203 protein-coding genes, 1 other RNA gene, 2 pseudogenes and 1 riboswitch (2 of these 207 only partly in view) are annotated in these 230686 nt (G+C 67.3%); of the genes and pseudogenes, 83 read left to right on the top strand and 123 right to left on the bottom strand.

The window, feature by feature from the left end; translation table 11 throughout:
* The 4 genes from FFI87_RS08375 to FFI87_RS08390 all read left to right on the top strand — a co-directional run.
* Window positions 1–221: the final stretch of a vWA domain-containing protein gene (locus FFI87_RS08375; protein ID WP_138847728.1), read on the top strand. The gene continues 388 nt to the left of window position 1, outside the view; only the last 221 of its 609 coding nucleotides appear in the window; its start codon lies beyond the left edge, outside the window; its stop codon occupies window positions 219–221.
* A 107-nt stretch (window positions 222–328) separates the two neighbouring features.
* Window positions 329–781: a YaiI/YqxD family protein gene (locus tag FFI87_RS08380; protein WP_011656847.1), complete on the top strand. Its 453-nt coding sequence runs from the start codon at window positions 329–331 to the stop codon at window positions 779–781.
* A gap of 127 nt (window positions 782–908) precedes the next feature.
* Window positions 909–1481: a DUF1993 family protein gene (locus FFI87_RS08385; protein WP_138847727.1), complete on the top strand. Its 573-nt coding sequence runs from the start codon at window positions 909–911 to the stop codon at window positions 1479–1481.
* Between the two features lie 36 nt (window positions 1482–1517).
* The gene (locus tag FFI87_RS08390; protein WP_138847726.1) at window positions 1518–1844 is read left to right on the top strand and encodes a low molecular weight protein tyrosine phosphatase family protein; all 327 of its coding nucleotides are present in this window, start codon (window positions 1518–1520) and stop codon (window positions 1842–1844) included.
* Window positions 1845–1871: 27 nt separating this feature from the next.
* Here FFI87_RS08390 and FFI87_RS08395 read toward each other — a convergent pair whose 3' ends face one another.
* Together FFI87_RS08395 and FFI87_RS08400 are read right to left on the bottom strand one after the other, a co-directional pair.
* Window positions 1872–2300, bottom strand: a complete 429-nt coding sequence (locus FFI87_RS08395) for an NUDIX hydrolase (protein WP_138847725.1) — start codon at window positions 2298–2300, stop codon at window positions 1872–1874.
* Between the two features lie 162 nt (window positions 2301–2462).
* A complete protein-coding gene (locus FFI87_RS08400) occupies window positions 2463–2702 on the bottom strand; it encodes a hypothetical protein (RefSeq protein ID WP_138847724.1) in 240 nt (79 codons plus the stop codon).
* 267 nt (window positions 2703–2969) lie between these two features.
* On the opposite strand from FFI87_RS08400, the gene FFI87_RS08405 reads away from it, so the two are divergent.
* From FFI87_RS08405 to FFI87_RS08420, 4 genes are all read left to right on the top strand, one after another.
* Window positions 2970–4136 carry a CaiB/BaiF CoA transferase family protein gene (locus tag FFI87_RS08405; RefSeq protein ID WP_138847723.1) on the top strand — a complete coding sequence of 389 codons (1167 nt, stop codon included), beginning with the start codon at window positions 2970–2972 and terminating at the stop codon, window positions 4134–4136.
* 112 nt (window positions 4137–4248) lie between these two features.
* A complete protein-coding gene (locus FFI87_RS08410) occupies window positions 4249–5550 on the top strand; it encodes a CitMHS family transporter (RefSeq protein WP_138847722.1) in 1302 nt (433 codons plus the stop codon).
* 142 nt (window positions 5551–5692) lie between these two features.
* The gene (locus FFI87_RS08415) at window positions 5693–6859 is read left to right on the top strand and encodes an acyl-CoA dehydrogenase family protein (protein WP_138847721.1); all 1167 of its coding nucleotides are present in this window, start codon (window positions 5693–5695) and stop codon (window positions 6857–6859) included.
* A gap of 60 nt (window positions 6860–6919) precedes the next feature.
* The gene (locus tag FFI87_RS08420; RefSeq protein WP_138847720.1) at window positions 6920–7663 is read left to right on the top strand and encodes an IclR family transcriptional regulator; all 744 of its coding nucleotides are present in this window, start codon (window positions 6920–6922) and stop codon (window positions 7661–7663) included.
* 121 nt (window positions 7664–7784) lie between these two features.
* On the opposite strand, the gene FFI87_RS08425 is transcribed toward FFI87_RS08420, so the two are convergent.
* The 5 genes from FFI87_RS08425 to cobG form a co-directional block, all read right to left on the bottom strand.
* Window positions 7785–9140, bottom strand: a complete 1356-nt coding sequence (locus tag FFI87_RS08425; RefSeq protein WP_175711340.1) for a chitinase — start codon at window positions 9138–9140, stop codon at window positions 7785–7787.
* Between the two features lie 340 nt (window positions 9141–9480).
* A complete protein-coding gene (cobJ, locus tag FFI87_RS08430) occupies window positions 9481–11250 on the bottom strand; it encodes a precorrin-3B C(17)-methyltransferase (protein ID WP_138847718.1) in 1770 nt (589 codons plus the stop codon).
* A complete protein-coding gene (locus FFI87_RS08435; RefSeq protein ID WP_012363885.1) occupies window positions 11247–11981 on the bottom strand; it encodes a precorrin-2 C(20)-methyltransferase in 735 nt (244 codons plus the stop codon). The genes cobJ and FFI87_RS08435 overlap by 4 nt, the downstream gene beginning before the upstream one ends.
* Window positions 11978–12604: a precorrin-8X methylmutase gene (locus FFI87_RS08440; RefSeq protein ID WP_012363886.1), complete on the bottom strand. Its 627-nt coding sequence runs from the start codon at window positions 12602–12604 to the stop codon at window positions 11978–11980. Before FFI87_RS08440 ends, FFI87_RS08435 begins: the two co-directional genes overlap by 4 nt.
* Window positions 12597–13997 carry a precorrin-3B synthase gene (gene cobG, locus FFI87_RS08445; protein WP_186381721.1) on the bottom strand — a complete coding sequence of 467 codons (1401 nt, stop codon included), beginning with the start codon at window positions 13995–13997 and terminating at the stop codon, window positions 12597–12599. The genes FFI87_RS08440 and cobG overlap by 8 nt, the downstream gene beginning before the upstream one ends.
* Window positions 13998–14103: 106 nt before the next feature.
* Window positions 14104–14296, bottom strand: a riboswitch (cobalamin riboswitch).
* Between the two features lie 204 nt (window positions 14297–14500).
* Between cobG and FFI87_RS08450 the strand changes: the two genes are divergently transcribed.
* From FFI87_RS08450 to cobM, 4 genes are read left to right on the top strand one after another with little or no spacing between them, the layout of a single operon-like run.
* Window positions 14501–15736 (top strand): bifunctional cobalt-precorrin-7 (C(5))-methyltransferase/cobalt-precorrin-6B (C(15))-methyltransferase, encoded by a 1236-nt coding sequence (locus tag FFI87_RS08450; RefSeq protein WP_012363888.1) that lies wholly within the window; start codon window positions 14501–14503, stop codon window positions 15734–15736.
* Complete coding sequence (locus FFI87_RS08455) at window positions 15736–16824, top strand: cobalt-precorrin-5B (C(1))-methyltransferase (RefSeq protein WP_138847716.1); 1089 nt, start codon at window positions 15736–15738, stop codon at window positions 16822–16824. The genes FFI87_RS08450 and FFI87_RS08455 overlap by 1 nt, the downstream gene beginning before the upstream one ends.
* Window positions 16821–17561, top strand: a complete 741-nt coding sequence (locus FFI87_RS08460) for a cobalt-precorrin-6A reductase (protein WP_138847715.1) — start codon at window positions 16821–16823, stop codon at window positions 17559–17561. Before FFI87_RS08455 ends, FFI87_RS08460 begins: the two co-directional genes overlap by 4 nt.
* A gap of 43 nt (window positions 17562–17604) precedes the next feature.
* Window positions 17605–18333: a precorrin-4 C(11)-methyltransferase gene (cobM, locus tag FFI87_RS08465; protein WP_138847714.1), complete on the top strand. Its 729-nt coding sequence runs from the start codon at window positions 17605–17607 to the stop codon at window positions 18331–18333.
* Window positions 18334–18374: 41 nt separating this feature from the next.
* Here the strand turns inward: cobM and FFI87_RS08470 are convergent, their stop codons facing one another.
* Window positions 18375–19571, bottom strand: a complete 1197-nt coding sequence (locus FFI87_RS08470; protein ID WP_138847713.1) for an MFS transporter — start codon at window positions 19569–19571, stop codon at window positions 18375–18377.
* 119 nt (window positions 19572–19690) lie between these two features.
* Between FFI87_RS08470 and FFI87_RS08475 the strand changes: the two genes are divergently transcribed.
* Together FFI87_RS08475 and FFI87_RS08480 are read left to right on the top strand one after the other, a co-directional pair.
* Complete coding sequence (locus FFI87_RS08475) at window positions 19691–20743, top strand: RNA-guided endonuclease InsQ/TnpB family protein (protein WP_012363893.1); 1053 nt, start codon at window positions 19691–19693, stop codon at window positions 20741–20743.
* 34 nt (window positions 20744–20777) lie between these two features.
* Window positions 20778–21071 (top strand): annotated as a pseudogene (locus FFI87_RS08480) (MarR family winged helix-turn-helix transcriptional regulator); the annotation flags it as partial.
* A gap of 119 nt (window positions 21072–21190) precedes the next feature.
* Here FFI87_RS08480 and FFI87_RS08485 read toward each other — a convergent pair.
* From FFI87_RS08485 to FFI87_RS08495, 3 genes are all read right to left on the bottom strand, one after another.
* A complete protein-coding gene (locus FFI87_RS08485) occupies window positions 21191–21895 on the bottom strand; it encodes a glutathione S-transferase N-terminal domain-containing protein (protein WP_138847712.1) in 705 nt (234 codons plus the stop codon).
* 207 nt (window positions 21896–22102) lie between these two features.
* Window positions 22103–23227, bottom strand: a complete 1125-nt coding sequence (locus FFI87_RS08490) for a porin (protein WP_138847711.1) — start codon at window positions 23225–23227, stop codon at window positions 22103–22105.
* Window positions 23228–23483: 256 nt separating this feature from the next.
* On the bottom strand, window positions 23484–26177 hold the full coding sequence (locus FFI87_RS08495) for a LuxR C-terminal-related transcriptional regulator (protein ID WP_138847710.1): 2694 nt from the start codon (window positions 26175–26177) through the stop codon (window positions 23484–23486).
* 280 nt (window positions 26178–26457) lie between these two features.
* On the opposite strand from FFI87_RS08495, the gene FFI87_RS08500 reads away from it, so the two are divergent.
* The 15 genes from FFI87_RS08500 to FFI87_RS08570 all read left to right on the top strand — a co-directional run bounded on the left by FFI87_RS08500 (window position 26458) and on the right by FFI87_RS08570 (window position 45868).
* The gene (locus tag FFI87_RS08500; protein ID WP_138847709.1) at window positions 26458–27369 is read left to right on the top strand and encodes a universal stress protein; all 912 of its coding nucleotides are present in this window, start codon (window positions 26458–26460) and stop codon (window positions 27367–27369) included.
* A 33-nt stretch (window positions 27370–27402) separates the two neighbouring features.
* Window positions 27403–28383 (top strand): quinone oxidoreductase family protein, encoded by a 981-nt coding sequence (locus FFI87_RS08505; protein WP_138847708.1) that lies wholly within the window; start codon window positions 27403–27405, stop codon window positions 28381–28383.
* A gap of 10 nt (window positions 28384–28393) precedes the next feature.
* Window positions 28394–29242, top strand: coding sequence for a TauD/TfdA dioxygenase family protein (locus FFI87_RS08510; protein WP_012363900.1), 849 nt, complete (start codon window positions 28394–28396; stop codon window positions 29240–29242).
* Between the two features lie 116 nt (window positions 29243–29358).
* Window positions 29359–30414, top strand: a complete 1056-nt coding sequence (locus tag FFI87_RS08515; protein WP_138847707.1) for a 3-keto-5-aminohexanoate cleavage protein — start codon at window positions 29359–29361, stop codon at window positions 30412–30414.
* 162 nt (window positions 30415–30576) lie between these two features.
* The gene (locus FFI87_RS08520) at window positions 30577–31905 is read left to right on the top strand and encodes an MFS transporter (RefSeq protein WP_138847706.1); all 1329 of its coding nucleotides are present in this window, start codon (window positions 30577–30579) and stop codon (window positions 31903–31905) included.
* A gap of 32 nt (window positions 31906–31937) precedes the next feature.
* The gene (locus tag FFI87_RS08525; protein WP_138847705.1) at window positions 31938–32513 is read left to right on the top strand and encodes an RBBP9/YdeN family alpha/beta hydrolase; all 576 of its coding nucleotides are present in this window, start codon (window positions 31938–31940) and stop codon (window positions 32511–32513) included.
* Window positions 32514–32808: 295 nt separating this feature from the next.
* Window positions 32809–33975 carry an ABC transporter substrate-binding protein gene (locus tag FFI87_RS08530; protein WP_138847704.1) on the top strand — a complete coding sequence of 389 codons (1167 nt, stop codon included), beginning with the start codon at window positions 32809–32811 and terminating at the stop codon, window positions 33973–33975.
* 49 nt (window positions 33976–34024) lie between these two features.
* Window positions 34025–35104, top strand: a complete 1080-nt coding sequence (locus tag FFI87_RS08535) for an ABC transporter ATP-binding protein (RefSeq protein ID WP_138847703.1) — start codon at window positions 34025–34027, stop codon at window positions 35102–35104.
* Window positions 35105–35150: 46 nt separating this feature from the next.
* Window positions 35151–36023 (top strand): ABC transporter permease, encoded by an 873-nt coding sequence (locus FFI87_RS08540; RefSeq protein ID WP_138847702.1) that lies wholly within the window; start codon window positions 35151–35153, stop codon window positions 36021–36023.
* Window positions 36023–36946, top strand: a complete 924-nt coding sequence (locus FFI87_RS08545) for an ABC transporter permease (protein WP_138847701.1) — start codon at window positions 36023–36025, stop codon at window positions 36944–36946. The genes FFI87_RS08540 and FFI87_RS08545 overlap by 1 nt, the downstream gene beginning before the upstream one ends.
* A gap of 172 nt (window positions 36947–37118) precedes the next feature.
* Complete coding sequence (locus FFI87_RS08550; protein WP_138847700.1) at window positions 37119–37556, top strand: hypothetical protein; 438 nt, start codon at window positions 37119–37121, stop codon at window positions 37554–37556.
* 488 nt (window positions 37557–38044) lie between these two features.
* Window positions 38045–39121 carry an ABC transporter substrate-binding protein gene (locus FFI87_RS08555; RefSeq protein WP_229202934.1) on the top strand — a complete coding sequence of 359 codons (1077 nt, stop codon included), beginning with the start codon at window positions 38045–38047 and terminating at the stop codon, window positions 39119–39121.
* Between the two features lie 46 nt (window positions 39122–39167).
* Entirely contained in the window at window positions 39168–42890 is a 3723-nt protein-coding gene (locus FFI87_RS08560) for a response regulator (RefSeq protein ID WP_138847699.1), read from the top strand.
* A 63-nt stretch (window positions 42891–42953) separates the two neighbouring features.
* The gene (locus FFI87_RS08565; RefSeq protein ID WP_138847698.1) at window positions 42954–45536 is read left to right on the top strand and encodes an EAL domain-containing protein; all 2583 of its coding nucleotides are present in this window, start codon (window positions 42954–42956) and stop codon (window positions 45534–45536) included.
* Between the two features lie 119 nt (window positions 45537–45655).
* Window positions 45656–45868, top strand: a complete 213-nt coding sequence (locus tag FFI87_RS08570) for a hypothetical protein (protein WP_006753449.1) — start codon at window positions 45656–45658, stop codon at window positions 45866–45868.
* Between the two features lie 289 nt (window positions 45869–46157).
* On the opposite strand, the gene FFI87_RS08575 is transcribed toward FFI87_RS08570, so the two are convergent.
* The gene (locus tag FFI87_RS08575) at window positions 46158–47132 is read right to left on the bottom strand and encodes a D-2-hydroxyacid dehydrogenase (protein WP_138847697.1); all 975 of its coding nucleotides are present in this window, start codon (window positions 47130–47132) and stop codon (window positions 46158–46160) included.
* 250 nt (window positions 47133–47382) lie between these two features.
* Here FFI87_RS08575 and FFI87_RS08580 point away from each other — a divergent pair, with 250 nt between their 5' ends.
* The 5 genes from FFI87_RS08580 (at window position 47383) to FFI87_RS08600 (ending at window position 52093) form a co-directional block, all read left to right on the top strand.
* On the top strand, window positions 47383–48573 hold the full coding sequence (locus tag FFI87_RS08580) for a CaiB/BaiF CoA transferase family protein (RefSeq protein ID WP_012363914.1): 1191 nt from the start codon (window positions 47383–47385) through the stop codon (window positions 48571–48573).
* A 21-nt stretch (window positions 48574–48594) separates the two neighbouring features.
* A complete protein-coding gene (locus FFI87_RS08585; protein WP_138847696.1) occupies window positions 48595–49557 on the top strand; it encodes a hydroxymethylglutaryl-CoA lyase in 963 nt (320 codons plus the stop codon).
* 25 nt (window positions 49558–49582) lie between these two features.
* Window positions 49583–49966, top strand: a complete 384-nt coding sequence (locus FFI87_RS08590; RefSeq protein ID WP_138847695.1) for a VOC family protein — start codon at window positions 49583–49585, stop codon at window positions 49964–49966.
* Between the two features lie 256 nt (window positions 49967–50222).
* Window positions 50223–51050 carry an alpha/beta hydrolase gene (locus tag FFI87_RS08595; protein WP_012363917.1) on the top strand — a complete coding sequence of 276 codons (828 nt, stop codon included), beginning with the start codon at window positions 50223–50225 and terminating at the stop codon, window positions 51048–51050.
* Window positions 51051–51199: 149 nt separating this feature from the next.
* Complete coding sequence (locus FFI87_RS08600; RefSeq protein ID WP_138847694.1) at window positions 51200–52093, top strand: LysR family transcriptional regulator; 894 nt, start codon at window positions 51200–51202, stop codon at window positions 52091–52093.
* A gap of 67 nt (window positions 52094–52160) precedes the next feature.
* Here the strand turns inward: FFI87_RS08600 and FFI87_RS08605 are convergent, their stop codons facing one another.
* On the bottom strand, window positions 52161–53618 hold the full coding sequence (locus FFI87_RS08605; RefSeq protein WP_138847693.1) for an MFS transporter: 1458 nt from the start codon (window positions 53616–53618) through the stop codon (window positions 52161–52163).
* Between the two features lie 452 nt (window positions 53619–54070).
* The gene (locus FFI87_RS08610) at window positions 54071–55276 is read right to left on the bottom strand and encodes a hypothetical protein (RefSeq protein WP_261378151.1); all 1206 of its coding nucleotides are present in this window, start codon (window positions 55274–55276) and stop codon (window positions 54071–54073) included.
* Between the two features lie 272 nt (window positions 55277–55548).
* Between FFI87_RS08610 and FFI87_RS08615 the strand changes: the two genes are divergently transcribed.
* From FFI87_RS08615 to FFI87_RS08625, 4 genes are all read left to right on the top strand, one after another.
* A complete protein-coding gene (locus FFI87_RS08615) occupies window positions 55549–56649 on the top strand; it encodes an NAD(P)H-dependent flavin oxidoreductase (protein WP_138847692.1) in 1101 nt (366 codons plus the stop codon).
* 187 nt (window positions 56650–56836) lie between these two features.
* Window positions 56837–57208 (top strand): GFA family protein, encoded by a 372-nt coding sequence (locus FFI87_RS08620; RefSeq protein WP_138847691.1) that lies wholly within the window; start codon window positions 56837–56839, stop codon window positions 57206–57208.
* Window positions 57205–57345: a hypothetical protein gene (locus FFI87_RS34440; RefSeq protein WP_175660811.1), complete on the top strand. Its 141-nt coding sequence runs from the start codon at window positions 57205–57207 to the stop codon at window positions 57343–57345. Before FFI87_RS08620 ends, FFI87_RS34440 begins: the two co-directional genes overlap by 4 nt.
* A gap of 135 nt (window positions 57346–57480) precedes the next feature.
* Window positions 57481–57936, top strand: coding sequence for a MarR family winged helix-turn-helix transcriptional regulator (locus FFI87_RS08625; protein ID WP_012363924.1), 456 nt, complete (start codon window positions 57481–57483; stop codon window positions 57934–57936).
* Between the two features lie 110 nt (window positions 57937–58046).
* Here FFI87_RS08625 and FFI87_RS08630 read toward each other — a convergent pair whose 3' ends face one another.
* From FFI87_RS08630 to FFI87_RS08650, 5 genes are all read right to left on the bottom strand, one after another.
* Window positions 58047–58790: a GNAT family N-acetyltransferase gene (locus tag FFI87_RS08630; RefSeq protein ID WP_138847690.1), complete on the bottom strand. Its 744-nt coding sequence runs from the start codon at window positions 58788–58790 to the stop codon at window positions 58047–58049.
* Between the two features lie 141 nt (window positions 58791–58931).
* Complete coding sequence (locus FFI87_RS08635; RefSeq protein ID WP_041489809.1) at window positions 58932–59261, bottom strand: DUF4148 domain-containing protein; 330 nt, start codon at window positions 59259–59261, stop codon at window positions 58932–58934.
* Window positions 59262–59333: 72 nt separating this feature from the next.
* Window positions 59334–59660 carry a DUF4148 domain-containing protein gene (locus FFI87_RS08640; RefSeq protein WP_138847689.1) on the bottom strand — a complete coding sequence of 109 codons (327 nt, stop codon included), beginning with the start codon at window positions 59658–59660 and terminating at the stop codon, window positions 59334–59336.
* A 67-nt stretch (window positions 59661–59727) separates the two neighbouring features.
* Window positions 59728–60147 (bottom strand): organic hydroperoxide resistance protein, encoded by a 420-nt coding sequence (locus FFI87_RS08645; RefSeq protein ID WP_138847688.1) that lies wholly within the window; start codon window positions 60145–60147, stop codon window positions 59728–59730.
* A 272-nt stretch (window positions 60148–60419) separates the two neighbouring features.
* Entirely contained in the window at window positions 60420–60884 is a 465-nt protein-coding gene (locus FFI87_RS08650) for a RidA family protein (RefSeq protein ID WP_138847687.1), read from the bottom strand.
* 264 nt (window positions 60885–61148) lie between these two features.
* On the opposite strand from FFI87_RS08650, the gene FFI87_RS08655 reads away from it, so the two are divergent.
* Window positions 61149–62081, top strand: a complete 933-nt coding sequence (locus tag FFI87_RS08655; RefSeq protein WP_138847686.1) for a LysR family transcriptional regulator — start codon at window positions 61149–61151, stop codon at window positions 62079–62081.
* Window positions 62082–62171: 90 nt separating this feature from the next.
* On the opposite strand, the gene FFI87_RS08660 is transcribed toward FFI87_RS08655, so the two are convergent.
* From FFI87_RS08660 to FFI87_RS08670, 3 genes and pseudogenes are all read right to left on the bottom strand, one after another.
* Entirely contained in the window at window positions 62172–62879 is a 708-nt protein-coding gene (locus tag FFI87_RS08660) for an SDR family NAD(P)-dependent oxidoreductase (protein WP_138847685.1), read from the bottom strand.
* 772 nt (window positions 62880–63651) lie between these two features.
* A pseudogene (locus FFI87_RS08665) lies at window positions 63652–63762 on the bottom strand (helix-turn-helix transcriptional regulator); the annotation flags it as partial.
* A gap of 210 nt (window positions 63763–63972) precedes the next feature.
* Window positions 63973–64461, bottom strand: a complete 489-nt coding sequence (locus FFI87_RS08670) for an aminoacyl-tRNA deacylase (RefSeq protein ID WP_006755037.1) — start codon at window positions 64459–64461, stop codon at window positions 63973–63975.
* A gap of 433 nt (window positions 64462–64894) precedes the next feature.
* On the opposite strand from FFI87_RS08670, the gene FFI87_RS08675 reads away from it, so the two are divergent.
* The gene (locus FFI87_RS08675) at window positions 64895–65182 is read left to right on the top strand and encodes a YciI-like protein (protein ID WP_006755038.1); all 288 of its coding nucleotides are present in this window, start codon (window positions 64895–64897) and stop codon (window positions 65180–65182) included.
* 9 nt (window positions 65183–65191) lie between these two features.
* On the opposite strand, the gene corA is transcribed toward FFI87_RS08675, so the two are convergent.
* Window positions 65192–66169: a magnesium/cobalt transporter CorA gene (gene corA, locus FFI87_RS08680; protein ID WP_012363933.1), complete on the bottom strand. Its 978-nt coding sequence runs from the start codon at window positions 66167–66169 to the stop codon at window positions 65192–65194.
* A 180-nt stretch (window positions 66170–66349) separates the two neighbouring features.
* Between corA and cydX the strand changes: the two genes are divergently transcribed.
* Together cydX and FFI87_RS08690 are read left to right on the top strand one after the other, a co-directional pair.
* Window positions 66350–66496: a cytochrome bd-I oxidase subunit CydX gene (cydX, locus tag FFI87_RS08685; RefSeq protein WP_012363934.1), complete on the top strand. Its 147-nt coding sequence runs from the start codon at window positions 66350–66352 to the stop codon at window positions 66494–66496.
* The gene (locus FFI87_RS08690; RefSeq protein WP_138847684.1) at window positions 66493–67110 is read left to right on the top strand and encodes an AAA family ATPase; all 618 of its coding nucleotides are present in this window, start codon (window positions 66493–66495) and stop codon (window positions 67108–67110) included. The genes cydX and FFI87_RS08690 overlap by 4 nt, the downstream gene beginning before the upstream one ends.
* A gap of 95 nt (window positions 67111–67205) precedes the next feature.
* Here FFI87_RS08690 and FFI87_RS08695 read toward each other — a convergent pair whose 3' ends face one another.
* Together FFI87_RS08695 and FFI87_RS08700 are read right to left on the bottom strand one after the other, a co-directional pair.
* Window positions 67206–68306, bottom strand: a complete 1101-nt coding sequence (locus FFI87_RS08695; protein ID WP_006755042.1) for a saccharopine dehydrogenase family protein — start codon at window positions 68304–68306, stop codon at window positions 67206–67208.
* 464 nt (window positions 68307–68770) lie between these two features.
* The gene (locus tag FFI87_RS08700) at window positions 68771–69235 is read right to left on the bottom strand and encodes an Lrp/AsnC family transcriptional regulator (protein WP_006755043.1); all 465 of its coding nucleotides are present in this window, start codon (window positions 69233–69235) and stop codon (window positions 68771–68773) included.
* Window positions 69236–69601: 366 nt separating this feature from the next.
* On the opposite strand from FFI87_RS08700, the gene FFI87_RS08705 reads away from it, so the two are divergent.
* Complete coding sequence (locus FFI87_RS08705; RefSeq protein ID WP_012363936.1) at window positions 69602–70138, top strand: Spy/CpxP family protein refolding chaperone; 537 nt, start codon at window positions 69602–69604, stop codon at window positions 70136–70138.
* Between the two features lie 128 nt (window positions 70139–70266).
* Window positions 70267–70698, top strand: a complete 432-nt coding sequence (locus FFI87_RS08710; RefSeq protein WP_012363937.1) for a PGDYG domain-containing protein — start codon at window positions 70267–70269, stop codon at window positions 70696–70698.
* Window positions 70699–70746: 48 nt separating this feature from the next.
* On the opposite strand, the gene FFI87_RS08715 is transcribed toward FFI87_RS08710, so the two are convergent.
* From FFI87_RS08715 to FFI87_RS08750, 8 genes are all read right to left on the bottom strand, one after another.
* Entirely contained in the window at window positions 70747–71109 is a 363-nt protein-coding gene (locus FFI87_RS08715) for a DUF3022 domain-containing protein (protein WP_011656931.1), read from the bottom strand.
* Window positions 71110–71121: 12 nt separating this feature from the next.
* Window positions 71122–71910 (bottom strand): YhfC family intramembrane metalloprotease, encoded by a 789-nt coding sequence (locus tag FFI87_RS08720; RefSeq protein ID WP_138847683.1) that lies wholly within the window; start codon window positions 71908–71910, stop codon window positions 71122–71124.
* Between the two features lie 54 nt (window positions 71911–71964).
* Window positions 71965–73008: a LacI family DNA-binding transcriptional regulator gene (locus FFI87_RS08725; protein WP_012363939.1), complete on the bottom strand. Its 1044-nt coding sequence runs from the start codon at window positions 73006–73008 to the stop codon at window positions 71965–71967.
* Window positions 73009–73330: 322 nt separating this feature from the next.
* Complete coding sequence (locus FFI87_RS08730; protein ID WP_138847682.1) at window positions 73331–74296, bottom strand: NAD(P)-dependent oxidoreductase; 966 nt, start codon at window positions 74294–74296, stop codon at window positions 73331–73333.
* Between the two features lie 5 nt (window positions 74297–74301).
* Window positions 74302–75582, bottom strand: coding sequence for an MFS transporter (locus FFI87_RS08735; RefSeq protein ID WP_138847681.1), 1281 nt, complete (start codon window positions 75580–75582; stop codon window positions 74302–74304).
* Between the two features lie 163 nt (window positions 75583–75745).
* Window positions 75746–76738 (bottom strand): sugar kinase, encoded by a 993-nt coding sequence (locus FFI87_RS08740; protein WP_138847680.1) that lies wholly within the window; start codon window positions 76736–76738, stop codon window positions 75746–75748.
* A 28-nt stretch (window positions 76739–76766) separates the two neighbouring features.
* Window positions 76767–77531, bottom strand: coding sequence for a sugar phosphate isomerase/epimerase family protein (locus FFI87_RS08745; protein ID WP_138847679.1), 765 nt, complete (start codon window positions 77529–77531; stop codon window positions 76767–76769).
* 161 nt (window positions 77532–77692) lie between these two features.
* Complete coding sequence (locus tag FFI87_RS08750; protein WP_138847678.1) at window positions 77693–78586, bottom strand: LysR family transcriptional regulator; 894 nt, start codon at window positions 78584–78586, stop codon at window positions 77693–77695.
* A 113-nt stretch (window positions 78587–78699) separates the two neighbouring features.
* Here FFI87_RS08750 and FFI87_RS08755 point away from each other — a divergent pair, with 113 nt between their 5' ends.
* Window positions 78700–79776, top strand: a complete 1077-nt coding sequence (locus FFI87_RS08755) for a YeiH family protein (RefSeq protein WP_138847677.1) — start codon at window positions 78700–78702, stop codon at window positions 79774–79776.
* Window positions 79777–79891: 115 nt separating this feature from the next.
* The gene (locus tag FFI87_RS08760; protein ID WP_222430034.1) at window positions 79892–81625 is read left to right on the top strand and encodes a ClcB-like voltage-gated chloride channel protein; all 1734 of its coding nucleotides are present in this window, start codon (window positions 79892–79894) and stop codon (window positions 81623–81625) included.
* A 72-nt stretch (window positions 81626–81697) separates the two neighbouring features.
* On the opposite strand, the gene FFI87_RS08765 is transcribed toward FFI87_RS08760, so the two are convergent.
* On the bottom strand, window positions 81698–82318 hold the full coding sequence (locus FFI87_RS08765) for a TetR/AcrR family transcriptional regulator (RefSeq protein ID WP_138847675.1): 621 nt from the start codon (window positions 82316–82318) through the stop codon (window positions 81698–81700).
* A 189-nt stretch (window positions 82319–82507) separates the two neighbouring features.
* Here FFI87_RS08765 and FFI87_RS08770 point away from each other — a divergent pair, with 189 nt between their 5' ends.
* The 4 genes from FFI87_RS08770 (at window position 82508) to FFI87_RS08785 (ending at window position 89525) form a co-directional block, all read left to right on the top strand.
* Window positions 82508–83617, top strand: coding sequence for an efflux RND transporter periplasmic adaptor subunit (locus FFI87_RS08770; protein ID WP_138847674.1), 1110 nt, complete (start codon window positions 82508–82510; stop codon window positions 83615–83617).
* Window positions 83614–86757, top strand: coding sequence for an efflux RND transporter permease subunit (locus tag FFI87_RS08775; RefSeq protein ID WP_138847673.1), 3144 nt, complete (start codon window positions 83614–83616; stop codon window positions 86755–86757). Before FFI87_RS08770 ends, FFI87_RS08775 begins: the two co-directional genes overlap by 4 nt.
* 2 nt (window positions 86758–86759) lie before the next feature.
* Complete coding sequence (locus FFI87_RS08780; protein ID WP_138847672.1) at window positions 86760–88367, top strand: efflux transporter outer membrane subunit; 1608 nt, start codon at window positions 86760–86762, stop codon at window positions 88365–88367.
* A 126-nt stretch (window positions 88368–88493) separates the two neighbouring features.
* Window positions 88494–89525: a MerR family transcriptional regulator gene (locus FFI87_RS08785; RefSeq protein WP_138847671.1), complete on the top strand. Its 1032-nt coding sequence runs from the start codon at window positions 88494–88496 to the stop codon at window positions 89523–89525.
* A gap of 57 nt (window positions 89526–89582) precedes the next feature.
* Here FFI87_RS08785 and FFI87_RS08790 read toward each other — a convergent pair whose 3' ends face one another.
* The 5 genes from FFI87_RS08790 to FFI87_RS08810 form a co-directional block, all read right to left on the bottom strand.
* Complete coding sequence (locus tag FFI87_RS08790) at window positions 89583–90290, bottom strand: hypothetical protein (protein ID WP_138847670.1); 708 nt, start codon at window positions 90288–90290, stop codon at window positions 89583–89585.
* Window positions 90265–90489, bottom strand: coding sequence for a helix-turn-helix domain-containing protein (locus FFI87_RS08795; RefSeq protein ID WP_011656947.1), 225 nt, complete (start codon window positions 90487–90489; stop codon window positions 90265–90267). The genes FFI87_RS08790 and FFI87_RS08795 overlap by 26 nt, the downstream gene beginning before the upstream one ends.
* An 8-nt stretch (window positions 90490–90497) precedes the next feature.
* The gene (locus FFI87_RS08800) at window positions 90498–91058 is read right to left on the bottom strand and encodes a DUF2975 domain-containing protein (protein ID WP_138847669.1); all 561 of its coding nucleotides are present in this window, start codon (window positions 91056–91058) and stop codon (window positions 90498–90500) included.
* 158 nt (window positions 91059–91216) lie between these two features.
* The gene (locus tag FFI87_RS08805; protein WP_138847668.1) at window positions 91217–91744 is read right to left on the bottom strand and encodes a M949_RS01915 family surface polysaccharide biosynthesis protein; all 528 of its coding nucleotides are present in this window, start codon (window positions 91742–91744) and stop codon (window positions 91217–91219) included.
* Window positions 91745–91816: 72 nt separating this feature from the next.
* The gene (locus FFI87_RS08810; RefSeq protein WP_138847667.1) at window positions 91817–93211 is read right to left on the bottom strand and encodes a sigma-54 interaction domain-containing protein; all 1395 of its coding nucleotides are present in this window, start codon (window positions 93209–93211) and stop codon (window positions 91817–91819) included.
* Between the two features lie 264 nt (window positions 93212–93475).
* Here FFI87_RS08810 and FFI87_RS08815 point away from each other — a divergent pair, with 264 nt between their 5' ends.
* The 3 genes from FFI87_RS08815 to FFI87_RS08825 are packed head-to-tail and all read left to right on the top strand — an operon-like array spanning window position 93476 to window position 96878.
* Complete coding sequence (locus FFI87_RS08815; RefSeq protein ID WP_409995111.1) at window positions 93476–94345, top strand: MBL fold metallo-hydrolase; 870 nt, start codon at window positions 93476–93478, stop codon at window positions 94343–94345.
* A 28-nt stretch (window positions 94346–94373) separates the two neighbouring features.
* Window positions 94374–96053, top strand: coding sequence for a bifunctional protein tyrosine phosphatase family protein/NAD(P)/FAD-dependent oxidoreductase (locus tag FFI87_RS08820; protein WP_138847665.1), 1680 nt, complete (start codon window positions 94374–94376; stop codon window positions 96051–96053).
* Between the two features lie 18 nt (window positions 96054–96071).
* On the top strand, window positions 96072–96878 hold the full coding sequence (locus FFI87_RS08825; RefSeq protein WP_138847664.1) for a sulfite exporter TauE/SafE family protein: 807 nt from the start codon (window positions 96072–96074) through the stop codon (window positions 96876–96878).
* Between the two features lie 96 nt (window positions 96879–96974).
* On the opposite strand, the gene FFI87_RS08830 is transcribed toward FFI87_RS08825, so the two are convergent.
* The 4 genes from FFI87_RS08830 to FFI87_RS08845 all read right to left on the bottom strand — a co-directional run bounded on the left by FFI87_RS08830 (window position 96975) and on the right by FFI87_RS08845 (window position 101060).
* Window positions 96975–97796 carry an ABC transporter permease subunit gene (locus FFI87_RS08830; protein ID WP_138847663.1) on the bottom strand — a complete coding sequence of 274 codons (822 nt, stop codon included), beginning with the start codon at window positions 97794–97796 and terminating at the stop codon, window positions 96975–96977.
* Window positions 97793–98722 (bottom strand): ABC transporter permease subunit, encoded by a 930-nt coding sequence (locus FFI87_RS08835; protein WP_126227927.1) that lies wholly within the window; start codon window positions 98720–98722, stop codon window positions 97793–97795. The genes FFI87_RS08830 and FFI87_RS08835 overlap by 4 nt, the downstream gene beginning before the upstream one ends.
* Window positions 98719–99879, bottom strand: coding sequence for an ABC transporter ATP-binding protein (locus tag FFI87_RS08840; RefSeq protein ID WP_012363956.1), 1161 nt, complete (start codon window positions 99877–99879; stop codon window positions 98719–98721). Before FFI87_RS08840 ends, FFI87_RS08835 begins: the two co-directional genes overlap by 4 nt.
* Before the next feature lie 86 nt (window positions 99880–99965).
* Window positions 99966–101060, bottom strand: coding sequence for a polyamine ABC transporter substrate-binding protein (locus tag FFI87_RS08845; protein ID WP_138847662.1), 1095 nt, complete (start codon window positions 101058–101060; stop codon window positions 99966–99968).
* Between the two features lie 356 nt (window positions 101061–101416).
* On the opposite strand from FFI87_RS08845, the gene FFI87_RS08850 reads away from it, so the two are divergent.
* A complete protein-coding gene (locus FFI87_RS08850) occupies window positions 101417–101620 on the top strand; it encodes a DUF1289 domain-containing protein (RefSeq protein ID WP_006493160.1) in 204 nt (67 codons plus the stop codon).
* Window positions 101621–101695: 75 nt separating this feature from the next.
* Here FFI87_RS08850 and FFI87_RS08855 read toward each other — a convergent pair whose 3' ends face one another.
* The 3 genes from FFI87_RS08855 to FFI87_RS08865 form a co-directional block, all read right to left on the bottom strand.
* The gene (locus FFI87_RS08855) at window positions 101696–102337 is read right to left on the bottom strand and encodes an OmpW/AlkL family protein (RefSeq protein WP_138847661.1); all 642 of its coding nucleotides are present in this window, start codon (window positions 102335–102337) and stop codon (window positions 101696–101698) included.
* A gap of 65 nt (window positions 102338–102402) precedes the next feature.
* The gene (locus tag FFI87_RS08860; RefSeq protein ID WP_012363959.1) at window positions 102403–103593 is read right to left on the bottom strand and encodes an NAD(P)H-dependent flavin oxidoreductase; all 1191 of its coding nucleotides are present in this window, start codon (window positions 103591–103593) and stop codon (window positions 102403–102405) included.
* 127 nt (window positions 103594–103720) lie between these two features.
* The gene (locus tag FFI87_RS08865) at window positions 103721–105157 is read right to left on the bottom strand and encodes an aldehyde dehydrogenase family protein (protein ID WP_138847660.1); all 1437 of its coding nucleotides are present in this window, start codon (window positions 105155–105157) and stop codon (window positions 103721–103723) included.
* 267 nt (window positions 105158–105424) lie between these two features.
* Here FFI87_RS08865 and FFI87_RS08870 point away from each other — a divergent pair, with 267 nt between their 5' ends.
* Window positions 105425–105790 carry a hypothetical protein gene (locus FFI87_RS08870; RefSeq protein ID WP_011656964.1) on the top strand — a complete coding sequence of 122 codons (366 nt, stop codon included), beginning with the start codon at window positions 105425–105427 and terminating at the stop codon, window positions 105788–105790.
* Window positions 105791–105940: 150 nt separating this feature from the next.
* Here the strand turns inward: FFI87_RS08870 and FFI87_RS08875 are convergent, their stop codons facing one another.
* The 9 genes from FFI87_RS08875 to FFI87_RS08915 form a co-directional block, all read right to left on the bottom strand.
* Window positions 105941–107179, bottom strand: coding sequence for an MFS transporter (locus FFI87_RS08875; RefSeq protein WP_138847659.1), 1239 nt, complete (start codon window positions 107177–107179; stop codon window positions 105941–105943).
* 55 nt (window positions 107180–107234) lie between these two features.
* The gene (locus tag FFI87_RS08880) at window positions 107235–108029 is read right to left on the bottom strand and encodes a 2,3-dihydro-2,3-dihydroxybenzoate dehydrogenase (RefSeq protein ID WP_138847658.1); all 795 of its coding nucleotides are present in this window, start codon (window positions 108027–108029) and stop codon (window positions 107235–107237) included.
* On the bottom strand, window positions 108026–111940 hold the full coding sequence (locus FFI87_RS08885; RefSeq protein WP_138847657.1) for a non-ribosomal peptide synthetase: 3915 nt from the start codon (window positions 111938–111940) through the stop codon (window positions 108026–108028). The genes FFI87_RS08880 and FFI87_RS08885 overlap by 4 nt, the downstream gene beginning before the upstream one ends.
* 44 nt (window positions 111941–111984) lie before the next feature.
* A complete protein-coding gene (locus tag FFI87_RS08890; protein WP_138847656.1) occupies window positions 111985–112311 on the bottom strand; it encodes a DUF2218 domain-containing protein in 327 nt (108 codons plus the stop codon).
* On the bottom strand, window positions 112308–113183 hold the full coding sequence (locus tag FFI87_RS08895) for an isochorismatase family protein (RefSeq protein WP_186381694.1): 876 nt from the start codon (window positions 113181–113183) through the stop codon (window positions 112308–112310). The genes FFI87_RS08890 and FFI87_RS08895 overlap by 4 nt, the downstream gene beginning before the upstream one ends.
* Before the next feature lie 48 nt (window positions 113184–113231).
* Window positions 113232–114851, bottom strand: a complete 1620-nt coding sequence (locus FFI87_RS08900; RefSeq protein ID WP_138847655.1) for a (2,3-dihydroxybenzoyl)adenylate synthase — start codon at window positions 114849–114851, stop codon at window positions 113232–113234.
* Entirely contained in the window at window positions 114848–116032 is a 1185-nt protein-coding gene (locus FFI87_RS08905; protein WP_138847654.1) for an isochorismate synthase, read from the bottom strand. Before FFI87_RS08905 ends, FFI87_RS08900 begins: the two co-directional genes overlap by 4 nt.
* 44 nt (window positions 116033–116076) lie before the next feature.
* Window positions 116077–118257: a TonB-dependent receptor domain-containing protein gene (locus tag FFI87_RS08910; protein WP_138847653.1), complete on the bottom strand. Its 2181-nt coding sequence runs from the start codon at window positions 118255–118257 to the stop codon at window positions 116077–116079.
* Between the two features lie 117 nt (window positions 118258–118374).
* The gene (locus tag FFI87_RS08915; protein WP_138847652.1) at window positions 118375–119346 is read right to left on the bottom strand and encodes a helix-turn-helix transcriptional regulator; all 972 of its coding nucleotides are present in this window, start codon (window positions 119344–119346) and stop codon (window positions 118375–118377) included.
* 161 nt (window positions 119347–119507) lie between these two features.
* Between FFI87_RS08915 and FFI87_RS08920 the strand changes: the two genes are divergently transcribed.
* The 5 genes from FFI87_RS08920 (at window position 119508) to FFI87_RS08940 (ending at window position 124136) form a co-directional block, all read left to right on the top strand.
* A complete protein-coding gene (locus tag FFI87_RS08920; protein WP_138847651.1) occupies window positions 119508–120629 on the top strand; it encodes an ABC transporter substrate-binding protein in 1122 nt (373 codons plus the stop codon).
* 7 nt (window positions 120630–120636) lie between these two features.
* Entirely contained in the window at window positions 120637–121572 is a 936-nt protein-coding gene (locus FFI87_RS08925) for an alpha/beta hydrolase (RefSeq protein ID WP_249177389.1), read from the top strand.
* On the top strand, window positions 121569–122633 hold the full coding sequence (locus FFI87_RS08930) for a FecCD family ABC transporter permease (protein ID WP_138847649.1): 1065 nt from the start codon (window positions 121569–121571) through the stop codon (window positions 122631–122633). Before FFI87_RS08925 ends, FFI87_RS08930 begins: the two co-directional genes overlap by 4 nt.
* Window positions 122626–123435, top strand: a complete 810-nt coding sequence (locus FFI87_RS08935) for an ABC transporter ATP-binding protein (RefSeq protein ID WP_138847648.1) — start codon at window positions 122626–122628, stop codon at window positions 123433–123435. Before FFI87_RS08930 ends, FFI87_RS08935 begins: the two co-directional genes overlap by 8 nt.
* A 125-nt stretch (window positions 123436–123560) precedes the next feature.
* Window positions 123561–124136, top strand: a complete 576-nt coding sequence (locus tag FFI87_RS08940) for a polysaccharide deacetylase family protein (protein ID WP_138847647.1) — start codon at window positions 123561–123563, stop codon at window positions 124134–124136.
* Between the two features lie 12 nt (window positions 124137–124148).
* On the opposite strand, the gene FFI87_RS08945 is transcribed toward FFI87_RS08940, so the two are convergent.
* The gene (locus FFI87_RS08945) at window positions 124149–125141 is read right to left on the bottom strand and encodes a phosphotransferase (RefSeq protein WP_261378152.1); all 993 of its coding nucleotides are present in this window, start codon (window positions 125139–125141) and stop codon (window positions 124149–124151) included.
* Between FFI87_RS08945 and FFI87_RS08950 the strand changes: the two genes are divergently transcribed.
* A complete protein-coding gene (locus FFI87_RS08950; protein ID WP_138847646.1) occupies window positions 125140–125829 on the top strand; it encodes a cephalosporin hydroxylase family protein in 690 nt (229 codons plus the stop codon). The two genes, FFI87_RS08945 and FFI87_RS08950, sit on opposite strands and share 2 nt — an antisense overlap.
* Here the strand turns inward: FFI87_RS08950 and FFI87_RS08955 are convergent.
* From FFI87_RS08955 to FFI87_RS09015, 13 genes are all read right to left on the bottom strand, one after another.
* Window positions 125786–126991 carry a glycosyltransferase gene (locus tag FFI87_RS08955; RefSeq protein WP_138847645.1) on the bottom strand — a complete coding sequence of 402 codons (1206 nt, stop codon included), beginning with the start codon at window positions 126989–126991 and terminating at the stop codon, window positions 125786–125788. The genes FFI87_RS08950 and FFI87_RS08955 overlap by 44 nt on opposite strands.
* Window positions 126992–126998: 7 nt before the next feature.
* Window positions 126999–128066, bottom strand: a complete 1068-nt coding sequence (locus FFI87_RS08960) for an asparagine synthase-related protein (RefSeq protein WP_138847644.1) — start codon at window positions 128064–128066, stop codon at window positions 126999–127001.
* Window positions 128063–128941 (bottom strand): 4Fe-4S cluster-binding domain-containing protein, encoded by an 879-nt coding sequence (locus FFI87_RS08965; RefSeq protein WP_138847643.1) that lies wholly within the window; start codon window positions 128939–128941, stop codon window positions 128063–128065. The genes FFI87_RS08960 and FFI87_RS08965 overlap by 4 nt, the downstream gene beginning before the upstream one ends.
* Before the next feature lies 1 nt (window position 128942).
* On the bottom strand, window positions 128943–129935 hold the full coding sequence (locus FFI87_RS08970; RefSeq protein WP_138847642.1) for a phosphotransferase enzyme family protein: 993 nt from the start codon (window positions 129933–129935) through the stop codon (window positions 128943–128945).
* Entirely contained in the window at window positions 129936–130685 is a 750-nt protein-coding gene (locus tag FFI87_RS08975; RefSeq protein WP_138847641.1) for an FkbM family methyltransferase, read from the bottom strand.
* 631 nt (window positions 130686–131316) lie between these two features.
* Entirely contained in the window at window positions 131317–131883 is a 567-nt protein-coding gene (locus FFI87_RS08980; RefSeq protein WP_138847640.1) for a hypothetical protein, read from the bottom strand.
* Window positions 131884–131907: 24 nt separating this feature from the next.
* A complete protein-coding gene (locus FFI87_RS08985; RefSeq protein WP_138848481.1) occupies window positions 131908–133575 on the bottom strand; it encodes a ShlB/FhaC/HecB family hemolysin secretion/activation protein in 1668 nt (555 codons plus the stop codon).
* Between the two features lie 83 nt (window positions 133576–133658).
* Complete coding sequence (locus tag FFI87_RS08990) at window positions 133659–133997, bottom strand: small multidrug resistance protein (RefSeq protein ID WP_138847639.1); 339 nt, start codon at window positions 133995–133997, stop codon at window positions 133659–133661.
* Window positions 133994–135202 (bottom strand): hypothetical protein, encoded by a 1209-nt coding sequence (locus FFI87_RS08995; protein ID WP_315852870.1) that lies wholly within the window; start codon window positions 135200–135202, stop codon window positions 133994–133996. The genes FFI87_RS08990 and FFI87_RS08995 overlap by 4 nt, the downstream gene beginning before the upstream one ends.
* Window positions 135199–136638, bottom strand: coding sequence for a UbiA family prenyltransferase (locus FFI87_RS09000; RefSeq protein ID WP_138847637.1), 1440 nt, complete (start codon window positions 136636–136638; stop codon window positions 135199–135201). The genes FFI87_RS08995 and FFI87_RS09000 overlap by 4 nt, the downstream gene beginning before the upstream one ends.
* 56 nt (window positions 136639–136694) lie before the next feature.
* Window positions 136695–137081, bottom strand: coding sequence for a hypothetical protein (locus tag FFI87_RS09005; protein ID WP_138847636.1), 387 nt, complete (start codon window positions 137079–137081; stop codon window positions 136695–136697).
* A 5-nt stretch (window positions 137082–137086) separates the two neighbouring features.
* A complete protein-coding gene (locus FFI87_RS09010) occupies window positions 137087–146425 on the bottom strand; it encodes a hemagglutinin repeat-containing protein (protein ID WP_138847635.1) in 9339 nt (3112 codons plus the stop codon).
* 814 nt (window positions 146426–147239) lie between these two features.
* Window positions 147240–148832, bottom strand: a complete 1593-nt coding sequence (locus tag FFI87_RS09015) for an ABC-F family ATPase (RefSeq protein ID WP_138847634.1) — start codon at window positions 148830–148832, stop codon at window positions 147240–147242.
* A gap of 167 nt (window positions 148833–148999) precedes the next feature.
* Between FFI87_RS09015 and FFI87_RS09020 the strand changes: the two genes are divergently transcribed.
* On the top strand, window positions 149000–149452 hold the full coding sequence (locus FFI87_RS09020; RefSeq protein ID WP_138847633.1) for a lipocalin-like domain-containing protein: 453 nt from the start codon (window positions 149000–149002) through the stop codon (window positions 149450–149452).
* Window positions 149453–149579: 127 nt separating this feature from the next.
* Here the strand turns inward: FFI87_RS09020 and FFI87_RS09025 are convergent, their stop codons facing one another.
* On the bottom strand, window positions 149580–151877 hold the full coding sequence (locus FFI87_RS09025; RefSeq protein ID WP_138847632.1) for an AsmA family protein: 2298 nt from the start codon (window positions 151875–151877) through the stop codon (window positions 149580–149582).
* Between the two features lie 151 nt (window positions 151878–152028).
* On the opposite strand from FFI87_RS09025, the gene FFI87_RS09030 reads away from it, so the two are divergent.
* Window positions 152029–152730: an ATP-binding cassette domain-containing protein gene (locus tag FFI87_RS09030; RefSeq protein WP_138847631.1), complete on the top strand. Its 702-nt coding sequence runs from the start codon at window positions 152029–152031 to the stop codon at window positions 152728–152730.
* A complete protein-coding gene (locus tag FFI87_RS09035; RefSeq protein ID WP_138847630.1) occupies window positions 152727–153530 on the top strand; it encodes an ABC transporter permease in 804 nt (267 codons plus the stop codon). Before FFI87_RS09030 ends, FFI87_RS09035 begins: the two co-directional genes overlap by 4 nt.
* A gap of 43 nt (window positions 153531–153573) precedes the next feature.
* Here FFI87_RS09035 and FFI87_RS09040 read toward each other — a convergent pair whose 3' ends face one another.
* From FFI87_RS09040 to FFI87_RS09050, 3 genes are all read right to left on the bottom strand, one after another.
* Window positions 153574–154047: a PliI family lysozyme inhibitor of I-type lysozyme gene (locus FFI87_RS09040; RefSeq protein ID WP_138847629.1), complete on the bottom strand. Its 474-nt coding sequence runs from the start codon at window positions 154045–154047 to the stop codon at window positions 153574–153576.
* Between the two features lie 211 nt (window positions 154048–154258).
* Window positions 154259–154810, bottom strand: a complete 552-nt coding sequence (locus tag FFI87_RS09045; RefSeq protein WP_012363968.1) for a DUF6013 family protein — start codon at window positions 154808–154810, stop codon at window positions 154259–154261.
* 160 nt (window positions 154811–154970) lie between these two features.
* Window positions 154971–155987 carry a zinc-binding alcohol dehydrogenase family protein gene (locus FFI87_RS09050; protein ID WP_012363969.1) on the bottom strand — a complete coding sequence of 339 codons (1017 nt, stop codon included), beginning with the start codon at window positions 155985–155987 and terminating at the stop codon, window positions 154971–154973.
* A 123-nt stretch (window positions 155988–156110) separates the two neighbouring features.
* Here FFI87_RS09050 and FFI87_RS09055 point away from each other — a divergent pair, with 123 nt between their 5' ends.
* Together FFI87_RS09055 and serB are read left to right on the top strand one after the other, a co-directional pair.
* Entirely contained in the window at window positions 156111–157052 is a 942-nt protein-coding gene (locus FFI87_RS09055) for a LysR family transcriptional regulator (RefSeq protein ID WP_138847628.1), read from the top strand.
* Between the two features lie 189 nt (window positions 157053–157241).
* Window positions 157242–158087, top strand: a complete 846-nt coding sequence (serB, locus tag FFI87_RS09060) for a phosphoserine phosphatase SerB (protein ID WP_138847627.1) — start codon at window positions 157242–157244, stop codon at window positions 158085–158087.
* 75 nt (window positions 158088–158162) lie between these two features.
* Here serB and FFI87_RS09065 read toward each other — a convergent pair whose 3' ends face one another.
* From FFI87_RS09065 to rimO, 4 genes are all read right to left on the bottom strand, one after another.
* Window positions 158163–159347: a cystathionine beta-lyase gene (locus tag FFI87_RS09065; RefSeq protein WP_138847626.1), complete on the bottom strand. Its 1185-nt coding sequence runs from the start codon at window positions 159345–159347 to the stop codon at window positions 158163–158165.
* A 111-nt stretch (window positions 159348–159458) separates the two neighbouring features.
* Window positions 159459–160001: a hypothetical protein gene (locus FFI87_RS09070; RefSeq protein ID WP_012363973.1), complete on the bottom strand. Its 543-nt coding sequence runs from the start codon at window positions 159999–160001 to the stop codon at window positions 159459–159461.
* Between the two features lie 188 nt (window positions 160002–160189).
* A complete protein-coding gene (locus FFI87_RS09075) occupies window positions 160190–161116 on the bottom strand; it encodes a sugar kinase (RefSeq protein WP_138847625.1) in 927 nt (308 codons plus the stop codon).
* Between the two features lie 3 nt (window positions 161117–161119).
* On the bottom strand, window positions 161120–162481 hold the full coding sequence (gene rimO, locus FFI87_RS09080) for a 30S ribosomal protein S12 methylthiotransferase RimO (protein ID WP_138847624.1): 1362 nt from the start codon (window positions 162479–162481) through the stop codon (window positions 161120–161122).
* Window positions 162482–162966: 485 nt separating this feature from the next.
* Between rimO and FFI87_RS09085 the strand changes: the two genes are divergently transcribed.
* Window positions 162967–163917 carry a hypothetical protein gene (locus tag FFI87_RS09085; RefSeq protein ID WP_012363976.1) on the top strand — a complete coding sequence of 317 codons (951 nt, stop codon included), beginning with the start codon at window positions 162967–162969 and terminating at the stop codon, window positions 163915–163917.
* Window positions 163918–164205: 288 nt separating this feature from the next.
* The gene (locus FFI87_RS09090; protein WP_012363977.1) at window positions 164206–164457 is read left to right on the top strand and encodes a hypothetical protein; all 252 of its coding nucleotides are present in this window, start codon (window positions 164206–164208) and stop codon (window positions 164455–164457) included.
* A gap of 377 nt (window positions 164458–164834) precedes the next feature.
* Here the strand turns inward: FFI87_RS09090 and phaR are convergent, their stop codons facing one another.
* The 7 genes from phaR to FFI87_RS09125 form a co-directional block, all read right to left on the bottom strand.
* Window positions 164835–165401 (bottom strand): polyhydroxyalkanoate synthesis repressor PhaR, encoded by a 567-nt coding sequence (gene phaR / locus FFI87_RS09095; RefSeq protein ID WP_012363978.1) that lies wholly within the window; start codon window positions 165399–165401, stop codon window positions 164835–164837.
* 118 nt (window positions 165402–165519) lie between these two features.
* Window positions 165520–166260 (bottom strand): 3-ketoacyl-ACP reductase, encoded by a 741-nt coding sequence (locus FFI87_RS09100; RefSeq protein ID WP_011657007.1) that lies wholly within the window; start codon window positions 166258–166260, stop codon window positions 165520–165522.
* A gap of 119 nt (window positions 166261–166379) precedes the next feature.
* Window positions 166380–167561 (bottom strand): acetyl-CoA C-acetyltransferase, encoded by a 1182-nt coding sequence (locus FFI87_RS09105; RefSeq protein ID WP_012363979.1) that lies wholly within the window; start codon window positions 167559–167561, stop codon window positions 166380–166382.
* A 99-nt stretch (window positions 167562–167660) separates the two neighbouring features.
* A complete protein-coding gene (phaC, locus tag FFI87_RS09110) occupies window positions 167661–169535 on the bottom strand; it encodes a class I poly(R)-hydroxyalkanoic acid synthase (protein ID WP_138847623.1) in 1875 nt (624 codons plus the stop codon).
* A 132-nt stretch (window positions 169536–169667) separates the two neighbouring features.
* The gene (locus FFI87_RS09115; RefSeq protein WP_138847622.1) at window positions 169668–169898 is read right to left on the bottom strand and encodes a hypothetical protein; all 231 of its coding nucleotides are present in this window, start codon (window positions 169896–169898) and stop codon (window positions 169668–169670) included.
* 2 nt (window positions 169899–169900) lie between these two features.
* Window positions 169901–170740, bottom strand: a complete 840-nt coding sequence (gene pgeF / locus FFI87_RS09120; protein ID WP_138847621.1) for a peptidoglycan editing factor PgeF — start codon at window positions 170738–170740, stop codon at window positions 169901–169903.
* Window positions 170741–170746: 6 nt separating this feature from the next.
* Window positions 170747–171973, bottom strand: coding sequence for an RluA family pseudouridine synthase (locus FFI87_RS09125; RefSeq protein WP_138847620.1), 1227 nt, complete (start codon window positions 171971–171973; stop codon window positions 170747–170749).
* Window positions 171974–172014: 41 nt separating this feature from the next.
* Here FFI87_RS09125 and FFI87_RS09130 point away from each other — a divergent pair, with 41 nt between their 5' ends.
* A complete protein-coding gene (locus tag FFI87_RS09130) occupies window positions 172015–172839 on the top strand; it encodes an outer membrane protein assembly factor BamD (protein ID WP_006755093.1) in 825 nt (274 codons plus the stop codon).
* 78 nt (window positions 172840–172917) lie between these two features.
* Here FFI87_RS09130 and FFI87_RS09135 read toward each other — a convergent pair whose 3' ends face one another.
* The 3 genes from FFI87_RS09135 to FFI87_RS09145 all read right to left on the bottom strand — a co-directional run bounded on the left by FFI87_RS09135 (window position 172918) and on the right by FFI87_RS09145 (window position 176262).
* Window positions 172918–175161, bottom strand: a complete 2244-nt coding sequence (locus FFI87_RS09135; RefSeq protein WP_138847619.1) for an ATP-dependent DNA helicase — start codon at window positions 175159–175161, stop codon at window positions 172918–172920.
* A 55-nt stretch (window positions 175162–175216) separates the two neighbouring features.
* Window positions 175217–175432, bottom strand: coding sequence for a YdcH family protein (locus FFI87_RS09140; protein WP_006755091.1), 216 nt, complete (start codon window positions 175430–175432; stop codon window positions 175217–175219).
* Window positions 175433–175509: 77 nt separating this feature from the next.
* Window positions 175510–176262: a hypothetical protein gene (locus FFI87_RS09145; RefSeq protein WP_012363984.1), complete on the bottom strand. Its 753-nt coding sequence runs from the start codon at window positions 176260–176262 to the stop codon at window positions 175510–175512.
* Between the two features lie 160 nt (window positions 176263–176422).
* On the opposite strand from FFI87_RS09145, the gene FFI87_RS09150 reads away from it, so the two are divergent.
* Window positions 176423–178747, top strand: coding sequence for a Tex family protein (locus tag FFI87_RS09150; RefSeq protein WP_138847618.1), 2325 nt, complete (start codon window positions 176423–176425; stop codon window positions 178745–178747).
* Window positions 178748–178855: 108 nt separating this feature from the next.
* Here FFI87_RS09150 and FFI87_RS09155 read toward each other — a convergent pair whose 3' ends face one another.
* From FFI87_RS09155 to ndk, 17 genes are all read right to left on the bottom strand, one after another.
* Window positions 178856–180769 carry a potassium transporter Kup gene (locus FFI87_RS09155; protein WP_012363986.1) on the bottom strand — a complete coding sequence of 638 codons (1914 nt, stop codon included), beginning with the start codon at window positions 180767–180769 and terminating at the stop codon, window positions 178856–178858.
* Between the two features lie 274 nt (window positions 180770–181043).
* Window positions 181044–181640, bottom strand: a complete 597-nt coding sequence (locus tag FFI87_RS09165; RefSeq protein ID WP_006755319.1) for a phosphoribosyltransferase — start codon at window positions 181638–181640, stop codon at window positions 181044–181046.
* Between the two features lie 8 nt (window positions 181641–181648).
* Window positions 181649–182995 (bottom strand): adenylosuccinate synthase, encoded by a 1347-nt coding sequence (locus FFI87_RS09170; RefSeq protein WP_006760651.1) that lies wholly within the window; start codon window positions 182993–182995, stop codon window positions 181649–181651.
* Window positions 182996–183108: 113 nt separating this feature from the next.
* The gene (locus FFI87_RS09175; RefSeq protein WP_138847617.1) at window positions 183109–184257 is read right to left on the bottom strand and encodes an ATP phosphoribosyltransferase regulatory subunit; all 1149 of its coding nucleotides are present in this window, start codon (window positions 184255–184257) and stop codon (window positions 183109–183111) included.
* A gap of 112 nt (window positions 184258–184369) precedes the next feature.
* Complete coding sequence (locus FFI87_RS09180; RefSeq protein WP_006755322.1) at window positions 184370–184561, bottom strand: DUF2065 domain-containing protein; 192 nt, start codon at window positions 184559–184561, stop codon at window positions 184370–184372.
* A gap of 36 nt (window positions 184562–184597) precedes the next feature.
* Window positions 184598–185497 (bottom strand): protease modulator HflC, encoded by a 900-nt coding sequence (gene hflC, locus FFI87_RS09185; protein ID WP_138847616.1) that lies wholly within the window; start codon window positions 185495–185497, stop codon window positions 184598–184600.
* A 14-nt stretch (window positions 185498–185511) separates the two neighbouring features.
* Complete coding sequence (gene hflK, locus FFI87_RS09190; RefSeq protein WP_041489815.1) at window positions 185512–186873, bottom strand: FtsH protease activity modulator HflK; 1362 nt, start codon at window positions 186871–186873, stop codon at window positions 185512–185514.
* Between the two features lie 47 nt (window positions 186874–186920).
* Window positions 186921–188096, bottom strand: coding sequence for a GTPase HflX (gene hflX, locus FFI87_RS09195; protein ID WP_175711133.1), 1176 nt, complete (start codon window positions 188094–188096; stop codon window positions 186921–186923).
* Window positions 188097–188168: 72 nt separating this feature from the next.
* Window positions 188169–188411: an RNA chaperone Hfq gene (gene hfq / locus FFI87_RS09200; RefSeq protein ID WP_006754897.1), complete on the bottom strand. Its 243-nt coding sequence runs from the start codon at window positions 188409–188411 to the stop codon at window positions 188169–188171.
* Window positions 188412–188565: 154 nt separating this feature from the next.
* A complete protein-coding gene (gene der / locus FFI87_RS09205) occupies window positions 188566–189903 on the bottom strand; it encodes a ribosome biogenesis GTPase Der (RefSeq protein WP_126227979.1) in 1338 nt (445 codons plus the stop codon).
* A 247-nt stretch (window positions 189904–190150) separates the two neighbouring features.
* Window positions 190151–191296, bottom strand: coding sequence for an outer membrane protein assembly factor BamB (bamB, locus tag FFI87_RS09215; protein WP_138847614.1), 1146 nt, complete (start codon window positions 191294–191296; stop codon window positions 190151–190153).
* A 40-nt stretch (window positions 191297–191336) separates the two neighbouring features.
* Window positions 191337–191966 carry a tetratricopeptide repeat protein gene (locus FFI87_RS09220; RefSeq protein WP_012363993.1) on the bottom strand — a complete coding sequence of 210 codons (630 nt, stop codon included), beginning with the start codon at window positions 191964–191966 and terminating at the stop codon, window positions 191337–191339.
* Window positions 191967–192022: 56 nt separating this feature from the next.
* Complete coding sequence (hisS, locus tag FFI87_RS09225; RefSeq protein ID WP_006754903.1) at window positions 192023–193363, bottom strand: histidine--tRNA ligase; 1341 nt, start codon at window positions 193361–193363, stop codon at window positions 192023–192025.
* 16 nt (window positions 193364–193379) lie between these two features.
* Window positions 193380–194684 (bottom strand): flavodoxin-dependent (E)-4-hydroxy-3-methylbut-2-enyl-diphosphate synthase, encoded by a 1305-nt coding sequence (gene ispG / locus FFI87_RS09230; protein ID WP_012363994.1) that lies wholly within the window; start codon window positions 194682–194684, stop codon window positions 193380–193382.
* A 106-nt stretch (window positions 194685–194790) separates the two neighbouring features.
* Window positions 194791–195810: a helix-turn-helix domain-containing protein gene (locus FFI87_RS09235; protein ID WP_138847613.1), complete on the bottom strand. Its 1020-nt coding sequence runs from the start codon at window positions 195808–195810 to the stop codon at window positions 194791–194793.
* A gap of 176 nt (window positions 195811–195986) precedes the next feature.
* Window positions 195987–197126, bottom strand: coding sequence for a 23S rRNA (adenine(2503)-C(2))-methyltransferase RlmN (gene rlmN / locus FFI87_RS09240; protein ID WP_012363996.1), 1140 nt, complete (start codon window positions 197124–197126; stop codon window positions 195987–195989).
* Between the two features lie 55 nt (window positions 197127–197181).
* Window positions 197182–197607, bottom strand: coding sequence for a nucleoside-diphosphate kinase (gene ndk / locus FFI87_RS09245; RefSeq protein ID WP_006755775.1), 426 nt, complete (start codon window positions 197605–197607; stop codon window positions 197182–197184).
* A gap of 249 nt (window positions 197608–197856) precedes the next feature.
* Here ndk and FFI87_RS09250 point away from each other — a divergent pair, with 249 nt between their 5' ends.
* The gene (locus tag FFI87_RS09250; protein ID WP_006755774.1) at window positions 197857–198555 is read left to right on the top strand and encodes a Bax inhibitor-1/YccA family protein; all 699 of its coding nucleotides are present in this window, start codon (window positions 197857–197859) and stop codon (window positions 198553–198555) included.
* A 65-nt stretch (window positions 198556–198620) separates the two neighbouring features.
* Here FFI87_RS09250 and rlmD read toward each other — a convergent pair whose 3' ends face one another.
* On the bottom strand, window positions 198621–200075 hold the full coding sequence (gene rlmD / locus FFI87_RS09255) for a 23S rRNA (uracil(1939)-C(5))-methyltransferase RlmD (RefSeq protein ID WP_249177302.1): 1455 nt from the start codon (window positions 200073–200075) through the stop codon (window positions 198621–198623).
* A gap of 147 nt (window positions 200076–200222) precedes the next feature.
* On the opposite strand from rlmD, the gene FFI87_RS09260 reads away from it, so the two are divergent.
* Window positions 200223–201077 (top strand): endonuclease/exonuclease/phosphatase family protein, encoded by an 855-nt coding sequence (locus FFI87_RS09260; protein WP_138847611.1) that lies wholly within the window; start codon window positions 200223–200225, stop codon window positions 201075–201077.
* Window positions 201078–201104: 27 nt separating this feature from the next.
* Here FFI87_RS09260 and FFI87_RS09265 read toward each other — a convergent pair whose 3' ends face one another.
* From FFI87_RS09265 to ffs, 10 genes are all read right to left on the bottom strand, one after another.
* On the bottom strand, window positions 201105–201881 hold the full coding sequence (locus FFI87_RS09265) for a 3'-5' exonuclease (protein WP_006755578.1): 777 nt from the start codon (window positions 201879–201881) through the stop codon (window positions 201105–201107).
* A gap of 3 nt (window positions 201882–201884) precedes the next feature.
* Entirely contained in the window at window positions 201885–202970 is a 1086-nt protein-coding gene (gene rpoS / locus FFI87_RS09270; protein WP_012364000.1) for an RNA polymerase sigma factor RpoS, read from the bottom strand.
* A gap of 11 nt (window positions 202971–202981) precedes the next feature.
* Window positions 202982–203869, bottom strand: a complete 888-nt coding sequence (locus FFI87_RS09275) for a peptidoglycan DD-metalloendopeptidase family protein (RefSeq protein WP_138847610.1) — start codon at window positions 203867–203869, stop codon at window positions 202982–202984.
* A 5-nt stretch (window positions 203870–203874) separates the two neighbouring features.
* Window positions 203875–204822, bottom strand: coding sequence for a protein-L-isoaspartate(D-aspartate) O-methyltransferase (locus tag FFI87_RS09280; RefSeq protein ID WP_138847609.1), 948 nt, complete (start codon window positions 204820–204822; stop codon window positions 203875–203877).
* On the bottom strand, window positions 204819–205580 hold the full coding sequence (gene surE, locus FFI87_RS09285) for a 5'/3'-nucleotidase SurE (RefSeq protein WP_011657030.1): 762 nt from the start codon (window positions 205578–205580) through the stop codon (window positions 204819–204821). Before surE ends, FFI87_RS09280 begins: the two co-directional genes overlap by 4 nt.
* A gap of 211 nt (window positions 205581–205791) precedes the next feature.
* The gene (locus FFI87_RS09290) at window positions 205792–206997 is read right to left on the bottom strand and encodes a CaiB/BaiF CoA transferase family protein (RefSeq protein ID WP_006755696.1); all 1206 of its coding nucleotides are present in this window, start codon (window positions 206995–206997) and stop codon (window positions 205792–205794) included.
* Window positions 206998–207045: 48 nt separating this feature from the next.
* Complete coding sequence (gene recR / locus FFI87_RS09295; RefSeq protein ID WP_006755697.1) at window positions 207046–207642, bottom strand: recombination mediator RecR; 597 nt, start codon at window positions 207640–207642, stop codon at window positions 207046–207048.
* A 40-nt stretch (window positions 207643–207682) separates the two neighbouring features.
* Window positions 207683–208009, bottom strand: a complete 327-nt coding sequence (locus tag FFI87_RS09300; protein WP_006755698.1) for a YbaB/EbfC family nucleoid-associated protein — start codon at window positions 208007–208009, stop codon at window positions 207683–207685.
* 94 nt (window positions 208010–208103) lie between these two features.
* Window positions 208104–210545 (bottom strand): DNA polymerase III subunit gamma/tau, encoded by a 2442-nt coding sequence (locus tag FFI87_RS09305; protein WP_138847608.1) that lies wholly within the window; start codon window positions 210543–210545, stop codon window positions 208104–208106.
* Between the two features lie 128 nt (window positions 210546–210673).
* An RNA gene (gene ffs, locus FFI87_RS09310) (signal recognition particle sRNA small type) lies at window positions 210674–210772 on the bottom strand.
* A 403-nt stretch (window positions 210773–211175) separates the two neighbouring features.
* Here ffs and trxA point away from each other — a divergent pair.
* The 8 genes from trxA (at window position 211176) to FFI87_RS09355 (ending at window position 219764) form a co-directional block, all read left to right on the top strand.
* Window positions 211176–211502 carry a thioredoxin TrxA gene (gene trxA / locus FFI87_RS09315; protein WP_006402348.1) on the top strand — a complete coding sequence of 109 codons (327 nt, stop codon included), beginning with the start codon at window positions 211176–211178 and terminating at the stop codon, window positions 211500–211502.
* 195 nt (window positions 211503–211697) lie between these two features.
* The gene (gene rho / locus FFI87_RS09320) at window positions 211698–212960 is read left to right on the top strand and encodes a transcription termination factor Rho (protein WP_006753675.1); all 1263 of its coding nucleotides are present in this window, start codon (window positions 211698–211700) and stop codon (window positions 212958–212960) included.
* A 127-nt stretch (window positions 212961–213087) separates the two neighbouring features.
* Entirely contained in the window at window positions 213088–213588 is a 501-nt protein-coding gene (locus FFI87_RS09325; RefSeq protein WP_138847607.1) for a MerR family transcriptional regulator, read from the top strand.
* Window positions 213585–215141 carry an MFS transporter gene (locus FFI87_RS09330; RefSeq protein ID WP_138847606.1) on the top strand — a complete coding sequence of 519 codons (1557 nt, stop codon included), beginning with the start codon at window positions 213585–213587 and terminating at the stop codon, window positions 215139–215141. Before FFI87_RS09325 ends, FFI87_RS09330 begins: the two co-directional genes overlap by 4 nt.
* A 38-nt stretch (window positions 215142–215179) precedes the next feature.
* The gene (locus FFI87_RS09335) at window positions 215180–216010 is read left to right on the top strand and encodes a zinc-dependent peptidase (RefSeq protein WP_138847605.1); all 831 of its coding nucleotides are present in this window, start codon (window positions 215180–215182) and stop codon (window positions 216008–216010) included.
* Between the two features lie 158 nt (window positions 216011–216168).
* Complete coding sequence (locus tag FFI87_RS09340) at window positions 216169–216432, top strand: type B 50S ribosomal protein L31 (protein ID WP_006761151.1); 264 nt, start codon at window positions 216169–216171, stop codon at window positions 216430–216432.
* A 216-nt stretch (window positions 216433–216648) separates the two neighbouring features.
* Window positions 216649–218406 (top strand): ArnT family glycosyltransferase, encoded by a 1758-nt coding sequence (locus FFI87_RS09350; protein ID WP_138847604.1) that lies wholly within the window; start codon window positions 216649–216651, stop codon window positions 218404–218406.
* Between the two features lie 2 nt (window positions 218407–218408).
* Window positions 218409–219764, top strand: coding sequence for an MATE family efflux transporter (locus tag FFI87_RS09355; RefSeq protein ID WP_138847603.1), 1356 nt, complete (start codon window positions 218409–218411; stop codon window positions 219762–219764).
* Window positions 219765–219788: 24 nt separating this feature from the next.
* On the opposite strand, the gene lipA is transcribed toward FFI87_RS09355, so the two are convergent.
* From lipA to FFI87_RS09380, 5 genes are all read right to left on the bottom strand, one after another.
* Complete coding sequence (gene lipA / locus FFI87_RS09360) at window positions 219789–220754, bottom strand: lipoyl synthase (RefSeq protein WP_138847602.1); 966 nt, start codon at window positions 220752–220754, stop codon at window positions 219789–219791.
* Window positions 220755–220756: 2 nt separating this feature from the next.
* Window positions 220757–221872 (bottom strand): acetoin dehydrogenase dihydrolipoyllysine-residue acetyltransferase subunit, encoded by a 1116-nt coding sequence (locus tag FFI87_RS09365; protein ID WP_138847601.1) that lies wholly within the window; start codon window positions 221870–221872, stop codon window positions 220757–220759.
* A gap of 4 nt (window positions 221873–221876) precedes the next feature.
* Window positions 221877–222881 carry an alpha-ketoacid dehydrogenase subunit beta gene (locus FFI87_RS09370; protein WP_012364013.1) on the bottom strand — a complete coding sequence of 335 codons (1005 nt, stop codon included), beginning with the start codon at window positions 222879–222881 and terminating at the stop codon, window positions 221877–221879.
* Window positions 222882–222949: 68 nt separating this feature from the next.
* Window positions 222950–223933, bottom strand: coding sequence for a thiamine pyrophosphate-dependent dehydrogenase E1 component subunit alpha (locus FFI87_RS09375; RefSeq protein ID WP_138847600.1), 984 nt, complete (start codon window positions 223931–223933; stop codon window positions 222950–222952).
* Between the two features lie 98 nt (window positions 223934–224031).
* The gene (locus FFI87_RS09380; RefSeq protein ID WP_138847599.1) at window positions 224032–225090 is read right to left on the bottom strand and encodes an ATP-NAD kinase family protein; all 1059 of its coding nucleotides are present in this window, start codon (window positions 225088–225090) and stop codon (window positions 224032–224034) included.
* A 524-nt stretch (window positions 225091–225614) separates the two neighbouring features.
* On the opposite strand from FFI87_RS09380, the gene FFI87_RS09385 reads away from it, so the two are divergent.
* On the top strand, window positions 225615–227546 hold the full coding sequence (locus FFI87_RS09385) for a sigma-54-dependent Fis family transcriptional regulator (RefSeq protein WP_138847598.1): 1932 nt from the start codon (window positions 225615–225617) through the stop codon (window positions 227544–227546).
* Window positions 227547–227574: 28 nt separating this feature from the next.
* On the opposite strand, the gene FFI87_RS09390 is transcribed toward FFI87_RS09385, so the two are convergent.
* Together FFI87_RS09390 and FFI87_RS09395 are read right to left on the bottom strand one after the other, a co-directional pair.
* On the bottom strand, window positions 227575–228009 hold the full coding sequence (locus tag FFI87_RS09390; protein ID WP_012364016.1) for a carboxymuconolactone decarboxylase family protein: 435 nt from the start codon (window positions 228007–228009) through the stop codon (window positions 227575–227577).
* Window positions 227993–228454 (bottom strand): MerR family transcriptional regulator, encoded by a 462-nt coding sequence (locus FFI87_RS09395; protein ID WP_138847597.1) that lies wholly within the window; start codon window positions 228452–228454, stop codon window positions 227993–227995. The genes FFI87_RS09390 and FFI87_RS09395 overlap by 17 nt, the downstream gene beginning before the upstream one ends.
* A gap of 300 nt (window positions 228455–228754) precedes the next feature.
* Here FFI87_RS09395 and FFI87_RS09400 point away from each other — a divergent pair, with 300 nt between their 5' ends.
* Both FFI87_RS09400 and FFI87_RS09405 read left to right on the top strand, forming a co-directional pair.
* Window positions 228755–229375: a ComEA family DNA-binding protein gene (locus tag FFI87_RS09400; protein ID WP_138847596.1), complete on the top strand. Its 621-nt coding sequence runs from the start codon at window positions 228755–228757 to the stop codon at window positions 229373–229375.
* 88 nt (window positions 229376–229463) lie between these two features.
* Entirely contained in the window at window positions 229464–229895 is a 432-nt protein-coding gene (locus FFI87_RS09405) for a YidB family protein (protein WP_138847595.1), read from the top strand.
* A gap of 128 nt (window positions 229896–230023) precedes the next feature.
* Here FFI87_RS09405 and clpB read toward each other — a convergent pair whose 3' ends face one another.
* Window positions 230024–230686, bottom strand: the end of a protein-coding gene (clpB, locus tag FFI87_RS09410) for an ATP-dependent chaperone ClpB (protein ID WP_011657048.1). 1935 nt of this gene lie beyond the right edge of the window; 663 of the gene's 2598 nt are visible here — the last part of the coding sequence; the start codon falls outside the window, past its right edge — the gene reads right to left on this strand; the stop codon is at window positions 230024–230026.

A 230686-nucleotide genomic window follows, 5' to 3' on the forward strand; every position in this document is an offset into this window, starting at 1 on the left:
CGCGCGCCGCACGGCGTACGCCGGACCAGCAGCGCTGGCTGTGGGTGCTGTCCGACGGACGCACGCGCGAAACGGCACCGAAACCGGCGGCCGCCGATCACGTCGTGTTCGTCGATTTCGATGACGCGGCCGTGCGGATCGGGCAGGGCAGGCGGCTCGCCGACGCATGGGGCGCGCAATGGACGACGGCCGCGTCGCTGTGCGCCGGGCTGACCGGCTGATTGGCTGACCGATTGATCGGTTGATCGATTGATCGGAGCAGCGACCGCCCGGGACGATCGCCGGCGCTGCGCTATGATCGCGGTTTCTGCTCACCGGAACGTCTGCCATGCAAGTACTCGTCGATGCCGACGCGTGTCCCGCCGTCATCAAGGACATGCTGTTTCGCGCCGCGCGTCGTGCCGAGATCTGCGTGACGCTGGTCGCGAACCAGTTCCTGCGTACGCCGCCGTCGCCGTTCATCAAGTCGGTGCAGGTGCCGGCCGGCTTCGACGTCGCCGACGCGCGAATCGTCGAACTCGCGCAAGCCGGCGATCTCGTGATCACCGCCGACATCCCGCTGGCCGCGGCCGTCCTCGACAAGGGCGCGCACGCGCTCGACCCGCGCGGCAACTGGTTCAGCCGCGAGAACATCGAGGAACGCCTGTCGACGCGCGCGATGATGGATCAACTGCGCAGCTCGGGCGTCGACACCGGCGGCCCGGCCCCGTTCAGCGCGCGCGACGGCAAGGCGTTCGCGTCGCAGCTCGACCGGTTCCTGGCACGCCACGGCAAGCCCTGACGCCTAGGGCGCCGGCCGTGCGACGTGCGATGCGTCACCGGTTTCGCGTCGAATCGTCGGCTGCGGCAGAATACTGATTCGCCGCGACATGGGTATCGCTCCGCCAACGAACCATCGGAGGGCATGGATGTCACCAACCCAACTTCTCGTTCCGACGTTGACCCAGATGCTGCGCGCGCAATCCGCGTGGCTCGACAAGGCCGTCGCGCACCGGCAGGCCGCCGGCGACGCACCCGATGCGCTGCTGACGCTGAAGCTCGCGTCCGACATGTATCCGCTCGCCGCACAGGTGCGGTTCTCGTGCTTCCAGGCGATGGAGCCCGTCTACCGGCTGCGCGGCGAACCGCTGCCGGATGCGCTGCTCGCGCTGCGCGAAGCCGGCTGGCACGCCGATGCGCAGCCGGGCACGGTGAGCGACGCGCAAGGGATCCTGTCCGGCACGATCGCATTCCTCGGCGAACTCGCGCCCGACGCGCTCGATGGCGGCGCCGCGCGGCCGATCGCCCTCGAGCTGCCGAACGGCATCGCGTTCGACATGACGGGCGAGCAGTACGTGCGCGACTGGGCGCTGCCGCAGTTCTACTTTCACGCGATCGCCGCATACGCGATCCTGCGCCATTACGGCGTCGAGCTCGGCAAGGCCGACTACGTGCCGCACATGCTGGCGTACGTGCGGCCCGACACGATTCCGCAGGGTTGAACGGATGACCGGACAAGCCGGCCGCGGCGCGCCGGCATGACGCGGGCGCTCTTCATTTGCAGCCGCAACCGGCTGCGCAGCCCGACCGCCGAGGCGGTGTTCGCGGGATGGCCGGGTGTCGAAACCGACTCCGCGGGGCTGGCGCCCGACGCCGACACGCAAGTGTCCATTGAGCAGCTCGAATGGGCCGAGATCGTGTTCGTGATGGAGCGCGCGCACAAGGCGAAGCTCACCGCCCGGTTCGGCGCCCGACTGAAGCACAAGAAGATCGTCTGCCTCGACATTCCCGACCGCTACACGTACATGCAGCCCGAGCTGATCGCGCTGCTCGAACGCAAGGCCGGGCCGTTGCTGCGCGCATGACCGGGGCGTGATCGGCGCGGGGCCGCTTCAGCGCAGACGAAGCGGGCCGTCCGCGAGCGGGGAAAAGCGGTCGAGGTGCAGCAGCTCGATGATCTTGCGGGTCGGCACGCTCGCGCGCAGCGTCTCGAGGCGTTCGACGTCGAACCACTTGCAGCGCGCGATCTCGTTGCTCGCGCGCGGGACCAGATGTTTCGGCACGTCGGCCACGAACACGTGGTGGAGTTTCGTGAGGCCGCCGAACTGCACCGCATAGTCGAGTGCGAGCCCTTCGAGCCGCGTTTCCTCCGCCAGCTCCCGCTGCGCGGCCTCCAGCGGTGTCTCGCCGCGCCGGATCATGCCGCCCGGCAGCGTCCAGCGCGCCGCGGTGCGCGCGACCAGCAGCACGCTGCTGCGCTGGCGGCACACGATCGTGGCGCGCTCCTTGATGCTGGCGACGGTATCCGGCCCGGTATTCATGTTCGGCAAAACAAGTACTGAATCGTGGAATGAAATGCACATCGACCGGCGTTGCCGGCCAGTCGCCCGATGCTCGGGCACGACGGCATGCAAAGCCGCCGCGCCGATCATACCGGCCGTTCGTGACAGTTCCGTGCTTTGCCGCGCGCCACGCGCAACGCGTCACGCAGACGTCTCGATCACCGGGCGTACCGGCTTGCCGGACCGCCCGTGGCGCCGTTTGTGCAGCGCATGCCGGTGACGCGGCGGCGTCACGTGCCGATGCGCGGGCGCCGGCCGTGCAGTCGGCGCGGCAGCCCGCGGCTGTGATTGTCCCTCGCCAAAATGGTAGGTCTCGGTTTGCGCGCGGGCGACGCCCAACGTCGACGCGAGCACGAGGGCCGCGAGCAGCATGCGTTTCATGAAATTTCCGCCTTGGTTCGGATGAGCACTGTCCGCAGCTTAGCGAACCGCGGCCCGGCGCGGCAACCGGCGCGCGTTCGGGGTTGTCTCCCGGACTGCCGCATTCTCCAGAGGCTTACCGGCGCATGCCCGGCTTGACAATAAAATTCTCCAGTGTGAATATAAATTCACGCACAGGAATTATTATTCGAGCCAGGAAAAACCGCGCCGCAACGTCGGCATGGCGGAACCCGGCGGTCCGAACAACCGGAAGCAGGAGCGAGACGCATGGCGGAGCTGGAGCAGCAGGGCGCGTTGGCGGGGTTGCGCATCATCGATCTGTCGCGGGTGCTGGGCGGCCCGTACGCGACCCAGATTCTCGCCGACCACGGCGCGGAGGTGATCAAGGTCGAACCGCCGTCGGGCGACGAGACGCGCACCTGGGGGCCGCCGTTCGATGGCGACACCGCGTCGTATTTCCTCGGCGTGAACCGCAACAAGCTCGGCATCGCGCTCGACCTGACGAAGCCGGACGATCGCGAGAGGCTGCTCAGGCTGCTCGAGCACGCGGACGCGCTGGTCGAGAACTTCAAGATCGGCACGATGGAACGCTGGGGGCTCGGCTTCGACGCGCTGCATGCGCGCTTTCCGCGGCTTGTTTATTGCCGCGTGTCGGGCTTCGGCGCGGACGGCCCGCTCGGCGGGCTGCCCGGCTACGACGCGGCCGTGCAGGCGCTGGCCGGCTTGATGAGCGTGAACGGCGAAGCGGGCGGCGCGCCGCTGCGCGTGGGCGTGCCGATCGTCGATCTCGTCACCGGGCTGAACGCGGCGCTCGGCGTGCTGATGGCGCTGCGCGAACGCGATGCGAGCGGGCGCGGCCAGTTCGTCGAATCGACGCTGTTCGACTGCGCGCTGTCGATCCTGCATCCGCACACGCCGAATTTCTTCCACTCCGGGAAGGCGCCGGTGCGCACCGGCAACGCGCATCCGAACATCACGCCGTACGACAGCTTTCCGACCGCGAGCGTCGACATCTTTCTCGCGGTCGGCAACAACGGACAGTTCGCCGCGCTGTGCGACGTGCTCGGCACGCGCGACTGGCCCGACGACCCGCGCTTCGCCGACAACCGCGCGCGCAGCGCGAACCGCGCCGCATTGCGCACGCTGCTCGAAACGGCGCTGGCCGCACACGACGGCGCGGCGCTCGCCGAGCAGCTGATGCGCCGTGGCGTGCCATGCGCGCCCGTGCTCGGGCTGGACGCGGCGCTCGACCATCCGCACGTCGCGCATCGGCAGATGAAGGTCGAACTGGGGCGGCACCGCGGCATCGCGTCGCCGATCAAGCTCGGCCGCACGCCGGCCTCGTACCGGCGGCCGCCGCCCGCGCTGAACGAACACGCGGCGCAGGTGTTTGCCGACGCGCCACGAGACGACAACGGCAAGCAAGGCCACTGACACGCATCGCGGCCGGCGGCAATGCGATGGCGTCGCCCGCCGCCACACCGCGTCACGCCGCTTCGAACATCACGCCGCGCCCGACGCGCGCCGGCGCCAGAGGAGACACATCATGCTCGCATGGATCGGCGCGATCGCGATCGTCGCGCTGTTCGGCCTGATCATCACGAAGCGGCTGTCGCCGCTCGTCGCCTTGATCGTCGTGCCGGTGGCCGCGTCGGTCGCGGCCGGCTTCGGACTCTCGACCGGCAAGTTCATCGTGCACGGCGTGCAGAACATCGGCCCGATCGCCGGCATGTTCGTTTTTGCGATTCTATTTTTCGGAATCCTCACCGACGCGGGAATGCTCGACCCGATCATCGCGGGCGTGCTGCGCGTGATCGGCTGCCATCCGCCGCGCATCGTGATGGGCTCGGCGCTGCTCGCGCTGCTGATCCATCTGGACGGCTCGGGCGCCGTCACGTTTCTCGTCACGCTGCCCGCGATGATGCCGCTCTATACGCGGCTCGGGATGGACCGGCGAATTCTCGCGTGCGTCGCGTCGATGGCGGCCGGCGTCAACTTCCTGCCGTGGGTCGGGCCGATGCTGCGCGCGTCCGCGGCGCTGCATATTCCCGGCTCGGCGATCTTCATGCCGATGATCCCGGTGCAGATCGTCGGGCTCGTGTTCGTGTTCGGCACCGCGTACGTGCTCGGTGTGCGCGAGGCGAAGCGGCTCGGGCTCGATCGCGCCGGCGCGGCGTCGCTCGCGATCGCGCCGCGCGAGCTGACCGATGCCGAACGCGCGCTGCGCCGGCCCGGGCGTTTCCGGATCAACCTGGCGCTGACGCTCGTCGTGCTCGGCACGCTGGTGTCGGGCATCGTCGACCCGATGGTGATGTTCATGCTCGGCACGGTCGCCGCGCTCGTCATCAACTATCCGGACGTGCAGGCGCAGCGCGAGCGAATCGACGCGCATGCGAAGGCCGCGCTGATGATGGCGAGCGTGCTGCTCGCGGCCGGCGCGTTCACGGGAATCATGTCCGGAACCGGGATGCTGAAGGCGATGGCCGAGGTCGTCGTCGCGCACGTGCCGGTCGAACATGCGCGCCACATGCCGCTCGTGCTCGGCCTGCTGTCGATGCCGCTCAGCCTGTTGTTCGATCCCGATTCGTTCTACTTCGGCGTGCTGCCGGTGCTCGCGGAAAGCGGCAAGCTGCTCGGCGTGCCGCCGATCCAGATGGCTCAGGCCGCGCTGCTCGGCCAGATGACGACCGGTTTTCCGGTCAGCCCGCTCACGCCGGCGACGTTCCTGATCGTCGGCCTGACCGGCGTCGAGCTGGCCGAGCACCAGAAATTCACGATTCCGTTCCTGTTCGCCGCCACCGTGCTGATGGTGTTCGCCGCGGTGATCGTGGGCGTGTTTCCGTTGTGAGCGCGCCGGACGTGCCGCTTCGCGCCGATGTTCCGGGTGGCCCATCCCGCAAAGGGACGTTTTTCGAGGCGCAAGCCCTGGCGCCATCCGGCGTGTTGCTGAGAGCGGCGCGGCCGCTCGCCCATTTCCAGGAGAGCAATCCATGCAGTTCGACCTGACCGACGACCAGCGCGCGATCGAAAGCGCGATCGAGAAAATCTGCGAACGCTTCGGCGACGACTACTGGCTCGAACGCGATCGCGCGGGCGGGTTCCCGTCCGACTTTCACGCGGCGCTCGCCGAGGCCGGCTGGCTCGGCATCGCGATGGACCCGGCCCACGGCGGCGCCGGCCTCGGGATGACCGAGGCCGCGCTGATGATGCGCACGATCAGCGCGTCGGGCGCCGGCCTGTCGGGCGCCTCGGCCGTCCACATGAACATCTTCGGGCTGAACCCGGTGCAGGTGTTCGGCAACGACGCGCAGAAGGCGCGCTTCCTGCCGCCGCTGATCGCCGGGCGCGACAAGGCCTGCTTCGCGGTGACCGAGCCCGACGCGGGCCTCGACACGACACACCTGAGCACGCAGGCGCGCCGCGACGGCGACCACTACGTGCTGAGCGGGCGCAAGATCTGGATCTCGACCGCGCAGGTCGCGAACAAGATGCTGATCATCGCGCGCACGACGCCGCTCGACGCGGTCGCGAAGCCGACCGAGGGGCTCAGCCTGTTCTACACCGACCTCGACCGGTCGCGCGTCGAGGTGCGCGAGATCGAGAAGATGGGCCGCAAGGCCGTCGATTCGAACATGCTGTTCATCGACAACCTGCGCGTGCCGCGCGACGACCTGATCGGCAACGAGGGCGACGGCTTCCGTTATCTGCTGCACGGGCTGAACCCCGAGCGAATCCTGATCGCCGCCGAGGCGATCGGCCTCGGGCAGGCCGCGCTGCGGCGCGCGACGCAGTATGCGTGCGAGCGTGTCGTGTTCGGCCGCCCGATCGGGCAGAACCAGTCGATCCAGCATCCGCTCGCGCAGGCATGGATGCAGCTCGAGGCCGCGTGGCTGATGGTGATGAAGGCCGCGACGCGCTACGACGCGGGGCAGTCGTGCGGGGCGGAGGCGAACGCCGCGAAGTACCTCGGCGCGGAAGCCGCGTTCCAGGCGTGCCAGACGGCCATCGCGACGCACGGCGGGATGGGCTATGCGAAGGAATACCATGTCGAGCGCTACCTGCGCGAGTGTATGATTCCGAGGCTCGCGCCCGTGAGCCCGCAACTGATCCTCTGCTACATCGCGGAGAAGGTGCTCGGGCTGCCGAAGTCGTACTGACCGTACCGGCCCGGCGGCTCGCCCGGCGCGCGGCTTCCCGTTCCGATTCAAGCGCTCGTCATGGACGTCAAACTCGTTGCCCGCACGCTCGACCTGTTCGAGCTGTTCGCCGCCGAACGGCGGCCGCTGCCGCTCACCGAGCTCGCGCGCCTGCTCAATGTGCCGGCGTCGAGCTGCCTGGCGATGGCACGCACGCTCGTGAGCCGCGGCTATCTGTACGAGGTGCGCAAGCGCGGCGGCTACTACCCGACGCGGCGCCTGCAGACGATCGCCGCCGCGATCGACGCGACCGATCCGGTCGTCGACATCGTGCATCCGCATCTCGTCGCGCTGCGCGATGCGAGCCGCGAGACGGCCGTGCTCGGCAAGATCCAGGGCCCGTCGGTCACGTATCTCGACGTCGTCGAATCCGAGCAGGCGATCCGCTATACGCGCCAGCCGGGCGAGCTGCGCCCGCTGCATGCGAACTCGATCGGCAAGGCGATCTTCGCGGAGCTCGCGAGCGATGCGCAGCAGGCGCTCGGCGCGCAGCTTTCATTCGAACGCTTCACCGACGCGAGCGTCGCGGACCTGCCGGCGCTCGTCGCGCAAACCGCGCGGTTTCGCGAACTCGGCTGGGCCGAGAACTTTGGCGAGAGCGCGCCCGAGCTGTCGGCGATCGCGGTCGCGCTGACGCTCGACGGCGACTGGTACGGGCTGTCGGTCGTCGGCCCGACCGAGCGGATCCGCCAGCATCGCGACTCGCATGCGGCGCTGCTGGTCGATGCGAAGGCGCGGTTGCTGGCCGAGCAGGGGCGCGGGTAGCAAGGGCCGCGAAGCAACGCTCAGCGCCTGCTTCGGCGGCCGTTCGCCGCCGCGCCGGACAGCGCGCCGGGGAACGGCCGCGGCCGGCCCGTCACGCGCCGGCGATCACGACTTCACGACGTCACGACTTCACCCACACGCCGCCGGCGCTCGGGTTGTCGCCTTGCGTCCACCATTTCGCGCAGTATTTCGCGCCCTGATACATCACGCACGTGCCGCCCTGGTACGCGGTCGTTGCAGACCACGTCGCCGTGCCGCCGCCGATCGCTTTCCACACGCTCGCCTGGCCCGGCACGTCGCCCTGCGTCCACCATTGCGCCTGGTACGTCGTGCCCTGATAGGTGACCGTCGCGCCGGCCGTATAGACCTGGGCGGCCGACCAGGGCGCGCCGGGCTGCGGCGTTCCGCCGTTCGAGCCGCCGCCGTAGTTCGGGTCCTGCGTGACGCCCGCGCCCCACTTGCCGTCGAGCTTGCGGAAGATCGACGCGAACGCGTACGGCTGCTGCGCGATGCCCGAGCAGGTCGGCGACACATACGCGCCGTTGTTCGGGCACGGCTGGTCGCGGCCGACCGACCAGTTACCGAAGAAACCGTAACCGTTGTTGAGCGCCGTATTCAGCACGCTCTGCGCATTGGCGAGCGTGAAGGTTTCGCCCTGCACGTCGTTCATCCCGATCATCGGCGTGACCCCGACCATCTGCCAGAGTTGCGCGCCGGTCTTCGGCTGGCCGGCCGACTTGAACGCCGTGTCGAGCTGCGCGTAGAGCGCCTGCGCGGCGCTGATCGCCGCCGCGCCCATGTCGATGTTCGCGGGGCCGTAGTCCATCGTCATCAGGTTCACCGCGTCGAACGCGACCTTGTTCGCGATGGCCGCGGTCACGACGTTCACGCCATCCTGCGTGAGCCCGGTCGGCATCGTCGGCAGCGTCAGCGTGACGTGCAGCGGCCGGCCTTTCGCCGCGTAGTCGGACTGCAACTGCGCAACCGCCTGGAAGTTGCGGGCGACCGCGGCGCTGTCCTGCTGCGATGCGCCCTCGATGTCGAAGTCGACATGCGTGAGGCCGTAGGTGTCGATCACGGTCTGGTAGGCCGTCTTCAGCGCGGGGACGGTCGAGCACGCCTGCATCAGCGGCGTGCCGTTCGCGCCGCCGAACGAGACCGCGATCTCGCCGCCTTTCGCGCGATAGCTCGCGATCGACGTCGACAGCGACGCGAGCAGATCGCCGCTCGCACCGTTGCCGATCGGCTGCACGCCGCCCCAGGACGGCGCACAGCCGTTGCCCGCGGTCACGAACGCGAGCGTGAACTGCTGGATGCCTTGCTGGACGCCGATCCGGTCGACGAGCGGCGTCGGGTAGAGCGTCACGTCGACGAACGGCGCATAGACGCCGGCGCCGTGGGACACGCTCGCGACGGCGAGCAGGCAGCCCGCGACGAGCGCGCGCGGGTTGAATCGCGACAACACGGTGTTGTTCATTGTTTTCTCCAAGTGGAAGAGGGATACGCTGGCCCGCGTATCGCCGCCGGTCGGGCGGCTGCACATGCCCGCCCGGCGGCATGCACATCTTGAAGGATTAGTTCTGAACAATGAACGGTTGTGCGTTCTTTTTATTATTGCACTGTGCGTAAGTAACAATCTTGCCGATTCGAGCGAATATCGAAACGTAAAGCGGGCGATTTGTCCGCTTGGTCGTGCGATGAAGCGCAAGCGCTGGACGCTCGATACCGTGCCCACGGCGCGCGGCCGATGCGTGCATGGATGTGTCGCACCGGCACCGGCAACGACGGCCGGCATGCCGTGCCGTGCGCAGCGGTCTTCAGCGATACCAGCGCGGCGTATAGACCCACTCGCGGCCATCGCCGATCGCGAAACGCCGCGTCGTCGACGAACCGACGATCACCATCGTGCGCATGTCCACCTGGTCGCTGCGCAGCGCGCCGAGCGTCGTCGTCGCGAGCGTCGCGCCCGGCCGGCCGATATCGCGGCCGAGCACGACGACCGTGTCGGCCGCGCGGTGCGCGCGCACGACCTCGAGCGCACGATCGAGCTGCCACGGCCGCGCACGCGAGATCGGGTTGTAGAACGCCATCACGAGATCGGCTTGCGCCGCATGCCGCAGGCGCATCTCGATCACGTCCCACGGCTTCAGGTTGTCCGACAGCGAGATCGCGCAGAAATCGTGGCCGAGCGGCGCACCGGCCTGCGCGGCAGTCGCGAGCGACGCCGATACGCCGGGTTCGATGCGCAGCTCGACCGCCGCCCAGCGCGGGTCGCGCGCTTCGTCGAGCGCTTCCAGCACGGCCGCGGCCATCGCGAACACGCCCGGATCGCCCGACGACACGACCGCGACGCGCCGGCCCTCGGCCGCCAGTTCGAACGCATGGCGCGCCCGCTGCATTTCCTCGCGATTGTCGGTGCCGTGTACGCGCTGGTCCGCGCGGAACGGGCCCGCCATCGTCACGTAGGTCGTATAGCCGAGGATATCGGTCGCTTGCGCGAGCGCGTCGCGTGCGGCGGGCGTGAGCCACGCGGCATCGCCCGGGCCGAGGCCCAACACCGTCAGGCGGCCGCGCGCGCGGCCGAGCGTGGCGGGATCGACGGGTTGCGCCGCGACCGCGCAGGCGAGGCCGTCGGACGTTGCGCGCAGCGTGTGCGCGACGCGCAACGTAAGGCCGAGCAGTGCGGCGGCGTCGGTGTTGCGATCATCTTTGCCATCGCCATCGCCATCGCCATCGCCATCGCCATCGCCATCGCCATCGCCTTCGACATCGCCGAAGCGCAGCGGCACGCCCAGCGTGTGCGCCGCTGCTTCGACCCGCGCATCGCCGAGCAAGGTGGCCGGCGCGACGAGCGCGGCGAGCGCGAGCCGCGCGAGGCCGTGCGCATCGAGCAGCGCGTCGATGCGTTCGGCGAGCGATGGCGATGCGTCGGCCTGCACGCCGCGCGCGTCGATGCCGACCACCACGCTGCGCGGATGGATCACGAGTTCGTCGCGCGCGCCGCGCCACGCATCGGGCGTCACGCGGATCGCGTGCGCTGCCGCGTCGTCGCGCGGCAGCGCGACGTCGTCGAGCCACGGCGCCGCGCCGTCGACGCGCGTGGCCGCGCCCGCGAGCAGGTCGGACACGAAGCGCTTGCCCTGCTGGAGATCGGAGAGCGCATAGCCGTCGGGCGGATTGAGCACGCACGCGCCGAAGCGCAGTTCGCCGCTCGTCGTGATCGCCGGTGCAACGCCGAGGCACTCGGCGATTTCGCGCGCGATCAGGTTCACACCCGTCAAACCGCCGAGCAGCGGCACGACGGCCGAGCCGTCTTCCGCGACCGCGAGCACCGGCGGCTCGACACCCTTGTCGGCGAGCGCGGGCGCGACGCAACGGATCACGATGCCGGCCGCGCACAGCGCGACGATCGGCAGACCGCGCGCGTACAGCGCGCGCAGGTGCGCGCCGAGTTCGTCGAACGGCACGTCGGCCTCGACGCGCGACGCGAGCCCATGCACGCGAGCGCCCGGATAACGCGCCTGGATGCGCCGCGCGGTGTCGAGCGCGCCCGCGCCGAGAATCACGATCGCGGGCGGAGTCGTCATCCTTGCCATTTTTCCCCCGGCACGACGAGCAGCGAGAAATACGGTGACGCCATCGGATCGACTTCGTCGAGCGGCACGATGCGCTGGGCCGCCATCGTCGCGCGCTCGACGTACAGCGCGCGCTTCGCGAGCCCGAGTTCGTCGAGCACGCGCCGCACCTTGTCGAAGTTGCGGCCGAGCTTCATCACGACGGCCGCGTCGGCGTGCGCGAGCCGCGTGCGCAATTCGTCCTCCGGCAGCACGCCGGACAGCACCGACAGGCTCTGGTTGCGATAGACGAGCGGCTGGCCGAGCACGGCCGTGCCGCCGAGCATCGCGCACACGCCCGGGATCACTTCGGTGTCGTAGCGCGTCGCGAGGCGATCGTGCAGGTACATGTACGAGCCATAGAAGAACGGATCACCTTCGCAGATCACGGCGACGTCGCGCCCGGCGTCGAGATGCGCCGCGACGATCTCGGCGGCCGTGTCGTAGAAGTCGGCGATCACCGTCTCGTAGCACAGCGGCGGCGGCAGCGCCTCGGTCGTCACCGGATAGACGAGCGGCAGTTGCGTCTGCGCGTCGAGCAGGTGCGCTTCGACGATCCCGTACGCATTGCCTTTCTTGCCCTTCGCGACGAAATACGCGACAACCGGCGCGGCCTGCAGCACGCGCAGCGCCTTGATCGTCATCAGTTCAGGGTCGCCCGGGCCGACGCCGACCCCGAACAGGCGTCCGCGCGGGGCCGTCATTCGGCCTCCGTCGCGAGTGCGTTGACGGCGGCGGCCGCCATCGCGCTGCCGCCGCGCCGGCCGAGCAGCGTGACGTAGGGCACGCCGCGGCTCTCGGCGTCGAGCATCGCCTTCGATTCGGCCGCGCCGATGAAGCCGACCGGGAAGCCGAGGATCAGCGCGGGGCGCGGCGCGCCGGCGTCGATCATGTCGAGCAGGTGGAACAGCGCGGTCGGCGCATTGCCGATCACGACGACGCTGCCGGCCAGATGCGGGCGCCACAGCTCGAGCGCCGCGGCCGAACGCGTGTTGCCGAGATGCCGCGCGAGGTCGGGCACCTCCGGTTCGCCGAGTGTGCAGATCACGCGATTGCCGGCCGGCAGCCGCGCGCGCGTGATGCCTTCGGCGACCATCCGCGCGTCGCACAGGATCGGTGCGCCGGCCGCGAGTGCCGTGCGGCCCGCCGTGCCCGCGCCGGCCGAGAAGCGCAGGTCGTAGACGACATCGACCATCCCGCACGCGTGGATCACGCGCACCGCGAGTTTCTCGAGATCGGGCGGAACCTGCGACAGGTCGGCCTCGGCGCGGATCGTCGCGAACGACTGGCGGTAGATTTCCTGCCCGTCGCGAATGTAGTCAAGCATCGGTGGTGGTGTCCTGGCTATGCCGCAGGTCCGTCAATCGGACCGCGGCCTGTTCAATCGTCAGATGGCGCGCGAGCGGGGCGCCGAGGCCCGCGGCGGCGTCGCGCCGGTAAAGGTCGTAGCGGGCGGGCGCAACCGCAACGAGCGTGTACGTCGCGGGATGCGGCAGCGCGCAGTGGCGCTCGCAGCCGGTCAGGTGCACGTCGACCGGCTGGCCGACGCGCGCGGCCAGCGCGAGCGCATCGTGTTTCGTATCGGCGCGCGCCTTCGCGCAGCCCGCGCTGCCGGTGCAGGCAACCAGCGCCGCCAGCGGATCGGATGGCGCGCACACGAGACCGAGCGACGCGAGCGCATCGAGCACGGCCGGCGCGCGTTCGCACCGCACGCCGTGCACGAACACGCCTTGCCACGGCGTCATCGACAGCGTGGCGTCGCCTTCGGCGTCGGCGAGTGCCGCGAGCCGTTCCAGTTGCGCCGCGTCGAGCCGGCCGAGCACGAACTGCGCGCCGACGCTGCAGCGCGCCGCGTCGAGCGACGGCCGCGCGCCGAAACGCAGCGCGGCATCCGCGGGCATGCGCCGCCAGTCGATCAGGGCGGGATCGGCCTCGAGCGGGAAGGGTGCGTAGTGCTGCGCGCGGTCGCGCAACGCGCGTTCACCGCCGGTCGCGAGCAACGCGCGCATCCGCGTGACGTCGGCCGGCGCAAGATCGAGGAATGCGAGCAGCAACGCACGCACCAGCGCGACGGCCTGGTCCGGCGCCACGTCGAACGAAGCGGGCGAATCGTCGGACGAGACCGGCGGACAGCCGGCAAGGCCCGCGGTGATGCGCAGCGCGCCGTCGCCGCGGCGCCGCGCGGCAAGCCAGATGTCATGCGGATGATCGAGCGCCGCGACCGCTTCGCCGCCGTCGAGCTGGATCGAGAATTTCGGCGACAGTTCGCCGCGGCGCGGCTCGTGCGTCAGCATGTCGAGCAACGGCCGTGCGAGTGCGCGGCTGTCGAGCAGCGCGGCGGGGTCGACCCCGGCGAGCGGGCTGAGCATCAGGTTGCGGACGTCGTCGCTCGCGGCGAGCGCGGCCTTATCCTGCGCAGCATCGGCGGCATCGGCGGCATCGGCGGCATCGGCGGCATCGGCGGCGCTCGCACGCGGGCCGAGGCCCGCGTCGAGCAAGGCACCGGCCAGCAGATCGGCCGCGCCGTCGCGAATGCCGCGCAACTGGAGATTCGCGCGATTGGTCGCGTCGATCGCGCCGGAGCCGTAGCTGCGCGCCGCGGTGGCGATCGCGCGCGCCTGCCGCGCGTCGAGCCGGCCGCCCGGCAGCTTGATCCGGCACAGCCCGCCGTCGGCGGCCGCGACGACGCGCACGAGCCCCGGGCAAGCCGACGGGCGCACGACGGGCAACGCAGGAATCGAAACGGGGGCGGAACTCAACGGGATACCGGGGTAGTGTGGCGCCGCGGCCAACGCATCGGTACACCCCGCCCGACGCCGACTGGCACGCACGCACTTTCAGGCCGGCAGGTCTCCTGGCTGACAGGTCGGCGCCGGCTCCCGGCCTTCCCGGTGAAACCAGTGGCATGAGGGGGGAGATCGGCTCGCTGTCTACAGTTGCGGGGGCAGCCACAGCGGCGCGATGCGCGCCCTGTGTTCCCTCTTCGGCCCCGAAGGGCACCGGCGAACGAACGGCCGTAGGATACCCGATTTCACCGGCGCTTCGCGACCGTCGAGCGGGCGCCATGACCGAAGCGAAACGCGGCCCGGCGCGGGCAGTCCCGCAGATGAAACGCGCGGTGGAACACGGTACCATGCCGACTTTCGCAACGCGGACGGCCGCACCGGCGCCTTAACGGCCGCGGTACGGCGACTCGATGGAATCGGACGATGGGGAAGGGTGCATGACGGCGTGGCTGACGGTAGTGGGCATCGGCGACGACGGTTACGCGGGGCTCGGGCGCAGTGCGCGGCGCGCGCTGCTCGACGCGACGCGGGTCGTCGGCGCGAAGCGGCACCTCGACATGCTGCCCGCGCGGCTGCGGGCCGTGCGCGAGCCATGGCCGTCGCCGTTCGACGTGTCGGGCCTGCTCGCGCGGCGCGACGCGCCCGTCTGCGTGCTGGCAAGCGGCGACCCGATGCTGTTCGGCGTCGGCGCGACGCTCGCGCGCGAGCTATCCGCTGACGAATGGCGCGTGCTGCCCGCCCCGTCGTCGCTGTCGCTGGCGGCCGCACGGCTGGGTTGGGCGCTGCAGGACGTCGGCGCGGTGTCGCTCGTCGGCCGGCCGCTCGCGACGCTCGTGCGCCACCTGCTGCCGGGCCGGCGCCTGTTCGTGCTGAGCGCCGACGGCCGCACGCCGGCCACGGTCGCCGCCGAACTCACGGCGCGTGGCTTCGGCCCGACCCGCATCAGCGTGTTCGAGCATCTCGGCGGCCCGCTCGAGCGGCGTCTCGACGGCCTCGCGCAAGACTGGCCGATCGCCGAAACCGCCGCGCTCAACCTGATCGCGCTCGACTGCCGGGCCGGCCCCGATGCGCCGCGCCGCGCGCTCACGCCCGGCCTGCCCGACGACGCGTACCGCCACGACGGCCAGCTCACCAAGCGCGACATGCGGGCGTTGACGCTCGGGCGGCTCGCGCCCGCACCGGGCGAACTGTTGTGGGACGTCGGCGCGGGCAGCGGCTCGATCGGCATCGAATGGATGCGCGCGCATCCGTCGTGCCAGGCGGTCGCGATCGAGTCGCATGCGGAGCGCCAGCGCTTCATCGAGCACAACCGCGACGCGCTCGGCGTGCCGGGGCTGCAACTCGTCGCGGGGCGCGCGCCCGACGCGCTCGCGGGGCTCGCCGCGCCCGACGCGATCTTCATCGGCGGCGGCGCGAGCGCGCCCGGCGTGCTCGATGCGTGCTGGTCGGCGCTGAAGCCGGGCGGCCGGCTCGTCGCGAACGCGGTCACGCTGCAGGGCGAACTGGCGCTCGCGGCCTGGCGCGACGCGCATGGCGGCACGCTCACGCGCGTGTCGCTCGCGCATGCCGAGCCGCTCGGCCGCTTCGACACGTGGCGGCAGCCGTTGCCGGTCACGCTGTACGACGGGCGCAAGCCCGATCCCGCGGCGACGGAATTCACGGGCCCCGCGTGATGCGCGACGAAACCCCCGAACGAGCGGCGCCACTGCGGTTCGGCTATACGACCGGCAGCTGCGCGACCGCGACGTCGCTCGCCGCCGCGCGCCTGCTGGTCGCGGGTCACGCGGACGATGCGGTCGAGATCGTGCTGCCGAAGGGGCAGCGCGTAATGATGCGGCTCGAGTTCTGCCGGATCACCGCCGACGGCGCGGAGGCCGGCACCATCAAGGACGCCGGCGACGATCCGGACGTCACGCACGGTGCGCTGGTGTTCGCGCGCGTCGCGCTGTCCGCCGCGCCCGGCGTGCGGTTTCATGCGGGGCCGGGCGTCGGCACGGTCACGCGCGCGGGGCTCACGCTGCCGGTCGGCGAACCGGCAATCAATCCGGTGCCGCGCCAGATGATGACCACGCACCTCGACGCGCTCGCGGCCGAATATGGTTACGCAGGCGGCTTCGACGTGACGATCGGCGTGGAGGGCGGCGAGGCGCTCGCACTGAAGACGATGAACCCGCGCCTGGGCATCGTCGGCGGACTGTCGATCCTCGGCACGACAGGCATCGTACGGCCGTTCTCGTGCTCGGCGTACATCGCGTCGATCCACCAGGGCATCGACGTCGCACGCGCGAACGGCATCGCGCACATCGCCGCGTGCACCGGCAACACGAGCGAGGATGCGATGCGCGCGCACTACGGCCTGCCCGACATGGCGCTGATCGAAATGGGCGATTTCGCGGGCGCGGTGCTCAAGCACCTGCGCCGCGCGCCGGTCTCCCGCCTGTCGATGTGCGGCGGCTTCGGCAAGCTCAGCAAGCTCGCGGCCGGCCATCTCGACCTGCACAGCCGCCATTCGAGCATCGACCTGCCGCTGCTCGCGCAGTGGGCGGCCGAGGCCGGTGCGAGCGACGCGCTGCAGGCCGCGATGCGCGCGGCAAACACCAGCCAGGAAGCGCTGAAGCTCGCGCTCGCGGACGGTGTGCCGCTCGGCGACCTCGTCTGTGCGCACGCGCTGCGGGTCGCACGCGACATCGTGCCGGCCTCGGTGGCTGTCGAGATGTTCGCGATCGACCGGCAGGGCCGTTTCGTCGGAAGTGCACGATGAGCGTACGCATCCTGCTCCTCGGCGGCACCGGCGACGCACTGAAGGTCGCACGTGCGCTCGGCCGCGGGCACGTCTATAGCCTCGCGGGCCTCGGCAAGGTGCCCGACGACCTGCGCTGCGACGTGCGTGTCGGCGGGTTCGGCGGAGCGGCGGGGCTTGCTGCCTATTTGCGCAGCGCCGGCATCGGTCTCGTGATCGACGCGACGCATCCGTATGCCGCGCAAATCAGCGCGAACGCTGCGGCCGCCGCGCGCGACGCGGGCGTGCCGCTGTGGGCGCTGCGCCGCGCGCCGTGGACGCCGCGCCCCGACGACGACTGGCGGATGGTCGACGACTGGGCCGGCATCGAGGCCGCGCTCGCGCCGTTCCGGCGGCCGCTGTTCACGCTCGGGCGCGAACCGCTCGCGCATCTCGACGAGATTCCGCCACACCAGTTCTGGCTGGTGCGCTGCCTCGAGGCGCATCCCGGCAACGCGCGCGCGCAGATCGTCGCGACGCGCGGGCCGTTCACGCTCGACGGCGAACGCGCGCTGTTCGCGCTCGCGGGCATCGACGTCGTCGTCAGCAAGAACAGCGGCGGCGTCGCGACCGAAGCCAAGCTCGACGTCGCGCGCGAACGACGGCTGCCGGTCGTGATGCTGCGCCGGCCGCCGCTGCCCGACGCCGACCGCGAGTTCGACTCGGCCGCCGCGCTGCGAGAGGCGCTCGACGCGCTCGACCCGGCCGCGCGCACGTGATGCCGCGCGACCGGTTGCCCAATGAATGGATGGAGATTTCTGGATGACGGTGTATTTCATCGGCGCGGGCCCTGGCGACCCCGAACTGATCACGGTGAAGGGCCAGCGCCTCGTGCGCACGTGCCCGGTGATCCTGTATGCGGGCTCGCTCGTGCCGCCGGCCGTGCTCGACGGCCATCGCGCGGAGCAGGTCGTCAATACTGCCGAGCTCGATCTCGATGCGATCGTCGCGCTGCTCGCCGATGCGCATGCGAAAGGGCAGGACGTCGCGCGCGTGCATTCGGGCGATCCGTCGCTGTACGGGGCGATCGGCGAACAGATCCGCCGGCTGAAAGTGCTCGGGATTCCGTATGAAATCGTGCCGGGCGTGACGGCCACGGCCGCGTGCGCGGCGACGCTCGGCGTCGAGCTGACGCTGCCCGGTGTCGCGCAGACGGTGATCCTCACGCGCTTCGCGGGCAAGACGACGATGCCGGAAGGTGAAGCGCTCGGCGCGCTCGCCGCACACCGCGCGACGCTCGCGATCCATCTCGGCGTGCGCCATCTCGCGCGGATCGTCGACGAAGTGCTGCCGCATTACGGATCGGACTGCCCGGTCGCGGTGATCTATCGCGCGAGCTGGCCCGACGAGGAACGCGTGACCGGCACGCTGGCCGACATCGTCGGCAAGGTGCAGGGCACGCGGATCGAACGCACCGCGCTGATTCTGGTCGGGCGCGTGCTCGATGCGGAAGGGTTCGCGGATTCGACGCTGTATGCAAGCGGCGGCTGATTGCGCGTAAGCGAAACGCGATGCGGGCCGAGGCACACGCTCTACGCACGCGCGACGCGCCGCGCAAACTGCGGCGCGAAACCCGCCGCCAGCGCGAACAGCACGACACACAGGCAAGCCATCGCGACCCACGCGGGCGACAGATCCGCGAGACGCTGGCGCACGATGCCCGCCGCGAACGGAAACAGCCCCGCGACCAGATAGCCGACGCCCTGCACGAACCCGGTCAACGATGCGGCATCGGCCGGCGTCGCCGCATGATCGACCGTGACGATCAGCGACAGCGGAAACAGCGCGCCGATGCCCGCACCCAGCAGCAGCGCGGCCGGCAACGCGAGCGCCTGCGGCGCGGCCAGCATCACCAGCAGCCCGGCCAGCAGCGACGCGATCGCCGCGTGCAGCGCGGGCCGGCGATCGGGCAGGCGGTCGATCATCGCGGAGATCGTCAGGCCCGCGACGACTTCCGCGAGCGTCACGCCGCCGAGCAGGCCGCCAGCCGCGGTCGGCGACCAGCCGAGCCGCATGTAGTACGGCGGCAGCCACGCCAGCACGAGCGTGTAGGCGCCCGTCGCGATCCCGAAGAACACCGCGAGCCGCCATGCGCGCGGCGAGCGCGCCGGTCGCGCATGCGCCATCGATGTCGCGGCCGACGCCGGCAGCGCTCCGGACGCCGGCGCGTCGCCGTCACGACTGGCCAGCGGCCACGCGAGCGCTGCAAGGCCGGCCGGCAGCGCCCAGCCCGCGAGCGCGGCGAGCCAGCCCCAGCGGGCCGCGGCGAACGGCGCGACGACGCTCGCGAGCACCGCGCCGCCCATGATCGACGTCGAATAGACGCCCATCGCGCCGCCGATCCGCGTCGCGAAATGCGCCTTCACGAACCCTGGCAGCAACGCCTGCACCATGGCGATCCCGATGCCCGCGCAGCATGCGCTTGCCAGCAGCACCCACGCATGCTGCGCACCAATGCGCGACGCGCACGCGAACCCGATCAGCACGACGCCGAGCCACACGCCGCCCGCGATCCCCGTCACGCGTTGCAGCCGCCGCGCGCTCAGCGCACCCACGCCCATCAGCAGGATCGGGATCGTGGTCAGCAGGCTCGCCGCGCCGTCGCCGATGCCGGTCGCGCGCTGGATCATGTCGAGCAGCGGACCGGTCGCGGCCAGCGCCGGCCGCAGGTTCAGTCCGACCAGCACGATGGCGGCAAGCCGCCAGCCGGGGGAAATGCAGCGATTCATCAGAATTTGCTCCGAGAAACCCCGCTATTTCCCCCAAGGGGACTTCCTTCGGGGCGGATGGCGGGAAGGAAAGGCGTGCTATTGACAGGCAGCTTCTTCCACGGGTTAGGATCACCTGCATGATTCTTGTCTACCGCTACCGCGTGAAGTCGCTCAACGGACTGCTCAACAAGCAGAGCCGTGCGGTGAACTACGTCTGGAACTTCTGCAACGACACACAGAAGCACGCGCTCAAGTGGAGCAAGAAGTGGCCGACGGGATTCGATCTGAACGCACTGACAACGGGGAGCAGCAAGGCGCTCGGCATCCACTCCGGCACGATCAACGCGACGTGCGAGCAATATGCGAAGTCGCGCAGCCAGCACCGACGTCCCTACCTGCGCTATCGCGGCAGGAAATCGCTGGGCTGGGTGCCGCTGAAGGGGCGCGACCTGAAGCGCGAGGGTGACGCGTTCCGTTTCGCCGGCAACACCTTCCGCGTGTTCAACAGCCGACCGCTTCCCGAAGGCAAGATCAAGGACGGGACCAACTTTGCGCAGGATGCGAGGGGCAACTGGTTTCTGAACATCGTGATCGAGATGCCCGATGTTCAGGCCCGCCCGATCCGTTCCGGTGTCGGTATCGATCTTGGCCTGAAAGACTTCGCCACACTTTCGACCGGCGAGAAACTGCCCAACGACCAATTCGGCCGACGCGCGGCGGAGAAACTGGCGAAAGCGCAACGGGCGCGAAAGCACAAGCGGCATATCGCGAAGTTGCACGCCAAGGTCGCGAATGCCCGTGCCGATTTTCAGCACAAGCTCACCCTCGATCTGGTGCGACGGTTCGATTACCTCGCAGTCGGCAACGTGTCGGCCGCGAAGCTCGCCAGAACCAGGATGGCGAAAAGCGTCTACGACGCATCCTGGTCGTCCTTCCGAAACAAGCTCCGTTACAAAGCGATCGCGCACGGAGCCACATTCGAGGAAGTCGACGAAAGTGGTTCCACCCAGTCCTGTTCGTCGTGCGGGTCGAAAGACAGCACGACGCGGCCGAAAGGTATCGCGGGACTGCGAATGAGAGAGTGGGCCTGCGATGGCTGTGGTGTCGTGCATGATCGAGATACCAACGCTGCGCTGAACATTCTCCGATGCGGACGTGCATCGCCAGGTGTGGGAATCACCTGCCTTTAGGCGGGTGAGGACGTCAAGGAAGGCCCTCGATATCGGCGGGATGACCGCACGAATCGACCGGCTGCACAAGGCCGGCTGGGTCGAGCGCCGGCCGAATCCGGCCGACGGCCGCGGCACGCTCGTCGCGCTGACGGACGCGGGCCGCGCGCTGATCGACGAGGCGGTGGTCGCGCACGTCGACAATCAGCGCGCGATGCTGGCCGTGCTGTCGGAGGCGGAGCAGGCGCAGTTGTCGGCGCTGCTGGAAAAGCTGCTGGCGGGATTGGAGGAAGGGAAGCCGACGCCGGTCGAAAAGCAGCGGCGCGGATCTCACGCTGAGTCACGCTGAACGCGACGCACGAAACGAAGAAACGAAGAAACGCAGAAACGAAACCAGCAAACCGCCCGCCGCGCGAGGCGGCGGGCCGGTCACGCAGCGGGCCGCACACGGCGCGCCCGCTGCGCGAATCAGCCGCGTGCCGGGATAGTGAGCCCGCGCGCGACGGCCGGCCGCGCGACGAACGCGTCGAGCACTCGCTTGACGTTGCGGAATTCACTGAAGCCGACGAGATCGCCCGCTTCGTAGAACCCGACCAGGTTGCGCACCCACGGGAAGATCGAGATGTCGGCGATCGTGTACGTATCGCCCATCATCCACTTGCGGTTCGCGAGATGCGCGTCGAGCACGGCGAGCAGGCGCTTCGATTCGGCGGCGTAGCGGTCGCGCGGACGCTTGTCCTCGTAGTCGCGGCCGGCGAACTTGTGGAAGAAGCCGACCTGGCCGAACATCGGGCCGATGCCGCCCATCTGGAACATCACCCACTGAATCGTCTCGTAGCGGCCCGCGGCGTCCTTCGGCATCAACTGGCCTGTCTTGTCGGCGAGATAGAGCAGGATCGCGCCCGATTCGAACAGCGGCAGCGGCCGGCCGTCGGGGCCGTTCGGATCGATGATCGCCGGGATCTTGTTGTTCGGGTTCAGCGACAGGAATTCGGGCGACAGTTGGTCGTCCGTGTCGAAGCTCACGAGGTGCGGCTCGTACGGCAGGCCGGTCTCCTCGAGCATGATCGACACCTTGACGCCGTTGGGCGTCGGCAGCGAGTACAGCTGGAGACGGTCGGGATGCTGGGCCGGCCATTTTTTCGTGATCGGGAAGGCGGACAGGTCGGGCATGGAGATTCGCTCGTCAACGTGGAGGATCCGCGATCCGCCGGCCGGCCGTGCGCCACGGAGCGCCCCCCGGCACGGCGGCAGGGGCAGGACGAGCGCATCGGCAAGCGGGCGGGCCGCGCCGAAAACGCCCACTGTAGCCGATCCCCGCGATCGCTGCAGACGGCGGCCGCGCGTCGCGCGCGAGCGCCGCCGCGCGTCACTTCGTCGTCAGAAGTTGTGCCGCAGCCCGACCATCGCGGCCGTCGTGCCGACGCCGGGCGCGACCGGCTGCCCGTACACCAGCATCTGGTCCATCGTGCCGCGGTTGTTCACGTGGCCGGCCTGCGCATAGACCATCGTCCGCTTCGACAGGCTGTAGTCGGCCGTGAGCACGACGGCCGTCGACCGGTTCGTGGCGCGGTTGCGATCCTTCAGGTAGTACACGGCGGAGGCGACCTGCAGCGCGGGCGTGAAGCGATAGCCGACACCGGCCGACAGCATGTCGAGGTTCACGCGGTCCGCATGCGCGGGATTCCGGCCGTTGCCGTACGACGCCGACACCGAGAAATCGCGGACCGTGTATTTCGCGCCGACGTAGACGAAGCGGTTGTTGTCGACGCCGGTGGGCGCGACTCCCGGTGCCGGATTCGTGTCGTGGCCGTTGTAGTAGACGGCCGATGCATTGAGCCCGTAGTTCGAATACCGGAGCACGACCGACTCGCGCGTGCCGCCCTGAAACTGTCCGGCGACGCCGCCGGGTGCGTATTCGAGCGCGAGCGACACGCCCGCGAACGTCGGCGACTGATACACGAGCGCATTGCTGTCGTACAGCGCGCCGATCGCGCCGTTGGTGCTCGTCGCCGGCCAGCCGGCCGCGGTATTCAGGCCGAGCCACGCGGTCAGCACGCTGCCGAAGAACTGCGCGTTGCGCACGTCGGTGTCGGCCATCGCGTAGATCATCGGCACGATCTGGCGGCCGGCCGTCACCGTGCCGAACGGCCCCGATACGCCGAGCGACGCAATCTGGTTGAAGATCGCGACGGCGCCCGGCGTGTCGCTCAGCTGGAGCCGGCCGGTGCCGCTGTCGAACGAACCCTGCAGCTTGAAGTTGACCTTGTAGCCGCCGCCGAGGTCCTCGCTGCCCTTGATCCCCCAGAAGCTCGAATAGATGCCGCCGTCCTTCATCCGGAACACCTTGCCGGTGTTCGGCGCGTTCGGGCGGAACGAAGCGGCCGACGTGCTCTGGTACAGCAGGCCCGTGTCGACCACGCCGTACAGCGTGACGGAGGATTGCGCATGCGCGAACGCCGAACAGCCGGCAAGCGCCGCGAGCGCGGCCAGTTTCGTCTTCATCGAAGTCTCCAGGATCGTAATGGACCGCACGGGATCGAGCCCGGGCGGGGTGAAGCGAGTGAAGCGCGGCAGCATCGAGGCAGGCGGGAAGGCGCGCGAGGCGACGCCGGTGCGAACCGTGCGGAAAGACTACGCAACGGCGCGCGGCCGCTCCCCCCCATGCGCGGGGGGCAGGGTTGTGGAGAATCGAAAGGGGAGCGGCGAGGATGCCGCCGTCAACAGCCAGCAAAGCCGGCAACGCCGGCACACCCGGCAATCAAGGCGCGCTTTCGAGCAATCCGAGCACCAGCGCGCGGCGCACGACGTGCTTGCGTGAACTGGCGTCGAGCTTGCCGAACAGGTTCTTCAGGTGCCACTTCACGGTTTCCTCGCCGACGGCGAGCGCCACCGCGATCTCCTTGTTCGACAGGCTGCGCGCGAGCAGCTCGAGAATCGCGCGCTCCTTGGGCGTCAGCACGACGCTCGGCACCGCACGCGGGCTGGCCGTGCTGCGCGGCGCGGGCGGCACGATGCGCGGCTGTGGTTGCGCGGACCTTGCCGGAGCATCGCGTTCGATCGCCTCGTCGCCGATGCGGCGCGCCCAGTCGGCGACGGCCGGATGCGTATCGGCGAGCGTGCGCGTGAGGCCGAACATGTCCGCGAGGTTCATCGCCTCGTCGAGCCGCGCGCGGCCGTCGTGCCCCGACTGTTCGAGCGCGAACGCGCCGAGCGCCATGATCTCGATGCGCGCGCCCCCGAGGCTCATCTCCCGGGCCAGCACGGCCGCTTCGTCGAGTGCAGCGCACGCATCGTCCCAGCGGCGCGCGGCAAGCGCGGCACCCGCATGCGCGATCGCCTGCAGCAGCACGACGGGGCGCCGCCACAGCGGGCCATGCGACGGAAACTCGGCCGCGGCGATTGCATCGATCCGCTCGACGAGCGCATGGCAGGTCGCCTCGCGATAGCGCGCCGCGTGAATGCGCACCTGCTCGGCGAGACTCGCCACCGACAGCCGCGGCAGCCGGCGCGCGACGCCCAGCGCGTCGAGCGCCTCGAGCAGGTCGATCGCGCGATGCTCGACGCCGCGCAGCAGCGCGATGCGCGCGGCCGTCCGATAGCCGAGCAGCACGGTGTCGGGCGTGCCCGCGTGCTCGAGCACGTCGAGCCGGTTCGCGAGCAGCGCGGCGGCCTGGTCGACGCGATCGGCCTCGTAGGCGATCGCCGCGCACATCGCCGCCAACATGCAGGTCAGCGGATGGCGGCGCCCGAGGTCGGCTTCCGCGCGCGCGAGGGCCGGCGACAATGCGTCGTCGGCGAGCCGGATCTGGCCTTCGCACAGGTAGCTCAGGCCGGTGATCAGCTCGCCCCAGCGTGCAACGTAGCCGAAACCGGCAGCGGTGCCGCCGCGCGGCGCGGCTTGCTGGTAGCGGCGTGCCTGCGCCGGTTCGCCGACGATGATCGCGCGCGCCGACAGGCGGTTCGCGTGCATCTGCGCGAGCCACGAGGCCGCGGGCGGCGTGAAGTCGGCCCACGGCTCGAACAGCTCGACGAAACGGTCGATTTCGTCCGCGTAATAGGCCGCCGCGCTGAGGATCAGCGCACATTCGTAGCGCATCGCGGCCGGTGTGCCTGCGTCGGCGAGGATGCCGGCGATCTGGCGCTGCGCCTCCACATGGCGCTCGCCCAGCGCCAGCGCCCAGGCCACCGCGATCCGCAGCGTCGGACGCTTGTCGAGTTCCGCATCGGGCAGCAGCGCGAGCCAGTCGAGCACGTCGTTGATTCGGCCCTGCTTGATCGCATCCTCGAGGCAGCGCTGCGCAAGTGCGTACGCGGTCTCGACCTGGCCGGCCGCATACGCATGACGCGCGGCTTCCTCCGTCATCCCGTGCGCATCGAGCCACGCGGCCGCGCGTCCATGCAGCGCGCCGCGCTCCGCGGCCGGGCCCGCCGCTAGCCTGTCGCGCAGCGTATCGCGCACGAGCGGATGCAGCCGGCACCAGTCGGAGTCATCCGACGCGATGAACAGCGGCGTATCGCGCGCGAGCCGCGCGAGCCGGTCGGGCGCCTCCGCGTCGTCGAGCAGCGCGGCACACAGCGACGGATGCAGGCGGTCGGCGATGCTCGTGCGCGTCAGGAACGCGGTGTCGTCGGCGGACAGGTTCGCGAGCAGCAGCTCGACGAGCCGGTCGCGAGTGCCGTCCATGCGCGCGGCGAGCGCGTCGACGGCCTGGCGCGGATCGGCCGAGCGCGCCATCGCGGCCATCGCGAGCTGCAGCCCGAGCGGCCAGCCGTCGACGCGCTCGAACAGCCGCGCGCACGCATCGGCGTCGACCCGCTGCGCGAAGCGCGCACCGACCAGCGCAATCGTCTCGTCGAGCGTGAAGCGCAGCCACTCGGGCCCCGCGAGCGTGCATTGCCCGCCGGCGAGCAGGTCGCCGGCCGCGCGATCGAGCCCGCGCCGGCCCGCGACGATCACGCGCAGGTTCTGCGGCGCGTTGTGCAGCACATAGGTCAGCGCGTCGAGGCCAGCGGGCGGCAGCCGCTCCGCGTCGTCGACGATCAGCAGCGCGTCGATCGACAGTTGCGCGACTTCGGCGAGCCACGCGGTGAGCCCCTCCAGCGCGCGCGCCGCGCCGCCCGCGATCAGGCGCCCGAAGCCGGGCCGCGCGCAACCGGTGCGCACCGCCTGCACGAGCCCCTGCAGCAGCCGCGGCGCGTCGTCGCGCTCGTCGGCGGACAGCCATACGACCGCGCGGCCAAGCGCGAGCGATTCGCGCCGCCATTGCGCGAGCAGCGACGTCTTGCCGTAGCCGGCCGGCGCCTGCACGAGCATCACGGGCCGGGCGTCGAACGCCGGCGCGGCGAGGCTCAGCCGCGCACGCGCGAGCAACTGCGCCGGCACGCGCGGCGCGGTCGTCTTCAGCACGAGTTCGGTGGGGGGCGCGTCGGCGCGATCGGGTGGGTGGGCCATCGGGGCAGCAGTGGGATTCCGGCGATGCCGTGCGGGCCAGCGTCCGGGGTGGGCGTGGGGGAAGGATCGGTCGAACCGCGCTCGCGCGTCAATCCCCCCCGCGACGAGTGGGGCCGCGCCGCCGCGCGGTCGATAGCATGGGTTCCGAAGCATGGCGAATGCAACCGACCCATGCAACTGACGAATGCAATTCAACCATGCAACGAGGAGCAGACCATGAACAGCGTATCGACCGGCGCGCGACCCAGCGCGCCGAGCGCCGGATAAGCGGAGCGGCACGATGTATCGCCATCTGCTCGTGACGGTCGACGGCGTGCCCGGCGGCATCGACGCGATCGGCCATGCGCTCGAGCTGGCGCGTGCGGTCGGCGCGCGGGTCACGTTCGTGCTGTCGGGCGCCGCGCCCGACTCGCGTTTATCCGGAGCGCGGATGCCGCGACACGATGCGAAAGTGGAAGCCGCCGCGCGGGCGCAGGGCCTGTCCCATGTGATCGCGGGGGCCGGCCATCCGGGGGCCGGCGACGCGTCGCCCGCCACGCTCGCCGGCGAGCTCGGCTGCGATTTGATCGGCGTGGCGGCGCTGCCGCACGACGCGAATGCCGCGCCAGCCGCGCAACGGCTTGAACTGCTCGCGACCAGCAGCGTGCCGGTGCTCGTATGCCCGGCGCGGCATGGGCCGGCCGAGGCGCGCGTGATGGCCCGCTGTCTCGCCGCGCATCGTGCGCTCGGCGAGCGGTTGGAGGCGCTGATGATGGCAAGCGAGAGCCCGGATGCTGCCGGGCGGCCGACGGCCGACACGGGAGGCACGCAGGCCGCGCTGGCATCGCTCGCGGCGCTGCAGCACGCACGCTTCGGCACCGGCGCCGAAGCCCGTCTCTGCGCGGCATTGCGCATCCGGGCGCAGAGCACCGCGGCCGAACTCGACGAGCTCGATCGCCAGCGGCGCCGCGATGCGCACGCGCTCGACGCGCTGGCGCGGCTCGCCGCCGACGGGTTGCCGTCGAGCGCGTTCGATGCCGCGCTCGCCGTCTATGCGCGTGGGGCATTCGAGCAGATGGGACGCATGGAAGGCGTGATTTTCCCGGCCGCGCGGCGCTATCTGCTCGACGCCGACTGGAACGAACTGGACGCGCCCCCGGTGAGCGGCGCCGCCGCGACGCCACCGGGCGCGGACGAACCCGACGATGCGTGACGCGCATCCGACTGAATACCTACGGAGAACAAGATGGCACATGCAGTGCGATTCCACGAAACCGGCGGCCCTGACGTGCTGCGGTGGGAAGAAGTCGACGTCGGCGAGCCGGGCCCCGGCCAGGTGCGCCTGCGGCACGAGGCGGTCGGCCTGAACTTCGCCGACACGTATTTCCGCAGCGGCCTGTATCCGGTTGCGCTGCCGGCCGGCATCGGCGTCGAGGCGGCCGGCGTGGTCGAGGCCGTCGGGCCCGGCGTGACGAACGTCGCCGTGGGCGAGCACGTGACCTACACCGGCTTCCTGAACACGCTCGGCGCGTACAGCACCGAGCGGCTGATCGCGGCCGCGCCCCTCGTCAGGCTGCCGGCCGGCATCGCATGCGAAACGGCCGCGGCGATGACGATGCGCGGGCTCACGTCGGCCTACCTGCTGCGCCGCATCCATGCGTTCGCGCCGGGCGACACGATCCTGCTGCATGCGGCAGCGGGCGGCGTCGGGCTGATCGTGTCGCAATGGGCGAAGCTGCTGGGCCTCACGGTAATCGGCACCGTGTCGAGCGACCACAAGGCGGCGGTCGCCCGTGCGCACGGCTGCGACCACACGATCGACTACAGCCGCGAGGATGTCGCGAAGCGCGTGCGCGAACTGACCGGCGGCGCGGGCGTCGACGTCGTGTTCGACAGCGTCGGCAAGGACACCTTCGAAGGCTCGCTCGATTCGCTGAAGCGGCGCGGGCTGATGGTCTGTGTCGGCACCGCGTCGGGCCCGATCCCGCCGTTCGATCCGCAGCGCCTCGCGATGAAGGGCTCGCTGTACCTGACGCGCCCGGCGCTGGCCGACTACATCGCCGATCCGGCCGAGAAGAACGATCTCGCCGGCGAACTGTTCGCGCACGTCGCGGCCGGCCGCATCCGGATCGAAATCAACCAGCGCTATGCGCTGCAGGACGCGGCGCACGCGCACCGCGACCTCGAGTCGCGCAAGACGACCGGCTCGTCGGTATTCATCGTCTGAGGAGACGCGCATGCGAGTCGAACCCCTGACCTGTGCGATCGGCGCGGAACTGCTTGGCGTGAACCTCGCCGACGCCGTGCACGACGACGGCCTGTTCGCCGAGATCCGCACGCAGTTGCTGCGCCATCGGGTCCTGTTCCTGCGCGACCAGGACATCACGCGTGCCGAGCATGTCGCGTTCGCGCGCCGCTTCGGCGAACTGGAGGATCACCCGGTCGCCGGGAGCGACCCTGAGCACCCGGGGCTCGTGCGGATCTACAAGTCGCCCGACCAGCCGAACGACCGCTACGAGAATGCGTGGCACAGCGATGCGAGCTGGCGCGTGGCGCCGCCGTTCGGCTGTGTGCTGCGCTGCATCGACGGTCCGCCGGTTGGCGGCGACACGATGTGGGCGAACATGGTGCTCGCGTACGAGAACCTGCCGGACCACGTGAAGCAGCAGATCGCGGACCTGCGCGCCCGCCACAGCATCGAGGCGAGCTTCGGCGCGGCGATGCCGATCGACAAGCGCCTCGCGTTGAAGGCGCAGTATCCGGACGCCGAGCATCCGGTCGTGCGCACGCATCCCGAAACGGGCGAGAAAGTGCTGTACGTGAATGCGTTCACGACGCATTTCACCAACTTCCACACACCCGCGCGCGTGCGCGTCGGGCAGGACGCGAACCCCGGCGCCGGCCAGCTGCTGCACTACCTGATCGGCCAGGCGGCGATCCCCGAATACCAGGTGCGCTGGCGCTGGAAGAAGAACAGCGTCGCGATCTGGGACAACCGCGCCACGCAGCATTACGCGGTGATGGACTACCCGCCGTGCGTGCGCCGGATGGAGCGCGCGGGCATCGTCGGCGACGTGCCGTTCTGAGCACGCGCGCACCGTAACCGATCCGCAACCGATACAACGCGCCGGGCTCGCCGCCCGGCGCGACGGGATACGCACGCCCGTACGCCCGAACACAACGATTTCCACTGGAGGACGACATGCAATTTTTCGACGATTCGCTGCACCCGGAAAACCAGGACAAGGTAGTCATCACGGTCGCGCCGTACGGCCCCGAATGGATGCCCGCCGATTTTCCGGAAGACATTCCGGTGACGATGGACGAGCACGTGCAGAAGGCCGTCGACTGCTACAACGCGGGCGCGACAGTGCTGCACATGCATGTGCGCGAACTCGACGGGAAGGGCAGCAAGCGGCTGTCGAAATTCAACGAACTGCTGGGCCGGCTGCGCGAGGCGGTGCCCGACATGATCCTGCAGGTGGGCGGCTCGATCTCGTTCGCGCCGGAAGGCGAGGGCGCCGACGCGAAATGGCTGTCCGACGACACGCGCCACATGCTCGCCGAACTGATGCCGAAGCCCGACCAGGTGACGGTCGCGATCAACACCGTGCAGATGAACATCACCGAGCTGATGAACCGCCAGGACATCGCCGGCACGTCGCTGAACGAACCCGTGCTGTGGGACGCGTACCGCGAGATGACGGTGCCGGCCGGCCCCGGCTGGGTCGATGAACACCTGCGCCGGCTGCGGGCGGCCGGCATCCAGCCGCATTTCCAGCTCACCGGCATGCATGCGCTCGAGACGCTCGAACGGATCATCCGCCGGGGCGTTTATCGCGGCCCGCTGAACGTCACGTGGGTCGGCATCGGCGGCGGCTTCGACGGCCCGAATCCGTACAACTTCATGGAATTCGTGCGGCGCTGCCCGGACGGCGCGTGCATCACGCTCGAATCGCTGATGAAGAACGTGCTGCCGATCAACACGGTGGCAATGGCGCTGGGCCTGCATCCGCGCTGCGGGATCGAGGACACGATCATCGACCAGAAGGGCAACCGGATGACGTCCGTGCAGCAGGTCGAGCAGTGCGTGCGGATCGCGCGCGAACTCGGCCGCGACATCGCGACCGGCAAGGAGGCGAAGGCGATCTACAGGATCGGCGTGCAGTACGACGGCGTCGACGAGACGCTCGCGCAGCTCGGGATGGCGCCGAACCGCCGGCCGGGCCAGGCGAGCGTGCCGCTGCGCGCGGCCTGACGCGCCGCGCATCCGGGTAGCGGCCTTGGTGGCCGCCGCCCGCCGATCGTTGTGGCGTGGCACCCACCCCTGCGCACGGCGCGGGGGCTGACTCCGGTCAACGGAGCGGGGCCGCGCAAGCCGCGCCGGCGCGTTGCCGCACCGGTGCCGGAGGAGACACGCATGCTGATTCATCACGTCGAGCCGTCGCTGCAGGAGGCGGCCGCCACCGGCCGGCGCGCGCCGGCCTATGCCTGGCTCGTGTTCGGGCTGACCGTCGGCCTGCTGCTGTCGGACTACATGTCGCGGCAGGTGCTCAACGCCGTGTTTCCGCTGCTCAAGCACGCGTGGGGGCTGTCGGACACGCAGCTCGGCTCGCTGTCCGGCGTCGTCGCGCTGCTGGTCGGGCTGCTGACGTTTCCGTTGTCGGTGCTCGCCGACCGCTTCGGGCGCGTGCGCAGCATCGTGCTGATGGCCGCGCTGTGGAGCGTCGCGACGCTCGGCTGCGCGCTGTCGACCAACTACGCCGAAATGCTCGTGGCGCGCGGGCTCGTCGGGCTCGGCGAAGCCGCGTACGGCAGCGTCGGCGTTGCACTGATCCTCAGCATCTTTCCGGCCCGCCTGCGCGCGACGCTGACCGGCGCATTCATGGCCGGCGGCGCATTCGGCTCGGTGTTCGGGATGGCGCTCGGCGGGCTGGTCGGCGCGCATCTCGGCTGGCGTTGGTCGTTCGGCGTGATGGCCGCGCTCGGCATCGTGCTGCTGATCGCGTATCGCTGCGTGGTGACCGAACGGCGGCTCGCGACGTGCCGCGTCGAACCGTGCCGACCCCATCCCGATGCGCCGCGCGACCTGCGCGGCAGCGTGCGCATGCTGATGTCGGGGCTGTTCGCGTCGCGTTCGGTGATCTGCGCGTATGTCGGCAGCGGGCTGCATCTGTTCGTGCCCGGCGCGCTGTTCGCGTGGCTGCCGAGCTACCTGAACCGCTATTACGCGATGGCGCCCGACCGCGCCGCCGTGCTCGCGGCCGGCTTCGTGCTGCTGTCGGGCGTCGGAATGGTCGGCTGCGGGATCGTCACCGACCGCGTCGGGCGTGCCGACGGCGCGCACAAGTGGCTGACCGCGATCGCGTATTGCGTGCTGACGGGCGTGTGCCTCGCGATCGCGTTCCGGCTGCCGCCCGGACCGCCGCAGCTTGCGCTGATCTGCGCGGGCATGCTGGTCGGCGCGGGGGCGTCCGGCGCGTCGGGCGCGATGGTCGCGAACCTGACGCCGGCCGCGATCCATGCGTCGGCGTTCGCGACGCTCACGCTCGCCAACAACCTGCTCGGCATGGCTCCGGGCCCGCTGCTGACCGGGTGGGTCGCCGATCGCGCCGGTCTCGTCGGCGCGCTGCAATGGATTCCCGCCGTGCCGCTCGCGGCCGCCGTGCTGTTCGCGATCGGACGCGCGAGCTACGCGGCCGATATCGCGCGCGTCGAACGCGAACGGCGCGCATCCCGTCTTTCCTGAACCTTCCTGAACCGAATTCTCCCGGAGGCTGCATGACCCTGGCGACCGTGCCCACCATCCTGATCGTGCCCGGCTTGCGCGATCACGTCGAAGACCACTGGCAGACGCATCTGCAACGACGCCTGCCGAACGCGCGCGCCGTTGCGCCGCTCGAAGCCGACAAGCTGAGCCGCGCCGCGCGCGTCGCGGCGCTCGATGCGGCGCTGGCCGCGATCGACGGCCCCGTGATGCTCGTCGCGCACAGCGCGGGCGTGATGATCGTCGCGCATTGGGCGCTGCAGGCCACGCGTGCGATCGACGGCGCGCTGCTTGCCGCGCCGGCCGATCTCGATACGCCGATGCCCGCGGGTTATCCGACACCCGATGCGCTCGACGCGCACGGCTGGACGCCGGTGCCGACCCGGCCGCTGCCGTTCCCGAGCATCGTGGCCGCGAGCCGCAACGATCCGCTTGCTCGGTTCGAACGCGCCGAGGCGTTCGCGGCGGAGTGGGGCAGCAAGCTCGTCGATCTCGGCAAGGTCGGGCACCTGAACCCGGCGTCGGGGTACGGCGAGTGGCATGACGCGGAGCGGCTGATCGGGGAGGTGATCGCGCTCCGTGCAGCCTGAGCGGCCTGCGCGCGCACAACGCGTTGCAACACGGCGGGCAGGATTTCCTGCCTGCGCGTCCGCGTGAACCGATTCCATTTCAGGCATCGATTGATATACGACGTCCTAACACGCGGCTTGGCCGTTGCACCGTCGCGCCGCGAAATCGATCAATCAGCCAATCATTGGCGAACGGAAGGTTTTTGTTAGGGAAATTCCCGCCCCGCGCCGCTCGGTTTTTTGTTGACCGACATCGTATAACGCCGTCATGATTCCCCGAAAGAAAGGTCCCATCCACCGACCGAAGCGAGGAGACATGAACACCACCACGATCGCGCGCCGGGTCCGCCGGATCACCCTGGCGCTGGGCCTGACGCTGTCGGCCGCGGCCGCCGTCGCGGCCCCCGTGTCGCTGAATGTCGTCGACGTCGCGGGCAACCTGCAGCTCACGCGGGGGGCCATCGAGGCGTTCAGGGAGAAGAACCCGAATCTCGTATCGAACGTCACGTTCACGAACGCGCCCGCGCCGCAACTGCCGGGCAAGATCAAGGCGATGCAGGCGGCGGGGCGCTCCGATATCGACCTCGTGCTGACGGGCACCGACGCGCTCGCCGCCGGCATCGAGCAGAACCTGTGGATGAAGCTGCTGCCCGACAACGCGGGCGCCTTCCCCGGCGTGCTCGACAAGTACGCGCCCGGCCCGCGCAAGATGCAGGATGTCGCGCAGGGTTTCGGCCTCGAAGTCACCTACATGCCGGCCGGCCCGCTGCTCGAATACAACCCGGCGAAGGTCAGCGATCCGCCGAAGACGCCCGCCCAACTGCTCGCGTGGTGCAAGGCGCATCCGAACAAGCTGATCTACGCGCGCCCGGCGAACTCGGGCCCCGGCCGCACGTTCCTGATGGGGCTGCCGTACGTGCTGGGCGACAAGAACCCGCAGGATCCGATCAACGGCTGGGACAAGACCTGGGCATTCCTCAAGCAGCTCAACGACTGCATCCCGTATTACCCGGGCGGCACGTCGGCCGTGATGAAGGAGCTCGGCGAGGGCACGCGCGACATGACCGTGACCGTCACCGGCTGGGACCTCAACCCGCGCGCGCTCGGCATCGTGCCGGCCGACTTCCGGATCCAGGCGTTCGACGGGATGACGTGGGTCAACGACGCGCACTACATGGTGATCCCGAAGGGCGTGCCGAAGGAGAAGCTCGACGTGCTGTTCAAGCTGATGAACTTCCTGCTCGAACCGGCCCAGCAGGCGATGACCTACGACGACGGCTACTTCTATCCGGGCCCGGCGGTGAAGGGCGTGACGCTCGAGATGGCGCCGGCGCACAGCCAGGAGGTGATCAGGAAGTTCGGCCGCCCCGAGTACGCGAAGCTGCTCGCGGAACGTCCGCACGTGCAGCCGCTCAGTGCGCAGGCTATGGTCGCCGCGTTCCAGAAGTGGGACCGCGAGATCGGTTCGCAGAAGTCGAAATGACGCATGAACCCGCGGGCGCCCCCGCGCCCGCGCCGACGGAGTTCGCGTAATGAAGCACAGTTTCGAACGGTTGCGGCTCGACGGCGTGTGCCGCAGCTTCACCAATGCGGAAGGGGCGCAGGTCGCCGCACTGGACGGGCTCGATCTCGACATCAGGCGCGGCGAGTTCATCGCGCTGCTCGGCCCGTCGGGCTGCGGCAAGTCGACCGCGCTGAACTGCATCGCCGGGCTGCAGCCGCTCACGCGCGGCGGCATCTGGCTCGACGACACGCGCATCGACGTGCTGCCGCCCGAGCGCCGCGGCTTCGGGATGGTGTTCCAGAACTACGCGCTGTTTCCGCACATGTCGGTGCTCGACAACGTCGGCTTCGGGCTGAAGATGCGCGGCGTGCCGAAGCAGGAAACGCGGCGGCGCGCGCAGCAGGCGCTCGAGCTCGTGCAGCTCGTCGGCCACGAGGGCAAGCTGCCCGGACAGCTGTCGGGCGGGCAGCAGCAGCGCGTCGCGATCGCGCGCGCGATCGTCATCGAGCCGCCGCTGGTGCTGATGGACGAGCCGCTGTCGAACCTCGACACGAAGCTGCGCATCGAGATGCGCGCCGAGATCCGCCGCATCCACACGCAGCTCGAACGCGCGACGATCTACGTGACGCACGACCAGGACGAGGCGCTGTCGATGGCCGACCGGATCGTCGTGATGAAAGAGGGCGTCGTGCAGCAGGTCGCGTCGCCGAAGGACGTATATACGCGCCCGCACAACCTGCACGTCGCGCGCTTCATGGGCTATCGCAACGTGCTGCCGTTCACGCTCGAAGGGATGGCCGGCGACTACGTGAACGTCGCCGCCGCCGGCGTGCGCATCACCGGCGTGCCGATGGCCGGCTTCGACGGCAAGGACGTCGTGATCGCGCTGCGTCCCGACGACATCGAGCGCGCGGAAGCCGGCGCCGACAACGCGTTCGACGCGACCGTCGAAACGGTCGAGTACGGCGGCCGCGATTCGCTGATCCGTGCGATCACGCCGTTCGGCCCGATCTGGGCGCGGGTCGCCGGCGAATTCGTGGCAGGCGAGCGGCTGCGGCTGCGGGTGGCGGCGGCGCGCACGCTCGTCTATGCGGGAGACGTGCAATGAACGGCCGCCGCGCACCATGCGCGGCAGCGCGCCGGCGGGAGGCCGCATGAGCACGCTCACGACCGGCGCCACGCCGCGCGACGCGAAGGCGTGGCTCGTCACGCCCGCGCTCGCGTTCATCGTCGCGCTGTTCATCTACCCGTTCGCCTACGGCCTCGTGCTGTCGTTCCAGCCGATGAACGGCGGCGGCGCGCTCGCGAACTACGTGCTGTTCTTCACCGACACCGCGATGTGGCCGACCGTGCTTGTCACGCTGAAGCTCGCCGTGCCGGCGACGCTGCTCAACGTCGGCATCTCGGTGCCGGTCGCGTTCGCGCTGCGCCGCAACTCGCCGTACCAGAAGTTCGTCACGACGCTGCTCGTGATTCCGGTCACGCTCGGCACGGTGCTCGTCGCCGACGGGATGCTCACGTACTTCGGCCCGAACGGCTGGTTCCCGCAAGCGCTGCAGGGGCTGCACCTGTACACGGACGAAGTGCGCCTCACGCACAACTACTGGGGCGTGCTGCTGTCGCTGATCGTGTCGGGCTTTCCGTTCGCGTTCCTGCTGATGCTGTCGTATATCAGCGGCATCGACCCGACGCTCGCGCGCGCCGCGGCCACGCTCGGCGCGAACCCGTGGCAGCAGTTCCGGCAGATCTACCTGCCGCTGCTCGTGCCGGGGCTCACGATGGCCGCGTGCCTGTCGTTCGTGCAGGCATTCTCGGTGTTCCCGTCGGCCGTGCTGCTCGGCGCGCCGGCCGGGCCGACGCGCGTGATCTCGATCGCGGCCGCCGAAGCCGCGTTCGAGAGCTACGACTATTCGCTCGCGTCGGCGATCGCGATCGTGATGGGCTTCGTGCAGCTGCTGGTGGTCGCGTCGATGCTCGGCGCGCGCCGCTTCTTCTATACGGGGCCGGTGACAGGGGGCAAGGGCTGATGGCGACCGACGATCATGCCGCGCCGACCTGGCCGCCGAAGCAAGGCGCGCCCGATGCGCGCCCCGTCAACGCGAGGACACCGCAGAAGATGAGAAGCAACCTCGCCGGCCGGGCATGGAAGGCCCTCGTGTGGGGGCTGATGGCGTTCTTCCTGCTGAACGTGATGCTGCTGATCGCGACCGTCGCGGTGAACTCGGTCGCGACGCGCTGGTTCGGCACGCCGCTACCGCAGGGCTTCACGCTGCACTGGTACGCGAAGGCGTGGGAAGACTTCCAGCTCGCGAGCGTGCTGTGGGTGACGGTCGAGGTGGTCGGCGCGGTCGTGCTGCTGTCGGTCGCGCTCGGCGTGCCGGCCGCCTATGCGCTCGCGCGCGTGCGGTTCCGCGGCAAGCGCTTCGCGCTGCTGGTGTTCCTGCTGCCGCTGATGGTGCCGCCCGTCACGTACGGGATCCCGATGGCGACCGTGATGTACAAGGTCGGGCTCGCCGGCACGCTATCGGGCGTGATCCTCGCGAACCTCGTGCCGGCGCTGCCGTTCGTGATCCTTGTGATGACGCCGTTCATCGAGCAGATCGACCCGAATCTCGAGGCCGCCGCGCGCATCTTCGGCGCGAACACGTGGCGCTATTTCCGTTACGTGCTGCTGCCGCTGCTGGTGCCCGGCATGCTCGCGGCCGCGCTGCTCGTGCTGGTGCGTACGATCGGGATGTTCGAGTTGACCTTCTTCACCGCCGGCCCGAGCACGCAGACGCTCGTCGTCGCGCTGTATTACGCGGTGTTCTCGACCGGCGTGCGCGCGCCGCAGTCGATCGACGCGATGGCGATGATCTACATGGCCATCACGCTGATATGGGTCGTGATCGCGCTGCAGTTCGTGAGCCCGACGCAGCTCGTCAGCCGCGTGAAGCAGGAGCGGCAGTAAGCGCGGAGGAAGGCGGCGGGACCGCGCTTGTGCAAGCCCGCGTGCAATTCGTTACAAATGGATACCGCGAACGACGCGCTGACGTTGCAGACTACGCAGCGTACCGGCCCGGCGATGCGTTCACTGGCATCACCGCATGCCGCCCGACGCTCACCCGATTCACGGGAGTTCCATGAAGTTTCCCACGCTGCTGACGCTCGGCTGTGCGGCCACGCTGCTCGCCGCCTGCAACCTGCTCCACGACGGTCCCGGATCGAGCGACGTCGACGCCGCGGTGCGGCGCGCGCTCGAAGCGGAAAACCACGGCGGCCTGAACGCGCTGTTCGGCCAGCCGCTGCCCGTGTCGGCCGATGTGATTTCCGCGAAGCCGGAAGGCGACTGCAGGAAGGCCGGCGAGCGCACCTACGCGTGCGATGTCGTGGTCACGTGGCGCAATACCGACTACGCGCCGTCGCGAGCGAACCTGACGTTCGTGCAGGCCGCCGATGGATCGTGGCAGACCTCGGGCGTCGACGCAGCCATCGCGACCGGCGCCGCCAAGTCGCTGATCGACAGGATCGGCAACGCATGGCCCGGCAACGCGGCCAGCGGCGCATCGGCGCCGCGGTAAGTCCATCGCGCCGCTTCGCATCTTCTCGCACCTTCTCCCGAATTTTCCGATTCGCCGCCACGACGGGCTCCGGCCCGCTCGAACCGGTTCCGGCAACAACGCCCCGCATTGAGGACCGTATCGAAATTCCGCCAGCGCGATCCGGCGCCGCCGCGGCCCGCTCGCGCCGGGATGCTGCAGTGCACGGTTCGACGTGAACGGCATCGTTCGCTCCTCGCCTTGCAGTCCTAAGGGATGCAACCTATATATATGACTAATTGACGCGTACCACGGCAACGGTGCGGCGCACCATCAAATCGACAAAACCGGGTGCCGAAGGGGAACCCAGCATGGACGAGAGCGTGTCTGTCGCACGGATGTGTTCGGGTACCTTGTCTTCGAACGTGTTGCAGGGGCTTGCCCGTCACGGCTACCGACGCGCGCTTGCCCTCATCGCATGCTGCACCGCGATGGCCGGGTCCGCCGCCTGCATCGCGGCGGAGCCGGGCGTGAGCGCCGACACGATCCGCCTGGGCATGGTCAACGCGCAGTCGGGCAATTCCGCCGGGCTCGGACGCGGGCTGCTGATGGGTGCGCAGGCCGTATTCGACGATGTGAACGCGCACGGCGGCGTGCACGGCAGGAAGATCGAGCTCGTGGTCGCGGACGATCGCTACGAACCCGAGCGGACCGTCGACGACACGCTGGAGATGATCGAGCGGCGCAACGTGCTGGCGCTGTTCGGCTATGTGGGCACGCCGACGACCACCGCGGTGCTGCCGATCATCCGGGACGCCGGCATTCCGCTCGTCGGCACGTTCAGCGGCGCGATGGCGCTGCGCAGGCCGGTCACGCCGGAGGTATTCAACATCCGCGCGAGCTACGAAGACGAAACGCGCGCACTGGTCGAGCGTTTGCTCGCGCACGACCACGCCAGGCGATTCGCGGTGTTCTACCAGGACGACGGCTTCGGGCTCGCGGTGCTGGCGGGCACGCGGCTCGCGCTGCAGCGCCATGGCCTCGATGTGGTCGCGACGGGAACGTTCCGCCGCGGCACCACGGCCGTCGACACCGGCCTGGCGGCCGTGCTCGAAGGGCGGCCGGACGTCGTGATCATGGTCGGCCCGTATACGCCGGTGGCCGCGTTCATTCGCGCGGCGCACCGCGAAGGGCTGAACGCGCGGCTCGCGGCGGTGTCGTTCGTCGGCACCGACGACTTGCTGCGCCTGCTCGGCGAAGAAGGAAACGGCACGCTGATCTCGCAGGTCGTGCCGCTTCCGCAGAACGAGCGCCCCGTCATCCGCGACTGCGTCCGTCTGATCGAGCAACGCTTTCCGGGCGAACGGGCTGGTGTGGTGCACATCGAGGGCTGCCTCGACGCGAAGATCGCGCTGATCGGGCTGGAGCGCGCGGGCCCGGCGCCGACCCGCGCAACGCTGAAGCAGGCGCTCGAATCGATCCGGCATGTCGACCTGGGCGGCCTGGTGGCCGACCTGAATGCCGACGATCATCAGGCGTTCGACGACGTGTTCCTCACCGAAATCGCACACGGCCGCGTCACGCCGCTCGACGCACCGGCCAGATAACCGGCGGGACGGCCGCGCGCCGGCCGTCCCGCCCCTGGAGGGCTGCATGGACATCAAGGCGAAGCTCGTCACCAGCACCAGCCTGATGCTGCTCGGCGCGGTGGCGATTGCCATGACCAGCCTGATCGCCGTGCACGGTATCGCATCCGGCGTGCGCACGCTGACGACGGAATCGCTGCCGCTGCAGATGCACAGCAACGAGCTGCAGCGCGCGTACGCGGAACTCGCGGTGAATTTCGGCGAGCTCGAGCGGGCGCGGGACGCATCGGAGCGCGAGCAGTCGTCGTCGGAGATCGACACGCAATTGCAGCGCATCGCACGCATCACGGCGGCCGTGCGCGCGATCGACGGGCACGGCGGCATCGACGCGCCGTCCGCCGATCTGCGCACGATGCTCGGATCGATGAACGAAGGCGTCGACAAGCGCCTGCGGGGCGACGCGCAACTCGTCGCCGAACGCCAGCTGATCGAACGCGTGCAGGCACGGGGCACCACGCTGCTGAGCGAGATCGGCAAGGAAACCGAACGGCTGGGCGCCGACGCCGATGCGAGGGTGAACGACGCGCTCGCGGCCAATACCGCCTACAACCGGACGATTCATGCGCTCGACCAGGTCCGGACGAACGTCAAGGACGTCACGACCGTCGCCAGCCGCGTCGACGTCGCGCCGAACCGATATCGGCTCGCGCCGCTGCGCGAGCGCATGCAGGCGTCCGTCGACGGCGCGCGCAACGCGCTCGCGATCGCGGCGCCGAACCTCGATGCCGCGACCGCGCAGGGCATCACGAGCGCGCTCGGGCGCGTCGCGGCCGACATCTTCGACGGCAACGACGGGCTCGTCGCGCTGCGCGCCGGCATGTTCGCGCAACCGGCCGTCACGGCGCGCTACCGCGCGAAAGAGGACCAGGTGCTGCGCTCGCTCGACGCGCTGGATGTGAAGCTCGCGGAGATCGCCGATCCGTTCGCGTTGCGGATCGTCGCTGCGCGCCAGCGCCTCGACGAAGCGATCGCGTTCCGGGGCCGCGCCGCGCGGATTGCGTCGCTGTCGGCGGCCGTGAACGGCGGCATCAACGCACTGGCGTTCCACCTGCGCATGGTCGCGCAAAGCGAGACGGCCGAGCGTCTGAAGTATGCCGACGCCGAGCTGCACAAGCTTGCCGGCGCGCTCGCGCAGTCCGCGAGCGCACTGCGCGATGCCCTCGTCACGGACGGGCAGGGCAACGCGAAGCGCGCGCAGGCCGTGGTTGCGCTCACCACGGAACTCGCCGGCGCCGCGCGCCGCATCGTCGCGGTGAAGTCGGACATGCTGTCCAACGACGTGGCTATGCAGCGCATCGTCGCGGACGTCGACACCACCGCCAATCGCCTCGCGGCCTATACGGAACAGCAAGCGGTGCGCGTCGATCTGCAACAGCGCGGCATCGTGTCGGACGTGTACCGCGCCGTGACGAGCGCGTTCCTGATGATCGTGGTGGTCTCGTTCCTGCTCGCGATCGGCGGGTTCGTGATCAGTCATCGGCTCGGCACGTCGATCGCGCGCCCGCTGTCGAGCCTGACGCGCACGATGGCGCGCATCCGCAGCGGCAGCGACCTGTCGCTGCGCATGTCCCACAAAGGCCGCGACGAAATCGCGGCGCTGATCGCCGGCTTCAACATGATGCTCGATGAAATCGAGCGGCGCGACGTCGATCTGCAGGCGGCGATCGCGACGGCCGAAGCCGCGAATTCCGCGAAATCGGATTTTCTCGCGAGGATGAGCCACGAGATCCGCACGCCGATGAATGGCGTGCTCGGCATGACCGAGCTGCTGCAGCGCACACGGCTGACGTCGAAGCAACGCAAGTTCGTCGACACCGTGTATCGATCCGGACAGACGCTGCTCGTCATCATCGACGACATACTCGATTTTTCGAAGATCGAGGCGGGCAAGCTGACGCTGGAGCGCATCGATTTCAACCTGCATCAATTGCTCGACGATGTCGTCGCGCTGATGGAGCCCAACGCCCGGCGCAAGGAACTCGAGCTCGTGTACCAGCGCGCCGATTCCGTTCCGCAGCGGATGCGCGGCGACCCGGTCCGCCTGCGCCAGATCCTGACGAACCTGCTCGGCAATGCGATCAAGTTCACCGAGCACGGGCACGTCGCGCTGAGCGCCGCGTATTCGGACGACGGGCGCATCGTGTTCAAGATAGCCGACAGCGGCATCGGCATCGCGCCCGATGTCGCCGCGCAGCTGTTCCGGCCGTTCCAGCAGGCCGACAGTTCGACCGCGCGCAAATACGGCGGCACCGGCCTCGGGCTCGTGATTTCCCGCCAGCTGGCCGAGATGATGGGCGGCACGCTCGCGCTCGACTCGACGCCCGGCAAGGGCTCGGTATTCACCGTGACGACGCCGTTCGAGCCGGCATCCGGCGAGGTCGGCGTCGCGGCGCACGGAAGGCCGTCGCTCGCCGGCCTGAGGGTGCTGATCGTCGACGACAGCGAGACCGATCGCAGCGTGCTGCTCGAACATGCGATCGAATGGCACCTGTGCGTCGCCTCGGCGATCGGCGGCGACGATGCGTTGTCGCAGTTGCGGGCCGCCGTCGCCGACGGTGCGCCGTTCGACCTCGCGATCATCGATGTGCGGATGCCGGGCATGGACGGCATCTCGCTCGTGCAGCACATCCGCCGCGATCCGTCGCTGCGTGCGCTGCGGATCATCACGCTGACCGCGTTCGAGATGATGGACAGCATCCAGGTCGCGCACGAACTCGACATCGCCGCCCGGCTGACGAAACCGCTCCATGGCAACGATCTCTACACGGCGATCGCCGCGGCGGTGCACGTGATGCCGCCCCGGCTGGCGTCCGCCGCGCCGGTGTCGGATGAAGCCGGACCGAACCCGGGCAGGCCGCTCGACGAGATCGCCGCGCGCGTGCTGCTGGTGGAGGACAACGCGGTGAATCAGCAGATCGCGCTCGCGATGCTCGAAGACACCGACTATCGGGTCGCCGTGGCCGACGACGGCGAGCAGGCATTGAAGATGCTCGAGCAACACGCTTTCGACGTGGTGCTGATGGACTGCCAGATGCCGGTGCTGGACGGCTTCGAGGCGACGCGGCGGCTGCGTCGGCGCGAAGCCGAAGCGGGCGCGCCGCGTCTGCCGGTCATCGCGCTGACGGCCAATGCGCTCAGCGGCGACCGCGAGCGCTGCCTGGCCGCCGGCATGGACGACTATCTCGGCAAGCCGTTCCGCCGCGACGCACTGCTGCAGACGCTCGCACGTCATGTTCGCGGCGGCGCACACGTGCCGGCCGCCGCGAGCGAGCACGCGGAAGCGGTGGCCCGGACCGGTATCGAAACGAACCTCGAAGCAAGCATCGAAACGCCTCCCGCAACGAGCGCGGCCGCGGCCGCCGATCCGGACGAGGACGCAAATGTGATCGACCGCAAGGCGCTCGATGCATTGCGCGCGCTCCAGCGGCCCGGGCGCCCGGACGTGCTGACCCGGATCATCGATCAATTCACGATGGACGCGCCGCGGCTGATCCGCGACATGCACGCGGCGGTCGAAGCGGGCGACGCCGACGCGCTGAAGCTTGCCGCCCATACGCTGAAATCGAGCAGCGCGAACGTCGGCGCGCATCTGCTGTCGGCCCGCTGCCGCGAGATCGAGCGGCTGGCGCGCGCCGCCGACGTGAACGCGGCCGTCGAGCTCGTCGCCGGCACGGATGCGGAATTCGAACAGGCGCACGCCGCGCTGATCGCGGAGCGCGTCGAAAGTTGACTGGCCGCCGGCCGATCGCCACCGCGATCGCGAAGCGGCAGATACAGGAACAGGAGGACGGTCGTGAACCACGAACATGCCGATTTGCCGGCGATTCTGATCATCGATGACGACGCGATGACGCGGCTGCTGGTCGTGGAAACGCTGGAGCCCGATGGTTTTCGCGTCGAGGAGGCGACGGGGCCGCAGGAAGGCATCGAAGCGTTCCTGCGTCATCGTCCCGCCGTCGTGCTGCTCGATGTCGAGATGCCCGGCGGCGACGGCTTCGACTGCTGCCGCGCGCTGCGCGCGTTGCCGGAAGGCCGCCGCGTGCCGATCGTGATGCTCACCGGCAACGACGACGACGCATCGATCGCCAGCGCGTTCGACGCCGGCGCGACCGATTTCGTATCGAAGCCTATGCGATGGAAGCTGCTTGGCTACCGGATCCGGTATCTGCTGCGCGCCGCCGCCGCGGTCGAAAAGCTGGCGACCACCGAGGTCAGCCTGACGCACGCGCAAGCGCTCGCGCATGTCGGCAACTGGGAATTCCAGGCGGGCCGCACGGACGGCTACTGGTCGCCGGAGCTGTACCGGATCCTCGGGCTCGACGCGGCGCACGCGCCGCCGACGTTCGAGCGGCTGCTGCAGGCCGTGCCGGCCGACGAACAGCCGTTGCTCGTGCAGTCGTTCACGAGCCTGCGCACCGAAGGCGTGCCGTTCTCGCTCGAGCATCGGCTCGTTCACGCGGACGGCACCGAGCGCTGCGTGCTGCATCAGGCGGAGTCGGGGCGCGATCCGAATCACGCGATCATCCTGCGCGGCATCGTGCAGGACATCACCGAGCGCAAGATGCAGCAGGGCCGCATCGAATACCTTGCCAACCACGATGCGCTCACCGGCCTGCCCAATCGCAACCTGCTGAGCGACCGGATGGAGCAGGCGATGTCGCAGGCGCGCCGCACCGGGCAGCTGGTCGCGGTGATGGTGCTCGACCTGGACCGCTTCAAGCACATCAACGACAGCTTCGGTCACTCGGTCGGCGACGGGCTGCTGCGCGTGGTCGCCGCGCGGCTGAAGCGCTCCGTGCGCGACGGCGACACGGTCGCGCGGCTCGGCGGCGACGAGTTCGTCGTGATGCTCGTCAACCTCGCGACGCAAGCGGACGCGGACGTGATCGCCCGCAAGATCCTCGATACGTTCATCGAGCCGTTCACGCTCGACGAACACGACCTGCACGTGACGACCAGCGTCGGCGTGAGCCTCTGCCCGACCGACGGCGCCAACGCCGAAACGCTGCTGAAAACGGCCGACGCCGCGCTGTATGCGGCGAAGGAACACGGGCGCAACTGCTACCGCTTCTATACGCGCGAGCTCGGTGCGCGCGTCGAGGAGCAGACGATCCTCGAGAACGCGCTGCATCAGGCCGTCGCCAACCACGAGCTCGAGCTGTACTACCAGCCGAAGGTCGATCTCAAGACCGGCCAGATCAGCGGCGTCGAGGCGCTGATTCGCTGGCGGCGGCCGGGCATCGGCGTGATTCCGCCCGACCGCTTCATCCCGATCGCCGAAGACTGCGGGCTGATCTTGCCGATCGGCGAGTGGGTGTTGCGCACCGCGTGCATGCAGGCCGTCGCATGGCGCCGGGACGGCCATCCGCCGATCCGGATCGCCGTCAACCTGTCGGCGCGCCAGTTCCGGCAGCAGGACGTGGCCGCCATGGTGCGCACGACGCTCGAGGAGACCGGCCTGGCGCCGGACTCGCTCGAACTCGAACTCACCGAAAGCGTGCTGATGCAGGACTGCGACGCGATCGCGCACACGCTGCGCGAACTGAAGGCGCTCGGCGTCGTGCTGTCGCTCGACGATTTCGGCACCGGCTATTCGAGCCTGTCGTACCTGAAGGACTTGCCGATCGACGTCGTGAAGATCGACCGGTCGTTCCTCGACGACGTCACCACCAGCGCCGAAGGCGCTTCGCTGACGCGCTCGATCATCGCGATGGCCGAGTCGCTGCACATGGAGACGGTGGCCGAGGGCGTGGAGACCGAAGCGCAGCTGTCGTTCCTGAACCGGCATCGCTGCCATGCGATGCAGGGCTACTACTTCAGCCATCCGGTCACCGGCGATGAAATCGCCGACATGCTGTCCGCCGGCTCGCAGCTTCCCGAGCACTGCCGGCAGCGCGAACTGCTGCACCGGACGCTGCTGCTGGTGGACGACGACCGCGAGGTCCTGCGCAGGCTCAGGCGCGCGCTCGGCCGCGACGGCTACGAGATTCTCGACACGACGGATCCCGACGAAGCGCTCGTCCTGCTCGCGCAGCATCGCGTCGGCGTGATCGTGTCGGATTTCCGCATGCCGAGCCTGTCCGGCATCGACCTGCTGCAGCGTGTGAAGGCGCTGTACCCGGACATCGTGCGCATCCTGCTGTCGGGCTACGGGGAAGGGGACGCGCTCGCCGACGCGGCCGGCAACGGCTCCGTCCAGAAATTGCTGATCAAGCCGTGGGATGTCGCGCTGCTGCGCAAGCATATTGCGGAGTCGTTCCAGCGGTTCGAGCACAGCTCGCTGCAGAGCCGGGTGGGCCTCGGCGCGGGCCATCTCGGCATTCATCCGTCTCCGCTCAGGGCCGTCGACGTGGCGCAAGCGCCTGGGCGAACCTGAACGGCGGCGGTATCGCCGGATAAAAGGGGTACGACTGAGTGAGGTTCGGTATGCCGCCGCAGATATAGGGAAAACCCTTATTCTTCGTTATAATGTCGGCCTAGAAGAAAGGTCGAACCATGCCAGAACGTTTCCAACCCCTTGAAAAATTTGTGTTTTCCCTGGTCGTGATGTCCGCGGTCGTCTGCTCCGCCTTCCTGGCGTACGAGCGTCATCCCGAGATCAAGATCGCGCTGCACGAAGGCGAAGCGCTGATGCGCGAAAGCGCCAAGTATTCTGTCATCTGCTCGCCGTCCAAGGTCGATCCTTGCGTCGAGATGTCCGCTTACTGAAACCTCGCTGTCCACTGACCGCTCCACACTGATTCCCGCCGACGCGCGGCCGATGGCCGACATGCGTCGGCGGCGCGCATTGCGCATCCGCGCGCACCGGTTCGGGTCGCGCGTCGGCTGAACACCGTCTCCCCCGGTTGTCTGATCCCGCTGCGGCGTGCTGTCCGCAATGCGGCGTCACGTCTTCCTGTCTTCCTGTCGTCATGTCCCCCGAGCCGGCGCGTCGCTGCCGACGCCAGGCGCAGCACACTGCCGCCTAGCGCCTTCGCGCGTTCGCGGCCTGCCGTGCTCACCCCGCCGTCACCACATGCCGCGGCTCGCCGCGCGCAAACGCCGCGACGTTGTCGACGAGCTGATCGGCCAGCGCCTGCATCGCCTCGTCGCTCGCCCACGCGACATGCGGCGTCAGGATGAACGCCGGATGCGACAGGATCGCGTGGAACGGATGCAAGGCCGGCAGCGGCTCCTGCGTGAGCACGTCGAAGCCCGCGCCCGCGATCTGCCCCGACTGCAGCGCGTCGACGAGCGCGCGTTCATCCACGAGGCCGCCGCGCGCGGTGTTGATCAGCAGCGGCCGGCGTGCCATCCGCGCGAAGGCGGCCGCGTCGATCAGGTTCCGCGTCGCCGGCGTGAGCGGGCAGTGCAGCGTGATCACGTCGCTGTCGCGCAGCAGCGTGTCGAGCGGCACATGGTCGTCGCCCCGGGCGTCGCCGTGCGCGGCGAACAGCACGCGCATGCCGAGCGCGCGGGCGAGGGCGGCCACCGCTCGGCCGAGCACGCCGGCGCCGACGATGCCGAGCGTCGCGCCGGCCAGGTCGCGGATCGGATGATCGAAGAAGCAGAACTGTCCGCTGTCGAGCCAGCGTCCCGCGCGCACCGCGTCGCGATACGCGACGAGGCTGCGCCGCAGTGCGAAGATCAGCGCGAACGTGTGCTCCGGCACCGTGCGCGCCGCATATTCCCGAATGTTGCTGACGACGATGCCGCGCGCCGTGCACGCATCGAGATCGACGATATCGGTGCCCGTCGCGGCAATCGCGATCATCCGCACACGCGGCGCATCGCCGAGCACCACCGCGTCGAGCCTGACCTTGTTGGTCACGACGACGTCCGCGTCGCCGATACGCGCGGCCACTTCGTGCGCGGCCGTCCGTTCGAAGGTCTGGAGGCCGTGCGGAAACGGGAAGGGCTTCAGCACGGTCCGCGGCGACAGCGTCGCGCGGTCCAGAAACACGATCTTCGCGGGAGAGGAACAGGAAAACATGGCGGGTCTCGCTGACGGGCGCCCGGCGGGCGCGCAACGGCAACCATTCTGCCAAGCGCGCGCGTGATCGGGCTTGCGCATTGCGCGAGCGCACTTTCCCCCGCGGAAAGGCGGCGCGGCGTTCTACCGGTTGTCCGCCGTCCATGCCTTTCCGTTCGGGAAAGGCTCGTTGAGCATCGATCGATTTTCGCCAAGCGCGAACGCCGTCATGATCGCCGTCATCGACAACACGATTTCATCGGAGACAGTCATGACGCGACCCCTGGACGGTATCCGCGTGCTGGAACTCGGCCAACTGATCGCCGGGCCATTCGCGGGCCGGATGCTCGCGGAATTCGGCGCGGACGTAATCAAGGTCGAGCCGCCCGGCGTCGGCGACCCGCTGCGCAAATGGCGGCTGCTGCACGACGGCACGTCGGTCTGGTGGGCCGCGCAATCGCGCAACAAGACGTCGCTCACGCTCGACCTGCGCACGCCGGAAGGGCAGGACGTCGTGCGCCGCCTCGTCGCCGAGACCGACGTGCTGATCGAGAACTTCCGGCCCGGCACGCTCGAAGGCTGGGGGCTGGGCTGGGACACGCTGTCCGCGATCAACCCCGGGCTCGTGATGCTGCGCGTGTCGGGCTTTGGGCAGACCGGCCCGTATCGCGACCGGCCCGGCTTCGGCGTGATCGCCGAGGCAATGGGCGGCCTGCGCCATCTCACCGGCGAACCGGGCCGCACGCCGGTGCGCGTCGGCGTGTCGCTCGGCGATTCGCTGTCGGCGCTGCACGGCGTGATCGGCATCCTGCTCGCGCTGCGGCATCGCGAGCAGCAGGGCGGCAGCGGGCAGGTCGTCGACGTCGCGCTGTACGAATCCGTCTTCAACATGATGGAAAGCCTGCTGCCGGAATACTCGGCATTCGGCGCGGTGCGCGAGGCGGCCGGCAGCAGCCTGCCCGGCATCGCGCCGACCAACGCGTACCGTTGCCGCGACGGCAGGTACGCACTGATCGCCGGTAACGGCGACAGCATCTTCCGGCGCCTGATGGAGCTGATCGGGCGTCCCGACCTCGGCGGCGACCCCGCGCTCGCGCACAACGACGGGCGCGTCGCGCAGGTCGCGCGCATCGACGCGGCGATCGGCGAATGGAGCGCGCGGCACGACCTCGACGACGTGCTCGCCGCGCTGAACGACGCGCGCATTCCGTCCGGGCGCATCTACGACGTTGCGGACATCGCGGCCGATCCGCATTACCGCGCGCGCGACATGATCGTCGATGCCGCGCTGCCCGACGGCACGCCCGTGCTCGTGCCGGGCATCGTGCCGAAGCTCGGCGCGACGCCCGGGCGCATCGAGCGTCCCGCACCCGCGCTCGGCGCCGATACCGACGCGGTACTCGAATCGATCGGCATCGATGCCGCGACGCGCGACGCGTGGCGCACGCGCGGCGTGATCTGAACCGGCCAGCGGAGCGACGACATGAGCCAGCACCCCCAACGACTCTATATCCACGAAGTCGCGACACGCGACGGTTTCCAGAATGAAGCGGCGTTCGTCGACACCGACGACAAGATCGCGCTCGTCGACGCATTGAGCGCGTGCGGTTACGCGAAGATCGAGGTCACGTCGTTCACGTCGCCGAAGGCGATCCCCGGGCTGCGCGACGCGGAGGCCGTGATGCACGGCATCGTGCGCGCGCCGGGCGTCGTCTATACGGTGCTCGTGCCGAACGTGCGCGGCGCGCAGCGCGCGCTGTCGTGCGGCGTCGACGAGGTGAACCTCGTGATGTCGATGAGCGAGAGCCACAACCGCGCGAACCTGCGGATGACCCGCGAGCAGTCGTTCGCCCAGCTGCGCGACGTGATCGACGCGATGCGCGGCACTGGCGTCGCGATCAACGTGTCGCTGTCGACCGCGATGGGGTGTCCGATGGAAGGCGACGTGCGTGACGAAACCGTGCTCGCGTGGATGCAGCGCTTCGCGGATCTCGGCGTGCACGGCTTCACGCTGTGCGACACGACCGGCATGGCGTATCCGTCGCAGGTGCGCGCGTTGGCCGAACGCGCGCGCGAACGCTTCGGCGCGCTGCAGCTCACGCTTCATTTTCACAACACGCGCGGGATGGCGCTCGCGAACACGCTCGCCGCGCTCGACGCCGGCATCGACCGCTTCGACGCGTCGCTCGGCGGGCTCGGCGGCTGCCCGTACGCGCCGGGCGCGACCGGCAACGCATGCACCGAGGAGCTCGTGCACATGCTCGCGCTCGACGGCTACGATACCGGCATCGACCTCGCGGCCGTGCTCGCCGCCGCCGCACGGCTGCCTGGGCTGATCGGACATGACGTGCCGAGCCAGATCCTGAAGGCCGGGCGCCGCTCAGACCTGCATCCGGCGCCGCGCGCCGAAGCCGGCGACATGCCGGCGCAGCGGGCTTTTTCGTGAACAGTCGTCAACAGGAGCGAATCACATGGCGCTGATCGACCACCTCGATCACCTCGTCCTGACCTGCGTCGATCCGGAGCGGACGAAGCATTTCTATACGGAAGTGCTGCAGATGCAGCTCGAAACCTTCGGCGCGGGCCGGCTCGCGTTCCGCTTCGGCAACCAGAAGATCAACCTGCATGTGCGAGGCGCGGAGTTCGAGCCGAAGGCCCACGTGCCGGTGCCCGGCGCGCTCGACCTGTGCTTCATCGCGTCGGTGCCGCTCGACGATGTGATCGCGCATCTGCGACGCGTCGAATGGCCGATCGTCGAAGGGCCCGTCGAACGCACCGGGGCGACGCGGAAGATCCGGTCGGTGTACGTGCGCGACCCGGATCTGAACCTGATCGAGATCTCTGAATTGATTTGAGGGGCTCGTCGGGGCGCTTGGTCGAACCGCTTCGTCGTGCCGGTCCGCCCGTTTGCTCGCGCGCCGGCAGACGTGCCCACCGCGCGGCAGTCCTCCGCCGAAAGCGGACAGGCGCACGCCGCAGCCGCCGATTCCGGATAGCCGGCCCCGGTCGTGCTGCGGATAATGGTGCAACGGCGCCGGCTCGTCCGGCGCCTTCGCCGCGGGCACCGCGAATGTCCCGCATCATCTGCCTATCCGACCGGACACTTTCCGAATGACGATCCTCTATCGCGGCATGGACCGCGCGGCGCTCGACGCCGCCTACCTCAACACGAAGGCCGTTGCCGATTTCCCGGCCGTGCTCGCATCGTGCCAGGCACGCAGCAGGGCGCTTTACGACGCGACGCCCGGGCAGCGCGACCTGCGTTACGGCGAGCGCCCCGCGCAGCGCTTCGACTGGCTGCGCTGCGGCCGGCCCGACGCGCCGCTGTTCGTGTTCATTCACGGCGGCTACTGGCAGCACTGCGCGAAAGAGGATTTCGCGTACGCGGCCGCCGGGCCGCTTGCGCGCGGCTTCGACGTCGTGCTCGCTGAATACACGCTTGCCCCGGCCGCATCGATGACCGACATCGTTGGCGAGATCGGCGCGTTGCTCGACTACCTGTCGACCGATCCCGACGGCATCGGCACCGCACGGCGGCCGATCCACCTGAGCGGTCATTCGGCGGGCGGCCACCTGACGGCCGTGCATCGCGCACACCCGGCCGTCGTGTCGGCGCTCGCGATCAGCCCGCTCGTCGATCTCGAACCGATCTCGCTGTGCGTGCTTAACGACAGACTGCAGCTCACCGCGCGCGAAATCGCCGCGTACAGCCCGCTGCATCATATCGGGCCCGGCGCGCCGACCGTCGTCGCGGTCGGCGCGGCCGAGTTGCCGGAACTCGTGCGCCAGGCCCACGAATACGCGGACGCATGCGAGGCGGCCGGCGAGCGGACCGCGCGCGCGTGGGTGCCCGGCATGCAGCATTTCACGGTGCTGGACGACCTCGCGACGCCCGACAGCACGATGCTCGCAGCGTTGCAGGCGATCGCGCCGCGCTGAGCGCGACGTATTGCGCCGATTCGCACGAATCCGCACGGATTCGCCCCGAGTCACACCGGTTCGCGCCGCGCGGGGCCTGGCGTATGATCGGCATCGGGCCAGTCCGGTGCCGTTCGTCCGCGCCGCATGGCTTTTCCCAGGACCTCATCATGGTGAACCCGCTTCATTTCGATCTGCAATCGCTGCGCGTGTTCGCGCTCGTCGCCGAGCACGGCAGCCTGACCAAGGCGGCCGAACACGGCCAGCTCACGCTGTCCGCGGTCAGCAAGCGGATCGCCGAGCTCGAGAGCGTGACCGGCAGCGCGCTGTTCGTGCGGCATGCGCGCGGCGTCGAGCTGACGCCCGCGGGCCGCGCCCTGCTCGAGCATGCGGCGAAGGTCATCGAGCAGGTCAACCGGATGGCGCACGAGATGAGCGACTACGTCGCCGGCGTGCGCGGTCACATTCACGTGTGGACCAACACGTCGGCCATCGTCCAGTTCCTGCCGGCCGATCTCGCCGCGTTCCTCACCGACAACCCCGGCATCAAGATCAGCCTCGAGGAGCGGCTGAGCCACGAGATCGTCGACGCGCTCGGCTCCGGCAAGGCCAATCTCGGCGTGTTCGCGGACAACGTGCCCGCACCCGGCATCGAACGGCGGCTGTACCGGCGCGACGAGCTCGTGCTGCTCGTGCCGCGCGGGCATCGATTCGCCGCGCACGACAGCATCCGCTTCGCGGATACGCTCGATGAAGACTACGTCGGCCTGAGCGACGGCAGCTCGCTGCTGGCGCGAATGACCGACGCCGCGTTCGCGGCCGAGCGCTCGTTGAAACTGCGCATCCAGGTATCGAATTTCGACGGCGTGAGCCGGATGATCGAGGCCGGCCTCGGGATCGGCGTGCTGCCGCGCGACGCGGTGACCGGCGAGCGCGCGGCGCGGCTCGGAGTCGTGAAGCTCGACGACGCATGGGCGACGCGCACGCTGTGGGTCGGCGTGAAGGCCGGCACCGTGCTGACCACCGACATCGCGAGGCTGTTCGATTTCATGTCGGCACGCTGAACGAGCGGAACGCGCCACACGCGAAGCCCCGAGGCGCGCATGCGCACGCCCCGTGCATCGCATCGCGTCATACCGGGTTGATGTCGTCCTGGCTGCGCCGCGTGGTCAGCGGCCCGAGCACGCGCAACGTGACGGCGACGATGCCGAGCGCGACCGAGATCACGCCGAACATCGCACCCGCGCCGTGTGCGGCCAGCACCGGCAGCAGCACGAACGGCAGCGCGCCGCTGACGATGCGCGACAGTGCGTACGTGCTGCCGATCGCGGTCGACCGTACGCGCGCCGGGAAAATCTCCGCCTGGTACACGTGATAGGCGTTGCTGAACACGTTCGACGCGCAGGTCGTCAGAAAACCAAAGCAGACGATCAGCGCCGTATTGCCCGAATACGCGAAGCACAGCCCGAACGCGGCGATCGACAGGATCGACACGATCACGAGCGTGCGTCGCTCGATCCAGTTCAGCAGCGGAATCGACAGCAGCGAGCCGATCGGATAACCGATGAACGACAGCGCAATGAACAGCGTGCTGTCCGTCACGTCGAAACCGCGGCTCTTGACGACCGTGCCCGCGAGCGTGCCGAAGCCGTAATAGCCGAAGCCCTGGAGCAGGTGGAACACCGCGAGCATCAGGTAGCGCGCGCGGTAGGGCCGGCGGCGCAGCAGCGCGATGCGCTCGCCGAGACTCAGCGGCCGCTGCGGTTCGGCCGACGCCGCGAACTGCTCGGGCACGCGCACGCCGGCGCTCTGCGCGAAGCGCCGCGCCGCGGCATGCGCCTCCGCCGTGCGGCCCTGCGCGAGCAGCCAGCGCGGGCTCTCCGGCAGCCGGTGCTGGATCAACAGCACGTTTACGGCACCCAGACTGCCGATCGCGAGAATGATGCGCCAGCCGGCCACGCCCGCGACGTGAAGCGGGTTCAGCCAGAGCGCGAGGAAACCGACCAGCGGCACCGCGACGTAAGAAGTCGTATAGGCCCAGGCGGCGAGCCGCCCGCGCTTTTCCTTCGGCAGGATTTCCGACAGGAAGCTGTCGGCGACCGGGTAGATTGCACCGACACCGACGCCCGTCAGGAACCGGCATGCCACCAGCATGTCGGCATTCACCGAGAACGCGCCGATCAGCGAAAACGCGCTGTACCAGACGAGCGTCATCAGGAACGCCTTGCGCCGTCCGATGCGGTCGGCGAGGCTGCCGAGACACATCGCGCCGACGAACATCCCGATGAATGCCGAGGCCAGCAGCAGCTTGAAATCGGCGCTTTGCCGGCTCAGCCCGTATTCGTTCTGCAACGCGGAACCGATCGTGCTGACGAGGAAGATCTCGTACATGTCGAAGAACAGCCCGATGCCGATCACCCAGACGACGAACCGGTGCAGCGCACCGACTGGCAGGTCGTCCATGAATTCGCCGAGCGTGATGGCGCGGGCGGGCTGGGCCGTCGCATCGGCGCCGGCCCGGGCCGCGGGCGGTACGGCGGACGCGGGTCCACCCGCAGTGCCGCCAAGGTCGAGGGATTGGCTGTTCATCGTGTCTCCTGATTATCGATTTGCCGTGGCGCGACGCCCGGCCGTTCGCGGCCGGCCCTGTGGGCCCGGTCGCACGACGCGACGCACGTGCCCGCAAAGCCCGTGAAAGGCCGGATGCGCGGGTGGCGCCGATCGTCCGAAACATGGTGGGCGAATTTGCGCGGCGCGATAATTGCGGATGCCTCAAGCATCCTTTCCTGCGCAGAAAGGCTGCGGAACGGCCGCGGGACGGGCGTCGGAAGGTGCGGCGGCCGCTGCGGGAGCCCAAGGGCAGGGAAAACATCGGTGGTATGGCGTGTGTCTGGCGCTCCGTGATGCCGTAGCGCGCGGTTCGGTATCGGCCAGGTTGGCTCGGCGTCGCACAACGGAGCTGCGGACTCGGTTTCCCGCGTTCGTCGGCGTCCGGCGATTGATGGAGCACATAGGGCGCATAGGGCGCACATCGTTGCCGCTCATGGCGACGCGCACGGATCGGAACGCGCGGCCGTCGCGGTCGCATCAGTATCAGTATCAGTATCAGCATCAGCACCGGCCCCGGTACTGGTACTGGTACTGGTACTGGTACTGGTACTGGCACTGGCACTGGCACTGGCACTGGCACTGGTACTGGCACTACCGCCAGCATCGCCTTCGGCGTCGCCCCATTCACTCCGGACCGTATCGGACGCAACAGCCTGCAATCTTGCCGCCAGGTCGGGCGCGATGCCGAGTTGCGCGGCCGCTTGCTCGCGCGGTCCGAAGGTTCGGACGTCGACGCCGGCGATCCGCTGGAACAGCACGAGCGCGCTCAGATAAGCGCCCGACACGCCCGGATGCAGATAATCGGGGCGCGAGATCGGCGGGTCGTTCCGCGCACGCATGCCGTACCACAGCAGCGGCGCGCCGGACCGCACATACGGGTCGGGATCGGCAACACCGGTCGCCCATGCACGCTGCCACGCGCGGCCGACCGGCGCGACCGCGGCGATCGACGGATCGGTGCGGCGTGCGCGATCGAATGCATCGCGATACGCGGCGACGATGTCGGCGAGACGCTCGACGTAGCGTGCGTGAAAACCGTCGCTGCCCGGCTCGCCCGCGAGCGCTTTCGCGAGATCGGCGCGCGGCCAGGTTTCATACAGATAGACACGCGCTTGCGGGGCCGCCGCACGAATGCCGCGCGCCAGCTTCGCGACGCTCGCACAGAAACCGGCCGGATCGCTCGCGCGGCTGTGCGTGAGCGCGAATGGCAGCGGCTTGGCGCTCAGTTCCTGCAGGACGACCGCATCCCACGTGGGCCGATCGATCACGTCCGATGCCACGCGGTCATGTTTCGCGAGACTCGTCGCCGACATCGCCTCGAGGTGAACGTCGTAGTCGAGCCCGGCTTCGACGGCAAGGCGCGCGAAGATACCCGGAATTCCGCCCCACGGGCCCGGCTCGCGTTCCGCGCGGGCATCGGTCCGCCCGAAGTTTTCGTCGACGACCTGCGCGGTGCCGGCGCCTCCCTGGCTACCGCTGCGCATTGCGCCGTACGAACGCACGGGCGCGTAACGGCCGTGTGTGAGGCTATCGCCGACGAACAGGATGCGCCGCGGGGCGCGGACCGCCGGCGCGGGCGAGCCGCCCGGCGCGTCCGCGGCAAACGCGGCCGTCGCCGGCCCGGCGATCAGCAACACGGCGATGCACGTCCGCGCGCAACGCGTGACCCGGCAAAGTAACAAGGGTATGGCAGGCATGTCGGTCATCTCGGGGTTCCGGAAGGACGCGTGGCCGCAGTATTTCACGAAGCGGCGCGACCTGGCATCTGCCGTTCGGCCGACTTGGAGGCGGTTTCCAGGTCCGCTATCCTGAGCGCTGGATTTCTGAACCCCGGCCCGCCGGCCGCCTCGCGTGCCACCCGCGGCACGCTTCCCGTTTGCGTTCGCGCCGCCCACAGGAGACGCACGACATGATTCCCTCGACCGACAACCGGACGCTGTTGCGCACGCTCGGCATCCGCACCCCGATCATCCAGGCGCCGATGGCCGGCGTCAGCACCCCCGCGCTGGCGGCAGCCGTGTCGAACGCGGGCGGGCTCGGCTCGCTCGGCGTCGGCGCGACGAACGCCGACGGCGCGCGCAAGATGATCCGCGACACGCGCGCGCTCACCGACCGGCCGTTCAACATCAACCTGTTCTGCCACCAGCCGGCCCGTGCCGACGCCGCCGTCGAAAGCGCGTGGCTCGACTGGCTCGCGCCCGCATTCCGCGAACACGGCGCGACGCCGCCGGCGTCGCTATCGGAGATCTATACGAGCTTCGTCGCGGACGATGCGATGCTCGCGATGCTGGTCGAAGAAAAACCGGCCGTCGTGAGCTTTCATTTCGGCTTGCCGTCCGACGAGGCAATCGCGATGTTGAAGCGCGCGGGCGTCACGCTGTTCGCGACCGCGACGAATCCCGACGAAGCCCGGCAGATCGGCTCGGCCGGCATCGATGCGATCGTCGCGCAGGGCATCGAGGCCGGCGGGCACAGAGGCGTGTTCGACTCGACGGCGCACGACGATCGGCTCGGCACGTTCGCGCTCACGCGCCTGATCGTGCGCGACTGCGCGCTGCCGGTGATCGCCGCCGGCGGAATCATGGACGGCGACGGCATCGCCGCGGCGCTCGCGCTCGGCGCGCAGGCCGCGCAGCTCGGCACCGCCTTCGTCGCGTGCCCGGAGACATCGATCGACGACGGCTATCGCCGCGCGATCCTCGGCGACGCGGCGCGCCGCACGACGTTCACGAGCGCGATCTCCGGCCGGCTCGCGCGCGGCATCGCGAACCGGCTGACCGCGCTCGGCGACGATCCGCGCGCACCGGCCACGCCGGCCTATCCGATCGCGTACGACGCCGGCAAGGCACTGCATGCGGCCGCGAAGGCAACAGGCGAATTCGGCTACGGTGCGCAGTGGGCCGGGCAGGCGGCGCCCCTCGTCCGGTCGCTGCCCGCGGCCGAACTGTTCGCGACGCTCGAGCGCGAGACGCGAGCGGCCATCGCGCGGTTGCAGCACGTGCTGGACTGACTCCCGGGCCCACACCGCGCGCACCGGCGCCGGGCGAATGCGCCGCGATGCCACCGCAATGCGCAACGCGCGGCGCCGGCCACAAAATTGCAATGTTCTGTATCCGAGCGCCGCGCCGATACAGCGCGATACAAAGCATGGGCGCGGGCTCGCTATAAAGCAGACATGACCTCCTGAGGAGCACGACATGTCTGCAACATGGTTCAACGGATCCTGCCATTGCGGCGCCGTGAAATTCGAAGTCCGGACCGCGCTTGCGCCGGCGGCCCGCTGCAACTGCAGCCTCTGCCGCCGTCGCGGCGCGCTGATGAGCCCGATGTTCGACGCAAGCGAACTGAAGATCGTCGCAGGCGAGAGCGCGTTGACCAGCTACCGGTTCAACACGGGCACGGCACACCACTTTTTCTGCGGCCGGTGCGGCATCTATCCGTTCCACCAGACTCGCAAGGATCCCGCGTGCTGGCGTGTCAATCTCGGCTGCCTCGAGGGTGTCGATCCGTACGCGCTCGACGCGACGGTCGCCGACGGTGCAAGCCTTTCGGTCGTGGAGGACGCATGAAACGCTGGCTGATGATCCTGCTGTTCGCCGCGGGCGGCCTCGCGACCGAAATCGCCCATCCGGTGCAGTGTTCGCTGCTTTCGATCAGCCGGCAACGGGTCGGCACCCGCCGGGGTCGGAACGACGGCCAGTACTGAACATACAAGTACGGGGCGGGCGCCGCGCGTATCGCATCCTGTTGATCGGAAACGATAATCATGCTTCCGATAAGATCGCACGCGATATATAATCGGTTCATCTGCGACACGATCCCGTGTCGAGGGAGGACGCTCATGAAACCGACCGACGCACCATCGCCCGCCACGCCGAAACTGTCCGAGTTCCTGTGCTTTGCGATCTACTCGACGAACCTCGCGTTCGGCAAGGCATACAAGCCGATCCTCGAGGAGCTTGGCCTCACGTACACGCAATACATCACGATTATTGCGCTGTGGGAGGAGGGCAACCAGACGGTGGGGCAGCTCGGCGAAAAGCTGTTCCTCGAATCGAACACGCTGACGCCGATCCTGAAGAAACTCGAGGCGATGGGCTATCTGGAGCGGCACCGCGATCCGTCGGACGAGCGCCAGGTGCTCGTGAGCCTGACGAAAAGCGGCCGCCGCGTGCGCGAGAAGGGGCTCGACATGGATCTCGTCGAAGCCACCGGGTTGAAGCCCGACGAATTCGCGAAGATGCAGAAGGCGATCGTTACACTGCGCGGCAACCTGATCGATTCGATCGACGAATAGACACGAGCCGACGGCGCACCTGCCGCCGGCCATTGCGGAAACTTCCGCGATTTCCACCATCTCCACACACGTCCGGCGAGCGCGGCCGATGCACCGCCGCGACCACGTCGTTACGGCCGGCTCTCCGGCTGGCCCGTCCGGGTCTCGGCACGCTCCAGCACCAGCAAATGCATGTCGCGGCGCGTCACGAAGCCGAGTGCCCGATAGCGCTCGATCGCGACGTGATTCGACGTGAGCACGTGCAGGAACGGCGTTTCCGCGCGCGCACGGATGGTCGCGATCGATGACCGGATCAGTCCGGCAGCGAGGCCCTGGCCCCGAAACGCCGGATCCACGCACACGGCGCTGATCTCCGTATGGCCGCCGGCTCTGAGCCGTTGACCGGTCATCGCGACGAGCCGGTCATGCCTGCGCACACCGATATAGCCGCCGAATTCGATCGTGCGCGGGCCGAACGGGCCGGGTTCCGTCGCCGCGATCAGCGCGAGCATCTCCGGCACGTCGGCTTCGGTCAGCGGCACATGCTCCGAAGAATCGGCGTCGTCGAGCGTTCCCTCCCAGACCATCTGATGCAGCATCGCGCGCCGGACCACCGAAAGGCCGGCCGGCGTCGGAATCTCGTCCGGCGTGAACAGTGCGGCCGGCCCGTAGGCGTCGATCAATCCGCGCAACGCGTCGAACGCGGCCGGGCTGCGGTCGGCCATGCCGGCAAATGGCGCGAGCGCCGGCGGAAACCGCCGCGCACGCACATCGCCGAGCGCAAAACGGTGTTGCTCGCCGGCGAGCGCATGCCATACGGCGTTGTCGAGAGGATGCGATCCGCCTTCTTCGTGTCCCGCCATTGCTTCCCGCATCGCATGCTCCTTGATTGAACGCCGTCCGCCGCACAGCATAGACGCGATCGGTCACGCAGGGTGCAGGCAAACAAAAAGCGCACGCGATTACATCGCATACGCTTTATTTGGCGGGCGGTATCGCCGATTTCGTCGTGACGTTCAATGAGCGAAATAGATCGAGCGCTCGGCCATGCGAATCGTGCTGCGACCGCCGGATTGCGTCGTGCCGTCGGCGTTGCTGCCATAACCGGCTGCCTGCGTGTCGGCCGCCGTCGCGCCGTTGTCGCGAACCCGCTTCAGCGCGGCCTGCAGGTTGTCCGGATAGTTTGGATCGTTCGGGCGATTCGGCAGATAGCCGGCCTGCTGGAGCGCGGCCAGCTCCGCCCGCACTTGCGCGCGCGTCACGGTGGTTTCGGTGGCGAAAACCGGTGCGGCAACGGAAGCCGACACGGCGACGAGCAGGGCTGCAATCAGTTGAGTCTTCATCATTCACCTCGATAGAAAAGAGCGTATCCAGGGTTGTCCGGGCATGCCGGCAATCAATGTAGGTCGCGGTTTCGTTCAATGGCCGAAGTAGATCGAACGCTCGGCGACACGCGTGACGGCACGGCTGCCCGACTGCGTGACGGCGGCGGCGTCGCTGCCATAACCGGACGTCGCCGTATCGGCCGCGACGGCGTCGTTCGCGTGGATACGCGTCAGCGCAGCCTGCAGGTCGTCCGGATAGTGCGGATCGTTCGCGCGGCCCGGCGCATAGCCGGCCTGCTGCAACTGGACGAGTTCGGCACGCACTTGTGCACGCGTCACGACGCCTTCACTGGCAAAGGCCGGAGCGGCAACAGCGGCGGACACGGCAACGAGAACGGCAGCGATCAGTTGGGTTTTCATCATTTACCTCGACAAGAATAGGGTGGGTGATTCGTGAAGGCGGCACGTTGCCGCCAGATGCAATGCATCAGACGATGCGGATCTCGACATCGATGTTGCCGCGCGTCGCCTTCGAATACGGGCAGGTCTGATGCGCGGTAGCGACGATGTGCTGCACGACGTCGCGATCGAGCCCCGGCACGCTCACGTTCAGGCGAGCCTGCAGGAAGTACGCGTTGCCGCCCATGCCCAGGTCCACTTCGGTGTCCACCGCGAGATCGGCCGGCAGCGTCACCTTCGCCGCGCGCGCTGCAAGCTGCATCGCGCCGATGAAGCAGGCCGACCAGCCGGCCGCGAACAGTTGTTCCGGGTTGGTGCCGGTGCCGGCGCTGCCCGGCGACGACAGCTGGATGTCCAGGCGGCCGTCGGAACTGCGCGCCGCGCCGTCGCGGCCGCCGGAAGTCGTGTGCGTCTTGCCCGTGTACAGCACTTTTTCGATCTTGCTCATCATTCACTCCGTCAGGTTTGAAGGTCTTTTCAGATGCGATTCGATCGCATGCGATGCAGTTTCGTCGAGGCGCCGACTCACGTCAAGCGGATTCGATTAAATCGCGTGCGATATTTTGTATTTCAATGTATCTGAATCGTTTCGGGCCTTGCGGGGCAAGGCTTTTCGGCGATCAATCCCTTATATTGAAAAAGCGATGCGAAGGGAAAATTCGACGGCGGGCAGGGCAGACACGCGTCCCAATGGCCATCGACTTGGCGGCGGAAACCCCGTTACGCTTGACGGATTTCGGCGATCACGACCAGGATCACGGCAGCGTCCGCAGGCAACTGGCGCTGGGAAAAGGCCGAGCGAGCGTGTCCGGCCTTGTCGCCCAGCACCGCGGCGAACAGGTTGGAGGCACCGTCGATCACAGCTGGCTGGCCGTGGAAGCCATCGGCCGACGCGACGTGGCCCTCGACCCGCACGATGTGATGCAGTCGGTCGAACCCGCCGAGGTGCTTGCCGATTTGCGCGAGCACGTTCAGCGCCGCGAGCTGCGCCGCGTGCCGACCGTCATCGACGCTCAATTGTTCGCCGACGCGGCCCGTATAGGCCACCTTGCCGTCGGCGAGCGGCAGTTGCCCGGACACGAACAACAGGTTGCCGGCTTCGCTGACGGCCGTATAGCTGCCGAGCGGTTGCGGCGGTTCGGGTAGCGTGAAGCCGAGTCCGGCCAGTTTCTGTTCGATCGTCATCGCGTGCTCCTTCGGGGATGATTGACGGGTCTGTCAGTCACTCTAGTGAGGCGGTCGGCGCCGGTAAATATCGTTCGCACAATTGATTTGGCACACGATGTAACGAATCGCGCGCGGCATCGAACGACGCGAACGCGTGCCGGCGAAGCCGCGCGGTGCCGCCCGCCGTGTTCGCCGGTTCACTGGTTTGCCACCGGGGATTCATGCACACTCGTTGCTTCGCCGCCCCGCGACGCAAGCACCGGACACCGCAGGAGCCGCTTCATGCAACGAAAATTCGACGACCTCCTGCTCGGCAGCATCGAGCTGTTCTGCCTGGCAGCCGAACTCGGCAGCTTCACGCTCGCCGCGACGGCCGCGAGCGTCACGCCGGCCGCCGTCAGCCGGTCGGTCGCGCGGCTCGAGGAGCGTCTCGGCGTACGCCTGTTCGTCCGGACGACGCGGCAAATCCGCCTGACCGATTCCGGACGGCGCTACTTCGAACAATGCCGTGATGCGCTGTCTCAGCTCGTCGACGCGGAGCGCGAGGCAACGGGCCAGCAGGCAACGCCGGCGGGCGTGCTGCGCATCAGCATGCCGACGCCGTACGGACACTATCGGGTGCTGCCGCTGCTGCCCGCGTTTCGCGAGCGCTACCCGGACGTCCGCGTCGAAACGCACCTGAGCAACCGCAACATCGACTTCGCCGAGGAGGGTTTCGACCTTGCGATCCGCGGCCGCGCGCCGGCGGACTCGAGCCTCGTCGCGCGCAAGCTCGAGGACGCGGAACTCGTCGTCGTCGCGACGCCCGGCTACCTGAAGCGCGCCGGCGTGCCGCGCGCCGTCGACGATCTGCACGCGCACGAATGCATCCAGTTCGAGCTCCCGAGCAGCGGCCGGCCGATTCCGTGGCTGTTCAACGACGGTACGGCAGAAATCGAAATCGCGACGACCGGCGGCTACGGCACGTCGGGTGACGTCCTCGCAGGCGTCACGCTCGCGCGCAGCGGTGCAGGCCTGTTCCAGACCTACCGCTTCATCGTCGAACGGGATCTGCGGGAGGGCACGCTCGCGGAGGTGCTGTCCGGCCAGGGCGAGCGGTCGCGGCCGTTCATGCTGCTGTATCCGCATGCACGCTATCTGTCGTCGCGCGTGCGCGTCTTCGTCGACTTTCTCGTCGAACATCTGGAGCAGGCGCCCGACAGGCGGAAGCGCTAGCCGCGTGCGGCCGGTGCGCGGACGGCGCGGCTGGGCCGGTAGCGGGCCGGCTCGCGCCATCCGCACCGCCCGTTCTCACTACTTTGCCGCTCAGTGCCCGGCGCTCTGGCCGCCGTCCACGTGCAGGATCTCGCCGGTGACGAACGGCGCCGAATCGAGATACAGGATCGCGCCGACGATGTCGCTCATCTCGCCCATCCGGCCGACCGGATGCAGCGATGCGAGCGTTGCATGCGTGTCGGGCGCATGCATCGGCGAGTTGATGATGCCGGGCGACACCGCGTTCACGCGGATGCCGGCCTTCGCATACTCGATCGCGAGCGACTTCGTCGCCGCATTGAGCCCGCCTTTCGTCAGCGATGCGAGTGCCGACGGCACGTTGCTGTTCGCGTGGTCGACGAGGCTCGTCGTGATGCTGACCACGTGTCCGCCGCCGTGCCGCTGCATCGCCGCGATCGCGCGCTGCGTGACGTGGAAGAAGCCGTCCAGGTTCACGCGGGTGATGGCCGCATAGTCGTCCGCCGTGTATTGCGTGAACGGCTTCGCGATGAACACGCCGGCGTTGTTGACGAGCGTGTCGACCCGACCGAAGCGCTCGATTGCGGTGTCGACTACGCGCCGCGCGACCGCCGGATCGCCGATGTCGCCCGCGACCGTGACGAGATCGGGATCGTCCGACGGCCCGATCGAACGGGACGTCGCGACCACCCGATGACCCTGGGCGCGGAATGCGTTGACCGTTTCGGCACCGATGCCTTGCGATGCGCCGGTGACGATGATGACTTTGGACGTGCTCATGATATGCCTCGACAGGTGACTGGTTTTCGGCTTCGGTGCCGACCGGATCGATGAATCCGATGGACCAGACTCTAGGCGTGTCGGGCTGGAGTTCGAACACCCACCATGGAGCAACATTCTTGCGTCACGGGAACAAATGCGGGGAGGGTGGGCGGCTGCCGCGGCGATCGGTGCGGCGCGGCGGTGTTGGCGCAGGTGGATCGACGTGATCGTCAACGAGCCGGCAATCGGGTGACGACGCGCGTCGAATCGTCGTGATGCGGAGGTTTGCGCGGTCGAACACTGCGAACGCCGGGCGCTGGTTTGTTCGCAACACGGCGGGCACTTCGTCAATTTATTGGTGCTATCTGGATAACTTTTCTTATCACAATAGTTCGATTAAGAAGACAAACTCACTCGTTCCAAATTGCGTCTGACGGGGGCTCCGGTCGCTGGGGGCGTGGAAGAACCGAATGCACGCAGTCAATCCGGCGCGCTCACCACGCATGCAGCACCGTCAATACGTTTGCCGTCGCACGCGCGATGTCGTGAGCGGTGGTATCGACGGTCGCATGCGCGCATTCCCGATAGAGCGAGTCGCGCATGCGGTACGGCGCGGAGAGCGTTTGCCGCGGTTCTGCAACCTGGAGCCGCGACCGGCGCGAGTCGTCGCGCGCATCCGGCTCCGCATTAGAGAGATCCCGCAGATTCGGTAGTAACGGAGCAGCAGGGAACTGACGACTACCGCCCCGCGTTCCCACGCATCGCCCGTCCCCGACCGCCACGACGGATATCACCCGCGCTCGTCCGTTCGTCCCCGATCGTAGAACATCGCAAACAGCTCGGATTGCGATCCGACGCCCAGCTTCGCGTAGATGTGCTTCTTATGCGCACGCACGGTTTCGGCCCTTGGAACCATTTATAGGGCCCGATCATGAACCCCGATTTAATGTTGATAATTATGATTATGTCAAATAATAAATTGAGCCGAAAACATAGCTGATTCGAACGCAACCCAACCCGGCAACGCATGGATCGACAGCCCGCAACGCCCCCGACGGCGCCCGCCAGACGCCGTTCTCATTCATGCGACAAACCTCCCGCACCAACGCAATCAGGAAACCCACATCCCCTGCATCTTGTGCGAGAAATGCGCGCGCTCGGCCGTCTCCATCAGCGACAGGAATTCGTCCTGCGTCATGTGGATCAGCGCTTCGTGGTCGCCGGCCTCGAAATACACCTCAGGCTGCTGCGCGAGCTGTTCCTCGAGGAACGTCTTCATCCCGTACGCCATGCACACCGGCGGCAACGCGCCCAGGTCGCAATCCTTGAACAGTTCGCGCAGTTCCATTTCCCTGGCGAGCACGAGATGGCGGCCGGTCTTGACCCAGAGATCCGACAATCGCACCGCGTGCGACGTCGGCAGCACGGCGGCGACGTAGCCTTCGTCGTCCTCGAGCAGCACGGTTTTCGCGAGGCGATCGCCGGGGATATGCGCGGCGGCGGCCGTCTCCATGCTGGTATGGCTATACGGGTGGTACACGACTTCGTACCGCGATGACTTCTGGCGCAGGCAATCCTGCAGGGTGGCTGATACAGGCATGGCACACCTCGTCTGGGCGAATCGGGCGAACGGAGTTCGCTCCGGATTTGTTCAGCATAGGTCGCATTGCGGCCAATGGAAACGCCCTCCCGCGGCCCCCCGTACGGACGCCCCACACCGGGCTTCGGCCCCTTTTCCGATCACGCGACCGCCCTCGCCGGCATGTGAAATTCCGGCCCGGAATGCGCGTCCCATACGCTTGCCAAACTCACCTGCCTGAAGACAAACCAGCGATGAACCGTCCGGCGCGATGACGCAAAATCATGCGACGGCGGATTCGTGTCAGACCGTTAGTTGCATTAAAAGGAAGGGGAACGAGATACCGAAATCATCCCCCGACAGCCGCCAGCGTTCGCCCCGACAAAGCCCGAACCGCGCCCTATACTGAGCCCAAGCGCCCGCCATCCCGCGGCGGCCGATTCCGGGAGCGACCATGCATTACCAGCTGATCTACGAACTCGTCGACGATTACCTGTCCCGTCGCGAGCAATACCGCGCCGAGCACCTCGCGCTTGCGAAGGCGGCAACCGAACGCGGCGAACTCATGCTCGCCGGCGCGTTGCAGGATCCGGCCGACCAGGCCGTGCTCGTGTTCGAAGGCGATTCGCCGGAAGTCGCCGAATCATTCGCGCGCGCCGATCCGTACGTGCAGAACGGCCTCGTCAAGTCGTGGCGCGTGCGGCCGTGGCGCGTCGTGGTCGGCAAGCACGCACCGCACTAGGCATCGCGGCTACAGCCACCCGGCCCGCTTGAAGCGCCACCACAGCGCGAGATCGGCCGCGACCATCACCGCGATGCAGCCGTAGAAGCCGTACTTGAGGTGCAGTTCGGGCATGTTCGCGAAGTTCATCCCGTAGATGCCGGCGATCATCGTCGGGATCGCGAACAGCGCGGCGAACGAGCCGAGCCGCTTGGTCACCTCGTTCTCGGCTAGCGAGATCATCCCGAGGTTGACCTGGATCGCGGTCACGACCATCTCGCGGCGCCCTTCGATCGTCTTCACGATCCGCTGCAGGTGGTCGTACACGTCGCGGAAGTAATGCTGCATGCCGCTGCAGACCTGCGGAATGCGCCCGCCGGTGAGCTTCGCGAGCGGCTCCATCAGCGGCGCGGTGTGCTGGTACAGCATCACGAGCCGGCGTTTCAGCGAATAGAGGTCCTCGATGATCGCCCGCGACGATGCGAGCGAGGCCTTCGCGAAGATGCGATCCTCGAGTTCCTCCAGCTCGGTGCCGAGCGTCTCGAGGATCGGGAAATAACGGTCGACGACCTGGTCCATCAACGCATAGAAAACGAACGCCGAGCCTTCCTGCAGCAGATGCGGCTCGCGCTCGCAGCGCTTGCGCACCGCGCGGAAGTCCTGCTCGGTATGATTGCGGATCGACAGCACGTAGTTCGGGCCGACGAACACGTTCAGCTCGCCGACATTGAATTCGCCGTCTTCATCGAGCTCGACCGTATGCAGCACCGCGAACAGCGAATCGCCGTACTCCTCGATTTTCGGGCGTTGATGCCCCTTGCGGGCATCCTCCAGCGCGAGTTCGTGCAGCGCGAATTCCTCGCCCATCAGGTCGATCTCGTCCGGTGTCGGATCCTTCAGGGCGACCCACACGAAACACTCGGGCTTCGACACGTAGTCGCTGATGGCGTCGATATCGATATCGGCCAGTTTGCGGCCGTCCTGGTATGCAGCACAATTGATCAGCATGGTGTCTGTAATGTTGCGGTTTGCGCATCAGTTTACCGGTTTGACGCGCGGGCGGGCCCGGCTTGCGCGGCGCGCCGATATTGGTCATGATCGGGCTGCCTGCGCCGCGGCACGCGCGCGGCACCGCTTCGACAAACGCACGGCACGGCCGCGCGGCCCAACCATCAAGGAGACAGACCCATGTGGTATTTCTCGTGGATCCTCGGCATCGGCGTGGCGCTCGGCTTCGGCATCATCAACGTGATGTGGCTCGAGGCGGAAGTGTTCCCGCGCGAGGACAAGCGCACCGACGCTTCGCGCGCGGGCTCGGGGAGCCGGTATTCGTGACGCACCTGGTGTTCTTCTGCGGTCATGCCGGTACCGGCAAGACCACGCTCGCGAAGCGGCTGATCGGGCCGCTGATGCGCGTGACCGGCGAAGCCTTCTGCCTGCTCGACAAGGACACGCTCTACGGCCGCTACAGCTCGGCCGCGATGGGCGCCCTCACCTCCGATCCGAACGATCGCGACAGCCCGCTCTACCTGAAGCATCTGCGCGATCCCGAATATCAAGGCCTGCTCGACACGGCCCGCGAGAATCTCGCGCTCGGCATCGGCGCGCTCGTGGTCGGCCCGCTGTCGCGCGAAGTGCGTGACCGGCGCATCCTCGACCGCGCGTGGCTCGGCATCGGGCCGGAGATCGCGCTGACGGTCGTCTGGGTGCATACGGCGGAAGACGTCGCGCACCAGCGGATCGTCGCGCGCGGCAACCCGAACGACGCGTACAAGCTCGCGCACTGGGACGAATACCGGCAACGCCGCTTCGTGCCGACCGGCCATGAATGCGACGGCATCGTGATGTTCGACAACACCGCGCCGTCCGACGCGGACATCGATGCGCTGCTGTACCGCATCGTGCCGCCGGCGCCACAGGCAACGCTCGTCCCGCCGCTGCCGGCCTGAGCGGCCCGCCCCTTCCCGCTTCGATCAGTCTCAAAAAAAACGCCGGAAGCGCTGTTGCGCTCCCGGCGTTGCACGGCCCTCGTGCCGGAGATCCGTCAGGCGACTTCGTGCACGCGCTCCATCGTGCCACCTTCGTACAGCTTGCCGAAGCGGTTCGACAGGAACGCCTTCAGCGACACTTTCTCCTGCGGAATGAAGCCGCTCTGCGGCAGCTTCTTTTCGCGGAACAGATCCAGCACCGCGCACATCGCGCCGGCCGTCGTGATCTGGATCGCGCTCATGTGCATCCCGCACACGTCCTTCGCGAAGATCTTGCGCGTGAACACGTCCTGCACGAGCTGGCCGTCCTTCACGCCCGTTACCGTGACGAACACGAGCACGACGTCCTGCTTCGTCGACGGCACCGCGCGGCGCATGATCGACTTCAGCGTGTCGCGGTCGCTCGACAGGCGCAGGTCCTCGAGCAGGAACTGCACGAGTTCGCGGTGGCCCGGATAGCGCACCGACTTGTAATCGAGCGTCTCGACCTTGCCCGACAGCGTCTCGCACAACGTGCCCAGGCCGCCCGACGTGTTGAACGCCTCGTATTCGGTGCCGTCGAGCGAGAAGTGCTCGAGGCCTTCGAGCGGCTGCACCCACTGCTTGCGGCCGTCGCGAATCGCTTCGCACGGCTGACAGTATTCGTTGATCAGGCCGTCGACGCTCCACGTCAGGTTGTACTTCAGCGCGTTGGTCGGATACTCGGGCAGCGCGCCGACGCGCATCTTCACGTCGCGCACTTCGCTGAAGCCGTTCACGAGCTCATGCGCGGCGATGCCGATGAAGCCCGGTGCGAGCCCGCACTGCGGCATGAACGCACGGTCCGAACCGTCGGCGAGTTCGCGGATTGCGTGGGTGGCGCGCACGTCCTCGGTCAGGTCGAAGTAATGGACGCCGGCCGCCTTGGCCGCCGCGGCGACGTTGACCGCGAGGTAGTACGGCAGCGCGTTGACGAGCGCATCGAAGCCCTTCACGGCTTCACGGATCGCATTGGCGTCGGCCGAATCGACGCGTTGCGTCGCGATGCCTTCACGCGACAGCTTGGCGAGCGCATCCGCATCTCGGTCGAACGCGACGACTTCGTAGTCGCCCGTTTCACGCAGCATGTGAGCAATGGTGTGGCCGATCAGACCTGCGCCGACGATGGCGATTTTCATGCGCTTATCTCCTGATGATGGGTTTGGTGTTGGTGTACGGCGTCGAGCCATGAACACAGTTTAGGGACGCGCAAAATCAGTTCCAAGACGAAGAATGATGCGAAACGACGGGTAAATTCGACGAAATGACGAAACATTTCGTCACAACGACCAAAACATCTAAAAATTGCATATATCACGCGCCGCAAACGGGCCGCGATCGCCGCGTCTGGACGGACGGGGAGAAACGAGTAAATCGGGACAGGCGCAGGGGAAGGAATCGTTACGCGCGGCGGGCCGGCATTCGACCCGACGACCCTCAGGGTTCAAGGAACGGTAAAGGAGGAACAGCCTGCGCGACGATGCGCGAGAACGCCGCGCCCTCCGGCGAACGCAAACGGCGGCGGTTCAAGGAAAGGTAAAGGAGGAACAACCGGCGCGACGAATCGCGCCGCGGCGTCAAGCGCGACGCCGCATGCGGCGCATCATCCGCCGATCGTGCCGCGATCGATCTTGCGCGACAGAATGATCGACGTCGTCGTGCGCTCGACGCCCTCGAGCGTGCCGATCTGGTCGAGCAGGTCGTTGAGCCGCTCCGGCGAATCGGCACGCAGCCACGCGACATAGTCGTATTCGCCGCTCACCGCGCACAGCAGCTGCACTTCGGGCATCCGGTCGAGCCTGCGCAACACGTCCTTGCCGAACTTCGGCGTGAGGATGATGCCGACATACGCATAAATGCTCGCATCGAGCACATCCTGCCCGAGCCGCACGCTGTACCCGGCGATCACGTTCGTGCGCTCGAGCCGCGCGATGCGCGCGACGACCGTCGTGCGGGCGACGTCGAGCTGCCGCGCGAGATCGGCAACGCTTGCGCGCGCATCGGCTTGCAGCAGCGCAACGAGTTGCCGGTCGAGGTCGTCGAGTTGGTCGAGGCGAGGTGGACGCATGAGGCTGGGCCGGCGGGCAGCGCGCCGGCGAAATGGAACGTGACGCGATGATAGCGCCGAACGCCGGTGCGCCCAAACCGCGCCGCACGCCATCGCTGGTTCATGCGTTCGAACCGCGCTCCTCGCTCGCGTGAGACGCCCGGCGTGCCGACACACGCATAACCGAACGCCATCGCACGCCCATCGTCCGCCGCCCGTCCGCCATGCCCGTTCCCCTTCGATTTCGATTCGTTTCGGATGTAAGCAAGTGTCGCTTTCACCGCCGCGTGACACGCAACGTGCTACTAATAGCAGGCGACGCGAGATGCGTGCTCGCGGCACAGGCCGCGGCGCCCGCTCGCACGACACCACCCCGGAGAGCCAACCATGAAGAAAATCTCGCTCACCCTCGCGATGCTCGCCGTTGCAGCAGGCGCATTCGCGCAAACGCCGCCGCAACCGCAAACGCCCGCCTCGGCAGCGGCCGCGTCCGCGCCGAGCGCCGAACAGCGCGCGGCCCGCCACGAAGCGCGCATCGAGCAGCGCATCAAGTACCTGCACGATCAGCTGAAGATCACGTCGGCGCAGGAGTCGCAATGGAAGACGTTCGCCGACACGATGCGCGAGAACGGTGAAACGATGGGTCACCTGTATCGCGCACGGATGGAAAACCACAACGTGTCCGCGGTCGACGACATGAAGCAGTACGCGGAGCTCGCGCAGGCGAACGCGGACGGCGCGAAGAAGCTCGCCGACGCATTCGCGCCGTTGTACCAGAGCTTCCCGGCCGAACAGAAGGCGCTGGCCGACACGACGTTCCGCAGCTGGCTGCACCATGGCGGCGAACGCCGCGGCTCGGGCAAGGCCAAAAAGGAAGGCAAGGCAGCCGCCGCGCCGGCCGCCAGCGCGCCCGCGCAACCCTGACGTCCGCCTCGCCGGCGCCGCGTTGCCCGGACGGGCGAACGGCGTCGCGCATCCCGCGGGAATTCGGCGCGTCACACGGCGCGCCGAATTCGGGATAAGCTCCCGGCTTTTCCCGCACTTCCCCCGCCATGCTCGAACTCAAGCACATCGATCTGCGTACCGACCCGCAGGCCCGTCACGTCGTCAAGGACGAAACCGTCACGGTCGCGTTCGCGGATGCCGACGGCGAACTGATGAGCCTCGAAGGCCCGAACCGCTATGTCGCGGGCGACGCACTGATCACCGGCTCGACCGGCGACCGCTGGGTCGTGTCGCGCGCACGCTTCGACGCAAAATATCTGCCCGCCGACCCGGCGCTCGCGCACGGCACGCCGGGCGCGTACCGCAACCGGCCTGCCGTCGTGCTCGCCCGCCGCATGGACGAGCCGTTCACGATCGCCCGCTCGGAAAACGGCGACACGCTGCGCGGCGTCGCCGGCGACTGGGTGATGCAGTATGCGCCCGGCGACTACGGTGTCGTGCAGGCGCAGCGTTTCGCGCAGGTCTACCGCGACGCCTGACGCACCGCAGCGGCGTGACGCCGGCATCGCGCCGGCGCGCGCTCACGTTCAAGCGAAGTCTTCGTCGAGTTCGAGTTCCGCGTCACGCTCGACGGCCTCGCCGGCCGCGTGGCGCTCTTCCAGCGAGCCCAGCATCGCTTCCGTGTACGCATGCAGCACCGCATGACTGCGGGCGCGCTGCATCGGCTTCAGCGCCAGATAGCGCGCAAGCGCCGGCGGCACGATGCGAATGTCGAGCGTCATCCGTTTCGGCGTCGAGCCGAAACGCATCGCCAGCCAGTGCACGGACAGGAACCGCCCGCGCTCGTCACTGCTTTCGGCAAAGCGCGTCTGCTCCGGGAAGAGATCGCAGATCACTCGTGCGAGCGCGTCGAATTCGCTGCTCTGGCACTCGATCAGATAGTCGTCCATTCCGTCCTCCCGTCAGGCCGCCGCACGCGGCGACCGGCCTGCCTTCACGAGCACGGCGATCAGGATCGCAGCGAGCACGACATACACGGCCTCGAGCGATCCGGCCGGCAGCACACGTACCTGATACAGCAGCGCCGGCGCGACCGCCAGCGCATGCAGCACGATCGCGAGCGGCAGCACGCCCGCGCGGCCGGCGCGCACGCCGCGCCACACCAGCACGGACAGCGCGAGCTGCACCACGAACGCCGCACAGCGCTCGAGCAGCAACAGCAGGATCGACTGTGCCGACAGCGTGGCCAGCATCACGTGCAGCCGCACGACGGTATCCCCGGGGAGATCCGCGAGCTGCGTCTCGAGCTGCCCGCGGCTCGCGAGCCAAGCGAGATACGACCACTGGCCCCATACGAGCACGCCGACGAACCACGCTTCGGCGCCGGCATGGCCGATCCCGTAGCCGATGCCGCGCCCGTCGCCGGCCGACGCGCCGTAGCGGCGGTTCAGTATCCGCATCCCGAGATAGCGGCCGACTTCCTCGAATACAGCGGTGGCGAACGCGCTGTACGCGACGAACGCGAGCGGCTGCGTGAGCCAGCCGCCGGCGGGTGTCTGGCTCAGCACGAAGCCATGAAACGCGCGTTCGACGATCATCGCGAACAGCGTGAAGACGGCGACGCCGACGATCGTGTCGCGGCGGTCGAGCGCAAGCGGCTTGCGCAGGATACGGAAGAGAACGAACGGCAGTAGCGCGATGATCAGCGTGGCGGCGATCAGCACCGCCAGCGTGACGGGAGCGACAGTCATGAATTTCCTTGTTCGGGGCAGCGCACCTGGCGCGCTGCGTGCCCCGAATGATACTCAGCTTGCGGTCGACGCGCGCGCAATCAGCTCGCCGGGCAGCATCGCGACGCGCACGTCGCCGGCCGCGCCGTCGATGCGCTCGTGCACGAATTCGACGGCCTTGTAGCCGATCTCGTAGGTCGGCTGGCGGATCGTCGTGATGCCGATCAGTTCGGCCCATTCCGGATCGTCGATCGACAGCAGCGCGGCCTTTTCCTGCCATGCGGCGCCGAAACGCGCGCGCAGATGGCGCGCGATCGCGAGCGCGACTGGCGCGTTCGCGGCGAACAGCGCCGCACGCACGCCGCGTCGCGTCGCGTCGTCAAGGCGCGCGTCGAGGTCGGCGAGCGCCGCGGCAGCCGCCGCAGGCTCGTTCAGATCGAGCACGACCGTCGGCGGCACCGGCAGCCCGCGCGCGCCGAGCGCCGCGCGGAACGCGGCCTCGCGCAGGCGCCGCGAGCTGACGCGCTCGAACGGCTGCACGACGAAATGGATCGCATCGAAGCCGCGCGCGACCAGGTGCGCGAGCGCCATCTCGATCGCATCGGTGTTGTCGAGCCCGATCAGGTCGGCCTCGAAACCCTCCACCGTCCGGTCGACGAGCACCGCCGGGATGCCGGCGCCGCGCAGCGGGCGCAGCACGTCTTCCTCGGCGCCGAGCGCGTTGACGATCAGCCCCTCGACCCGGTAGGTCGTGAGCAGCTGCAGGAAGCGCCGCTCCATCTCGACTTCGTTCGCCGCGTGACAGATGAGCGGCATGTAGCCGAGCGCGTGGCACGCGGCCTCGACGCCCTGCAGCACTTCGATCGTGTATGGATTGGTCAGGTCGGCCGCGAGCATGCCGAGCAGCCGGTTGCGGCCGCGCTTCAGCCCGCGCGCCATCTGGTTCGGCCGGTAGTTCAGGCGCGCGATCGCCGTCTCGATCCGCTGGCGCAGATCGGCGGACAGCACGTGCGTCTCGCCGTTCAGATAGCGCGAAACGCTGGTCTTGCCCGTGCCGGCTTCGCGTGCGACGTCGCTGATCGTCGCGGGACGTTGCGTGGAAGGTTGCGAATCGCTCAAGTCGTGCCTCGCGACGTACGATCCGCGCCGCTTCGTGTGCGGACGGACCTTTGTTGTTGGAAACGAAAGCCACCGGGCGGACGCCGCCGATCCCCTGCTGCGCGCTCGCCCGAAGCCGGCGCACTCGCGCCCGCCCCGGTCGCCTGGCACGCACGGCGATCGGCCGCACCCGACCTGGCACGGATGCCCGTCGTCGAACGCTGCCGGCCGCGCGGCCGCGTCATCGATGCAACGAGCGGGCGATCATAACGCAGCCTGCCCTCCCGCACCAAGACCATCGACTCTAACCGCGCCTGCGGCCCCGCCGGCCGGCCAGCGCCGCTCAAGCGCGCGCGAGCGCGTCGGGATTGACGAGATTCGTGCGCAGCGTGCCGGCCAGCGCGCCGACCAGGTTTTCCGCCGCGCAGCGCGCCATCGCATGGCGCGTCTCGTGCGTCGCCGAGCCGATATGCGGCAGCGCGACCACGTTGTTCATCCGCAGCAGCGGCGAATCCGCCGGCAACGGCTCCTTCTCGAACACGTCGAGCCCCGCGCCGCGGATCGTGCCCACGCGCAGCGCGTCGATCAGCGCGGCCTCGTCGACCACCGGCCCGCGCGACGCGTTGATCAGGATCGCGCCGCGCTTCATCTTCGTGAATTCGGCCGCACCGATCAGGTGATGCGTTTCGGGCGACAGCGGCACCTGCAGGCACACGAAATCCGACTGCGCGAGCAGCTCGTCGAGCGTCACGCGGCGCGCGCCGTACTGCGTCTCGGCTTCGGCGTGCGCGGAACGGTTCGTGTACAGCACCTGCATCCGGAAACCGAGCACCGCGCGGCGCGCGACGGCGCCGCCGATCCGCCCGAGCCCGACGATGCCGAGCGTCTTGCCCTGCACGTCGGTGCCGTACAGATCGGGGCCGATGCTGCGATGCCAGTGGCCGGCCTTCACCCACTCGGCCAGTTCGACCACGCGCCGCGCGGACGCCAGGATCAGCGAGAACACAGTGTCGGCGGTCGATTCGGTCAGCACGTCGGGCGTATGCGCGAGCACGATCCCGCGCCGCGTGAGATCCGCGACGTCGAAGTTGTCGTAGCCGACCGAAATCGTCGACCAGGCCTTCAGCTTCGGCGCGCGATCGAGCATCTGCGGCGTGACCTTCAGGCTCGCGCCGATCGCGCCGTGCGCGTCGCCCAACGCATCGGCGAGCGCAGCGGGGCCGTCGGCCTGCACGACGTCCGCATGCTCGCGCAGGTACGCGAGAACATCATCGGGCAACGGCTTGTACGCGACGATACGAGGCTTCATCGTTTTCATTTTCCTTGCAGCGGCGCCGCGAGCGAGTGCGCATCGCGCGCCTGGGGTTTGACGGACAGCGTGAGGATCACCGCGGCGACGAGCGCGGCGCTCATGAACGCATACGACGCGACGGGCGACCCGGTCGCACCGTTCAGGTAGCCGACGAAATACGAGCCGACGAACGAGCCGAGCGCACCCATGCTGTTGATCAGCGCCATCGCGCCACCGGCGACGTTCTTCGGCAGCAGTTCCGGGACGATCGCGAAGAACGGGCCGTACGGCGCGTACATCGCGGCGCCCGCGACGACGAGGAGTGCATACGAGATCCAGAAATGCGACGAGCCGAGCGCATACGACGCGGCGAACGCGGCCGCCCCGATCAGCAGGAACGGCCATACGAAGCCGCGGCGCGAACCGACCTTGTCGGACGCCCACGACGCGACCAGCATCGCGATCGTCGCCGCGAGGTACGGCAGCGCCGACAGCCAGCCGGTCGCGACCATCCCGAGCTCGGAGCCGTTCTTGACGATCGACGGCAGCCACAGCACGAAGCCGTACACGCCGATGCTCCAGCAGAAGTATTGCGCACACAGCTTGATCACGGCCGGCGAACGGAACGCCTCGCCGTAATTGCGCACCGGCTTGATCGCCGCCTGCTCGGCCGCGAGCGCGGCGTCGAGGTCGCGCTTTTCCTGCGTGGTGAGCCACGGCGAATCGGCCGGCTTGTCCTGCACGAGGAACCACCAGCACACGGCCCAGATCACGGCCGGCACGCCTTCGGCGATGAACATGTGGCGCCAGCCGAATTCGTGCACCAGATAACCCGACACGATCGACATCCACAGCACGGTGACGGGGTTGCCGAGGATCAGGAACGTGTTCGCGCGCGAGCGCTCGCTCTTCGTGAACCAGTTGCTGATGTAGATCAGCATCGCCGGCATCACGGCCGCCTCGACCACGCCGAGCACGAAACGGATCACCATCAGCGACGGGATGTCGGCGACCACGCCCGTGAGCGCCGCGCAAGCGCCCCACAGCACGAGGCTGACGAACACGAGCTTCTTGACGCTGCGACGCTCCGCATAGATCGCGCCCGGAATCTGGAAGAAGAAGTAGCCGAGGAAGAACAGCGCACCGATCAGCGACGACAGGCCCTTGCTGATCCCGAGGTCCTGGTTGATGCCGGCCGCCGCCGCGAACCCGTAGTTCGCGCGATCGAGGTAGGCAAGGCTGTAGGTGATGAAGACGATCGGCATGATCGTCCACCAGCGTCGGACTGCGAGATTGGCTGCCATCAGAATGTCTCCTAGATAGGTTGGAGTGGCGAGTCGCCGCCTGGCTCCGCTCCCGTCCTGTCGGGAATCGACCGGCCTCGGCGTCTGGTCGCCTCGTCCGGCCTCATGCAAAACCGTGCGTGATGCACGAAATGGGTCCGCGGATTGTGCCGTGTCCGGCCTCTCATTGCGCGGTGACGGTTTCCTCTAAGCGATCGGCGCGATTGCTGACGTTTTCGAGCTGATCGAGTGCCGCACGGGTCGGCAGGCCTTCCGAATCGCCGATCACCTGAATCGCGAGCGCGCCGATGCGGTTGCCGCGCGCGACCGCCTGCTCGACGGAGCGCCCTTCCAGCAGCGCGCTGACCACGCCGACCGCGAAGCCGTCGCCGGCGCCGACCGTGTCGACCACCTTCGCGACGCGCTCGCCCGCCACCGTGCCCGCGCGGCCGTCGGCCGTGCGGAAATACGCGCCTTCGGGGCCCAGCTTGATCACCACGCCGCGCGCGCCGCGTGCCAGATAGAAGCCCGCGATGTCTGCCGGCGTGTCGTGCCCGGTGAGCTGCCGCCCTTCGGCGAGCCCCGGCAGCACCCAGTCCGCGAGCGTCGCGAGCGCGTTCAGCGTCTTCGCCATCACGTCCGCGGACGGCCACAGGGTCGGGCGCAGGTTCGGGTCGAACGAAATCGTCTTGCCGGCCGCGCGCATCTCGCGCGCCAGCTGGAACGCAAGCTCGCACGACGTCGCGGAGATCGCCGGCGCGACGCCCGTCAGGTGCAGGTGCCGTGCGGCGAGCACGTAATCGGCGACGTAGTCGTCGCACGACAGGTGGCTCGCGGCCGAGCCCTTGCGGAAATATTCGACGGTCGGGTCGCTGCCGTCGTCGTTGCGCGACTTCAGCTGGAAGCCGGTCGGATAGCGCGGATCGACGGTCACGCACGACGCGTCGATGCCTTCGCGCGCGAGCGTGTCGAGCACGTAGGTGCCGAACGAATCGCGGCCGACCCGGCTCATCCAGCCGACCCGGAAGCCGAGCCGCGACAGGCCGATCGCGACGTTCAGGTCCGCGCCCGCGATCCGCTTCGTGAATTGCGCGGCGTGCGCGAGGTGGCACGGCTCGGCGGCGACGAACATCGCCATCGCTTCGCCGTAGGTCACGACATCGAGTGCTGCTTTCATGAGTGCATTCCTCCGTATCCTTCCAGCGTCACGCGGCGGCGAGCCACGCGACGCGCCGCCCGGCATCGCCCGCCAGGTCGGCCGCATCGAACGGGAACTCGATCCCGCGCGGCACCGCTTGCGGCAGCGCCGCGAGCACGCCCGTGACGAGCGGATCGCCCGGCGCGGGCGCCATCGCGAAGCGGCGCGCGCCGTCGCCCGCGACCGCCTTGCAATGAATGTATTCCACATGCGGCGCGAGCGCGTGCGCGCACGCGAGCGGCGCTTCGCCCGGCCACTGCCAGTTGCCGATGTCGAACGTCATGCCGAGTGCATCCGGCGTGCCGGCGTCGGTGAGCGCATCGAACAGCCCGCAGAACTGCGCGAGCGCACCGCCGATCGGCAGCTGGCCGTTCTCGACTACCACGCGGGCACGCGCACCGCGCGACAGCGCGACGATCTGCGCCGCATGCGCGTCGCCGGCAAAGCCGCCGAGCTGGAACTTGACGAAGCGCGCGCCGAGCGCATCGGCTTCCACAAGCGTGTCGCGCAGCGCGTCGGCGTCGAGCGCGCCGGCTTCCGTGTACAACGTGGCCGGCGTCGAATAGACCGACCACAGCCCGTGTGCGGAAAGTGCCGTACCGAGTTCGGCCAGCGCGGCGGGCGTCGCGTCGTCGTCGGATGCGAACAACTCGCGGCGCACTTCGAAGCCGGTCGCGCCGGATGCCGCCGCGGTCGCGAGAAATGCCCGGTGGCCCTCCTGTCGCACGCGGTCCATCCCGAATGCGCTCGCCACGATCACGATGTCTGCCATTTCTGCCCTTTTTTCCCGGAATGGAACCGGTTCCATTTGCTTGAGACGGATGGTGCGCTTCGGTGCTGGTGCGCACCATAGAGGAAATCCCTAAGGCTGGCCGCCGCGCGAATCCGCGCCCGCGCAGTTGCATCCGGCATTCCCGGCAAGGGTTCGGCTGCTTATTGGGCGTCGTGCGTGAGGCTCATCTCGAGGAACCGGGCGGCTACGCGCGACGGCGCGGCGCCGTGCGGCACCAGGATCGAGAAATGGCGCGTGAGCGGCGCGGGGGCCAGTGAACGCGGCACGAGCGCCGCCTGCTCGTGACGCAATGACATCGCGGACACGAACCCGACGCCCATCCCCGCACGCACGGCCTCCTTCACGGCCTCGACGCCCGCGATCTCGAACGCGACGCGCATCGGCGCGCCGCCGTGCGCGAACGCGCGTTCGACGAGCTGCCGCACGCCGGAGCCCTCCTCGCGCAACACGAGCGGATGCGCGGCGAGTGCGTCGAGCGTGACGCCGGCTTCGTACTCCGGCGCAGCGAGCGGATGCCCGGCCGGCACGACCGCGACGATCTCGTCCTCGTGCCACGCATGCACGGCGGTGCCGGGCGGCAGCGCCTCGCCGGGCGGCCCTTCGATCATCGCGATGTCGAGCGACGCGAGCGCGGCGACCACGTCGGCCGTATTGCCGCTCATTGTGTGGATCGTCACCCGCGGCACGCGCGGCTGAAACGCCGCAATCAGGTACGGCAGCAGGTAGCTGGCCGGCGTCGTGCTCGCGCCGATCCGCAGCGTGCCGGCGTCGAGCCCGCGCACCGCGTCGCGAAACGCGCGCGCCTGCGCGAACGTGTCGCGCTGCGCCTTCGCGTACTCCGCGAGCTGTTCGCCGACGGGCGTGAGGCGGATGCCGCGACCGTCCCGCTGGTACAGCAGTTCGCCGAACTCGTCCTGCAGCAGGCGCAGCTGCCCCGACACGGCCGGCTGCGACAGATGCAGCGCCACCGCAGCACGGCTGATGTTCAGATGTTCGGCGACGGCCGCGAACGTTATCAGTTGATCCGGGGTCATGAGAGTGAATTATCTGATTTCCGGATAGTTTACGTCACAAATCACAATTTTTCATATCGATATATCCAAATTAGGATTAAGCCATCGCAACCTGCTTCGCCACGGTGCCCTTCATGTCCACTGCTCCGACTCCCCCTCTCAGCCACGCCGCGCCGTCGATGCGCGGCCAGTTGAACGGCGTGCTGTTCGTCGCGCTGTTCGCCGCCGCCGTCACGAGCCTGTCGGAACTGCCGGCGATCGCCGGGCTCGGCCTGTCGCCGCTGATCGTCGGGATCGTCGCCGGCGCGCTGTACGGCAACGCGCTGCGCGACGGCATGCCCGCGAGCTGGGCGGCCGGCGTCAATTTTTCCGCGCGCAAGCTGCTGCGCATCGCGGTCGCATTCTTCGGCTTGCGCGTGAGCCTGCAGGAAATCGCGCAGGTTGGCCTGCCGGGCCTGACGGTCTCGGTGCTGGTGGTCGTCAGCACGCTCGTGATCGGTACCTGGGTCGGCATGAAGGTGATGAAGCTCGACCGCGACGCGGCGCTGCTGACCGCCGCCGGCAGCGCGATCTGCGGCGCGGCCGCCGTGCTCGCGTTCGAGTCGACGCTGCAGTCGAAGCCGCACCAGAGCGCGATGGCCGTGGGCAGCGTGGTGCTGTTCGGCACGCTGTCGATGTTCCTGTACCCGCTCGCGTATCACGCCGGCCTGCTCGGCCTCGACCCGACCGGCCTCGGCCTGTTCTTCGGCGGCACGATCCACGAGGTCGCGCAGGTGGTCGGCGCGGCGAGCGACATCAGCCCGCAGGTCACGCACGTCGCGACCATCGTGAAGATGACCCGCGTGATGCTGCTGGTGCCGGTGCTGCTCGCGCTCGGCTGGTGGCTCGCCCGCTCCGCCCGCTCGGCCAGCGCGAGCGCCGACGGCGCGCACGGCAAGCGCAAGGTGGCGGTGCCGTGGTTCGCGCTCGGTTTCCTCGGCTTCGTGATCGTCAATTCGCTGAACGTGCTGCCCGCCGACGTCACGCATACGCTGAACCTGCTCGACACCTTCGCGCTGACCATGGCGATGACCGCGCTCGGCATCGAGACCCGCGTGTCGCAGATCCGCGAGGCCGGCCCCCGCGCCCTGACCACCGGCCTGATCCTGTACGTCTGGCTGATCGCCGGCGGCTACGGGATCACCTGGGCCGTGCAGCGCTGCGTTGGCTGAGCCGAACGTCCACGATGCGACGCGCGCCGCGCCCGACGGGAAGGTCCCGCGGGCGCGGCGCAGTGCTATGCTTCGCGTCGTTTTCCTTCGTCCTCTTCATCAATCTCTTTCAGCCGTGCTCTCGTTCCTGCTGAAGCTGCGCACTCGCGCCCAGACGCTGTTCCGCCTGTCGGACGCCCATACGATGCTGATCTGGTCGGCCGTCGTCGGCGTCGGCGGCGCCTTCGCCACCATGACGTTCCGCGAAGGCATCGACCTGATGCAGCACCTGATCTCCGGGCACAGCGGCAGCTTCGTGCAGATGGCGAGAAGCCTGCCGTGGTACGTGCGCTTCTGGATGCCGGCCGCGGGCGGCTTCCTGGCCGGCTGCGTGCTGCTGCTCGCGACGCGCGGCGACAGCAAGGCCGCCAAGACCGACTACATGGAAGCCGTCGCGCTCGGCGACGGCGTCGTGCCGGTGCGCCAGAGCCTGTGGCGCAGCGTGTCGTCGCTGCTGACGATCGGCAGCGGCGGCTCGATCGGCCGCGAAGGCCCGATGGTGCAGCTCGCGGCGCTGGCCGCGTCGCTGGTCGGCCGCTTCGTGCACTTCGACCCGCCGCGCCTGCGCCTGCTCGTCGCCTGCGGCGCGGCGGCCGGTATCACGTCCGCGTACAACGCGCCGATCGCCGGCGCGTTCTTCATCTCCGAAATCGTGCTCGGCACGATCGCGATGGAGAGCTTCGGGCCGATGGTCGTCGCATCCGTCGTCGCGAACATCGTAATGCGGGAATTCGCCGGCTACCGGCCGCCGTACGAGATGCCGGTGTTCCCGGCCGTGACGGGCCCCGAGGTGCTGCTGTTCGTCGTGCTCGGCGCGCTGTGCGGCGTGCTCGCGCCGCAGTTCCTGCATCTGCTCGATGCGTCGAAGAACCAGTTCAAGCGGCTGCCCGCGCCGCTGCCGGTGCGGCTCGCGCTCGGCGGCCTGGTGGTCGGCGTGATCTCGGTGTGGATTCCGGACGTGTGGGGCAACGGCTACAGCGTCGTGAACCACATCCTGCATGCGCCGTGGACCTGGCAGGCGCTCGTTGCGGTGCTGGTGTTCAAGGTGATCGCGACCGCCGCGACGGCCGGCTCGGGCGCGGTCGGCGGCGTGTTCACGCCGACGCTGTTCGTCGGCGCCGTGTTCGGCTCGCTGTTCGGCCTCGCGATGAACGCGCTGTGGCCGGGCCACACGTCCGCGTACTTCGCGTATGCGATGGTCGGGATGGGCGCGTTCATGGCCGGCGCCACGCAGGCGCCGCTGATGGCGATCCTGATGATCTTCGAGATGACGCTGAGCTACCAGGTCGTGCTGCCGCTGCTGGTGTCGTGCGTGTTCGCGTATTTCGTCGCGCGCGCGACCGGCACGACGTCGATGTACGAGATCACGCTGCGCCACCACCAGGACGCGCAGGAACGGCTGCGGCTGCGCACCACGCAGATGCGCGAACTGATCCAGCCCGCGCAGACGGTCGTGCCGCTCGCCGCGAGCGTCGCCGACATGACGCGCGTGTTTCTCGAATATCCGGTGAAGTATCTGTACGTGACCGACGACGCCGGGCGCTTTCGCGGCGCGGTCGCATTGAAGGACATCACGTCCGACCTGCTCGACAAGCGCGACACGACCGACAAGACGGCCGCGCACTACGCGCACACTCCGTTTCCGCTGCTCACGCCCGACATGCCGCTCGCGACCGCGCTCGAACGCTTCATGGCGTTCCAGGGCGAACGGCTGCCGGTGATCGAAAGCGAAGCCGAGCCGACGCTCGCGGGGGTCGTCTACAAGACGTCGCTGCTCGACGCGTACCGCCGGATGACCGGCGAGCGCTGACGTACACGGTGCGCGGCGCCCGGTGCGGCAGCGCCGCATCGCCGATCGCCGCACCGCCCGCCGCCCGAGCGTTCAGCCCGGCACGCGCCCCAGCACGACCCGTGCGAAGAACCCCGCCAGCACGGCTTCGGCCGCGTCGGCCGACACGTGCTGCGGATCGGCCGTGTAGTACGACTGCACGCCGTCGCACAGGCACATCAGCCCGAATGCGAGCGTGTCGGCCGGCAGCAGCAGCGGCGTGCCCGCGCGCTCGGCGAAGCGCTGGATGAACTCGGCCATCTGCAGCCGCTTGCCGTGCAGGAACTGGTTGAAGCGCACGCGAAACTTCGCGTCGCGCGCCGCCTGCAGCTTCGCCTCGCCCCACAGCAGCGAATACTCGTCGTCGCGAAACAGCGTGCTGTAGTACGCGAGCGCCGTCGACTCCATCTGCTCGCGCGACCCGCCTTCCTCGAAGATCGCCTCGAAATCGGCCCGCACCGAATCATGGTCGCGCTCGAGCAGCTCGAGCAGCAGCTCCGACTTGCTGCGGAAATTCGAGTAGAACGCGCCGCGCGTATAGCCGGCGGCAGCCGCGATGTCCTCGACGCTCGCGGCGACATAGCCTTTCTTCAGAAAAATCCGGTGCGCGGCTTTCAGCAGACGCTCGCGCGTCTGGTCCCGGCTCTGCTCGCGAGTTAAGCGCTGTGGTTTCATGGCGCGCAGTCTAGCATCAACCCCCATTCGGATTCATCTTTGCATTCAGATACAGGTGTGTATTAGAATTCGCCGCAGTTTCCGAACGACTTCGTTCGGCACTGTCCGTGCGCCCACCCGGCGCCACTCGGGGCAAGCGCCCGCCGCGCTTGCCAGCTTCGTTCCGCTCTCACCTCATCTGGGGGTTTCGTGAATCGCTCCGGTTCCCGCGCCGTGCTGCTGATCGGCACCGCGCTCGTCCTTGCCGCCTGTCACCCGAAGGAAGCCGCGGCGCCCGCGCCGCGCCCGGTCGTCGCGTTGCCCGCGCGCGCCGACGGCGCCGCGGTCGCGACCACGCTGCCCGGCGAGATCCAGCCCCGTTATGCGACGCCGCTGTCGTTCCGCATCGCCGGCAAGATCATCGAGCGCAAGGTGCGGCTCGGCGATACGGTCAAGGCCGGCCAGGTCGTCGCGCTGCTCGATCCGTCCGACGTCGAGAAGAACGCCGCGAGTGCGCAGGCGCAGTTCGATGCCGCGACGCACAGCCTCGCATTCGCGAAGCAGCAGCTCGAGCGCGACCGCGCGCAGGCGCGCGAGAACCTGATCGCGACCGCGCAGCTCGAACAGACCCAGAACAGCTACACGTCGGCGCTCGCGCAGCGCGACCAGGCGCAGCAGCAGCTCGCGCTCGCGAAGAACCAGCTCCGCTATGCGACGCTCGTCGCCGATCACGCGGGCACCATCACCGCGGAACAGGCCGACACCGGCCAGAACGTATCGGCCGGCCAGGCCGTCTACCAGCTCGCGTGGTCGGGCGACGTCGATGTCGTCAGCGACGTGCCCGAGGCCGCGCTCGCGTCGCTCACGCCCGGTCATGCGGCGAGCGTCACGCTGCCGTCGCTGCCGGGCCGCCAGTTCGCCGCGAAGGTGCGCGAGATCGCGCCGGCCGCCGATCCGCAGAGCCGCACCTATCGCGTGAAGCTCACGCTCGCCGCGCCCGATCCGGCCGTGCGCCTCGGGATGACCACGAACGTCGCGTTCGACGGCGCACCGGTTGCCGGCAACGCGCCGAGCATCACGCTGCCCGCGACCGCGCTGTTCCACGACGGCCCGCATCCGGCCGTGTGGGTCGTGCGCGCCAAGGACGACACGCTCGAACTGCGCCGCGTCGAGGTCGCGCGCTTCAACGAACGCACCGTCACCGTGTCGCAGGGGCTGCAGCCCGGCGAACGCGTCGTGCTGCAGGGCGTGCATACGGTCAGCGCGGGCGAGAAGGTGCGGCCGGTCGCGCCGCTGCACCCGCAGGACTTCGCGTCATGAGCGCCCCCCGCGAAGAAGGCCGCTTCAACCTGTCGGCATGGGCGCTGCGCCACCAGGCGCTGGTCGTCTACCTGATCGCGCTCGCGACGCTCGCGGGCATCCTCGCGTACACGCGGCTCGCGCAATCCGAAGATCCGCCGTTCACGTTCCGCGTGATGGTGATCCGCACGTTCTGGCCCGGCGCGAGCGCGCGGCAGGTGCAGGAACAGGTGACCGACCGGATCGGCCGCAAGCTGCAGGAAACGCCGGCCATCGACTTCCTGCGCAGCTATTCGCGGCCCGGCGAATCGCTGATCTTCTTCACGATGAAGGACGCGGCGCCCGTGAAGGACGTGCCCGAGACCTGGTACCAGATCCGCAAGAAGGTCGGCGACATCGGCTATACGCTGCCGCCCGGCGTGCAGGGCCCGTTCTTCAACGACGAGTTCGGCGACGTCTACACCAACATCTGGACGCTCGAAGGCGACGGCTTCACGCCCGCGCAGCTCCACGACTATGCGGACCAGCTGCGCACCGTGCTGTTGCGCGTGCCGGGCGTCGGCAAGGTCGACTACTTCGGCGACCCCGACCAGCGGATCTTCATCGAGGCCGACAACACGCAGCTCACGCGCCTCGGCATCTCGCCGCAGCAGCTCGGCCAGGCCATCAACGCGCAGAACGACATCTCGTCGGCCGGCGTGCTGACGACCGCCGACGATCGCGTGTTCGTGCGGCCGAGCGGCCAGTTCGACAATGTCGCGGCAATCGCCGACACGCTGATCCGGATCAACGGCCGCACGTTCCGGCTCGGCGATCTCGCGACGGTGAAGCGTGGCTACGACGATCCGGTCGTCACGCAGATGCGCGCGAACGGCAAGGCCGTACTGGGCATCGGCGTGACGATGCAGCCGGGCGGCGACGTGATCCGGCTCGGCAAGGCGCTCGATGCCGAATCGAAGGACCTGCAGGCGCAGCTGCCGGCGGGCCTCAAGCTGACGCTGGTGTCGAGCATGCCGCACGCGGTCGCGCATTCGGTCGACGATTTCCTGGAAGCCGTCGCCGAAGCCGTCGCGATCGTGCTGGTGGTGAGCCTCGTGTCGCTCGGCCTGCGCACCGGGATGGTCGTCGTGATCTCGATTCCGGTCGTGCTCGCCGTGACCGCCCTCTTCATGTACCTGTTCGACATCGGGCTGCACAAGGTGTCGCTCGGCACGCTGGTGCTCGCGCTCGGGCTGCTCGTCGACGACGCGATCATCGCGGTCGAGATGATGGCCGTGAAGCTCGAACAGGGCTACAGCCGCGCGCGCGCCGCCGCGTTCGCGTACACGAGCACCGCGTTCCCGATGCTGACGGGCACGCTCGTCACGGTGTCGGGCTTCCTGCCGATCGCGCTCGCGAAGTCGAGCACCGGCGAGTACACGCGCTCGATCTTCGAGGTGTCGGCGATCGCGCTGATCGCGTCGTGGTTCGCGGCCGTCGTGCTGATCCCGCTGCTCGGCTATCACCTGCTGCCCGAGCGCAAGAAGCACGCACACGAAGCCCACCTGCCGGACGATCACGAGCACGACATCTACGACACGCGTTTCTACCAGCGGCTGCGCGGCTGGGTCGACTGGTGCATCGAGCGGCGCTTCGTCGTGCTGCTGATCACCGGCGCGCTGTTCGTCGTCGCGCTGATGGGCTTCTCGCTCGTGCCGCAGCAGTTCTTCCCGAGCTCGGATCGCCCCGAGCTGCTCGTGGACGTGCGATTGCCCGAAGGCGCGTCGTTCGCGGCGACGCTGCGCGAGACCGAGCGCCTCGAGAAAATACTCGACAAGCGGCCCGAGATCGATCATTCGGTGAACTTCGTCGGCAGCGGCGCGCCGCGCTTCTACCTGCCGCTCGACCAGCAGCTGCAGTTGCCGAACTTCGCGCAGTTCGTCGTCACCGCGAAATCGGTCAAGGATCGCGAGAAGCTCGCCACCTGGCTCGAAACCACGCTGCGCGACCAGTTCCCGGCCGTGCGCTGGCGCCTGTCGCGGCTCGAGAACGGCCCGCCCGTCGGCTACCCCGTGCAGTTCCGCGTGAGCGGCGACGACATCGCGACGGTGCGCTCGATCGCCGAGAAGGTCGCGGCGACGATGCGCGGCGACGCGCGCACGGTGAACGTGCAGTTCGACTGGGATGAGCCGGCCGAGCGCTCGGTGCGCTTCGAGCTCGACCAGAAGAAAGCGCGCGAGCTGAACGTGACGTCGCAGGACGTGTCGAGCTTCCTCGCGATGACGCTGTCCGGCACGACCGTCACGCAGTATCGCGAACGCGACAAGCTGATCGCGGTCGACCTGCGCGCCCCGCGTGCGGACCGTGTCGATCCGGCGAAGCTCGCGGGCCTCGCGCTGCCGACGCCGAACGGCCCCGTGCCGCTCGGCTCGCTCGGCCGCTTCACGCCGGCACTCGAATACGGCGTGGTGTGGGAGCGCGACCGGCAGCCGACGATCACCGTGCAGTCCGACGTACGCGCGGGCGCCCAGGGCATCGACGTCACGCACGCGATCGACGGCAAGCTGAATCCGTTGCGCGCGCAACTGCCGGTCGGCTACCAGATCAACATCGGCGGATCGGTCGAGGAAAGCGCGAAAGCGCAGTCATCGATCAACGCGCAGATGCCGCTGATGGCGATCGCCGTGTTCACGCTGCTGATGATCCAGCTGCAGAGCTTCTCGCGCGTGCTGATGGTCGTGCTGACCGCGCCGCTCGGGCTGATCGGCGTGGTCGGCACGCTGCTGCTGTTCGGCCAGCCGTTCGGCTTCGTCGCGATGCTCGGCGTGATCGCGATGTTCGGGATCATCATGCGCAACTCGGTGATTCTGGTCGACCAGATCGAGCAGGACATCGCGGCCGGCCACGGACGCCTCGACGCGATCGTCGGCGCGACCGTGCGGCGCTTCCGTCCGATCACGCTGACGGCCGCGGCCGCCGTGCTCGCGCTGATCCCGCTGTTGCGCTCGAACTTCTTCGGGCCGATGGCGACCGCGCTGATGGGCGGGATCACGAGCGCGACCGTGCTGACGCTGTTCTACCTGCCCGCGCTGTACGCCGCGTGGTTCCGCGTGAAGCGCGACGAACGCGACCCGCACGAACCGCCGCACGACGGCACGCCTGCCGCGCCGTCGGGAGCCTGACCATGGAACTGTCGATGAACCTGAAAACGAAGGCCGCGCGGGCGCTCGCGGCCGCGAGCCTCGCCGGGCCGCTCGCCGGCTGCGCATGGTTCGCGCCGAGCGGCGAGCCGCCCGCGATGCCGTCGCCCGCGCATTACGGCGCCATGCCCCAAGTGCAGCAGACGGTGTCCGCGCAAGGCGTCGCGCAGCAGTTCGAGGTCGGCGCGCAGCCGGTGCCCGACTGGTGGAAGGAGTACCGTTCCGATGCGCTGAACGCGCTCGTCGACGAAGGGCTGCGCAACAGCCCGACGCTCGGCGCGGCGTCGCATTCGCTGGATGCCGCGCGCGAGCAGCTGCGCGGGCAGATCGGCAGCTCGATGCTGCCGTCGATCGACGCGGGCGCCCAGGCCACGCGCCAGCGCGCGCTCGGCGTGCCGATTCCCGCGCTCGGCGCGCCGACGCTGCTGTACGACACGTTCGTCGGGCAATTGCAGGCGAGCTACACGATCGACCTGTTCGGCGTGTCGCGCTTCGCGAATCGCGCGCTCGCGAAACGCGTCGACGTCAGTGCGTTCCAGCTCGAATCCGCCCGGCGCGCGCTGGCCGCGAACATCGTCACCGCGTCGATCACCGTCGCGGTGCTCAATGCGCAGATCGAGACGACCGAGCGGCTCGTCGCGCTCGCGAACGATCAGGCGCACGACGCCGAACGCCGCCATGCGCTCGGTTCGGCGTCGCGCAGCGACGCGCTGACTGCACGGCAAAGCGCCGATACGTTCGCGGCGAGCCTGCCCGCATTGCGCCAGCAACGCGACTCGGCCCGCCATGCGCTCGCGGTGCTGGTCGGCCGCACGCCCGACCGGCCGCCGGCCGATCTCGCGCTCGCCGATCTGCACCTGCCCGAGCAGGTGCCCGTCGTCGTGCCGTCGGATCTGCTGCAAAGCCGCCCGGACATCCAGGCCGCCGACGCCGGGCTGAAGGCCGCCGCGGCCGAAGTCGGCCTCGCGACCGCGCAGATGTTCCCGCAGCTGTCGCTGTCGGCGGCGATGGGTAAAGGCGGCTTCAGCTGGCCGACGATGCTGTCGGGCGCCGGCTCGATATGGAACGTCGGCGCGTCGCTGAGCCAGCCGATCTTCCACGGCGGTGCGCTGCTCGCCCAGCGTCGCGCGGCGAAGGCGACCTACGAGGCCGCGGTCGACCAGTACAAGCAGGCCGTGCTCGGCGCGTTCCAGAATGTGGCCGATTCGCTCGCGGCGCTCGAGCACGATGCCGAGGCGCTCGACGCGTCGTCGCACGCCGCGCTTTCCGCCCGCGGCGCGTACGACGACGCGGCCGCCCGCGTGCGGCTCGGCGCGCTGCCGCCGTCGGCCGCGCGTGCCAGCGAACTGCAGTACCGCAATGCGCGGCTCGACGAGCTTCGCGCGACCGGCGCACGGTTCGCGGATACCGCGCGGCTTTACCAGGCGATGGGCACGCCGCCGGTCGGCGGCGTCGGCAAGGACGGGAAAGCCGGGAAAGCCGACCCGGCCGGCAATCCTGGCAACGCGGCTCACGACACCCCCGACGCCCACGCGCGCACGGCCGCGCCCGACGCGCCGCCTTCGCCGCCTTCGCCGCCGTCACTGCAATAACGCGCGGTTTCTCCTTCAGGCCCACGGCGCGCGGGGCCCTCCCGCGCGCCGATCCGCGATCTTCCACTTGACCCTCACGTAGCGTAACGTTCGAGACTCCAGTGTGCGCACCGAACGGAGGAACGAATGCGACTGAAAGTGGGAGAACTGGCGAAACGCAGCGGGCTGACCGTCCGCACGCTTCATCACTATCACGCAATCGGTCTGCTGACGCCGTCGGCGCGCGCCGACAACGGCTACCGGCTGTACGACCGCCACGACATCGCCCGGCTCCACCAGATCCAGGCGTTGCGTCGCTTCGGACTGTCGCTCGCCGAAATCGGCGATCACCTGAACCAGCCCGGCACCACCCCGCTCGTCGATCTCATCTCGAAGCAGATCGCGCTGCTCGACCGTCAGCTCGCGCAGACCGCGCAGTTGCGCGAGCGCCTCGTGAGCCTGCACGCGCAGCTCGCGGCGGGCACGGAGCCGGAACTGGCCGATTGGCTCACCACACTGGAGTTGATGACCGTGTACGACAAATATTTCTCCGAGGAAGAACTCGCGCGCATGCCGATGTACCAGAAGAGCCAGGCGGGCGACGCGGAATGGATTTCGCTCATCGGCGAGGTCCGTGCGCTGTACGACGCGGGCGTGCCGCCCAAGGACGAGCGCGTGCGTGCGCTCGCCGCGCGCTGGATGGCGCTGCTCGTGCGCGACACGAACAACGACCCGCGGCTGCTCGCCAAGCTGAACCTGATGCACGAACGGGAACCGGCGATGCAATCGAAGATCGGCATTTCGACCGCGCTGCGCGACTATGTGGTGCGCGCGACGGCGGAGACGAAAATGCGCATTTTCGAGAAGTATCTCGCGCCGGACGAGATCCGCTTCATGCGCGCGCACTACGGCGAACGCGCGCTGGAATGGCCGCAACTGATGGCCGACGTGCGCGATGCGATCGACGCGGGTGCGACGCCCGATTCGCCGCAAGGCCGCGCGCTCGCGCAGCGCTGGCTCGATCTGTTCTGCAGCTACGCGGGCCACGATCCGGCCACGCACGCGAAATTTCGCCATGCGCTGATGAACGAGCCGGCGCTGACGAAGGATTCGTGGACCGACGACACGCTGCTCGGTTTCGTGCGCGACGCGATGGCGCAGCTTGCGCCTGCGCGCTGAGCGTGTTGAGCGCATGAAGGTGCGGGCAGCAGGCGGGTTTCCCGCATGCCGCCCGTTTCACCATTTGCAGCCGGTGTCGCGAACCGCATCCAGTGCGAGCATCGGCAACGCGAGCAGGCCCGCGCCCGAATAAGCGTGCCGGCAGTCGGCGCGACGGGCGTCCGACATGCCGTCGGCCAGCTTCGCGTCGACGGTGTCGCGGCTCGCAGCCGAGCCGCCGGACGACGCGCCCAATGCACCGACGGCCACCTGCGCCGGACTGCGCGCCGCCGCATGCCGCGAGCCGATTGCATCCAGATCGCGGCGCCAGTCGAGGTCGGGGCTTGATGCGGTCTCGGGATGATTTTCAAGTCGGTTTGCGATTGCGCCGGCAGGTGTCTCGCGTTGCCGATGCGAAACGCCCGCCATCTCCGAAGTCGACCGCATCGTCATGCGCGACGTTGCAACCGCGGCGGATCGTTTCGTCGATCGCACGGCGCTCTCGACGCCGCCCTCACCCGCGATCGGGCCGGTTCGCCCGGCGTCACGCGTGCGCTCCGCGGGCGTGGGCTGCGCGGGGATCAGCTCGACACGCAGCGTGATCCGGGGCGGCGCCCCGGCTTTCAGGCCGGTAGCCGTCGGTGCCTGTTGCAGCACGTACCATCCGAGCAGGTGAATCGATACGGAAACTGCGACGGCCAGTGCGACGATGCGCGGCCGACGGCACCCCACCGTCTCGACACGTCGCGGCGGCGATGTGTCAGTCCGGCTCGCCGACACCGTCATCGCTGAACGCGAGCAGGTCGCCGGGCTGGCAGTCGAGATAGCGGCAGATGGCTTCGAGCGTCGCGAAGCGGATGCCCTTCACCTTGCCCTGCTTGAGCAGCGACAGATTCTGTTCGGTGATGCCGACGGCCGCCGCGAGATCCTTGGAGCGGACCTTGCGCGTCGCGAGCATCACATCGAGCCTGACTACGATCGTCATCGCGCGCCTCAGACGAATTGCCGATGCTCGGCGTCGAGCTCGCTCGCCTGCCGGAGAATGTGCGCGATGACCGCGATGCACGCCGCGGTGAACAGCGCGACCACGTACGGCAGGCTGAAGCCGATGCTGACCACATGATGGCCGACCGGTTCGCGCAGCGTCGCCCACATGCTCAGCAGCGGCTCGCACAACAGGCTCAGCAACACCCACAGGCCGATCGCACGCCCCGTCTTGCCGAGGTGGCCGGCCGCCTGCACGGAGAAATAGTCGCGGCGCGCGTAGGTGCGAAACAACGCGCGCAGATGACGCAGGCCGTTTGCGAGCGCAATCAGCGGCACGCTCGACAACAGGATGCCGACCGCCTTCTGCCACCACGGGAACGCGGCGACGTCCACGCGCAGGTTCGAGATCACCGAATCGGTGAGGCCGAACACGAGGCCGGGCCCGGAGGCCCCGTTCAGTGACGGAAACGCCCAGCACGCGGCATTGAGCACCAGCATGCCGACGATGAACCCCAGCGTGACGGTGGCCATCTGCTGGCTGATACGGGCGATGCGATCGGAATGCATGAGAAATCCTCGACTTCGAATGAACGAGCGTCGATTGTACGTCGATAGTTATCGTAAAACGATAATTAATTGTTGTTTAATTGTGATTTTTTATTGTTCAACATGCTCCGCCGGTATCGGCCGGCCGCCCGTATCATGCGCAACGGCCCGGCGGCCGCCTACTCGTACTCGCGCCTGCTGATCGCGCGCCAGTGCTTCGTCATGTAGCGCAGGAACACCGGCTGGGCCTTCAGGTCCACATTTGGCACCGGCGCCGCGCCGCCGTCCACGAGCTTGCCCTTGACCGTGACGGCTTCCTCGCCGCGCAACACGTATTTCGTGCCGGCGTCGATCAGGAAGTACTTGACCTGGTCGGCGCTGACGTCGCCGCGGCAGCCGATCCTGTAGGCGAACAGGAACTGCTTGCGGCCATTGCCGAGCAGGTCGCGCATCTCGATCGACGCGGGCACGACGTCGAGGATCACGTCGACCGGGCATGCCTTCACGTAGTCGCGCACGGTCCAGTCGGGCCGGCCGTCGAGCGTCGCCGACACCTTGAGCTCGACGTCGTCGCCGGTCGTGGTTCGGGCCAGCGTCACCGCATGCGCGCCGGCCGCATCGGTCCACGTGTAGTCGGCGGCCCGGGCCGGATTGGCCAGCGCGGCGGCTGCAAGCAACAGGCAACGCGAAAGGAAACGTCTTTTCATCGGCGATGGCAGTGGAATCGAACGCGCCATTATCGACAAAGCCGCGTGCGGCCACCAGCGTCGCGCCATCGTTCAGCACTCGCGCGAGCCGAGGCCGAGCGCCTTCATCCGCCGGTACAGCGTCCGTTCGCTCATCCCGACGTGCTCGGCAAGCGCCTTGCGCGTGCCGTCGAACGTGCGCGCGATGCGCACGAGCTCCGCGTCCGACAGGCCGCGCACGTGCGCGTCACGCTCCTGCGGCGCCGCCGCCACGACGAGTTCGGCCGGCAGGTGCTCGACCCGGATCGTGCCGTCGTCCGCGAACAGGCACGCGCGTTCGAGCACGTTGCGCAGCTCGCGGATGTTGCCGGGCCATGCATACGCATCGAGACACGCGCGTGCGCGCTCGGTCAGCACAAATGGCCGGGCCGCGAACGGCCGGGCGCTCGCATCGCCCGCGTTGCCGCGCGCGTTCGCGATGCGGCGCAGGATCGATTCGGCCAGCAGCGCGACGTCGCCCTGCCGTTCGCGCAGCGCCGGCAGCGGAATCGGAAACGCGTTGATCCGGTAGTAGAGGTCCTGCCGGAACCGCCCGTCGTCGATCATCTCGCGCAGCGGCTTGTGCGTGGCCGCGACGAGCCGGAAATCGGCGCGCAGCGCCTCGACGCCGCCGACCCGCCGGAACGTCCCCGACTCGATCAGCCGCAGCAGCTTCACCTGCATCGGCAGCGGCACGTCGCCGATTTCGTCGAGAAACAGCGTGCCGCCCTGCGCGGTCTCGACGAGGCCCGGCTTGCGCTGGTTCGCGCCGGTAAACGCGCCCTTCTCGTAGCCGAACAGCTCGCTCTCGAACAGCGTCTCGGCGATGCCCGAACAATCGACGACCACGAACGGCCCCATCGCCCGCGCGCTCGCCTCGTGCAGCGCCCGCGCGAACAGCTCCTTGCCGGTACCCGATTCACCGAGCAGCAGCACGGGCAGCATCGACGGCGCGACGCGCTGCAGCGCGCCGAGCGCCGCATTGAACGCGTCGGCGCCGCCGACGAGCCCTTCCGCGCTGGGCTGCGCGGATGCACTGCGCACCGTCGTCAGCCGCTCGACGTACGCGATCACGCCGCCGTGCGCGTCGAAGATCGGCCGCAATTCCACGTCGACGTGCTCGGGGCCGCGCGGCGTATGGTGAATGTGCAGCACGCGGTTCAGGCTGCGCGACTCGAGCGCCTGCTTCATCGGGCAATGCTCGCCGGCCTGGTCGCACGGCACGTCGTAGTGATGCGACACCTGGAAGCAGTGCCGGCCGACGTGCTCGACGCCCGCCACGCCGAACTGGCGCCGGTACGCATCGTTCGCCGCGAGGATGCGGTAGTCGGGATCGAGGACGATCATCGGCTGCGGATCCTGTTCCAGATACGCGACGAGTGCGCGCACGTCGGGCATGACGGCGGGCGACGGTGCGGGAACGATCGGAATGGTGTCGTGCGGATTCATGGGCAGGCGAGAGAACGGATGGCCGAGCGAACTGCCAGGCCGACTGCCAATTCTGCCACGACACTGCCAGACATGGCAGTCCGCGCCGGCGGCCATTCGCCGGCCGTGCCCGCGACGCATCGCGATCGCGCCGAAAATCCAAACCGAATCAAGCACCTGCCGGATCGTCCAGCCTCGAGGCGCGGATTGGCACGCTTCTTGAACATGGGATTGCCGATTGCCTATGCAGAACCCGATCGAGGACATCCCGTGAGCCATGCCCCCATGCTGTCGGTCGAAGGCTTTTTCGACCCGGCGACCCACACCGTCAGCTATCTGCTGCTCGAGACCGAGAGCCGCGCGTGCGCGCTGATCGACAGCGTGCTCGACTACGACCCGAAGTCCGGACGCACGCGCACCGCCAGCGCCGACCGGCTGATCGCCCGCGTCGCCGAACTCGGCGCGACCGTGCACTGGCTGCTGGAAACGCACGTGCACGCCGACCACCTGTCGGCCGCGCCGTACCTGAAGGCGCACGTCGGCGGCCGGATCGCGATCGGCTCGCACGTGCGCCGCGTGCAGCACGTGTTCGGCACGCTGTTCAACGCCGGCCCCGGCTTCGCGCAGGACGGCAGCCAGTTCGATCGCCTGCTCGACGACGGCGACACGCTCGCGCTCGGCGCGCTGACGATCCGCGCGCTGCATACGCCGGGCCATACGCCCGCCTGCCTGACGTACTGCGTCGACGATGCGACGCAGCGCGCGGCGTTCATCGGCGACACGCTGTTCATGCCCGACTACGGCACCGCCCGCTGCGACTTCCCCGGCGGCGACGCACGCACGCTGTACCGCTCGATCGCGCGCGTGCTGAGCCTGCCGCCCGACACGCGCCTGTACCTGTGCCACGACTACCAGCCAGGCGGCCGCGACGTGCAGTTCGTGACGACGGTCGCGGAGCAGCGCCGCGCGAACGTGCACGTGAAGGACGGCGTGACCGAGGACGATTTCGTCGCCATGCGCACCGCGCGCGACGCGACGCTCGACATGCCGGTGCTGATGCTGCCGTCCGTGCAGGTCAACATGCGCGCCGGCCACCTGCCCGAGCCCGAAAACAATGGCGTGCGCTACCTGAAGATCCCGCTCGACGCGATCTGAGCCGCCGCCCCGACCGGAGAACCCCGACATGACCATCCGCCCGCTGACCGACCTCGTGTCGGTCTCGCCCCAGATTGCCGCGACCGACCTGCCCGCGCTGCACGCGGCGGGCATCCGCGCGATCGTCTGCAACCGTCCGGACGGCGAAGGCGCCGACCAGCCGACCGTAGCCGAGATCCGCGCCGCCGCCGCGCCGCTCGGCATCGCCGTGCATTACCTGCCCGTCGATACCGGCAAGGTCACCGACGAGCAGGCCGCGCAGTTCGGCGCGCTCGTCGCGACGCTTGTGGGCCCCGTCCTCGCGTACTGCCGCAGCGGCATGCGCTCGGCGACGCTGTGGGCGCTGTCGCAGGCTGGCCGGCGGCCGGCCGCAGACATCGTCGCGCTCGCCGCCGCGGCCGGCTACGACCTCGGCGCGCTCGCACCGCGTCTTGCGCAAGGCGTCGCGCCCGGCGGCGATCAGGCCGCACCGGCCGTCGATGCGCGGCACGACATCGTGATCGTCGGCGCGGGCGCGGCCGGCGTCGCGGTCGCGTCGAGCCTGCTCGCGCGCGACGCGTCGCTCGATATCGCGGTAATCGACCCGGCCGATACCCACTATTACCAGCCGGGCTGGACGATGGTCGGCGCGGGTGTGTTCCGGCCCGACACGACCGCGCGCCGGATGGCCGACCTGCTGCCGCGCGGCGTGAAATGGATCCAGGCGGCGGTCGCCGGCTTCGAACCCGACGCACACGCGGTCGTGCTCGACGGCTGCCGGCGCATCGGCTACCGCAGGCTGGTCGTGTGCCCGGGGCTCAAGCTCGACTGGCAAGCGATCGACGGCCTCGCGCAGACACTCGGCCGCAACGGCGTCACGTCGAACTATCGCTACGATCTCGCGCCGTACACGTGGGAACTGGTGCAGGCGTTCCGCGGCGGCAACGCGCTGTTCACGCAGCCGCCGATGCCGATCAAGTGCGCGGGCGCGCCGCAAAAGGCGATGTACCTGTCGTGCGATCACTGGCGGCGCACGGGGCGCCTCGGCGCCGCGAACGTCGAGTTCCTGAATGCGGGCGGCGCGCTGTTCGGCGTCGCCGACTACGTGCCGGCGCTGATGGAATACGTGAAACGCTATGACATCGCGCTGTCGTTCGGCCACAACCTCGTCGCGATCGACGGGCCGGCGCGGCGCGCGACGTTCACGCGTGCGCTGCCCGACGGCGGCACGGAAACCGTCGAGCGGGCGTTCGACATGATCCACGTCGTGCCGCCGCAGAAGGCGCCCGATTTCGTGCGCGCGAGCCCGCTCGCCGACGCGGCCGGCTGGATCGACGTCGATCCGGCGACGCTGCGGCACCAACGGTTCGCGGACATCTTCGCGCTCGGCGACGTCACCAATACGACCAACGCGAAAACCGCCGCGGCCGCACGCAAGCAGGCGCCCGTCGTCGCGCACAACCTGCTTGCGTCGCTCGGCCGCGCGCACGGCAACGCCGCATACGACGGCTACGGATCGTGCCCGCTCACCGTCGAGCACGGCAAGATCGTGCTCGCCGAATTCCTGTACGGCGGCAAGGTCGCGCCGACCTTCCCCGCGTGGCTGATCGACGGCAGGCGTCCGTCGCGGCTCGCGTGGCTGCTCAAGGAGCGCGTGCTGCCGCCGCTCTACTGGAAGGCGATGCTCAAGGGCCGCGAATGGCTCGCCAAGCCCGCGATCGCCCGTTGACCGGAACCCGCTGACATCATGCTGATCTCCCTCGTACTCGGCGGCTTCGTCGGCGCCGTGCTCGGCCTCACCGGCGCGGGCGGCGGCATTCTCGCGGTGCCCGCGCTCGTCGCCGGGATGGGCTGGCCGATGCAGCAAGCCACGCCCGTCGCGCTCGTCGCCGTCGCGGGCAGTGCCGCGCTCGGCGCGCTCGAAGGGTTTCGCCGCGGGCTCGTGCGCTATCGCGCGGCGCTGCTGATGGCCGTGGCCGGCGTGCCGCTCACGACGCTCGGCGTGCGGCTCGCGCACGTGCTGCCGCAGCGCGTGCTGCTGGCGCTGTTCGCGCTGACGATGCTGGTCGTCGCGGGCCGCCTGCTACGGCAGGCGCTGCGCAACGCGCCGGGCGACACGGCCGAATCGCCGCTGTGCGTCGGTCGCGTGAATCCCGATACAGGCCGGCTCGTGTGGTCCTGGCCGGTCGGGGTCGCGCTGGCGTCGACCGGCGCGGTGACGGGACTGATGACGGGGCTGCTGGGTGTCGGCGGCGGCTTCGTGATCGTGCCGATGCTGCGCAAGTTCACGAACGTGTCGATGCACGGCGTGGTCGCGACGTCGCTGATGGTGATCGCGCTGGTCGGCACCGGCGGCGTGTTCGCGACGCTCGTGTCGGGCACCCGCGCGCCGCTCGACATGATGCTGTGGTTCACGGTCGCGACCGCGCTCGGGATGGCCGTCGGCCGCAGCGCGTCCCGGCACCTGTCCGCGCGGCACGTGCAGGCCGGCTTCGCGGCCGTGCTCGTCTGCGTCGCGTGCGGGCTGCTGGTGAAGGCGGCGTTCAGCGCATAAGCCGCACGCCGCGCGCACCCCAAAACAAAACGCCCGGCCCGACTCGTCGTCGGCACCGGGCGTTGTTCGTTGCGTGCGCAACCTGTGCGCGGAACGTCAGACGGCGAACGCGGCCATCCGCTTGCGTTCCTGACGCAGCATCACGAAGTTCGCGATCACGACGCCTGCCGTCACCGCGATGATGAACAGCGTCGCGAGCGCGTTCATCTCCGGATTCAGGCCGAGGCGCACGCGCGAGAACACGACGAGCGGCAGCGTCGTCGAACCGGGGCCCGACAGGAACGCCGACAGCACGAGGTCGTCGATCGACAGCGTAAACGCCAGCAGCCAGCCCGCGATCAGCGCCTGCGAGATCAGCGGCAGCGTGATCGTGAAGAACACCTTCAGCGGCGTCGCGCCGAGATCGAGCGCGGCTTCCTCGAGCGACGGATTGAGCTCGCGCACGCGCGACTGCACGATGATCGCGACGTACGAGATGCACAGCATCACGTGGCCGAGCCAGATCGTGAACACGCCGCGCTCGGCGGGCCAGCCGATCCACTTCGCCAACTCGATGAACAGCAGCAGCAGCGAGATGCCCTGGATCACCTCGGGAATCACGAGCGGCGCGTTGATCATTCCGCTGAACAGCGCGAAGCCGCGAAAGCGGCCCATCCGCGCGAGCACGAAGCCGGCCCACGTGCCGATGAACACCGACGCGAACGCGGTCAGCACGCCGATCCTCAGCGACAGCCACGCGGCCGTCAGCAGCTCGTCGTCGTCCACGAGCGCCGCGTACCAGCGCAACGAGAAGCCCGACCACACGGTGACGAGCTTCGACTCGTTGAACGAATAGACGATCAGGCTGATGATCGGGATGTACAGGAACGCGAAGCCGGCAAACAGCGCCGCGAACTGCAGGTAGCGATTCGGCTTCATCGACGGCGGCCCTCCTGCTCCTTCGCCTGGAAGTGCTGGAACATCGCCATCGGCACGAGCAGCAGCAGCACCATCGCACAGGTCACGGCCGACGCCATCGGCCAGTCTGCGTTGTTGAAGAACTCATTCCACATCACGCGACCGATCATCAGCGTGTTCGCGCCGCCGAGCAGTTCCGGAATCACGTACTCGCCGACCGCCGGAATGAACACCAGCAGGCAGCCCGCGATGATTCCGTTCCTCGACAGCGGCAGCGTGATCTGCACGAACGCCCGCCACGGCCGGGCGCCCAGGTCATACGCGGCTTCGAGCAGGCGCAGGTCCATCTTCACGAGGTGCGCGTACAGCGGCATCACGAGGAACGGCAGGTACGAATACACCATCCCGATGTACACCGCGTAGTTGGTGCGGTACAGCTCGATCGGCGTATGGGTCAGGCCGATCCACATCAGGAAGTTGTTCAGCAGCCCGTTGTTCTTCAGGATCCCGATCCATGCGTACACGCGGATCAGGAACGACGTCCAGAACGGCAGCATCACGCCCATCATCAGCAGGTTGCGGGTCGCCGGGTTCGAACGCGCGATGTAGTACGCCATCGGATAGCCGATCAGCAGACACAGCAGCGTCGTGATCGCGGCGACCACCACCGAATTCACGTAGGTCGCGAAATACAGGCTGTCGGTGAGCAGGAACGCGTAGTGCGACAGGTTCAGCGCGATGTGCACCACGCCGTCAGTGTACGACGCGAGTTCCGTGTACGGCGGGATGCCGAGCTGCAGCTCCGCGAAGCTGATTTTCACGACCAGCACGAACGGCACGAGGAAGAACAGCACGAGCCATGTGTACGGCCCCGCGACGACCGCCGAGCCGCCGGTCAGGTTGAAGCGCCGCACCGGCCATGCGAGCAGGGACTTGAACGCGTTCATGACGTCAGCACCACGCCTGCGGTCGCGCTCCAGCGCACGTAGATCTCGTCGCCGAGCGACGGCGTGTCGAGCTCGGTGATCGCGAGGCTCGACACGTTCGCGATCACCGTCTTGCCCGCGTCGAGCTTCACGTGATACAGCGAATAGCCGCCCATGTACGCGACGTTGGTGATCCTGCCGCGCGCCCAGTTGAACGCGCCTTCGGGCGGCTTGCGCGTGAGCGCGATCCGCTCGGGGCGCACCGACACCGTGACCGGCATCCCGAGCGGGCCGGTGATCCCGTGGCTCACGTACAGCCGGCTCGGCAGCTCCGGGGATTCGATGTACACGTGGTCGGGTTCGTCCTCGACCGTGACGCCGTCGAACAGGTTCGTCGAGCCGATGAACTCGGCCGAGAAACGGCTGTTCGGATATTCGTAGACTTCGTTCGGCGAGCCGATCTGCACGATCTGCCCTTCGCTCATCACGGCGAGCCGGTTGGCCATCGTCATCGCCTCTTCCTGGTCGTGCGTGACCATGATGCAGGTGACGCCGACCTTCTTCAGGATGTTGACGAGCTCGATCTGCGTGCGCTGGCGGATCTGCTTGTCGAGCGCCGACATCGGCTCGTCGAGCAGCAGCACCTTCGGGCGCTTGACGAGCGAGCGCGCGAGCGCGACGCGCTGCTGCTGGCCGCCCGACAGCTGGTGCGGCTTGCGCTTCGCGTACTTGCTCATCTGCACGAGCTCGAGCGCCGCGGCGACGCGCTCCTTCAGCTCGGCCTTCGGCGTGCCTTCCTGCTTCAGGCCGTAGGCGACGTTCGCCTCGACCGACATGTGCGGGAACAGCGCATACGACTGGAACATCATGTTCACGGGGCGCTTGTACGGCGGCATCTGCGCGAGGTCCTCGCCGTCGATCAGGATCTTGCCCGATGTGACCGTCTCGAGGCCCGCGAGCATCCGCAATAGCGTCGACTTGCCGGAACCCGAGCTGCCGAGCAGCGCGAACAGCTCGCCCTGGCGCACCGTCAGGTTCACGCTGCGCACCACTTCGGTCTCGCCGAATTTCTTGACGGCGTCGACGATCTGGACAAAGGTCTCGGCGCGCGTAGTCGCGCCGGACGAAGGAACGAAGGACGGCGCGCCCGCAACCGGCGCACCCGACTGGCTATTCATGATGTGCTGCTTCTCTCCTGCGTTTGACGAACAAAGCCCCCGGGGGCACCAGGGGCTTCATGACTGCTGGCTCACTTCGGCTCGCGTCAGCGGCCCGATTTCAGCTCGGTCCACAGACGCGTCTGCAGACGCTGGATTTCAGGCGGCAGCGGCTTGAGCAGGAACAGCGTCTTCACGACGTCGGCCGGCGGGTAGACGGCCGGGTCGTTCGCGACGTCCGGCCGCACGTACTTGCGGGCCTCGGCGTTCGCGCTCGGGTAGTACACGGCGTTCGTGATCGCCGCGTGCACCTTCGGATCCTCGATGTAGTTGATCCACTGCAGCGCGGCGTCCTTGTTCTTCGCGTCCTTCGGAATCGCCATCACGTCGAACCAGACCGGTGCGCCGCCCTTCGGAATGTAGTACTCGACCTTGTACGGCTTCTTCGCTTCGATCGCGCGATGCTTCGCGATCACGACGTCGCCCGACCAGCCGTACGCGAAGCAGATGTCGCCGCCGACCAGGTCGTTGATGTAGCCCGACGAGTTGAACTGCGTGATGTACGGGCGGATCTTCTTCAGCACTTCCATCGCGGCCTTGTAGTCGGCCGGGTTCGTGCTCATCGGATCCTTGCCGATGTAGTGCAGCGCCGCCGCGAACATCTGGTCCGGCGCGTCGAGCACCGACACGCCGCAGGCCTTCAGCTTCGAGAGGTTTTCCGGCTTGAACAGGATGTCCCAGTTGTCGAGCGGGACCTTGCCGAGCGCCTGCTGCGCCTTCGTCAGGTTGTAGGCGAGACCGGTCGTGCCGTATGCCCAGGGCACCGTGTACTTGTTGCCCGGATCGGCGCCGGCGACGAGCGCCATCAGTTGCGGATCGAGGTGCTTGAGGTTCGGCAGCTTCGACTTGTCGAGCGGCGTGAAGATGCCGGCCGCGATCTGCTTGCCCGCGTAGTTGCTGGTCGGCACGACGATGTCGTAGCCCGAACTGCCCGTCAGCAGCTTCGCCTGCAGCGTGTCGTCGCTGTCGTAGTTGTCGTAGCGAACCTTGACGCCCGTCTGCTTCTCGAAGTTCGGGATCGTGTCCTTCGCAATGTAGTCCGACCAGTTATAGATATTGAGCTGCGTATCCTTCGCCGCTGCGGCCGACGCACCCACGCACAGCGCGAGCGCTGCGAACCGGCCCACTACCTTTGCTTTCATCCCGTTCTCCCTCCGGCCGGACCGTGTGTCCGGCTGCCGTCTGCCTCGTCATGGCGGCGCATTGCGGCACGCCGCCCCTCGAAAACCCCGAACGCTACCATCATTCGCGCGCCGTCACAAAAAAATCATGCCCGTGTCGCGCAAACGGAACAGATTGCTGTCGCAAGCCGCCCGGGCGGCCCGCACGGCGGGGCGTTCCGGGGGAATTCTATCGGTTAATCGACGCCTGTCCATCAGGAAAAGAAAGCGGTGGCAAAATCGCGTGCGCACCGGCGGCGCGCCGGGCATCCGGCCGGCTGCCCGGCCTCCATGCATTAAAATGACGCCCTGACGATTTCACGGCGCAAAACCTTCCGATGGCCTCCAATCTCCACGACCTGCCCGACAGCCCCTGCATCGGCGTCTGCTCGACCCTCTTCGACGAAGTCTGCAAGGGCTGCGGCCGCACGGCCGCCGAAGTGTCGAACTGGGTGTTCCTGAGCGACGACGAAAAGCGGGCCGTGTGGGAGCGCATTACGCGCGAGGGCACCGCGATGCGCTTCCAGTACGACAAGCTGTAAATCCGCCGCACAAAAAAAGAGCGGCATGCCGACTGCCATGCCGCCAACCCCAACTCTGTTCTTTTTTGCGCGCGCCTAGAACTTCATCCCGACGCCCACGCCGACGATCAGCGGATCGATGTGCAGCGTGCCGATGCCCTTGTCGCCGAGCGTCGCGTCGGTGCTCATCCAGATCTTCTTCACGTCGACGTTCATGAACACCTTCTTCGTGAGCTGCACGTCGACGCCGAACTGCAGCGCCGGGCCGAAGCTGCTCTTGTTGATCGACACGCCCTCGCCGCCGACATTGAGCCCGTTGTTGTAGAAGTACGTGTAGTTCAGGCCCGCGCCGACGTACGGGCGCACCTTGCCGGCATGGTTGAAGTGGTACTGCAGCAGCAGCGTCGGCGGCAGCACGCCCACGCCGCCGAGATTGCCGAGGCTCGACGTCATCTGATGCCGCGACGTGCCGAGGATCAGTTCCACCCCGAGGTAGTCGCGGATCATGTACGTGAAGTCGAGCTCCGGCACGATCGCGTTGTTCACGCCCGTGTTGATCGCGCCCAGCGTGTCGCTCGCGCGCTCGTTCGGCTGGATGCTGATCGCGCGCAGCCGGACCAGTACGTCACCCTGGTTGATGCCGTCACCCGGCGAAGCCGCGTGCGACAGCGAAGGCAGCGCGGCGAGACTTGCCGCGATGGCCGCGACGGTGACACAAGTTCGAATCGTTTTATGCATGGTGCGGACCCCTGAAGAATGTATTCCATTCTCCCTGTAGGGTCTTTTGAGCATCTTGATATTCGTCAAGCCAGCGTAAACCTCGGACGGTTTGTCGCAGGCTCCGCTGCGCGCCCCGTCAGCAGCAGATCGAGCAGATCGCGCACGCTGCGGATCGCGTTGCCGAACGGCAGCGCTTCGCGGCCGCGGAAGAACAGGCCGTTCGCGACGTCGCCGCGCAGCGCGGCCGCGAGCCGCGTGTCGATGCAGAAATGGCCGAACTTCTCGATGCCGTCGCGCAGCCCGCAGACGCTCAGGCATTCGAGCGCGGTCGGGCAGCGCTGCCGGAACGCGCCGAGCTTGTCGCGAATGCGCGTTTCGTTGCGCAGGTAGCGATCGAGCCAGGGCGTCTTCACCGCGCGCGCCGGCAGTCCCGTCACGCTGACGAATTCGACGATGTCATCGGGCAGCGCATCGGCCAGCACGCGCTTGAAGTTCGGATGCGCGTCGCCCTCCTCCGTCACCGCGAACGGGGTGCCCACCTGCACGCCGTTCGCGCCGGCCGCCAGCGCCGCACGCACCGTGTCGTGACTGTTGATCCCGCCCGCGACGATCAGCGGGATCGCCTCGCGCGCGAGGCCGAGCGATGCCATCACCTGTGCGGTCTCGTCGAGCACGCGCGCGAAATCGAAGCGCGCATCGTGCATATCGTCGATCTGCGTGACGCCGAGGTGGCCGCCCGCATGCGCGGGATGCTCGATCACGATCGCATCGGGCAGCCGCCCCTTCTTCATCCACTTCTTCAGCACCAGCGCGATGCCGCGGCTGTCCGACAGGATCGGGATCAGCGCGATGTCGTGCCCCTGCGTGAGGTCGGGCAGATCGAGCGGCAGGCCGGCCCCCATCACGATCGCGTCCGCGCCTTCGTCGCACGCGACGCGCACGTAGTCCGCATGTGCGCTCACCGCCTTCATCACGTTGACCGCGATCATCCCGCGCCCTTCGCTGTAGGTTTTCGCGAGGCGAATCTCGCGTGCGAGCGCGTCGAGGTTCGCGGCTTCGAGCGTCGCGCGGTCGGGGTTCGCGCGGCAGCGCGCGAGCAGGTCCGCATGGTGGTGACGCAGGTCGATGCTGGCGATCGTGCCGAGCGCGCCTTCGCGCGCGACGCTGCCGGCGAGGCGGTGCGCGGAAATGCCGACGCCCATGCCGCCCTGCACCACGGGCAGCAACGAGCGGCCGCGAATCTGGAGCGGCGGAAAGGAAGTGCGTGCGGTCATCTGAACCTCGTCGAAACATCGAAAATCGGAAACGCGATGATCGACGATCCACCGGTGCGCACCTTGACGGCCGTCAATAAAAAACGGCACGCGAGCGTGCCGTTGCGGGTCATGCGGGGTAAAACGCTCAGGCCGGATTCGCCGGCTTGAGCTGCATCGACTTGTACTCGAGATACTCTTCGAGCCCGTACACGCCGTTCTCGCGGCCGTGCCCCGACTGCTTGTAGCCGCCGAACGGCGCAGCGCCGTTCCACATGCCGCCGTTGATGTCGACCTGACCCGTGCGGATGCGGCGCGCGACGCGCATCGCGCGTTCGTCGCTGCCCGCCCACACCGCGCCGCCGAGCCCGTACGGCGAATCGTTCGCGATGCGCACCGCTTCGTCTTCGTCGCGATACGTGATGATTGACAGCACCGGCCCGAAGATCTCTTCCTGTGCGATCGTCGATTTCGGATCGACGCGGCCGAACACCGTCGGCTTCACGAAGAAGCCCTTCGCGAGCCCTTCCGGCAGGCCCGTGCCGCCCGTCACGAGTTCCGCGCCGTCGTCGATCCCGCGCTGGATATACGCCTGCACGCGCTGCTGCTGCGCGGCCGACGCGAGCGCGCCGAGGCGCGTCGTTTCGTCACGCGGATCGCCCGCGACATACGCTTCGGCCGCCTTCTTCGCGATCTCGCGCGCCTCGTCGTAGCGCGCCTCCGGCACCAGCATCCGCGTGTGCGCCGAACAGGTCTGGCCCGCGTTCAGGTAGCACGCGTTGACCGTGCCCTTCACCGCCGTCGCGAAATCGGCATCGTCGAGGATCACCGACGCCGACTTGCCGCCGAGTTCGAGCGCGACGCGCTTCACACCCGCGGCCGCGAGTTCGGCCACGCGCTTGCCGGCACGCGTCGAACCGGTGAACGACACCATGTCGACGTCCGGATCGGTCGCCAGCACCTCGCCGACGACCGGGCCATAACCGCACACGAGGTTGAACACGCCCGGCGGCAGGCCCGCTTCGTGAATCGCTTCGGCGAGCATGAATGCATTGAGCGGCGCGACTTCGGACGGCTTCAGGACGACCGTGCAGCCGGCCGCGAGCGCCGGTGCGACCTTCAGCGTGACCTGGTTGAGCGGATAGTTCCACGGCGTGATCGCCGCGACGACGCCGACCGGCTCGCGCACGACCAGCGAGTTGCCGACCGTCGCCTCGAATTCGAACGATTCGGCGAGCTTCGCGTACGCCTTCCAGTTGTAGATCGGGCCGCCGACCTGGATCGCACGCGACAGCTTGATCGGCATCCCGACTTCGCCGGTGATCGACTGCGCGAGTTCCTCGCTGCGCGCCTGCAGGCGCTCGACGATCTTGCGCAGGTAGCCCGCGCGCGTCGCGGCCGGCGTCGCGGCCCATGCGTCGAATGCCGCGCGCGCCGCGCGGATTGCATCCTGCGCGTCCGACGCGACGCCTTCGGGAATCCGGCCGATCACGGCCTCGGTACCCGAGTCGATCACGTCGATCGTGCCCGTGCCGGCCGGTTTGCGCCATGCGCCGTCGATGTAGAACTGGTCGTAGATTTTCATCGTTTTCCGCCTCCAGGGAAGCCGACATTCTAGCGAGCGTTTCCGTCCGCTGGTGTGACGATTGACAGCCGTTCGAAAGGACCCGGCGCTATCGCGCCCTTGCTGTGCCGCCGGCGACGCAGGCCGGCGCGCCCTCCGCGCAGCCGCCGCAGCGTCAGGATCCGCCCGGGTGCGCGGGCGGGCTCGCATCGTGCTATGTTTTTATTATCGGCATCGGCCCGTTGGGGCCGGCGCCGCCCGGAATCGACGCATTTCGTGAGCGCTGCCATGTCCGACGCATCCCACACTCTCGGCTCGCAAGACCGCCTGGAACTGCTTTGCTGGCTCACCTGCGGCAATCTCGGCGCGTTTTACCTCAACGAATCGTGGCCGGACGCCACGTTCCAGGTCCAGGCCGCGCACCGCTGGCTCGACCGCCATCACCGTCAGGCCGACTGGCTCGCGGTCGCCCGGCTCGCGGCGCTCGCGCAGGACATCGCGAAGCGGCATGCGGGGTTCGTCGACGCGTCGTGGGCGCGCGACGCAGTGGAGGAAATCGTCGATACCGACGATCTCGACTATCGGGCGAAACTCGTGCAATGGGTGTACGAAGACTGCTGCAAGGCGCTCGCGGACAAGCGGCTGGCCGATTGAGCCGCATCTGGAGCCGCATGCGTGCAGGCGGCTCACTCACTATGCGCCGGGGTTTTATCGTCGATGCGGACGCAGCAGCTGGAATCTCTGGCGGGGTATGGGCGCACGCGCACCGCCGTCTGAGCCGGCGCGCGCGATGCGCGAAAACCGTCACGCCGCCGGCGAGCGCGCCCCAACGCCGCATGTCGCGACGCATACGGCCGCGAGCACCACGCCGATCGACACGAACGGCGCCGCCAGATGCAGTTCGTACAGCATCGTGCCGGCCAGCGGTGCGACGACCATGCTGAGCCCTTGCGCCATCGACATCGTACCCGCACACGCGGCCTGCTCGTGCGCTTCAACGCGGGTGCTCGCGAGCGCCGCGACCGCGGGAAATGCGGCGCCCATCCCGCACGCCGCCACGAAGTAGCTCGCGCACAGCAGCATCGGGTACCCGGCCGGTGCGGCCAGCGTCGACACGAACCCCATGCCACCCGCCAGCGCACCCCAGCGCAGCCATTGGAGCGGCGCAACCGCACGCAGGCGGCCGACCACCGACTGCGCCGCGATCAGCCCGATGCCGGCGCTACCAAGCACGTAGCCGGCCACCATCGACGCGTCGCCCGTTCGCACGTGCAGCCGGTCGATCACGTAAAAGCCGAGCACGCTGTTCGCGATCATCACCGCGCTGTACAGCGCGAACGCGCTGCACCACGGCAGGCGCACGCGCGGATCAGTCGGCTTCAGCCGGGGCGGCGCCTGCCGCACTGCATGCACGCCGTCGTCGCGCAGCCGTCGCAGCCCCGCCAGTCCGGCGAGCGGCAGGAGCGCGAAAACGGCGAGCGCGAGCGTCATGTCGAACCCGGCCAACCAGCCCGCAAGCGGCGGCGCGAGCACCATCCCGATCGCACCCGCTGCACCGAATCGCGCGATCACGGCCGCGCGCCCCGTGGCCGGCGTCCGGTCCGCGATCCACGCCATGGCCGCGACGGGCAGCCCCGCATAACAGCCGCCCATCGCCGCGCGCGTGACGAGCAGCGCGGCAAAGCCCGCCCACACCGGCGGCACGGCGCTGCCGCCGTCGCGCAACGCCCAGCCAACGTAGCCGGTCAGCAGCAGCGAACTCGCAACGAAGCCGCCGATCGCCGCGCGCATCGCCGGCAGCCGCCCGCAGGTGTCCGCCACGCGCCCCCAGCGCGGCGCGGCGATCATCCATACGAGCCCGACGATGCCGATGATCACGCCGACGTGCAGCGGCTCGAGATGCATGCGCCGAGCCATCGGTCCGGCGATCGTGACGAATACATAGGTGCCGGCCACCATCGCGAAATTCGCGAGCAGCAGCGGCAGGAAAGACTTGCCGGCATCGGCCGGCGTAGGCAGCGAGTCAGCGGAAGTCGTCGACATAAGGTGTTCCGATGAAAGAAGGTAAAACGTCGTGCAACGGAAGGCGGATGGGCGCTCACACGCCGAGCGTCGCGCCGCCGTCGACGCACAGCGTGTGCAGTGTCACGTGGCGCGCGGCATCGGACAGCAGGAACAGCACGGTGCCGGCGACGTCGTCGGGGGCCGCAATGCGGCCGAGCGGGATGCCCGTGCGATAGGTTTCGAGCGAACCCGCGATGACGCCCGCCGAGCCTTCCGGGCCGCGCCACAGTTGGCGCTGCATCGGCGTGTCGGTCGAACCCGGTGCGACGATGTTGCAGCGAATGCCGTGGCCGGCCAGTTCCAGGCCGAGGCAGCGCGTGAACTGATGCGCGGCGGCCTTCGACGCGGCGTAGGCGGCCATCTGCGTGCGCGGCACGAGCGCTGCATTCGACCCGACAGTCACGATGCTGCCCGCGCGCCGCTCGACCATGTGCTGCGCGACCGCGCGCGACAGGTGGAACACGCCATGCGCGTTCACTGCGAAGCAATGCGCCCAGTCGTCGTCGGTCAGCGACGTCGCGGCCGCGAGCCGCAACACGCCGGCGACATTCGCGAGCATGCCGATCGGGCCGACCGTCACCTCTACGTGCTCGATCGCCGCGCGCACGGCGCGCGCGTCGGCCACGTCGACCGCGAACGGATGGACGCGGCCCCGCGCCGGCGGGCGATCCTCGTTCGCACGCGCCAGCGCGTCTGCGTCGATGTCGAACGCGGCGACGTCGACCCCGCACGCGGCGAGCGCGCGAACCACCGCGGCGCCGATCCCGCGCGCCGCGCCGGTCACGACGGCCACGCCCGCCGGAAATGTCATCTCGGTTTCCCTGCTCATCGATTCGCGTTCCTCATAACGGTTTCCATGTCGGCCCATGCGGCGAGCCGTTCGGTCAGTGCGGCGCCGATCGCCGCCATCGGCTCGGGATCGGACATCCCGTCGTGCGAGCAGTCGAGCGCCACGCAAGTCGTCAACGCCACCGGCCGGAACGCGGCCCAGGTGTCGGGCGTCGGCGTGCCGGGCCGCTTGCGGGTCGCGTTGAACAGCAGCAGTTCGCCGCCGTAATGCGGGGTCGGCGCCGCGCGGAACTGGCGCATCTGCCGCAGCGTCGCGCCGACCAGCGCGTCGAGCCCCGCGCCGCCGAGCGCTGCGAACGGGCTGTTCGCGCGCAGCAGGCGCTGCCGCAGCAGCGCGTCGGACAACGCCGCCGTGTCGAAATCGCCGTTCACCGTCAGCAGGATCCGCAGCGCGTCGCCAGTCTCCGGCTGGGGCTGTGCCGTCCACGCGGACGACGGATAACTGTCCATCAGCGCGAGCACGCCGACCGGCGCGCCGGCGCGTTCGAGGGCCGCCGCGACCGCGTACGCGAGCGCGCCGCCCAGCGACCAGCCGAGCAGGTGGTACGGACCGTCCGGCTGCAGCGCCCGTACGCGCCGCACATAGGTGTCGACGAGCGCGTCGAAATCGGCCGCGCCGTTCGTGTCGCCGACCGACAGTTGCAGCCCGTCGATCGTCGTGTCGGGCAGGTACGCGGCGAGGCGCAGGTAGCTCCACGCGAGGCCGTCGGCCGGATGGATGCAGATCAGCCGCTGCGCGGGCGCGCCGGCCGTCTGGATCGCAAGATGCGGTGCGAACGCATCGCGCTCGGCGCGCGGCCGGTACGGCAGCGGCGTGCGCAGCGCGGCCGTCAGTGCCGCGACCGTCGCATGGCGGAACAGCATCGACACCGGCACATCGCGACCGAGCGCGGTCGCCAGCCGTGCGCTCACCTGGATTGCCTGCAACGACTTGCCGCCGATGTCGAAGAAGTTCGAATCCGGCGTCAGCGCGACGCCGCCGAGCACGCTGCGCCACGCGTGCATCACCTGCCGTTCGAGCGCGTCGGCGCGCGGATCGTCGTCCACGCCGATGCGGCCCGCTATCGCCAGTTGCCGCAATGCGTTGCGATCGGTCTTGCCGTTGACGTTGCGCGGCAGCCGTTCGAGCACGTGCCATGCGTCGGGAATCGCCGCGGCCGGCAGCGCGTCGGCGAGCCGCGCCCGCAGCGCGGCCGTGTCGTCGACCCCGGCGACGAACGCCGCGAGTGTCGTCACGTCGGCGTCGCCGCGCAGTGCGACGACCGCCGCCTCGCGCACATCCGGCGTGCGCAGCAGCCAGTCCTCGATCTCGCGCGGGTCGATGCGCACACCGCTGATCTTCACCTCGTGGTCGATCCGGCCGTCGAACACCAGCCGGCCGTCGCGCACGGTGGCGAGATCGCCGGTCCGGTACGCGCGCACGCCGCTCCCCGGCAGCCTGACGAAGCGCCCGGACGTCAGCGCCGCATTGCCCGGATAGCCGAGCGCAAGCGCATCGCCGCACAGCACCAGTTCGCCCGTGCGGCCCTCGGCCACCGGATATAGCCGCTCGTCGACGACATACGCGTCGACGCCCGCGCGCGGCGTGCCGATCGGCACCGGTTCGCCGTCGCGCCAGATCGCGCCGGGGCCACTCACGCAGGCGGCCGTCGCGATGATCGTCGTTTCGGTCGGCCCATAGGTGTTCAGCAGCGCCAGATGCGGCAGGTGCGCATGCCAGCGCCGGATCCGCTCCGGCAACGCGGCCTCCCCGCCGATAATCGTCAGGCGCACGCCGGCGAGGCGCTGCGCATGGCGTGCGTCCAGTGCGTGGGCGAGCACGTGCCAGTATGCGGTCGGCAGATCGAGCACCGTGATGCGGCGGCGTTCGACCTCGGCCGTAAACGCGTCGACCGAGTCGAGCATCGCGTCGTCGCGCAATACGAGCGTCGCGCCGTTGCAGAGCGTCGCGAATATCTCCTCGAAGCTCGCATCGAAATGCAGCGGCGCGAACTGCAGCGTGCGGTCGTCCGGACCGATCCGATACAGGTCGCGCGTGCTCGCGACGAAATGCGCGAGCGCGCCGCGCCCGACCAGCACGCCGTTCGGCCGGCCGGTCGATCCCGACGTGTACAGCAGGTACGCGGGCCGTGCCGCATCGGGCGCCACGCACACCACGTCGTGCGGCAACGGCACACGCGCCGCGTCCAGATCGAGCACCGACCGCTCGCCCGCGCATTCGCGATACGCATCGCGCGTGATCACCAGTGCGGGCGCCGCGTCCGCCAGCATCGCCGCGATGCGCTGCGGCGGTCCGTCCGGATCGATCGGCACGATCGTCGCGCCGACCTTCAGCACGGCCAGCATCGCTGCGATCACGTCGGGCGCACGCGGCGCGGCGATCGCGACGCGTGCATTGCACCCCACGCCCCGTCGTTCGAGTTCCGTCGCGAGTGCAGCGGCATCGGCGAGCAGCGAGCGGTAGTCGATGCGCCGCTCACCGGCCTCGATCGCCGGTTGCGCCGGCGCCTCGCGCGCGATGCGTTCGATCCGCGCGAGCACGTCGTCGTACGGCCCGGCCAGCGGCGCCCCGCGTACGATCGACGGTGCGGGCATCCCGTCGAGCAGCGCGCCGACGGGCTCGTCCGGCGCCTGTTCGGCGAATGCGTCGAGCCACTCGGCAAGGTCGCGTGCATGCGCGGCGAGCACGGCTTCGTCGTAAGCGTTCGGATTCGCTTCCAGCGTCAGGTGCCACGCGCCGCCGCGCACGGCGAGCGTCACGTTCAGATCCTTCACCGGGCCGCCGCTCACCGCGCATGTATCGCTCGCGAGCCCGTGGAACACGACCTGCCGATCGAACGGCATCACGTTGACCGCCTGATTGAACAGGAACGCGTTGCGCTCCAGCAGCCCCAGATCGCCGCGAATCCAGCCGTACCGGTAATACAGATGCGCCCGGATCGCGCGCAGGCGCTCCGCGCATTCGCGCGCGAGCGCACGCGGCGAGCGTTCGGCGTCGACGTGCATGCGCAGCGGCACGATGTTCATCGCCATGCACGGCACGCCGAGCGCCGGCGTGCCGAGCCGGTTCATCACCGGCAGCCCGAGCGTCAGGTCGCGCTGGCCGCCCTGCTTCGCGAGCCAGATGCCGACCGCGCACAGCAGCCACGCATTCCAGTCGACGTCGACTCGCTGGGCGGCCGCGCGCAGCGCGTGCACGCGATCGGCACCCAGCACGCGCGTCGCTCGCCGCGCATCGGCGGCGATGTCCTGCTTCGGCGCGAGTACGAGCGGCGCGGGCACGTCGCGCAGATGCGCACCCCAGAACGCGCGATCGGCATCGAAGCCGCCGTCGGCGCGATAACGCGCCTCGGCCTCCACAACGCGATCCATCCGCCAGTCGGGCAGCGCCGGCAGCGGCCCGCCGCCGACGCGCGCGTTGTAGCGGGCGCCCACGGCCTGCTGCAGCAGCCCGTAGCCGAAGCCGTCGAGCGCGATGTGATGGACCTGCAGATACCACCAGTGCCGGGTCGGCGACAGCCGCAGCAGTGCCGTGCGGTACAGCGGATCGGCCGTCACGTCGCAGCGGATCGACAGCGATGCCTTCATCCACCTGTGCGCCGCTTGCACGGGATCGTCTTGCGCCGACAGGTCGACAAGCGGCAGCCGCGTGCGCGGCGGCTGCCGCGCCTGCCACAGCGCATCGTCCTGCCACACGAACCGCATGTGCAGCGCGTCGGCGTGATCGAGCACGGCCTCGACGCTGTCGGTCAGCGCGGCGACGTCGAGCGCGCCGTCGAGCTCGACGGTTTCGGCCGTCAGATAGCCCGGATCGTCGGAGTCGACCTGTTGCGCGACCCAGATTCCGTATTGCGCGGAAGTCGCGCGGATCGGCAAGGATTCGTTTTTCATCAGCAGGCTTGCTCCGAAGTTCGTTGAGCCGGAGGCGGGCCGCGTCACGCGCCCCGCTCCCATGCGACCACCAGCGCCCGGTTGCGCGACATCAGCACCAGGTGCTCGTCCATCACGTACTGGATCTGCTCGAGCCGCTCCGAAGAATCGGCTTCGCAGCGCAGCTGCAGCACGTCGTCGGTGCGCAGCAGCCGGCAGACGCCGTACGGGAAATCGATGGTCGCGCGATGTTCGTCGAACACGACCGGTACCTTGATCGCGTAGTGCTTGCACAGCTTGAACAGCACGCGGTCGGCCTGCGGCACCGACACCTGCGCCGTGCTGACGAACGAGGCCGGACGGGCATCGGGCATCGCCGGATGCGCCGTCATGCGCTCACCTGCGCCGCGCGCTGCAGCACCTGCTTCCATGCGCCTAGCGTCGGCTGCTCGGCGAGCTGGACGAACGTGACGTCGTAGCCTTGCGCGCGCCACTGCTCGACGAGCGTCATCATCCGGATCGAATCGAGCCCGCAATCGACCAGATTGTCGTGCTCGCGCAGGTCGGCGGCCGGTATCCGCAGGCTGCGGGCGACCTGCTCCGCGATCGCGACGAGCATGGGTGCCGGATCATCCGCCGGCGCGACGCCTGCGAGCGCGTCCGTGGTCACCGCCATCCCGCAGCGGCCCGCCACGTAGTCGAGCGCCATTCGGTGCTCGCGCTCGGAGAAATCCGCGAGCGCGTCGGCGACGAAGAACGGCTGCACGTCGCGCATGAACGCATCGCAGGCGGTCATCAGACAGCCGATGTGCGCATAGATCCCGCAAATCGCAAGCTGGTCGCGCGCCTGCTCGCGCAGGCACGTCTCGAGCGGCGAGCGCCGGAACGCGCTGTAGCGCCACTTGTCGAGCACCGTGTCGCCGGACGCCGGTGCGAGCGCGTCGCAGATCGCCGCGCGCGACGGCTGCGCGGTGAGGCCCGGTCCCCACATGTCGGTCAGGAGCGCCCGGTCGGCCGCCGCCTGAGTCGCCGGCTGCGCGGTGTAGTAGACCGGCATCCCGGCCGCACGCGCGAAATCGATCAGGCGGCGTACATGCGCGACGAGCGTCGGCACGGGCGCGGCCGCACGGTCATAGAAGTCGAGGAAGTAGTCCTGCATGTCGTGCACGAGCAGCGCCGCGCGGTGCGGGTCGAACCGCCAGTTCACGCGGTTCGCCGGCAGCTCGGCCGGCATCGGATAGGAAGCGATTTTCGGAATGGCCATGATGGACAGGATTGGAATGGAGGAATCGACCGGACGTCGCCGCGCCCGTCAAGCGGCCGCGGCGGCGAGCCGATCCGCGATGTGCTGTCGAAGCGCGCGCTTGTCGATCTTGCCGACTGGCGTTTTCGGGAATGCGTCGACGAATTCGATCCGGTCGGGCACCTTGTACGCCGCCACGCCCTGCTCACGCACGAAGCGCACCAGATCCGCCGCGGCCGGCGCCGGCGCGCCGCGAATCACGTACGCACAACTGCGTTCGCCGAGATACGGGTCGGGCATCGCGACCAGCGCCGCGTCGACGACACCCGGATGCGCGAGCAGCAGGTGTTCGATCTCCTCGGCCGGGATCTTCTCGCCGCCGCGGTTGATCTGGTCTTTCGCGCGCCCCTCGACGACGATCTGGCCGCCCGCCGTCAGGCGGACGCGATCGCCGGTGCGATAGAAGCCGTCCGCCGTGAACGCGCGCGCGTTGTGCGCGGCTGCGTCGTAGTAGCCGCGGATCGTGTACGGGCCGCGCGTCAGCAGATGGCCGACCTCACCGGGTTCGACCGGGCGGTCGTCGTCGTCGACGATGCGGACCTCGTCGTCCGGCGAGATCGGGCGCCCCTGCGTGGCGATCACCACGTCGGGCGGATCGTCGAGCCGCGTGTAGTTGACGAGCCCTTCGGCCATCCCGAACACCTGCTGCAATTGCGCGCCGAAGCCGTCGGCCGCGCGGGCCGCGAGCGCCGGATCGAAACGCGCGCCGCCGACCTGCACGAGTTCGAGGCTCGCGAGCGCGCCGCGCCGCTGCCCGGCCGCTGCCAACCACACGGGCACGAGCGGCGGCACCAGCGCCGCCACTGTCACGCGCTCGCGCTCGATCAGCGGGAACGCGGCGTCAGGGCTCGCACCATCGCTCAGCACGACGGTGCCGCCGGCATCGAAGACGCCGAGCGAACCCGGCGAACTCAGCGCATAGTTATGCGCGGCCGGCAGCGCCGCGAGAAAGATGCTGCGCTCGGTCAGCCCGCAAATGCGCGCGCTCTCGCGCACGCTGTACAGGTAGTCGTCGTGCGTGCGCGGGATCAGCTTAGGCGTACCCGTGCTGCCACCCGACAGTTGCAGGAACGCGACCTCGTGCGCGCCGGGCCCCGGCGGCAGCGCGACGTCGGGCGTCGGCTCCGGCAGTGCGACGCGCGTATTGCCGGGCGCGGTGAACAGCATGTGACGCAGCGTCGGCGCATCGGCGCGGATCTCGCTCGCGAGCGCCCGGTAGTCGAACCCGTCGTGCCGTTCCGCCGCGACATAGGCGACCGCGCCCGCGTGCCGGCAGAAGTAGCCGATCTCGCGCCGGCGATGCGCGGGCAGCGCAAACACCGGCAGTGCGCCGATCCGGAACAGCGCGAACGTCACCGCGAAGAAAGCGACGCAGTTCGGCAACTGCACGACGACGCGCTCGCCCGGCACGATCCCGCACGCGGTCAACGCACGGGCCGTGCGTTCGGCTTCCGCCGCGAACGTCCGGTACGACCAGCGCAGGTCGCCCTGTACGAGCGCGACGCGTTCGGCGTGCCGCGCGACGCGTTCGTCGAACCATTGCGCGAACGACTGGCCGAGCCAGTACCCCTTCTGCCGATACGCCGCGGCGAACGCGTCCGGCCACGGCGTGCAATTCGCGGACGTCATGCGAACTCCCGCGCGGCGCCCGTCGCGGCATCGCGATCGATACCGAGCGCATCCAGCATCGTCCGGAACTTGGCGGCGGTTTCCGCGCGTTCGCCGTCGGGCGTCGATTCGCCGACCACGCCCGCGCCCGCATAGAGCCGCAGCGTGCGGTCGAACGCCTCGGCGCAGCGGATCGTGACGACCCACTCGCCGTCGCCCCGTGCGTCGACCCAGCCGAGCATCCCCGCGTAGAAGCCGCGATCGAACGGCTCGGCATCGCGAATGCAGTCGCGCGCCGCCGCGCGCGGCGCGCCGCAGACGGCGGGCGTCGGATGCAGCGCGAGTGCGAGCGTCAACGCATCCGCATCGGTTTCGCCGCACACTTCGGTCGACAGATGCCACATCGTTTCCGTATGGACGAGCGACGGGCGCGCCGGCACGTCGAGCCGCCGACACAGCGGCGCGAGGTTGTCGCGCACGGCTTCGACGACGACCCGGTGCTCGTCGAGATCCTTCGCGGACGCCAGCAGCGCCTGCGCGCGGCGCCGGTCCTCGACCGGATCACGGCTGCGCGGCGCGGAGCCCGCCAGCGGATTCGCGCGCACCACGCTGCCGAAGCGGTTCACGAGCAGCTCCGGGCTCGCGCCCAGCAGCGTGCGACCCGCGCCGAGATCCACGGAGAACGTATAGCCGTGCGGATTACACGACGCCAGTCGCGCGACGAGCGCCGCAACGTCGACCGGTGCGTCGCCGGTCGCCTCCAGCGTGCGCGCCAGCACCACCTTGTCGAGCTCGCCCGCGCGGATCCTGGCGACCGCCTGCGCGACCGCGTCCGCATAGGCATCCGCGGACGGCACCTCGCGCGTCGCGTAGCGCGTACCGGCACGCACGGCTACCCGCTGCGCGCCGAGTGGCCGCGCGCGCAGCATCGAGCGCGCGACCCGCAGCACGGCCGGCGCGTCGACGTCGAACGGCACCGCACCGACTACCGCCGCGCCCGTGTGGCCGTCGGCCCGCGCGCGGTGCAACGCGTCGTTCACGCGCGCCGCGAGCGGTGCGTCCGCAGGCGGGATCGCCTCCGCGACATCGCAGACCAGCAGCGTATGCGCCGGCGTTGCGAGAAACAGCGGGGTATCCGCGCGATACACGTCCCACACACTATGGGGTACTAATAGTTCGTCAGGTCGGGAAATCGCATTCATGATATTGCCTCCAGATTGAATGAGCCGGCGCGCCGGCCATGCCGTCACATTTCCGCGGTCATGCTCACCGCGATGCGGCGCCCCTGGTCGACGAGCCAGTTGCCGCTCAGCCCGGTCGCGCGCGTGCGATCGTCGATCGGCACCATCTTGTTGGTCAGGTTCAGCACCGCGAAATTGACGGAGAACCGCTTGTCGATCCGGTAGCGGCCGCCGAGATCGAAGGTCGTCGTCGACGGCCGTTCGCGCACGCCCTTCGCACCGTTGCGGAACGCGGCCCAGTATTCGCTGCCGCTGTAGTTCGCCGTCGCGTAGAGATCGAGCTTGGCTGTCGGCGTCCAGTCGACCTGCACGTTGAATTTGTGCTTCGGCGTCTTGTCGAGCGGATAGCCGTCGAGCGAACTGCCGTTGAACGCCTTCTCGCCGCTGCCCTCGCGCCGCGATTCGGTCAGCGTGTATCCACCCGACATCTTCAGCGTGCGCGACAGGCGCGTGCCCGCGCCGATCTCGAGCCCGTACAGCTTGACCCGGTCGATGTTGTCGTACACGTAGATGTTGCGGCCCGGCGAGCGCGGATCGGCGTTGCCCGTGTCGTAGCTCGCCACCTTGTTCTTGAACAGGTTGTTGAACAGCGTCAGGCCCGCGTACGTGTCGCCAAGGTCGTAGCGCACGCCGAGTTCCTCGGTCAGGCTCGTCTCCGGCTTGAGATCCGGATTGCCGCACAGCGTGCCGGGGACCGCGCCCGCCGCTCCGCCCGACGTCATGCAGTAGCCGGCCGTGCTCTGGCGCAGCGAGGGTGGACGGAAACCGGTCGATACGCCGCCGCGCACCGTCCATGCGTTGCTGAGCTGATACACGCCGTAGACGCGCGGGCTCACATGGCTGCCGTAGCGATCGTCGTGATCGAGTCGCACGCCGGTCGTCAGCGTGAGGCGGGCGTTGAAGAAGTAGTCGTTCTCGCCGAACAGCGCCCACGCGTTGCGTGCGACGCGATCCGCATTGGCCCCATGCCCTTTCGGCACCGCGTCCTGCACGCTGACGCCCGACAGCCTCGACCAGATGTGCTGGCCGCCCACGGTCATGATGTTGCGCTCGCCCCACCACGGCACCGCGGTCTTGGCTTCCAGGATCGTGTCGGTCAGCGCGGGCTTGACCGGCGAACGACCGGCCGGCGTCCACTGGTCCTGCACGCCGCGCTCGCCGTACAGCGACACCGTCGTGTCGCCGAAGCCCCAGCGGCCGTCGTGCGTGATGCCCCAGTAATCGCGGACATGACGCGTCTCCGTGAGCGCGGTGGCCGCCGTGCGCGGCGTGAGCGGCGCGGCGCTCTTGCCCGGCGTGCCGAGATAGGTGAGCTGCTCGCGCCCGACGTTCACGCTCACGTCCTGGTTGCTCACGGGTTTCGCGGACAACTTCACGTCGAAGCTGCCAAGCCGTTGCCCGTTCGCCCCGCCCGTTCCGCTGTTCGGGTAGTAGATGTCGTCTTCGCCGCGATGCAGGAGACGCCCCGATGCCTGCAGCCCGAGCACGTCGGATTTCAGCGGGCCGCCGAGCCAGAAGTCGACGCTCTGCGTGTCGCCCTGGTTCGATTCGAGCTGCCACACACTGCCGGCCGTGATCGTGCCGCCCCAGCGCTTCGGCACCTTGCGCGTGATCACGTTGATCACGCCACCCATCGCGTCGGCGCCGTACAGCGACGACATCGGCCCGCGCACGACCTCGATCCGCTCGATCGCGGACAGCGGCGGCATGAGGTTCGACTGCACGCCCGCCGTGCCGCGGTTCATCGTTTCGCGCGTGTTCTGGCGACGGCCGTCGACGAGAATCAGCGTGTACTCGCCCGGCATCCCGCGAATCGAGATGTCCTGGTCGTTCGGCGATGCACCGACGACGCTCACGCCCTCGACGTTGGCGACGATCTCGGCGACCGATGTATACGGCTTCGCCTCGATCTCTTCCCGGGTGATCACCGAAATGCTCGCGGGCGCCTCGCGGATCGCCTGCTCGCGGCGGCTCGCCGTGACGACGATCTCCTTCATCGCGGCCGGATCGGCGGCGGCCTCCGGCGACGCGGATTTGGCCGGCTTGGCCGGTGTGGCGACGGCGGATGCGGCGGCGGGTTCCGCCGTTGCGTCAGGCGTCTGCGCCCACGCGCACGGCGCACTCATCAGATACAGACCGGCGACGACGACCGGCTTCAATACAAAGCTTGCGGCTTGACTCGACATGGTGGCGCTTTCGACGTTTCGTAATGTGATTGATTCTCATTTGCATTATGAAACACGTAATCCACCGAAATCTTTGCGTAAGCATCGAAGTCGTTTGAGCGCCGTCGCCGGCCATCGTCAGCGCCTGTCGCTGCGTCGCGCAAGCGTCGGCGTGACGCCGAAGCGGCGCTTGTAGGCCGTCGCGAAGTTCGCGGCGCTCGTGTAGCCGGCCAGCGCTGCGGCCTGCTTGACGCTCACCGCGTCGCGTTCGAGCGCGAGCCGCGCGCGTTGCAGATGATGTTCGCGGACGAAGTCGAACACGGTCGTGCCGTAGGCCGCACGAAACTGGCGCTGCATCGCGTTCGCGCTCATCCCGGCGTGCCGTGCGATGTCGTCGATCGACAGTGCCTGCGCCGCGTCGCTCGCGAGGAACGCGCGCAGTTCGGCCATTCGTCGATAGTCGCGCGAGCCGAGCGACGCGTCCGCCGCCTGTGCCGCGTCGGTCTCGAGCGGCGTGAACGCCTCGGCGAGCAGTTCGAGCACGCGGCTCTCCAGATAGATCGCCTGCAGCATCGGCTGATAGGCGGGTGGCCGCACGATCTGTTCGGCGAGCGCCGTCGCGCGCGGCGTCGGCTGCCAGAAGCGGATCGCGAGATGGGCGGACAGCATCGTGCCGAGCTGTTCCGGCAGGACGCCGCGGCTGGCTGCCTGCAGATGGCCGAGCCATTCGCCCGACATCGCGAGGCTCAGCCGCCGCGCGTAACCGCCCTTGCTGAGCCGCCTGCGGAACGTGTCCGGCTCGACGGCGTTGAGCAGGAACGACTGCATCCGCACCGCGGGCCGCGCGGCTTCACGATCCGCGCGACCGGTGCGGCGCCCGTCGGTCGTCAACACCACGCGCCGGCTGCCGTACGACACGTCGAGTGAGCCCTCGAGCAGCAGCACGAGATGCAGGCCCGGGGAACACTGCCCCGACATCACGGCGTCGAATTCGTCTGTTGCATCGTCCGAATGGATCCGCAGCCCGGGCCGCACCTCGCGGATCCGCGCGACGTGCGCGTCGTGTCGGTTCCGATCGGAATGGAAAGCGACTGGCGTCAGCGCTGTCATGTCGTCATACCCCCGCGCGCAGGCCTCGTGCGCCTGCACAAACTATTTTCGCGTTCAATCAAACATCCGACGCCCATGCCACGGCCCCGGCTCGGCTACAATTAAATGATAATTATTCTCATTTATATCGTATCGGGAGTCACGTGAAAAAGACAAGCGGAATGTGGGCCATGCTGGGCGTATGGCTGTGCGGATGGCTCGTGGTGCATACCGCGCGGGCGGACACGATGACCGTCACCGACCTGGCCGGGCGGCAGGTCCGGATTCCCGCGCGCGTCGAGCGCGTGCTGCTCGGCGAGGGCCGCCTGCTGCCGGCGCTGGCGGTGGTCGACGGCGACGATCCGACGCGCCGCCTCGTTGGCATGATGGGTGATTTCGAGCAACTCGATCCCGCGAGCTACGCGCAATGGCTCGCGCGCTTCCCGCGCCTGAAGGACGTGCCGCGCATCGGACGCTCGCAGACCGGCAGCTTCAGCGACGAGCGCGCGCTCGCGCTGCGTCCTCGGGTTGCGATCTTCGGGCTCGGCGGCGGCCACGGCCCCGGCGAGCGCGATCGCGAAACGCTCGCGCGGCTCGAGGCGGCCGGCGTCGCAATCGTGTTCGTCGACTTCCGGCACGACCCGCTCGTCAACACGCCGCGCAGCATCGCGCTGCTCGGCCAGGTACTCGGCTCGCCGCAGCGCGCGGCGGAATTCAACGCGTACTGGCAACAGCAGCTCGACCTCGTCCGCACGCGGCTCGCGACCGCGCACCCGGCCGCGCCGAGCGTGTTCCTCGAAAGCCGCGTCGGCCTGTCGAGCGACTGCTGCGACACGATGACCGGCATGATGGGCCGCCTCCTCGACGCCGCCGGCGGCAACAACGTCGCGAAAGGCCGCGTGCCCGGCGAGCACGGCACGCTGAACCCCGAATACCTGCTGAGCCGCCAGCCCGATTTCTACATCGGCACCGCGATTGGCTCGCTCCAGACGCTGCAAAGCGCGCCGCAACGCATCGCGCTCGGCGCCGGCGTGCCGCACGACGCCGCCGTCCGCTCGCTCGACCGGTCGCTGAAGCGGCCGCAGATCACGCGGCTGCGCGCGGTCCGTGAGCGGCGTGCGTATGCGATCTGGCATCACTTCTACAATTCACCGTTCAACGTCGTCGCCGTGCAGGTGATGGCCAAGTGGCTGCATCCGGCACTGTTCTCCGATCTCGATCCGCGCACCACGTTCGACACGATGGTGCGACGCTTCCAGCCCGTTCCGCTTCAAGGCGAATACTGGATGCAGGAAGGATCCTGACATGCGCATGCCCGCCTCCTCCATGCGCCGCGCCCTCCTCGTCGCCGGATTGGCCGGCCCGCTCGGCGGCCGGCTCGCGCCCGCCTGTGCCGCCGATGCACCTGCGTGGCCCGGCCTCGACGCCGCGCCCCCGGTCTTCGTGCCGGACAGCCGCCAGTTCGACGTGACGATCGCCGGCCGCACGCGGCGCCTGTTCGTCGCGTTGCCGGCCGGGCGTTCCGGTTCGGCGCCCCATCCGGTGCTCACCGTACTCGACGGCAATGCGCTGTTCCCGCTCGCGGTGCAGCTCATCCGCAATCGCCGCGCACGGCCGGACGGCACGCGCGACGCCGAGGCCGTCGTGATCGGCATCGGCTATCCGGTCGACGGGCCCTACGACATGGCCGCGCGCGCGGACGACTACACGCTCGCGCCGTTGCCGAACGGCCGCGGCGTCGTCGCGGACCGCTTTCTCGACTTCATCGAGCACGACCTGCAGCCGTGGCTCGCCCGCCAGTTGCCGGTCGATCCCGAGCGGCAGACGCTGTTCGGCCACTCGTACGGCGGCCTGCTGACGCTGTACGCGATGCTCACGCGCGCGCACCTGTTTCGGCGCTACGTGGCCGCGAGCCCGTCGATCTGGTGGGGCGAGCGCGCGCTGCTGCCGTATGCCGACCGGTTCGCCGCGCAAACCGCCCCGCTCGCATGGCCGCTGCGCGTCCTCGTGACCGCAGGCAGCCTCGAGGAAGGTGCACCGAACCCCGACGCCGAACGGATGCGCCGCCAGCAGGCGCGCAAGCAGGTGAGTTCCGCCCGCGACTTCATCGCGCGCGTGGGCGTCCGCCCGGGGCTCGAAGCCGCGTTCCGGCTGATCGACGGCGAGGATCACGGCGGCGTCGTGCTGCCGAGTCTCGCGCTTGCGTCACGCGTGGTGTTCGAGCCCGCGTCCGGAGCGCTCGCATGAGCACGACGACCCCTGTTTCGCCTTCGTCGCTGCGACTTCGCTATCGCGCGGTCGCCGCGCGGCGTGTCGGTGCGCTGGCCGCGCTCGCATGCGTGCTCGTCGCGCTGCTCGTCGTCGACGTCTCGACCGGCCCATCGCCGTTTCCGCTCGCCGATGTGGTCGGCGGCCTGTTCCGGCCCGACGGGCTGCCGCTCGAACAGCGCGTGATCCTGTGGGACGTGCGGCTGCCCTATGCGCTGATGGCCGTGCTCGTCGGCGCGTCGCTCGGGTTCGCCGGCGCCGAAATGCAGACCGTGCTGAACAACCCGCTCGCGAGTCCGTTCACGCTCGGCATGTCGGCCGCCGCGAGCGTGGGCGCGTCGCTCGTCGTGATTTCCGGCTGGCACCTGGTGCTGTGGAACGAGAACGTCGCGCTGTCGCTCGGCGCGTTCGCGTGCGCGTGCGTCGCGACCCTGCTGATCGTCTGGCTCGCGTGGCGCCACGGCGCGACGACTGAAACCGTCGTGCTGTTCGGCATCGGCCTGATGTTCAGCTTCGAGGCCCTACAGTGGCTGCTGCAGTTCATCGCCGATGCAAATGCGTTGCAGCAGATCGTGTTCTGGAGCATGGGCAGCCTGGCGCGCGCGACGTGGGGCAAGATCGCGCTGCTGACCTGCGTGTTCACCACCTGCACGCTGTGGGCGAGCGTCGACGTCGCGTCGTTGACGGCACTGCGCGCCGGCGACGAGCAAGCGCGCAGCATGGGTATCTCAGTCGAGCGGCTGCGACTCGTCGCGCTCGCGCGCATCAGCCTGCTGTCCGCGACGGCGCTGTCGTTCGTCGGCACGATCGGTTTCGTCGGCCTCGTCGGGCCGCACGTCGCACGGCTGCTGGTCGGCGACGAGCATCGCTACTACCTGCCGGGCGCGGCGCTTGCCGGCGCGATCATGCTGGCCAGCGCGTCCGTGCTCAGCAAGACGCTGATCCCCGGCGTGACGCTGCCGATCGGCATCATCACCGCGCTGGTCGGCGTGCCGTTGTTCATGCTGCTCGTCAGCCGGCGCAGGAGGCTCCATGGCTGAGCCGATGCTGCATCTCGACGCGCTGTGCGTCCGCTACGGCGCCCGGGTCGTGCTCGACGGCCTGTCGCTCGCGCCGGTCGAGCCGGGCACGACGGTCGGGCTGCTCGGGCCGAACGGCGTCGGCAAGTCGACGCTGCTGCGCGCACTGGCGCGGCTTGCGTCCGCGACCGGTCGCGCGACCTTCGGCAGCTTCGACCTGCTGGACGGGTCGCGCCGCGAACACACGCGGCAGGTCGGCTATCTGCCGCAAACCTTGCCGCAGCCGTCGTCGCTACTCGTGTACGAAGCCGTGCGCAGCGCGTTGCGCGCCACCTGCGGCGGCCTGTCCGACGCGACGCGCGAACGGTGTTTGCAACAGGTGTTCACGCGGCTGCGGCTGCACCCGCTGGCAATGTCGCCACTCGACCGGTTGTCGGGTGGCCAGCGGCAGATGGTCGGGCTCGCGCAGGTGCTCGTGCGCGACACGCCGCTGCTGCTGCTCGACGAACCGACCAGCGCGCTCGACCTGCGCTGGCAATTGCTCGCGCTGGAGGCGGTGGGCGAGGCGGCCCGCCGGCATGGCGCAATCGTGCTGGTCGCGATGCACGACCTGAATCTCGCCTCGCGTTTCTGCGACCGGCTCGTGCTGCTGAGCGCCGACGGACTCGTCGCGGACGGCGCGCCGGCCGACGTGCTGACGCCGCCGAACCTGCGGCGCGCGTACCGCGTCGATGCAAGGGTCGAACGCACGGCGTCGGGCGATTATGTCGCGCTGGCAGAGCGGGCAATTCCGGACGAGCCGGCGCTTGCTTGCGACAATTGAGCGATTCAACGCTCGAGCACGGGCGGTTGCGCGCGCATGCTTTCGCTCGCTGACAACGCACGACCGATCAGCCTCCGGATTGCGCTATCGTTCAGGGTCCACTCACACGACGCGCCCTCCACGCGATGTCCATTCACCTCAGTTTCGACGACGGCCCCGGCCCGTCGACGCCCTCGCTGCTCGACGTCCTGCGCGACGCATCGTGCAAGGCGACCTTCTTCCTGCTCGGCACGAACCTGGCGGGCGCGCTGGACGTCGCGGCGAGCATGGCGCACGACGGCCACCGGCTCGGCAATCACACCCGTTCGCACGCGAGACCGGGCGCGCTGGCGGACGACGTGCTGATAGACGAGATCGAGGCGACCGACGCGCTGATTCGCGAGGCCTGCCGCCGCGCCGGCGTTCCTGCGCCGGACGCGATCCCGCTGCGCCTTCCGTACGGGTTGATGCCGCAGGACAATCGCGCAGCCGTGCTCGCGCGCCTGCAACGCGAACACACCGGCTGGACCGCGATACTGGATGACTGGCAGCGGCCGGCGCCGTCACCGCAGGCGCTATTCGACGCAATGTGCGCGCATGTCGACGCCAGCGCGGCGCGGCATCGCGACGTGCTGTTCTGCATGCACGACGGATCGCGGCACGGCGAAGCGCGGCCCAACACGGTCGAAGCCGTGCGCCTGTTCCTGAACCGGCAGCGCTGACGCCACGGCCGGCTAGCTTCCGGGCGCCGCCTCGTCCAGCAACTGGCGCCAGCCGCCGAGAAATCCGATGCCTGGCCCCGGCATCCACAGGCCGCGCTGCGCGGCTTCGAGATGGATCAGCGTCTGGTCCGCGCAGAACAGCACCATCAGCGCATCCCGGTTCACGCGGATCCAGTCCGGCGCAGCGTCAGGCGGCGTCGCTGCGTAGGCTTGCAAGCCGGCTTCCCAGCGCCGTGCATCGAATACGAAGCGATCGTCCCTGGCCGCATCGCGCGACAGCGCGAACAACGCAAAGGCCGCCTCGAGCCATTGCGCGCCCTGCCCCACATCGTCGAAATCCAGCACGCCGTTCACCGCATTGCCCACGTACAGCAGGTTACCCGCGTGATAGTCGCCGTGCAGCCAGCGCACCGGCCCCGTCAGCCAGCGTGCGGCGGCGTCGAGATGCGCGCGGATTCGCCCGATCACCGTGGCGTAGTCACGGCCCAGATCGCCCGCCAACGCCGGCATCGCCCGCGCGGCGACGCGCGCATGACGCGCCGACAGCCACGCCAGCGGTGCCGATTCGCTCACGGGTATCGACGCCAGTGCCGCATGCAGATGCGCGAGCGCACGCATCGCATCGATCGCGCCGGCCTGCGCATCGTCGGGCAGGCCGGGACGTCCGTCGATATGCTCGAACAGATGCAGCCAGCTTCCATCGGCGGCCTGCACACCGGTTTGCGCATCCACGGTCGGCCGCAGCCGCGGCAGCACGGGCAATGTCGGCGTCGTGCGCAAACGGCCGAGACGCCCGAGTATCGACGCCTCGCGATGCACCTGCCCGACCGGCTTGCCGGACCACGACACGCGCAGCACCGTGCGCCCCGCGGCGCACTCGACGAGGTACGTTTTGTTAGTATGGCCCGACGCCAGCGCCTGCAGGCGCGCCGGCGCGATGTTCCAGTACCGGTGAAGCCACGGTTCCAGCGTTTTCACGTCATTCCTACTCGTTGCATTGACCATGTCAGAGCGTCCTTCGGCCCGCATGCGGGACATCAACATCGAATGGCTGACGCGCGCCGCCGAATTCGACCATCTGTTCCAGACGCGCTGGCTCGGCGAGCGCTTCTTCCATCTGCCCGGCGACATGCTCGCGCTGCAGGAACTGATCTGGCGCGCGCGTCCCGACTGCATCGTGCAGACCGGCATCGCGGCGGGCGGCGGCGTCGTGTTCTCCGCGTCGATGCTGGAATTGACGGGTGGCCACGGCCGCGTCGTCGCGATCGAACCGCGCCTGCGCGAGGAGGTCAGGCAGCGCCTGCAATCGCACCGGCTCGCCCATCGCATGGTGCTGATCGAAGGCGAATCGTGCGCAACCGACACCCTCGCATCGGTACGCGCGCAGATCGGCGACGGCACGCGCGTGATGGCGATCCTCGATCTCACGCATACGCACGCGCACGTGCTGCGCGAACTCGCCTGCTATGCGCCGCTCGTGACGCCCGGCAGCCATGCGATCGTGATGGATACCATCATGGAGTATCTGCCCGAGTCGATGTTCGACGGCAAGCCGTACGGCAGAGGCAACAATCCGGCCACGGCCGTGCATGCGTTTCTCGCCGGCGACGACCGGTTCGAAGTCGACCACGACATCGAGGACCGCGTGCTCATGACGCTGTCGCCAGGCGGCTTCCTGAAGCGAGTGCGCTGATCAGGCGGGCGGCCTGCGCCGAACCGTCGCGCGCGTAGCTCGCGCGGATCCGCGCCGCCTGCTCGCGCAACGATCCGGGACGCAACAGGCGTTCGAGCGCATCGGCAATCTCCGCGACGCCGGCCTGCTGCAGATCGAGCACGCATCCCGCGCCGGCCCGCTCGACGAAGTGCGCCGAATGGAACTGGTCGTTGCAGAACGGCGACAGCAGCATCGGCACGCCGCACGCGAGCGACTCCATCACCGAATTCGCGCCGCCGTGGCTGACGAACGCGTGCGTGCGCCGCAGCAGCGCCAGCTGCGGCGCGTAACGCACCGCGACGACGCGCTCGTCATCGACCGGCAGCAAATCCGAATCGGCCAGTTCGCCCACCGACAGCACCAGTTGCGCCGACGTCGTGCGCGTCGCGTCGATGACTTTCGCGAACAGGTCCGGGTGATAGTAAAGCTGGCTGCCGAGCGACATGTAGACGAGCGGGCGATCCGCATCGAGGCGTTCCCACGGGAACGCCGTCTCGTCGCCGCGCGGGCCCGAAGGCATCGCCGGGCCGACCAGTTCGACACCGGGCGGCGGCGTACCGACCAGCGCGTCGGTCGTGAACGCGAGCGTCAGATGCGGCGACAGGATGTCGCAACCGCGAAAACGCGCGTCGAGACCGTAGCGCGCGAACAGGCGCGTGCGTTCCGGCTCGAGCCATCGCACCGTACGGAGCAGTTCCGAATCGAGCGCGTCGGGCAGCACCGGATTCAGCGAATTGGACATCGAGACCCACGGCAGCCCTTCCAGCTCGGCGGCGATCGCCGCCGCGTAGAGCAGCGGATCGATCACGACCACGTCGGGCCGCCATTCGCGCAGCACGGCGCGGATGCCGTCCACCTGAGCAGGCGCGAGATCGATCAGCAGCGTGCGGATCCAGTGCCTCAGCCAGTCGGCGTCGCGAATGTTCGCGGCGAAGCTCGCGCCGCGCGACAGATCGTGGCGTTCGGGCGTCTCGCGCGGCCCGACGAATGCAAAGTCGCCGGCGCCGTCGAGCTGCGCGCTGATGTCGGCCGGCGCGTAGAACGCGACGTCGCAGCCGGCCGCGCGCAGATGCTGGGCCGGGCCGATGCACGGATTGACGTGGCCCTTCTCGGGCACCACGCAGAACAGGATGCGTTTCATGAGCGACTCAGGTTGGGCGATGCGCGGCATCAGGATGAAGGCGATCGAGATGATCGAGGATCAGCGTCAGCGTTACCCACAGCACGCGCTCGGTATCCGCCTGCAACGTGGGCGCGGCCAGACCGAGCGTGTCGGCCAGTGCACGCGTGCGGTCGCGATCGAGCAGCGGCGCGAGATCCATCGCCGGTGCGAGCCGCCCGCGCTTCGGGCCGTGCACGAGACGGTCCGGCAGGTTCAGGCGCGCACCGAGATCGCGCAGGCACTGCTTGTTCGGGTCGGGCGCGATGCTCGTCAGATGCGCGACGACGTCGGCATCGACGAACGGCGGATGCAGATCGACCGACGCCTCGTCGAACAACGCATGGCACAGCGGCAGATAGTTGGCCGACCGGTCGCGGCGCAAGACCTGATCCGCGCCGTCGCCGGTGATCGCCAGCTCGACGCCGTCCGCGGCGATCGCCTCGGCCAGCAGCAGCTTCGCGACCGGATGCAGGTTGAACATCGGCTCCTCGACCGCATGGGTCGTTCTCGGCAGCGCCGCGACGAAGTCGGCCTCGTTCGCGCGCACGATCTTCACGTTCGCCTGCATCTGCGCGGCGAGTTCGAGCGCCGCGTCGAGTTCGCAGTAGTCGGGCATGTCGGTCGCGAGGATATAGGACGTCACGTGCCGCTGTGCGCCGAGTTCGCGCAGCAACGCGAGCAGCAGCGCCGAATCGAGCCCGCCGCTCAGCGCCAGCGCGACGCGCTTGCCGCTGTCGAGCGCGCGTTGCAGCGATGCGCGCAGCACGGTGTCCAGATCGGCATGCCGGGGCCGCTCGGGCGCCGGCCGCACCGCCAGGCCGTGCGGCGCCCGGATCAGTGCATGACCGGGCGGCACCGCGAGCACGTCGCGCAGCACCGTGCGGCCGATCAGGCGCTCGCCGCTCAGGTAGCCCGCGATGGCGGCCGCATCCGGCGCGCCGGCCGCTTGCCCCGACGCCTGCAGGACGGCGCGGATGCCGGACGCCGACACGCCGCTGCGCGGATGGTAGTGCAGACGATCGAAACCGAACGGGTCGCGCGTGCCGACGATCATGGATAACGAGCCTTCAAGGTGTCCACTTCAATGCGTTTCAGGATGCGATGCGGCGCTACCGGCGCGCTGCCGCCGCGGCAATGCAGGCACGCTTCGAGCGGCACCTCGCGTTGCAGATAGGCGAGCATCGCATCAAGCATCCCGGCGTCATCGCGCAGCGGCAGGCCGTCGGCCTGGAAATCCTTCTCGCCCTTGTACAGCGTATGGAAATGCGCGGGACGCGTGCACGTGTAGAACATGCCGTCGCGAATCATATGGCAGCGCTCGCGGATCCAGCAATCGTGATAGAGACGCCGCGCGTCGTCGCGATCCGTGCCGGGCTGTGCACGATTCATCGTCGTGAACACGTCCTGCACCTTCCAGTTCAGACGTACGTCGAAGCGTGCGGCCTGATGCTCGACATACGCAATCAGGTCGGGCGACAGCGACGGCTTCGGGTAGCGCGAGATCGTCAGCGCATCCACCGACTGCCAGAACGCGTCCGGCATCTCGCCGAGCTTCAGGCCGTTCGTCGTGACCGAGATCACGGGCGCGATGCCCGTGCCGCGCACGCGTTCGACGAGTTCGACGAGCGCCGGGTGCAACAGCGGTTCGCCGCCGACCAGCTTGAAAATACGCGGGCTCAGCACCTTCGCGGCCTTGCGCAGATCGGACTCGATCGATTCGGGGCTCGCATACCACTCGGGCAGCAGCGGCGACAGCGAGCAGCATTCCGCGCAGGTCAGGTTGCAGTGATCGACGATATGCGCTTCCAGCGAGCGCGTCCGGACGCGCCCGTCTTCGACGCGGTAATCGCGATCCAGCGGCGGCGGGAAGACATGTTGCCGTTCGCCGGACGGCAGCGGGTTCGTGGCCCGGTTCGGATTCGCACTCACTTCAGCTTCCTGCTTCCACGCAACGGGAAAAGAAATCGATCAGACGCTCGCGCGCGTCCACCATCGCGGACGCCATCGTCACCGCCCCGTTCAGGTGCGCGGCGAAGCGCACGGGATCGTCGAGCCAGCCTTGCACGACCCACAGCTTGAGCGCGTGCTGCAGACACGCGGCATCGACGGCCCACGGGAGGTGCGCGGGATTCACCGGCCGGACCCGGCCATACGCGCGCACGAAGGCTGCCGCCAGATGCGGCGCCTCCAGCGGCAAATGATTCAGGCAACGCACCAGCTCGTATTCGCGCGGCGCGCCGATCGATGCTTCCCAGTCGAGAATCAGCGGCGGCAGCGTGCCCGTGAACAGATAGTTGAACTGGTTGTAGTCGTTATGAATCGGGTGCTGCGGATCGTTGGCGGGAAACGCTTCGACGCTGCCCGGATAGTAGCGGTCGATCATGCGCAGCGCGAGTTCGACATAGCGGCGCAGGTTCGCGGCGCCCTCGTTCGCGTGCGCACGATCCCGTGCGTCGAGCAGGCTGCGGCGCACCGCGTCCGCATCGATCGCGGTCAGCCGTGCGCGGATCGTGTCGAGCGACGGCAGATGCAGCCGGTCGAGGCTCAGGTGCAGCGCGGCCAGACTCGCGCCGAGCGCATTCCACTCGGTTGGCGAAAATGTATCGTAGGTTCTGAACTGCCCGGCTTCCCAGCGCGTGAGCATCGCGTGCGAGTCCTGCCCCGTCCACAGCGATGCGCCGGCTGTCGTGCGTTTCAGCGTCTGGACACGGAAGCGGGCATCGCCGTGCATTTCCAGATGCGCGAGGACGGCGGCCTCCCTGGCCGCGCGCGCATGGTGTTCGAGCGCATAGAGCTTGACTGCCACACCGCCGCTGTCAGCCGGCAGATACCACACGCGTTCGCTGACCTGGCGCGGTGCATCGCTTCGGCCGAGCGCGTAGGCGTCGCGAATCTCGTCAAATGGGATCGCAAGCCGGTCCATTCAGATGTGCTCCGCCGGCCCGTGTCGATACGGATGACCGGTCAGGAACGTGTTGTGGCCGACGTAGCGCAGCTTGTACATCGCCGGGCGGAACAGCACCGAAGGAGCGTTGTTCACGATGCCGACCAGCGGGTACAGGTCCTGCCGCACGAAGAATGCGTTGTTGCCCATGTCGTCGCAGCAGACGAGCTCATAGCCCTTCTGCCTGCCGAGATGAACGAGCGATTCGAGGCTCGCGCCGTAATAGGTCGACCCGTCCCATTCGTGGTCCGGATTGAAGCACATGACCCAGCGTTCGGGCGGCGTGTAGTACGGGTTGTATTCGATCACCACGATGCGCGGCTGAAACGCTTGCAGGCCGCGCCACACCCAGTAGTCGTTGCCATCGATATCGATTGACAGCAGGTCGAAGTCGGCGGGCACGTTCGCATCGGCGAGCAACAGGTCGACCGTGTCGGGCTGGACGCGGTCGTGGTGCAAACGCACGCGCTCCGCGCCCGCGTAGTGGGCGGCGAGCTTGCCGAACCGATATGCGCTGGCTTCCACCAGCACGCCGGCCCAATCCTGTTCGTGCAGCAACCGCGCGGTGTTGCTGTTGCGCAGGCCGTCGCTCGCGCCGATGTCGACGCAGAATCGGTTGGCCGGCGCGATCCGCTCCATCAGGCGCGCCAGGATGCCCTCCTCGGTGCCCTGCGCGTAAATGCTTTGCGCAAGGCCGGACAGGTCGAGCGGGAGGGGATGGTCCTGCATCGAGGGGCGGCTCCGGGTCAGGGGTGATGAATGGGGGGTGGCGTTCGGTAGGTAATTTACCCGAAGTCGATCGGCGGGAGGAAACTGGAACGCGCAACGGTATCGGGCTTGGCCGCGGGCGGAAAGAAAAAACCCACTTCGACGAGGCGGCCGATGCGGGCCTGATGCATTTCCGTCGGTTTCGCTCCACGCGCCGCGCTTCGTACTGTCCAGCCCCGGCGCACGAACGGAAGGCTCCACAGCCGCCAAGCAGCGACAATTTTTCCCAGTCGCATCCGTACCTTGTCAATGAAGCGGCCGTGTCGTCGCAACGGTCGAACGGCTGATCGGTTGCGATAGAAGCGCTATCAGCGCCTCCAACTTTTGCGCATGACGCTCATACAGCGGCGTACCATGCAGCCGTGTAAATTCGCGATTACACGCCCCGCACAAGAAGCGCGGAATTCGGTGACCACTCAGGCGCTTCGGTACCCACGAATACCAACGGGCGCTGAGCCGCAATGGAAGCACGGCGGGCGCGGCTCAGAATTCGGCGACAGCAACGCATCGACGTGCCGCTGCAAAAAAAGCGGTTAGCTCGCAATCTTCCTGCATCGGTTATTGTCGTGAACTCGTCATAGGCAAACGAAACTTACCCGGCAGGGTCGTGACTGACATCTTGGCACTTTGGCGCGGCCTTGATGCCGACCGGCTCCGTCTCAACGTGCTCACCTACGACAGATAGCCTCCGAACGTTGAGTTGGAGACTATTCGGTGCATTGCTTGCGAACACTTCGTAATCTTTACCAGCCAGAGGAACGAAAGTACGCGCAATGTGCTGAAACCGACTTCTAAAAACGAAGCCGTTGAAATCAGGCAACGAGTCACCACCGTATTCGACCGAAATCGTCAGTGGCTCGTTGGCTTTGATCACATACTCGTCATAGTACCGATACGCGTCCTCTGGAACGGGCATCCCGATCGTCGTGTTGGCGAGATGTAGCGTGCGTGGTTTAGCCACTGTCATTCCGCCGCCGAAACCGAGTACACCTTTCTTCGGTTCGCATGCCGTGTTGAAGAAGAAGTGCGTGGATGCGCCAAAATAAACGCGAATCCTCGCATCGGTTGCAGGATCGTAGGCCGCACTGTGCGTGTTCTGCGACGCACAGCCAGCCAACAATGTGCCGAGTGCAACAGCCATCATCGTATTTTTAAACATCACGGAATTCTATCTTCGATAATTTCAGAACTGCGCTGTAACCTGAAATCCAACCGTGACACGCGCAGTCGGGAATCCGGACGGCTTGTAGACCGGCGTACCGGCGAACAGGTCGTAGCCGTAACCGCCGAAGCGCGTTGCAACGCTGCCTTTAACGCCGATCACTGCCCCGGCCAGTTGCGTACCGACCAGCGCGACAGGCTGCGGTCCCCAAACGCGGCCGTAATCGAGTCCTGCATAAATCGCCTGCCCTGTCTGCCCGATAGGCATTTGCAGTTCGTTGCGCCAGTAGAAGCCGCGCGCCGCCGCCAACATCGTTTCGCCGTCGAAACCGCGGACCGTGTAACGGCTGCCGATCGTCAGGTCGTCGATGTAGTACAACGTGTTGCCGGTATATTGGCCGTGAAAGGTCGTCACGTAGCGGAACGGCTGTTGCGCGATCGCGAACGGCACCGACAGGTTCGCATCCAGCACGGCCAATTTGTAGCGATACGTCGGACCACCGTCCGTTGCCAATACATCGTCCTGTGCGCCAAACGTGCCGATACCTTGCCTGTACGCAAGCGTGCCATCGAACTGCGCGCCGCCGAAATAGTGGCGATCGGTCAGGCCGAATTCAACGAACGTGTTGTTGCGGCGCTGCTGCGGGATTTCCGTATCCTCGATGAAGCTCTGACCGAAACGGCGCGACAGCCTGAACTGCGCGCCGAACACGTCATTCTGGCTGCGCGACAGTACGCGATTCAGCTTGAAATCGACGGTCTTGGAATTACCACTCGCGACGAACGTCTGGTTGACGCCCGCAATTTGCTGATAGTAAGTGTTCGTGTATGTGGAAAGGGTCGCCGTCCAATATCCCCACGGGATCGAATAGAAACCGTTCCAGCCGTGCGAACCAAGGCGGTTGTCACCAAGTTCAAGGTCTTGACTCACACCGACGTTGAAAATGTCGTTCAAGCCCAACGGGTTGTCGATGCCGATCGACAGGTTGCCTTGCAGCTTACCGGTCGCGCGCGTGCCCGAGTTGTCGATCGATGCGACGACGGTCCACGGCTTGCCGCGTTTCACGTCGAGCACCGCATCGCTTTCGCCCGGTACATCGGCCGGAACGATCTGCATCGACACGTCTTGGCTGGTGACCCGCTTCATCTGCTCCAGACCTTGCTCAAGGTCGCGCAGGTTCAACAGTTCGCCGTCGCGCGTCGGAAACGCGGTTTTCCATGTGCCACGCAGTTTTTCATCGGCGAAGCGTACGTGCCGGATCGTGCCGGGGATCAGTGCGACTTTCAGCGTGCCTGTCGACAGGTCCTGTTCGGGCAGCAGCACGCGCGTCGTGATGTAGCCGCGTGACAAAATGTCTTGCGACAATGCTTTGACAAGGACATCGAGCCCTTGCTTGCCGACGCATTGCCCCGTGTAGTGTTCAAGCCATTCACGCGCGAAAGCAAAGCGGTCCATCGGTAACGCGGATGCGCCCTGCGCTTTCAAGCCATCCGGCAACGCGTCGGGAACGTTGACAATGAAACGATCAATGCGGAAGCATGGCGTTTCGGTCGGAAGCTCTGGATAACCAGCACTCGCTGCGACACTCGAACGAACTGCAGGCGCGGAAACGGTTCGTTCCCGCTCGCGTGCTTCTTCTTGCTGGCGTGCCTGTTGGTCGTTGCCAACCGGCGGAATCGTTTGTGCCATCGCGCAGGTCGATGCAAAAAGCAACGATCCGGCGACAAGACTACCCCCTCGGATTTTCTTCTTCATGTATTTGATTCTCTCGATTACGCGTACCGCGTGACCATCCAGACCCCCATCAGGATGACGACAGCGCCGACGATCTGCATCGGCCGCAACAGGTGTTCGTGTAACGCCGTGAACGACAGCACCACGAGCATGGAAATCGCCACCATCGTCGGATACGCAACGCCAAGCGTTGTTTTGCGGAGTGCGATTGCGTAAAGGAGGAACCCGACACCATAGGCACCGATGGCTGCCCCGCGTGCGATCCACGGCAACATGCTCGACTCGCCGAGTGTGATTCCCTTGAGAGCCGCAACTCGGAGCAATATGCTCGCGAGACCGCCGAAAAAGCCACTTGCAACGACGATCAGCCAGTTCACCGTGCGACCTCCATCGCTACTGCAGCATCGGTCCGGGGACCGGCGTCTATGCGGGTGTCATCGGATGCGGTCGCGTTCCCACCAAAAGTCGCATTGAACCGATTCGCGCCATGTAGGGCGATCAGCACGACGGCGGGAAATACGACCGAAAAGTTTCGCGCTTCGTCGCGGTAACCGAAGAAAAAGAACAACACCAGCACCGGTAGGAATGCCGCAAAAAAGTAGATACGGTATCGACGTGGCGTCGCGCGCCAGGCCGAGCCGAAGAACACCGCAAGCGGCGCAAGCATCAGCGGATTTTCGAGACTTGGTGTAAAGATGCCTTTGCCGATGAGGTTGTAGAACGACAGGTAAGACAAGGGATTGAGCCAGAATTTCAGGTTATCCCACACATGAAATTCGACGAAACCACCTGCATTCGTGTCGTACCCGCTCATGATGAAATGGCGAGTGCCGACGCAGATTACAAGTTGCAGTACCAGCCAACCGACTCGCTTGAATACCGGGATTTCACGCTCGTGTAGGAAGAACAGCGCAAGGGGAACAAGGAAGAACGTTTCCTTGTTCAGGGAGAAGATGGAGACCATCAACGTGCATACCAGCATCTGCCTCTTCAGCAGGAAATAGCATGCACCGAGCACACCGAGCAGTTCGAAGAAGTCGTAGTAGTAACCGCCCTGCTGAAACGTGAGCGGATAGACGAAGCCGAATGCCGCCAGAAAGCCAACAGATTGCCCAAAGTTCAGTCCATGTAGTCTGGCTAGCTTGTAGACCAGCAACAGCGCGAACAGAGTCGACAACACGATCGCGATGTACGTCAGGTGATAGACGAGTGCCACGATCGGCGTCCAATATTCATCCGGCACACTTGTGAAATAGGCGTTGTGCAGCGAATCGTGTCGTTTGATCGATTTGAAAAGCTTTTCCTGCTTTTCCTGCCCAAGCCGCTCGGCTACCCATTTTGCGGCTCGCGGGAACGACGAGCGATAGACATACGGCTTCGGCGCATCGCCGTTCATCATGCCGACGAGGCTGTAGCTGGTTGCGAAGTCGCCCTTCTGATCATCGCGGAAACCCCACTTCAGCAACATGCTGTTGGTGATGTTTCCCGCGCACACGAACAGCAGCACGTAGACGATGGCGAAGCGGCAGAACGCCAGCACGCGGTTTCGGTTCTTTTCCGTCATGGGTATTGTGCCGCTCATGGAGCTGGCAAAAAGTGAGCGGCCAGCACGATTGCCACCATGACGCAAAGCATGCTGAAGCTACCGCGGTTTTCGAGAATATGAACGATAGGATCGTCGTGCATCGCGCCACGCACTGTGGCGATCCAAAGGCGGCCGAACAGATAGATCAATCCAATCTGCACGAACCAAAGAAGGTGCGGAATCGTGTAACGATCTACCGTTTCCGGGGCATTGATAAACAGACCAAACACGACCACCGCTGCAAGAGAAGCACCGATGCCAAACGGCCAAAGGACTTCGAGGTCACTTACACGATAGTCCCGGCCTGCCGTCGCGCTTTTGTCGCTCTGGCGTAAAAGCACCAACTCGGAGCAACGTTTCACGAGCGCGAGGCTGAGAAATGCAAATATGGAGAACGCGAGAAGCCATCGGCTCACCATGATTTCCGCTGCGACCGCCCCCGCGACGATTCGGTACGTGTATAGCAATGACAAGACGACCACATCGAGTAGCACAACCGACTTCAAGCGCCAACTGTACGCGGTCGTAAGGAAGAGATAGAACGCGAACATGCCGGTAAATTCGGTGGACACCGCCAACGCCAAGGCAAACGCCAATGTCAGCAGTACCGCTGCGCAGGCGATGCCTTGATTGATCGACAACACCCCGCTCGCGAGGGGACGATTGCGCTTTCTTGGATGTCTGCGATCGCTGTCCAAATCCCAAAGATCGTTGCCGATGTAGGTTGCCGACGCGCCAAGCGACATTGACAAGAACGCCAGTGCGAGCATGCCGACCTTGTCGATATCGAAGAATACAAAGGCCGTTAGCAGTGGGACGAACAGCAGCAGGTTCTTTAGCCACTGGTGGACACGCAGGGCCTTGCACCATGTGGAGAACGTTGCACGGACATTCGCAAACTCGTGTTCGATGGGAACGTAGCTCCGAACATCTGCGGCGACATCCGATGAAACGCCAGCTAGGATGGCACCTTTCGCACCAGCCCAGACCGGCAAGTCGGCCTTGCTATCGCCCGCATACACGAAGTCGTCGCCGATCTGCTGACGAATGCAGGCCAGTTTGGCCTCTCCCTTGAGATTCGTGTCGTCATTGGTGGCAATGACACGATCGAACAGGCCAAGATGCGTGCTTACACGGTCAGCGATCGAACGATGTGCTGCAGTTGCGAGCACGATTTTTCGACCGCTCTCACGTTCGCAGGTGAGGAAGTCGACAAGCGATTCGCGATACGGAAGCGTTTCCGCTCGAAAATCGGCATGCTCTGCCACCTTGGCCTTAAACGCGGCGCGACCGCCCGCGAGCCAGAAGGGCAGGCGCAGTAGGTTCACCGGTTTTCGCTTGACGACACGTATCACGGATTCCATCAAGGTATCCGAAACCGTCAACGTGCCATCCAGATCAACGACGAGCGGCAGTTTTTTGGTCTCTCGCATTTTTATCGATTGACCTTAATAACGGACCATCAGTTTAATTATCATGATCGGATCGGTCATTCCTTGAACCCATATTCAGGTGGAATTTTCCAGTCATCACTCGGAAACTCCGGCCAACCGAAGCGAGGATCGGCATACGCTTTTTTTACGTCGTGCATTAAACCATCAAAGAAGCCTGATAGGCCCTGAAGAGCAATTCCAGCATGGATTAATCCAGCTTTGGCCGTCAACTTGTCCCCCTTATTCATGGCGGAGTCATACAGATTAAGGGCATCCCGAATGCGGCGCATTTCTTTCGCGAACAATTCATCTTGATCACTCTTCCAATTGATATACCACTCTAGGTCGTCCGCTTCTTCGTTGTATGCACGTAGATCAGCATCCGTCAAGCCGTGTGACAGTGCCAAGTCCCGCAACAAGGTTTTGATTCGATTCAGATCCATAGCTCTCACTTAACGTTAATCCTGCGTCCTTGCCCTGCATTCGTTTTGGACTGGTTCACCGTCCCATCCAAGTTCACGACGACACTGAATCTCCCCCTACTATCAAATACTTCAAGGTGATCCTTGTGCATTCCATCGAGGTAAAAATAATCGCCCTGCCTGATGGCGCCTACATTGTCCGTAGCCTTATAAATGCTCTGACCGTCGATTTGTGTCAGCCTCGTCTTTTGCGAGGCATCTTTGAGGTCCGATCCAAACCCCGGCGTACCCAAAAACGCGCCCATGTTACCGACGCCGCCTTGATTCGGCTTGTAACCCGCCATCGTGAGCGGATCATTCATCATCTGTTGAAGCCAGTCAGGCGTGAGCGCCGTGATGATGGCCTCAACCGCTCTTTGAGCACCAAGCGGACTGATCAGCGGTCCGGCCTTCGCACTCGAATCAAGGTCGGTCGAATTGTCGATAATGGCATTGTCACCCTTGTCTCGGCTTTGTCCCGTGAAACCCGGCAGCTTGAATCCTGACAGCCAAGTGGGCGGCGGCGCCATCTGTGGCGGCGCTATCTGATTATTCTCGACTTCGATCTTAGCTGCACCTGCTGCCGTCGCGATATCCTGACCCGATATCGCGGCGACTCCAGCAACCAAGCTCGACACGAGGTTGTCGCGAGCTTCGCGCTCCTCTGAAGACATATTGGTCGTCGGAGCCATCAAGCTTCCGATTACCGAGCTTGCGGCGGCTCCCATTGCGCCAACGCCACACGCTTGACCGCCTGCCGCCGCGCCAGCACATCCTACGATCGCATGAAGTGCTGCGCGCGCCTCTTCACTGCCAAGGCTGTCGGCGATTTGCTTGACCTGATTCGCACCAAGCTGTTGCACGTATGCGATCGTCGCATTTTGCGCGAGTTGACCCATGCCGCCCGTTACGTTACTACCCGCCGCTACCGTGAGCGCAGTCAGCACCTGACGATACGTGCCGCCAGGCCCCCACTCTGCGGTCAACTGATCGGCACGTTGCTGCGCCGCCGCTCGTTGTTCCGGCGTAAGATTTGGATCGTTTGCAGCCGCTTTTGCCGCATCCGCTTCCTTCGCGCGGTTGGTCACGAAAGTGCCAGCCTGATTCACAAACTGGCTCGTGATGTCGAAGCCAGCCTGAATCTTGTCCTTATCGAAGATCGGTGCGAGCGCACCGCCCGTGTTGGACGTATCGCGGTTGATACTCGCGACGGCTTCAGCTGCAGTTTGGCCCGTCAACTGCTGCTGCGTCGCGCTGTCAGTAATCGTCAGCGCGCCGCCGCTTACGCCGCTGCGGGTTACCGAACTAGCATCATCGGACGCGCTCATCGCGATCGGCGGTGCGACCTGCAAACCCGGTGCACTACCGCCGTTGGTCTTCGGCAGCGTCGTACCCGGAACCGGGTTTACGTTGTCAGCGGTGCCTTTCTGATTCTTCCCTGTACCGCCGCCATAGCTGCCCGAAATGCCCATCGAAGAAGCATCGTACGACGCGTGATTCTGGATATCGCTCGACGTGAGCGTTGCCGTCGTCAGGCTGTTCACACCATCCCGAACAGCTTTATCGCTGCTCGCAATGACCCCACCCTTCAGATCGGTATTGCCGTTCACGTTGACCTGAAATCCGCCGTCGCCAGCTTTGATACCAGACTGTTCGCCGACCGCCGCGTAATCGCTATTCATCTTCTGCTGGCTGATATTCCCGGCCACGCTCGATGCGCCGTAGCAAATCGGCGGCACACAGACACTGACGGACACACCGCCGCTCGCTTGCTTCGAATCGTAATGGCTCGTGTCTTGCAAGCTCTTGATATTCAGATCACCACCAACGTCAGCGATGACCTGCTTACCACTCGCGACAGCGCCGGTCAGGTTCGTGTCGCCGCCCGACTCCAATGTGAGTTTGTTGCCCGCTGCAACGTTTGTGTTCGTCCACGTCGTATCGTTGCCGTCGCCATGCCCCTTCGTACCAGAGACACCAGCCTGAAACGAAATGCCGTTCGATTTGCCGACGCCGAACGTCACGCCGATACTGGCGCTTGATCCGCTGTTCTTGCTCTGTTGGCTGTCGGTATTTTGCGCAGCTTGCAGATTGATATCGCCCTGCGCGTTCAACGTCGCATTATGACCTGCGCTGAGAGTACTGCCGGTCACATTGATATCGCTATCGGCCCCTGCTCCGGCTGCAGCGATGTTCAAATTATGGCCCGCCGATACCGTGCTGCCGACTGCCGTATTGGACGACGCCGATGAACTGCTATTGCTGTGGCTCGTGCCAAGCGACACATTAATGCCGACGCCGCCCACGCTCGTCGGATCACTCATGACAGCATCGTAGGCATTCTTCGCAGCAAGACCAGTCGTTGCGGCGGCGAGCGCATTAAGCCGCGCATCGCCCTTGGTCTGCTTAACGTCCTTGCGCATCTGGTTTGCCGTCTGCACTGCAGCGATAACGGGATTGCTTATGCCCGCAGAAATTGCCGTTTGACTGAACGTCTGCTGCTCGTTCTGTGTAGCGGTGTTTCGCGCCTCATCAATCGTTACTTTCGTAGCTCCGAGATTAATGTCATTCCCGGCATGTATGGTACTGCCGGTGACATGAAAATCCTTGCCCGCACTGATGTTCAGGTTGCCATTTAGCGAACCAATCATGCTGCCGTTGTTCGTGACCTGTGTCGCCTGTTGCGCATCTGTGGTTTTGCGCACGCCGATCGTATAGCCCTGCAATCCGCCGTCAAGCTGATTCAATGGATTCAGGCCCGACAGGAAGCCATATTCACGCTTCGAATAATAGCTTTCGGACGTTTGCGTGTCCTGCGACGTGGTGATATTCACATTGCCCGCAGCAGCGAGCCTCACGTCGTTTGTACCGACGACATTACTTCCTTGTACCGTCAAATCCTTGCCCGAACGGATCGAAACAGTATCGCCCGACACGGTGCTCGCGACGCCGACATTCGCGTGCGTGTCCTGCATCGTGTCCGTGGTGGAACCGGAAACGAAACTGCCGCGTTTGGCTTGCGTCTGAACGAAATTATCGTGCTCTTCGCGACCTTCGTTAATGTTGACATTGCCTGTTGCCGCGATGGTGGCTGCGCCCGTGCCGTTGTCCTTCCCATTCGTGATACCTGCCGTCAACGACGAGCCGGTCAACGTCACATTGCCTCTGTTCGTGTCCGCGCTGACTGCTGCAAGCATGGCATTTCCGCCAGACGAGAAAGTCGTGCCGACCGCCCGCTCATCGTAAGTGCGATCGACTTCCTTACGCGTCTTGTCGTCTGTCGCGACGTTGTTGTAGCGTGCGGTGTCGGTCACGGTCGTTGCCGTGAGATTACCACCAGCAATAACGCTCAGGTCTTTTCCGGCCGTTACGTCCGCTCCCTTGAATGTCGCATCGTTGCCGCTTTGAATCGCAAGATTGCCATTCGCGGAAATTGCGCTCGTCTCGTTGGTCGTGCTGTTTTCTTCCCAATGATGATTTGCATTCTTCGTCATCGATTGCGAAGTGTTCGACTGAATCGTATCGACGTTGATGTTGCGTACCGCTGTTACCTGTGCGTCACCGCCCGCCGACAGATTCGCGCCGTGTATCGTGAGGTCGCGACCGGCACTGACGATCATGTCGCCGTTCGAAGCGATAGTGCCCTGCTGCCCTAAAAGGCCCGTATTGACCTTGCTATTGCCAGAAGCAGCGGAAACGCCACCCGCGTCGACCAGCGTGGTATTGACGATATCGCGGCCAGCAATCACGGCAACGCGATTGCCCGTAATCATCCCGGATGCGTTCACTACGTCATTGCTCGCCGACACGACCGTCGTACCGTTGGTGCCACTGCTCGAAATCGTGCCACCGCGATTCAAAATATCCGTTGCGGTCAAGACGGTTTTCGAGCCACCCTTGATGGCACCCGAATTGGTCGCACTGCCGACCGTATGAATTTCGACATCGTCCGCCGCGATCAACGCACCAGTCGGTTGCAGATCGTTCGCATGCGTTTGCGCCATATAAACGACCGGGGCCAGCACGTGCGTCGTGCTGCCGTCAGGCAGCGTCACGGTCTGGTCAACGAGCCACACGATATCGCTCGTCAAGGCATCCATCTGCGCAGCCGTCAACGCCATCCCGGGCACCAAACCGAATTCCTTCGCGTAGTTCGCGCCGTTCGTCATCAGGGCACGATACTCATCCTCGGCGCTGGCGTAACCCGGCAGGAATGTACGGCCGGTCAGCTGCGTAATCTGGTTACGCACCATCTGCTGCTCGTACATCCCGTCACCCAACCGCTTCTCAATGCTCGCCGGGTTCAGGTTCAACTGGCCGAGCATGTAATCGCTCGAAATGAACTTCGTATAGCTCGTCAGACGCGGGTCGGTGACGATCAGATACGGCTGACCGGGCGCGGGATGAATCGAATACATCCCGCTTGTCGGCAACGTGATCGACAAAGCACCGGTCGCGCTCGCGACCGATTGCAATGCCGGAACTGTCGTCGTTCCGCTCGCCGCGCCGACCTTGGACGGATTGGTGCCCGATACACCCTGATTGGCCGCGTTGTTGCCAAGCGTGCCCCCTGTCGCACCGGTAGCCGAATTCTGCGCGGCGACGTTCTGGTTATTGACGTTCTGCGCGTCGATCGACACCGACTGGTTCGCGATGATCGTGCCGCCCGTTCCACCGATAGCAATCGGTGTGTGCACAACGGACGGTTCAACGATCGTGCCGCGATCCTGCGTCGTGTCCTCGTTCCACGCGTACATCGATACGATGTTGTCGGTCTGATACTGATACAGCGTCCGACCAACGTTGTTCACCGTCGTGCCGCCGTAGCTTCCGCTGCCAACAGAGCCGCCTTGTTGCGTGCTGCCGATTTGAATCGACTTGCCAGCCGTGATCGCGCTGTATTCGTTGTTGATCGTGCCGACGTTCGCCATCGTGATACTGCCGCCCGCGACAAGCTGCGCTTGCTGCGCCTGACTCATTACCTTGTCTTGCTCAATCGTGGAAGTCGTATCGCGCCAGATTTCGACCCGCTGATAGCCGTTATGGCCGTCACTGCGCGTCGTATATTCCGTATCCGGAACGTAGTTGACGTGCGGGTCGTAGGCATCCCAATAGTTGACCGTAACCGTACCGTCCGCGTTGTTCGTCAGCGTGTTGTAGTAAATCGTCTGCTGCTTTCCATTCACGTTCACGACCAATACCTTGTCGGTCGCGTTCGTCCCGGACGTTTCCGATACCACTTGCGAAGGGCTATAGGTTGACGTCAGCGGAGTCTTGTAGCCGTTCACCCACATCGCCTGCGAGCAGCCGCCGTTCGGGTCAGCATTCATCGTCGCGCACACGATGTATTTCTGGCGCTTCGTTTCGTGCTTGCTCGACGTGCTCGTCGTTTCGGTCGTGACCGTCGGTGCAGGACGCGTATTGGTGAAGGTACCGGCCGCGAGTTCGACGTTGCCTTGCGCTTCGATCGTCGATTGATCGTTCAGCACATTTTGCGTGCGGTTCGCGAGCAAGCCCTTTGCGTCGCGCTGACCATTCGCCGCGATATTGATATCACCGACGCTGAACAGGTTCGCACCGCCCGTGTTCAACAACTGATTCGTTGCGTAGAGATTCAACCGATTGGCAGCAGCAAATACGGCAGCAGCGCCGGTATTCGTGATCGTATTGGCATTCGCCGTTACGTTGGCACCGATCACGGTGCCGGTGTTGTTCAACGTCGCGCTGTTCGTCGTAACCGAATCGCCTTCGATGCGGCCTACGTTATCGATCGTGCCGCCGTTCGCGTTGACCGTCGTGTTTGCGGAATTCAAATCCGCACCGCTCTGGTTATCGACGTTCGCCGCATTCACCGTGAGCGCGCCATTGGCATCCATTACGCCTTGGTTCGTCAGCTTGCCCGACGTAGTGAAATTCAGGTTGCCGTTTGCGTGAAGCTTGTTCGCTGCCGTCTGCGTGTAGTCGCCCGCGAGCGTGATTGAGCCGTTGCGACCCGCGATGATGGAACCGTCGCCGGACAACGTACCCGTGTTCAGCGTCAGGTCTTGATCGCTACCGATCGCGCCGCCCTGATTCGACAGTGCGCCGGTCTGAATCGACACGCTGCCGCCGCTACCGGCGTCGTTACCGATCTTGCCAGACGTGTCGTCAATCGATGCGGCCATCAACGACAACGCCCCGTTTGCCCGCACCGAACCATTCTGGTTCGACAGCGCCGCGTTCGCACCATTGAACGTCAGGTTGTTCGCCGCCGACAGCACGCCACCCGCATTGTTCGCGTTGCTCGCGACATTCAACGTCAGGTCGTGTCCCGCCAGCGTCTGGCCGCCTTGTGCATTGGTGAGTGCTTGCGTGGTCAGCGTAACATCGCCATTTCCGCCAATTGTGCCCGCACCCGCTTTACCAGACGCGTTCGTGTTCGTGATCGATGCGCCGCCGTCGATCGTCGTCGCACCGTTGCCGATATTGGCGATTCGACCATCGCTGTTATCGACGCTGGAACCCGATACGCCGAGGATGGATGTCGCACCGTTCGCTTCAATTTGGCCCGCGCTGTTGGTCACGGCACCTTGCGCACGAAGTGACAGATTCCCGTTCGCCTGAACAAGACCAGCGGCATTCACAATTTGGGCGTTCGACTGCGCTGTCAGCGACTGGCCTGCAAGCAACGAACCGCCGGAATTATCGATACTGCCCGCAGACACCGAAACGTCACCGTTGCCGCCGATCGTGCCGCCAGCCGTATTCGTCAGCGCGTTTGCCGTCGTGACCGACAGCGCGCCCGTACCCACGTTTTTAAGCGAGCCTCCATCATTCGCGAGGCTGTCGGCTGTCACCGAAACGCCATTGTTCGCTTCGAGCGTGCCCGCGCGGTTATCGATCGCGCCTTGTGCTTTCAGCGTGATGCTGTCGGCACCGACGTAACCACCTGCATGGTTATCGAGCGATTGAACGTAGAGCGCAGCCTGTCGCTGTGCGGCCAGTGTACCGGCGCTATTCGATACAGCCGCAGCCTTCACGCTCAACGCGCCATTGGTCGCGATCGTGCCGCCTTGGTTCGACATCGCACCGGTTGTGATCGACAACGTACCGCTGCCTGCGTGCGTAATCTTTCCGTGATCGTTGATCAGCGTCGCAGGCGTCAGGTTCAGGTCGGTGCTGTTCGTCTGAATAACGCCGTTGCTCGAATTATCGAGCGTGTTCGAGACAGCGACATTCATTGCGCCGGTCCCGGTTTGCGTAATCGTGCCACCGTGGTTCGACAAATTCGTCGCCCCGAAAGACAACTGGTTGGCCTGTATCGAACCCGCGTCGTTGCTCAGCGATGCTGCATTCACCGTTGCCGATTGTCCGGCCGCGATGCTGCCGGAATGATTCGTCAATTGCGCGCCAGCATTGATCACTGCATTTTGCGCAGCCGACAAGGTACCGCTGCCGTTGTCGAGTGATTGCGAATCAACTTGCAGGTTCGTTTGTGCACTGACCGTGCCGTGGTTCACGACGCTGCCGGATTGCACCGTCACACCGCCGTTGCCGCCGATGACGCCGCCTTGTGCGCCAAGTGCGGTCGTACCAGCCGCGTTCGTCAATTGCCCTGCCGTCGTGATCGACAGACCATCCGAATTCAATGACGTAACGCGACCGGCACTGTTGTCCAGCGAACTACCCGAAATATTCATTCCGGCCGCGCTCTGGATCGTGCCTTGATTATTCGCGATCGCGCCACCACGCACCTGCATCGCATTTTCGGAAACCAGCGTGCCGCCCTGATTCGAGATCGCGCCGTTCGACTGCACGCTCAGCGGACCTTGTGCCGAAACCTTGCCACCTTGGTTCGAAATGCTGCCCGCAGTGAGCGTTGTACCGCCTTGGCTCGACAGGCTACCGTGATCGTTGATCAATGCGCCTGCTGCGTTCGCATTGACTACGCCCTGCGCACTCGTCGTGGCGTTCGAGAGGTTCAAGTCGCCTGCGTTCGCATTCAGCGTGAGATTGCCGTTCGCGGCCGTTTCACTACCCGCCAGGTTGACGGCAGCGCCCGAAATCGACGCGCTACCGCCCGCGACGTTCTGCCCGGTCGCCGTCAATTGCCCTGTGCTCGACAAATTCAGGTCGCCGCTTTTTCCGACAGAACCGTCATTGTTTACACCTGCGCCGAGCGTTCCCGTCGAATTGATGATGCCCGCGTTGATCGTCGTGTTCTGTTGAGCGGCGAGCGTGCCGCTGTTCGACAACGTACCGGCTGCCGAAACGTTTGCGCTCTGTTGCGCATATGTCGTGCCGGCGTTTTGAACACTGTTCGCGGTTGCGGTAAGGTTGCCGCTCGCCGTTGTCTTGCCCGTGAGTACAAGCTGGCCGTTGGATTGCAGCGTCAGATCACCTGCTTGCGCAGCGATCGTTCCGGCATTCGCGACCCCGACCCCGAACTCGTTGCTCACGAGAAACACGCGGTTCGCGTACATACCGCCGAGTTGGCTCACGTCGATCGCGATAGCGGGTGCGGCACCATCGCCAGCAATCAGCGTTGCTGCAAGCGTGTCGTGGTTGACTTGGTTAGCCCCGGCGACCACGTTCAGATTTTTCGCGTAAATGGCAGCGTTGGCCTGTACGGCGCGAGAAATCAAGTCAACCTGATCCACGTTCGACGCATTAAGGCCAGCACCGCTTACGGAAATCAGGCCGCGCGATACGTTGAATCCACCGAGCGACCCGTCTGCGCCGTAATACGGCGTTCCCGTTGTGAGGACAGCTCTCGACGTATTGATGAACCCGCCGCCGTCGACCTGAATACCTGCGCTGTTCGACAGGATTACCTCAGCCCGATTGCCTCCCACCTCCACATAACCGCGAAGTTGCGACGGTGCGTTGCTGTTGACTTGGTTGACGATGATCCGCGCGGACCGGCCTGCCCCGAAATTCGGGTTGCCGTTGATCATCCCCGCCTGCTGCGTATTCACGATCGTCGGCGAGTTGTTCAGGATCGCGCCGGGTTTTTGTACATCGAACTGGTTGTACGTGTTGACCGAGACACCGGCGCCGGACGGTGCGGCAATATTCACTTGCGGGATGCCGTTCTGCGTCTGGATTACGTGCGTGCTTGTGCCCGGAGTCGGAACGATTTGCGCGAAGCTGAATACCGGTATGCCGAACAGCAACGCTGCTGCCATCGCGATCGGTTGCCACACGACGCGCAATCCCGGCGCGTTCAGCGGCGCACTTACGCGCTGCGGATTTCCGGCTGCACGCGGCGAGCTGCCGTTTTCCTGAACGACCATCATCGCGCCACGTACGCGACTATACACAACCCGATAGCGGTTTTTATTCATTCTTCGTTCGACGCAAGTCGCGTCGCTGCTTCAATTTTTGACTGGAATCGACATCCGACTGAACCGGTTGACGTTACGCGCAACCACGGCCGGTGCTGCGCAGGATTCGCAAAGGTCTACACACGGCTATGCTAAGCGCCCCAACATCAAAGCGCACACACAGTTGGTCTTCCGTGATCCTTCTGCGCGATCGTAGCAGACGCTGAGCGATCCACAGTGTCACAAATCGTTAGATCAGCGAGCTGAGGACTGATTTTCCGCTCTGAGAAGCGATGGATTTTTTTGAGAAAAGAGAATTAACATTTTTATATGATTTTTTAGAATGTTAATTCGAGATTATGGTTGGGCTACGCTTCAACAGATATCCAGGCGCGCGCACTACCTCGTCATAGCTATACGAGCAAACAGGCTCTTGCTGTTTTTATAGAAGCCCGTTGACATGACTTTCTATAGCTGAGGCAATCTCATTAAAGTCAGCCGCCTTACGTTTCTTCCGTGCATCGTTGCCCCGATAGCCGTTTTCTTCTACCGGATATTGGATAAGTAACAATACACGCCACGTGCTGTTATCAATTCTGTAAGAAAAAAACGAATTTGATACTAGCACCACCGCACGCAAACTGGCTAAGTGCGTATAAACAAGAAGGCCCACACCGACAAACTGCCGATGTGGGCCTTTCGTGTTTCTGGCGATACGCGTTACGCGCCCCGTCTAGTGTCCTCTACAGAGCAACACTGCCGTTGTCCCAATGGGACAATTCTGTGGGGCTATTCGGGACGCATGAACGGTGGTCTTGGGACAAACTCAGGACAATTACTCCTGTCCCTGACTCGTCAGGAACTCCTCGTAATTGCCACCGAAGTCGTACAGCGTGCCGTCCGTGCGCACTTCGATGATCCGGTTCGCCAGCCCGCTCACGAACTCGCGGTCGTGCGACACGAAGATCAGCGTGCCTTCGAACTGCTCGAGCGCGATCTGCAGCGACTCGATCGACTCCATGTCCATGTGGTTGGTCGGCTCGTCCATCAGCAGCACGTTGTGGCGGCCGAGCATCAGCTTGCCCCAGATCATGCGGCCCTTCTCGCCGCCCGACAGCACCTTCACCGACTTCTTGATGTCGTCCGACGAAAACAGCAGGCGGCCCAGCGTGCCACGCACCATCGTCTCGTCATCGCCGTCCTTGCGGTACTGGTCGATCCAGTCCATCAGCGTGATGTCGTTCGGGAACTCCTCGTACGTATCCTGCGGCATGTAGCCGACATTCGCGTTCTCGGACCACTTCACCGTGCCGTGATCGAGCGGCAGCGCGCCGAGCAGCGAACGCAGCAGCGTCGTCTTCCCCGCGCCGTTCTCGCCGATGATCGCGATGCGCTCGCCCGGCTGCACCGACAGGTTGAAGTTCTGGAAGATCGTGCGCTCGTACTTCTTGGTGATGTCTTCGGCAACCACCGCGACGTTGTGCAGCTTCTTGTCGAACTCGAAGCGGATGAACGGGTTCTGACGCGACGACGGCTTGAATTCCTCGATCTTGATCTTGTCGATCTGCTTCGCGCGGCTCGTTGCCTGGCGAGCCTTCGACTTGTTCGCCGAGAAGCGGCGCACGAAGTCCTGCAGCTCGGCCACGCGTTCCTTCGCCCGCGTGTTCGCCGCGGCCTGACGCTCGCGCGCCTGTGCCGATGCGAGCATGTAGTCGTCGTAGTTGCCCGGCCAGACCTTCAGCGTGCCGAAGTCCATGTCGGCCATGTGCGTGCACACCGAGTTCAGGAAGTGACGATCATGCGAGATGATGATCATCGTCGAGTTGTACTCGTTGAGCGTTTGCTCGAGCCAACGGATCGAGTTGATGTCCAGGTTGTTGGTCGGTTCGTCGAGCAGCAGCACGTCCGGCTTCGAGAACAGCGCCTGCGCGAGCAGCACGCGCAGCTTCCAGCCCGGCGCGACGTCGGCCATCGTGCCGTTGTGGAACTTCTCCTCGATGCCGATGCCGAGCAACAGCGCGCCCGCGCGCGCCTCGGCGTCGTAGCCGCCGTATTCGGCGAACTTGCCTTCGAGCTCGGCCGCGTGCATGTAGTCGTCGTCGGTGGCTTCCGGGTTCGCGTAGATCGCGTCGCGCTCGGTCATCGCGGCCCACATCTCGGTGTGACCCATCATCACGACGTCGAGCACGCGCACGTCTTCATACGCGAACTGGTCCTGGCGCAGCTTGCCCAGACGCACGTTCGGCTCCAGCGCGACGTTGCCGCCGCTCGGCTCGAGGTCGCCGCCCAGGATCTTCATGAAGGTCGACTTGCCACAGCCGTTCGCGCCGATCAGACCATAGCGGTTGCCCTCGCCGAATTTGACCGAGATATTCTCGAACAAGGGCTTCGGCCCGAATTGCATCGTGATGTTGGCAGTAGAAAGCACGGCAGGTCCCGTAAGAGAGAAATCGACGGAAAACCGTGTATTTTAGCAGGTGTCGGAGAAACTGCCGACCACGCCGCCGCCGCACCCGCGCTACGGTCGTTGCCCGGTGCCCGCTGCCCCGTCAACACGACGGCATACGCGCCATCGCCGTCACACCGGAACCCCGCATGCCAACCAGCCAGCTTCGAGAACAACTCGTCGGCGCGTGGCGCCTCGTGTCCTACGAAATCCGCCCGCGCGACGGCGGCACCGTCACCTACCCGCTCGGCCGCGACGCGCGCGGCTGGATCCTGTACACGCCGGACGGCTACATGTCCGCGCAGTTGATGGCGCCCGGCCGCCCCCCTTATGCGGACGGCGATCTGCAGGGCGGCAGCGTCGAGGAACGCGCCGCCGCGGCCCACGGCTACATCGCATATTCAGGCCCTTTTAACGTCGACGACAACGGCACGCTGACCCATGAAATGGACGTGAGCCTGTATCCGAACTGGATCGGCAACGTCCAGCAGCGCGTGGTGAGTATCGACGGCGACCGGCTGCAACTCGGCACGGCCGAGCCCGTCGTCATCAGCGGCCGGGAGGTTGACGCGGTCCTCGTCTGGGTGCGCGCCCGCCGCTGAGCAGCGGCCACTGGAGACACGGCGCGACGGTGGCGGGACCAGACGGAATAACCGCGCCAGCGTCGCAACGAGCGCGGCCGGCCAGCGCGGCGCCGTGCCGTCCCGCCTGCCGCACCGCCGCCGCCGGTCACTTGCCGGCTTTCGCCGCTTCTTTCTCCGCCGCCTTGGCCTTCATCTGCGCGAACAGCTGCGAACACGGCACGTCGCGGTTATTGCTCGGCGCGATCAGCGGGATCAGCGCCGCGAACGGGTTGATCAGCCCAAGCCCGACCGCCGCGCCGGCGCGCAGCGCGAGCGCGCCCGCCTCGACGCCGACCTTCGGATTCTTGAACGTGCCCTTCGCGTACAGCGGCGAGCGCAGCGAGAAGATCCGGAAACCCTTCGTGTGCGGATGGATCTTCAGGTCGACCGATTCGTCGCGCAGGTTGACCGGGCCGTCGACGTTGATCAGCGCGTCGTCCGTATCGAGCGCGAAGACCTTCGGCTCGAGCATGCCGTCGTTCGCGACGAAATCGAACGCCGCGCAATTGATCTTCACGTCGCGGGTACCGAACAGCTTCTCGTAGACGACGTTTGCGACGTTCAGGCCCGCCGCCTCCATCAGCAGCAGGCTGATGCGGCCGTCGGTGATGAGCGCCTTCACCTCGCCGGTCGACGTCGCGGCGAGCGCGGCCGGCGAGTTGCCGGTCGCCGACAGCGACGCATCGCCGTTGATCTCGCCGAGCGCGGTCTGCATCACCTTCTGCGTCGGGAACAGCTGCTTGAGCTTCAGATGGCGCGCGCTCAGCGTGAAGCGGCCCTTGAGCGGCGTGCGGCTGCCATCGAGATGCGCATTCGTCGCGAGCGTACCGCCAGCAACGCCGAATTGCAGCGGCTCGAGCGTCAGCACGCCATCCTGCAGCAGGATGTGCGTGTACAGGTTGGTGATCGGCAACTGCGGGCTCTTGATCAGCTTGCGACCGGTGAATTTCACGTCCGCGTCGATCGCGCTCCAGCGCTCGGTGCGGAACGCCGCGACCGGCAGCACGCGGTCCGGCGGCTGGCGCGTCGTGTCGCCGCGCTTCGCCTTGCTCGCAGGCGAGTCGGCGCCGATCACCGGCGCGAGGTCGGAGAACTGCAGCAGGTTCGACACGACTTCGCCCGACAGCTTCGGTCGCGGCTTGCGCTGCGCCCATGTGAGCGTGCCGTGCAGATCGCTGCCGCCGACGCGGCCCTTGAAGTTCTCGTAGCGGAACGTGCTCGTGGGCGGATTGAAGTTGCCGATCAGCCGTCCGTCGGTCGCATACGGCGGCGTGTCGGGCAGCGTGATGCCGGTGAGCTGGTAGAGGTGCGACATCGACGTGCCCTGCAGCCACAGCCGCAGGTTGAGCGCCGCGAGATGCCGCGGATCGGTCAGCGTGCCGACGATCGCGAGCCGCGTATCGCCGGCCTTCACGTCGGCCTGCAGCGGGAACGGCTGCGTCGCGCTCTCGACCGCCAGCACGCCGCCCACCTTGCCGGTGCCGGTCACCGGCACGTTCTTGTAGCGGCCGTCGACCTTGAGGCCGAACGCATACGTCGGCTCCGACTTCGCGGGCACCGCGGCGTCGGATGCACCGCTCGCGGCGGATGCCGGCACCGCCGTCGATGCTGACGAGACCGCCCTGGCCGCGGAGGCAGACGCCGCCCCCGATGCGACCACGGGCGTCGATGCCGCGCTCGCGCCCTGTGCGGCGGATGCACCCGACGCAGCCGACGCGGCCTCCGCATGCGCCTTTGCGGCCATCTGCGCGGCCCCCTGCTTGCCGACATGCTGGGCGGACGCCGCGAGCGAGGTCTGTTCCTGCTCCTTCAGCACGTCGCCGATCGGAATCGGATGGCCGAGCGTATCCACCGCGATCGTGAGATCGGCCTGGGTGATCGCGTCGCGATAGACGATGGTCCCCTTCGCGAACGCGAAGCTGTCGAGCCGCAGGTTCCACCGCGTCGGCTTGCCCGATTGCTTGAATTCGAAGGTCCACGTGTTGCGGCCATCGGCGAGCCGCTCGAGGTCGACTGCGGGATTGACGGCGTCGATCGAAGGAATGACGATCTGGTGCGTGAAGAGCGGGAGAATCGCGAGATCGAAGTGGGTGGCGTCGAGCGTGACGAACTTCGGGCCCTTCGCCCAGTCGGGGTTGCCGATCTCGAGCTGCGTGGCCGAGAAGCGCGGCCAGGGCACCCATGCGCGCCAGCCGGTCTCGCCTTGCGGGCGATGCCAGTCGACCCTGAGATCGCCGTGGATCGCAAACGAACGGCCAAGTGCGGTGCTCACATGTTCGTTGACCCACGGTTTCGCGTGGTTCCAGTCGAACGTGAAAATGAAGACGCCGGTTGCCGCGATGATCAGTGCGACGATACCGACGATCCATGCAGCCGACTTGCCGATGGCTCGAGCTAGCGTCATGGCGGTTCCGTTGTTGTTCTGCAGAGTGTGCGCGCCATGTCGGGCCCCTCCCGTGAGTGAATCGAACACGACACCGGCGGCTTTCAATCGGTATTATGGCGCACGCGGCGCCAATGCTTCGGCGCCATTAACGCTTTTTTTCATTTGTGACATGACCGTCCCCACCGGCCTCATCGATGCGCAACAGATCACGCGCCGCGACGCCAGCAGCGGCAAGACGTTGCTGACGCCGACCGACTTCAGCCTCGCCGCGGGATCGCGAATTGCTATCACGGGAGCGTCGGGTTCCGGCAAGAGCGTGCTGCTGCGCGCGCTTGCGTTGCTCGATCCGCTCGACGGCGGTCACATCCTGTGGCGCGGCAAGCGCATCCGGCGCGGCGCGATTCCGGGCTACCGGCGCCGTGTCGCGTACGTGCGCCAGCGGCCCGCGCAGATGGACGGCACCGTCGAAGCGCAATTGCGCTACCCGTACTCGCTCGCGATCTATCGCGACGCGACGTTCGACCGTGCGCGCGCCGAAGCACTCGCGGCGCGCGCCGGTCGCGGCGCCGACTTTCTCGACAAGCGTGCGAGCGAATTGTCGGGCGGCGAAGCGCAGATCGCCGCGCTGCTGCGCGTGCTGCAGCTCGATCCCGACGTGCTGCTGCTCGACGAGCCGACATCCGCGCTCGACCCCGAGTCGACGCGCGCAATCGAAGCGCTCGTCGGCGCGTGGTTCGACGCGGCGCCCGACGCGCGCGCGTACATGTGGATCTCGCACGATCCGGCGCAGGCCGCGCGGATCGGCACGATGCGGCTCGTGATGCAGGCCGGCGTGCTGCACGCCGCGCGCGCGGCGCAGGCGGCGCAATGAGCCCGTCCCTGCAGGAACTGAGTCTCGTCGACGTCGGCATCGCCGCCGCCCTCGTCGCGGTCAACGGCGCGATCTCGGCCGCGCTGTCGCTCGGCCTCGGGCGCAAGCTCGCGCTCGCCGCCGTGCGCACCGTCGTGCAGCTGCTCGCGATCGGCTACGTGCTCGGCTGGGTGTTCGGCCATCCGCACTGGAGCGTCGTGCTGCCGATCACCGCGCTGATGACGTTGATCGCCGGCTTGGCGGGCGCCGGTCGCGGCAAGCATGCGTATCGCGGACAACGCGTCGACAGCATCGCGTCGATCTGGTTCAGCAGCTGGTTCGTCGCGGCAATCGGCCTGTTCGTCGTGATCCGCATTCATCCGTGGTACGCGCCGCAATATGTGATCCCGATCCTCGGCATGATCCTCGGCAATACGCTGACGGGCGTGTCGCTCGGCGTCGAGCGGATGATGGAGGAACTGACCGCGCGGCGCGATCGCGTCGAGACCGCACTCGCGCTCGGCGCAACGCGCTGGGAAGCCGCGCAGGACGCCGCGCGCCAAGCGGTGCGCGCGGGCATGCTGCCGACGCTCAACCAGATGGCCGTGGTCGGCGTCGTGAGCCTGCCGGGGATGATGACGGGTCAGGTGCTGGCCGGCCAGTCGCCGCTGCAGGCCGTGCGCTATCAGATCGTGATCATGTTCCTGATCGCCGCGGCATCCGCGCTCGGTACCGTCGGCGCGGTGCTGATGACGTATCGCCGGCTGTTCTCGGCCGATCACCGCTTTCTCGCGTCGCGGCTCGAGGAACGCGCGCCGTGACGCGCGCCTGCCGCCACGCACGCGGCCTTCGCGCGGCGGGCGGTCAGCGGCCCGCGCGGCGCTTTCCGAGCGCCTGACGCAACGCGGCCATCACGTCGGCATCGGGCGCCAGCCCGTCGACCGACGCGACGAGCCGCACTGCACGCGGCGTCGTCACATAGGCCTGCGCACCGACATAACCGCCGCTGCCGGCCGAGCGCGTCGTGACGACGAGCGCCTGCGGCGCACGCGCGCCGAGGTTGGCGGTGAACGCATCGGCGACGGTGCCGTCGCGCGCATGCAGCACGCCCGTCACGTAGTCGTCCGTATCGAAGCCGGCGGCCGCATGCGCAGTCGAATACACGCGCACCGCATAGCTGCCCGTCGAGCACGGTTCGAGCGCGCCGCTCGACACGACGGCGGTCTGCTGCCGTGACGGCAGCTCGATTTTTTTCACGAAGCTGCAATCGTCGGCCGCCTGCGCATGGGCGGCGACGAACGCAGCGGCCGACAGCAGCGCGCGCATGCGATGTTTCATGGAATGTCGTTCGGGGAAGGAGGTGGCGGATGCCGCGAGGATAGCGTGACACCTGCGTGACGTCACGCACGTCGGGCTTGACGAGGTCGAACGTCGAACGATGAACGATGAAAAGCCCGAAGCCGCGCGCCACGTAACCGTCGCGCGCGGCTCTGCAACGCTCCGCGATTGGTTGCGCACGCACCGGCCGCGGCCGGCCCGCGCACTGCGCTCAGTGCTTGATCGACACCGTCACCCTGGTGCCGTCGCTCATCGTGACCGTCTTCGAACCGCCATTGGTCGAAATCGACACCCACTTGACCTGGCTCACCGACACGACGTCCGGGCATTGCAGCGACTTGCCGCCCGCGCTCGCGTTGCGCGTGCCTTTCGGCGCGGCCGCCTGGAAGCTCATCTGCACGTTCGCGATCCCCTTCGCGTCGACCGACGGCGCGAGCCGCACCTGGGTCTGGCGCACCATCGCGCCGTTCGCGTCGCGCGGCAGGTTGTCGGCGTTCGGGCAACCGTCCGGCATCGCGACCGCGCCGCCCGGCGGCACCGACTTCCAGTTGAAGTCGTCCGTTTCGCCCGAGCGGATCTTGCGGGTCTCCTGCGTATTGCCGAAGGTCTTCGAGTCGACCTTGACGGTGTATTCGAGCTGCCCTGTCCCGCCGCCCTTCAGGCTGCCCTTGACCGGCGGCGCCGCGAATACGCTCGCGCTGACGCACGCCGCCGCGAACACGGCCGACCACGATGCGGCGACTGACAAGCTGCGTTGGCTCATGCTGACCTCCTTGTAATGCGGCGACACGCGCGTGCCGCGCGGTTTTCGATGCATGATGCGTTGCCAGTCTACCGCCAAGCGGGATGCAATGCGCCGCAAACGCATCGGGTGTTACCCCGCTTGCGTTCGCGACGCAGCCGCCCTTACGCGCGACGCCGGCTCAGAAGCCGCTCAGCACCAGCTTGCCGATCGCGCGGCCGCCCTCGAGCAACTGGTGCGCGCGCCGCACGTTCGCCGCGTTGATCGTGCCGAGCTGCTCGCCGACGGTCGTGCGCAGCGTGCCGCCGTCGACGAGCCGCGCGACCTCGCTCAGGATCTTGTGCTGCTCGATCATGTCCGGCGTCTCGAACATCGCGCGCGTGAACATGAATTCCCAGTGAAACGCCGCGCTCTTCGCCTTCAGCAGTTCGACCGGCACCGGCTTGCCGTTCTCGACGATCGTGCAGATGCCGCCCTGCGGCCGGATGACTTCCGCCGCGGCCGGGAAATGATGGTCCGTGTCGTTGAAGATCAGCACGTAGTCGACCTCCGGATGGCCGATGTCACGCAACTGCGCGGGCAGATCGCCGAAATGGTCGACCACGTCGTCCGCGCCGAGCGAGCGCACCCATTCGGCCGACGCCGGGCGCGACGCGGTCGCGATCACGCGCAGCTTGCCGAGCGTCTTCGCGAGCTGGATCGCGATCGACCCCACGCCGCCCGCGCCGCCGATGATCAGCACCGACTTGCCCGCGTCCGCGCCCTGCGGCGACACGCGCAGCCGGTCGAACAGCGCCTCCCATGCGGTGAGCGCGGTGAGCGGCAATGCGGCCGACGCCGCGAAATCGAGCGTGCGCGGCTTGCGTGCGACGATCCGCTCGTCGACCACATGGAATTCGCTGTTCGCGCCGGCGCGCGTGATGCTGCCCGCGTAGAACACCTCGTCGCCGGGCCGAAACAGCGTGACCTCGGCACCGACCGCGACGACCGTGCCGGCCGCATCCCAGCCGAGCACGCGCGGTACTTCCTCGACCTGCGCCTTCGGCGCGCGCACCTTGGTGTCGACCGGGTTCACGGAAATCGCCTCGACCTTCACGAGCAGGTCGCGCGGGCCCGGCACCGGTTGCGGCAGCTCCACGTCGAGCAGCGCCTGCGGGTCGTCGATCGGCAGGTAACGGGTCAGTCCAACGGCTTTCATCACGAAACTCCTTCAGGGAAATCGGGCGGGCCGCGGCGCAGCCCCATGCATGCCATCGTAGGCCGCCCGATCTTTCGAGAAAACCGCTATATTTCCTGAAACATTTTCAGGAATTTCAGAACAATGGGCTCCGATCCGATTCCGGCTCCGGACAAGCCGCTCGACCTCCTCGACGTCGGCCTGTTCGTGCGCGCCGCGCTGCTGGCGAACGTGACGGCCGCCGGGCGGGAGTTCGGCGTGTCGGCCGCGGTCGCCAGCGCGCGCATCGCGCAGCTCGAGCGCCAGCTCGGCGCGCGATTGCTGCATCGCACTACCCGTCGCATCAGCCTCACGCAGGACGGTGAAGTCTTCATGACCCGGGCCGAGGCGCTGCTGTCGGCCGCCGACGCCGCGCGGGCGTCGGTCGGCCACGGCCGCAGCGAGCCGTATGGACGGTTGAAAGTGTCGATGTCGTCGTCGTTCGGCCGCCAGCACGTCGCGCCGGTGATTCCCGCGTTCCTGCGCCGCTACCCGTCCGTGTCGCTGGACCTGCGGCTCTCCGACGAAATCGTCGATCTCGTCGACGACGGCTACGACGTCGCGATCCGCCTCGGCGCGCTGAAGGATTCGACGCTGGTCGCGCGCAAGCTCGCCGCGAACCGGCGCGTGCTGTGCTGCTCGCCCGCGTATCTCGCCGAACACGGGACGCCGCGCCATCCGGCCGAGCTCGCGCAGCACGAATGCGTGATCCTCGGCGACCAGCGCGACTGGTCGTTCGTCACGCCGCAGGGCCCGCTCACCGTGCGGGTCGGCGGCCGGCTCGTCGCGAGCAACGGCGAGGCGATCCGCGAAGCGCTCGTCGACGGCTTCGGCATCGCGATCAAGTCCACCTGGGACGTCGGCCCGCTGCTCGCGGACGGCACGCTCGTCTCCGTGCTCGACGACTACCCGTTCGCGCACGATGTCGCGATCTGGGCCGTCTACCCGAGCCGCGCGCACGTGCCGCTGAAGACGCTCGCGTTCATCGCGTTCCTGGCCGAACACTTCGGCAATCCGCCTTACTGGGATCGCGCGGACGAACACTGAACGCCATCCGGTGAGCGGCGCTGACGCCGACGCTGGCCGGTCATCCGCGGCGATCCGGCCGCGACCGGATACCAACCGGCTACAATGGCGCGTTCGCGACGCAGCGGCCCGACGCCGGACAGGGCCCGCGTTCGCAGGCGGTCGCATGCCGGCCGCGCACGCGTTTCATTCGCTTTCAATCATTCCGCCATGACCCACAACCTCGTCATCCAGAGTCTCGCGCCGCTGTCGGACGCGCATCACAAACCGCTGCTCGCGCTGTCGCGCGGCACCCGCATCGTGCAGACCGACGAACACGCGCTGCGCATCGAAAACGCGAACCCCGCGCAGCGTCTCGACATCGACGCGTACTGCGGCACGCATGCGCTCGATTTCGGCTTCGTCGAAGCCGGCCGCACGCTCGGCGACTTCGGGCTCGCCGTGATGGACATGGATTCGACGCTGATCACGATCGAATGCATCGACGAGATCGCCGATTTCTGCGGGCTGAAGACGCAGGTCGCGGAGATCACCGACGCGGCGATGCGCGGCGAGATCCGCGACTTCAACGAAAGCCTCACGCGCCGCGTCGCGCTGCTCGCGGGCCTCGACGCGCAGGCGCTCGAGCGCGTGTACGAGGAACGGCTGCAGTTGTCGCCGGGCGCCGAGAAGATGCTCGCCGGCGTGAAGGCCGCGGGCCTGAAGACACTGCTCGTGTCGGGCGGCTTCACGTTCTTCACCGAGCGCCTGAAGGCACGCCTCGGCATCGACTATGCGCATGCGAACACGCTCGAGATCGTCGACGGCAAGCTGACCGGCAAGGTGCTCGGCGAGATCGTCAACGCGGACGTGAAGGCGCGCCTGCTGCGCGAGACCTGTGCATCGCTCGGCATCGAGCCTACCCGCGCGATCGCAATGGGCGACGGGTCGAACGACATGAAGATGATGGCCGAAGCCGGGCTGTCGGTCGCATTCCACGCGAAGCCCGTCGTGCGCGGTGCGGCCACCGTCGCATTCGACCATGTCGGCCTCGACGGGCTGCTGCGGCTGTTCTGATCCGCGCAAGCCGCCCATGAAAAACGCCGGCGCGAGTTGCCTCGCGCCGGCGTTGTGTTTTTCGCCGCGGTTTCTTTACCGGCCGAGCGTCGCCTGCAGCGCGCGCTCGATGTCCGCGCGCAGGTCGGCTTCGTCCTCGAGACCGACGTAGAAGCGCACCAGCGTGCCGCGATGCGGCCAGTCCGCACGCATCGATGCCACGTCGTAAGGCATCGCGAGGCTGCACGCGCCGCCCCAGCTCCAGCCGATCGCGAACAGTTCGAGCGCCTCGACGAAACGATCGATCTGCTCGCTGCCGTAGCGTTCATCGAATACCACCGAGAACAGCCCGCCCGCGCCGGTGAAGTCGCGCACGAACGACGCGTGTCCCGGGCAATCGGCCAACTGCGGATGCAGCACGGCCGCGATCTCCGGCCGCGCCTTCAGCCACTGCGCGAGCGCCAGCGCGCTCTTGCTGTGCGCATCGAAGCGCACCTGCATGCTCGGCAGGCTGCGCAGCACGAGCGAGCAATCGTCGACCGAAACGCCGATCCCGCAGCGCATCCGCGCGAGCTTCAATTGCGCGTGCAGTTCCGCGTTCGCGGTGATCGTCGCGCCCATCAGCACGTCGCTGCCGCCCGATTGATACTTGGTCAGCGCCTGCACCGAGATGTCGACGCCATGCTCGAACGGCTTGAACGCGAGCCCGGCCGAATACGTGTTGTCGATCGCGGTGGCGATGCCGCGCGCCTGCGCGACCGTCGTGATCGCGCGCACGTCGGGCACTTCCATCGTCACCGAGCCCGGCGCCTCGATCCAGATCAAGCGCGTGTTCGGCTGGATCAGCTCGGCAATCCCGGCGCCGACGAGCGGATCGTAGAAGCGTGCGGTGATGCCGAAATCCTTCGCGAGCCAGTTGCCGAAATCGGCGTTGGGCCCGTAGACGTTGTGCGGGATCAGCACGTCGTCGCCCGCCTTCACGATCCCGAAATAGACGTTCATGATCGCCGCGAGGCCCGACGGCTGCAGTAGCGCATGCGTGCCGCCCTCGATCTCGGCCAGCCGCTGCGCGAGCGCGAGCGACGTCGGGGTCGCGTGCAGGCCGTAGCGCCACTGGTTGTCGTTGTGCCAGACCAGCGCGCGCATCGTCGCGAGATCGGGGAACACGACCGTCGAGGCACGCGCAACCGGCGGCACGAACGAACGGAAGCCGTCCGGAATGACGTCGTCGGGTTGAACGATGCGGGTCTGGAGTGCGCGCTTCGGAGTGGATGCAGTCATGGCAGGAGGCCCGGGGAAAGGCCGTTCGGTTGCGGAATGTGTCGCTAGATTAGCCAAATTCGGCGCGGTTGGCCCGGTACAATGCGCGCCGCGCGCACCGAGCCGGCGCGCTCAGTCGTCGGTGCGCAGGTTGACGATGCCGCCGACAGTCTCGATTTCCTGCACGCGGCCGTCGCGTACCTGCAGCGCCGCGCGCTTGCCCGGCGCCGCGCGCAGCACGACCGGTTGCGGATCCGATTCGTCCGAGTTCATCCGGTCGGCCTTCAGCTCGCCCGTCGAATCGAAGCGCCCGATCCACACGCCCGTGATGTTCGTGCCGTCGTTCGATTCCTCGATTTCGAGCGTGTCACCGTCGCGATCGCCGGCGAGCAGGATCACCTCGCCCGTATCGGTGAACTGGTATTCGCCGTGCACGCCTTCCTCGTCCGTCTTCGGGCCGAGATGCGCGACGATCGGCCGGTCGCCGAGCGTGCCCTCGTAGCGCGGCAGGCGGGCGAATTCCGGGTTCGGCCGCAGCGGCCGTACGGGCGCCGCTTCATCCTGCTGCGTGCCCGGCGCGACGGGCTGGGCCGCGACCACGCCAGGCATCGCGAGGCCCGCCACCAGCGCGCCGGCGATTACCAGCGCCCGTTGCCATTCCAGATATCGACCCACCTTGTGTTTGCTCCCTTGCTTCAGATTCGCTCGAAAAATGCCGCGATGAGTCGCTCGTCGCCGATGCACATCGTCACGAGCGTTTGGCAGCGGCCGATGCGGAACGCGCACCGCCCGCCCCCGTTCAGATCGCGCGTCATCCGAAGGTTCGAATGAGCGCGTCGCGCGGCCGGCGTGCGGGCTCCGCGTCAGCCCTGCACCAGACGTTCCACCACCTCGCGGTGCGGAATCGGCGCGACCGCGCCGTAGCCCGTCGTCGACAGCGCCGCTGCCGCGTTCGCATAACGCGCGGCCGCGAACGGATCGTCGCCCGCGACGATCCGCGCGACGAACGCGCCGCCGAAGCAGTCGCCCGCGCCCGTCGCATCGACGGCCTCGACCGCGAAGCCCGGCACCACGCGCCGTTCGTTCGGGGTCGCGACATACGCGCCTTCCTTGCCGAGCTTCAGCGCGACGACCCGCGGCCCGTGCTCGAGCATCGCATCGACGATCGCGTCGCGATCGTTCGCGCCCGTGAGCGCCGTGACGTCGTCCCAGCTCGGCAGGCAGATGTCCGTCTGGCGCAGCGCCTCGCGCATCACCGCGCGGGCGCGCGGCAGCGGCCACAGCTTCAGGCGCAGGTTCGTGTCGAAGCTGACCTGCGCGCCGTTGCTGCGCGCATGGTCGATCGCCGCGAACGCGGCGTCGCACGCGGCCGCGCTGATCGCGAGGCTGATGCCCGACAGGTGCACCGCCTTCGCCGCGGCCAGCGCGTCGAGCGGCAGGTCGGCCACCGTGTAGCGGCTCGCCGCCGAGCCCGCGCGCAGATAGTCGAACTGGTGGCCGTCAGCGCCGTGCGTGACGAAATACACGCCGGTCGGCGCCGTCCGGTCGATCCGCACGTAGGTCGCGTCAACCTGCTCCGCCGCCCACATGCCGGTCAGCAAGCGGCCGAACGGATCGTCACCGATCGCCGACACGAAGCCCGTCGACGCGCCCTGCCGCGCCGCGGCGATGCAGAAGTTCGACGTGTCGCCGCCGAAGCCCTGCAGGAACTCGGGACGGCCCGGCTGCGACTGGTTGAATTCGATCATCGCCTCGCCGAGCGCGAGGATCTCCGGAAATGCGGCGGTCATCGCTTAAACCTCGCCCCACAGGTCGTGGCCGTCCGCGCCCGTGATCTTCACCGACACGAAATCGCCGACCTTGTAGCGCTTCGACGCCTTCGTCGCCGGCTCGACGTAGACGACGCCGTCGATCTCCGGCGCATCCGCCGCCGTGCGGCCGATGCCGCCTTCTGCGCTGACTTCGTCGATCAGCACCTTGAGGGTCTTGCCGACCTTGCGCTGAATGCGCTGCGCCGACACTTCCTCGGCGACTTCCATGAAGCGCGCGCGGCGTGCTTCGCGAACGTCGTCCGGCAGCGCGCCGTCCAGTTCGTTCGCGGTCGCGCCTTCGACCGGCGAATACGCAAAACAGCCGACGCGATCGAGTTCCGCTTCGCGGATGAAGTCGAGCAGCGTTTCGAACTGCTCTTCCGTCTCGCCGGGGAAGCCGGCGATGAACGTGCTGCGGATCGTCAGGTCCGGGCAGATCTCGCGCCACTTCTGCACGCGCTCGAGCACCTTCTCCGCGTTGGCCGGCCGCTTCATGCGCTTGAGCACTTCCGGATGCGCGTGCTGGAACGGCACGTCGAGATACGGCAGCACGTGGCCCTTGAACGGGCCGTCGGCCATCAGCGGAATGACTTCGTCGACGCTCGGATACGGATACACGTAGTGCAAGCGCACCCATGCGCCGTACTGCGCGGCGAGTTCGCCGAGCGCGGCGACCAGGTCGGTCATGCGCGTCTTGATCGGCTTGCCGTTCCAGAAGCCCGTGCGGTACTTCACGTCGACGCCGTACGCGCTCGTGTCCTGCGAGATCACCAGCAGTTCCTTCACGCCCGACTTGAACAGGTTCTCCGCCTCGAGCATCACCTCGGCGACCGGACGCGATACGAGATCGCCGCGCATCGACGGGATGATGCAGAACGTGCAGCGGTGGTTGCAGCCTTCGGAGATCTTCAGGTATGCGTAGTGGCGCGGCGTGAGCTTGATGCCGGCGGCCGGCACGAGATCGACGAACGGGTCGTGCGGCTTCGGCAGGTGCGAATGCACGGCCTGCATCACTTCGCCCACCGCGTGCGGGCCGGTGACGGCGAGCACCTTCGGATGGACTTCCTCGATGAGGTTCGAACCGCTCGCGCTGGACTTCGCGCCGAGGCAGCCGGTGACGATCACCTTGCCGTTCTCGGTCAGCGCTTCGCCGATTGCATCGAGGCTTTCCTGCACCGCTTCGTCGATGAAACCGCAGGTGTTGACGACGACCAGGTCGGCGCCGTCGTACGTACCGGAGATTTCATAACCTTCGGCGCGCAGCTGCGTGATGATTTGTTCGGAGTCGACGAGGGCTTTCGGGCACCCGAGCGATACGAAGCCTACTTTGGGGGACTGAGACATCTGGAATGTGGGGGCGTGGCGGCAAAAGCGTGAGTTTACAGCTATTTATGGGCGGCGAGCCAAAACAAGCGGGGGAAACGGCCGTGGAGTGCTCGATCGGACAGGCCGCCAGATCTGCAGTGGATCGGGGATGGGGAGTTGATGCGTCCCTTTCTGTTCGGGATGAGGGTCTGTCGGCCTGTCGGCAGCGGTACATCGGGCAACGCGCGCTTAGCGTATCCCTGCGCGCCGTCGCGGACAACGAGGTACCGGCCGACTCCGTCCGGAAGAAGCCGAAGGGCCGAATCGTCCCAGCCGGGCCAGGTCGTCGCAAGCTCGGCCCCATCCAATCGCGCTACGTTCCGATGGCATAGGCGCGTAATCGGGTGTAATGGCTCTGCCCCGTGAACACGACTACGTTTATTGCACGTGAGCTTTCAAGTTTCACGTGCCGGCCCAAATACATCGGCCAGTCTAGCTCCATTAACAATCCAGAGGGTCATATCATGAATGACAATAATCGGCTTGTTGACGAAGAAAACGATCAAGACGTTTCCACCGATGCAGCCCAGACAGCGAATTGGCCTGCAATTGCTGCATTCAACGGGAAGTTGTACTTGGTCTACAAAGATCAAAAAACGACAAAAATGCAATACCAAACATACGATGGCACAAACTGGTCGCGCGCCACGCTAGTCAACAACATCGACACGACCAATCAAGCCATTGCATTAGCATCATTCAATGCGAATTTGTATATGGCTCACAAAGGCTCCGGGACCGACCCAGCGGTTTATTACAATTCAACCAATGGCTCCCAATGGGGGAATGACAAGGGCGTGCAGAATTGCAAAACCGACACTCCTGTCGCATTGGCGGACTTCAAGACGAAGCTGTACCTGGCGTTCAAACAGGCCTCCAGCAACAACATTTATACCAGTACCTTCAACGGCTCGGCCTGGGCACCATCGCCGACTCCGGTCCTTTCGGGCGTCGCCAAGACCACCCAGGCGGTTGCGTTGGCCGCATTTGGCACGAAGTTGTACTTGGCGCACAAAGGCGCTTCCGACGCCAAAATTTTCTACACGTCGTCATCCGATGGCATTAATTGGGTACAGGAGAATATAGTACGACCTGACATTGTCTCGACCACCGTGCCAGTTGCATTGGCAGCATTCAAGGGGAATCTTTACCTGGCGTATAAAGGCTCTCCCGACTCCAACACTAACATCTATTACACCTGGACGTCCGATGGTATTAACTGGCAATTCCCGGTGGAACTTCTCCTGGGCATCCCCCAGACCAACGCGCCGGTTTCATTGGCTGTGTTCAACAACAAGCTTTACCTCGCGCACCAAAGCGCCTCCGATTCGAGCATTTTTTATACGTCGACGTCCGACGGCATCAACTGGCAACCCGAGCTAGCAATCCCCTATGCATCAATGGAAGAACAATGATGCTACCCATCGCCGGCGCGATCATTTTCAAGGTCTTCTGTTATCGCCGCCGGCCCGCTAGCGAGTCCGCATAAGCGGTCAGGCTGGCATACGGCCGATAGCTGCAGCTGGGCTATCGGCCGACGCAACTAGCACGGACAGTCGCCAGCCATCTGCCCGCACACGAGGCCGCGAGCAAGTCTCTGCCCAGTTCAAACCGTCGTACGGGACCGAGGTTATATTTAATGACCTTCGGTGCCGCCATGCGAAAATCCCGATATCCGTTCTCTTCTACCCAACGGGGTTCGCATGACCACGCACATCACGATCGAATTCACCGAGCACGCCACCGAAGCCATCGACGAGCAGACCAGCACCAGCTTTTCCTATGACCAGGGCGCCCATGTGCCGCAACCCGGCGACTTCGTCGAACTCGAGAATTCGCGGCAGACGTTTCTCGTGATCGGTCGCGTGTTTTCGCTGAAGGCCAACTACAGCGCCGTCAAGCTCGTGCTCGACCTGCCTCCGCAGGACGACGAGCAGGGATTCCCGGCACTCTGAACCCATCCGGTCCGATAACGTCGGCGTTGCCACGGCAATCGCAGGCGTGCGGACCGCCTTTCGCGAAAACGCCCCGCAACGGGAGCGTAAGCAAGCCCGCGCCGTAACTAGACGCGTGCCATCGGGCACGACATGTCCCGGTTGCATTTCGCTGCTTATTGGAATTCGATCGACCGGACAACGGTCATGCCTGCCGCACGCGAGGGTGCAGGCATTCGGTGCCGACGACCAAGAACGATCGTCGGCGACATCTCGCGGCAATGGCCTGCCAACCATCGTCGTGCCCGAGCACCCGATCGGCCGCATCGCACCGCCGCACGCCGCAGTACCGGCCGTCCGGCGGCGTGCGCCGCGGCGGCCGGCTTGCCGCGCAAGCGTTACTTCTTTTCGGGCTCCGTCGCGCCCGGTTGCTTGAACGGGAACGTGCTGAACATCGACTTCGCCTGGTTCTGCATCTGCTCCTGCATCTGCACGAACATGTTCTTCGACTGCTCGATGTAGCTCGTCATCATCCCTTGCATCATCGGCGCCTGCATGTTCATGAACTGCGACCAGACCTCCGGATTCATCGCGTTGCCTTCGTAGAGGTTCTTCGACTGATCGGCAAGCTTGTTCTGGATGTCGATGAACGCCTGGATGTTCTTTTCCAGGTACGTGCCCATCATGCCCTGCATCGCATGACCGTAGAAACGGATGATCTGCGACAGCATCGACGACGAGAACATCGGCACGCCGCCACTCTCCTCCTCGAGGATGATCTGCAGCAGGATGCTGCGCGTCAGGTCTTCGTTGGATTTCGCATCGACGACCTTGAAGTCCTCTTGTTCCAGCACGAGTTGCTTGACGTCGGTCAGCGTGATGTACGTGCTCGTCTCGGTATCGTAGAGCCGGCGGTTCGGGTACTTCTTGATGAGCCGCTCGGCCGTTTTCTTTGTAGTAGTCATGTAACGCCTTTGAGTGCAGCGTAGCGCAAGTGACAAATCCCCGCCTCCCGAATCCGGGAGGCGGGGGCTTTCGGAAACGCCAGGCTGCGCGGCCAACCGGGCCCGGGCAGCCCGACGTTCAGCCCATGTGCAGGCCGCCGTTCAGCGAGAAGTCGGCGCCCGTCGAAAAACCGGATTCGTTCGACGCGAGCCACGCGACGATCGAACCGATTTCCTCCGGCGCGCCAAGACGACGCACCGGGATCGTCGCGACGATTTTCTCGAGCACGTCCGGACGGATCGCCTTCACCATGTCGGTGCCGATGTAGCCGGGGGAAACGGTGTTGACCGTCACGCCCTTCGTTGCGACTTCCTGCGCGAGCGACATCGTGAAACCGTGGATGCCGGCCTTCGCGGTCGAGTAGTTCGTCTGCCCGAATTGCCCCTTCTGGCCATTCACCGACGAAATGTTGATGATCCGGCCCCAGCCACGCTCGACCATGCCGTCGATCACCTGCTTCGTCACGTTGAACAGGCTCGTCAGGTTGGTGTCGATCACGGCCGTCCAGTCTTCGTGCGTCATCTTGCGGAACACGACGTCGCGCGTGATGCCCGCGTTGTTGACCAGCACGTCGATCTCGCCGACTTCGGCCTTGACCTTGTCGAACGCTGCCTTGGTCGAGTCCCAGTCGCCGACGTTGCCTTCCGACGCGATGAAATCGTAGCCGAGCGCCTTCTGGTCCTCGAGCCATTTCACACGGCGCGGCGAGTTCGGGCCGCAACCCGCGACCACCTTGAAGCCGTCTTTCAACAGACGCTGGCAGATGCTGGTGCCGATGCCGCCCATCCCGCCCGTTACGTACGCAATTCGCTGAGACATAAATCTCACTCCATTTTTTGGTTTCGAGACCCGCCGGAGGCCCCTCTGACTTCACGTGGCGCCGGCCGAAGCCGCAATCGTCCGGCGCACGGATTGGTTTGGCGTCGACGGACGACCGGTTACGGACGTTCGACCGCGAGTGCGACACCCATCCCGCCGCCGATGCACAGCGACGCCAGACCGCGCTTCGCGTCGCGCTTGACCATCTCGTGCAGCAGCGTCACCAGGATCCGGCAGCCCGACGCGCCGATCGGGTGACCGATCGCGATCGCCCCGCCGTTCACGTTCACCTTCGACGTGTCCCAGCCCATCTGCTTGTGCACCGCCAGCGCCTGCGCCGCGAATGCCTCGTTGATTTCCATCAGGTCCAGGTCGCCCGGCGTCCAGCCCGCACGCTCCAGCGCGCGACGCGATGCCGGCACCGGGCCCATGCCCATCACGCTCGGATCCACGCCCGCGTTCGCGTACGCCTTGATCCGCGCCAGCGGCGTCAGGCCCAGCGCCGCCGCCTTCTGCGCCGACATCACCAGCACCGCCGCCGCGCCGTCGTTCAGCCCCGACGCGTTCGCCGCCGTCACCGTGCCTTCCTTCGCGAACGCCGGCTTCAGGCCCGCCAGCGATTCCGCCGTCACGCCGTGACGCACGAACTCGTCGGTCGCGAACTGCAGCGGCTCGCCCTTGCGCTGCGGAATCGACACCGGCACGATCTCGTCGTTGAAGCGGCCGGCCTTCTGCGCGGCTTCCGCCTTGTTCTGCGACAGCGCCGCGAACGCGTCCTGCTCGTCGCGCGTGATCCCGTATTCCTTCGCGACGTTCTCCGCCGTGATGCCCATGTGGTACTGGTTGTACACGTCCCACAGGCCGTCGACGATCATCGTGTCGACCAGCTTCGCGTCACCCATCCGGAACCCGTCGCGCGAGCCCGGCAGCACGTGCGGCGCCGCGCTCATGTTTTCCTGGCCGCCCGCGATCACGATCTCCGCGTCGCCCGCCGCGATCGCGTTCGCCGCCAGCATCACGGCCTTCAGGCCCGAGCCGCACACCTTGTTGATCGTCATGCCCGGCACCGCGCTCGGCAGGCCGGCCTTGATCAGCGACTGACGCGCCGGGTTCTGCCCCGAGCCGGCCGCCAGCACCTGGCCCATGATCACTTCGCTCACCTCTTCGGGCTTCACGCCCGAGCGCTCCAGCACCGCGCGAATCACCGTCGCGCCCAGTTCCGGTGCCGCGATCTTCGCGAGCGAGCCGCCGAATTTGCCGACCGCGGTCCGCGCGGCCGATACGATCACTACGTCCGTCATTTCCCTTTCCTCCAGGCCCGCACGACACGGCGCATCGTTACCGGCCCTGTTAAAAAAACTGCGGTGCACCGGACAGCGTGCGCTGCCGTCCGGCTTTCGTCAATCGCGCTGCAACACGTAACGGCCCGGCGCCGGCTCGATCACCGGGAACTGCGCGGAACCGGGCTGGGCAGGCGGCGCCACCTTGCGGCCGCCGTACTGATCGAGCCACTCGACCCAGGTCGTCCACCAGCTGCCCGGCTGCTCGGTCGCGCCGGCAAGCCAGTCGTCCGCGGATTCGGGCAGGTCGCCTTCGTTGACCCAGAAGCTGCGCTTCTTCTTCGCCGGCGGATTGATCACGCCCGCGATGTGACCCGACGCGCCCAGCACGAACTTCAGCGGGCCCGTCAGGATCGACGTCGACGCGTAGGCCGTCTGCCACGGCACGATGTGATCCTCGCGCGACCCGTAGATGAAGGTCGGCACGTCGATGCGCGACAGGTCGACGGATTCGCCGCACACGGTCAGCGCGCCCGGCACGCGGAGCTTGTTCTCGAGATAGGTATTGCGCAGGTACCACGCGTACATCGGACCGGGCAGGCTCGTCGAGTCGCTGTTCCAGTACAGCAGGTCGAACGGCGCGGGCGTGCGGCCCTTCAGGTAGTTGTCGACGACGTAGTTCCACACGAGGTCGTTCGGCCGCAGGAACGAGAACGTGTTCGCGAACTCGACGCCGCGCATCAGCCCCGGCGCCGTGCCGTTCTTGCCGCCGATGGTCTGCTCGCGCATCTGCACGTGCGCCTCGTCGACGAACACGTCGAGGATGCCGGTGTCGGTGAAGTCGAGCATCGCGGTCAGCAGCGTCATCGAGGCGGCCGGATGTTCGCCGCGCGCGGCGAGCACCGCCAGCGCGGTCGCGAGCATCGTGCCGCCGACGCAGAAGCCGAGCGTGTTGATCTGCTCGCGGCCGCTGACCTGCTGCACCGCGTCGATCGCGGCGAGCAGCCCTTCGTTCATGTAGTCGTCCCACGTCTTGTGCGCGACCGATGCATCGGCGTTGCGCCACGACACGAGGAACACCTGATGGCCGCTCGACAGCGCATGCGCGACGAGCGAATTCTCGGGCTGCAGGTCGAGGATGTAGAACTTGTTGATGCACGGCGGCACGATCAGCAGCGGCCGCTCGAACACCTTGTCCGTCTTCGGCGAATACTGGATCAGCTGGATCAGGTCGTTCTCGTAGACGACCGCGCCTTCGGTGCACCCGAGGTTCTTGCCGACCACGAATTGCGATTCGTCGGTCTGCGAAATCTTGCCGCGCCGCATGTCGCCGAGCAGGTTCATCATCCCCTGCCGCAGGCTTTCGCCCTGCGTCTCGAGGATCGACTTCTGGGCATCGGGATTGAGCGCGAGGAAGTTGCTCGGCGCGGCGGCGGCCGTCCATTGCTGGACGGAGAAACGAATGCGTTCGCGCGTCTTCGGATCGGTCTCGAGCGCGTCGGCCAGTTCCTGCAGGTAGCGCGCGTTGAGCAGATACCACGCCGCCGCGAACGCGTGCGCGGGCGAGGCCTTCCACGCATCCGAGCTGAAGCGGCGGTCTTTCAGTTCGGGCGACTCGAGCTTCGCGGCGGCCGCCTGCTGCATCAGCGTCACGCAGTCGCGCGCATAGTCGGCCTGCAACTTCTGGAGCCGTTCGGGCGAGATCGCGGCCGCCGGCAGCTTCAGCCCCGCGAACGGCGACGCCATGCCGCCGAAGCTGCTCAGATCGGGCATCGACGGCATCTGGAACGGAAGCGATGTCGGGAACTGGAATGCGGCGAACGGGTTCGCGGTGGTCGCCGCCGTGGCGGCCCGAGCCGGATCGGCGAAACCACGCCAGGCATTCAGCCATGCTTCGAACATCTGCTGCATCGGCTGGACCGCCTGGCCGAATCCGGCGCTACCTGCGGACGTGCCCGCCTGAGCGGACGTCGACGAATTTTTCGATGCTGTCATTACCTGCCTTACCGGTGATTCGTGAGCGTCAATCGTGAAATCCTGCTCGCGCGCGGCGTGCCGGCTGCGAGCCGGGCCGTCATGCTCTGGAGAGGCGTCTCCAGATTCTGCCGCAGTGCGGTATTTTTATCATTATCGTTTTCCCCATGTGAAGCCCTGCGTCAAACCACTGAACGTTTCTGCCCGAAGATAATCCGCGCGCAACAGGCGGGACAAGGCTTCCGGCGAACCATCAAATATTTTGGTTGACTTGACTTCGGGATTATTCATTCGGTTGCCCATGCAACGCCGCATTGCCGCGTCAATATCGAGATAAACCGATTTTGCAGCGCAATAAACCGCGCGCGCAAGCCCACGATCCATCGTCAATCGGCCAGCCAGACCGCCGCCGCCATGCGGCCGGTCACGCGGTCGCGCCGATATGAATAGAAGCGCGTGCGTTCGGTGACCGTGCAGGCGGACCCGCCGCTCACGTGCGCAACACCTGCACGCGCGAGGCGCAGGCGCGCGAGCGCATGGAGGTCGGCGAGGAACTTGCCGGGCGCGCCGTCGATCGCGACGAACGCTTGCCGCGTCTCATCATGCTCCGACTGCGCAGCCGTGTCGAGAAACGCGTCGCGCACGTCGGCGCCGACTTCGAACGCCTGCGGGCCGATCGCCGGCCCGAGGTACGCATGGACTTCATCCGCCGCGCCGCCGGCGAGCGCCGCGACGCGAGCCGCGGTCTGTTCGATGATGCCGGCCGCGAGCCCGCGCCAGCCCGCGTGCGCGGCGCCGACCGCCCGGCCCTGCGCGTCGCACAGCAGCACCGGCAGGCAATCCGCGACCATCACGACACACACCGCGCCCGCGCGGTCCGTCACGCTCGCGTCGGCTTGCACGGGCACCGCGGCGCCCGGCGCGGCGTCGATCACCTCGTCCGCGCGCACGATCCGCGCGCCGTGAACCTGCTCGAGCCACGCCGCGCGCGACTGGCCCGCCAGTGCGAGCAAGCGCGCGCGATTCGCGCCGACATGGGCCGGATCGTCACCGGTATGCAAGCCGAGATTCATCCCGCCCGGCAACTCGGCGCCGTCCCGCCAGCGCCCGTAAGGACCTTCGCTCACACCGCCGTCGCGCGTCGTGATCAGCGCGCGAACGCGTGGTGACACCTGCCAGTCGGGCTGTACGCAGTCCTGCCACGTCAACGGCGCCAGGTTCGTCATCGGCACTCACTCCTCCTCGTCGTCGTCCGGATCCGACTCGTCGTCGTAATCCTCGTGATCCTGATATTCGCCGGCGAAATCGTCATCGTCGTAGGCGCCTTCGTCATCGTCGAATTCCTCGCTGGCCTGCCCGAAACCGAGCGCCGCGATGAGCGCGTTCATGTCGTCCGGCAACGGGCAGCGCCACTGCATCGTCTTGCCCGTGAGCGGATGCACGAGGCCGAGCCGCCACGCGTGCAGCGCCTGCCGCGCGAACCCGTCCGGCAGCGGCGCGACCGAGCGCTTGCCGCGCGCGCGCCCGTACACCGGATCGCCGAGCAGCGGATGCCCGACATGCGCGCAGTGCACGCGGATCTGGTGCGTGCGGCCCGTTTCGAGGTCGCACTGGATCGCGGACACCGGCTGACGTTGCCACAGGCATGTGTCAACCGTACGGAAATGCGTGCGCGCGGGCTTGCCCGACGCCCCGGTGACGACGGCCATGCGCGTGCGCTCGCGCGGATCACGACCGATCGGCGCGTCGATCGTGCCGTCTTCGGGCATCGTGCCCCACACGAGCGCGAAATAGCGGCGCTTCACCGTGCGCGCCTGCAACTGGCGCACGAGGTCGGTCTGCGCGGCAAGCGTGCGCGCGACCACCATCAGCCCGGACGTTTCCTTGTCGAGCCGGTGTACGATCCCGGCACGCGGCAGGCCGGCCGCGGCGTCGCCGTAGCGATGCAGCAGCCCGTTGAGAATCGTGCCGCTCCAGTTGCCGGCGGCGGGATGGACGACGACGCCGGCCGGCTTGTTGATGACGAGGAGCGCGTCGTCCTCGTAGATCACGTCGAGCGGCACCGGCTCCGGCGTGAACGCCAGCTGCTCCGGCAGCAGGTCGGGTACGAGCTCGATCCTGGCGCCGAGCGGCACCGGCTGGCGGATCTTCGCCGGCGCGCCGTCGATCAGCACGCGCTGCGCCTCGATCCAGCTCTGCAGGCGGCTGCGGGAGAATTCGGGGAATAGCTGGGCAAGCGCCTTGTCGAGGCGTTCGCCCGCGAGCGACAGCGGCACTTCGACGACGCGCGGCGTCTCATCGGCCGCCACGGACGGCACGACAGGCGGTTGCAACGCGCCTGCGGCCGACGCCGCATCGGGAGAATCCCCCGATGCGGCGTCGGCGGGCCGATCGCTTGGGCTATAATCTTCGCGATTTGACTTGCCCCGCGGGGCATTCTGCGAACTTGAACGGGTCATTTAGACTGGGTCACCGAGACTTGAAGCTAGGACATGCGAGCATGATGAATTCGACCAAACGTACGGCCAAAACCGTCGCCGCCCGAGCTGCGGCGGTAGCGGCCGCGGCCCTCATCGCCGGCTGCCACGGCTTACCGCAGAAGCAGGACGAGACGGCTACCTGGTCGAACAACAAATTATACTCAGAGGCCCAGGATGCACTGTCCGGCGGCGACTGGGGCAAGTGCGCGAAATATTTCGAATCGCTGCAAGGCCGCGATCCGTTCGGTCATTTCGCGCAACAGGCGCAGATCAACGTCGCGTACTGCAACTGGAAGGACAACGAAGCGGCAGCCGCCGACCAGGCCGTCGACCGCTTCATCCAGCTGCACCCGGATCACCCGGATATCCCGTACGCGTACTACCTGAAGGGGATGATCCACTTCAACGACGATCTCGGCCTGTTCGGCCGCTTCTCCGGCCAGGACATGAGCGAGCGCGATCCGCAGGCACTGCGCGAATCGTACGATGCGTTCAAGGTCGTCGTCGACCGCTACCCGAAGAGCAAGTATGCGCCCGACGCCGCGGCGCGGATGCGCTACATCGTCAACGCGCTCGCGTCGCACGAGGTACACGCGGCCGATTACTACTATCGGCGCGGCGCCTACGTCGCGGCAATCAACCGCGCGCAGCTCGCGATCAAGGACTACAAGGGCGCGCCGGCGATCGAGGACGCGCTGCACATCATGATCCTGTCGTACGGCAAGCTGAACCAGCCGCAACTCGCGGAAGACACGAAGCGCGTGCTCGCGGGGACCTTCCCGGACAGCCCGTACATCACCGGCCACTCGCGCCCCGGCACGAAGAAGTCGTGGTGGCAGTTCTGAGCGACGCTCACCGCACAAAAAAACCCGGCCATCGAGCCGGGTTTTTTATTGGTGCCGCCCGTAGCGAGCGGCGGAGCGTCACGCGCGCTTTTCCGCGCGATGTTCGTCGAAGAAGTCCTGCACGACCGCGATCTCGCGCGTGCGCTTGAACGGCGGCAGGCTCTGCCAGATCCGGCGACCGTACGGCTTGTCGACCAGCCGCGTGTCGCAGATCATCAGCACGCCGCGATCGGTCTCCGCGCGAATCAGGCGGCCCGCGCCCTGCTTCAGCGTGATCACGGCCTGCGGCAGCTGGTGGACCGCGAACGGGCTCAAGCCCTTCTTCGTTAGCGCATCGAGTCGGGCGGCCAGCACCGGATCGTCGGGCGGCGCGAACGGCAGCTTGTCGATCACGACGAGCGACAGCGCGTCGCCGCGCACGTCGACACCTTCCCAGAAGCTCTGGCTGCCCACGAGAATCGCATTGCCGTACGAACGGAAGCGGTCGAGCAGCTCGGTGCGGCTGGCATCGCCCTGCACCAGCAGCGGCGTGTTCCAGCCGCGCGACTCGATCACGTCGCGCAGCTTCGACGCGATCCGGTCGACTGCGCGCAGCGTCGTGCACAGCATGAAGACGCCGCCGCCCGACGCCTCGATCGCCGGCAGCGCGGCATCGAATACGGCATCGGTAAACGCGGGCGACGACGGCTGCGGCAGGTTGCGCGGCACGTACAGCAGGCCCTGCGTCTGATAGTCGAACGGGCTCGCGAGCGTCATCGAGCGCCGCGAGCTGAGGCCCATCTGGGCCGCGTAGTGCGTGAAGTCGCCGCGCACCGACAGCGTCGCCGACGTGAAGACCCACGCGCGCGGCACGCCGGCGCGCTGCTTCGCGAAGATCGGCGCGACCGACAACGGCGTCTCGTGCAGCTGGACGGTATGCGCGAACACTTCGACCCAGCGCACCTTCTCGTTCGGATCGTCGGCACCCGCCTTGTCGCCGGCTGCCGCGGCATCGGCCTGCGCGGCCGCTTGCGCCGCCCCGGGCGTGACCCAGCCCGCGAGCAGGTCCTGCAGCTCGCGCGCGCGCCGCAGGCACGCACCGAGGGATTCCGCCCGCTCGGCCTGGCTCGCGAGCGCCGATGCGAGCGCATCGAGCGCCGCCTCGAGCGCGTCGAGTGCGCCGAACATCGGGTGATCGTCGCCCAGTTGCGCGAGCGACATGCGCACGATCTGGTCATTCGCGAATGCGAGGCGCAGGTCGCGCGCCGCGCGTTCGAGATCGCCGCCGAGCTTCACCCACTCGACCGCATCGCGCGCATGGCTCAAGCCTTCGGCGACCGTGTCGCGTGCGAGTTCGAGGATCTGCGTGGTCGACAGCGTCTCGCCGAAGAACAGCGTCGCCGTCTCCGGCAGCTGGTGCGCTTCGTCGAAGATCACCGTGTTCGCGTTCGGCAGCAGCTCGGCCATCCCTGTGTCGCGCAGCATGATGTCCGCGAAGAACAGGTGATGGTTGACGACGACGACGTCGGCCTGCTGCGCCTCGCGCCGCGCCTGCATCACGAAGCACTCCTTGTAATGCGGGCACTCCTGACCGAGGCAGTTGTCGCGCGTCGACGTGACCATCGACCACACCGGCGCCGTCTCCGGCACGCTCGCGAGCTCGGCCTTGTCGCCGCTTTTCGTGATCTTCGCGAACCGCACGATTTCCTGCAGGTAGGCGGTGTCCTGCCGCGACGGCAGGCGGCCGTTGTCGGCCGTGCGCTGCAGATAGTAATGGCACAGGTAGTTCGAGCGGCCCTTGAGCATCGCGACCGTCACCGGCACCGCGAGCGCGTTGCGCACGGTCGGGATGTCGCGCTGGAACAGCTGGTCCTGCAGGTGCTTCGTGCCGGTCGACACGATCACCTTGCCGCCCCATAGCATCGCGGGCACCAGGTACGCATAGGTCTTGCCGGTACCGGTGCCTGCCTCGACGATCAGCGTGTTGTCGCCGGCGTCGCTGTCGGCGTCGGCCGCCGCTCCGTCAGCGGCGGGTTCAGCCGCCTTGTCGCCTTCGCCGAGGCGGCGCGCGGGCCGCTTGCGGGTTTCGAAGATTTCCGGTTCCGGCAGCCGGCGCGCGGACGCCTCCATCGCGGACGCGACCGCGCGCGCCATCTCGATCTGCGACTGACGCGGATGATAGCCGTCGAGCGCGCGCGCAAGCAGTCCGCCTTCACCGAAGATCGTGTCGAGTTCGTCGACGCGCTTGCGGCTCAGCTCGAACGTGCCTTCGGGCGCACGAACGCGCCCGGCAGACGACGCGTCACGCCGGGCATCGGGGTTGGCTTCAAGCGGTGAATTCAAGGCAAGCGTTCCTGTGTCCAGCGCCGAGGCGGCGCCGGCGCTTGCCAGGCCGCGCTCAGGCGCGCTTATCCGGTTCCAGCTGCGATTGCAGCAAAATGATTTTGTCCTTGGCTGCCAGCTTTTCCTTCTTCAGCCGGTGCAGCGTAATGTCGTCGATGTCGGAGTGTCCTTCCTTCAGCTCGATCTCTCGAGCGAGCTGCTGGTGCTGCTCCTGCAATGCTGCCAAACGGTTGTGCAATTCCTGCTGCTGTTCCGTGGGACGGTTTTGCATATGCGCCTCCTCATCGAAGCAGCGCGCCGACTGGCGTGCCGGCACGCACGAGACTGAGTCCGGATCAATCCGATACGTTACTGCCCCTGCTGTTGCTGCTGCTTGGCCTTTTGGGCCGCTTCCTGCTGACGCCGCTCGACATCGGCCTTGTGCTGCGCGGCTTCCTTCTGCTTCTGCTCGTAGCGCGTGGCGTTGTCCGCCCGCTCCTGCGCCTTCTGCGCGGCCTGCTGGTGCGCCTGGTCGAGCTTGCGCTGGAAGTCGGCCTGCTTCTGGTCGTAGGCCTGCTTGCTCGCGGCATGCTGCGGCCCTTCCGCGCCGCGCTGCGCCCGCTTCAGTGCATTCTGCTCCTGCTTGTCGCGGAACGCAGCCGCGTTGGCCGCGTCGTTCGCCGCGCGCTGCGGCGCTTCCGCCGCATTCTGCGCCTGCTTCAGCGCCTGCTGCTGGTCGCGCTGCTGCGCCCGCACCGCACGTTGTTCGTCGTCGAGCGCGAGCTGCTCCTGGCGGATGCTCGCCCGCTCCTCGCGCATCCGGTCGCGCGCATTGCCGAGACAGTGATTGACGAAGAACTTGCTGTAGCAATCGTGCTCCGCCACCGCATAACGATAATCGTTTTCCGCGGAACGTTGATTGAGCACTTTTTGACGGGCGTCAAAATCCTGCGTGGCGGAGGCTGCGACGGGCACGGCGGCAGCGGCGTCAGGCGCGCTTGCGCCCGATGCCTGTGCGTACGCGACGGTGGACCCGGCGGACAAAGCCGCGGCAAGCGCTGCGCCGAGCGCGACGAGAGAAATGCGGGAAGTTGGCAACGTCGTAGGAAAGCTGCGGGACATGTGTCAAATTCTATCACCCCCGGCTGGACGCTCCGCCATTTATGGCAAAATGCCCCGCTTCACTCACCCGCGGCATCTGGTCCGGCGGGCCCGTCTCGCAGCCCGCCGCGCGTGGTCTGCCGGCCCGCGCCGCGATTTCAGCAGGCACATCATCCACGACATGACGGAAACCGTAGCACTCAAGATCGTACAGCGCATCGCCACCGAACTGTCCGTCCAGCCGCGCCAGGTCGCGGCGGCCGTGCAACTCCTCGACGAAGGCTCGACCGTTCCGTTCATTGCCCGGTACCGCAAGGAAGTGACGGGCAACCTGGACGACACGCAGCTGCGCCAGCTCGAGGAGCGCCTCCTGTATCTGCGCGAACTCGAGGATCGCCGCGCGACGATCCTGTCGAGCATCGACGAACAGGGCAAGCTGACCGACGAACTGCGCGCCGCGATCGACGCGGCCGACAGCAAGCAGGTGCTCGAAGACCTTTATCTGCCGTACAAGCCGAAGCGCCGCACGCGCGCGCAGATCGCCCGCGAAGCCGGCCTCGAGCCGCTCGCGCGGGCGCTGCTCGCGAATCCGCTGCTCGACCCGCAGGCGGAAGCCGCCGCGTACGTCGACGCCGACAAGGGTGTCGCCGACGTGAAGGCCGCGCTCGACGGCGCGCGCGACATCCTGTCCGAACAGTTCGGCGAAACGGCCGAACTGCTCGGCAAGCTGCGCGACTATCTGCACAGCCAGGGCGTCGTGTCGTCGGCCGTGGTCGAGGGCAAGGAAAACGAGGAAGGCGAGAAGTTCCGCGACTACTACGACTACGCGGAGACGATCCGGACCGTGCCGTCGCACCGCGCGCTCGCGCTGTTCCGCGGCCGCAACGCCGGCGTGCTGACCGTCAAGCTCGGCCTCGGCGAGGAACTCGACGCGCAGGTTCCGCATCCCGGCGAAGCGATGATCGCGCGCCATTTCGGGATCGCGAACCAGAACCGTCCCGCCGACAAGTGGCTGTCGGACGTGTGCCGCTGGTGCTGGCGCGTGAAGGTGCAGCCGCACATCGAGAACGAACTGCTCACGCAACTGCGTGAAACGGCGGAAGCCGAGGCGATCCGCGTGTTCGCGCGCAACCTGAAGGATCTGCTGCTGGCCGCGCCGGCCGGCCCGAAGGCCGTGATCGGTCTCGACCCCGGCTTGCGCACGGGCGTGAAGGTCGCCGTGGTCGACCGCACCGGCAAGCTGCTCGCGACCGACACGATCTACCCGCACGAGCCGCGCCGCGACTGGGACGGCTCGCTCGCGAAGCTCGCGCGCATCGCCGCGCAGACGCAGGCCGAGCTGATCAGCATCGGCAACGGCACCGCGTCCCGTGAAACCGACAAGCTCGCGAGCGAGCTGATCTCGAAGCACCCAGAACTGCGGCTGCAGAAGATCGTCGTGTCGGAAGCCGGCGCGTCCGTCTACTCGGCGTCGGAGCTGGCCGCGAAGGAATTCCCGGAACTCGACGTGTCGCTGCGCGGCGCCGTGTCGATCGCGCGCCGTCTGCAGGATCCGCTCGCCGAGCTCGTGAAGATCGAGCCGAAGGCGATCGGCGTCGGCCAGTACCAGCACGACGTGAACCAGCGCGAACTCGCCCGCTCGCTCGACGCGGTCGTCGAGGATTGCGTGAACGCGGTCGGCGTCGACGCGAATACCGCGTCGGTCGCGCTGCTCGCACGCGTATCGGGACTGAACGCGACGCTCGCGCGCAACATCGTCGACTATCGCGACGCGAACGGGCCGTTCCCGTCGCGCGACCATCTGCGCAAGGTGCCGCGCCTCGGCGACAAGACCTTCGAACAGGCGGCCGGCTTCCTGCGCATCAACGGCGGCGAGAATCCGCTCGACCGCTCGTCGGTCCACCCGGAGGCGTATCCGGTCGTCGAACGGATCCTCGCGAAGATCAACAAGCGCATCGACGACGTGCTCGGCAGCCGCGACGCGCTGTCCGGACTGTCGCCGACGGAATTTGTTGACGAACGCTTCGGCCTGCCGACCGTGCGCGACATCCTGTCCGAGCTCGAAAAACCGGGTCGCGACCCGCGGCCCGAATTCAAGACCGCAACGTTCCGCGACGGCGTCGAGAAGGTGTCCGACCTGATGCCCGGCATGCTCCTCGAGGGGGTCGTGACGAACGTCGCGGCGTTCGGTGCGTTCGTGGATATCGGCGTGCACCAGGACGGCCTCGTCCACGTGTCCGCGATGTCGACGAAGTTCATCAAGGATCCGCACGAAGTCGTGAAGGCCGGCCAGGTCGTCAAGGTCAAGGTGCTCGACGTCGACGTGAAGCGCCAGCGCATTGCGCTGACGATGCGCCTCGACGACGAAGCGGCCGCGCCCGGCATGGCGCCGCGCGGCAGCCAGGATCGCGGCAATGCCGGCCGCGGCGCGGCCCGCCCGCAGCGTTCGCGCGAGCCGGAACCGGCCGGTGCGATGGCCGCGGCGTTCGCGAAGCTGAAGCGCTGAACACGCGAAGGTTTTCGACGCACGAAAAAAGCCCGCCGACAGGCGGGCTTTTTCATGGCGCGGCAAGCGCACTGCCGGAGTGGGCCGCATCCGCGGCCCGCGCGTCGGTCAGATCTCGATCTTGGTGCCGAGCTCGACGACGCGGTTCGCCGGGATCGAGAAGAAGTCGGTCGGCTTCGCGGCGTTCTGATGCATCCACGCAAACACGCGCTCGCGCCAGATCGACATGCCGGGCAGATGCGTCGGCACGACCGTTTCGCGCGCGAGGAAGAACGACGTGTCCATCAGCTCGAACGTCATGTCGTGCGAGCGGCCGAATTCCTCGAGCACGGCCTTCACGTCCGGCGTCTCGTTGAAGCCGTACTGGGCCTTGACGATGTACAGGCCGCCACCCGCATCGCGTGAACTCAGCCGTGTGTCGTCGCGCACGTACGGAATGTCGCGCGTGACGAACGTCAGGAAGATGGTCCGCTCGTGGAGCACCTTGTTGTGCTTCAGGTTGTGCAGCAGGCTGACGGGCACGAGCTTGTCGTTGCCGGTCAGGTAGATCGCGGTGCCCGACACGCGGTGCGGCGGATGCGCGAGCAGCCCTTGCAGGAACGGCTCGAGCGGGATACCGTCCGCGGCCGTGCGCTCCTTGACGATGTGGCGGCCCTTGTACCAGGTCATCAGCAGGAAGAACAGCAGCGCGCCGATGCCGAGCGGCAGCCAGCCGCCCTGCGCGACCTTCAGCAGGTTCGCGCCGAAGAAGCCGAGGTCGATCGCGAGGAATATCGCGATGATCGCGCCGACGAGCAGCCGGTTCCAGTTCCACACCTTCACCATCACGACGCACGCCAGCACGGTGGTGATGACCATCGTCGCGGTCACCGCGATACCGTACGCCGCCGCCAGGTTGTCGGAACTCTTGAAGCCGATCACGATGCAGAGGATCACGAACAGCAGCAGCCAGTTCACGACCGGCACGTAGATCTGGCCGATCGCCAGCTCGGACGTATGCAGCACCTTCATGCGCGGCACATAACCGAGCTGGATCGCCTGCGACGTCAGCGAATACGCGCCCGAAATCACGGCCTGCGACGCGATCACGGTCGCGACCGTCGACAGCACGACGAGCGGCAGCAATGCCCACTCGGGCGCCAGCAGGAAGAACGGGTTTTCGATCGCTTTCGGGTTCTGGATCAACAGCGCGCCCTGGCCGAAGTAGTTCAGCACGAGCGACGGCATCACGAGCCCGTACGCGGCGAGGCGGATCGGCTTCGCGCCAAAGTGGCCCATGTCCGCGTAGAGCGCTTCCGCACCGGTCAGCACCAGCACGACCGAACCCAGCACGACATAGGCCTGCAGCAGGTGGTCGGCCATGAACGATGCTGCGTAGTACGGATTGATCGCCGCGATGATGCCCGGCACGCGCGCGATGTGGTACACGCCGAGTGCCGCGATCACGACGAACCACACGACCATGATCGGGCCGAACAGCTTGCCGACCAATGCGGTGCCGTGGCGCTGGATCCAGAACAGCGCGATCAGGATCACGATCGTGATCGGCAGCACAAGGTGGGATAGGTGCGGCGTCGCGATTTCGAGACCTTCGACCGCCGACATCACCGAGATCGCCGGCGTGATCACCGCATCCCCGTAGAACATGCACGCGCCGAATATCCCGAGCGCCATCAGCGCGCCCGCGACACGGGTTTTCGAGTCGAGCGGCCGCAGCGACAGGGCCATCAGCGCGAGCACGCCGCCCTCGCCGTTGTTGTCGGCCCGCATCACGAACAGCAGATATTTGATACCGACCACGAGGATGATCGCCCAGAACAGCAGCGAGATCACCCCCAGGATCGAGCTTTCGGTCAGCGGGATGCCGTGTGCGGGGCTGAACGCCTCCTTCAGCGCATACAGCGGGCTCGTGCCGATGTCGCCGAACACGACGCCGATGGCCGCTATCGCAAGCGCCCGCATCGAGTGTTGGTGCGTCGAATGCGCATGGGCTGCGTCGGTCGCCTGGATCGTGTCGTTCATATGAAGCGTAATAATCGGGTCCGGTTCGGACAAAACGAGCGCTATTCTACTCGCGCCCCCCTGAAACACCGCCCTGCCGTGTTGCCCTGACACCACGTGATCCACGCCGCGCATGCAATCCCGCGCAAGCTGTGGCAGGGCTGCCATCATAGCCGGGCCCGCGCCGTCTGCCTACCGCGAACGCCCGATCGCCGCGGCCGCCCGCCTTCCGCCCCAATGAAAAACGGCGCCGCAAGCGGCGCCGTACAAGGCTTTCGTTCGATCGGCCGGGCGCTTACGCGCCCGAACCGTCGCGCTGCGCGCGACCACGCTTGATCCACGCCTCGAGGTTGTGCGGACGAACGGTGTCCCACTCTTCGAACGGCTGATGAATCCACGGGTTCGTCGGCAGATACTGCGTGTGATAGTCGGGCTTCACCTTCGAGCAACCCTTGTACCAGAGCACAGCCGAACGCACGGCCGTGACGGCCGGATAGCGCTCCTTGAGATGCTCCTGCACGCGCGCGAGCGTGACGCCCGAATCGACGAGATCGTCGACCAGCAGCACGTTGCCCGCGAGCTGGCCGCGCGTCATCGTGATGTACTGCGCGATGTCGAGCTCACCCTGCTCGGTGCCGGCCGCTTCGCGGTACGAACTGGTCGCGAGGATCGCGAGCGGGACGTCATAGATGCGCGAGAGCTGATCGCCGACACGCAGACCGCCGCGCGCGAGGCACAGGATCTGGTCGAACTTCCAGCCCGATGCATGCACCTGGAGCGCGAGCAGCTCGATCAGACGATGGTATTCGTCCCAGCCTACCCACAGGTTCTTGTCGTCGTTGCGCGGATCGGTCATCAAGTCTGCCGCCGTCATCGTGATTTGCTGCGTCATGGTGACAATTACACCTTGAACGGATGGCGGAGCAGGATCGTTTCGTCGCGATCGGGGCCGGTCGAAACCATGTCGACCGGCACGCCGGCTACTTCCTGGACACGGGTCAGGTAGGCCTGTGCATTCGCGGGCAGCGCGTCCCACGTCTTGATGCCGACGGTGCTTTCCTTCCAGCCGGCGAAGGTTTCGTACACGGGCTCGCAACGCGCGACATCGGCCGCACCGCGCGGCAGGATGTCCACGTCCTTGCCGTCGATCTTGTAGCCGACGCACAGCTTGACTTCATCAAGGCCGTCGAGCACGTCGAGCTTCGTCATGCAGAGGCCCGACACGCCGTTGATCTGGATCGAGCGGCGCAGTGCGGCTGCGTCGAGCCAGCCGGTGCGGCGCGGACGGCCGGTGACCGAGCCGAATTCCTTGCCGACGTTGGCCAGCGTGACGCCGACCTGGTCCTGACGCTGCGGGTTGTCCGCATCGTACAGCTCGCTCGGGAACGGGCCCGCGCCGACGCGCGTGCAATACGCCTTCGTGATGCCGAGGATGTAGTTCAGCTGCTGCGGACCGACGCCGGCGCCGGCCGATGCCGCACCCGCGACGCAGTTGCTCGACGTGACGAACGGATAAGTGCCGTGGTCGATGTCGAGCAGCGTGCCTTGCGCGCCTTCGAACAGCAGGTTCTGACCGGCGTTGTTCGCGTCGTACAGGCGGCGCGACACGTCGGCCACCATCGGCTTCAGGCGATCGGCATAGCCGAGCATCGTGTCGAGCGTGGCCTGGAAATCGACGGCTGCGCCGCCCAGGTACTGGGTCAGCACGAAGTTGTGGAAATCGAGGTTTTCGCGCAGGCGGTCGGCGAAGGTCTTCGCGTCGAACAGGTCCTGCACGCGCAGCGCGCGGCGGCCGACCTTGTCTTCGTACGCAGGGCCGATGCCGCGGCCGGTCGTACCGATCTTGCCCGCGCCCTTGCGCGCTTCGCGCGCCTGGTCGATCGCGATGTGGTACGGCAGGATCAGCGTCGTGGCTTCGGAAATGAACAGGCGATCGCGAACGTTCACGCCGGCTTCTTCCAGCTCGCCGATTTCCTTGAACAGTGCCTCGGGGGACAGGACGACGCCGTTGCCGATGTAGCAGGCGACGCCTTCACGCATGATGCCCGACGGAATGAGGCGCAAGATGGTTTTCTTGCCGCCGATGATGAGGGTGTGGCCGGCGTTGTGACCGCCCTGGAAACGCACGACGCCCTGAGCGTGGTCCGTCAGCCAGTCGACGATCTTGCCCTTGCCTTCATCACCCCATTGCGTTCCCACGACGACGACATTGCGCCCGGGAGTCACGTTCACTGCGCTGGCAGACATGTTGATTCGTTAGCTGGTTAAAAACGTATTCTACCTAGGTTCGCGGGCGATTCCGAATTTTTCCGTTTCGCTTCAACGATATGCACGCCGAACGACGGCCCGCGAACATCTCTTTAACGGGGTTCGACCACCCATGCGCCGTTGCGCTCGACGAGCGAACGGTCGCACGCGAATTCGTCGAGCACGTGGTCGTGCCCCGGCAATGCCTGGATCACGACCTCGCCCGCATCGCGCAGCGCCGCGACGGCAGCGCCCAGCGCATCGTCCTGCGCCCACGGCGCGAGAATCGCGGTGCCGCGCGCCTCGATCGGCGAGATCCGCGCAAGCTCGCGCAGGTCAAGCGAGAAGCCCGTCGCCGGACGGGCGCGACCGTAAGCCTGCCCGACGTGGTCATAACGGCCGCCGCGCGCGATCGCGTTCGGCACGCCGTCGATGTACGCCGTAAACATCGCGCCGCTGTGGTACGCGTAGCCGCGCAGGTCGGCCAGATCGATCGCCACCTCGACGCCCTTCGCCTGGGCCGCGAGCTGCGCGAGATCGTCGAGCGCGCGCGTGATCTCGGGCAGCACCGGCAGCCGTGCGCGCGCCTCGTCGAGCACGCTCGCGTCGCCGTACAGATGCGGCAGCGCACGCAGCGCCGCGCGCGTGTCGGCGCCGAGATCGTCGGTGAGTTCGTTCAGCAGCGGCACGTCCTTGCCCGACAGCGCGTCGTACAGCGACTCGCCGCGCTCGGCGGCCTGCGGGTCGCGCGCGAGCAGCGCCGCGAGCACGCCTGCATGGCACAGGTCCAGACGGATTCGCGACAGCCCCGCGAGGTGCAGCGCGTCGAGCATCAGCTGCTGGATCTCGAGATCGGCTTCCAGCCCGGCATGCCCGTAGATTTCGGCGCCGATCTGGATCTGTTCGCGCGTCGCGTGCAGGCCGCGCGGACGCGTATGCATCACATGCCCCGCATAGCAAAGGCGCGTGACGCCCTGGCGGTTCAGCAGGTGCGCGTCGATGCGCGCGACCTGCGGCGTGATGTCCGCGCGCAGGCCGAGCGTGCGGCCCGACAGCTGGTCGACCAGCTTGAAGGTGCGCAGGCGCAGGTCGGCGCCGCCGCTCGTCAGCAGCGACTCGAGGTATTCGAGCAGCGGCGGCATCACCATTTCGTAGCCGTACGAACGGAAGCGGTCGAGCAGCCTGCGGCGCAGCTCCTCGATCTTGCGCGCTTCCGACGGCAGTACGTCGGCGATATTCTCGGGAAGTAACCAGGTCGACATCGGTACGGTCCTACGACGGGAAACAGGGCGCGACGCGCGCGCCACGAGATGAATCGGAAATCGGAATCGTGCGGAACGGACGGCGGATTGGCCGTCTCGTTCATGTCTCCGTTCAGGTGGCGAGCAGCAGCAGGATGAGCCCCAGCGCCATCACGATGAGCCCGCCGATCCGGATATGATGCGGCGGCCGCTCCGCTATTCTACGAAACGTGTCGCGCCAGGCGACGGGAAACACGAAGGGAAACGCCCCCTCGATGATCAGCATCAGCGCTACCGCGAGCAACAACGAACCAGCCAGATCCATGCGAGCGACGGCGCCGCTCGACGCGGCGCCCCAAGGTCAGTGTTTGCGGGGAGCAGGTGCCGCCGGTGCGGCACCGCCCGTCGGGCTGCGCATGAAACGGAAAAACTCGCTGTCGGGATCGACCACGATGATGTCGTTGCGCTTGAAGGTATTCCGGTAAGCCTGCAGGCTCGCGTAGAACTGGTAGAACTGCGGATCTTGGCCGAACGCGTCGGCGGCGATCGACGCGGCCTTCGCATCGCCCTCGCCCTTGATCGTCTGCGCGGACTTGTACGCATTCGCGAGCACCGCCTGCTGTTCGCGCTCCGCATCGGCCTTGATCTGTTCGACATCCGCAGCGCCATCCGCGCGCACCTGTGCGGCCTGCGCGCGCAGCGCGGCAATCATCCGCTGATAGACGGCGTCGGCCTGCGCGGCCGGCAAGTCGACGCGCGTCAACTGCACATCGACCACGTCGACGCCGAAGCCGGATGCCTGCGCGCGCACCGCATCGCGAGCCGCATTGGCGATGTCGCGCTGTCCGCCGAGCGCGTCGTCGAGCGCGCGCTTGCCGAATGCGTCACCGAGCGCGCTCTTCAGCGCGCCGGCCAGACGCTCGGCGGCGGTGGCCGAGTCGCCGCTCGTCGCCGTGAAGTACTTCATCGGATCGCTGATCCGGTACTTGACCGCATACGTGACGAGCAGATCGTGCTTGTCTTCGGTCGCGAGTTGCAGCGGATCCGGCGATTCGAGCGATTGCAGGCGCGTGTCGATCAGCGTCGCCGTCTGCAGCGGCGGCGGCAGCTTGAAATGGATGCCGGGGCCCGCGAGTTCGGGCTGCGTGCCGTCGCGGCCCGACAGCACGGCTGTGTGGCGCGGATCGACGGTCAGCACGGTCGACGATGCCGCGAAGGCGACGATCACGATTGCGACGACGAGCGCAATGATTCGGTTCATGTTGTGCGCTCCCGTTACTTCGTATCGTCTTCGCGCGAGCGGCTGCGGAACGCTTCGCGCGACCGCAGCACGTCGCTGCCCGGTGCGGGCGCCGCCGCGGCCGAAGCCGAGGCCGCGCTCGCGGGCACGCTCGCCGCCGCGGCCGCCGGCGCCGACGCTGCGTCAGGCGCGGATGCGCCGGCGGGCGTCGCGGCATTCGCCGCGCTCGCGGCGTTTTGCCGCCCCTGCTCGACGAGCTTGTCGAGCGGCAGGTACACGACGTTGCTGCCCTTGTTGCCGACGAACACCTTCGTCGCGTTCGAATAGATTTCCTGCATCGTCTCGAGGTACATCCGCTCGCGAATCACCGCGGGCGCCTTCGAATACTGCGCATAGACCTGCTTGAAGCGGTCGGCGTCGCCTTCGGCCTCGGTGACCACGCGATCGGCATACGCCTTCGCTTCGTCGACGAGTTTCGCGGCATTGCCCTGCGCCTTGGGCAGCAGGTCGTTCGCATAGGCCTGCGCGGTACGCTTGGCGGCCTCGCGCTCGTCGCGCGCCTTCGCGACTTCGGCGTACGCGGCTTGCGTCTGCTCCGGCGCCGCGACGCTCTGCATCGTGACGGCCGTGACCTCGAGCCCCGACTGGTAGCGATCGAGATCGCGCTGGATCGCGGCGGACAGCTGCTCGCGCAGCGCGTCGCGGTCCTGGTTCAGCATGTCGGCCGCGCTGCGCGTGCCGACGATCGCGCGCACCGCGGCCTGGGCGGCCTCCGACACGCCGCGCTCGGGGTCGACGCTGCGGAACAGGTAATCGGTTGCGGAACGGATCCGGTACTGGACGACGAAACGCACGTCGACGATGTCGGCGTCGCGCGTCAGCATCGCGGCTTCCTTCACGTTCGCGAGACGCACGACGTTGTTGCGGCCGATCTCGATCGAACGGACCTGCGACGTGTCGACGATCTCGTGCGACGCGAACGGATACGGCGCGCGCCAGTGCACGCCCTGGCCGACCGTGCCGGACAATTTGCCGAACTGCAGCACGACGCCCGTCTGGCCGTCCTGCACGACGAACAGCCCGCTGCCCGCGTAGACCGCGACCAGCACGCCGATCACGATACCGACGCCGACGCGCGCGGCCCGGCCGTTGTCGGGCCGGAAGCCGTTGCCGCCCTTGCCGCCGAACAGGCCGCTCAGACGCCGGTTGAAGTTGCGCCACATCTCGTCGAGATCGGGCGGACCGTCACCGTCGCCACCGGGCGGACGCTTCGATTCGTTCGCACGCGGACGGGATGCGTCGTTGCCCTTGCCTTCGCCGCGTCCCCAGCGGGGATCGTTGATCGACAGCAAGGCGCGCATCCGCCGCCAGGTACTCCGCTCGTTGTATTCGTTCACCAGAGTTTGTTCACCAGATGGGACGTCAGCGAACCGGCCGGGGCCGGTTAGCGCCCGTGTTCGGAAATCGTGTGGTCTTCGTGTGGTTCTGCGGGAGCGCCGTCGAGCGCGCCGTTGGGTAACGTCGCGCCGGAAAGGTGTTCCGCGGAGGCGATTTCGGCGATAGCGGCACGCAACGTGTCGAGACCCTGACCGGTGCGCGCGCTCAAAAAGACGCGCGAGATATTACCATACTCGTCTCGCTCGACCGCGTCGCCGCGGGCCGCCAGCTCGGGCACGGCGTCGATCTTGTTGAACACCAGCACCTGCCGGATCGTGTCCGCGCCGATTTCGTGCAGCACGCCGTTCACCTGCTCGATCTGTTCGAGCCGCACCGCGCTCGACGCGTCGACCACGTGCAGCAGCAAATCCGCATGGATCGTTTCCTCGAGGGTCGCGCGAAACGCGGCAACCAGCTGGTGAGGCAGTTCGCGGATGAACCCGACCGTATCGGACACGACGATCTGGCCGACCTCGTCGCCCAGGTACACGCGCCGCGACGTCGTATCGAGCGTGGCGAACAGCTGGTCGGCCGCATAGGCCTGCGCCTTCGTCAGCGCGTTGAACAGCGTCGACTTGCCCGCGTTCGTATAGCCGACGAGCGACACTGACATCGTGCCGCTGCGCGCGCGCTGGCGACGCTGCGTGCTGTGTTGCCGGCGCAGCCGGTCGAGCCGCGACTTCAGCATCTTGATGCGCTCGCCGATCAGCCGGCGGTCGGTTTCGAGCTGGGTTTCGCCGGGGCCGCGCAGGCCGATACCGCCCTTTTGCCGCTCCAGGTGGGTCCACGCGCGAATCAGACGGGTCGACAGGTATTGCAGCTGCGCAAGCTCGACCTGCAGCTTGCCTTCGTGGCTGCGGGCGCGCTGCGCGAAGATATCGAGGATGAGGCTCGTGCGATCGACCACTCGCCTGTTAAGCGCCTGCTCCAGGTTGCGTTGCTGGGCCGGTGCCAGTGCGTGGTTGAAGATGACGATTTCGATGTTGTGTGCGTCGCAGGCGAGCCGGAGTTCTTCGGCTTTGCCGCTGCCGATGAACATCTTGGCATCGGGACTGGCGCGACGACCCGTGAGGGTGACGGCGGGACGGGCCCCCGCACTGGAGGCGAGAAGACTGAGTTCTTCGAGACTGGCTTCGAAATCGGTCTTGCCGAAGTCGATGCCGACGAGCGCTGCGTTGATCAAATTGTCGGGTGTCAAGATAAGGCGGCTGGCATCGGTCGCTCGCGGCGACCGGATGCCGGCCGCTGCGATAGGTTAGGACGTGGTCGCTTCCGCGTCCGGGTGGAAATTCACCGGGCGCGCCGGCACGACCGTCGAGATGGCGTGCTTGTAGACCATCTGGGTCACCGTATTACGGAGCAACACGACGTACTGGTCGAACGATTCGATGTTCCCTTGGAGCTTGATGCCGTTGACGAGATAGATCGAAACGGGAACGTGCTCTTTGCGCAGTGCGTTCAAAAACGGGTCTTGTAACAATTGCCCTTTGTTGCTCATGGCGTACTCCATCTTTTTTTGCAGGTTGATCTGAATTTGGCGCCGAAGAAAAAGAGATCCGGCGCCAATCGCTACACTATAGCTGATTTTGCCTGCCCCGCCCGGCAGCAGGCCATGCGGCCTAGCCCTTGCGGGACGTGCGTGGCAGGCATGTTCAGCCCTTGTCCGCGTACGGATTGTTCGACGAACGGAACTCTATGCGCAATGGAGTCCCGGTCAGGGAGAAAGTTTCGCGGAATCGGTTTTCGAGGTAGCGCTTGTAGGTTTCGGTCACCGCGTCGAGCGCGTTGCCGTGGATCACGATTAGCGGCGGATTCTGTCCGCCCTGGTGCGCGTAGCGCAGCTTCGGACGCACCGGGCCACGACGGCGCGGCTGCTGGAACTCGACGGCCTCGATCAGCGCGCGCGTGAGCTTCGGCGTCGGCAGTTTCGCCATGGCCGCCGCGTACGCGTCGTCGACCGAGCGCATCAGCGCGCCGATGCCCGTCTTCTTCGCGGCCGAAATGTAGTGCGATTTCGCGAAGTCGAGGAATTTCAGCTTGCGGGTCAAATCCGCTTTCGCGCGATCGCGCGCGTGGTCGTCGAGACCATCCCACTTGTTGACACCGATCACGAGCGCGCGGCCCTGCTCGACGACGAAGCCGGCGATGTGCGCGTCCTGGTCGGAAATGTCCTGCTGCGCATCCAGCAGAAGAATGACGACGTTCGCGTCGGAAATCGATTGCAGCGTCTTCACGACCGAGAATTTCTCGATCGCCTCGAACACCTTGCCGCGGCGCCGCAGGCCCGCCGTGTCGATCAGCGTGTATTTCTTGCCGTTACGCTCGAAGTCGACGTAGATCGAATCGCGCGTCGTACCCGGCATGTCGAACGCGATCACGCGGTCCTCGCCGATCAGCGCGTTCACGAGCGTCGACTTGCCGACGTTCGGGCGGCCCACGATCGCGATCTTGATGCCGCGCGACGGATCGTCGTCGTCCGCTTCCTCGGGCTGGCCCGCGTATGCGACTTCCAGCGCCTCGTTGATCATGTCGGTCACGCCGTCGCCGTGCGCGGCCGAGATCGCGCGCGGATCGCCGAGGCCGAGCTCGTAGAAGTCCGTCGCGACCGCCGTGTACTTCATCCCCTCGGCCTTGTTGACGACCAGGAAGATCGGCCGGCCGGTCTTGCGCAGGTAGTCGGCGATCGACTTGTCCTGCGGCGCGAGCCCGTTACGGCCGTCGACGATGAACACGACGACGTCGGCTTCCTCGACGGCCTGCCGCGTCTGGCGCGCCATCTGGTGCAGGATGCCGTCCTTCGCGACGGGTTCGAAGCCGCCGGTATCGACGACCAGGTACGGCCGTTCGCCGACGCGCCCTTCGCCGTAATGGCGATCGCGCGTGAGGCCCGGCAAGTCGGCGACCAGCGCATCACGCGAGCGCGTGAGCCGGTTGAACAGCGTGGATTTCCCCACATTGGGGCGCCCAACAAGGGCAATGACCGGTTTCATCTGTGTTTTCTACGGTGATGCGCAGCAGCGGGAGGCCCGCTGCTGCGGGCGGCTGCGCTGAATGAAAATATCACGAATTCGCGCCGCGCCGGATGCGCGCGCCGGGCGCGCGTTGCACGCCGTGGTCTTTCGTTTCGAACTGCCTTTCAAATACCGAGCGGCCGGGAACACCGGCCGCCTTCGTGTCGCACGACCGCGGCGCTCGGGACGAGCCCGCCGCGCCGCGATCGCGCCTGTTGCGTGCGCGTCAGCGCGGACGGAACCCGTACAGGCCGCCGTCCTTCGTCTGCACGACGAGCGTATTGCCCGCCAGGACCGGCGCCGCGGTAATCGCGCTGCCGTCGGTCTTCATCCGCGCGATGAAGCTGCCGTCCTCGCGCGACAGGAAGTGCACGAAGCCCTTGTAGTCGCCCATCACGACCGCATGGCCAAGCAGGTAAGGCACGCCGACGTCGCGGCTCTTCAGCTTGTCGTTGCGCCAGAGCTGGTTGCCGCTCGCCGCGTCGTAAGCCGTCACGACCGACCAGTCGTCGCCGCCGGCGACGACCGAATCGTCCTGCGCGAGGCCGCTGCGGCTCGAGAACGCCTTTTCCCACAGCGGACGGCCCGAGTTTGCGTCGAAGCAGCCGATCTGCCCCTGGAACGTGACCGCGCACGCTTCGGCACCCACCAGCGTCGGCGGACCGCTGACGTCGTTGATGCGCTCCACTTCGGTCACACCCTTCGGGAACGACACCGGAGTCTGCCAGAACGGCTCGCCCGTCTGCAGGTTGATCGCGACCAGACCGCCGCCGGGGAAGCCCGCCAGCACGGCCGCATCGCCCGCGAACGTCATGCCGGCCGACACGCGCAGGTTCAGCGGCACCGCGCGGTTGCGGTAGTTCCACTTCTGCTCGCCCGTCTGCGCGTTGAACGCGATCACCTGGCCGTCGATCGTGCGCACGATCACGAGGCCGTTGCCGACCAGCGGCGGCGAGAAGATCTCGCCCTGCACGCTCGTCTTCCACAGCAGCTTGCCGTCCGGGCCGAGGACGAACACGCCGCCCTTGAGCGCGCCGACCGCGGTCAGGTTGCCGTCGCTGCCGACACCGGCCGACAGGTCCGAACCGACCTTCGAGCGCCACAGCGTCTGGCCCGTCTTCGCGTCGATCTTCTCGACCGAACCGTTCTCGCCCGCGGCATAGACGGCGTCGCCCACGGCCACCGGCGTGAACAGGTAGCGCCCGCCCTTGCCGACGCTCGCCTTCCAGACCTGTTGCACGTCCATGACGGGCTTGAACTCGGTGAGCGGCGTCGGCACGCGGCGCGCGTCCTTCGACGACGAGCAGGCCGCCAATGCCAGGACAGCCGCCGCGCAGGCTACGGGCACAGCGTAACGTTTCAGCAAATTCATCGGTTAGCGAAGCAGAGTTAAGAGGTTGAGGGGGCCGGAATCAGCCGCCGAGCGCGTCGAGCTTGAACTGCACGAGCTGGCGCGCTGACTGGTCGTCCTGCGGCAGGCCGTCGAGCGCGAGCTTGTACGCAGCGCGCGCGTCGTCGGTCTTGCCTTGCGCGGCCAGCAGATCGCCGCGGCGATCGGCCACGACGCCCTTGAATGCATCGACCGGCGTGCCGGACAGCAGCGCGAGGCCTGCATCGTACGCCTTCTCGTCGAGCAGCAGCGACGCGAGACGCAGCTTCGCGATCTGCTTGTACTCGTCATCCCTGGCGTGATCGACAGCCCATTGCAGCTGGGCCTTCGCGCCGGCGGCGTCGCCTGCCGCGTAGAGCGTCTTCGCGGCCGACAGGGCCGTCATCTGCGCATACGGCGTGCGGGCGAACTTGTCTTCCATGTCGGCGGCCGCGCGGGCCATCGTCGCCTTGTCGTTCGCGGCGGCGGCCTTCTGGACCTGCTCGTACAACCCGGAAGCCTCCGCGGCCTGACGGCGCTGCCAGTAATTCCAGCCGTTGAAACCGGCCGCGACGACCAGCGCCGCGAGCACGATCCACGTGGTGAGGTTGCCCCAGCGGGCCCACCACGCCTTGACACTTTCAATCGATTCTTGTTCGTCGTGATAACTCATCGGCGAGCGATTCCTTCCTGTTCAGGCTTTTTCTTGTCGAGCGAATGCGAGCGCGATCAGTCGTCGCCGTCTTCGGCGGATGCAACCATCGCATTGATTAGGAATTCGGTCAAGCTTTCGACCGGTACGGTCTGCTGAACGTTCTTTTCACCTTCCTCGCCCGCACCGCGCAGCGCTTTCACGCCCACCGTGCCGTTCGCGACCTCTTCTTCGCCGAAGATCACCGCGAACGCGGCACCGCTTGCATCGGCCCGCTTCATCTGCGACTTGAAGCTTGCCGGCGCGCCGTCGGCGCTGCAGTGGAAAATCACGTCGAGGCCCGTATCGCGCAGACGCTCGGCCGCGATGAACGCCTGTTCGCGCGCGGTCTCGCCCTGGTGCACCACGTACACGTCGACACCTTCCTGCTCGGGCGCGAGATCCTCTTCCTTCAGCAGTTCGAGAATGCGCTCGATGCCCATCGCCCAGCCGCATGCGGCGGTCGGCTTGCCGCCGAGCTGCTCGATCAGCGGATCGTAGCGGCCGCCGGCCGCGACGGTGCCCTGCGCGCCGAGCTTGTCGGTCACCCACTCGAACACGGTCAGGTTGTAGTAGTCGAGGCCGCGCACGAGACGCGGGTTGATCTTGAACGGAATGTTGTTCGCGAGCAGCAGGCGCTGCAGCCCTTCGAAGTGCGCGCGCGATTCGTCGCCGAGGAAGTCGATCAGCTTCGGCGCGTTCTGCGCGATTTCCTGCAGCGCGGGATTCTTCGTGTCGAGCACGCGCAGCGGGTTCGTATACAGGCGGCGCTTCGCGTCCTCGTCCAGCACGTCGGCGAACTGCTCGAGGTACTTGATCAGTTCGACACGGTGCGCGGCCCGCTCTTCCGCGAGGCCGAGCGAGTTGATCTCGAGCTTGATGCCGGTCAGCCCGAGGTCGTCCCACAGGCGCTGGCACATCATGATGATCTCGGCGTCCGCATCCGGGCCCGCGAAGCCGAGCGCCTCGACGCCGACCTGGTGGAACTGGCGGTAGCGGCCGCGCTGCGGACGCTCGTGACGGAACATCGGGCCGATGTACCACAGGCGCTTCGGGCCGTCGTACAGCATGTTGTGCTCGATCGACGCGCGCACGACGGCCGCGGTGTTCTCCGGGCGCATCGTCAGGTTCTCGCCGTTCAGCGCGTCGGTGAAGCTGTACATTTCCTTCTCGACGATGTCCGTGACTTCGCCGATGCCGCGCGTGAAGAGCTGCGTGTGTTCGACGATCGGCGTGCGGATGTTCTGGTAGCCGTACGCGCGCAGCAACGATTTCACGGTGGCTTCGAAGAACTCCCACAGGCCGGCATCCTGCGGGAGGATGTCGTTCATGCCTTTGACGCCGGTGAGCTTCTCGATCTTGCGTTTCTGTTCAGTCATCGTGTGTGTGGACGAATTAATTCAGGGCCTCGGTGCGGCCGTAGTTGCGTGCGACGTAGTCGCTGACGATCTGCTGGAATTCCTCGGCGATCCGCTCGCCGCGCAGCGTCTTGACCTTCTCGCCGTCGATGAAGACGGGCGCGGCCGGGTTCTCGCCCGAACCCGGCAGGCTGATGCCGATGTTCGCGTGCTTCGATTCGCCCGGGCCGTTGACGATGCAGCCCATCACCGCGACGTTCATCTTCTCGACGCCCGGATATTCCTTGCGCCATACGGGCATCTGCTCGCGCAGGTAGGTCTGGATCTGCATCGCGAGTTCCTGGAACAGCGTGCTCGTCGTGCGGCCGCAGCCCGGGCACGCGATCACCATCGGCGCAAACGAGCGCAGGCCCATCGTCTGCAGGATTTCCTGGCCGACGATCACCTCGCCCGTGCGCGGCGCGCCCGGTTCCGGCGTCAGCGAGATGCGGATCGTGTCGCCGATCCCTTCCTGCAGCAGCACGCCGAGCGCGGCCGTCGACGCGACGATGCCCTTCGAGCCCATGCCGGCCTCGGTCAGACCGAGGTGCAGCGCGAAGCCGCAGCGGCGGCCGAGTTCGCGGTACACGGCGATCAGGTCCTGCACGCCGCTGACCTTGCACGACAGCACGATGCGATCACGGCCGAGACCCAGTTCGACCGCACGCTCGGCCGAGCCGATCGCCGATTGGATCAGCGCTTCGTACATCACGCTTTGCGCGCCCCACGGCTGCGCGCGCGCGCCGTTCTCGTCCATCATGCGCGCGAGCAGGTCCTGGTCGAGGCTGCCCCAGTTCACGCCGATCCGCACCGCCTTGTCGTACTTGGCCGCGGCTTCGATCATCAGCGCGAACTGCGTGTCGCGCTTCGCACCCTGGCCGACGTTGCCGGGATTGATCCGGTACTTCGACAGCGCCTCCGCGCAGCCCGGGTAGTCGCGCAGCAGCAGGTGGCCGTTGTAGTGGAAATCGCCGACGAGCGGCACGGTCACGCCCATCCGGTCGAGCTGCTCGCGGATCGCCGGCACGGCAGCCGCGGCCTCCGGCGTGTTGACGGTGATGCGGACCAGTTCGGAGCCCGCGTTCGCGAGTTCCTTGATCTGGATCGCCGTGCCGATCGCATCGGCCGTGTCGGTATTCGTCATCGACTGGACGCGCACCGGCGCATCGCCGCCGATCGTCACGAGCTGCCCGCCCCAACGAACATCCACCGCATGCGACACGCGACGCGGCTGATGCCCGCCGAACACCGGCTCGGTTGAACAAATCTGACTGCTGCGAGGGGATTGAGCTTCGGATTGCATCGATAGATCCATTTACGCGGAATGCGCCGCGAAGCGGCGCATGAATTGAAAAAGCGCCGTGCCCTCGCGGCCTGTCCTGGACAGGCCCGCGCCACGGCGCTTGACGTCAGGGCAACGTGAACCGCGCCACGTTACCCCGCGCTGCCGAATATTTTGCCGGATCGACAGGTTTTCCGTCGAACGCGACCGCGTCCATGCCTGCCTTGTTGCCGATCGTGACCTTGAACGGCCCGTCGCCGGCGACCTGCTTCGTCTCGCCGGCCCGCACCAGCGCCGAGAACAGCTCCTTGCCGTTCTTGTCGCGCACGCTGAACCAGCAATCCTGCTTGACCTTCAGTTCGATCATCGACTGGCCTGCCGCCACCACGACGCTCGCGGACTGGGCCGGCACGGCCGCGCCGCTCGCCGCGGCCGTCACGACAGATTGCGACGCGGGCGCCGCGACCGCTGGGGCCAGCGCCGGTGCAGCCGGTGCTGCCGATGCAACGACCTGCGGCGCCACGGCGGATGCCGCGACCTGCGCCGGCGCATCGCTGCCGGCTGCCGCCGACGCGCCGCCCGCGGCGGCCTCTTCGACCGAAGACGCCGCCGGCGCGCTGGCCGCCGACGCATGATCGGTGTCGCCGCCCTTGAAACGCGCGAGCCAGCTCGACGAATCGCCGCCAGTGTGCCACATGAGCACCGCGACCACCGCGACGACGACGATCGCCGTCCCCCACAGCCACGGATGGTGGCGTGACGAGCCGCCGAGCGGAATCGACACGCGGCCGCGCGGCAGATCCGTCCCCGACGACGCGGGCATCGACAGATCGACTTCCGGGACGCCGCGCTCGCGGCGCAACGCCTGCGCAAACGGCTCCGGATCGACGCCGAGCATCTTCGCGTAGCTGCGCACGACGCCGAGCGCGAACGTCACGCCGGGCAGATGGCTGATGTCGCCTGCCTCGAGCGCACGCAGCTTCTGCGGGGCGACCTTGAGCCGCGCCGACACGTCGTCGACCGTCCAGCCCTTCGCCTCCCGGAGATGCGCCAGCCGGCTGCCGACGGCCGTCAGCGTTTCCAACCCCGCCGGTGCCGGCTTCGCGGCATCCGTCTCTGCGCCGTTTGTCGGCTGCGGCTCACTCATCCTTGTCCTCGCGTCGATTCTTCTTCACTGGCGAGCGCCGCCGGCTTGCGCCGGCCGGCACCCGCAACTGTCCATATCATGCGCGGCGCCGGGGCGCCGCGACCGATCGCTATTCGCGTGTTGTACCGTCAAGAGGCTCGGGCATCCGGGCCAGGCCGCCCCGACCTGGCACCCCGTCAAATTGCCCGAACTTCGATGATTTTTGCTGCTGCGCCCGTTCGCTCCGCCAGGCGCGTGCGATCCTTCACGGCGCCGGCCAGCTGGCCGCACGCGGCGTCGATGTCGTCGCCGCGCGTCTTGCGCACGGTCGTGACGACACCCGCGTCGATGAGGACCTGTGCAAAGCGCTTGATCTGCTCCGGCTTCGAGCGGATGAGGCCCGATTCCGGAAACGGATTGAACGGGATCAGATTGAACTTGCACGGAACGTCACGCGTGACGGCCAGCAGTTCGCGCGCATGCGCTTCGGTGTCGTTGACGCCGTCGAGCATGCAGTATTCGAAAGTAATGAAGTCGCGCGGCGCGACTTTCAGATAGCGCTGGCACGCGGCCATGAGCTCCCGAAGCGGATGCTTCTTGTTGAGCGGCACCAGCTCGTCGCGCAGCGCATCGTTCGGCGCGTGCAGCGAAACGGCGAGCGCGACCGGCAATTCGGCGCCGAGGCGGTCCATCATCGGTACCACGCCGGACGTCGACAGCGTGACGCGGCGGCGCGACAGACCGTACGCGTTGTCGTCGAGCATCAGCCGCATCGCGGGCACGACCGCGTTGTAGTTCAGCAGCGGCTCGCCCATGCCCATCATCACCACGTTGGTGACGACCCGTTCGGCCTTGCCGTTCGGACCGGGCGCGCGACCGAGCGACGCACGCAGCGCAAATTCGGCCATCCGGAGCTGGCCGATGATTTCGGCTGTCGACAGGTTGCGGGAGAAGCCCTGCTTGCCCGTCGAGCAGAAGCGGCAGTTGACCGCACACCCGGCCTGCGACGACACGCACAGCGTGCCGCGCGTCTCTTCCGGGATGAACACGGTTTCGACCGCATTGCCGTTTCCGACGTCGATCAGCCACTTGCGCGTGCCGTCGGCGGAAACGTGATCGCTGGCGATCTCGGGCATCACGATCGACGCACGGCCCTTGAGCTTTTCTCTCAGGGACTTCGCGAGATCGGTCATGCCGTCGAAATCGCCGGCGTTGTACTGGTGGATCCAGCGCTGCAACTGCTTGGCGCGGAACGGCTTCTCGCCGAGGCTGCCGCAGTACGCGACAAGACCCTCGGCATCGAAGTCGAGAAGATTGACGGAAGTTTCGCTCGTCATGATGTGCTGCCTTGCCGCTTGCGCTGAATCCTGCCTACTTGTTGCCAGCCAGGGCTTAGCGCGAGTAGACGTTCATTTCCGGGAAGAAGAACGCGATTTCGACCGCGGCCGTTTCGGCAGCGTCCGAGCCGTGCACGGCGTTCGCGTCGATGCTGTCGGCGAAGTCGGCGCGGATCGTGCCCTTTTCCGCCTTCTTCGGATCCGTCGCACCCATCAGGTCGCGGTTCTTCAGGATCGCGCCTTCACCTTCCAGAACCTGGATCATCACCGGGCCCGAGATCATGAAATCGACGAGGTCCTTGAAGAACGGACGTGCTGCGTGAACCGCATAGAACTTCTCTGCGTCGCCACGCGACAGGTGAGCCATGCGCGATGCGACGATCTTCAGGCCGGCGCCTTCGAAACGGCTGTAGATCTGACCGATCACGTTCTTTGCCACCGCATCCGGCTTGATGATCGACAGGGTGCGCTCGATTGCCATAAAAACTCCAAAAAATTAAGAAGTTACAGGTTCAAATGAATCCGCTATTGTAGCACGATCCCGTGTATCATTGCGATTGAACCCTTACACGAATGAAAGGTTTCGAATCCATATGTTTTTTGCGCCGCCCGCATTGAAACCTCGCGGCGCGGAACGTATCTTAGCCATAGCTGCCCCGGTTTGCTGCGCCGCACATCGCGCGCGCCGAACCGGCCCCGGACGCTCACGCGTTCAATGTTAGGAGAAACCATGAACGACTATCCGTACAATTTCGGCCGCGGCGGCTCCGTCAGCACCGCCGAGGTTCGCAACCGCGTGCTGCGGAACACGTACTGGCTGCTCGCGCTGTCGATGGTGCCGACCGTGCTGGGCGCCTGGGTCGGCGTCGCGACGGGCTTCTCGCTGTTCGCGGCCACGAGCCCGATGATGAGCCTGCTCGCGTTCTTCGCGATCGCGTTCGGCTTCATGTTCGCGATCGAGCGGACCAAAAACAGCGCGGCCGGCGTGTTCGTGCTGCTCGGCTTCACGTTCTTCATGGGCCTGATGCTGTCGCGGCTGCTGAGCTTCATCCTCGGCTTCTCGAACGGCCCGTCGCTGATCATGCTCGCGTTCGGCGGCACCGGCATCATCTTCGCCTCGATGGCGACGATCGCCACCGTCAGCAAGCGCGACTTCTCCGGGCTCGGAAAGTGGCTGTTCATGGGCGTGATCGTGATCCTGCTGGCCTCGGTCGCGAACATCTTCCTGCAGTTGCCGGCGCTGATGCTCACCGTATCGGTGCTCGCGATCGCGATCTTCTCGGCCTACATGCTGTTCGACGTCCAGCGCGTCGTGAACGGCGGCGAGACGAACTACATCTCGGCCACGCTCGCGATCTACCTCGACCTGTACAACGTGTTCACGAACCTGCTCGCGCTGCTCGGCATCTTCGGCGGCAACCGCAACTGACGTTCGCAACATCCCATGAAAAACCGGCCCGCGGGCCGGTTTTTTTACGTCCGACGCCCGCCCGCTCAGTCGCGCTCGAACAGCGCGATCGATTCGACGTGCGACGTATTCGGGAACATGTTCACGACCCCGGCGCCCTTCAGGCGGTAACCCGCCTCGTGCACGAGGAGGCCAGCGTCACGCGCGAGCGTCGACGGGTTGCACGACACGTAGACGATCCGCTTCGGCAGCGGGCCTGCGCCGCTCTGCGCGATTTCGGCCAGCGCCTTCGACACCGCAAGCGCGCCTTCGCGCGGCGGGTCGATCAGGAACTTGTCGAAGGCGCCGAGCGCACGGAGGTCGTCGCCCGTCACTTCGAACAGGTTCCGGCACGCGAACGTCGTGTGGCCATCGACGCCGTTTTCGCGCGCATTCGCCAGCGCGCGCGTCGTCAGCGTGTCGCTGCCCTCGATGCCCATCACCTCGCGCGACAGTCGCGCGAGCGGCAGCGTGAAGTTGCCGATCCCGCAGAACAGGTCGAGCACGCGATCGTCGCGCGACGGCGCGAGCAGGCGCAGCGCGCGGCCCACCAGCACGCGGTTGATCTGATGGTTGACCTGCGTGAAGTCGGTCGGCTTGAACGGCATGCGGATGCCGAACTCCGGCAGCGTGTAGTCGAGCGGCACGTCGAGCGGATAGAACGGCGTCACCGTGTCCGGGCCCTTCGGCTGCAGCCAGAACTGCACCTTGTGCTCGTCCGCGAACGCGCGCAGCAGCGCTTCGTCGTCCGCATTGATCGGCTCCAGCACGCGCAGCACCAGCGCGGTGACTTGCGAACCGACCGCGAGTTCGATCTGCGGCATCCGGTCGCGAATCGACAGCCCCTCGACCAGCCGGCGCAGCGGCACGAGCATTGCGGACACGTGCGGCGGCAGCACTTCGCAGCTCGTCATGTCGGCGACATAGCTGCTCTTCTTTTCGTGGAAGCCGACCAGCACGCCGCCCTTCTTCGCGACGTTGCGCACAGTCAGGCGCGCACGGTAGCGGTAGCCCCACGACGGGCCATGGATCGGCGCGAACATCGTCTCGGCACGCAGCTTCGCCAGATGCCACAGGTTGTCCTCGAGCACGCGCTGCTTGATCGCCACCTGGGCGCGCATGTCGAGGTGCTGCATCGAGCAGCCGCCGCAGGTGCCGAAGAACGCGCATTTCGGCTGCGTGCGCAGCACGCTCGGGCGCAGGATGTCGACCACGGTCGCCTGCTCGTAGCTCGGCTTGCGACGGTAGCTCGAATAGGTCACGCGCTCGCCGGGCAGCGCGCCTTCGACGAAGATGACCTTGCCCGGCGTGCCGTCCTCGGTCACCGTGCGGCCGACACCGCGCGCTTCCATGTCGAGCGATTCGATCTCGAGAACCGGGGCAGGCCCGGGCGCGACGGGCGCATTTTTCGATTTGCGCGCAGAAGTGGGGACGGCTTCGGACACCAGCTTTTCCTGACAAACGTTGAAGAAGGCGAGATTGTAGACGACGACAGCCCGCATCGCCCGCTTTCATCGCGCATGTGCCGATACGGATGCATCCACGGCGCCGCGTACTGCACAAAGGGCCCGCGGGCGCGGTGCCTTGCCGACTCACCGGCGGCACAAGTCCTGCTCGCAGGTGGCTCTCTGCTCGCAGGAGAATCGACCATGCGACTGATCGACTGGAACGTTCAATGGGGTCGGGACGCGGACGGCGTCGTCGACCTCGCGCGCACCATCGCCGCCGCCCGCAGCCTCGGCGACTTCGACGTGCTGTGCATGCAGGAAGTCACGCGCGGCTTCGGCGCGCTGCCCGGCCAGCCGGGCCCTGATCAGTTCACCGAACTGGCGGCGTTGCTGCCCGGCTATACGATCTTCGAGGCGATCGGCGCCGACCTGCCGCCGCTCGAACCCGATGCGGCGCGCCGGCAGTTCGGCAATGCGATCGCGATCCGGCTGCCGGTCGGACGCGTGCTGCGCCAGTTGCTGCCGTGGCCGGCCGACGCCGGCGAGCCGTCGATGCCGCGCGTCGCGCTGGAGGTCGAGTTGACGACGCCGTCCGGCGCGCTGCGTATCATCACGACGCACCTCGAATTCTATTCTGCGCGCCAGCGACTCGCACAGGTCGATGCGCTGCGCGCCCGGCACCGCGAAGCCTGCGCCCACGCCGACCAGCCTGCCCCGGCGGAGAACGCCACGGGACCGTTCACCGCGACCGGGCAGGCGCGCGACGCGATCATCTGCGGCGATTTCAACAGCGCGTTCGACAGCGATGCATACCGGCGCCTGCTGGAGCCGATCGCGGACGCGCCATCGTTCGTCGATGCGTGGGTTGGCCGGCACCAGGGCCATACGCCGCCGCCGACCGCCGGCGTCTACGACACCGCGCAATGGTCGGACGGGCCGCTCGCGTGCGATTTCGTGTTCGTGACCGACACGCTGCTGCCGCGCGTCACGCGCTGCGAGATCGACGGCGACGTGCGTGCGTCGGATCACCAGCCGGTCGTGCTCGAGGTCGATTGATCGCGGCCGCGACGTGGGCCGCCCGCGTCACGCGTCGAAGCCGGCCAGGTATTCGGCCCAATGCGACGCGGGCTCCTGCGCAAGCGAATTCTTCACGAGCAGGATCTCGTCCGCATATTCGCTCGGCGTGAGGCCGCCGCGCATCAGCTGGAACCGGCAATACAGCAGGTAGGTGTTGACGACGTCGGTTTCGCAGTAGTTGCGGATTTCCTCGATCCGCCCGTCCTGGAACGCCGGCCACACCTGGCTGCCGTCCATCCCCAGCTTGCCCGGAAAGCCGCACAGCTTCGCGAGCGCGTCGAGCGGCGCGTTCGCGCGCGCCTGATACATCGCGAGCACGTCCATCAGATCGGTATGCCGCGAGTGATAGCGCGCGATGTAGTTGTTCCACTTGAATTCGCGGTCGTCCTCGCCCAGGTCCCAGTAGCGCGTCGCTGGAATCCCGTGCACGAGCGCACGGTAATGGAGCACCGGCAGATCGAAGCCACCGCCGTTCCACGACACGAGCTGCGGCGTGTATTTCTCGATCACGCGGTAGAACGACTGGATCAGCGTCGCCTCGTTGTCCTGGGGCGTACCCAGCGAGCGCACACGGAAACCGTTGTTGTCGCGGAACACGCAGGAAATCGCCGCGATGCGCTGCAGGTGATGCGGCAGGAAATCGCCGCCGGTCTTCTCGCGGCGCGCGGCGAACGCATGTTCGGCCACCGCGGCATCGTCGAGCGTCGCGGGCAGATCTTCCAGACGGCGAATGCCGTCGACATCGGGAATGGTCTCGATGTCAAAAACGAGAATCGGAGTCATCAGTTACAGAACGGCGTCCTTGCGCACGCCGTTGGAGGCAAAGAACCGCTTGAGGCGCACCAGCGCTTCCTGCTGGATCTGCCGCACGCGCTCGCGCGTGAGCCCCATCTCGTCGGCCAGCTCCTCGAGCGTGGCCGGTTCGATGTGGTTCAGCCCGAAGCGGCGCTCGATCACGTGGCGGTGCTTGTCGGACAGACGTGACAGCCACGCGCGCGTGAGCGTCTCGAGCTCTCGGTGCTGCACCTCGGCGTCGGGCGACTGGCTCTGGTCGTCGGGCAGCAGATCGAGCAGGCTGCTCGCGGGATCGAGGTCGAGCGGCGCGTCGAGCGATGCGGTGTGCTCATTGAGCGCGAGGATGTCGGTGACTTCCTCGGCGGTCTTGCCGGTGAGATAGGCGATGTCGTCGATGCTGGCTTCGCGGCGCTCGGCCGCCTCGCCCGTCGACATCGAATTCTTTTCGAGGTGGCGCTTCGCGCGCAGCACCTGGTTCAGCTCGCGGATCACGTGCACGGGCAGGCGCACGGTGCGCGCCTGGTTCATGATCGCCCGCTCGATGCTCTGGCGAATCCACCACGTCGCATAGGTCGAGAAGCGAAAGCCGCGCGTCGGGTCGAATTTCTCGATCGCGTGCATCAGGCCGAGGTTGCCTTCCTCGATCAGGTCGAGCAGCGGCACGCCGCGGTTCAGGTAACCCTTCGCGATACTGACGACGAGACGCAGGTTGCGCTCGATCATCACCTGCCGCGCCTCGAATTCGCCGGCCTTCGCGAGCCGCGAATAGCGCTGCTCCTCCTCGACGGTCAGCAGCGGCTTCACGCTGATGCGGTTCAGGTAATGCTGGATCGTGTCGGCCGTGAGCTCAGCCTGCAGCAATGCGCGGAAATCGTCGACGTCGGGCGCTGCTTCCGCACGGCCTTCGCGCTCGCCGTCGCCGTCCGCTTCGGCGTCGCTTGCCTCGAGATCACGTTCGTTTTCCGCGACGTCGTCTTCGTCGTCCTTCGAAGCGCCAGCTCGCTCCACCGATGCTTGCGTGGCACGACTGATCTTCTCAGACTCGGCTTGCGGCTCGTGGCGCTTCGATTTCGGCATGGTCGTCTCGGTTATTGAGGCGGCAAATACTTCAGCGGATCGACAGGTTTACCCTGCCGGCGAACCTCGAAATGCAGCATCACGCGGTCGGCATCGCTGTTACCCATCTCGGCGATCTTCTGCCCCTTCGTCACCGCGTCCCCCTCTTTTACCATCAAAGCGCGATTATGTGCATACGCCGTGAGGTAAGTTGCATCGTGTTTGATGATAATGAGGTTGCCGTAGCCACGCAGGCCATTGCCCGAGTAGACGACGCGGCCATCGGCCGCCGCCTTCACGGGTTCACCGGACGTGCCGCCGATATTGACGCCCTTGTTCTTCGCGTCGTCGAAACCGTTCAGCAGCGGGCCGCGCACAGGCCATGCAAACGTCACGGGGCCACTCGGCGCTGCTGCCGTATCGCTCGATGCGGAGGCGGCAGCCGGCGGCGTGACCGCGGACGACGACGAGCCTGCGGCCGGCGTCGCGGGACCGCTGCTGAGCGGCGCGGTCGCGACTGCGGCACCGCCGATCGGCGCGGCAACCTGCGAGCCGGCCACCGCGGCGCCGCCCGGCGGCGCCACGCGCAGCAGTTGGTCGACTTCGATCTGGTTCGGGTTCGTCAGGTTGTTCCACGCGGCGATGTCGCGATAGTTCTGCCCGTTCTCGAGTGCGATCCGGTACAGCGTGTCACCCGGTTTCACACGGTAGAAGCCGGGCGGCGGCGGGCCGAGCGGCACCGCCGGCTGCGCGGCAGCGGTCGTGCCGAGCGCTCCGGAGCGGTCGACGACGGGCGCGTTGTCGAGGCGCGTCGCACAGGCGGCCAGTAGCGTGGAGAATGCAGCCACACAGATCGCGCGCTGGGCGAACGTGAGCGGTTCCCTGGTTCGGTTGTTTTGCATCGCGCGCAACATACTCATCGGTTTCAAATCACTCCGGATTTTAAAGGGACAAAGAAAACGCGATCAAGCCGGGACTCTCGCCATTGCGCGGGCGCGACGCGCTCGACCAGCGTGAGTACCTGGTGCTGCCCGCTCTGCGCGCCGACCGGCGCGACGAGCCGCCCGCCGATCGCGAGCTGCTCGAGCAGCGCCTGCGGCACGTCGAGCCCCGCCGCCGCGATCACGATCGCGTCGAACGGGGCCGCGGACGGCAGGCCGACACGCCCGTCGCCATAATGCAAACGGATGTTCGGCACGCGCAGCGGCCGCAGGTTCAGCTTCGCGCGCTCGTAGAGCGGCTTGATGCGTTCAATCGAATACACGTCGCGCGCCACGTGACTCAGCACCGCGGCCTGGTAGCCGCAACCGGTGCCGATCTCGAGCACGCGTTCGAGTGTGCGGCCGGCCATCGCGAGCTCGATCATGCGCGCGACGACCGACGGCTTTGAGATCGTTTGCTGGTGGCCGATCGGCAACGCGGCATCCTCGTAGGCCTGCGTCGCGAGCCCCGGATCCACGAACATGTGGCGCGGCACCGCGGCCATCGCATCCAGCACGCGCGCGTCGGTCACGCCGTTCGCGCGCAGGCGTTCGACCATACGCTCGCGCACACGTTCCGAGGTCAGCGCGAACGCGCCGGCCGGCGCGATGCTCGGCGCGGCCAGCTTCGGCGCGGCCGGCTGCGGCATCGCGGGCTTCAGCACGGTCGGCTTCGGTGCGGTCGCTGGCTTCGCGGCAGCCGTGCCGGACAGCGCGCGGGCGGCGCCCGTCTTCGCCACCGGCTTGAGCACGGCGGCGGGCTTGTCGGCGGCCTTCGGCACCGCGCTCGCCGCATGGCGTTCACCGGATCCGGACCGGACTTCCGATTTGCGTGGCGCTCGCTTGAGATCTTCGAGCGCGAGCGGGAACCGCTTCGCGCGCTCGCCGCTCATGAAGCCCGCCCGCCTGCGCGCGCCCATTCGCGCGTTGCAGGCAGCATTTGCGTATGCGTGAGATCGAGCTGCAGCGGCGTGATCGACACGAAACCGTTTGCGACGGCGTGGAAATCGGTACCTTCGCTCGCGTCCAGCGCGGCACCCGCCGCACCGATCCAGTAGACCGGCTCGCCGCGCGGGTCGGTCTGGCGAATCACCGGCTGCGACGGGTGACGCTTGCCGAGGCGCGTGACCTTCCAGCCCCTCAGCTCGTCGTACGGCAGATTCGGAATATTGACGTTCAGCAACGGCTGACCGGGCAGCGGATGCGCGAGGTAATGCTCGACGATTTCAGCGGCGACGCGCGCGGCGTCGGCCAGATGCGCCCAGCCCTTGTCGGCCAGCGAGAACGCGATGGCCGGCACGCCGAACATGATGCCTTCGGTGGCGGCCGCAACTGTCCCTGAATAGAGGGTGTCTTCGCCCATGTTCTGGCCGTTGTTGATCCCCGACACGACGAGGTCCGGACGCTCGTCGGCCATCCCCGTCAACGCGACGTGCACCGAGTCGGTCGGCGTGCCGTTCACGTAGAAGAAACCCGTATTCGTCGCGCGCTGCACCGACAGCGGCCGCGACAGCGTGAGGGAATTCGACGCGCCGCTGCAGTTCTGCTCGGGTGCGATCACGGTGAGGTCGGCCAACGGCCGCAGCGCGTCGCTGAGCGCGGCGAGACCGGGGGCGAGATAGCCGTCGTCGTTGCTGAGTAGGATTCGCATCCGGCGATTGTAACCGAGGAAAGATGGCGCGAGAGCGACAGTCCGGCGGCGTCTGACGGGCCCGCATGCAGCTCGCGCATGCGGTGCGCCGCCGCATTGCGCGGCGGCGTTCCACCCACTCGGGAAAACACTCGGCCGCCCGCAGTCATCGACCCGGAAGGAAGTCCCGTCCGGGAAACCCCGCGCGCTTCGCCGGCGCTGGGGACGACGCTCAGATCGCGCCGGCCTCGCGCAGCGCGGCGATCGCCTGCGCGTCGTAGCCGAGGCCGCGCAGCACCTCGTCCGTGTGCTCGCCGAGTTCGGGCCCGAGCCAGCGCGTTTCGCCCGGCGTGCCGGACAGCTTCGGCGTGACGTTCGGCAGCGGAATGTCGGTGCCGTCGGCCAGCTTGAAACGCTGGATCATCTGTCGCGCGACGAACTGGGGATCGGTGAACATGTCGGCGGCGCTGTAGATGCGCCCGGCCGGCACGTCGGCCGCGTTGAGCACGGCCAGCGCGTCGTCGATCGTGCGCGGCGCGAGCCACGCGGCGATCGCGTCGTCGATTTCCTGCGTGCGCGGCACGCGTCCGTCGTTGCGTGCGAGTGCGGGATCGTCCGCGAGGTCGTCGCGCTCGATCGCCTTCATCAGCCGCTTGAAGATCGGGTCGCTGTTGCCGCCGATCACGATGCTGCCGTCGCGACACGCGTAGGTGTTCGACGGCACGATGCCGGGCAGCGACGCGCCGGTGCGCTCGCGCACCATCCCGTACACGCCGTATTCGGGCACCACGCTTTCCATCATGTTGAACACCGCTTCATACAGCGCAACGTCGACCACCTGCCCCGCGCCGCCATTCACGTTGCGGTGGTGGAGCGCCATCAGCGCGCCGATCACGCCGTGCAGCGCGGCAATGGAGTCGCCGATCGAGATGCCGATGCGCGGCGGCGGCAGATCCGGATAGCCGGTGATGTGACGCAATCCGCCCATCGATTCGGCGATCGCGCCGAAGCCGGGCCGGTCGCGGTACGGGCCCGTCTGCCCGTAGCCGGACAGGCGCACCATCACGAGACCGGGATTGTCGGCCGACAGGATGTCGTAGCCGAGGCCGAGCTTCTCGAGCAGGCCGGGGCGAAAGTTTTCGACCACGATGTCGGCCTCGCGCGCGAGTTGCCGCGCGATTGCCTTGCCGGCATCGGATTTCAGATTGAGCGTGACCGATTTCTTGTTGCGCGCCTGGACCGACCACCACAGCGACGTGCCGCCCTGCTCCGGATGCAGCTTGCGCCACTTGCGCAGCGGGTCGCCGCCGTTCGGATCCTCGATCTTGATCACTTCCGCGCCGAATTCGGCCAAGAGGCGCGACGCGAACGGCCCCGCGATCAGCGTCCCGAATTCGAGCACTTTGACGCCCGCGAGCGGGCCCTGGCTGGTGCTCATGTGTCTCCCTGGCATGAGGAACGGCGCCGCTCGCCGGCGGCGCCCGGCTTACATCGTGCGGCGGTCGAGCATCGCGCGGGCGATGGTGCCCGCGTCGACGTATTCGAGCTCGCCGCCGACCGGCACGCCGCGCGCGAGGCGCGTGACCGCGAGCCCGCGCGCCTTCAGCGTCTGGCCGAGGTAGTGCGCGGTGGCTTCGCCCTCGTTCGTGAAGTTGGTCGCGAGCACGACCTCCTTGACGACGCCGTCGGATGCGCGCCGCACGAGGCGGTCGAAATGGATTTCCTTCGGGCCGATCCCGTCGAGCGGGCTCAGCCGCCCCATCAGCACGAAATACAGCCCGCGGTACGTCATCGTCTGCTCGAGCATGATCTGGTCGGCCGGCGTCTCCACGACGCACAGCAGCGTCGGATCACGCTCGTCGTCGCTGCACACCTCGCAGATCTGCGCTTCCGTGAACGTGTTGCACTTCTCGCAGTGCTGCAGGTGCTCGGTCGCGAACAGCAGCGACCGGCCGAGCCGCTCCGCGCCCTCCCGATCGTGCTGCATCAGGTGGTACGCCATGCGCTGCGCGGATTTCGGCCCGACGCCGGGCAGGACACGCAGCGCCTCGACGAGCGCGGACAGGGCGGACGGCTGTTTCATACGGCGGCTGGAGGCTGAACGGGCTGAACGGACGCTGCGCTCAGAACGGCAGCTTGAAGCCCGGGGGCAGCGGCAGGCCCGACGTCATGCCGCTCATCTTCTCCTGCGACGTGGCTTCGGCCTTGCGGACGGCGTCGTTGAACGCTGCTGCGACCAGATCCTCGAGCATGTCCTTGTCGTCCGCGAGCAGGCTCGGGTCGATCGCCACGCGACGCACTTCGTTGCGGCACGTCATCGTCACCTTGACGAGGCCGGCACCCGACTGCCCTTCGACTTCGATCTGCGCAAGCTGCTCCTGCATCTTCTTCATGTTTTCCTGCATTTGCTGCGCTTGCTTCATCAGTCCGGCGAGGTTGCCTTTCAACATGGGAATACTCCTTCTTGATCGTGTGAAAACCGGCACGCGGCGCATGCCGGCCAATGTGTGCGGGCGTGATTGTGCCTGTCGCGGTGCGATTCGTTCAATGCAGCGTGGGCGGCGCGCCGTCCGGCGCTGAATCGGCGAGCGGCCGCACCGAGCCTTCGACGATACGCGCGCCGAAATCACGCACGAGCTGCTGGACGAACGGATCGCCGTGGATCTCCTGCTCGGCCTCGCGCTGGCGGGCCGCACGTGCCGCCGCATCGAGCGCCGCCGCGGTGCGCCGCGCGGGCCCGACCTCGACCGCGACCTCGACCGGCTTGCCGAGCGCGTCGGCCAGCGCAGCCTTCAGCTTCGCGACCTGGGCGGCGTCCGCATACTGCGGCACCGGCACGGACAGTTTCAACGTCGTCGCGTCGACGGCCGTCAGCTCGCTGTTGAACGCAAGCTGATACGCGACGCCCTTCAGCGGCAACCGTGCGGCCAGCGCCGGCCACTCGCCGTCGAAGCCGATCGGATCGAGCGCGATCGCGGGCGGCAGCGGGCGCGTGTCGACCGGTGCGGACGGACGGGCCTCCGCCGGCTTCGGCGCAATGCGCACGTCGTCGGGGCCGCTGTCGAATACCGGGACGAAGCCGTCGTCGGCCCCACCGCCGAACATCTCGTCGGCGCTGAGCGGCACGTATTCGTCCGGCGGGATGTCTTCCCACGGCGGCGGCGCCTGGCGCGTGTCGGCTGCCTGCGGTGCGCGAGCCGCCGCACGCGGCGTCGGCACCTGCACGGCAGGACGCGACGGCGCTGGTTTGTCCGCGGCCGGCTGGGCCGCTGCCGGCTTCGGCACGGCGTCAGCTCGCGAACGGTCGGATGACACGCGCATGCCGGCATTGCGCAGCACGTCGAGTGCGGCAGCTGCGCCACCGCGGGCCGACGGGCGCGCGGCAGGGGCTGCTGGCGTGGCCGCCGTGGCATGCGGCGCCGGTTCGGCAGGCGCTGCAGGTTCCGCGACGCGCTTGGCGGCAGCAGGCGGTTCAGGTTCGTCGACGCGCTTGGCGACAGCCGGCGGTTCAGGTTCGTTGCGCACGGCCGGCGGCGCATCGCTCGCCGGTGCCGCCTGAGGTGCCGGGTTCGCTGCCGGCTGCGGTGCGGCCGGCGCTTCGCTCGCAGCCGCTGCCGCTGTCGCGACAGGCTTCACGGCCGACGAAGTCGCCGCATCACCGGACTGGACCGGCGACGGACGCGCGGCGGGCGCGACCGGAGCGGCAGCCTGCGGGCGTACGACCTCCGCGGCGGCTGCCGGTGCGGGTGCCGCTGGCGGCTTGGGTGCCGGTGCCGCTACGGGTACCGCTGGCGACTTGGGCGCCGCAGCCGACGCAGCAGCAGCGGCGGTCGCACGCGGCGCGGGCGCGGGTACGGCACGCGGCACGGCCGGCTGGCCACCCGGCGCACTGCCGGCGCCGACGGCCGGCTCGAACGCGAGCATCCGCAGCAGCGTCATCGTGAAGCCGGCGTATTCGTCCGGAGCGAGGCCGAGTTCCGCGCGTCCGACCGTTGCGATCTGATAGAACAGTTGAACCTGCTCGGGGCTCAGCGCGTCCGCGAAGCGGCGCAAGTCGGCCGCTTCCGGCCATTCGTCGAGCACCGAGCCCGGCGCGAACTGCGCCCATGCGATCCGGTGCAGCAGGCTCGCGAGATCCTGCAGCGCGGTGGAAAACGACAGGCTGCGTAGCGACATCTCGTCGGCGATCGCGAGGATCTCCGGGCCGTTGCCGGCCGCGAGCCCATCGAGCAGCCGCACCATGTAGGTCTGGTCGAGTGCGCCGAGCATGCCGGACACCGCCGCTTCGGTCACTTCGTTCGCCGAATAGGCGATCGCCTGGTCGGTCAGCGACAGCGCATCGCGCATGCTGCCCTGCGCGGCGCGCGCGAGCAGACGCAGCGCCTGCAGTTCGAACGAAATCTGCTCTTCGCCGAGGATCCGCTCGAGATGCGACACGATGTGCCCGGCCGGCATCTGCTTCAGGTTGAACTGCAGGCAGCGCGACAGCACGGTGACGGGAATCTTCTGCGGGTCGGTCGTCGCGAGGATGAACTTGACGTGCGGCGGCGGCTCCTCGAGCGTCTTCAGCATCGCGTTGAACGCGTGGTTCGTCAGCATGTGCACTTCGTCGATCATGTAGACCTTGAAGCGCGCATCGACGGGCGCGTACACCGCGCGCTCGAGCAGCGCGGCCATCTCGTCGACGCCGCGGTTGCTCGCCGCGTCCATCTCGACGTAGTCGACGAAGCGGCCTTCGTCGATCTCGCGGCACGCGCGGCACACGCCGCACGGCTGCGACGTGACGCCGGTTTCACAGTTGAGCGCCTTCGCGAAGATCCGCGACAGCGTCGTCTTGCCGACGCCGCGGGTTCCGGTAAACAGATAGGCGTGATGGAGACGCCCGCCATCGAGCGCGTGCGTGAGCGCCCTGACGACGTGCTCCTGGCCGACGAGCGAAGCGAAATCCTTCGGACGCCACTTGCGTGCGAGAACTTGATAGGTCATCAGGAAATTGTATCAGTAACGCTGCGTCCCGCCGACACGCGAAACGGTGCGGAGAACGGGCAAGGCGGAGGAAAAAACGGAGAATGACGCAGAAATAAAAAACGCCCAACGAACGGGGCGAGAGGAAAGGTGACGAGCCCAACCCTCGGCACTGGCAGAAAACGATTGTGGCTGCTTCGTTCCCGACCTGACCAGGTTCACCGCCCCACCATGCGAGGAGGCCCGTCACGGCATATTCTATCACCGCTTCCGGTCGAATGCGACCGTTTGTTCGCAACAATGCGAGCGATCGAGCAAACCGGCGCGTGCATGGGCGCAGGAAGCCGGGGCGAGCACGCGGTGAATGACGGCGGCTCTTGTATTTTTCATGCCGGCCTCCACCTTCCGAACACAACGGTCGAACGGCGCGTCGTACCCCTACTCGCGTAGCGGCTACTATCGCCGCCCGCAGCAGATAGCAATTTAGGCTAATATGACGCCCGAACGACCCGCGAGCCGCGCCATGCAGCGCCTGCGCCCTTCCTTCCGGAGAGCGGAGTGACCTGCCGCAGCGGCCGGCAGCCGTCAGGCCGCCGGAGCGCCGCAACGCGCCAAGCAGGCAGTCCCCGAACCGTAAGAGGTATTGACCCAATGAGCGAACAGATCAAACACATCAGCGACGCATCGTTCGAACAGGACGTCGTCAAATCCGACAAGCCCGTGCTCGTCGACTTCTGGGCCGAATGGTGCGGCCCGTGCAAGATGATCGCCCCGATCCTCGACGAAGTCGCGAAGGACTACGGCGACAAGCTGCAGATCGCGAAGATCAATGTCGACGACAACCAGGCGACGCCTGCGAAGTTCGGCGTGCGCGGCATCCCGACGCTGATCCTGTTCAAGAACGGCGCGGCCGCCGCGCAGAAGGTCGGCGCGCTGTCGAAGTCGCAGCTCACCGCATTCCTGGACAGCCACCTGTAATACGGGCCGTTCCTCGGACGTGTTGTCAACCGACAACACGTCCGCCGCCAAGCCGCCGATCGGCCGCTCAGGCACGAATCAGCGTATGCTAGAATCAAAAAACGTCTACAAGACGCATTAAGTCTCAGAGCGCCTCCGCTCGCCCCTCCTCCCTTATTTCTTTTCGTCGCTTCTCCTCCCTGGCGGGTTCTCCGTATGCATTTATCCGAGCTCAAGTCTCTGCACGTGTCCGAACTGATCGAAATGGCCAATGGCCTGGAGATCGAAAACGCGAACCGCCTGCGCAAGCAGGAGCTGATGTTCGCCATTCTCAAAAAGCGCGCCAAGACGGGAGAGACGATCTTCGGCGACGGCACGCTCGAAGTACTCCCGGACGGCTTCGGCTTCCTGCGCTCGCCGGAAATGTCGTACCTCGCGAGCACCGACGACATCTATATCAGCCCGTCGCAGATTCGCCGCTTCAACCTGCACACCGGCGACACGATCGAAGGTGAAGTCCGCACGCCGAAGGACGGCGAGCGCTACTTCGCGCTGGTGAAGGTCGACAAAGTCAACGGGCAGCCGCCCGAGGCCTCGAAACACAAGATCATGTTCGAGAACCTCACGCCGCTGCACCCGAACAAGCCGCTGGCGCTCGAACGCGAAATGCGCGGCGAAGAGAACGTCACGGGCCGCATCATCGACATGATCGCGCCGATCGGCAAGGGCCAGCGCGGCCTGCTGGTCGCGTCGCCGAAGTCGGGCAAGACCGTGATGCTCCAGCACATCGCACACGCGATCAAGCAGAACCACCCGGACGTCGTCCTGTTCGTGCTGCTGATCGACGAGCGCCCCGAAGAAGTGACCGAAATGCAGCGCTCGGTCGCCGGCGAAGTGATCGCGTCCACGTTCGACGAACCGGCCACGCGGCACGTGCAGGTCGCCGAAATGGTGATCGAGAAGGCCAAGCGCCTCGTCGAAATGAAGCACGACGTCGTGATTCTGCTCGACTCGATCACGCGTCTCGCACGCGCTTACAACACCGTGATCCCGGCGTCGGGCAAGGTGCTGACGGGCGGTGTCGACGCGAACGCACTGCAGCGTCCGAAGCGCTTCTTCGGCGCGGCGCGCAACATCGAGGAAGGCGGCTCGCTGACGATCATCGGCACCGCGCTGATCGAAACCGGCAGCCGCATGGACGACGTGATCTACGAAGAGTTCAAGGGCACCGGCAACATGGAAGTGCACCTTGAGCGCCGCCTCGCGGAAAAGCGCGTCTATCCGTCGATCAACCTGAACAAGTCGGGCACGCGTCGCGAAGAAATGCTGATCAAGCCCGAGATCCTTCAAAAGATCTGGGTGCTGCGCAAGTTCATCCACGACATGGACGAAGTCGAGGCCATGGAATTCCTGCTCGACAAGATCCGTCAAACGAAGAGCAACTCCGAGTTCTTCGACCTGATGCGCCGCGGCGGCTGATCGCCCTCGCCCGCAAGAACGGCCGCCCGCGCTTTTGCACGGCGGCCGTTTTTTCGACCCAACCTGCACGTGAACGTACAGGTTGATCTATAATCGCGCCATCGCACCGACCGAAGCCCGCCCCCCCATGTCGAACGACGCCTCCGCCCCGCTGCTGACCGTGAGCGACGCCGCCTCGCGGCTCGGCGTCACGCCGCGCACGCTGAAGTATTACGAGGAGCGCGGACTCGTCACGCCGTCGCGCAGCGGCGGCCGCTATCGCCTTTACGATGAAGCCGATCTCGAACGCTTCGCCCGCATCCTGCGGCTGCGCGCACTCGGCTTTTCGCTGCACGGCATCACCGAGATGCTCAAGCGTCCGCTCGAAGAAACGGGCGACGGCCGGCGCCGCTATTCGGACGCGTCGCTGCGCGACATCCGCACGGGCCTCGCCGAGCAAATCGACACGCTGGACCAGCGGATCGCGGCCGTCCAGCGCGAACTGAAGGAAGCCGTCGCGCTGCGCAAGGAACTGCAGCACGACATCGACTACATCGAGCGGCGGCTCGCGGGCGAAAATCCCGACGCGCTGATCGCGCAGCGGCAGGCCGAAGCCCGCACGCGCCGCGCGCGCAAGGACCGGGAATGAACGTCGCCCCCGGTCGTTCGCCGCTATGGAGCCGCGCGAACCTGCGCGCGGACCTCTTCCCGTGGGCGCTCGCCCTCGTCACCGGCATCGACTACTTCGACAACGCGGCCTTCTCGTTCTTCGCGAGCTACATCGCAGGCGGCATCAATGCGTCGCCCGACGAACTCGTGTGGTCATCCAGCGCCTATGCGGTCACGGCGGTGCTCGGCATCCTGCAGCAGCAATGGTGGGTCGACCGGTTCGGACATCGCCGCTACGTCGCCGGCTGCATGTTGATGTTCTCGTTCGGCGCGATCGCGGCGGCATTCGCCGACACGTCGCTCGAGCTCGCGTTCGCGCGCGGCTTCCAGGGCTACTTCATCGGCCCGATGATGGGTGCGTGCCGGATCCTGATCCAGATCAGCTTCAAGCCGCAGGAACGGCCGCCCGCCACGCGCGCGTTCCTGATCATGATCCTGCTCGGCAGCGCGCTCGCGCCGATCGTCGGCGGGCTGCTCGTCGCGCATTCGACGTGGCGCGCGCTGTTCGCGTGCACGGCGCCTGCCGGCATCGCGTTCGCGATCCTCGCCCTCCTCACGCTGCCCGATTCGGGCAGGACGCCCGACGACGTACGCGGCTCCGGACATTTCTGGCCGTACATCGTGTTCGCGCTCGCGCAAGGCGCGCTGCAGATCGTGCTGCAGCAAGTGCACTACCAGCTCTACAGCGGCTCGCCGATGCTGATCATGCTGACGTTCGCCGGTGTGGCCGCGCTCGGGTGGTTCGCCTATCACCAGTGGCACCATCCGACGCCGCTCGTGCGGCTGCATGCGTTTCGCGAGCGCACGTTCCAGGTCGGCTTGCTGCTGTACATGTTTTATTACTACGAGTCGACCGGCTTCAGCTACCTGACTTCCCGCCTGCTCGAAGGCGGGCTCGGCTATCCGGTCGAGAACGCCGGGCGCCTGGTCGGCACGATGTCGCTGATCTCGGCGACCGCGCTGTTCGCGTACCTGCGCTATGCGAAGCACGTCACGCACAAGAAATGGTTCGTGGTGCCGGGTTTCGCGATCGCGATCGCCGCCGCGCTGTGGATGACGCGGATGACGCCACAAGTTGGCGAGGCCGCACTGATCGGCCCGCTGCTGCTGCGCGGGCTCTTGCTGCTGTTCATCGTGCTGCCGGTCGCGAACCTGACGTTCCGCATCTTCGCGATCGACGAATACACGCACGGCTACCGGCTGAAGAACATCGTGCGGCAACTGACGATCTCGTTCGCGACGTCGTCGGTGATCATCGTCGAGCAGCACCGGCTGGCCGTGCATCAGACGCGGCTCGTCGAGCGCGCGAACGTGTTCGATCCGCTGTTCCAGCAGACCGTCGACGCGCTCGCGCGCAGCTATGCGGCAGCCGGCCATGCGCTGAACGACGCGCACGCGCTCGCGATTGCGTCGGTCGCGCGGATGGTCGCGCAACAGGCGTCGTTCCTCGCGTCGCTCGACGGTTTCTATTTCCTCGCGGGCGTCGCGCTCGTCGGCGGCCTCTTCGCGGCATGGCAAAAAGAGATCGATTGAGTTAAAAGACAGGCTTTGGATCTTCCCGCGCTGCCTCCATGCTTTCGAAACTGACCCGCTGGTTCGACGACCGCCGCCGCGACCGCGCGCTGCGCAGCCATCCGATTGCCGATGCGTTGTGGCAGGGCACCGTGGCGCGCCTGCCGTTTCTCGACGCGCTGCCGCCTGGCGACCTGGGCCGGTTGCGCGAACTCACGAGCCTGTTCATCGCGAAGAAGTCGTTTTCGACCGCGCACGGGCTCGAGCTGACCGACGAGATGATCGTCGCGATCGCCGCGCAGGCGTGCCTGCCCGTGCTGAATCTGGATTTGTCGCTGTACGACGGCTGGGTCGGCGTCGTCGTGTATCCGGGCGAATTCGTGATCCGCAAGACCGTGCAGGACGAGGACGGCGTCGTCCATGAAGTCGAGCAGGACGCGAGCGGCGAAGCGTGGGAAGGCGGCCCGGTGATCCTGTCGTGGGAGGACGCGCAGATGACGGACGGCCGCGACGCGTACAACGTTGTGATCCACGAGTTCGCGCACAAGATCGACATGGTCAACGGCGAGGCCGACGGCTATCCGCCCCTTTTTCGTCGCTGGCACGCGCCGCACCTCGACGCGCAGGCCTGGGCCGACGTGTTCGAGCATGCGTACGACCAGTTCTGCGCACGCGTCGACGCGGTGCCGGACCGTGCGTGGGCGCGCTTCGAGCGGGAATCGCTGATCGATCCGTATGCGGCCGACCACCCGTCCGAATTCTTCGCGGTGTGCAGCGAAGCGCTGTTCGTGCGGCCGCGGGCGTTCGAGTCCGAATTTCCGGAGCTGTACCGGCTGCTCGCGCGCTACTACCGTCAGGATCCGGCCCGCACGGGCGCCCTCGGCGCGTGATGAAAATTATTCGTCAACCATCTGATTTTCTGGCATAATCGCCGTTTTTCGACCTTAGGCAAGTGGCTCGCGCCGGGCTTGGCGTCGTCTGGCAGCGCAATTTTGCGCTCCGATACGGCAAGCGGCGGGTTGGCTACCGCTCTCACCAAGGAAAGACCATGAAAGAAGGCATCCACCCGAACTACCGCGAAGTCGTCTTCCAAGACATGTCGAACGGCTTCAAGTTCATCACGCGCTCGACGATCCAGACGCGTGAAAACATCGAACTCGACGGCAAGACCTACCCGCTCGCCAAGATCGAAGTGTCGTCGGAATCGCACTCGTTCTACACCGGCCAGCAAAAGATCATGGACACGGCAGGCCGTGTCGAGAAGTTCAAGAACAAGTTCGGCGCACGCGCCAGCGGCAAACTCGCGAAGTAAGCTTCGCGCCGCATCCGGTGGTTGCAACGCACCGGTATCGCACAAAAGGGCAGCCCAGGCTGCCCTTTTTTGTCTCTGCTCGCCCGGCAACGGCCGGCCGGCGCCCCGAGGAACCCCCTGACGCGCACCATCCGGCACGTCTACAATGCCGGATGCTAGAAACCGGCTCGACCGCGCGCGCCCGCGCCGGCCGCCCATAACAAAACGCTGATCTGCATGAAGCCTGTCGTCCGTCTCACCGCCTCCGCCACGCGTGCGCTGCCGCGCTGGCTGCTGCTTACGCTCTGCCTCGTCTACGCGGCGTTCGGCCTGTTCGGCCGGGACCCGTGGAAGAACGAAGACGCGGCGGGCTTCGGCGTGATGTGGACGATGGCCACCGGCGGCTGGCACGACTGGCTGCTGCCGAACCTGGTCGGCAAGTTCATCACGACCGACGGGCCGCTCGGCTACTGGCTCGGCGCGCTGTCGATCCGCGCGCTGGCGCCGTGGGTCGACGCGAGCAACGCGTCGCGCGTCGACACGGGCGTGCTGTTCTGTGTCGCGTGCGCGTTCGTCTGGTACGCCGCCTACCTGCTCGGCCGGCGCGCCGAGGTCCAGCCGTTCAAGTATGCATTCGGCGGCGAGCCGGAGCCGCGCGACTACGGCCGCACGCTCGCCGACGGCGCGCTGCTGATCCTCGTCGCATGCTTCGGGCTCGCGGAGCGCGGCCACGAAACGACGCCGCAGCTCGCGCAGTTCGCGTGGATCGCGATGCTTGTGTACGGCATCGTGCGCGGCATCGACAAACCGATGCAGGGCGCGCTGTGGTGGGGCGTCGCGATGGGCCTCGTCGGCCTGTCCGGCAACCCGGTGCTCGTGGTCGCGCTGCTCGCCGGCACGGCCGCGCTGTGGCTCATCACGCCGGAGATGCGCAACCTGCGCCTGCCGCTGATCGGCGTGCCGCTCGCGGCCGCGATCTCCGCGCTGTGGCCGCTCGCCGCCTTCAACGCGGCGCCCGACGACGCCGCGTGGTTCTTCAACCAGTGGATCCACGGCAGCCTGATGCGCTTCTCGGGCCCGCCGACCGCGGTGCTCGGCTATGCGGCGAAGAACCTGCCGCTCTTCACGTGGCCCGCATGGCCGCTCGCGATCTGGGCCTGGTGGAGCTGGGCCGGCATGCGCCGCCGCGCGCACATCGCGATTCCGCTGTCGGTCGTCGTGCCGCTCGTCGCGCTCGTGATCCTGCAGAGCCAGCAGTCGAACCGCATGTACATGCTCCTGCTGCCGCCGCTCGCGGTGCTCGCCACGTTCGCGCTGCCCACGCTCAAACGCGGCGCGATCAACGCGATCGACTGGTTCGCGGTGCTGAGCTTCACGATCCTCGGCACCTTCGTGTGGCTCGTGTGGCTCGCGTCGCTCACCGGCTTCCCGCATCCGCTTGCGCGCAACCTCGCGCGCCTCGTGCCGGGCTACGAGCCGCACTTCAAGATCCTGTCGTTCATCTGCGCGGTGATCGTCACCGTGTGCTGGTGCCTGCTCGCGCGCTGGCGCATCTCGCGCCAGCCGAAGGTGCTGTGGCGCAGCGTCGTGCTGTCCGGCGCGGGCACCACGCTGATGTGGGTGCTGCTGATGACGCTGTGGCTGCCGATCGTCAACTACGGCCGGACCTACAGCGACGTCGCGCAGCAGATCGCATCGCATCTGCCGAAGGACTACGAGTGCATCTCGCCCGTGCGGCTCGGGGATGCGCAGATCGCGACCTTCGCGTACTTCGGCGACATGCACTTCGAATTCTCGGGCGAATGCGACGTGATCCTGCGCCAGGACCGCGCGGACTTCGGCGAGCCGAGCGCGATGTCGCGATACGTGTGGCGTCTCGTGTGGGAAGGCCGCCGCGTGGCCGACCGCGACGAGCGCTTCCGCCTGTACGAGCGCATCGAGCGGCCGACGACGCCCGTCAAGCGCCGTGGCCCGCGCCGCCGGACGGTCGATTGACGATGTTCGCCGACATCCGCCGGATCGTCGGTCTCGCATGGCCGGTGCTCGTCGGCCAGCTCGCGATCATCGCGTTCGGCGTGATCGATACGGCGATGGTCGGCCGCTACTCGGCCATCGACCTGGCCGCGCTCGGGCTCGGTTCGTCGATCTACGTGTCGATCTACATCGGGATGACGGGCATCCTGTCCGCGCTGCAGCCGATCACCGGGCAGCTGTACGGCGCCCGCCGCTACGCCGAGATCGGCGAGGAAGTCCGCCAGGCGCTGTGGCTCGCGCTGATGCTCGCGGTGCCCGGCTTCCTGCTGCTGCATTTTCCCGAACCGCTGCTGCACATCGCCCACGCGCCGCCCGCGCTGCACGAGCGCACCGTCGATTACCTGCGCATCCTGTCGTACGGGCTGCCTGCGAGCCTCGTGTTCCGGATCTACAACGCGCTGACCAACGCGGCCGGCAAGCCGCGCCTCGCGATGATCCTGCAGATCGGCGCGCTGCTGCTCAAGTTTCCGCTCAACGTGTGGTTCATCTTCGGCGGGTTCGGCGTGCCGGCCCTCGGCGGCCCCGGTTGCGGGCTCGCGAGCACGCTGATCAACTGGGCGCTCGCGCTGGTCGGCTTCACGCTGCTCGCGAAGCTCGACGTGTTCACGCCGCTCGCGATCTTCTCGCGCTTTTGCTGGCCCGTCTGGGCGCGCCAGAAGGCGATCCTGAAGCTCGGCGTGCCGATGGGCCTGTCGTACCTGATCGAGGTCACGTCGTTCACGTGCATGGCGCTCTTCATCGCGCAGTTTGGCACGACGACGCTCGCCGGCCACCAGATCGCCGGCAACATCAGCGCGGTGCTGTACATGACGCCGCTGTCGATCGGCGTCGCGGCATCGACGCTCGTCGCGCGCGCGCTCGGTGCCGGCCGTCCGGACGAGGCGCGCCTGCTCGGCCGGCACAGCGTGATGCTCGCGTGCGGGATCGCGGCCGCGTATGGCGTACTCGTGTTCACGCTGCGTCCGCTGATCGTCAGCGGCTATACGCCGAACCCGGCCGTGGTGGCCGCCGCGCTGCCGCTGGTCGCGATCGTCACCTGCTATCACTTCTTCGATGCGCTGCAGATCACGTCGGCATTCGTGCTGCGCGCGTACAAGGTCGCGGTCGTGCCGACCGTGATCTACGCGGTCGCGCTGTGGGGCGTCGGGCTGGGCGGCGGCTACGTGCTCGGCTTCGACATCGGCGGCATCGCACCGGCATGGCTGACCGGTGCGCGTGGCTTCTGGTTCGCGAACACGATCAGCCTGATGCTCGCCGGTGCGGGACTCGCCCTCTACCTGCGCCGCGTCAGCCGCGCGGCGCTGTCCGTCGGCGCCTGACCCGCTACCAGCGGCCTACGCGGCCTACGCGTCCTCCAGCACGTCGGCCGCGTGATACGACGACCGCACGAGCGGGCCGGCCACGACTTCCCTGAAACCGAGCGCCAGCCCCTCGGCGCGCCATGCGGCGAACGCATCGGGGCTCACGTAGCGCCGCACCGGCAGATGGTGCGCGGACGGTGCGAGATACTGGCCGAGCGTCAATACGTCGACCTCGTGCGCACGCAGGTCGCGCAGCGTGTCGCGCACCTCGTCGTCGCACTCGCCGAGCCCGAGCATCAATCCCGATTTCGTCACGAGCGTCGGCCGCGCGGCCTTCGCCCGTGCGAGCAGTTCGAGCGAGCCGCGATAGTCGGCGCCGGGCCGCGCCGCCCGGTACAGCGACGGCACCGTCTCGATGTTGTGATTGAACACATCCGGCCACGCCGACGACAACGCGTCGAGCGCGCGTGGAACGCGGCCCCGGAAATCCGGCGTCAGCACCTCGATGCCGATGCCCGGCACGCTCGCGCGCACCGCCGCGATGCAGGCCGCAAAATGCGCGGCGCCGCCGTCGCGCAGGTCGTCGCGATCCACCGACGTGATCACGACGTAGCGCAGTCCGAGCGCCGCGACCGCGGCCGCGAGCCGCGCGGGCTCGCCGGGATCGAGCGGCTCGGGACGGCCGTGCGCGACATCGCAGAACGGGCAGCGCCGCGTGCACAGGCCGCCCATGATCATGAAGGTCGCGGTGCGCTGCGCGAAGCATTCGCCGATGTTCGGGCACATCGCCTCCTCGCAGACGGAATGCAGCCGGTGATCGCGCAGCACGGCCGCCATGTCGGCGACCGCCCCGCTCATCATCGGCCGCGCCCGCAGCCACGGCGGCTTCGGCAGCGCCGCGCCGGCCGCGGGCTCGACGCGCACCGGAATGCGCGCGAGCTTGTCGCGGCTCCTCGCGCCCGGCTGGCCGAGCGCGGTGAGGCTGGGTCGTTCGAGCGCGGCGGCCATCGTCAGTCTCCGAGAAACGCGACGATCAGGCGGTTCACGTCGGCAGCCGCCTCCATCTGCACCATGTGGCCGCTGCCGGCGATCACCTCGGCCTGCACGCCGTCCGGCAAGCCCTGCGCATGCTGCGCGGGAATCACCTCGTCGCGCTCGCCCCAGATCACGAGCGTGCGCGGCGCGAGCGACGCGACGCGGTCGCGGAACACGCGCCGCTGGGCCGCGCCGTCGAACGCGGCGTTCGCGATCTTCTCCAGCGCGGCCTGCACGCCTTCGAGTCGCTTGTACTTGACGAGGTCCTCGACCAGTTGCCGCGTGACGAGCGCGTGGTCCGCGAACAGCGCGCCGAGGTGCGGCTTCAGCGTATTGCGGCTGTTGCCGGCGACGAAGCCGTCGATGTAGCCGCGGTTGATGTCGGCGCCGAGCCCGGCGCTCGCGATCAGCGTCAGCGACGCCACGCGTTGCGGCGCGCGCTCGGCCGCCGCCATCGCGACCGCGCCGCCCATCGAATGGCCGATCAGGTGCGCGCGGTCGATATGCTGCGCGTCGAGCAGCGCGAGCACCGCGTCGGCCAGTTCGTCGAGGCTGCCGGCGTCGACCGCCTTGGCCGACTCGCCATGCCCGGGCAGATCGAGCGCCCACACGGGCCGGTGCGCGGCGAGTTCCGCATGGTTGAACAGCCAGTTGTTCAGGTCGCCGCCGAAGCCGTGGATCAGCACCGCGGGCGTGCCCGTGCCGTCGCCCAGCTTCAGGAACCGGATCGTGCGTCCGCCGATCTGCGCCTTCTCGGGCTGCGGGCCGCCGGCGTCGTCCGCGGCCGCGCTCGGCGTGAAATCGCGCTGGAATTCGGCGATCGCCGCATCGATGTCGGCATCGCTCGCGTCGGCCGCCGCAACCACGCCGAGCAGCGCACCGACCGGCAGCGTCTCGCCTTCCTGCGCGACCTGCCGGCGCAGCGTGCCGTCGAACGCGCACTCGACGCCCGACGAGATCTTGTCGGTCTCGACGTCGAGCACTTCGTCGCCCTTCGAAACGCGCTCGCCGATTGCCTTCAGCCAGCCGTTGACCTGCCCCTGCTCCATCGACAGCCCCCACTTGGGCATCGTGATCATGTGAATCGACATCGTGTCAGCTCCTCGTCTTCAGTACCGCCTGCGCGATCGCATCGGCGGACGGGATATACAGGTCTTCCAGCACGCCGGCGAACGGCGCGGGCGTGTGCGGCGCGGTCACGAGCTCGATCGGCGCCTTGAGCGTCCGGAACGCGCGCTGCGCGACGAGCGCGGCGATGTCGGTCGCCATCGAGCAGCGCGGGTTCGCCTCGTCGACGACCACCACGCGGCCGGTGCGCGCCGCGCTTTCGAGGATCGTTTCCTCGTCGAGCGGCGACGTCGTGCGCAGGTCGATCACGTCGACGTGGATGCCGTCCTTCGCGAGCTTCGCGGCCGCGTCGGTCGCGAGATGCACCATCCGGCCGTACGTGACGATCGTCGCGTCGTCGCCTTCGCGCACGACGTTCGCCTCGCCGAACGGAATCGCATAGGATTCCTCAGGCACGTCGCCTTCCCGCGTGTAGAGCAGCTTGTGTTCGAGGAAGATCACGGGATCGTCGTCGCGGATCGCCTGGATCAGCAGCCCCTTCGCGTCATACGGCGTCGCCGGGCACACGACCTTCAGCCCCGGGATGTGCGTGAACAGCGACGTGAGCATCTGCGAATGCTGCGCGGCCGCGCGCAGGCCGGCACCGTACATCGCGCGGATCACGACCGGCGTCACGGCCTTGCCGCCGAACATGTAGCGGAATTTCGCGGCCTGATTGAATATCTGGTCGAAGCACACACCCATGAAATCGATGAACATCAGCTCCGCGACCGGCCGCATCCCGCACGCGGCCGCACCGACCGCCGCGCCGATGTAGCCACCCTCCGACAGCGGCGTGTCGAGCACGCGCCCCGGAAACTTGTGGAACAGCCCCTTCGTCACGCCGAGCACGCCGCCCCACGCGTCGTCCTCGCCCGGCGCGCCCGCGCCGCCTGCATTGTCCTCGCCCATCACGATCACGCTGTCGTCGCGCGCCATTTCCTGCGCGAGCGCCTCGTTGATCGCCTGCGAATAAGTGATCTTCCTTGCCATGTCTGTCTCCTGGGATATTCGGTTCGCCGTGCCGGCCGCCAGCTGAGGGCTGCCGTGTCACATCGCATTCACGGGTACGACACGTACACGTCGGCCAGCAGGTCGGACGCATCGGGCAGCGGCGCGGCCTTCGCCTGCGCGACCGCGTCGTCGATCAGCGTCTTCACCTGGGCATCGACGGCACGCAGCTCGTCGGTCGTCAGCGCTTCGGCGCGCACGACGCGCGTTTCGAAATGCTTCAGGCAGTCCTTCTCGTCACGCAGCTTCTGCACTTCACCCGGCGCGCGATAGGTCTGCGCATCGCCTTCGAAGTGGCCGAAGTAGCGCGTGAACTTCACCTCGACGAGCGTCGGGCCGCCGCCGCTGCGCGCGCGTGCCACCGCTTCGCCGAGCGCCTCGTGCACCGCGAAGAAGTCGAAGCCGTCGACGATCACGCCGGGCATGCCGAAACCGTTCGCGCGATCGGCGATGTTGTCGGTCGCGACCGACCAGCTCGACGACGTCGCTTCCGCGTAGCCGTTGTTTTCGGCCACGAAGATCGCCGGCAGGCGCCACACCGACGCGAGGTTCATCGATTCGAAGATCACGCCCTGGTTCGACGCGCCGTCGCCGAAGAAGCACACGCCGACCCCGCCGGTCTTCTTGTGCTTGGCCGCGAGCGCCGCGCCGCACACGAGCGGGCCGCCCGCACCGACGATCCCGTTCGCGCCGAGCATCCCCATCGACAGGTCGGCGATATGCATCGAGCCGCCCTTGCCGTGGCAGACACCCGTCTTCTTGCCATAGATCTCGGCCATCATCCCGTGCACGTCGACGCCTTTCGCGATGCAGTGGCCGTGCCCGCGGTGCGTGGTCGCGACGTAGTCCTCGAGACCGAGGTGCAGCATCGTGCCGACCGCGGATGCCTCCTCGCCCGCATACAGGTGGACGAACCCGGGGATTTCGCCGGTCGCGAACTCGACGTGCAGACGTTCCTCGAATTCGCGGATCGTGCGCATCAGCCGGTAGGCGTCCAGCAGCTTGTCCCTGCTGAGCTGTGTCGAAACGGTCATGTGTGTCTCCTGGTAGGTCTGACTGCGAATGCCGCCGCGGCAACGCCCCGGCGACGGATTGCACGGCCTGCGGCCGTCGGTGAAACGTGAAGCTGCCGTCAGTCGCGCCACGCGCCGGCGGCGCGCAACACCTGACGCGACGACGCGTAACGCAGCGTGCGGCCCACATCGACGGTGAGCGGCCCGCGCCAGTCGAGCGCGATCTCGTAGCGATCGCCGCGCGCGACCTCGATCTCGCGCTCGCCGTCGAACGCGAGCGTGCCGCGCTCGAACGGGATCGTCTGCCACGCACCTTGTTCGAGGCGCTCGCAGCTGCGCATCACGACGCGATCGACGCGGCCGGGGGCGATCGGCGCGACGAGCGGTGTGCCGGCCGCGTTGCCGTCGGCGGCGAAGCGCATCGCGAGCCCGTGCGGCGCGCTGCGCTCGAGCGGCGCCCACGCGCCGCCGAGCGCGGACAGGCCGATGCCGTCCGGCTCCGCGAAGGTCAGGTACAGGGTGTCGATGTCGTCGGGCCCCGAGATTGCCCGCGCGCCGATGAAGCGCTGGCGTGCCGCGCACACGTCGACGAGCGCGATCTCCTCGCGCCCCGCGTTCGCGCCCGCCACGCCGCGCACGACGAGCCGCTTGTTGCGCACGAACGCGATCTCGGCCGGCACGGCGCCGGTCGCGGCCAGTCCTGCCGCGATGCCCGCGACGGTCGCCTCGCGATGTTCGGGAAATGCGTTGTTGGTGCCGGTGGACAGCGCGACGAGCGGCGTCGAGCCGCAGTGCGCGGCGACCGCGCGATGGGTGCCGTCGCCGCCGAGCACGACGATCAGCGCGACATCCCTCCGGCGCATGTACGCGGCGCCGGCGTGCGTGTCGGCAACCGTGTCGGAGATCGGCAGGTCGACGAATTCGACGTCGGGCCAGCGTTCGTGCGGCGCGAGCGCGCGATGCGTATCGAGCGCCCGCATCAGCAGCGTCGCGATGCCCGTCTTGTCGCGCAGGGTCAGCACGCGCTCGACGCCCATTGCGCCGAGGCCGGCAAGCAGGCGCACGACCATGTTGGCTTTTTCCGCGGTCGGGAACACGGATGCATGCGTCGTCAGGCGGCGAATGTCGCGCCCCGATGCGGGGTTCGCGATCACGCCGACGGTCACGGGCGTCGTCACGGGCTTGTCTCCATCCAGTGGACCGGCGCTCGCGCACCGGCCCTTCATGTGTCGTCCGCCGTCATCGAGGGCGGCGGATCGTCGTCGCCGACGCAATTGCGCCGGCATTGCCCGTCACATCTGCAAGCGGCGTGCCACCATGTGTGCAACGTCCGCGAAACCCGTGTGGAGCTTGGCTCGGCGGGGTGCGCACGTCACCGGCACCTGCTGCCGGACAGCTCGAAGCGCCGCGAAACAGGCCGTACGTCTCACGTCGTCGCCCTGTCGACACGACGACTTGCGCGCCGTGCTCGTCATTGCCGTTTGGCCTGCAACGCACGCGCATCGCGGCGTGGCACGCACCGCCGCGCCCGCGACCACCGCGTTGCCGGGTGTGTCCGCGCGTCTCAGTTGCGCGAGACGGGCTGAGATGCCGATGAGACGAACGTCTCATGCCGCGCGCGTGCTGCGATGCAATGTGATCCACCGCCGCGGATGTGCTACAAGAGCATCGAAATCCCCGCCGTACGGAACCGGAGCCGACCATGCCCTATGCCGTCCCCCAGGCCCAGCACGCCGACCGTGTGCTCGGCGCGCTCGCCGGGCGCCTGCCCGCGCCGGCCGATTCCGCGCGTCTCGTGTCGTCGTGGCAGCGCTCGCTCGAGCGCTACGCGCTCGACCCTGCTTCGTCGATCGGCCCGCGCGTGCTGACCGCGGCCGAGTTGCGCGAGGTGCGCGACAAGGAGGAGGCGTTCCTGCGCGCATCGGGCCAGTGCCTGACGCGCCTGCACGAGATGATCCGGGTCGCCGACTATTGCGTGATGCTGACCGACGCGCATGGCGTGACGATCGACTACCGGATCGACCGGGAGCGTCGCAACGACTTCCGCCATGCGGGGCTGCACATCGGCTCGTGCTGGTCGGAAAGCGAGGAAGGCACCTGCGGCGTCGCGAGCGTGCTGACCGATCTCGCGCCGATCACCGTGCACAAGACCGACCATTTCCGCGCGGCGTTCACCACGCTCACCTGCAGCGCGGCCCCGATCTTCTCGCCGGGCGGCGAACTGATCGGCGTGCTCGATGCGTCGGCCGTCCAGTCGCCCGACGGCCGCGACAGCCAGCGGCTCGTGTACCAGCTCGTGCGGCAGAGCGCGGCGCTGATCGAGGACGGCTATTTCGTGCACAGCACCGCGCAGCACTGGATATTGTTCGGGCATCCGAACCGTCACTACGTCGAGGCACAGCCCGAATGGCTGATCGCGTTCGATGAATGCGGCAATATCGTCGCCGCGAACCGGCACGCGCGCGACGCGCTGCCGGCGCTGCGCGAACCGCGCCATATCGACGAGATCTTCGATGCCACCGAGATGCCGCTGCGCGACGCCGCGCGGCTCGATGCGATCGTCGCGCTGCGGCTGCGCGCGACCGGCGCGCCGCTTTATGCGCGACTGCGCGCCCCGCTACGGGGTGCGGGCCGCGAAAGCGGCGCGGCACGGGCCGCCCCGACCTCGCGCCGCCCCGGCATCGCGCAGCGCCACGTCGGCGCGCTGACACCGTTCCTGCACAGCAGCGACGCGCGCGTCGCGCAGCAGGCCGAACTCGCGCTGCGTGTCGCGAGCAAGCGGCTGCCGATTCTCGTGCTCGGCGAAACCGGCGCGGGAAAGGAGGTGTTCGCGCGCGCGATCCACGACGCCGGCGCGCGACGTACGCGGCCGTTCGTCGCGGTCAACTGCGGCGCGCTGCCCGAGGCACTGATCGAAAGCGAGCTGTTCGGCTATGCGGCCGGTGCATTCACCGGCGCGCGCAAGCACGGCGCGCGCGGCAAGATCGCGCTCGCCGACGGCGGCACGCTGTTCCTCGACGAAATCGGCGACATGCCGCTCACGCTGCAAACGCGCCTGCTGCGCGTGCTCGCCGACGGTGAGGTCGTGCCACTCGGCAGCGACACGCCCGTGCGCGTCGATCTCGACGTGATCTGCGCGACCCATCGCGATCTCGCGCGGATGGTGGCCGACGGCACGTTCCGCGAGGACCTGTATTACCGGCTGAGCGGCGCGACGTTCGAGCTGCCGCCGCTGCGCGAGCGCGCGGACGTGGGCGACGTGATCGCCACGGTGTTCGCCGAGGAGGCGCAGGCGACCGGCCACGTGCTCACGCTCGACCCGACGCTTGCCGCGCAGCTCGCCGCGTATCCGTGGCCCGGCAACGTGCGCCAGCTGCGCAACGTGCTGCGCTATGCGTGCGCGGTATGCGACGCCGCGCGCGTGACGCGGCGCGACCTGCCGGCCGATCTTGCCGCGCAGCTCGGCGCCGGTGCGGCCGGCGCACTGCCGGACGACGAGCGCGGCCGCATCGTCGCGGCGCTCACCGCGCATCGCTGGCGGCCCGATGCGGCCGCGAAGGCGCTCGGCATCTCGCGCGCGACGCTGTACCGGCGAATCGCCAAGCACCGGATCGTCGCGCCGCACCGCGTCTGACGCCCGCGACGCATCGGCACGCTTCGCATCACGCCGTGTGCGCGGCCGCCCCGGTTTCGGCGCCGTCGCGGCCGAGCGCTTCATCGCGTCGCGTGAACACCTCGTGCGCTGCGAACAACGCGTTCAGCGCGGCCGGGAACCCCGCGTAGACGGCCATCTGCATGAACACCTCGACGATCTCTTCGCGCGTGCAGCCGACGTTCAGCGCGGCCTCGATATGCACCTTCAGTTGCGGCTGCGCATTGCCGAGCGCAGCGAGCGCGGCGATCGTCGCAATCTCGCGCGCCTTCAGGTCGAGCTGCGGCCGGCTGTAGATGTCGCCGAAGCTGAACTCGACGAGCAGCCGCCCGAAGTCGGGCGCGATCGGCGCGAGCGCCGCGACCACGCGTTCGCCCGCTTCGCCGTCGATTTCCTTCAGCTTGTTCCAGCCACGCGTATAGCGGTCTTCAACGAGTCGTTCCATGGTGTCCGTCCTGTTCAGAGAGTGAATGAGTAGATTTCGCCCGTCGTTCCGTCTCGCGCTCCTGCGTCTCGTAGTACGCGATCTTGTCGCCGATCGCGTCGAGGCTCGCCTGCAGCTCGGCAATGTGCGCGCGCACCGCGTCGCGATGCGCGGCCAGCAACCGCCGCCGCTCACCGAACGTCGACTCGCCTTGTGCCCGCAACGCCGCGAACTGCTGCATCTGCGCGATCGGCATGCCGGTCGCCTTCAGGCGCATCACGAAGGCGAGCCAGTCCAGGTCGGCCGGTGCATAGAGCCGGTGCCCGGCCGCCGTGCGCGAAATCGCGCGCAGCAGGCCGGCCTGCTCGTAATACCGCAACGTGTGCGTCGACACGCCGGTCAGTTCGGCGACTTGCCCGATCGTCAGCGGACCGGCGGCGGAAGGTTTGGATACGGTTTTCGACATGGCAGGAACAAGGTTAGGAGTTAGAGTTCACTCTAAGTCAAGCATCGTCGCATGGCCATATCAAATAATTTGCGGTCCGCGCTGCGGACCGCATCGCGGACACCGTAAAGAATGGTCAAAACCGCGGCCCGGTGCAGCTTTCTGTCTTTACAGCGGCGCAAGCCTTCAGCAAGATTCGGTCATCGCCTGTCTTAAAAAGGGCACGCATTTGTCCTATGCTTAACGGCGACGCCCGGCCGGGTCTCGTCCAGTCGTCCGTTGCAACGCCCATTCATCCGTCAGAACCAGGGAGCCCTTGCCATGCTGAAAAAGCTGCTGATGCTGTTCGTCGCGCTGTCGCTGTCGCTTGCCGCCGGCCTCGCCGCGGCCGTCGAAGTCAACACGGCCGACCAGGCCGCGCTCGAAGCGGTGAAGGGGCTCGGGCCAGTGAAGTCGAAGGCGATCATCGACGAACGCACCAAGAACGGCCCGTTCAAGGACGCGGACGATCTCGCGAACCGCGTGAAGGGTCTCGGCACGAAATCGGTCGGGCATCTCGAGGAAAACGGCCTGACGATCGGCGGCTCGTCGACGCCGCCGAAGGGCGTGAAGCTGTCGAAGCCAACCGCGACGACGTCGGCGACCACGTCGGCCACGACGTCGGCAGGCACCGCCTCGACGCCGACGACCGCGACGACCACGCCGACCGGCACGACGGCGACCGCACCGGCCGCCAACGCGCCGGAAGCGGCGGCCAAGCCCGCCAAGAGCAAGCGCGCATCGAAGAAAGAGAAGGCGGCCGCAGCCGCGGCGGCATCCGCCGATGCAGGTGCAGGCGCGAGCGCGCCGGCCGCTGCGTCGTCCACGAAGGCGACCAAGGGTTCGAAGAAGAAGAGCAAGAAGGACAAGGCAGCCTCCGCCGCCGCGGCGTCGGGCGCCTGATGTGCGCCGCGCGCGCGACGGCGTGCGCGCGGCTTTCGATCAACGGGCGCCGTTGCTGCGGCGCCCTTTTCAGTGAAGGTGAAGAACCATGGGTCTCCTCGACATCGTTGGCGGTCTGATCGGCGGCCAGGCCGGCGGCAACTCGCAAAGCGCGCTCATCACGACCGCGCTCGAATTCATCAACAACCAGCCGGGCGGCCTGAACGGCCTGATCGAGAAGTTCAAGGCCGGCGGCGCCGGCGAGATCATCGGCTCGTGGGTCGGCAACGGCGAAAACCAGCCGATCTCGGGCGACACGCTGCAGAACGTGCTCGGCTCCGACGTCGTCGGCGCGCTGGCAACCAAGGTCGGCATCGATCCGTCGCAGGCCTCGTCGATCCTCGCGCAGGTGCTGCCGCACGTCGTCAACGGCGCGACGCCGAACGGCGAAGTGCCGGCCGGCGGCCAGGTCGATACGTCGAACGTGCTCGGCACGCTCACGCAGCTCGCCGGCATGTTCGGCGGCAACAAGCCGGCCTGAGCCCGCACCGCACCGCCTGACGGCCCCGGCAGCGGTTTCGGCCGCTCCATATGCAAACACCCCGCCTGAGCGGGGTGTTTGTTTTTGCGCACCCGGCGCGAACCGGGCGGGCGGCCGATCAGCGGCGCTCAGTGCACGACGCGGTCGAACATGAACTCGCCGTCGTGGACGTCGACCGGGATCACGTCCTTCGGGCCGAAGCGGCCCGCGAGAATCAGCTTCGCGACCGGGTTCTCGATCTCCTGCTGGATCGCGCGCTTCAGCGGCCGCGCGCCGAACACCGGATCGTAGCCGACCTTCGCGATCTGTTCGAGCGCCGCCGGCGACACGTCGAGCGCCATGTCGAGCTTCGCGAGCCGGTCGTGCAGGCGTGCGAGCTGGATCTTCGCGATCGATTCGATGTTGCTGCGATCGAGCGCATGGAACACGACGACGTCGTCGATCCGGTTCAGGAACTCCGGACGGAAGTGCTGCTTCACCTCGATCCACACGGCGTCCTTGATCTCTTCCTGCGGCGCGCCCGTCATCGCCTGGATCACCTGCGAGCCGAGGTTCGACGTCATCACGATCACCGTGTTCTTGAAGTCGACCGTACGCCCCTGCCCGTCGGTCATGCGACCGTCGTCGAGCACCTGCAGCAGCACGTTGAATACGTCCGGATGCGCCTTCTCGATCTCGTCGAGCAGGATCACGCTGTACGGCTTGCGGCGCACGGCTTCCGTCAGGTAGCCGCCTTCCTCGTAGCCGACATAGCCCGGCGGCGCGCCGATCAGCCGCGCGACGCTGTGCTT

The organism is Burkholderia sp. KBS0801 (assembly GCF_005937855.2).
Taxonomy (GTDB): domain Bacteria; phylum Pseudomonadota; class Gammaproteobacteria; order Burkholderiales; family Burkholderiaceae; genus Burkholderia; species Burkholderia ambifaria.

Coding starts and splice junctions, on each gene's coding strand:
- serB (WP_138847627.1), top strand. CDS start 157,242: ATGACCCACAACCTCGTCATCCAGAGTCTCGCGCCGCTGTCGGACGCG.
- FFI87_RS09100 (WP_011657007.1), bottom strand. CDS start 166,260: ATGTCTCAGCGAATTGCGTACGTAACGGGCGGGATGGGCGGCATCGGC.
- FFI87_RS09105 (WP_012363979.1), bottom strand. CDS start 167,561: ATGACGGACGTAGTGATCGTATCGGCCGCGCGGACCGCGGTCGGCAAA.
- FFI87_RS09375 (WP_138847600.1), bottom strand. CDS start 223,933: ATGACCGTTTCGACACAGCTCAGCAGGGACAAGCTGCTGGACGCCTAC.
- FFI87_RS08475 (WP_012363893.1), top strand. CDS start 19,691: ATGATTCTTGTCTACCGCTACCGCGTGAAGTCGCTCAACGGACTGCTC.
- FFI87_RS09355 (WP_138847603.1), top strand. CDS start 218,409: ATGTTCGCCGACATCCGCCGGATCGTCGGTCTCGCATGGCCGGTGCTC.
- FFI87_RS08545 (WP_138847701.1), top strand. CDS start 36,023: ATGGCGACCGACGATCATGCCGCGCCGACCTGGCCGCCGAAGCAAGGC.
- hfq (WP_006754897.1), bottom strand. CDS start 188,411: ATGAGCAACAAAGGGCAATTGTTACAAGACCCGTTTTTGAACGCACTG.
- FFI87_RS08390 (WP_138847726.1), top strand. CDS start 1,518: ATGACGCGGGCGCTCTTCATTTGCAGCCGCAACCGGCTGCGCAGCCCG.
- FFI87_RS09000 (WP_138847637.1), bottom strand. CDS start 136,638: ATGCGAGAGACCAAAAAACTGCCGCTCGTCGTTGATCTGGATGGCACG.
- FFI87_RS09395 (WP_138847597.1), bottom strand. CDS start 228,454: ATGTCGAAAACCGTATCCAAACCTTCCGCCGCCGGTCCGCTGACGATC.
- FFI87_RS08935 (WP_138847648.1), top strand. CDS start 122,626: ATGGCTGAGCCGATGCTGCATCTCGACGCGCTGTGCGTCCGCTACGGC.
- FFI87_RS08985 (WP_138848481.1), bottom strand. CDS start 133,575: ATGGCACAAACGATTCCGCCGGTTGGCAACGACCAACAGGCACGCCAG.
- FFI87_RS08840 (WP_012363956.1), bottom strand. CDS start 99,879: ATGAATAGCCAGTCGGGTGCGCCGGTTGCGGGCGCGCCGTCCTTCGTT.
- FFI87_RS08915 (WP_138847652.1), bottom strand. CDS start 119,346: ATGACAGCGCTGACGCCAGTCGCTTTCCATTCCGATCGGAACCGACAC.
- FFI87_RS08700 (WP_006755043.1), bottom strand. CDS start 69,235: ATGCGTCCACCTCGCCTCGACCAACTCGACGACCTCGACCGGCAACTC.
- FFI87_RS09140 (WP_006755091.1), bottom strand. CDS start 175,432: ATGCAAAACCGTCCCACGGAACAGCAGCAGGAATTGCACAACCGTTTG.
- trxA (WP_006402348.1), top strand. CDS start 211,176: ATGAGCGAACAGATCAAACACATCAGCGACGCATCGTTCGAACAGGAC.
- FFI87_RS09180 (WP_006755322.1), bottom strand. CDS start 184,561: ATGGATCTGGCTGGTTCGTTGTTGCTCGCGGTAGCGCTGATGCTGATC.
- FFI87_RS09250 (WP_006755774.1), top strand. CDS start 197,857: ATGAACGACTATCCGTACAATTTCGGCCGCGGCGGCTCCGTCAGCACC.
- FFI87_RS08415 (WP_138847721.1), top strand. CDS start 5,693: ATGCAGTTCGACCTGACCGACGACCAGCGCGCGATCGAAAGCGCGATC.
- FFI87_RS08440 (WP_012363886.1), bottom strand. CDS start 12,604: ATGCTTGACTACATTCGCGACGGGCAGGAAATCTACCGCCAGTCGTTC.
- FFI87_RS09010 (WP_138847635.1), bottom strand. CDS start 146,425: ATGAATAAAAACCGCTATCGGGTTGTGTATAGTCGCGTACGTGGCGCG.
- FFI87_RS08980 (WP_138847640.1), bottom strand. CDS start 131,883: ATGTTTAAAAATACGATGATGGCTGTTGCACTCGGCACATTGTTGGCT.
- FFI87_RS08705 (WP_012363936.1), top strand. CDS start 69,602: ATGAAGAAAATCTCGCTCACCCTCGCGATGCTCGCCGTTGCAGCAGGC.
- FFI87_RS08635 (WP_041489809.1), bottom strand. CDS start 59,261: ATGATGAAGACTCAACTGATTGCAGCCCTGCTCGTCGCCGTGTCGGCT.
- FFI87_RS08410 (WP_138847722.1), top strand. CDS start 4,249: ATGCTCGCATGGATCGGCGCGATCGCGATCGTCGCGCTGTTCGGCCTG.
- FFI87_RS08920 (WP_138847651.1), top strand. CDS start 119,508: ATGTGGGCCATGCTGGGCGTATGGCTGTGCGGATGGCTCGTGGTGCAT.
- FFI87_RS08755 (WP_138847677.1), top strand. CDS start 78,700: ATGTCCACTGCTCCGACTCCCCCTCTCAGCCACGCCGCGCCGTCGATG.
- FFI87_RS08470 (WP_138847713.1), bottom strand. CDS start 19,571: ATGAATCGCTGCATTTCCCCCGGCTGGCGGCTTGCCGCCATCGTGCTG.
- FFI87_RS08890 (WP_138847656.1), bottom strand. CDS start 112,311: ATGACGGCGCATCCGGCGATGCCCGATGCCCGTCCGGCCTCGTTCGTC.
- corA (WP_012363933.1), bottom strand. CDS start 66,169: ATGCTGATCAATTGTGCTGCATACCAGGACGGCCGCAAACTGGCCGAT.
- FFI87_RS08810 (WP_138847667.1), bottom strand. CDS start 93,211: ATGAATCCGCACGACACCATTCCGATCGTTCCCGCACCGTCGCCCGCC.
- FFI87_RS09325 (WP_138847607.1), top strand. CDS start 213,088: ATGTCGAACGACGCCTCCGCCCCGCTGCTGACCGTGAGCGACGCCGCC.
- FFI87_RS09305 (WP_138847608.1), bottom strand. CDS start 210,545: ATGACCTATCAAGTTCTCGCACGCAAGTGGCGTCCGAAGGATTTCGCT.
- phaC (WP_138847623.1), bottom strand. CDS start 169,535: ATGACAGCATCGAAAAATTCGTCGACGTCCGCTCAGGCGGGCACGTCC.
- cobM (WP_138847714.1), top strand. CDS start 17,605: ATGACGGTGTATTTCATCGGCGCGGGCCCTGGCGACCCCGAACTGATC.
- FFI87_RS08505 (WP_138847708.1), top strand. CDS start 27,403: ATGGCACATGCAGTGCGATTCCACGAAACCGGCGGCCCTGACGTGCTG.
- FFI87_RS08995 (WP_315852870.1), bottom strand. CDS start 135,202: ATGAGCGGCACAATACCCATGACGGAAAAGAACCGAAACCGCGTGCTG.
- FFI87_RS08790 (WP_138847670.1), bottom strand. CDS start 90,290: ATGACGGTGTCGGCGAGCCGGACTGACACATCGCCGCCGCGACGTGTC.
- ispG (WP_012363994.1), bottom strand. CDS start 194,684: ATGCAATCCGAAGCTCAATCCCCTCGCAGCAGTCAGATTTGTTCAACC.
- FFI87_RS08515 (WP_138847707.1), top strand. CDS start 29,359: ATGCAATTTTTCGACGATTCGCTGCACCCGGAAAACCAGGACAAGGTA.
- FFI87_RS08385 (WP_138847727.1), top strand. CDS start 909: ATGTCACCAACCCAACTTCTCGTTCCGACGTTGACCCAGATGCTGCGC.
- FFI87_RS09170 (WP_006760651.1), bottom strand. CDS start 182,995: ATGTCTGCCAGCGCAGTGAACGTGACTCCCGGGCGCAATGTCGTCGTC.
- pgeF (WP_138847621.1), bottom strand. CDS start 170,740: ATGACGAACCTGGCGCCGTTGACGTGGCAGGACTGCGTACAGCCCGAC.
- FFI87_RS08805 (WP_138847668.1), bottom strand. CDS start 91,744: ATGAAAAGACGTTTCCTTTCGCGTTGCCTGTTGCTTGCAGCCGCCGCG.
- FFI87_RS08885 (WP_138847657.1), bottom strand. CDS start 111,940: ATGAAAAACGAATCCTTGCCGATCCGCGCGACTTCCGCGCAATACGGA.
- FFI87_RS09125 (WP_138847620.1), bottom strand. CDS start 171,973: ATGACCCGTTCAAGTTCGCAGAATGCCCCGCGGGGCAAGTCAAATCGC.
- hisS (WP_006754903.1), bottom strand. CDS start 193,363: ATGACTGAACAGAAACGCAAGATCGAGAAGCTCACCGGCGTCAAAGGC.
- FFI87_RS08620 (WP_138847691.1), top strand. CDS start 56,837: ATGTCTGCAACATGGTTCAACGGATCCTGCCATTGCGGCGCCGTGAAA.
- FFI87_RS08600 (WP_138847694.1), top strand. CDS start 51,200: ATGGTGAACCCGCTTCATTTCGATCTGCAATCGCTGCGCGTGTTCGCG.
- FFI87_RS08535 (WP_138847703.1), top strand. CDS start 34,025: ATGAAGCACAGTTTCGAACGGTTGCGGCTCGACGGCGTGTGCCGCAGC.
- FFI87_RS08785 (WP_138847671.1), top strand. CDS start 88,494: ATGCGACTGAAAGTGGGAGAACTGGCGAAACGCAGCGGGCTGACCGTC.
- FFI87_RS08800 (WP_138847669.1), bottom strand. CDS start 91,058: ATGCATTCCGATCGCATCGCCCGTATCAGCCAGCAGATGGCCACCGTC.
- FFI87_RS34440 (WP_175660811.1), top strand. CDS start 57,205: ATGAAACGCTGGCTGATGATCCTGCTGTTCGCCGCGGGCGGCCTCGCG.
- FFI87_RS09090 (WP_012363977.1), top strand. CDS start 164,206: ATGACCACGCACATCACGATCGAATTCACCGAGCACGCCACCGAAGCC.
- FFI87_RS08750 (WP_138847678.1), bottom strand. CDS start 78,586: ATGACCCCGGATCAACTGATAACGTTCGCGGCCGTCGCCGAACATCTG.
- FFI87_RS09290 (WP_006755696.1), bottom strand. CDS start 206,997: ATGAGCACCAGCCAGGGCCCGCTCGCGGGCGTCAAAGTGCTCGAATTC.
- FFI87_RS08765 (WP_138847675.1), bottom strand. CDS start 82,318: ATGAAACCACAGCGCTTAACTCGCGAGCAGAGCCGGGACCAGACGCGC.
- FFI87_RS09020 (WP_138847633.1), top strand. CDS start 149,000: ATGCCAACCAGCCAGCTTCGAGAACAACTCGTCGGCGCGTGGCGCCTC.
- FFI87_RS09385 (WP_138847598.1), top strand. CDS start 225,615: ATGCCCTATGCCGTCCCCCAGGCCCAGCACGCCGACCGTGTGCTCGGC.
- der (WP_126227979.1), bottom strand. CDS start 189,903: ATGAAACCGGTCATTGCCCTTGTTGGGCGCCCCAATGTGGGGAAATCC.
- FFI87_RS09260 (WP_138847611.1), top strand. CDS start 200,223: ATGCGACTGATCGACTGGAACGTTCAATGGGGTCGGGACGCGGACGGC.
- FFI87_RS08795 (WP_011656947.1), bottom strand. CDS start 90,489: ATGACGATCGTAGTCAGGCTCGATGTGATGCTCGCGACGCGCAAGGTC.
- FFI87_RS08865 (WP_138847660.1), bottom strand. CDS start 105,157: ATGAAAATCTACGACCAGTTCTACATCGACGGCGCATGGCGCAAACCG.
- FFI87_RS08740 (WP_138847680.1), bottom strand. CDS start 76,738: ATGAAAGCAGCACTCGATGTCGTGACCTACGGCGAAGCGATGGCGATG.
- FFI87_RS09115 (WP_138847622.1), bottom strand. CDS start 169,898: ATGGATCGTGGGCTTGCGCGCGCGGTTTATTGCGCTGCAAAATCGGTT.
- FFI87_RS09220 (WP_012363993.1), bottom strand. CDS start 191,966: ATGAGTTATCACGACGAACAAGAATCGATTGAAAGTGTCAAGGCGTGG.
- phaR (WP_012363978.1), bottom strand. CDS start 165,401: ATGACTACTACAAAGAAAACGGCCGAGCGGCTCATCAAGAAGTACCCG.
- rlmD (WP_249177302.1), bottom strand. CDS start 200,075: ATGCGGGCTGTCGTCGTCTACAATCTCGCCTTCTTCAACGTTTGTCAG.
- FFI87_RS08420 (WP_138847720.1), top strand. CDS start 6,920: ATGGACGTCAAACTCGTTGCCCGCACGCTCGACCTGTTCGAGCTGTTC.
- ndk (WP_006755775.1), bottom strand. CDS start 197,607: ATGGCAATCGAGCGCACCCTGTCGATCATCAAGCCGGATGCGGTGGCA.
- FFI87_RS08435 (WP_012363885.1), bottom strand. CDS start 11,981: ATGACGGCCCCGCGCGGACGCCTGTTCGGGGTCGGCGTCGGCCCGGGC.
- FFI87_RS08905 (WP_138847654.1), bottom strand. CDS start 116,032: ATGAATGCGATTTCCCGACCTGACGAACTATTAGTACCCCATAGTGTG.
- FFI87_RS08830 (WP_138847663.1), bottom strand. CDS start 97,796: ATGAAGCCGAATCGCTACCTGCAGTTCGCGGCGCTGTTTGCCGGCTTC.
- FFI87_RS08895 (WP_186381694.1), bottom strand. CDS start 113,183: ATGGCCATTCCGAAAATCGCTTCCTATCCGATGCCGGCCGAGCTGCCG.
- FFI87_RS08930 (WP_138847649.1), top strand. CDS start 121,569: ATGAGCACGACGACCCCTGTTTCGCCTTCGTCGCTGCGACTTCGCTAT.
- FFI87_RS09130 (WP_006755093.1), top strand. CDS start 172,015: ATGATGAATTCGACCAAACGTACGGCCAAAACCGTCGCCGCCCGAGCT.
- FFI87_RS08850 (WP_006493160.1), top strand. CDS start 101,417: ATGGCCTCCAATCTCCACGACCTGCCCGACAGCCCCTGCATCGGCGTC.
- FFI87_RS08925 (WP_249177389.1), top strand. CDS start 120,637: ATGCCCGCCTCCTCCATGCGCCGCGCCCTCCTCGTCGCCGGATTGGCC.
- FFI87_RS09025 (WP_138847632.1), bottom strand. CDS start 151,877: ATGACGCTAGCTCGAGCCATCGGCAAGTCGGCTGCATGGATCGTCGGT.
- FFI87_RS08595 (WP_012363917.1), top strand. CDS start 50,223: ATGACGATCCTCTATCGCGGCATGGACCGCGCGGCGCTCGACGCCGCC.
- FFI87_RS09005 (WP_138847636.1), bottom strand. CDS start 137,081: ATGGATCTGAATCGAATCAAAACCTTGTTGCGGGACTTGGCACTGTCA.
- hflC (WP_138847616.1), bottom strand. CDS start 185,497: ATGAACCGAATCATTGCGCTCGTCGTCGCAATCGTGATCGTCGCCTTC.
- FFI87_RS09235 (WP_138847613.1), bottom strand. CDS start 195,810: ATGAGTGAGCCGCAGCCGACAAACGGCGCAGAGACGGATGCCGCGAAG.
- FFI87_RS08955 (WP_138847645.1), bottom strand. CDS start 126,991: ATGAAACGCATCCTGTTCTGCGTGGTGCCCGAGAAGGGCCACGTCAAT.
- FFI87_RS08875 (WP_138847659.1), bottom strand. CDS start 107,179: ATGTCGACGACTTCCGCTGACTCGCTGCCTACGCCGGCCGATGCCGGC.
- FFI87_RS08395 (WP_138847725.1), bottom strand. CDS start 2,300: ATGAATACCGGGCCGGATACCGTCGCCAGCATCAAGGAGCGCGCCACG.
- cydX (WP_012363934.1), top strand. CDS start 66,350: ATGTGGTATTTCTCGTGGATCCTCGGCATCGGCGTGGCGCTCGGCTTC.
- FFI87_RS08485 (WP_138847712.1), bottom strand. CDS start 21,895: ATGCCCGACCTGTCCGCCTTCCCGATCACGAAAAAATGGCCGGCCCAG.
- FFI87_RS08585 (WP_138847696.1), top strand. CDS start 48,595: ATGAGCCAGCACCCCCAACGACTCTATATCCACGAAGTCGCGACACGC.
- FFI87_RS08425 (WP_175711340.1), bottom strand. CDS start 9,140: ATGAACAACACCGTGTTGTCGCGATTCAACCCGCGCGCGCTCGTCGCG.
- FFI87_RS09350 (WP_138847604.1), top strand. CDS start 216,649: ATGAAGCCTGTCGTCCGTCTCACCGCCTCCGCCACGCGTGCGCTGCCG.
- FFI87_RS08835 (WP_126227927.1), bottom strand. CDS start 98,722: ATGAACGCGTTCAAGTCCCTGCTCGCATGGCCGGTGCGGCGCTTCAAC.
- cobJ (WP_138847718.1), bottom strand. CDS start 11,250: ATGACGACTCCGCCCGCGATCGTGATTCTCGGCGCGGGCGCGCTCGAC.
- FFI87_RS08590 (WP_138847695.1), top strand. CDS start 49,583: ATGGCGCTGATCGACCACCTCGATCACCTCGTCCTGACCTGCGTCGAT.
- FFI87_RS09040 (WP_138847629.1), bottom strand. CDS start 154,047: ATGAAACATCGCATGCGCGCGCTGCTGTCGGCCGCTGCGTTCGTCGCC.
- FFI87_RS08860 (WP_012363959.1), bottom strand. CDS start 103,593: ATGACCGCACGCACTTCCTTTCCGCCGCTCCAGATTCGCGGCCGCTCG.
- FFI87_RS08400 (WP_138847724.1), bottom strand. CDS start 2,702: ATGAAACGCATGCTGCTCGCGGCCCTCGTGCTCGCGTCGACGTTGGGC.
- FFI87_RS08970 (WP_138847642.1), bottom strand. CDS start 129,935: ATGGACCGGCTTGCGATCCCATTTGACGAGATTCGCGACGCCTACGCG.
- FFI87_RS08825 (WP_138847664.1), top strand. CDS start 96,072: ATGCTGATCTCCCTCGTACTCGGCGGCTTCGTCGGCGCCGTGCTCGGC.
- FFI87_RS09330 (WP_138847606.1), top strand. CDS start 213,585: ATGAACGTCGCCCCCGGTCGTTCGCCGCTATGGAGCCGCGCGAACCTG.
- recR (WP_006755697.1), bottom strand. CDS start 207,642: ATGAAACAGCCGTCCGCCCTGTCCGCGCTCGTCGAGGCGCTGCGTGTC.
- FFI87_RS09075 (WP_138847625.1), bottom strand. CDS start 161,116: ATGACCGCCGCATTTCCGGAGATCCTCGCGCTCGGCGAGGCGATGATC.
- FFI87_RS08380 (WP_011656847.1), top strand. CDS start 329: ATGCAAGTACTCGTCGATGCCGACGCGTGTCCCGCCGTCATCAAGGAC.
- FFI87_RS09300 (WP_006755698.1), bottom strand. CDS start 208,009: ATGTTGAAAGGCAACCTCGCCGGACTGATGAAGCAAGCGCAGCAAATG.
- FFI87_RS08855 (WP_138847661.1), bottom strand. CDS start 102,337: ATGCATAAAACGATTCGAACTTGTGTCACCGTCGCGGCCATCGCGGCA.
- FFI87_RS09265 (WP_006755578.1), bottom strand. CDS start 201,881: ATGACTCCGATTCTCGTTTTTGACATCGAGACCATTCCCGATGTCGAC.
- FFI87_RS08880 (WP_138847658.1), bottom strand. CDS start 108,029: ATGAGCAGGGAAACCGAGATGACATTTCCGGCGGGCGTGGCCGTCGTG.
- surE (WP_011657030.1), bottom strand. CDS start 205,580: ATGCGAATCCTACTCAGCAACGACGACGGCTATCTCGCCCCCGGTCTC.
- FFI87_RS09390 (WP_012364016.1), bottom strand. CDS start 228,009: ATGGAACGACTCGTTGAAGACCGCTATACGCGTGGCTGGAACAAGCTG.
- FFI87_RS09400 (WP_138847596.1), top strand. CDS start 228,755: ATGCTGAAAAAGCTGCTGATGCTGTTCGTCGCGCTGTCGCTGTCGCTT.
- FFI87_RS08630 (WP_138847690.1), bottom strand. CDS start 58,790: ATGCGGGAAGCAATGGCGGGACACGAAGAAGGCGGATCGCATCCTCTC.
- FFI87_RS08560 (WP_138847699.1), top strand. CDS start 39,168: ATGGACATCAAGGCGAAGCTCGTCACCAGCACCAGCCTGATGCTGCTC.
- FFI87_RS08575 (WP_138847697.1), bottom strand. CDS start 47,132: ATGTTTTCCTGTTCCTCTCCCGCGAAGATCGTGTTTCTGGACCGCGCG.
- FFI87_RS08815 (WP_409995111.1), top strand. CDS start 93,476: ATGCTGTCGGTCGAAGGCTTTTTCGACCCGGCGACCCACACCGTCAGC.
- FFI87_RS08960 (WP_138847644.1), bottom strand. CDS start 128,066: ATGATCGTCGGCACGCGCGACCCGTTCGGTTTCGATCGTCTGCACTAC.
- FFI87_RS08460 (WP_138847715.1), top strand. CDS start 16,821: ATGAGCGTACGCATCCTGCTCCTCGGCGGCACCGGCGACGCACTGAAG.
- FFI87_RS08780 (WP_138847672.1), top strand. CDS start 86,760: ATGGAACTGTCGATGAACCTGAAAACGAAGGCCGCGCGGGCGCTCGCG.
- FFI87_RS09280 (WP_138847609.1), bottom strand. CDS start 204,822: ATGAGCGGCGAGCGCGCGAAGCGGTTCCCGCTCGCGCTCGAAGATCTC.
- FFI87_RS09275 (WP_138847610.1), bottom strand. CDS start 203,869: ATGAGTATGTTGCGCGCGATGCAAAACAACCGAACCAGGGAACCGCTC.
- FFI87_RS09340 (WP_006761151.1), top strand. CDS start 216,169: ATGAAAGAAGGCATCCACCCGAACTACCGCGAAGTCGTCTTCCAAGAC.
- FFI87_RS08945 (WP_261378152.1), bottom strand. CDS start 125,141: ATGGTCAATGCAACGAGTAGGAATGACGTGAAAACGCTGGAACCGTGG.
- FFI87_RS08500 (WP_138847709.1), top strand. CDS start 26,458: ATGTATCGCCATCTGCTCGTGACGGTCGACGGCGTGCCCGGCGGCATC.
- FFI87_RS08525 (WP_138847705.1), top strand. CDS start 31,938: ATGACCCTGGCGACCGTGCCCACCATCCTGATCGTGCCCGGCTTGCGC.
- FFI87_RS09050 (WP_012363969.1), bottom strand. CDS start 155,987: ATGAAAGCCGTTGGACTGACCCGTTACCTGCCGATCGACGACCCGCAG.
- FFI87_RS08570 (WP_006753449.1), top strand. CDS start 45,656: ATGCCAGAACGTTTCCAACCCCTTGAAAAATTTGTGTTTTCCCTGGTC.
- FFI87_RS09085 (WP_012363976.1), top strand. CDS start 162,967: ATGAATGACAATAATCGGCTTGTTGACGAAGAAAACGATCAAGACGTT.
- FFI87_RS08730 (WP_138847682.1), bottom strand. CDS start 74,296: ATGAAGCCTCGTATCGTCGCGTACAAGCCGTTGCCCGATGATGTTCTC.
- FFI87_RS08975 (WP_138847641.1), bottom strand. CDS start 130,685: ATGCAGGACCATCCCCTCCCGCTCGACCTGTCCGGCCTTGCGCAAAGC.
- FFI87_RS08715 (WP_011656931.1), bottom strand. CDS start 71,109: ATGGACGACTATCTGATCGAGTGCCAGAGCAGCGAATTCGACGCGCTC.
- rimO (WP_138847624.1), bottom strand. CDS start 162,481: ATGTCTCAGTCCCCCAAAGTAGGCTTCGTATCGCTCGGGTGCCCGAAA.
- FFI87_RS08455 (WP_138847716.1), top strand. CDS start 15,736: ATGCGCGACGAAACCCCCGAACGAGCGGCGCCACTGCGGTTCGGCTAT.
- FFI87_RS09035 (WP_138847630.1), top strand. CDS start 152,727: ATGAGCCCGTCCCTGCAGGAACTGAGTCTCGTCGACGTCGGCATCGCC.
- FFI87_RS09405 (WP_138847595.1), top strand. CDS start 229,464: ATGGGTCTCCTCGACATCGTTGGCGGTCTGATCGGCGGCCAGGCCGGC.
- FFI87_RS09165 (WP_006755319.1), bottom strand. CDS start 181,640: ATGACGCAGCAAATCACGATGACGGCGGCAGACTTGATGACCGATCCG.
- FFI87_RS08645 (WP_138847688.1), bottom strand. CDS start 60,147: ATGAGCAAGATCGAAAAAGTGCTGTACACGGGCAAGACGCACACGACT.
- rho (WP_006753675.1), top strand. CDS start 211,698: ATGCATTTATCCGAGCTCAAGTCTCTGCACGTGTCCGAACTGATCGAA.
- FFI87_RS09365 (WP_138847601.1), bottom strand. CDS start 221,872: ATGTCGATTCACATGATCACGATGCCCAAGTGGGGGCTGTCGATGGAG.
- FFI87_RS08490 (WP_138847711.1), bottom strand. CDS start 23,227: ATGAAGACGAAACTGGCCGCGCTCGCGGCGCTTGCCGGCTGTTCGGCG.
- rlmN (WP_012363996.1), bottom strand. CDS start 197,126: ATGACGAGCGAAACTTCCGTCAATCTTCTCGACTTCGATGCCGAGGGT.
- FFI87_RS09150 (WP_138847618.1), top strand. CDS start 176,423: ATGACGGAAACCGTAGCACTCAAGATCGTACAGCGCATCGCCACCGAA.
- FFI87_RS08580 (WP_012363914.1), top strand. CDS start 47,383: ATGACGCGACCCCTGGACGGTATCCGCGTGCTGGAACTCGGCCAACTG.
- FFI87_RS08550 (WP_138847700.1), top strand. CDS start 37,119: ATGAAGTTTCCCACGCTGCTGACGCTCGGCTGTGCGGCCACGCTGCTC.
- FFI87_RS08640 (WP_138847689.1), bottom strand. CDS start 59,660: ATGAAAACCCAACTGATCGCTGCCGTTCTCGTTGCCGTGTCCGCCGCT.
- FFI87_RS09055 (WP_138847628.1), top strand. CDS start 156,111: ATGGGCTCCGATCCGATTCCGGCTCCGGACAAGCCGCTCGACCTCCTC.
- FFI87_RS08615 (WP_138847692.1), top strand. CDS start 55,549: ATGATTCCCTCGACCGACAACCGGACGCTGTTGCGCACGCTCGGCATC.
- FFI87_RS08605 (WP_138847693.1), bottom strand. CDS start 53,618: ATGAACAGCCAATCCCTCGACCTTGGCGGCACTGCGGGTGGACCCGCG.
- FFI87_RS08450 (WP_012363888.1), top strand. CDS start 14,501: ATGACGGCGTGGCTGACGGTAGTGGGCATCGGCGACGACGGTTACGCG.
- FFI87_RS08900 (WP_138847655.1), bottom strand. CDS start 114,851: ATGACGTCCGCGAATTGCACGCCGTGGCCGGACGCGTTCGCCGCGGCG.
- FFI87_RS09065 (WP_138847626.1), bottom strand. CDS start 159,347: ATGACTGCATCCACTCCGAAGCGCGCACTCCAGACCCGCATCGTTCAA.
- FFI87_RS08910 (WP_138847653.1), bottom strand. CDS start 118,257: ATGTCGAGTCAAGCCGCAAGCTTTGTATTGAAGCCGGTCGTCGTCGCC.
- FFI87_RS08670 (WP_006755037.1), bottom strand. CDS start 64,461: ATGCCTGTATCAGCCACCCTGCAGGATTGCCTGCGCCAGAAGTCATCG.
- FFI87_RS09335 (WP_138847605.1), top strand. CDS start 215,180: ATGCTTTCGAAACTGACCCGCTGGTTCGACGACCGCCGCCGCGACCGC.
- FFI87_RS08650 (WP_138847687.1), bottom strand. CDS start 60,884: ATGACGATCGAACAGAAACTGGCCGGACTCGGCTTCACGCTACCCGAA.
- FFI87_RS08625 (WP_012363924.1), top strand. CDS start 57,481: ATGAAACCGACCGACGCACCATCGCCCGCCACGCCGAAACTGTCCGAG.
- FFI87_RS08660 (WP_138847685.1), bottom strand. CDS start 62,879: ATGAGCACGTCCAAAGTCATCATCGTCACCGGCGCATCGCAAGGCATC.
- FFI87_RS08695 (WP_006755042.1), bottom strand. CDS start 68,306: ATGAAAATCGCCATCGTCGGCGCAGGTCTGATCGGCCACACCATTGCT.
- FFI87_RS09175 (WP_138847617.1), bottom strand. CDS start 184,257: ATGTCGACCTGGTTACTTCCCGAGAATATCGCCGACGTACTGCCGTCG.
- FFI87_RS08950 (WP_138847646.1), top strand. CDS start 125,140: ATGTCAGAGCGTCCTTCGGCCCGCATGCGGGACATCAACATCGAATGG.
- FFI87_RS08510 (WP_012363900.1), top strand. CDS start 28,394: ATGCGAGTCGAACCCCTGACCTGTGCGATCGGCGCGGAACTGCTTGGC.
- rpoS (WP_012364000.1), bottom strand. CDS start 202,970: ATGCCGAAATCGAAGCGCCACGAGCCGCAAGCCGAGTCTGAGAAGATC.
- FFI87_RS09045 (WP_012363968.1), bottom strand. CDS start 154,810: ATGAGCCAACGCAGCTTGTCAGTCGCCGCATCGTGGTCGGCCGTGTTC.
- FFI87_RS08775 (WP_138847673.1), top strand. CDS start 83,614: ATGAGCGCCCCCCGCGAAGAAGGCCGCTTCAACCTGTCGGCATGGGCG.
- FFI87_RS08520 (WP_138847706.1), top strand. CDS start 30,577: ATGCTGATTCATCACGTCGAGCCGTCGCTGCAGGAGGCGGCCGCCACC.
- FFI87_RS08940 (WP_138847647.1), top strand. CDS start 123,561: ATGTCCATTCACCTCAGTTTCGACGACGGCCCCGGCCCGTCGACGCCC.
- FFI87_RS08735 (WP_138847681.1), bottom strand. CDS start 75,582: ATGGCAGCCAATCTCGCAGTCCGACGCTGGTGGACGATCATGCCGATC.
- FFI87_RS08675 (WP_006755038.1), top strand. CDS start 64,895: ATGCATTACCAGCTGATCTACGAACTCGTCGACGATTACCTGTCCCGT.
- bamB (WP_138847614.1), bottom strand. CDS start 191,296: ATGAATTTGCTGAAACGTTACGCTGTGCCCGTAGCCTGCGCGGCGGCT.
- FFI87_RS08845 (WP_138847662.1), bottom strand. CDS start 101,060: ATGAAAGCAAAGGTAGTGGGCCGGTTCGCAGCGCTCGCGCTGTGCGTG.
- FFI87_RS08870 (WP_011656964.1), top strand. CDS start 105,425: ATGTCCGACGCATCCCACACTCTCGGCTCGCAAGACCGCCTGGAACTG.
- FFI87_RS08745 (WP_138847679.1), bottom strand. CDS start 77,531: ATGGCAGACATCGTGATCGTGGCGAGCGCATTCGGGATGGACCGCGTG.
- FFI87_RS08820 (WP_138847665.1), top strand. CDS start 94,374: ATGACCATCCGCCCGCTGACCGACCTCGTGTCGGTCTCGCCCCAGATT.
- FFI87_RS09030 (WP_138847631.1), top strand. CDS start 152,029: ATGACCGTCCCCACCGGCCTCATCGATGCGCAACAGATCACGCGCCGC.
- lipA (WP_138847602.1), bottom strand. CDS start 220,754: ATGGCCGCCGCGCTCGAACGACCCAGCCTCACCGCGCTCGGCCAGCCG.
- FFI87_RS09370 (WP_012364013.1), bottom strand. CDS start 222,881: ATGGCAAGGAAGATCACTTATTCGCAGGCGATCAACGAGGCGCTCGCG.
- FFI87_RS08405 (WP_138847723.1), top strand. CDS start 2,970: ATGGCGGAGCTGGAGCAGCAGGGCGCGTTGGCGGGGTTGCGCATCATC.
- FFI87_RS09145 (WP_012363984.1), bottom strand. CDS start 176,262: ATGTCCCGCAGCTTTCCTACGACGTTGCCAACTTCCCGCATTTCTCTC.
- FFI87_RS09155 (WP_012363986.1), bottom strand. CDS start 180,769: ATGAACGACACGATCCAGGCGACCGACGCAGCCCATGCGCATTCGACG.
- FFI87_RS08495 (WP_138847710.1), bottom strand. CDS start 26,177: ATGGCCCACCCACCCGATCGCGCCGACGCGCCCCCCACCGAACTCGTG.
- FFI87_RS08530 (WP_138847704.1), top strand. CDS start 32,809: ATGAACACCACCACGATCGCGCGCCGGGTCCGCCGGATCACCCTGGCG.
- FFI87_RS08655 (WP_138847686.1), top strand. CDS start 61,149: ATGCAACGAAAATTCGACGACCTCCTGCTCGGCAGCATCGAGCTGTTC.
- FFI87_RS08710 (WP_012363937.1), top strand. CDS start 70,267: ATGCTCGAACTCAAGCACATCGATCTGCGTACCGACCCGCAGGCCCGT.
- FFI87_RS08720 (WP_138847683.1), bottom strand. CDS start 71,910: ATGACTGTCGCTCCCGTCACGCTGGCGGTGCTGATCGCCGCCACGCTG.
- FFI87_RS08540 (WP_138847702.1), top strand. CDS start 35,151: ATGAGCACGCTCACGACCGGCGCCACGCCGCGCGACGCGAAGGCGTGG.